This is a genomic window from Pseudaquidulcibacter saccharophilus, from assembly GCF_019455445.1.
GTDB classification, from domain to species: Bacteria; Pseudomonadota; Alphaproteobacteria; order Caulobacterales; family Aquidulcibacteraceae; genus Pseudaquidulcibacter; species Pseudaquidulcibacter saccharophilus.
In genome coordinates this window covers 1-230686 of sequence record NZ_JAHWUS010000003.1, presented here as the reverse complement: position 1 = coordinate 230686, position 230686 = coordinate 1, and the positions used below count along the sequence as shown (strand labels likewise).

212 protein-coding genes, 4 tRNA genes and 2 pseudogenes (1 of these 218 cut by a window edge) are annotated in these 230686 nt (G+C 41.7%); 89 read left to right on the top strand and 129 right to left on the bottom strand.

Annotated features, from left to right (window positions below):
- The 14 genes and pseudogenes from nth to miaA all read right to left on the bottom strand — a co-directional run.
- Positions 1-118 carry the 5' portion of an endonuclease III gene (gene nth / locus KXV15_RS09655; protein WP_240007980.1) on the bottom strand. Its footprint begins 530 nt before the window's first position, so the window shows 118 of its 648 coding nt (coding positions 1-118); its start codon is at positions 116-118; its stop codon lies off the left edge, out of view.
- Positions 119-208: 90 nt separating this feature from the next.
- On the bottom strand, positions 209-1066 hold the full coding sequence (locus tag KXV15_RS09650) for a flagellin (RefSeq protein ID WP_275671602.1): 858 nt from the start codon (positions 1064-1066) through the stop codon (positions 209-211).
- Positions 1067-1096: 30 nt separating this feature from the next.
- Positions 1097-1456 carry a hypothetical protein gene (locus tag KXV15_RS09645; protein WP_240007979.1) on the bottom strand — a complete coding sequence of 120 codons (360 nt, stop codon included), beginning with the start codon at positions 1454-1456 and terminating at the stop codon, positions 1097-1099.
- 209 nt (positions 1457-1665) lie between these two features.
- Positions 1666-2052: a flagellar protein FlaG gene (locus tag KXV15_RS09640; protein ID WP_240007978.1), complete on the bottom strand. Its 387-nt coding sequence runs from the start codon at positions 2050-2052 to the stop codon at positions 1666-1668.
- Between the two features lie 155 nt (positions 2053-2207).
- Positions 2208-3032, bottom strand: a complete 825-nt coding sequence (locus KXV15_RS09635; protein WP_240007977.1) for a flagellin — start codon at positions 3030-3032, stop codon at positions 2208-2210.
- 348 nt (positions 3033-3380) lie between these two features.
- Positions 3381-4211, bottom strand: coding sequence for a flagellin (locus KXV15_RS09630; RefSeq protein WP_275671601.1), 831 nt, complete (start codon positions 4209-4211; stop codon positions 3381-3383).
- Between the two features lie 238 nt (positions 4212-4449).
- A complete protein-coding gene (locus KXV15_RS09625) occupies positions 4450-4977 on the bottom strand; it encodes a flavin reductase family protein (protein WP_240007975.1) in 528 nt (175 codons plus the stop codon).
- Positions 4978-5012: 35 nt separating this feature from the next.
- Positions 5013-5801 carry a SapC family protein gene (locus KXV15_RS09620; protein WP_240007974.1) on the bottom strand — a complete coding sequence of 263 codons (789 nt, stop codon included), beginning with the start codon at positions 5799-5801 and terminating at the stop codon, positions 5013-5015.
- A 105-nt stretch (positions 5802-5906) separates the two neighbouring features.
- A pseudogene (locus KXV15_RS13560) lies at positions 5907-6677 on the bottom strand (M16 family metallopeptidase); the annotation flags it as partial.
- Between the two features lie 912 nt (positions 6678-7589).
- Positions 7590-8603, bottom strand: a pseudogene (locus tag KXV15_RS13555) (M16 family metallopeptidase); the annotation flags it as partial.
- 186 nt (positions 8604-8789) lie between these two features.
- The gene (locus KXV15_RS09610; protein ID WP_240007972.1) at positions 8790-8981 is read right to left on the bottom strand and encodes a helix-turn-helix transcriptional regulator; all 192 of its coding nucleotides are present in this window, start codon (positions 8979-8981) and stop codon (positions 8790-8792) included.
- A gap of 6 nt (positions 8982-8987) precedes the next feature.
- The gene (locus KXV15_RS09605; RefSeq protein ID WP_240007971.1) at positions 8988-9668 is read right to left on the bottom strand and encodes a hypothetical protein; all 681 of its coding nucleotides are present in this window, start codon (positions 9666-9668) and stop codon (positions 8988-8990) included.
- The gene (locus KXV15_RS09600; RefSeq protein ID WP_240007970.1) at positions 9646-10038 is read right to left on the bottom strand and encodes a hypothetical protein; all 393 of its coding nucleotides are present in this window, start codon (positions 10036-10038) and stop codon (positions 9646-9648) included. The genes KXV15_RS09605 and KXV15_RS09600 overlap by 23 nt, the downstream gene beginning before the upstream one ends.
- A gap of 357 nt (positions 10039-10395) precedes the next feature.
- A complete protein-coding gene (miaA, locus tag KXV15_RS09595) occupies positions 10396-11292 on the bottom strand; it encodes a tRNA (adenosine(37)-N6)-dimethylallyltransferase MiaA (RefSeq protein WP_240007969.1) in 897 nt (298 codons plus the stop codon).
- A 66-nt stretch (positions 11293-11358) separates the two neighbouring features.
- Between miaA and KXV15_RS09590 the strand changes: the two genes are divergently transcribed.
- From KXV15_RS09590 to alaS, 3 genes are all read left to right on the top strand, one after another.
- Positions 11359-12219, top strand: coding sequence for an SGNH/GDSL hydrolase family protein (locus KXV15_RS09590; RefSeq protein ID WP_240007968.1), 861 nt, complete (start codon positions 11359-11361; stop codon positions 12217-12219).
- Between the two features lie 280 nt (positions 12220-12499).
- The gene (gene recA, locus KXV15_RS09585) at positions 12500-13570 is read left to right on the top strand and encodes a recombinase RecA (protein ID WP_240007967.1); all 1071 of its coding nucleotides are present in this window, start codon (positions 12500-12502) and stop codon (positions 13568-13570) included.
- 238 nt (positions 13571-13808) lie between these two features.
- The gene (alaS, locus tag KXV15_RS09580) at positions 13809-16445 is read left to right on the top strand and encodes an alanine--tRNA ligase (protein WP_240007966.1); all 2637 of its coding nucleotides are present in this window, start codon (positions 13809-13811) and stop codon (positions 16443-16445) included.
- 8 nt (positions 16446-16453) lie between these two features.
- Here the strand turns inward: alaS and KXV15_RS09575 are convergent, their stop codons facing one another.
- The 3 genes from KXV15_RS09575 to acnB all read right to left on the bottom strand — a co-directional run bounded on the left by KXV15_RS09575 (position 16454) and on the right by acnB (position 22381).
- The gene (locus KXV15_RS09575) at positions 16454-17923 is read right to left on the bottom strand and encodes a hypothetical protein (protein ID WP_240007965.1); all 1470 of its coding nucleotides are present in this window, start codon (positions 17921-17923) and stop codon (positions 16454-16456) included.
- A 94-nt stretch (positions 17924-18017) separates the two neighbouring features.
- The gene (locus tag KXV15_RS09570; protein ID WP_240007964.1) at positions 18018-19211 is read right to left on the bottom strand and encodes a hypothetical protein; all 1194 of its coding nucleotides are present in this window, start codon (positions 19209-19211) and stop codon (positions 18018-18020) included.
- A 581-nt stretch (positions 19212-19792) separates the two neighbouring features.
- Positions 19793-22381, bottom strand: coding sequence for a bifunctional aconitate hydratase 2/2-methylisocitrate dehydratase (gene acnB / locus KXV15_RS09565; RefSeq protein WP_240007963.1), 2589 nt, complete (start codon positions 22379-22381; stop codon positions 19793-19795).
- A gap of 296 nt (positions 22382-22677) precedes the next feature.
- On the opposite strand from acnB, the gene KXV15_RS09560 reads away from it, so the two are divergent.
- A complete protein-coding gene (locus KXV15_RS09560; protein ID WP_240007962.1) occupies positions 22678-23235 on the top strand; it encodes a TIGR00645 family protein in 558 nt (185 codons plus the stop codon).
- A 13-nt stretch (positions 23236-23248) separates the two neighbouring features.
- Here the strand turns inward: KXV15_RS09560 and KXV15_RS09555 are convergent, their stop codons facing one another.
- Entirely contained in the window at positions 23249-23824 is a 576-nt protein-coding gene (locus tag KXV15_RS09555) for a DUF2939 domain-containing protein (RefSeq protein WP_240007961.1), read from the bottom strand.
- 14 nt (positions 23825-23838) lie between these two features.
- Positions 23839-25128 carry a NupC/NupG family nucleoside CNT transporter gene (locus tag KXV15_RS09550; protein ID WP_240007960.1) on the bottom strand — a complete coding sequence of 430 codons (1290 nt, stop codon included), beginning with the start codon at positions 25126-25128 and terminating at the stop codon, positions 23839-23841.
- 184 nt (positions 25129-25312) lie between these two features.
- Here KXV15_RS09550 and KXV15_RS09545 point away from each other — a divergent pair, with 184 nt between their 5' ends.
- From KXV15_RS09545 to KXV15_RS09530, 4 genes are read left to right on the top strand one after another with little or no spacing between them, the layout of a single operon-like run.
- The gene (locus KXV15_RS09545; protein WP_240007959.1) at positions 25313-26107 is read left to right on the top strand and encodes a TIGR00266 family protein; all 795 of its coding nucleotides are present in this window, start codon (positions 25313-25315) and stop codon (positions 26105-26107) included.
- Complete coding sequence (locus KXV15_RS09540) at positions 26107-26487, top strand: DUF423 domain-containing protein (RefSeq protein ID WP_240007958.1); 381 nt, start codon at positions 26107-26109, stop codon at positions 26485-26487. Before KXV15_RS09545 ends, KXV15_RS09540 begins: the two co-directional genes overlap by 1 nt.
- The gene (gene ygfZ / locus KXV15_RS09535) at positions 26474-27256 is read left to right on the top strand and encodes a CAF17-like 4Fe-4S cluster assembly/insertion protein YgfZ (RefSeq protein ID WP_240007957.1); all 783 of its coding nucleotides are present in this window, start codon (positions 26474-26476) and stop codon (positions 27254-27256) included. Before KXV15_RS09540 ends, ygfZ begins: the two co-directional genes overlap by 14 nt.
- A 12-nt stretch (positions 27257-27268) precedes the next feature.
- Complete coding sequence (locus KXV15_RS09530) at positions 27269-27907, top strand: carbonic anhydrase (RefSeq protein ID WP_240007956.1); 639 nt, start codon at positions 27269-27271, stop codon at positions 27905-27907.
- Here KXV15_RS09530 and KXV15_RS09525 read toward each other — a convergent pair.
- Together KXV15_RS09525 and dusA are read right to left on the bottom strand one after the other, a co-directional pair.
- Positions 27904-28428 carry a hypothetical protein gene (locus tag KXV15_RS09525; RefSeq protein WP_240007955.1) on the bottom strand — a complete coding sequence of 175 codons (525 nt, stop codon included), beginning with the start codon at positions 28426-28428 and terminating at the stop codon, positions 27904-27906. The genes KXV15_RS09530 and KXV15_RS09525 overlap by 4 nt on opposite strands.
- A gap of 100 nt (positions 28429-28528) precedes the next feature.
- Positions 28529-29548, bottom strand: coding sequence for a tRNA dihydrouridine(20/20a) synthase DusA (gene dusA, locus KXV15_RS09520; RefSeq protein WP_240007954.1), 1020 nt, complete (start codon positions 29546-29548; stop codon positions 28529-28531).
- 160 nt (positions 29549-29708) lie between these two features.
- Between dusA and KXV15_RS09515 the strand changes: the two genes are divergently transcribed.
- From KXV15_RS09515 to KXV15_RS09500, 4 genes are all read left to right on the top strand, one after another.
- Positions 29709-30392, top strand: coding sequence for an FCD domain-containing protein (locus KXV15_RS09515; RefSeq protein ID WP_240007953.1), 684 nt, complete (start codon positions 29709-29711; stop codon positions 30390-30392).
- Entirely contained in the window at positions 30393-31529 is a 1137-nt protein-coding gene (gene lldD, locus KXV15_RS09510) for an FMN-dependent L-lactate dehydrogenase LldD (protein ID WP_240007952.1), read from the top strand.
- A gap of 86 nt (positions 31530-31615) precedes the next feature.
- The gene (locus tag KXV15_RS09505; protein ID WP_240007951.1) at positions 31616-33025 is read left to right on the top strand and encodes a M20/M25/M40 family metallo-hydrolase; all 1410 of its coding nucleotides are present in this window, start codon (positions 31616-31618) and stop codon (positions 33023-33025) included.
- 228 nt (positions 33026-33253) lie between these two features.
- Positions 33254-34249, top strand: a complete 996-nt coding sequence (locus tag KXV15_RS09500; protein WP_240007950.1) for a hypothetical protein — start codon at positions 33254-33256, stop codon at positions 34247-34249.
- On the opposite strand, the gene KXV15_RS09495 is transcribed toward KXV15_RS09500, so the two are convergent.
- Positions 34236-35369 (bottom strand): aminotransferase class I/II-fold pyridoxal phosphate-dependent enzyme, encoded by a 1134-nt coding sequence (locus KXV15_RS09495; RefSeq protein ID WP_240008314.1) that lies wholly within the window; start codon positions 35367-35369, stop codon positions 34236-34238. The two genes, KXV15_RS09500 and KXV15_RS09495, sit on opposite strands and share 14 nt — an antisense overlap.
- A 240-nt stretch (positions 35370-35609) precedes the next feature.
- On the opposite strand from KXV15_RS09495, the gene KXV15_RS09490 reads away from it, so the two are divergent.
- Positions 35610-37949 carry a TonB-dependent receptor gene (locus KXV15_RS09490; RefSeq protein ID WP_240007949.1) on the top strand — a complete coding sequence of 780 codons (2340 nt, stop codon included), beginning with the start codon at positions 35610-35612 and terminating at the stop codon, positions 37947-37949.
- Positions 37950-38021: 72 nt separating this feature from the next.
- Here the strand turns inward: KXV15_RS09490 and KXV15_RS09485 are convergent, their stop codons facing one another.
- The 4 genes from KXV15_RS09485 to KXV15_RS09470 form a co-directional block, all read right to left on the bottom strand.
- On the bottom strand, positions 38022-40079 hold the full coding sequence (locus KXV15_RS09485) for a phosphocholine-specific phospholipase C (protein ID WP_240007948.1): 2058 nt from the start codon (positions 40077-40079) through the stop codon (positions 38022-38024).
- A 102-nt stretch (positions 40080-40181) separates the two neighbouring features.
- Positions 40182-41021 (bottom strand): sterol desaturase family protein, encoded by an 840-nt coding sequence (locus tag KXV15_RS09480; RefSeq protein WP_240007947.1) that lies wholly within the window; start codon positions 41019-41021, stop codon positions 40182-40184.
- A 32-nt stretch (positions 41022-41053) separates the two neighbouring features.
- Entirely contained in the window at positions 41054-41470 is a 417-nt protein-coding gene (locus KXV15_RS09475; protein WP_240007946.1) for an EF-hand domain-containing protein, read from the bottom strand.
- Positions 41471-41575: 105 nt separating this feature from the next.
- On the bottom strand, positions 41576-42091 hold the full coding sequence (locus KXV15_RS09470) for a hypothetical protein (RefSeq protein WP_240007945.1): 516 nt from the start codon (positions 42089-42091) through the stop codon (positions 41576-41578).
- A gap of 104 nt (positions 42092-42195) precedes the next feature.
- Between KXV15_RS09470 and KXV15_RS09465 the strand changes: the two genes are divergently transcribed.
- The 3 genes from KXV15_RS09465 to KXV15_RS09455 are packed head-to-tail and all read left to right on the top strand — an operon-like array spanning position 42196 to position 45076.
- Complete coding sequence (locus tag KXV15_RS09465; RefSeq protein ID WP_240007944.1) at positions 42196-42993, top strand: response regulator; 798 nt, start codon at positions 42196-42198, stop codon at positions 42991-42993.
- Positions 42993-44294: an ATP-binding protein gene (locus tag KXV15_RS09460; protein ID WP_240007943.1), complete on the top strand. Its 1302-nt coding sequence runs from the start codon at positions 42993-42995 to the stop codon at positions 44292-44294. The genes KXV15_RS09465 and KXV15_RS09460 overlap by 1 nt, the downstream gene beginning before the upstream one ends.
- 20 nt (positions 44295-44314) lie before the next feature.
- Positions 44315-45076: a phosphodiester glycosidase family protein gene (locus KXV15_RS09455; protein WP_240007942.1), complete on the top strand. Its 762-nt coding sequence runs from the start codon at positions 44315-44317 to the stop codon at positions 45074-45076.
- Here KXV15_RS09455 and KXV15_RS09450 read toward each other — a convergent pair whose 3' ends face one another.
- The 3 genes from KXV15_RS09450 to murI are packed head-to-tail and all read right to left on the bottom strand — an operon-like array spanning position 45077 to position 47534.
- On the bottom strand, positions 45077-45856 hold the full coding sequence (locus KXV15_RS09450) for a lysophospholipid acyltransferase family protein (protein WP_240007941.1): 780 nt from the start codon (positions 45854-45856) through the stop codon (positions 45077-45079).
- 2 nt (positions 45857-45858) lie between these two features.
- On the bottom strand, positions 45859-46728 hold the full coding sequence (locus KXV15_RS09445) for an alpha/beta fold hydrolase (protein ID WP_240007940.1): 870 nt from the start codon (positions 46726-46728) through the stop codon (positions 45859-45861).
- 26 nt (positions 46729-46754) lie between these two features.
- On the bottom strand, positions 46755-47534 hold the full coding sequence (gene murI / locus KXV15_RS09440; protein WP_240007939.1) for a glutamate racemase: 780 nt from the start codon (positions 47532-47534) through the stop codon (positions 46755-46757).
- A gap of 157 nt (positions 47535-47691) precedes the next feature.
- Between murI and thrC the strand changes: the two genes are divergently transcribed.
- The 7 genes from thrC (at position 47692) to KXV15_RS09405 (ending at position 55659) form a co-directional block, all read left to right on the top strand.
- Positions 47692-49080, top strand: coding sequence for a threonine synthase (gene thrC, locus KXV15_RS09435; RefSeq protein WP_240007938.1), 1389 nt, complete (start codon positions 47692-47694; stop codon positions 49078-49080).
- Complete coding sequence (locus KXV15_RS09430; RefSeq protein ID WP_240007937.1) at positions 49040-50341, top strand: M16 family metallopeptidase; 1302 nt, start codon at positions 49040-49042, stop codon at positions 50339-50341. Before thrC ends, KXV15_RS09430 begins: the two co-directional genes overlap by 41 nt.
- A gap of 221 nt (positions 50342-50562) precedes the next feature.
- Positions 50563-50781: a YnbE family lipoprotein gene (locus tag KXV15_RS09425; protein ID WP_240007936.1), complete on the top strand. Its 219-nt coding sequence runs from the start codon at positions 50563-50565 to the stop codon at positions 50779-50781.
- A gap of 24 nt (positions 50782-50805) precedes the next feature.
- The gene (locus KXV15_RS09420; RefSeq protein ID WP_240007935.1) at positions 50806-51219 is read left to right on the top strand and encodes a YdbL family probable chaperone protein; all 414 of its coding nucleotides are present in this window, start codon (positions 50806-50808) and stop codon (positions 51217-51219) included.
- 106 nt (positions 51220-51325) lie between these two features.
- Complete coding sequence (locus KXV15_RS09415; RefSeq protein WP_240007934.1) at positions 51326-51982, top strand: histidine phosphotransferase family protein; 657 nt, start codon at positions 51326-51328, stop codon at positions 51980-51982.
- 130 nt (positions 51983-52112) lie between these two features.
- Positions 52113-54329, top strand: a complete 2217-nt coding sequence (locus KXV15_RS09410) for a TonB-dependent receptor (RefSeq protein ID WP_240007933.1) — start codon at positions 52113-52115, stop codon at positions 54327-54329.
- A gap of 22 nt (positions 54330-54351) precedes the next feature.
- Positions 54352-55659 (top strand): PepSY-associated TM helix domain-containing protein, encoded by a 1308-nt coding sequence (locus tag KXV15_RS09405; protein ID WP_240007932.1) that lies wholly within the window; start codon positions 54352-54354, stop codon positions 55657-55659.
- A 43-nt stretch (positions 55660-55702) separates the two neighbouring features.
- Here the strand turns inward: KXV15_RS09405 and phaR are convergent, their stop codons facing one another.
- Complete coding sequence (phaR, locus tag KXV15_RS09400; protein WP_240007931.1) at positions 55703-56257, bottom strand: polyhydroxyalkanoate synthesis repressor PhaR; 555 nt, start codon at positions 56255-56257, stop codon at positions 55703-55705.
- Positions 56258-56425: 168 nt separating this feature from the next.
- Between phaR and KXV15_RS09395 the strand changes: the two genes are divergently transcribed.
- On the top strand, positions 56426-57601 hold the full coding sequence (locus KXV15_RS09395) for an acetyl-CoA C-acetyltransferase (protein WP_240007930.1): 1176 nt from the start codon (positions 56426-56428) through the stop codon (positions 57599-57601).
- Positions 57602-57888: 287 nt separating this feature from the next.
- Here the strand turns inward: KXV15_RS09395 and KXV15_RS09390 are convergent.
- Positions 57889-57978: transfer RNA gene (locus KXV15_RS09390), tRNA-Ser, on the bottom strand.
- Between the two features lie 82 nt (positions 57979-58060).
- On the bottom strand, positions 58061-59665 hold the full coding sequence (locus KXV15_RS09385; protein WP_240007929.1) for a peptide chain release factor 3: 1605 nt from the start codon (positions 59663-59665) through the stop codon (positions 58061-58063).
- A gap of 125 nt (positions 59666-59790) precedes the next feature.
- Here KXV15_RS09385 and KXV15_RS09380 point away from each other — a divergent pair, with 125 nt between their 5' ends.
- On the top strand, positions 59791-60594 hold the full coding sequence (locus tag KXV15_RS09380) for a hypothetical protein (RefSeq protein ID WP_240007928.1): 804 nt from the start codon (positions 59791-59793) through the stop codon (positions 60592-60594).
- Here KXV15_RS09380 and KXV15_RS09375 read toward each other — a convergent pair whose 3' ends face one another.
- The 4 genes from KXV15_RS09375 to KXV15_RS09360 form a co-directional block, all read right to left on the bottom strand.
- The gene (locus tag KXV15_RS09375; protein WP_240007927.1) at positions 60595-61329 is read right to left on the bottom strand and encodes an SIMPL domain-containing protein; all 735 of its coding nucleotides are present in this window, start codon (positions 61327-61329) and stop codon (positions 60595-60597) included.
- Positions 61330-61365: 36 nt separating this feature from the next.
- Complete coding sequence (locus KXV15_RS09370; RefSeq protein ID WP_240007926.1) at positions 61366-62352, bottom strand: hypothetical protein; 987 nt, start codon at positions 62350-62352, stop codon at positions 61366-61368.
- Between the two features lie 135 nt (positions 62353-62487).
- Positions 62488-63849 carry a glutamate--cysteine ligase gene (locus KXV15_RS09365; RefSeq protein ID WP_240008313.1) on the bottom strand — a complete coding sequence of 454 codons (1362 nt, stop codon included), beginning with the start codon at positions 63847-63849 and terminating at the stop codon, positions 62488-62490.
- A gap of 77 nt (positions 63850-63926) precedes the next feature.
- The gene (locus tag KXV15_RS09360; protein ID WP_240007925.1) at positions 63927-64643 is read right to left on the bottom strand and encodes a 16S rRNA (uracil(1498)-N(3))-methyltransferase; all 717 of its coding nucleotides are present in this window, start codon (positions 64641-64643) and stop codon (positions 63927-63929) included.
- Between the two features lie 111 nt (positions 64644-64754).
- Here KXV15_RS09360 and KXV15_RS09355 point away from each other — a divergent pair, with 111 nt between their 5' ends.
- The gene (locus KXV15_RS09355) at positions 64755-65606 is read left to right on the top strand and encodes a 50S ribosomal protein L11 methyltransferase (RefSeq protein ID WP_240007924.1); all 852 of its coding nucleotides are present in this window, start codon (positions 64755-64757) and stop codon (positions 65604-65606) included.
- 27 nt (positions 65607-65633) lie between these two features.
- Here the strand turns inward: KXV15_RS09355 and KXV15_RS09350 are convergent, their stop codons facing one another.
- Positions 65634-66788 carry a hypothetical protein gene (locus KXV15_RS09350; RefSeq protein WP_240007923.1) on the bottom strand — a complete coding sequence of 385 codons (1155 nt, stop codon included), beginning with the start codon at positions 66786-66788 and terminating at the stop codon, positions 65634-65636.
- Positions 66789-66923: 135 nt separating this feature from the next.
- On the opposite strand from KXV15_RS09350, the gene KXV15_RS09345 reads away from it, so the two are divergent.
- Positions 66924-68762, top strand: a complete 1839-nt coding sequence (locus tag KXV15_RS09345; RefSeq protein WP_240007922.1) for an aminopeptidase P family protein — start codon at positions 66924-66926, stop codon at positions 68760-68762.
- Positions 68763-68822: 60 nt separating this feature from the next.
- Here the strand turns inward: KXV15_RS09345 and KXV15_RS09340 are convergent, their stop codons facing one another.
- From KXV15_RS09340 to fliQ, 4 genes are read right to left on the bottom strand one after another with little or no spacing between them, the layout of a single operon-like run.
- Positions 68823-70748 (bottom strand): ATP-binding protein, encoded by a 1926-nt coding sequence (locus tag KXV15_RS09340; RefSeq protein WP_240007921.1) that lies wholly within the window; start codon positions 70746-70748, stop codon positions 68823-68825.
- Positions 70749-70756: 8 nt separating this feature from the next.
- Positions 70757-71881, bottom strand: a complete 1125-nt coding sequence (gene flhB / locus KXV15_RS09335; protein ID WP_240007920.1) for a flagellar biosynthesis protein FlhB — start codon at positions 71879-71881, stop codon at positions 70757-70759.
- A 9-nt stretch (positions 71882-71890) separates the two neighbouring features.
- Positions 71891-72640: a flagellar biosynthetic protein FliR gene (gene fliR, locus KXV15_RS09330; RefSeq protein ID WP_240007919.1), complete on the bottom strand. Its 750-nt coding sequence runs from the start codon at positions 72638-72640 to the stop codon at positions 71891-71893.
- A gap of 8 nt (positions 72641-72648) precedes the next feature.
- Entirely contained in the window at positions 72649-72927 is a 279-nt protein-coding gene (fliQ, locus tag KXV15_RS09325; RefSeq protein WP_240007918.1) for a flagellar biosynthesis protein FliQ, read from the bottom strand.
- Positions 72928-73098: 171 nt separating this feature from the next.
- Here fliQ and KXV15_RS09320 point away from each other — a divergent pair, with 171 nt between their 5' ends.
- Entirely contained in the window at positions 73099-75180 is a 2082-nt protein-coding gene (locus KXV15_RS09320) for a PhoX family protein (RefSeq protein ID WP_240007917.1), read from the top strand.
- Here KXV15_RS09320 and KXV15_RS09315 read toward each other — a convergent pair.
- Complete coding sequence (locus tag KXV15_RS09315) at positions 75177-75482, bottom strand: I78 family peptidase inhibitor (protein ID WP_240007916.1); 306 nt, start codon at positions 75480-75482, stop codon at positions 75177-75179. The two genes, KXV15_RS09320 and KXV15_RS09315, sit on opposite strands and share 4 nt — an antisense overlap.
- Positions 75483-75548: 66 nt before the next feature.
- Between KXV15_RS09315 and KXV15_RS09310 the strand changes: the two genes are divergently transcribed.
- Positions 75549-77081, top strand: a complete 1533-nt coding sequence (locus KXV15_RS09310; RefSeq protein WP_240007915.1) for a UbiD family decarboxylase — start codon at positions 75549-75551, stop codon at positions 77079-77081.
- A gap of 1 nt (position 77082) precedes the next feature.
- On the opposite strand, the gene KXV15_RS09305 is transcribed toward KXV15_RS09310, so the two are convergent.
- Positions 77083-77241 carry a hypothetical protein gene (locus KXV15_RS09305; RefSeq protein WP_240007914.1) on the bottom strand — a complete coding sequence of 53 codons (159 nt, stop codon included), beginning with the start codon at positions 77239-77241 and terminating at the stop codon, positions 77083-77085.
- Positions 77242-77412: 171 nt separating this feature from the next.
- Between KXV15_RS09305 and KXV15_RS09300 the strand changes: the two genes are divergently transcribed.
- The 3 genes from KXV15_RS09300 (at position 77413) to KXV15_RS09290 (ending at position 80085) form a co-directional block, all read left to right on the top strand.
- The gene (locus tag KXV15_RS09300) at positions 77413-78774 is read left to right on the top strand and encodes a TldD/PmbA family protein (protein ID WP_240007913.1); all 1362 of its coding nucleotides are present in this window, start codon (positions 77413-77415) and stop codon (positions 78772-78774) included.
- A complete protein-coding gene (locus KXV15_RS09295) occupies positions 78774-79559 on the top strand; it encodes an inositol monophosphatase family protein (protein ID WP_240007912.1) in 786 nt (261 codons plus the stop codon). The genes KXV15_RS09300 and KXV15_RS09295 overlap by 1 nt, the downstream gene beginning before the upstream one ends.
- 133 nt (positions 79560-79692) lie before the next feature.
- Positions 79693-80085: a hypothetical protein gene (locus KXV15_RS09290; RefSeq protein WP_240008329.1), complete on the top strand. Its 393-nt coding sequence runs from the start codon at positions 79693-79695 to the stop codon at positions 80083-80085.
- A 135-nt stretch (positions 80086-80220) separates the two neighbouring features.
- Here KXV15_RS09290 and KXV15_RS09285 read toward each other — a convergent pair whose 3' ends face one another.
- From KXV15_RS09285 to KXV15_RS09270, 4 genes are all read right to left on the bottom strand, one after another.
- Complete coding sequence (locus KXV15_RS09285; protein WP_240007911.1) at positions 80221-81135, bottom strand: lysophospholipid acyltransferase family protein; 915 nt, start codon at positions 81133-81135, stop codon at positions 80221-80223.
- A 13-nt stretch (positions 81136-81148) separates the two neighbouring features.
- The gene (lpxK, locus tag KXV15_RS09280) at positions 81149-82117 is read right to left on the bottom strand and encodes a tetraacyldisaccharide 4'-kinase (protein WP_240007910.1); all 969 of its coding nucleotides are present in this window, start codon (positions 82115-82117) and stop codon (positions 81149-81151) included.
- Positions 82114-83346, bottom strand: a complete 1233-nt coding sequence (locus KXV15_RS09275; protein ID WP_240007909.1) for a 3-deoxy-D-manno-octulosonic acid transferase — start codon at positions 83344-83346, stop codon at positions 82114-82116. The genes lpxK and KXV15_RS09275 overlap by 4 nt, the downstream gene beginning before the upstream one ends.
- A gap of 74 nt (positions 83347-83420) precedes the next feature.
- Positions 83421-84167: a lysophospholipid acyltransferase family protein gene (locus KXV15_RS09270; RefSeq protein WP_240007908.1), complete on the bottom strand. Its 747-nt coding sequence runs from the start codon at positions 84165-84167 to the stop codon at positions 83421-83423.
- Between the two features lie 106 nt (positions 84168-84273).
- Here KXV15_RS09270 and KXV15_RS09265 point away from each other — a divergent pair, with 106 nt between their 5' ends.
- The 3 genes from KXV15_RS09265 to KXV15_RS09255 are packed head-to-tail and all read left to right on the top strand — an operon-like array spanning position 84274 to position 87019.
- Positions 84274-84936 carry a protein tyrosine phosphatase family protein gene (locus tag KXV15_RS09265; RefSeq protein ID WP_240007907.1) on the top strand — a complete coding sequence of 221 codons (663 nt, stop codon included), beginning with the start codon at positions 84274-84276 and terminating at the stop codon, positions 84934-84936.
- A gap of 49 nt (positions 84937-84985) precedes the next feature.
- Positions 84986-85231, top strand: a complete 246-nt coding sequence (locus KXV15_RS09260) for a DUF4170 domain-containing protein (protein WP_240007906.1) — start codon at positions 84986-84988, stop codon at positions 85229-85231.
- A 12-nt stretch (positions 85232-85243) separates the two neighbouring features.
- Entirely contained in the window at positions 85244-87019 is a 1776-nt protein-coding gene (locus KXV15_RS09255) for an ABC transporter ATP-binding protein (RefSeq protein WP_240007905.1), read from the top strand.
- Here the strand turns inward: KXV15_RS09255 and KXV15_RS09250 are convergent.
- Positions 87016-87927, bottom strand: coding sequence for an EamA family transporter (locus tag KXV15_RS09250; protein ID WP_240007904.1), 912 nt, complete (start codon positions 87925-87927; stop codon positions 87016-87018). The two genes, KXV15_RS09255 and KXV15_RS09250, sit on opposite strands and share 4 nt — an antisense overlap.
- A 182-nt stretch (positions 87928-88109) precedes the next feature.
- Here KXV15_RS09250 and KXV15_RS09245 point away from each other — a divergent pair, with 182 nt between their 5' ends.
- Positions 88110-89981, top strand: coding sequence for a peptide MFS transporter (locus tag KXV15_RS09245; RefSeq protein WP_240007903.1), 1872 nt, complete (start codon positions 88110-88112; stop codon positions 89979-89981).
- A 64-nt stretch (positions 89982-90045) separates the two neighbouring features.
- Here the strand turns inward: KXV15_RS09245 and KXV15_RS09240 are convergent, their stop codons facing one another.
- Positions 90046-92316 (bottom strand): NADP-dependent malic enzyme, encoded by a 2271-nt coding sequence (locus KXV15_RS09240; protein ID WP_240007902.1) that lies wholly within the window; start codon positions 92314-92316, stop codon positions 90046-90048.
- Positions 92317-92476: 160 nt separating this feature from the next.
- Positions 92477-93037 carry a DMP19 family protein gene (locus KXV15_RS09235; protein ID WP_240007901.1) on the bottom strand — a complete coding sequence of 187 codons (561 nt, stop codon included), beginning with the start codon at positions 93035-93037 and terminating at the stop codon, positions 92477-92479.
- A gap of 347 nt (positions 93038-93384) precedes the next feature.
- On the opposite strand from KXV15_RS09235, the gene KXV15_RS09230 reads away from it, so the two are divergent.
- Positions 93385-94134 (top strand): Bax inhibitor-1/YccA family protein, encoded by a 750-nt coding sequence (locus tag KXV15_RS09230; protein WP_240007900.1) that lies wholly within the window; start codon positions 93385-93387, stop codon positions 94132-94134.
- A 63-nt stretch (positions 94135-94197) separates the two neighbouring features.
- The gene (locus KXV15_RS09225) at positions 94198-95256 is read left to right on the top strand and encodes an RluA family pseudouridine synthase (RefSeq protein WP_240007899.1); all 1059 of its coding nucleotides are present in this window, start codon (positions 94198-94200) and stop codon (positions 95254-95256) included.
- Here KXV15_RS09225 and KXV15_RS09220 read toward each other — a convergent pair.
- Positions 95251-95724 carry a hypothetical protein gene (locus tag KXV15_RS09220; RefSeq protein WP_240007898.1) on the bottom strand — a complete coding sequence of 158 codons (474 nt, stop codon included), beginning with the start codon at positions 95722-95724 and terminating at the stop codon, positions 95251-95253. The two genes, KXV15_RS09225 and KXV15_RS09220, sit on opposite strands and share 6 nt — an antisense overlap.
- A 223-nt stretch (positions 95725-95947) precedes the next feature.
- Here KXV15_RS09220 and KXV15_RS09215 point away from each other — a divergent pair, with 223 nt between their 5' ends.
- Positions 95948-97801 carry an ABCB family ABC transporter ATP-binding protein/permease gene (locus KXV15_RS09215; protein ID WP_240007897.1) on the top strand — a complete coding sequence of 618 codons (1854 nt, stop codon included), beginning with the start codon at positions 95948-95950 and terminating at the stop codon, positions 97799-97801.
- Positions 97802-97974: 173 nt separating this feature from the next.
- On the opposite strand, the gene KXV15_RS09210 is transcribed toward KXV15_RS09215, so the two are convergent.
- Positions 97975-98535, bottom strand: a complete 561-nt coding sequence (locus KXV15_RS09210; protein WP_240007896.1) for a TetR/AcrR family transcriptional regulator — start codon at positions 98533-98535, stop codon at positions 97975-97977.
- A 78-nt stretch (positions 98536-98613) separates the two neighbouring features.
- On the opposite strand from KXV15_RS09210, the gene KXV15_RS09205 reads away from it, so the two are divergent.
- Both KXV15_RS09205 and KXV15_RS09200 read left to right on the top strand, forming a co-directional pair.
- The gene (locus tag KXV15_RS09205) at positions 98614-98994 is read left to right on the top strand and encodes a hypothetical protein (protein WP_240007895.1); all 381 of its coding nucleotides are present in this window, start codon (positions 98614-98616) and stop codon (positions 98992-98994) included.
- Entirely contained in the window at positions 98981-99391 is a 411-nt protein-coding gene (locus KXV15_RS09200) for a hypothetical protein (RefSeq protein ID WP_240007894.1), read from the top strand. Before KXV15_RS09205 ends, KXV15_RS09200 begins: the two co-directional genes overlap by 14 nt.
- Positions 99392-99441: 50 nt before the next feature.
- Here the strand turns inward: KXV15_RS09200 and KXV15_RS09195 are convergent, their stop codons facing one another.
- The 7 genes from KXV15_RS09195 to KXV15_RS09165 form a co-directional block, all read right to left on the bottom strand.
- A complete protein-coding gene (locus KXV15_RS09195) occupies positions 99442-100278 on the bottom strand; it encodes a CheR family methyltransferase (protein WP_240007893.1) in 837 nt (278 codons plus the stop codon).
- Positions 100275-101411 carry a protein-glutamate methylesterase/protein-glutamine glutaminase gene (locus tag KXV15_RS09190; RefSeq protein ID WP_240007892.1) on the bottom strand — a complete coding sequence of 379 codons (1137 nt, stop codon included), beginning with the start codon at positions 101409-101411 and terminating at the stop codon, positions 100275-100277. The genes KXV15_RS09195 and KXV15_RS09190 overlap by 4 nt, the downstream gene beginning before the upstream one ends.
- Positions 101411-101776 carry a response regulator gene (locus KXV15_RS09185; protein ID WP_240007891.1) on the bottom strand — a complete coding sequence of 122 codons (366 nt, stop codon included), beginning with the start codon at positions 101774-101776 and terminating at the stop codon, positions 101411-101413. The genes KXV15_RS09190 and KXV15_RS09185 overlap by 1 nt, the downstream gene beginning before the upstream one ends.
- A 24-nt stretch (positions 101777-101800) precedes the next feature.
- A complete protein-coding gene (locus tag KXV15_RS09180; protein WP_240007890.1) occupies positions 101801-102283 on the bottom strand; it encodes a chemotaxis protein CheW in 483 nt (160 codons plus the stop codon).
- Between the two features lie 7 nt (positions 102284-102290).
- Positions 102291-105014 (bottom strand): hybrid sensor histidine kinase/response regulator, encoded by a 2724-nt coding sequence (locus tag KXV15_RS09175; RefSeq protein WP_240007889.1) that lies wholly within the window; start codon positions 105012-105014, stop codon positions 102291-102293.
- 236 nt (positions 105015-105250) lie between these two features.
- On the bottom strand, positions 105251-105688 hold the full coding sequence (locus KXV15_RS09170) for an MmcB family DNA repair protein (protein WP_240007888.1): 438 nt from the start codon (positions 105686-105688) through the stop codon (positions 105251-105253).
- A gap of 15 nt (positions 105689-105703) precedes the next feature.
- Entirely contained in the window at positions 105704-106105 is a 402-nt protein-coding gene (locus tag KXV15_RS09165) for a thioesterase family protein (RefSeq protein WP_240007887.1), read from the bottom strand.
- 179 nt (positions 106106-106284) lie between these two features.
- Here KXV15_RS09165 and KXV15_RS09160 point away from each other — a divergent pair, with 179 nt between their 5' ends.
- Both KXV15_RS09160 and KXV15_RS09155 read left to right on the top strand, forming a co-directional pair.
- Complete coding sequence (locus tag KXV15_RS09160; RefSeq protein WP_240007886.1) at positions 106285-107046, top strand: HesA/MoeB/ThiF family protein; 762 nt, start codon at positions 106285-106287, stop codon at positions 107044-107046.
- Positions 107031-107561, top strand: a complete 531-nt coding sequence (locus KXV15_RS09155; protein WP_240007885.1) for a transglycosylase SLT domain-containing protein — start codon at positions 107031-107033, stop codon at positions 107559-107561. Before KXV15_RS09160 ends, KXV15_RS09155 begins: the two co-directional genes overlap by 16 nt.
- A gap of 6 nt (positions 107562-107567) precedes the next feature.
- On the opposite strand, the gene KXV15_RS09150 is transcribed toward KXV15_RS09155, so the two are convergent.
- Together KXV15_RS09150 and KXV15_RS09145 are read right to left on the bottom strand one after the other, a co-directional pair.
- Positions 107568-107966, bottom strand: coding sequence for a PaaI family thioesterase (locus tag KXV15_RS09150; RefSeq protein WP_240007884.1), 399 nt, complete (start codon positions 107964-107966; stop codon positions 107568-107570).
- 9 nt (positions 107967-107975) lie between these two features.
- Positions 107976-108524 carry a PaaI family thioesterase gene (locus KXV15_RS09145; protein ID WP_240007883.1) on the bottom strand — a complete coding sequence of 183 codons (549 nt, stop codon included), beginning with the start codon at positions 108522-108524 and terminating at the stop codon, positions 107976-107978.
- Positions 108525-108652: 128 nt separating this feature from the next.
- On the opposite strand from KXV15_RS09145, the gene ftsY reads away from it, so the two are divergent.
- The gene (ftsY, locus tag KXV15_RS09140; RefSeq protein ID WP_240007882.1) at positions 108653-109729 is read left to right on the top strand and encodes a signal recognition particle-docking protein FtsY; all 1077 of its coding nucleotides are present in this window, start codon (positions 108653-108655) and stop codon (positions 109727-109729) included.
- A gap of 68 nt (positions 109730-109797) precedes the next feature.
- Here ftsY and KXV15_RS09135 read toward each other — a convergent pair whose 3' ends face one another.
- Together KXV15_RS09135 and KXV15_RS09130 are read right to left on the bottom strand one after the other, a co-directional pair.
- Positions 109798-109977, bottom strand: coding sequence for a Flp family type IVb pilin (locus tag KXV15_RS09135; RefSeq protein ID WP_240007881.1), 180 nt, complete (start codon positions 109975-109977; stop codon positions 109798-109800).
- Positions 109978-110167: 190 nt separating this feature from the next.
- Positions 110168-110347: a Flp family type IVb pilin gene (locus KXV15_RS09130; protein ID WP_240007880.1), complete on the bottom strand. Its 180-nt coding sequence runs from the start codon at positions 110345-110347 to the stop codon at positions 110168-110170.
- A 333-nt stretch (positions 110348-110680) separates the two neighbouring features.
- Here KXV15_RS09130 and KXV15_RS09125 point away from each other — a divergent pair, with 333 nt between their 5' ends.
- The 3 genes from KXV15_RS09125 to KXV15_RS09115 all read left to right on the top strand — a co-directional run bounded on the left by KXV15_RS09125 (position 110681) and on the right by KXV15_RS09115 (position 112411).
- Positions 110681-111133, top strand: a complete 453-nt coding sequence (locus KXV15_RS09125) for a pilus assembly protein N-terminal domain-containing protein (protein ID WP_240007879.1) — start codon at positions 110681-110683, stop codon at positions 111131-111133.
- Between the two features lie 75 nt (positions 111134-111208).
- Positions 111209-111763: a TadE/TadG family type IV pilus assembly protein gene (locus KXV15_RS09120; protein ID WP_240007878.1), complete on the top strand. Its 555-nt coding sequence runs from the start codon at positions 111209-111211 to the stop codon at positions 111761-111763.
- Positions 111764-111772: 9 nt separating this feature from the next.
- Positions 111773-112411: a TadE/TadG family type IV pilus assembly protein gene (locus tag KXV15_RS09115; RefSeq protein WP_240007877.1), complete on the top strand. Its 639-nt coding sequence runs from the start codon at positions 111773-111775 to the stop codon at positions 112409-112411.
- A 70-nt stretch (positions 112412-112481) separates the two neighbouring features.
- Here KXV15_RS09115 and KXV15_RS09110 read toward each other — a convergent pair whose 3' ends face one another.
- The 23 genes from KXV15_RS09110 to tsaE form a co-directional block, all read right to left on the bottom strand.
- Positions 112482-113867: an ammonium transporter gene (locus tag KXV15_RS09110; RefSeq protein WP_240007876.1), complete on the bottom strand. Its 1386-nt coding sequence runs from the start codon at positions 113865-113867 to the stop codon at positions 112482-112484.
- 287 nt (positions 113868-114154) lie between these two features.
- Entirely contained in the window at positions 114155-115087 is a 933-nt protein-coding gene (locus KXV15_RS09105) for a tyrosine recombinase XerC (protein WP_240007875.1), read from the bottom strand.
- 17 nt (positions 115088-115104) lie between these two features.
- On the bottom strand, positions 115105-115797 hold the full coding sequence (locus tag KXV15_RS09100; RefSeq protein ID WP_240007874.1) for a DUF484 family protein: 693 nt from the start codon (positions 115795-115797) through the stop codon (positions 115105-115107).
- Positions 115798-116039: 242 nt separating this feature from the next.
- Positions 116040-116636: a nicotinate-nucleotide adenylyltransferase gene (locus KXV15_RS09095; protein ID WP_240007873.1), complete on the bottom strand. Its 597-nt coding sequence runs from the start codon at positions 116634-116636 to the stop codon at positions 116040-116042.
- A gap of 4 nt (positions 116637-116640) precedes the next feature.
- The gene (locus KXV15_RS09090; RefSeq protein ID WP_240007872.1) at positions 116641-117933 is read right to left on the bottom strand and encodes a glutamate-5-semialdehyde dehydrogenase; all 1293 of its coding nucleotides are present in this window, start codon (positions 117931-117933) and stop codon (positions 116641-116643) included.
- A gap of 72 nt (positions 117934-118005) precedes the next feature.
- On the bottom strand, positions 118006-118632 hold the full coding sequence (locus KXV15_RS09085; RefSeq protein WP_240007871.1) for an exopolysaccharide biosynthesis protein: 627 nt from the start codon (positions 118630-118632) through the stop codon (positions 118006-118008).
- A 55-nt stretch (positions 118633-118687) separates the two neighbouring features.
- Complete coding sequence (locus tag KXV15_RS09080; RefSeq protein WP_240007870.1) at positions 118688-119254, bottom strand: TlpA family protein disulfide reductase; 567 nt, start codon at positions 119252-119254, stop codon at positions 118688-118690.
- A 67-nt stretch (positions 119255-119321) separates the two neighbouring features.
- On the bottom strand, positions 119322-119870 hold the full coding sequence (locus KXV15_RS09075; RefSeq protein WP_240007869.1) for a TlpA family protein disulfide reductase: 549 nt from the start codon (positions 119868-119870) through the stop codon (positions 119322-119324).
- 77 nt (positions 119871-119947) lie between these two features.
- Positions 119948-120958 carry an agmatine deiminase family protein gene (locus KXV15_RS09070; RefSeq protein WP_240007868.1) on the bottom strand — a complete coding sequence of 337 codons (1011 nt, stop codon included), beginning with the start codon at positions 120956-120958 and terminating at the stop codon, positions 119948-119950.
- Positions 120959-120970: 12 nt separating this feature from the next.
- On the bottom strand, positions 120971-121840 hold the full coding sequence (locus KXV15_RS09065; protein ID WP_240007867.1) for a GIN domain-containing protein: 870 nt from the start codon (positions 121838-121840) through the stop codon (positions 120971-120973).
- An 8-nt stretch (positions 121841-121848) separates the two neighbouring features.
- The gene (locus KXV15_RS09060) at positions 121849-123438 is read right to left on the bottom strand and encodes an alkaline phosphatase D family protein (protein ID WP_240007866.1); all 1590 of its coding nucleotides are present in this window, start codon (positions 123436-123438) and stop codon (positions 121849-121851) included.
- Between the two features lie 153 nt (positions 123439-123591).
- Positions 123592-126027, bottom strand: a complete 2436-nt coding sequence (locus KXV15_RS09055) for a TonB-dependent receptor (protein ID WP_240007865.1) — start codon at positions 126025-126027, stop codon at positions 123592-123594.
- Between the two features lie 392 nt (positions 126028-126419).
- A complete protein-coding gene (gene pheT / locus KXV15_RS09050) occupies positions 126420-128801 on the bottom strand; it encodes a phenylalanine--tRNA ligase subunit beta (RefSeq protein ID WP_240007864.1) in 2382 nt (793 codons plus the stop codon).
- A 15-nt stretch (positions 128802-128816) separates the two neighbouring features.
- Entirely contained in the window at positions 128817-129896 is a 1080-nt protein-coding gene (gene pheS, locus KXV15_RS09045) for a phenylalanine--tRNA ligase subunit alpha (RefSeq protein WP_240007863.1), read from the bottom strand.
- Positions 129897-129994: 98 nt separating this feature from the next.
- The gene (locus KXV15_RS09040; protein WP_240007862.1) at positions 129995-130627 is read right to left on the bottom strand and encodes a LysE family translocator; all 633 of its coding nucleotides are present in this window, start codon (positions 130625-130627) and stop codon (positions 129995-129997) included.
- Positions 130628-130635: 8 nt separating this feature from the next.
- Positions 130636-131268 (bottom strand): LysE family translocator, encoded by a 633-nt coding sequence (locus KXV15_RS09035; RefSeq protein WP_275671600.1) that lies wholly within the window; start codon positions 131266-131268, stop codon positions 130636-130638.
- A gap of 83 nt (positions 131269-131351) precedes the next feature.
- Positions 131352-131711 (bottom strand): 50S ribosomal protein L20, encoded by a 360-nt coding sequence (rplT, locus tag KXV15_RS09030; protein WP_240007860.1) that lies wholly within the window; start codon positions 131709-131711, stop codon positions 131352-131354.
- Between the two features lie 14 nt (positions 131712-131725).
- Entirely contained in the window at positions 131726-131929 is a 204-nt protein-coding gene (gene rpmI / locus KXV15_RS09025; protein ID WP_240007859.1) for a 50S ribosomal protein L35, read from the bottom strand.
- A 131-nt stretch (positions 131930-132060) separates the two neighbouring features.
- Positions 132061-133116, bottom strand: a complete 1056-nt coding sequence (locus KXV15_RS09020; RefSeq protein ID WP_338050441.1) for an acyltransferase family protein — start codon at positions 133114-133116, stop codon at positions 132061-132063.
- 179 nt (positions 133117-133295) lie between these two features.
- Entirely contained in the window at positions 133296-134426 is a 1131-nt protein-coding gene (locus KXV15_RS09015; protein WP_240007857.1) for an acyltransferase family protein, read from the bottom strand.
- 355 nt (positions 134427-134781) lie between these two features.
- The gene (locus KXV15_RS09010; RefSeq protein WP_240007856.1) at positions 134782-135537 is read right to left on the bottom strand and encodes a nucleotidyltransferase family protein; all 756 of its coding nucleotides are present in this window, start codon (positions 135535-135537) and stop codon (positions 134782-134784) included.
- Positions 135530-136630, bottom strand: coding sequence for an aminoglycoside phosphotransferase family protein (locus KXV15_RS09005; RefSeq protein ID WP_240007855.1), 1101 nt, complete (start codon positions 136628-136630; stop codon positions 135530-135532). Before KXV15_RS09005 ends, KXV15_RS09010 begins: the two co-directional genes overlap by 8 nt.
- Positions 136617-137105: a tRNA (adenosine(37)-N6)-threonylcarbamoyltransferase complex ATPase subunit type 1 TsaE gene (tsaE, locus tag KXV15_RS09000; protein WP_240007854.1), complete on the bottom strand. Its 489-nt coding sequence runs from the start codon at positions 137103-137105 to the stop codon at positions 136617-136619. Before tsaE ends, KXV15_RS09005 begins: the two co-directional genes overlap by 14 nt.
- A 135-nt stretch (positions 137106-137240) precedes the next feature.
- Here tsaE and ahcY point away from each other — a divergent pair, with 135 nt between their 5' ends.
- Positions 137241-138632, top strand: a complete 1392-nt coding sequence (ahcY, locus tag KXV15_RS08995) for an adenosylhomocysteinase (protein WP_240007853.1) — start codon at positions 137241-137243, stop codon at positions 138630-138632.
- Between the two features lie 693 nt (positions 138633-139325).
- Here ahcY and murJ read toward each other — a convergent pair.
- The 3 genes from murJ to infC are packed head-to-tail and all read right to left on the bottom strand — an operon-like array spanning position 139326 to position 144307.
- Positions 139326-140894: a murein biosynthesis integral membrane protein MurJ gene (murJ, locus tag KXV15_RS08990; protein WP_240007852.1), complete on the bottom strand. Its 1569-nt coding sequence runs from the start codon at positions 140892-140894 to the stop codon at positions 139326-139328.
- Between the two features lie 19 nt (positions 140895-140913).
- A complete protein-coding gene (locus KXV15_RS08985; protein WP_240007851.1) occupies positions 140914-143751 on the bottom strand; it encodes a [protein-PII] uridylyltransferase in 2838 nt (945 codons plus the stop codon).
- Between the two features lie 16 nt (positions 143752-143767).
- Positions 143768-144307 carry a translation initiation factor IF-3 gene (gene infC, locus KXV15_RS08980; protein ID WP_240008312.1) on the bottom strand — a complete coding sequence of 180 codons (540 nt, stop codon included), beginning with the start codon at positions 144305-144307 and terminating at the stop codon, positions 143768-143770.
- A 338-nt stretch (positions 144308-144645) separates the two neighbouring features.
- Here infC and KXV15_RS08975 point away from each other — a divergent pair, with 338 nt between their 5' ends.
- The 7 genes from KXV15_RS08975 to argJ all read left to right on the top strand — a co-directional run bounded on the left by KXV15_RS08975 (position 144646) and on the right by argJ (position 153928).
- The gene (locus KXV15_RS08975; RefSeq protein WP_240007850.1) at positions 144646-146451 is read left to right on the top strand and encodes a putative bifunctional diguanylate cyclase/phosphodiesterase; all 1806 of its coding nucleotides are present in this window, start codon (positions 144646-144648) and stop codon (positions 146449-146451) included.
- A gap of 82 nt (positions 146452-146533) precedes the next feature.
- The gene (locus KXV15_RS08970; RefSeq protein ID WP_240007849.1) at positions 146534-147799 is read left to right on the top strand and encodes a hypothetical protein; all 1266 of its coding nucleotides are present in this window, start codon (positions 146534-146536) and stop codon (positions 147797-147799) included.
- Positions 147796-149052, top strand: a complete 1257-nt coding sequence (locus tag KXV15_RS08965; RefSeq protein ID WP_240007848.1) for a hypothetical protein — start codon at positions 147796-147798, stop codon at positions 149050-149052. The genes KXV15_RS08970 and KXV15_RS08965 overlap by 4 nt, the downstream gene beginning before the upstream one ends.
- Positions 149049-150278: a hypothetical protein gene (locus KXV15_RS08960; protein WP_240007847.1), complete on the top strand. Its 1230-nt coding sequence runs from the start codon at positions 149049-149051 to the stop codon at positions 150276-150278. Before KXV15_RS08965 ends, KXV15_RS08960 begins: the two co-directional genes overlap by 4 nt.
- A 67-nt stretch (positions 150279-150345) precedes the next feature.
- Entirely contained in the window at positions 150346-150909 is a 564-nt protein-coding gene (hslV, locus tag KXV15_RS08955) for an ATP-dependent protease subunit HslV (protein ID WP_240007846.1), read from the top strand.
- Positions 150909-152207 (top strand): ATP-dependent protease ATPase subunit HslU, encoded by a 1299-nt coding sequence (gene hslU / locus KXV15_RS08950; protein ID WP_240007845.1) that lies wholly within the window; start codon positions 150909-150911, stop codon positions 152205-152207. Before hslV ends, hslU begins: the two co-directional genes overlap by 1 nt.
- A 500-nt stretch (positions 152208-152707) precedes the next feature.
- Positions 152708-153928, top strand: coding sequence for a bifunctional glutamate N-acetyltransferase/amino-acid acetyltransferase ArgJ (argJ, locus tag KXV15_RS08945; protein ID WP_240007844.1), 1221 nt, complete (start codon positions 152708-152710; stop codon positions 153926-153928).
- A 255-nt stretch (positions 153929-154183) separates the two neighbouring features.
- On the opposite strand, the gene KXV15_RS08940 is transcribed toward argJ, so the two are convergent.
- Positions 154184-155275: a glycosyltransferase family 4 protein gene (locus KXV15_RS08940; protein WP_240007843.1), complete on the bottom strand. Its 1092-nt coding sequence runs from the start codon at positions 155273-155275 to the stop codon at positions 154184-154186.
- A gap of 257 nt (positions 155276-155532) precedes the next feature.
- On the opposite strand from KXV15_RS08940, the gene putA reads away from it, so the two are divergent.
- Entirely contained in the window at positions 155533-158655 is a 3123-nt protein-coding gene (putA, locus tag KXV15_RS08935) for a bifunctional proline dehydrogenase/L-glutamate gamma-semialdehyde dehydrogenase PutA (RefSeq protein WP_240007842.1), read from the top strand.
- A gap of 312 nt (positions 158656-158967) precedes the next feature.
- On the opposite strand, the gene KXV15_RS08930 is transcribed toward putA, so the two are convergent.
- The 3 genes from KXV15_RS08930 to KXV15_RS08920 form a co-directional block, all read right to left on the bottom strand.
- On the bottom strand, positions 158968-160221 hold the full coding sequence (locus tag KXV15_RS08930; RefSeq protein ID WP_240007841.1) for an APC family permease: 1254 nt from the start codon (positions 160219-160221) through the stop codon (positions 158968-158970).
- 176 nt (positions 160222-160397) lie between these two features.
- On the bottom strand, positions 160398-161165 hold the full coding sequence (locus KXV15_RS08925; RefSeq protein WP_240007840.1) for a TIGR02186 family protein: 768 nt from the start codon (positions 161163-161165) through the stop codon (positions 160398-160400).
- Positions 161165-162070: a sulfite exporter TauE/SafE family protein gene (locus KXV15_RS08920; protein ID WP_240007839.1), complete on the bottom strand. Its 906-nt coding sequence runs from the start codon at positions 162068-162070 to the stop codon at positions 161165-161167. Before KXV15_RS08920 ends, KXV15_RS08925 begins: the two co-directional genes overlap by 1 nt.
- A 227-nt stretch (positions 162071-162297) precedes the next feature.
- On the opposite strand from KXV15_RS08920, the gene KXV15_RS08915 reads away from it, so the two are divergent.
- Positions 162298-162828, top strand: a complete 531-nt coding sequence (locus tag KXV15_RS08915) for a hypothetical protein (RefSeq protein ID WP_240007838.1) — start codon at positions 162298-162300, stop codon at positions 162826-162828.
- A gap of 50 nt (positions 162829-162878) precedes the next feature.
- Here KXV15_RS08915 and KXV15_RS08910 read toward each other — a convergent pair whose 3' ends face one another.
- Complete coding sequence (locus KXV15_RS08910; RefSeq protein ID WP_240007837.1) at positions 162879-163745, bottom strand: EF-hand domain-containing protein; 867 nt, start codon at positions 163743-163745, stop codon at positions 162879-162881.
- A gap of 315 nt (positions 163746-164060) precedes the next feature.
- Here KXV15_RS08910 and KXV15_RS08905 point away from each other — a divergent pair, with 315 nt between their 5' ends.
- Together KXV15_RS08905 and feoB are read left to right on the top strand one after the other, a co-directional pair.
- Complete coding sequence (locus tag KXV15_RS08905; protein WP_240007836.1) at positions 164061-164312, top strand: FeoA family protein; 252 nt, start codon at positions 164061-164063, stop codon at positions 164310-164312.
- Positions 164312-166144: a ferrous iron transporter B gene (feoB, locus tag KXV15_RS08900; RefSeq protein WP_240007835.1), complete on the top strand. Its 1833-nt coding sequence runs from the start codon at positions 164312-164314 to the stop codon at positions 166142-166144. The genes KXV15_RS08905 and feoB overlap by 1 nt, the downstream gene beginning before the upstream one ends.
- Here the strand turns inward: feoB and KXV15_RS08895 are convergent.
- On the bottom strand, positions 166141-166422 hold the full coding sequence (locus KXV15_RS08895; RefSeq protein ID WP_240007834.1) for an ArsR/SmtB family transcription factor: 282 nt from the start codon (positions 166420-166422) through the stop codon (positions 166141-166143). The two genes, feoB and KXV15_RS08895, sit on opposite strands and share 4 nt — an antisense overlap.
- Before the next feature lie 177 nt (positions 166423-166599).
- Here KXV15_RS08895 and KXV15_RS08890 point away from each other — a divergent pair, with 177 nt between their 5' ends.
- Positions 166600-167682 carry an Mrp/NBP35 family ATP-binding protein gene (locus tag KXV15_RS08890; RefSeq protein WP_240007833.1) on the top strand — a complete coding sequence of 361 codons (1083 nt, stop codon included), beginning with the start codon at positions 166600-166602 and terminating at the stop codon, positions 167680-167682.
- A 23-nt stretch (positions 167683-167705) separates the two neighbouring features.
- Here the strand turns inward: KXV15_RS08890 and KXV15_RS08885 are convergent, their stop codons facing one another.
- The 3 genes from KXV15_RS08885 to KXV15_RS08875 form a co-directional block, all read right to left on the bottom strand.
- Positions 167706-169037, bottom strand: a complete 1332-nt coding sequence (locus tag KXV15_RS08885) for a spinster family MFS transporter (protein WP_240007832.1) — start codon at positions 169035-169037, stop codon at positions 167706-167708.
- Between the two features lie 66 nt (positions 169038-169103).
- Positions 169104-171377: a TonB-dependent receptor gene (locus tag KXV15_RS08880; protein WP_240007831.1), complete on the bottom strand. Its 2274-nt coding sequence runs from the start codon at positions 171375-171377 to the stop codon at positions 169104-169106.
- A gap of 39 nt (positions 171378-171416) precedes the next feature.
- Entirely contained in the window at positions 171417-172352 is a 936-nt protein-coding gene (locus tag KXV15_RS08875) for an alpha/beta fold hydrolase (RefSeq protein ID WP_240007830.1), read from the bottom strand.
- Positions 172353-172454: 102 nt separating this feature from the next.
- Between KXV15_RS08875 and KXV15_RS08870 the strand changes: the two genes are divergently transcribed.
- The 3 genes from KXV15_RS08870 to KXV15_RS08860 all read left to right on the top strand — a co-directional run bounded on the left by KXV15_RS08870 (position 172455) and on the right by KXV15_RS08860 (position 175891).
- Positions 172455-173054: a TetR/AcrR family transcriptional regulator gene (locus tag KXV15_RS08870; protein WP_240007829.1), complete on the top strand. Its 600-nt coding sequence runs from the start codon at positions 172455-172457 to the stop codon at positions 173052-173054.
- Positions 173054-174541, top strand: coding sequence for a class I adenylate-forming enzyme family protein (locus KXV15_RS08865; protein ID WP_240007828.1), 1488 nt, complete (start codon positions 173054-173056; stop codon positions 174539-174541). The genes KXV15_RS08870 and KXV15_RS08865 overlap by 1 nt, the downstream gene beginning before the upstream one ends.
- 75 nt (positions 174542-174616) lie before the next feature.
- The gene (locus KXV15_RS08860; protein ID WP_240007827.1) at positions 174617-175891 is read left to right on the top strand and encodes a DUF3422 domain-containing protein; all 1275 of its coding nucleotides are present in this window, start codon (positions 174617-174619) and stop codon (positions 175889-175891) included.
- Between the two features lies 1 nt (position 175892).
- On the opposite strand, the gene def is transcribed toward KXV15_RS08860, so the two are convergent.
- The 6 genes from def to KXV15_RS08830 all read right to left on the bottom strand — a co-directional run bounded on the left by def (position 175893) and on the right by KXV15_RS08830 (position 180855).
- Positions 175893-176429: a peptide deformylase gene (def, locus tag KXV15_RS08855; protein ID WP_240007826.1), complete on the bottom strand. Its 537-nt coding sequence runs from the start codon at positions 176427-176429 to the stop codon at positions 175893-175895.
- Between the two features lie 31 nt (positions 176430-176460).
- On the bottom strand, positions 176461-177849 hold the full coding sequence (locus KXV15_RS08850) for a WG repeat-containing protein (protein WP_240007825.1): 1389 nt from the start codon (positions 177847-177849) through the stop codon (positions 176461-176463).
- A 1-nt stretch (position 177850) separates the two neighbouring features.
- Positions 177851-178360 carry a redoxin family protein gene (locus tag KXV15_RS08845; RefSeq protein WP_240007824.1) on the bottom strand — a complete coding sequence of 170 codons (510 nt, stop codon included), beginning with the start codon at positions 178358-178360 and terminating at the stop codon, positions 177851-177853.
- Between the two features lie 78 nt (positions 178361-178438).
- Positions 178439-179470: a hypothetical protein gene (locus KXV15_RS08840; protein WP_240007823.1), complete on the bottom strand. Its 1032-nt coding sequence runs from the start codon at positions 179468-179470 to the stop codon at positions 178439-178441.
- Between the two features lie 151 nt (positions 179471-179621).
- Entirely contained in the window at positions 179622-180485 is an 864-nt protein-coding gene (locus KXV15_RS08835; protein WP_240007822.1) for an ABC transporter ATP-binding protein, read from the bottom strand.
- Entirely contained in the window at positions 180478-180855 is a 378-nt protein-coding gene (locus KXV15_RS08830) for a GntR family transcriptional regulator (protein WP_240007821.1), read from the bottom strand. Before KXV15_RS08830 ends, KXV15_RS08835 begins: the two co-directional genes overlap by 8 nt.
- Before the next feature lie 171 nt (positions 180856-181026).
- Between KXV15_RS08830 and KXV15_RS08825 the strand changes: the two genes are divergently transcribed.
- On the top strand, positions 181027-181203 hold the full coding sequence (locus KXV15_RS08825; protein ID WP_240007820.1) for a zinc-finger domain-containing protein: 177 nt from the start codon (positions 181027-181029) through the stop codon (positions 181201-181203).
- A gap of 125 nt (positions 181204-181328) precedes the next feature.
- Positions 181329-182000 carry a hypothetical protein gene (locus tag KXV15_RS08820; RefSeq protein WP_240007819.1) on the top strand — a complete coding sequence of 224 codons (672 nt, stop codon included), beginning with the start codon at positions 181329-181331 and terminating at the stop codon, positions 181998-182000.
- Between the two features lie 297 nt (positions 182001-182297).
- Here KXV15_RS08820 and thiD read toward each other — a convergent pair whose 3' ends face one another.
- Both thiD and KXV15_RS08810 read right to left on the bottom strand, forming a co-directional pair.
- A complete protein-coding gene (gene thiD / locus KXV15_RS08815; RefSeq protein WP_240007818.1) occupies positions 182298-183095 on the bottom strand; it encodes a bifunctional hydroxymethylpyrimidine kinase/phosphomethylpyrimidine kinase in 798 nt (265 codons plus the stop codon).
- Positions 183095-184138 (bottom strand): Glu/Leu/Phe/Val family dehydrogenase, encoded by a 1044-nt coding sequence (locus KXV15_RS08810; RefSeq protein WP_240007817.1) that lies wholly within the window; start codon positions 184136-184138, stop codon positions 183095-183097. The genes thiD and KXV15_RS08810 overlap by 1 nt, the downstream gene beginning before the upstream one ends.
- Positions 184139-184261: 123 nt before the next feature.
- On the opposite strand from KXV15_RS08810, the gene KXV15_RS08805 reads away from it, so the two are divergent.
- The 6 genes from KXV15_RS08805 (at position 184262) to rpmE (ending at position 190007) form a co-directional block, all read left to right on the top strand.
- Positions 184262-185515 (top strand): hydrolase, encoded by a 1254-nt coding sequence (locus tag KXV15_RS08805; RefSeq protein ID WP_240007816.1) that lies wholly within the window; start codon positions 184262-184264, stop codon positions 185513-185515.
- A 10-nt stretch (positions 185516-185525) separates the two neighbouring features.
- The gene (locus KXV15_RS08800) at positions 185526-186542 is read left to right on the top strand and encodes an arginine N-succinyltransferase (protein ID WP_240007815.1); all 1017 of its coding nucleotides are present in this window, start codon (positions 185526-185528) and stop codon (positions 186540-186542) included.
- Positions 186543-186579: 37 nt separating this feature from the next.
- Positions 186580-188037: a succinylglutamate-semialdehyde dehydrogenase gene (astD, locus tag KXV15_RS08795; RefSeq protein ID WP_240007814.1), complete on the top strand. Its 1458-nt coding sequence runs from the start codon at positions 186580-186582 to the stop codon at positions 188035-188037.
- 9 nt (positions 188038-188046) lie between these two features.
- Complete coding sequence (locus KXV15_RS08790; RefSeq protein ID WP_240007813.1) at positions 188047-188958, top strand: DUF1444 domain-containing protein; 912 nt, start codon at positions 188047-188049, stop codon at positions 188956-188958.
- A 95-nt stretch (positions 188959-189053) separates the two neighbouring features.
- Positions 189054-189662: a DUF937 domain-containing protein gene (locus tag KXV15_RS08785; protein WP_240007812.1), complete on the top strand. Its 609-nt coding sequence runs from the start codon at positions 189054-189056 to the stop codon at positions 189660-189662.
- A 120-nt stretch (positions 189663-189782) separates the two neighbouring features.
- The gene (rpmE, locus tag KXV15_RS08780) at positions 189783-190007 is read left to right on the top strand and encodes a 50S ribosomal protein L31 (protein ID WP_240007811.1); all 225 of its coding nucleotides are present in this window, start codon (positions 189783-189785) and stop codon (positions 190005-190007) included.
- A gap of 65 nt (positions 190008-190072) precedes the next feature.
- Here rpmE and KXV15_RS08775 read toward each other — a convergent pair whose 3' ends face one another.
- Positions 190073-190870, bottom strand: coding sequence for an SDR family NAD(P)-dependent oxidoreductase (locus tag KXV15_RS08775; RefSeq protein WP_240007810.1), 798 nt, complete (start codon positions 190868-190870; stop codon positions 190073-190075).
- A gap of 177 nt (positions 190871-191047) precedes the next feature.
- On the opposite strand from KXV15_RS08775, the gene KXV15_RS08770 reads away from it, so the two are divergent.
- The 3 genes from KXV15_RS08770 to KXV15_RS08760 all read left to right on the top strand — a co-directional run bounded on the left by KXV15_RS08770 (position 191048) and on the right by KXV15_RS08760 (position 195254).
- Positions 191048-193042 (top strand): potassium transporter Kup, encoded by a 1995-nt coding sequence (locus tag KXV15_RS08770; protein WP_420830577.1) that lies wholly within the window; start codon positions 191048-191050, stop codon positions 193040-193042.
- A 184-nt stretch (positions 193043-193226) separates the two neighbouring features.
- Positions 193227-193874, top strand: a complete 648-nt coding sequence (locus KXV15_RS08765; protein WP_240007809.1) for a hypothetical protein — start codon at positions 193227-193229, stop codon at positions 193872-193874.
- A 132-nt stretch (positions 193875-194006) separates the two neighbouring features.
- Positions 194007-195254 carry an argininosuccinate synthase gene (locus KXV15_RS08760; protein WP_240007808.1) on the top strand — a complete coding sequence of 416 codons (1248 nt, stop codon included), beginning with the start codon at positions 194007-194009 and terminating at the stop codon, positions 195252-195254.
- Between the two features lie 116 nt (positions 195255-195370).
- Here KXV15_RS08760 and KXV15_RS08755 read toward each other — a convergent pair whose 3' ends face one another.
- Positions 195371-197770 (bottom strand): TonB-dependent receptor, encoded by a 2400-nt coding sequence (locus tag KXV15_RS08755; RefSeq protein WP_240007807.1) that lies wholly within the window; start codon positions 197768-197770, stop codon positions 195371-195373.
- Between the two features lie 417 nt (positions 197771-198187).
- Between KXV15_RS08755 and KXV15_RS08750 the strand changes: the two genes are divergently transcribed.
- The 3 genes from KXV15_RS08750 to KXV15_RS08740 all read left to right on the top strand — a co-directional run bounded on the left by KXV15_RS08750 (position 198188) and on the right by KXV15_RS08740 (position 199633).
- Positions 198188-198264, top strand: a tRNA-Arg gene (locus KXV15_RS08750).
- A gap of 115 nt (positions 198265-198379) precedes the next feature.
- On the top strand, positions 198380-199021 hold the full coding sequence (locus KXV15_RS08745; protein ID WP_240007806.1) for a dihydrofolate reductase family protein: 642 nt from the start codon (positions 198380-198382) through the stop codon (positions 199019-199021).
- Between the two features lie 27 nt (positions 199022-199048).
- Entirely contained in the window at positions 199049-199633 is a 585-nt protein-coding gene (locus tag KXV15_RS08740; RefSeq protein ID WP_240007805.1) for an NUDIX hydrolase, read from the top strand.
- Here KXV15_RS08740 and KXV15_RS08735 read toward each other — a convergent pair.
- From KXV15_RS08735 to KXV15_RS08720, 4 genes are all read right to left on the bottom strand, one after another.
- Positions 199628-199921 (bottom strand): YciI family protein, encoded by a 294-nt coding sequence (locus KXV15_RS08735; protein ID WP_240007804.1) that lies wholly within the window; start codon positions 199919-199921, stop codon positions 199628-199630. The genes KXV15_RS08740 and KXV15_RS08735 overlap by 6 nt on opposite strands.
- Positions 199921-200781 carry a C40 family peptidase gene (locus tag KXV15_RS08730; protein ID WP_240007803.1) on the bottom strand — a complete coding sequence of 287 codons (861 nt, stop codon included), beginning with the start codon at positions 200779-200781 and terminating at the stop codon, positions 199921-199923. The genes KXV15_RS08735 and KXV15_RS08730 overlap by 1 nt, the downstream gene beginning before the upstream one ends.
- Positions 200782-200789: 8 nt before the next feature.
- Positions 200790-201200, bottom strand: a complete 411-nt coding sequence (locus KXV15_RS08725; protein WP_240007802.1) for a MarR family winged helix-turn-helix transcriptional regulator — start codon at positions 201198-201200, stop codon at positions 200790-200792.
- A 104-nt stretch (positions 201201-201304) separates the two neighbouring features.
- Complete coding sequence (locus KXV15_RS08720) at positions 201305-202690, bottom strand: leucyl aminopeptidase family protein (protein WP_240007801.1); 1386 nt, start codon at positions 202688-202690, stop codon at positions 201305-201307.
- Between the two features lie 155 nt (positions 202691-202845).
- Here KXV15_RS08720 and KXV15_RS08715 point away from each other — a divergent pair, with 155 nt between their 5' ends.
- On the top strand, positions 202846-203715 hold the full coding sequence (locus tag KXV15_RS08715; RefSeq protein ID WP_240007800.1) for a tetratricopeptide repeat protein: 870 nt from the start codon (positions 202846-202848) through the stop codon (positions 203713-203715).
- A 72-nt stretch (positions 203716-203787) separates the two neighbouring features.
- Here KXV15_RS08715 and rpmB read toward each other — a convergent pair whose 3' ends face one another.
- A complete protein-coding gene (rpmB, locus tag KXV15_RS08710; RefSeq protein WP_240007799.1) occupies positions 203788-204078 on the bottom strand; it encodes a 50S ribosomal protein L28 in 291 nt (96 codons plus the stop codon).
- 127 nt (positions 204079-204205) lie between these two features.
- On the opposite strand from rpmB, the gene KXV15_RS08705 reads away from it, so the two are divergent.
- Positions 204206-204826, top strand: a complete 621-nt coding sequence (locus KXV15_RS08705; protein ID WP_240007798.1) for a hypothetical protein — start codon at positions 204206-204208, stop codon at positions 204824-204826.
- Here the strand turns inward: KXV15_RS08705 and KXV15_RS08700 are convergent.
- The gene (locus KXV15_RS08700; protein WP_240007797.1) at positions 204823-205134 is read right to left on the bottom strand and encodes a hypothetical protein; all 312 of its coding nucleotides are present in this window, start codon (positions 205132-205134) and stop codon (positions 204823-204825) included. The two genes, KXV15_RS08705 and KXV15_RS08700, sit on opposite strands and share 4 nt — an antisense overlap.
- 107 nt (positions 205135-205241) lie before the next feature.
- Here KXV15_RS08700 and KXV15_RS08695 point away from each other — a divergent pair, with 107 nt between their 5' ends.
- Positions 205242-206237 (top strand): helix-turn-helix transcriptional regulator, encoded by a 996-nt coding sequence (locus tag KXV15_RS08695; protein WP_240007796.1) that lies wholly within the window; start codon positions 205242-205244, stop codon positions 206235-206237.
- 2 nt (positions 206238-206239) lie between these two features.
- Here KXV15_RS08695 and KXV15_RS08690 read toward each other — a convergent pair whose 3' ends face one another.
- From KXV15_RS08690 to gap, 4 genes are all read right to left on the bottom strand, one after another.
- Positions 206240-207295, bottom strand: coding sequence for a PepSY-associated TM helix domain-containing protein (locus KXV15_RS08690; RefSeq protein ID WP_275671598.1), 1056 nt, complete (start codon positions 207293-207295; stop codon positions 206240-206242).
- Positions 207295-209424, bottom strand: coding sequence for a TonB-dependent receptor (locus KXV15_RS08685; protein ID WP_240007795.1), 2130 nt, complete (start codon positions 209422-209424; stop codon positions 207295-207297). Before KXV15_RS08685 ends, KXV15_RS08690 begins: the two co-directional genes overlap by 1 nt.
- A gap of 178 nt (positions 209425-209602) precedes the next feature.
- On the bottom strand, positions 209603-210802 hold the full coding sequence (locus KXV15_RS08680; protein WP_240007794.1) for a phosphoglycerate kinase: 1200 nt from the start codon (positions 210800-210802) through the stop codon (positions 209603-209605).
- A 67-nt stretch (positions 210803-210869) separates the two neighbouring features.
- Entirely contained in the window at positions 210870-211874 is a 1005-nt protein-coding gene (gene gap, locus KXV15_RS08675) for a type I glyceraldehyde-3-phosphate dehydrogenase (protein ID WP_240007793.1), read from the bottom strand.
- Between the two features lie 226 nt (positions 211875-212100).
- Between gap and KXV15_RS08670 the strand changes: the two genes are divergently transcribed.
- Positions 212101-212835, top strand: coding sequence for a YebC/PmpR family DNA-binding transcriptional regulator (locus KXV15_RS08670; RefSeq protein WP_240007792.1), 735 nt, complete (start codon positions 212101-212103; stop codon positions 212833-212835).
- Between the two features lie 151 nt (positions 212836-212986).
- The gene (locus tag KXV15_RS08665; RefSeq protein WP_240007791.1) at positions 212987-213472 is read left to right on the top strand and encodes an SspB family protein; all 486 of its coding nucleotides are present in this window, start codon (positions 212987-212989) and stop codon (positions 213470-213472) included.
- A gap of 72 nt (positions 213473-213544) precedes the next feature.
- Here KXV15_RS08665 and KXV15_RS08660 read toward each other — a convergent pair whose 3' ends face one another.
- Together KXV15_RS08660 and KXV15_RS08655 are read right to left on the bottom strand one after the other, a co-directional pair.
- A complete protein-coding gene (locus tag KXV15_RS08660) occupies positions 213545-214144 on the bottom strand; it encodes a nitroreductase family protein (protein WP_240007790.1) in 600 nt (199 codons plus the stop codon).
- Positions 214145-214318: 174 nt separating this feature from the next.
- A tRNA-Arg gene (locus tag KXV15_RS08655) sits at positions 214319-214395 on the bottom strand.
- A 171-nt stretch (positions 214396-214566) separates the two neighbouring features.
- Between KXV15_RS08655 and KXV15_RS08650 the strand changes: the two genes are divergently transcribed.
- On the top strand, positions 214567-215577 hold the full coding sequence (locus tag KXV15_RS08650) for a LysR substrate-binding domain-containing protein (RefSeq protein ID WP_240007789.1): 1011 nt from the start codon (positions 214567-214569) through the stop codon (positions 215575-215577).
- Here KXV15_RS08650 and KXV15_RS08645 read toward each other — a convergent pair.
- The gene (locus KXV15_RS08645; protein WP_240007788.1) at positions 215574-216104 is read right to left on the bottom strand and encodes a prolyl-tRNA synthetase associated domain-containing protein; all 531 of its coding nucleotides are present in this window, start codon (positions 216102-216104) and stop codon (positions 215574-215576) included. The two genes, KXV15_RS08650 and KXV15_RS08645, sit on opposite strands and share 4 nt — an antisense overlap.
- Positions 216105-216250: 146 nt before the next feature.
- Between KXV15_RS08645 and KXV15_RS08640 the strand changes: the two genes are divergently transcribed.
- A tRNA-Gly gene (locus KXV15_RS08640) sits at positions 216251-216325 on the top strand.
- A 247-nt stretch (positions 216326-216572) separates the two neighbouring features.
- Here the strand turns inward: KXV15_RS08640 and KXV15_RS08635 are convergent.
- On the bottom strand, positions 216573-217355 hold the full coding sequence (locus tag KXV15_RS08635; protein ID WP_240007787.1) for a sulfite exporter TauE/SafE family protein: 783 nt from the start codon (positions 217353-217355) through the stop codon (positions 216573-216575).
- A gap of 17 nt (positions 217356-217372) precedes the next feature.
- Entirely contained in the window at positions 217373-218251 is an 879-nt protein-coding gene (locus tag KXV15_RS08630; protein ID WP_240007786.1) for an MBL fold metallo-hydrolase, read from the bottom strand.
- Between the two features lie 378 nt (positions 218252-218629).
- On the opposite strand from KXV15_RS08630, the gene KXV15_RS08625 reads away from it, so the two are divergent.
- Positions 218630-220597 (top strand): methyl-accepting chemotaxis protein, encoded by a 1968-nt coding sequence (locus KXV15_RS08625; protein ID WP_240007785.1) that lies wholly within the window; start codon positions 218630-218632, stop codon positions 220595-220597.
- 15 nt (positions 220598-220612) lie between these two features.
- Here KXV15_RS08625 and KXV15_RS08620 read toward each other — a convergent pair whose 3' ends face one another.
- Positions 220613-221482, bottom strand: a complete 870-nt coding sequence (locus tag KXV15_RS08620; RefSeq protein WP_240007784.1) for a pirin family protein — start codon at positions 221480-221482, stop codon at positions 220613-220615.
- A gap of 111 nt (positions 221483-221593) precedes the next feature.
- Between KXV15_RS08620 and KXV15_RS08615 the strand changes: the two genes are divergently transcribed.
- Both KXV15_RS08615 and KXV15_RS08610 read left to right on the top strand, forming a co-directional pair.
- Positions 221594-222796, top strand: a complete 1203-nt coding sequence (locus KXV15_RS08615; protein WP_240007783.1) for an SGNH/GDSL hydrolase family protein — start codon at positions 221594-221596, stop codon at positions 222794-222796.
- Positions 222797-222846: 50 nt separating this feature from the next.
- The gene (locus KXV15_RS08610; RefSeq protein ID WP_240007782.1) at positions 222847-223605 is read left to right on the top strand and encodes a FadR/GntR family transcriptional regulator; all 759 of its coding nucleotides are present in this window, start codon (positions 222847-222849) and stop codon (positions 223603-223605) included.
- A 12-nt stretch (positions 223606-223617) separates the two neighbouring features.
- Here the strand turns inward: KXV15_RS08610 and KXV15_RS08605 are convergent, their stop codons facing one another.
- The 5 genes from KXV15_RS08605 to KXV15_RS08585 form a co-directional block, all read right to left on the bottom strand.
- Positions 223618-223806 carry a Trm112 family protein gene (locus KXV15_RS08605; RefSeq protein WP_240007781.1) on the bottom strand — a complete coding sequence of 63 codons (189 nt, stop codon included), beginning with the start codon at positions 223804-223806 and terminating at the stop codon, positions 223618-223620.
- A gap of 9 nt (positions 223807-223815) precedes the next feature.
- Complete coding sequence (gene trxA / locus KXV15_RS08600; protein ID WP_240007780.1) at positions 223816-224691, bottom strand: thioredoxin; 876 nt, start codon at positions 224689-224691, stop codon at positions 223816-223818.
- A gap of 71 nt (positions 224692-224762) precedes the next feature.
- Positions 224763-225641, bottom strand: a complete 879-nt coding sequence (locus KXV15_RS08595; RefSeq protein WP_240007779.1) for a DMT family transporter — start codon at positions 225639-225641, stop codon at positions 224763-224765.
- On the bottom strand, positions 225634-226659 hold the full coding sequence (locus KXV15_RS08590; protein WP_240007778.1) for an NADPH:quinone oxidoreductase family protein: 1026 nt from the start codon (positions 226657-226659) through the stop codon (positions 225634-225636). Before KXV15_RS08590 ends, KXV15_RS08595 begins: the two co-directional genes overlap by 8 nt.
- A gap of 55 nt (positions 226660-226714) precedes the next feature.
- Entirely contained in the window at positions 226715-227461 is a 747-nt protein-coding gene (locus KXV15_RS08585; protein ID WP_240007777.1) for a M15 family metallopeptidase, read from the bottom strand.
- 119 nt (positions 227462-227580) lie between these two features.
- On the opposite strand from KXV15_RS08585, the gene KXV15_RS08580 reads away from it, so the two are divergent.
- Together KXV15_RS08580 and KXV15_RS08575 are read left to right on the top strand one after the other, a co-directional pair.
- Entirely contained in the window at positions 227581-228969 is a 1389-nt protein-coding gene (locus KXV15_RS08580) for an L-serine ammonia-lyase (RefSeq protein ID WP_240007776.1), read from the top strand.
- Between the two features lie 148 nt (positions 228970-229117).
- On the top strand, positions 229118-230554 hold the full coding sequence (locus KXV15_RS08575; RefSeq protein WP_240007775.1) for a protein adenylyltransferase SelO: 1437 nt from the start codon (positions 229118-229120) through the stop codon (positions 230552-230554).
- The last annotated feature ends 132 nt before the right edge of the window (positions 230555-230686 follow it).

Sequence of the window (230686 nt, the reverse complement as noted above, 5' to 3'; positions counted from 1 at the left end):
CCACCGCACAAATAAGGGTGAATGGGTTGGTATAGACAAGTTCAGTTTTTGGATCTGGTCTATCGTGGGATAGTTGTTCAAAAATTTGCGTGATTTGTGCTTTTGTTAATTTGGCCATTTGTATGCCATACAACAAAATAAAAAAGTCGCCAAGCTACCACGGATGGTAATCTTGACGACTTCATTTAAGCAATAGGATTAGTTTTAATTATTGAAATAGTTTCAATAATGTTTGCGGTGATTGGTTTGCAATTGAAAGTGCTTGGGTACCAAGTTGTTGTTTAACTTGAATGGCCTGTAATTTAGCAGCATCCGCAGCAGTGTCAGAATCAACAAGGTTGCCAATACCGGTGGTGATTGAATCTTGTAGTTTTGAAACGAATGTAAGGTGGTTTTCAATACGTTTTGATGCGGCACCAATTTTCGCAATCTCACTATTGATAAAGTCAATAGACGCTACGATACGGTCATTTACCGCTGATGCATTGGCTTGGGTATCAATTGTATCGGTTGTGCCAACATAAACATCGGCAGCAGGTGATGCAGGGGCACCACCAGCACCAGTAGTTAAGCGAAGGTCAATTACCGGCATATTAATGGTTTGCGAACCATCGGTATTTGCAAGATAATCAATACCAGTAGCAGTATGACCGTCGATTAAATTTGTTCCGTCAAATGATGCGTTACCAATGATTGATGCCACTTGATCACGCAAGGCGACAAATTGTGTGTTATAGGTTGAACGTGAAGTTGCAGAAATTGATGGGTCAGATGCCGCAACCGCAGTTTCACGCATTTTGGTGAAAAGTTCAGAAATTTGATCGCCGGCAGCCAACGCAACATCCGCAGCAGAAGTTGCGCGGTTAAGGCTGGTGCTAACTGCATCATAAGCAGAGTTTTCGGCACGTTGTTGTTGGGCAATATTAAAAATCGCCGCATTATCTTTTGCATTCGCAACTTTCAAACCAGTTGAAACGCGGTTTTGAACTTCTTGCAAATCGGTATTTGTTTTATTCAAACTCTGCAATGCGACCATCGCGCTTACATTTGTTAAAATACTAGCCATTATATTCTCCTATTGCTTATAATATTGGCATTAAAATAGTGACAAGATTGAATCTGATGATTGGTTAGCAATCGCGGATGACTGCACACTCAATTGTTGTTGAACATCAAGTGCTTTAAGACGTGCCGCATCGACGTCCGGCAAAACATTGCCGCCGTCTTTAATATCCAAAATTGCTTCTTGTAATTTATTCATCATGGCAATGTGATTTTCAATTTTTTGAGAATCTACTTTTACTGCCGGACCATTTGTAAGGCTTTCGGGGGCAAAATTATTTTTGTTTACTGTGCTGCCATCTTTGAACGAAGTCTTGTTAAGCGCGGCAAAAATATTGGTTAATTCGTTTGCTGCATTGCCTGATAAAGACGATAATTCAATTCCCATTGTCATAACCTCGGTTTGTGTGACTTTTTCACATAATAATTTATGTGTTTAACAAACTGCAAGTGTCATGCCAAAAAATTAACCAATTAATTCATTGTTTTTATTTATGTTTTTTGGTTAATGAAAATTTAAAAATAAAAATATTATGGTAAATTTTTCCTTACCCTCAAAAATTAAGGAAAAAATTGCCCAGTTTAGGCCGCTAAATCTTGTGCCTAAACTAGGCTATCCATTACGATACCACGTGTATCAACATCAGAAATTGATGACGCATTATCCAAAAAAGTTGCTTCTGGCCAAATGCGAACTACTTCACCTGTTGCTTTATTAACGGTCTTATATATGAAGCCGGCACTATTCGGATCTTTTTCAATCACCAAAGATTCATTTTTACCGACCATTTTGTCTGACAATTCTTGTAGCTTTTTTTCTTGTTCAGAAGAAACATTGGCCACAGGCTTATTGTCATTTACACTTCTTGTTTCCAAAGCAGGTTTTGCTTCATCAATTTGTGACTTAGTTTGAGTATTATTAGTGTTATTCCCTAGTGTCAGATTTGCGCTCTGAACAGGCAATGCACTTTCGATGCTTCCTATTTTCATTTGCAAAACATTTTATTTTTATAAAATGCCTCCTGAGTACTTAGTTGAAACCATTTCTAAAAGACAAAAAGGCGCGGTCTAAGCCTGTTACAGCCCCTACCGCGCCTATTAAGTAATATAAACTTACTTTATATTTTTGTTTCCGATAAATTACCTTAACGGAATAGTGACAGCGCGATTTGAGAAGAGCTGTTTGCAATTGACAACGCTTGTGCACCAAGCTGTTGTTTAGTTTGCAATGCAGTCAATTTTGCACTTTCTTTAGAAAGGTCTGCGTCAGTCATTGCACCGATACCAGAGTTCAGAGCGTCCTGAAGTTTTGATACGAATGCAGCGTGTGACTGAAGACGCTCAGCGCCAGCACCCCAAGTTGCAAGCTGAGTTGACAATGCATCGATAGAAGCATTTACGTTGGTCAATGCAGTTGCAGCATGTGCAGCAGTGTCAAGAGTTTCAGTAGCAGTTACAGTTACAACTGTACCACCCAATGAAAGGTTCGCACCAGCTACTGTAATGCTGTTACCACCAGCTGCGTCACCGATTGCAACCGCAGAAGATGGGGTTGCGCCAACCATATTTTGGCCGTCGAATGATGCGTTACCGATGATTGAAGTAACCTGATCGCGATATTGTTTGAAAGATGCGTCATAAGAAGCTTGTGCAGAAGCAGACAAACCAGTTTGAGTTGCAGCCAATGCAACTTCTTTCATTTTGCTCAAAAGGTCAGAGATTGACTCACCGGCAGAAGTAGCGGTGTCAAGAAGAGCTTGAGCACGTTCGTTTGACGAAGTAACAGCGTCATAAGCTTTAACGTCTGAGCCCATTTTGTTGGCAACCGCCCAAACAGCACCGTTATCTTTTGCTGAAGCAACTTTTTTACCAGTTGCAACGCGGTTTTGAGTAACGTCTAGGTCTTTTTGAGTTTGTGCCAAATTTTGAAGTGCAACCATTGCACCACGGTTAGTATTTACACTGATCATATTCTTGATCCTTCTTCTTTCTGTTGATGTGCGGTCATTTTCTAATGCCGCAGGTCTTTCTTGACCCGCATAATTAATTGCAACGCCCGTGCCAGAAAATCAGAAGCTAAGTCATTATGTTTTTTAAGTTTTTTCTTGGTTGACAAAATATTAACGGAATTTTTAACCTAGGCAAAAATTGCCCTTACTAGGCATTTTTTGCCGACTTCGTGCATTTTTTGCCTAGTACGTACGTTTATTTCTAACCAACCAATGCCAAAGAATTAAAATTCAGCCCATTGTGCGGCTAAAAAAGAAATAGCCCGAACCAAGGTTCGGGCTTTATTAGGGTTGGGGGGGTAATAATTATTATTGGAACAATTTAAGCGCAATTTGGCTCGAAGAATTGGCAATTGACAATGCTTGAGTACCCAATTGCTGCTTGGTTTGAAGAGCGGTCAGTTTAGCACTTTCTTTTGCCAAATCTGCATCGACCATTGCGCCGATACCAGAATTTAGCGCATCTTGTAATTTACCAACAAACGCAGCATGGCTTTGCAAGCGTTCTGAGCCTGCGCCCCATGTTGCCAATTGAGTTGACAAATTATCAATCGATGCATTTACAAGTCCCAATGCAGTTGCCGCGTTAGCCGCAGTTGAAAGTGTTGTTGTTGCAGCAACTGTAACAATACTTCCACCCAAGCTTAAATCAGCACCAGCAACAGTAATGTTGTTTGCCGGTGTACCTGTTGCGTCACCAATCGACACAGCATCATCAGGGGTACCACCAACCATATTTTGACCATCGAAATTGGCGTTTCCAATAATAGAAGTAATCTGATCACGATATTCCGCGAAACTAGCGGCATATGAGGATTGCGCAGATGCAGATAGACCAGTTTGGCTCGCTGCAAGTGCAACTTCTTTCATTTTTACCAATAGGTCATTGATTGATTCACCTGCTGAAATGCCGGTATCAAGAAGTGCCTGTGCGCGTTCGTTTGAAGATACGACAGCATCATAAGCACTTACATCAGAACCCATTTTATTTGCTACTGCCCATACTGCTCCATTATCCTTTGCACTAGATACCTTTTTGCCGGTTGAAACCCGATTTTGTGTTACATCGAGATCTTTTTGAGTTGCGGCAAGAGATTGTAGTGCAACCATTGCACCTCTGTTTGTATTTACGCTGATCATATTCTTGATCCTTTCCTGTTTCATAGAAGGAGACACTACTAGCGTCTCAGGCTCTTTTAGCTTGACCAAAGCCATGCAATATCAATACCAAGTGCTACACAACACAAAGCATTGTTTTATTTGTATATTTTAAGAATTTATATTATTAAACCTATTTAGATAGGCAAAAACCTACCGCAATATCCATATTTGGATGCTGGCTATTGGGCAAAATATACCCACTTGTAGATGACAGGAATTATGGGTGATGCTTATGATATTTGCCCTTATAATATAATAAGGGGTCGTGTTGCGGGTCAGTATGTGCAGTTTCAACTATTCCAAGCAGGATGATATGATCACCGCCATCATGAATTTCATGCGTACTACATTCAATATTTGCAACGCTATCTTTTATAATGGGGCATTGATTATCGCCCAAATGCCATTCGCTTTCAGGAATATGGGAAAATTTGTTTATTCCGCGCTTTGCAAAAATTTCTGATAATTCTTTTTGCCCGGCTGAAAGAATATTAACGGAAAAACTCTTGGCATTATTAAAAATTTCACAACTGCCAGAGCTTTTGGCGATACAAACCAAAATCATCGGCGGTTCAAGCGAAACCGAAGTAAAGGAATTGGCGGTTATGCCATGTGGTTTTGGTTCATTGCCATCATTCGTTTCACAGGTCGTAACAATGGTTACACCGGTTGCAAAGCAACCCATAATATCGCGCAATATGCGCTTATCATGACCTTTGTGATACGTTTTGCGAAAATTTGACATCATATAAATAAGGGGGGCAAATGCCCCCCGAAAAATTATGCATTTGCAACAGGTGGGGCAGTTCTTAAGGAGCGCTGCACCATTTTTTGCCACTGTAACAATGAAACTAGATGCGCATAAATCGCCGCCAAAGCACCGGTATTTTTCAATTCCAAGAACTTAGCGTCATCAAGCGCGTTTAATTTTTCCTCTGAAATTGCGATATAATCAGCAATTTTGATTGGCTGACCAGCTTCACCATTCTCACCTTGTGGAGTGAAGGTAACTGATTTTTCTTCAAATAGGTCGAATTTATTGATAATGTCGCACCATTCTTCGGTCGCGCGTCTTTGACGTTCAAAATCTTGAAGGAATTGCATTGCGCCATTTGAATAATCAGATGGTTTTCCATCAACAAAAAGCGGCAAATCAGGGTTTTCACCAATCATATCAGCTTCTTCATCAATGCAGACAACAAAATTTTCATTGCCTTCATCTGCGGCAAAAACAAACGGATAACGACGAATAAAGGCAGGAACATAAGCGTCAAGTTCCCAGAAACCTTTTTCATCAACAAAGCTGTTAAGACCGGCACGCGCACCAAGCACAGCCAATGGGGTCTTTTTATCAGGTGCAAAAATAATAGGTAAAGAAGATGATGCAATACCGAATTCTTGAACAGTTAGTGGCACAACATGGCTGTCGGCAACAAATCCAAATGGACGTTCAATATTTTTCAAACCTAATTTAGAATGTGCTTCTAAAGATAAAGGTTTAGGGTTTTTATAAAGCATTACTTTTCCTGAAAGCTCAGGCTCACCGGCACCATTTTGCGCGTCAGTCATATATTTCTCCTAAAAATTTCCACTTATCTAATAACAAAAAGGCATATTGCCAAGGCGTTTTGACAATATGCCTGTAAATAATTGCTAATTATGAACTATTTTTGTTTATTTACCCTCGTCCGAATTTGCTGGTTTAGCAATTTTAGAAGGAACAACTTTTATAATTTGTGCATTGTTGGGATTAAAATATTCCTTGGCCAATGCCTTCATTTGTTCAAGTGTCAAATCTTCATATTGCTTTTTACCATCACGCATAATGGTAAGGCGGTTTTTATCCCATGAAGAGGTTGCAAGCCAGTTTAGCCACCACGGGTTATTATGTGTGGTTGCTTCAAATGATGTCATTGCAGGGTTTCGTGCGCGGTCAAACAATTCCTGATCAATTTTCCCATCAGCAAAGTCTTTGGCAATGCTTTCGGTTATGGCAATATATTTATCAACATCCTGCGGTTTTACGTTAAACATCGCACCGATATAGCCATAATCCTTAAATTCAGTAGAAAAATCACCAAGAACCGCAGGTGAATAAGTTCCGGCATATTGTTCACGCAATACATCTGTTAGTTTTACATCAAGCATGGCTTTTAAAATTAATCCTGCACGCCCCTTCTTGCCATCACCATAATCAGATGCCTTCCAGAAAATGCTTCCGATTGCTTGGTCGGCACGACCGTCGTGGTCTAGCGTGGTAACATGACGCCCAGGTGTGAAAACCTCTCCCTCAGACGCAGGAATTGGAACCGGTGCGGCATCACGATTTGGCAATGCGCCAAAAGTTGTGGCCACCGCCTTGATTGCATCATCAGTTTTGACATCACCAACGATTACAATTTCGATGGCATCTTTTTTCAAAGACGCATCAACCGCTTGTTTTACTGGATCAAGTTGTAAATCGCTAAATTCTTTTTCGGTTGGGAATTTTGAATAATCGCTATTTGACGTAATTAATGGTGCAAAATTAACCCCAAAGACCGAATTAGGTGTTGAACGAAGGTTTTTATAAATCGCGTCTTTGGCTGCTTTTATTTGGTTAAACCCGTCTTTGCGCCATGCAGGATCTGTAAAATACGCACCGAAAATCTGCATTTGCAAAGGTAAATCCTGCGCACTGGTAACGCCACTCATACCAAATGATTTTGAACCGGCACCAAAATTAAAGTTTACGGTTTTACCAGCAAGTGTTTTTTGTAAATCATCATAGGTAAAATGACCTAAACCGCCGGCCTCAAACGATGAATTGGCAATCATACCAATCCCATGCATAGTTTTTGGTAATGCGCGAACGCCTTGCCCAAAATTGATGCTGGTACGAATGCGCCCTTTTTCAAAATCTGTTGGCTTGATAACAAGGCGAACATTATTCGGGAATGTTACATAGGTTATGCCCAAATCAGCAACAGTTTCGGTTTTATATGTGGTTGGAACTGTCCCAAAATTTGTATAGTCCCACTGTTTCAATTGCGCCATCTCAGGCTGTTTCACTGGTGCGGCCTTGGCCTTGTTTAATGCGGCAAGAATTGTTTTATCGCCACCCGCAATTGGTTTTTTGGTTGAAACATAAAGAATTTGGGCATCACCCTTCCAAACCTTTTGCAACTCTTGCAATGCGGCCTCTTTGGTAAGTGTTGGAGCAATTTTTTCAAACCACGCCAAATCATCTTCTGCCGACGTATAAACATTGTCATTGGCAAATTCTTCCACGACGCTATCAGCAATATCAGCAGAACGTTTCGCTGCCTTGGTTTCAACCGCCAATTTGAAACGATTTTGGGTATTTGCAATTGCCGCAGTAAATTCGGCATCAGAGAAGCCATATTTTAAAGCACTTTGCAATTCAGCATAGGTTACATCAAAAGATTGCTGCCAAGTATCATCGCTTTTTGGGGTAATGGTTAAATCTGCTGAATTCGTTGCAATACGGTTTTCTTCATTTGAAATAAAAGCCCCAAGGAATGGCGCATTTTCAGAGCGCGAAATCTTTGCAAGCCTTTGATTAACAATTGAGTTTGCAATAGAAACCAATAAATCTTCACGATAATATGGTGTGGTTGATGGTTCTTTTACATATGGTGTTGGCTGAGTGAAGGTGATTTGGGTTGAAACCTGTGGATCAACATAGTTTTTAACCAAAACCCCTTTGGTTTTTAAATCACCCAATGCTGGATCTTTTTGATTTTCGCCAACGCCTTTCCAATCAGAAAATTTGTCTTTAATCATTTTTTCGGTTGCCGCGACATCAACGTCGCCAACCACCACAAGGAATGTTCGTTCAGGGCGATATAGGCCGTAATAAAGCTTTTTAAACTCATCCTGCTTGGCGCTTTCAACAACGCGCATATCGCCAATTGGCCAACGGTCATTCATACGAATACCCTGATAAGTTAGCTTTTGATAATCTTTGGCCTTTTTTACTTCGGGGGTGTTACGTGCCCTCTCCTCACCCTTGATGATGCCGCGTTCACGGTCAATTGCACCGGCATCAAGCAATAAATTACCCGCCGTTTCACGCATTAACATAAGGCCCATATCAATCTGTTCGGGCTTTTTCATATCAAGTTGATAAACAGTTTCATCAAATGATGTATAGGCATTGGAATCCGCACCAAAGGCAACACCGGCCTTTTCCAGCATCGGTATCATATCGCCTTCTTTTACGTTTTTAGAACCATTGAACGCCATATGTTCCAAAAAGTGCATCAAACCTAATTGTTTCTCATCCTCATTCAATGAACCGCCCGCAACCCGCATCCGAATTGCAATCTCACCCTTTGGCTGCGCCCAATGTTGAATGGCATAACGCATCCCATTATCCAAAGTGCCATATTTCACATCGGCATCGGGCTTAAACTCCTGATATCTATCTTGTGGAAAGCCTGGGTCGGGGGCAATTTGCGCAAATGCAGGCGCACCAAGACCAATCGACAATGCAATCGCAAGCGAAATGACGGTGTTTGAAAAAAGATGCTTTTTGGATTTCATTTGGTTTTCCTATTCATCAATAAAAATTTCATGGATACTCATTGCGAACAATTTTGATATTTTGAAGGCAAGCGGAAGTGATGGATCATATTTCCCGGTTTCAATCGCATTTATCGTCTGCCTCGACACCCCAAGTTCTAGCGCAAGGTCATTTTGTGACCAATTCTTTTTTGCGCGCAAGTCCTTTAGGTTGTTTTTCACAGTTTATTACCTATATTTAAGCCAAGTGTAAAAATCACCAACCATAATAGCCAACGTAACACCGGCATAAATTAAATAAGACATCATATCGATTATATTGTTATGGAAAACCAACATTGTAGAATTAAGAAAATCAGGGAATATTTTAAATACTATCAAGGATGCAGACAGAATAAATATTGTAACACCAAAAGCGACTGACTTTGCCTTAAGAGAAATATTCTCTTCAAACTCACCATAATTTTCTGACGGCTTAAAAAATATCGGCAATATCACAACTGCTAAAAGCAACAACATTGTAAAAACAACAGGAAAAATATATGTATCGGTAATATTTCTATATGCGGAATAGGTAATTAATAAACCAATTGGAACTATTGCAATTCTTTGAAGTTTTCCCAAAAACGAAAAGGATAAATATTCATTTTCTTTACCCTCATTTTCATTGAAATATTCTTCAAGAAAAATTCTTGATCTATAACCAAAAACTACAAAACCAATACCCATAAAAATTATAAAAAAATTCAAAAATTTTAATATTACATTTGATGGACCCTTACCCATTATTACATCAATTGAAAATCCAACCAAAATTACAAAAAAGCCGAGTGTCGTGAGCTTATATTTTTTAATCTGTTTTGAAAAATCTTTGTCCATCACACTCTCACCGATATTTTCCGCGCGCATAAAGATGCCCGATTGCCCACGAGGCAATAAGAATAAAAACAGAAACTATTATTGAAACATCAATTGCCTGCGCGCCGAACTGTGTGGCAATTGCGTTTTTAAAATCAACCCAAACCGCCATTGTTATTTGAAACGCACCAATCCCCAAAATTGAGAAATAAAAGGCATTTCTTGCAGCTTCATCACGGATTTTCTGCGCTAGTTCATCGCCAATTTCTTCATCACTTTTGCGCGTGGCAATATCCAAAATCGCCATTACCAACAATATTAAAATTGAAATGATTTCCAAACCGATAAATCTATCAACGTTACCAGCTTTTTTAAAAAGTATCGGTATAAAATATGTGTAGAATACAAAAATAGAAATCATATAATTTAATAATAATAGTTTTTGCGTGACATGGATGTATAACCTGTCGGGCAGGCTGTTTTTTAATTTTCCTATCTTAAACTTGACTTTTAAAAAATACCCGTAGAAACCAGCGCCAATTAAAAACCTTATACCGAGCATTATTATATTCGACATGTCATCAAGCCATATGCTTATAATTAGAGAAACAAAACTAAGCATCAAAAGAAGGAATATGGACGCCTCTATCCTCTTTGAATCTTTCAATAATAATTGCTTATCGTTTTCCATAATGTCGCCCAAAGCTTCCTTGCTGACAAGGAAACTTTACGCAACTTAAGAGCATTGTCAAGCAACCTTGACAAAAATATTTTGATTTTATTTTAAATCGCGCAAAATGCTCTGGGCATCAGGGTATTTTTTCCAATCTGCGGCGCGGTTGCGAAGCCATGTAAGTTGGCGTTTTGCATATTGGCGGGTTTGGGTAATCGCGCTTGAGATGGCTTCATCAAGCGGGGCGCGACCTTCAAAATATTCAATTAGGTTTGGAATACCCAATGCCTTCATGGCGGGTAAATCCTCTGCAAGGCCACGTTTCCAAAGGGCTTCAACCTCTTGTAGGCCACCATTTGACACCATCGCTTTGAAGCGCGCGGTGATTTTTTCATAAACTGGTTCACGTTCCGGCATAAGGCCAATGCCTTGCCAGCTTCCATTTTTTAAAATCGGTGGTTGTTCTTCGGCATGCCAATCGGAAAGTGATTTTCCGGTTGCTTCAAAAACTTCGAGCGCGCGGGCAATACGAACAATATCATTGGCTTCTATTTTTGAGGCATAATAAGGATCGTGCTTTTTAAGGCGGTTATATTGCCCCTTGCGGTCCGCCTCCACAAGTTTGCGGGTTTTGGCACGGATTTCGGGCGGCACAGGTGGGGTTTCAACCATGCCTTGGGTCAATGAATGAGCATAAAGCCCGGTTCCACCAACAAGAATTGCCTTTTTCCCGCGTGATAATACGCCATCAATCGCGCGTTTCGCCTCTAGGATATATTCACCAGTTGAATATGGGTGTGCGGCATCAACATGACCGAATAAATGGTGTGGAATATCACCCATTTCACTTTTTGTCGGTGCAGCAGAAAGAATCGGCAGGTCTTTATAAACCTGCATAGAATCCATATTGATGACCTCGCCATCAAATTTACGTGCGATTTCAATACTTAGGGCGGTTTTGCCCGATGCGGTTGGGCCAAGGATTATAATAATTTCTTTCATAACCTTGCTTTAAATCATTTTCGCAATATCCTAAATGCCACCACGCCAATATTTGCAGGAAATTTGATGAAAAATTATATAAAGCTGTTTTTTATTATCCTTATTGCCATTGCCAACCCCGCGTTTGCGCAATCGAAAAAGATATTATTCATTGGGAACAGCTTTACCTATGGCGCAACCGCAAGCGCCGAATTTTTCCATACTGATACTATTACTGATTTAAACGGGCAAAAATTTGGTGGCGTTCCCGCAATATTTAAGATGCTCTCACAAGAGGCGGGCCTTGATTACGATGTTTATATCGAAACCATACCCGGCGCCACGTTGGAACAACATTATAAAACCAAATATGACATATTAAATCAAAAATGGGATATTGTTGTGATGCACACATTATCTATTCTTGATGGCAAAAACCCCGGAAATCCAGCGCAATTAATTGAATATTCCCAAAAATTTGCCCAAATGTTTCGGGCGCAAAACCCCAATGTAAAAATCTATATGACCGCCACATGGCCGCGTGCAGATCAAATTTATCAGCCTTCTGGGCATTGGTATCACAAAAGCACAACCCAGATGACCAATGATATTATGAACGGGTATCAGGCCGCAAAAAAACAAAATCACGGAAATATTATCGCCGTCATCCCACTTGGTCAGGCATGGGAAAACGCCTTTATAGCAGGGATTGCCGACAACAACCCTTATGATGGAATTGATTCTAATAAAGTGAATTTATGGGGCTGGGATAGCTACCACGCCTCTAATTATGGTTATTACCTTCATGCTTTAATGGATTTTAGCGTGATAAATGGTTTTGACGTAACAAAATTTGGTAAGAACGACCGCGCCGCACGCGAATTGGGAATTTCACCCAAACAGGCAGAACAATTGCAAAATATAGCTGTCCAAACCCTTAAAAAATAAAGAAATATAGTCTTACTGCAAAATTCTCACACAAAAATGAGAACAAAACAAAAACATCGTGCTTTGTTTTTATTGATATTTTTATTTTACTGTATCTAAAAAAGTCACCTATTACGTCACTTTCGGTCGTGTGTGTAAAATGTTCCGCTTGCGTTCCGAGAACATTTCAGATACATATGTTCTTGCGGCGGGGCTAAAAATATTTATCCGCAAATATTTTCCGCCAAAGTTGAAAAATTTAATTCCTTAAACGGGAATCGTGACAGAAGGATTTTAAAACATGGCACAACAATCTTTACGCTTGGTGGAAAAAAACGAAATGGATAAAGAAAAGGCTCTTGAATCGGCATTGGCGCAAATCGAACGCGCTTTTGGCAAAGGCTCTATTATGCGCATGGGTGAAAACACCCCGGCTGTGGAAATTGAATCAGTTTCAACCGGTTCATTATCACTTGACATTGCGCTTGGAATTGGTGGCTTGCCACGCGGTCGTATTATTGAAATTTTTGGGCCGGAATCTTCTGGTAAAACCACCCTTGCCCTTCATTGCATTGCCGAGGCACAGAAAAACGGTGGTGTTTGCGCCTTTGTTGACGCCGAGCACGCACTTGATCCGGTTTATGCAAAAAAACTTGGCGTTGATTTGGGTGATTTATTGATTTCCCAACCTGATACTGGTGAACAAGCGCTTGAAATTACTGATACCTTGGTTCGCTCTGGTGCGGTTGATGTTTTGGTGGTCGATTCTGTTGCCGCCCTTACCCCGAAAGCAGAGATTGAGGGCGACATGGGTGATAGCCTTCCTGGTCTTCAGGCACGTTTGATGTCACAGGCATTGCGTAAACTTACCGCGTCAATTTCACGTTCAAATACTTTGGTCATTTTCATCAACCAAATTCGTATGAAAATTGGCGTTATGTTTGGCTCACCGGAAACTACTACTGGCGGTAACGCACTTAAATTTTATGCTTCGGTTCGTCTTGATATCCGCCGCATTGGTGCAATTAAGGAAAAAGAAGATGTTGTGGGCAACCAAACCCGTGTAAAAGTGGTAAAAAACAAAGTTGCACCACCATTTAAACAAGTTGAATTCGACATTCTTTATGGCGAAGGCATCTCCAAAACTGGTGAATTGATTGATTTGGGCGTTAAGGCCGGAATCGTTGAAAAATCTGGTTCTTGGTATTCATATGACAGCCAAAGAATTGGCCAAGGTCGTGAAAATGCCCGCAGCTTCTTAAAAGCAAACCCAGAAATGGCAACTGAATTAGAAGAAAAAATCCGCAAAAACTCTGGCCTAATTGTTGAGGCATTGGACGAAGGACGCGATGATTTTGATGGCGAATTATAATTCACCACTTCAGTAATTCAATTTTATCATAAAAGTTTCGACCCCGATTGATTAGCCCCCAATCGGGGTCGTTCTTTATTAGCAATCAATAGCTTGCCACCACTGATAAAAACACTCATTTTTCGTGCATTTAGGTGCATGGGCAGTTGATTTTGCGCGCCCCAATGTTAAATCCTTTGCACAGGAAAAATGGAAGTTATATTATTTTTCTAATGTTCCGCAAAATACAGGTAAAATAATGACAAGCGTAAACGAAATCAGAAAAGCATTTTTGGATTATTTTGGTGCAAATGGGCATAATATTACTGCCTCCAGTCCGCTTGTCCCACAAAATGACCCAACATTGATGTTTACCAATGCGGGCATGGTTCCATTTAAAAATATTTTCACCGGGCAAGAAACCCCGCCAAATCCACCGCGCGCCACTTCTAGCCAAAAATGCGTTCGCGCCGGCGGCAAGCATAATGACCTTGATAATGTTGGTTATACTGCCCGCCACCACACATTCTTTGAAATGTTGGGTAACTTCTCTTTTGGCGACTATTTCAAAGATGACGCGATTAAATTTGCGTGGGAATTAATCACCAAGGAATTCGGCCTTAACAAAGACAAACTACTTGTAACTGTCTATCACACCGATGATGAAGCGGCGGCGATTTGGAAAAAAGTTGCTGGTTTCTCTGATGACCGTATCATCCGCATCCCAACATCTGATAATTTCTGGTCAATGGGTGATACCGGCCCATGTGGCCCATGTTCTGAAATCTTCTATGACCATGGTGAGCATATTTGGGGCGGCCCACCAGGATCAGCAGAAGAAGACGGCGATCGTTTCATTGAAATTTGGAACCTTGTATTCATGCAATTTGAAAAGCATGCCGACGGTTCACAAACCAACCTGCCTAAGCCATCAATCGACACTGGCATGGGGCTTGAACGTATTTCTGCGGTTTTACAGGGCGTGCATGATAATTATGACATCGACCTTTTCAAAACCCTTATCAAAGCATCCGAAGATTTAACCGCAACCAAGGCAATTGGTGCGCAACAACCTTCACACCGCGTAATTGCCGACCATTTGCGCGCATCATCATTCCTTATTGCCGATGGTGTTACCCCATCCAATGAAGGTCGTGGTTATGTATTGCGCCGTATTATGCGCCGCGCGATGCGCCATGCCCATATTTTGGGTGCAAAAGAGCCATTGTTATACCGTCTTGTTCCAACATTGGTGAATGAGATGGGCAATGCCTACCCTGAATTAAGACGTGCCGAAGCATTCATTACCGCCACTTTGGAACAAGAAGAAACCCGTTTCCGCCGTACTTTGGGTCGTGGTTTGGCGCTTTTGGACGACGCATCAAAAGATTTGCAAAAGGGTGACGCCCTAAAAGGTGAAACCGCATTCAATCTTTATGACACCTATGGTTTCCCGGTTGACCTTACCCAAGACGTGTTGCGTGCACGCGGCATTGGCGTTGACATGGATGGTTTCAACGCGTCAATGGCAAAACAAAAAGAAGAAGCCCGCAAAAACTGGGCGGGTTCGGGCCAATCGGCAACCGAAACCATTTGGTTTAATTTGTTTGATGAATTGGGTTCTTCTGAATTCCTTGGCTATAACGCCAATGAGGCCAGTGCAAACCTAACCGCAATCGTTACCGGTGGCGCAAAAACCGACGCATTAAAAGCAGGTGAAAAGGCTGAATTAATTTTCAACCAAACCCCATTCTATGGTGAATCTGGTGGTCAGATTGGCGACAAAGGCGAAATCGTTTTTGATAATGGCGCGGTATTTGTGGTTGAAGATACGCAAAAACGCGCGGGCGGTCTATTCTGCCACATTGGTACATTGCAAACAGGTGAAATCAAAACTGGTGATAGTGCGCAATTAAAAATCGACATCAAACGCCGCAATAAAATCCGTGCCAACCACTCGGCAACCCACTTGCTTCACAAGGCATTGCACCAAGTATTGGGTGCGCACGTGGCGCAAAAGGGTTCAATGGTTGGCGATGACAGATTGCGTTTTGACTTTGCGCATGGCGCATCAATGACCCGCGATGAAATTGATCGTGCGGATGCACTTGTTAACGAAGTGGTTCGTCAAAACACCGAAATCACCACCAAATTAATGACCCCAGAAGATGCAATCAACGAAGGGGCAATGGCATTATTCGGCGAAAAATATGGCGATGAAGTTCGCGTTCTTTCAATGGGTAACGATTTGGATGGCAATAAAAAAGCCTATTCCGTGGAGCTTTGCGGCGGCACGCACGCATTCCGCACCGGTGATATTGGTGCATTTGCGATTGTATCCGAAGGCGCGGTTGCCGCCGGCATCCGTCGTATCGAAGCCATGACTGGCGAAGCCGCAATCGAATATTTAAAGTCACAATCTGCATTGGCGCGCGCAGCAGCAGAGCCGTTAAAAGCCCCTATCCAAGAGCTTCCAGCAAAGGTTGATGCATTGCTTGCCGATAAAAAGCGCCTTGAAAAAGAGCTTGCCGAAGCACGCCAAAAATTGGCACTTGGCGGCGGTGGCGGCGCAAGCGCGATTGAAGAAATCAACGGAATAAAGGTTGATGCCCGCGTACTTGACGGCATTGGCGCAAAAGATTTACGCCCAATGGTGAATGACGCAATGGCGAAACTTGGTACCGGTGTGGTTGCCTATATCGCCAAGGCGGATGGCAAAGCCGCCGTTGCGGTTGCGGTAAATGGCGCGGCGGTGAATGCGGTTGATTTGGTCAAAGCGGCGGTTGCGGCAATGGGTGGTCAAGGTGGCGGCGGCAAGCCCGACTTTGCCCAAGGCGGCGCACCATCTGATGAAAACGCCGATGCGGCATTGGCGGCAATCAAGGCGGGGATTTAACCCCCCGCTTATTGCGCAAGCAACATTTGATTTTGATTTTTATTGATTTTTGGCTTGCTGATTTTTGGCAGGCCATTAACAATTATGTGCCCGATATATGCACACGCTACGCCAGCCATAATTTCAAAAAATATCCGTTTTCCGTAAAAAGAACTCACATAATAATTGCCATGGCTTCCATCAATAAAAGCCATAAGTAAATGAAGCATTGGGCCATAAATCACGGCAACCGCCATCAAGATTTTTAATGCTGTCTCGGGGGTTTTATTTCTTGTAACCAAGCGCAATAAAAGCACGGTAAGCATCAAAGGCCAAAATAACATAATGCTATCACGAAGGCTTGAAAGAACAAAAACTTCAAATCCATTATAAACAGGAAATCCGGTAACAATCCCAAATTTTAACGTGCCAACAAGGTTCATGAAACCAAAGTAAAAAATATAGTAAACCAAGCGCGATAAAAACCCGACAACAACCACAGCCATTACAAGCTTTAATGTCGTTATTATTCGGTCATTTTCACGCTTAACACCAAAATTTGCAACAAAATGCCCAACCGCCGCACAAAATGCGCCCGCAAAAATATCCATCGGCAAAATATTAATTAATGTTTGAATTGGCGTTAATCGTTTTTGGTCGATTGCATCGGTAAATAAAACAAATATCACATGAAGGACAATCGCAAATATAACCCCCGAAATTATCAATATCTCTTCAGCTCTTCTCTGTGATTTTCCATAAGTAATTCTTCGCAAAAAATATACATATGCAGTCAAAATAGGGGCAATTATAATTCCATAATCAATTGACCATCTATAAATATTATTTACGTGTTCAAAGAAATATGCGCGAACCTCGAGGCCATATAACAGCTCTCGCCCAATGTGATTTGTCGCATAGCGAAGATAATAGAAGGAAAACCATGCAAGCAACGAAGATATTAAAATTGCAAATAATAGTTTTGAATAATGGCGAATTATATCACCGTCAGATGGTTTCGACACCACCAAATGCCCGATTGCCGCGCAGAACACACCAACAGGCGCAACAATCGCAGCCAATGTAAAAATCGCGGGGTAATTATAATTATGGGTTATTATTGCCGCAACAAACAGTACAATAAATACTAGTGAAGAGGAAAATATAGCACCCGCAAAAAGCAATATTTTTTGTGCGTTGATTGGCGGTTTGTTTATTGTAAATTTTTGTAAAAAGAAGACAAAAACAGCCAATATTGGGAAAATAATGGTTGATGCCAAAAAGCTTGATTTTGGAAAGTCTTTATATTCACTCAATTGCATGGCAACGCTGATTGCCATAATTCTATTGCCGGCCAAGAATTTTACAATTACCGTAACCATTGTGATCAATGCGGGAAAAGCCACAATTGATGCAACATAACAGCCAAGTATAAGACGCAAAATTCCGTTAATTTTGGCGTTTTTCAACGCCCCCAACCTATCCGACAATGCAAACATGGCAATCCCCCACACCACTACCATAGGTGTAATTGTTTGTGATTGAGATAAGGTTTTTGGTTAATGTGGGGTAAAGTAGGTTTATTGGCAGGAATTAAGACGGCATTTCACCCAAAAATCCACCCATTAGGGCATCGGTGATTTGGAGGAATTGGTTCTTATCAGGCTCCCAAGCATCTGCAGCTACACCAAAATCAACGTCAAATTCATTGAAATCACGTTCTAAATTACTAACGCGTATTTTTAAACCTTTGTTACCATCAAAATTAATATAGTGTATTGTATTTACTTTATTATTTGCTTGCCAGTTATCTAGTCCTAATAACTTACAATTCATAGCAGCAAATGCAAAGCCAATAGAGAAAATTTCGTTTGAGTTAAAAACAATCTCTTTTGTTCTAGAACGCGAATTCCTTATTTCTTCCCTGACATGCTTATCGTGAATTACAGCTATTTTTTCAGCATTTATACTTAGGTATCGCGGTAGTTCGAGTAATTCTATTTTATCCCTGAAAACTATACTGCCATGTGGGTGTATAATTTCAAATATATTTTTCCAATTTGGTAATTTACTTTCAATTGATGCCCAATTCTTTGATAGAATTTCTTCTAAAATACCATCATAGTTAAAAGTAATTATTTTAATCTTGTTATTTTCTTTAAATTTTTCCCAATTCGCAACTAATTTCCAATTACCTATAAAATTATTACGAACGACGTTTATGAAGTTATGAATCCAATTTCTTAGAGTTATATTCCCTCCTTTTTCGTCTTTTTTTGTTGTTCCAAATTTATTAACCTGATTGATATTCCTAAGTTTAAAATCTTTACTTATGTACGTCATATCTTCTAGTGAATGTGTTCTATTTAACAGTTCAAAAACTATACATATTTTTAACAACCTAGCTTTATCTCTATTGTATCTAATTAAATCATCTATTGAATCAGAAACCTGACTATTCAACCAAGAGGCATTTTCTCTTAAAAAATTAATAGCTTCACCAAAGTTAAAATTTATATTTTTTCCATTTTCTATATTTTTGTTATCATCAAAACTAAATATTTCATTGTAAGCACAATAAATAGGAGCTCTTTGCATTTTTGCTTCGTATAAATCATTAATATCTTCCACTCCTATCTTTTTAAGATCGGAAAGACTTTTAGCCTCCATAATAAGCCGCATCTGAACTAAATCAATCAAATCCAACCCCGTTGGTAGTCCAAACGGTACTGATGCGCCCGCACCGATAATTATAACCACATCATCACTAAATAGATTTGTTTCCATAAAACCACCCCTTAGGTTGATAGTGATTAATTGCTGATTCTTAGGAAGTGTAACCGTGTGCGAATAGTTTATGCACAGATTCTTTCCCCCTCCGTCCGCTTCGCGTCCACCTCCCCCGTTTCACAGGGGAGGACAAAGATTACGCCCATGCTCCCCTGTTTACGGGGGAGCTGTCACGATTTATCGTGACTGAGGGGGCAGCAAATCATTAATAATTAATCCATCTATCCCCACCTGAATAAATGCCTTTAATATCCAAAGTTTGTTTTGGCTGAATTGATTGGTGCGGCTTGGGTATGTCAGGAAATGTCAGGTTTTTTGGCGATGCTAAATTTGGTGGATGTCAACAAATGTCAACATTTTTGGGCGACACATAAAATAGACGCCAACAATCAGATAACCAATTGATTATCAATCATTTTTCTAAAAATAATCGCTGTTACACATTGTCAATAATGGTTAGAATTCGCGTCCACCCCCTCCGTTTTACGGGGAAAGTAGAAGGTTCAAATACGTTCCCGCGCAACAAAAAAGCCCGCTGTTTCCAACGGGCTTTTTAAAAAGTGCGAAAGGGTAAATATTTATTCCGCCGCAACCGTATTGGCGACTTCAACATATTCGTCAATTTGGTTGAAGTTCATATAACGGTAAACGCTATCTTTTTGGCCGTTGATAACGCCCATTTCAGCAAGATATTCCTCAACAGTTGGAAGTTTACCAATTTTTGATGCCACCGCCGCAAGTTCAGCAGATGACAAATAAACATTGGTGTTGCGACCCAAACGGTTCGGGAAGTTACGGGTAGAGGTTGAAACCACCGTTGCACCTTCGTGAACCTGTGCTTGGTTACCCATGCAAAGCGAACAGCCCGGCATTTCGGTACGCGCACCCGCAGAGCCAAAAGTTGAATAGTGACCTTCTTTAACAAGTTCAGCTTCATCCATTTTGGTTGGTGGCGCAACCCAAAGGCGGGTTGGAATGTCTTTTTTGTCTTTCAACAACAAAGATGCTGCACGGAAGTGACCGATATTGGTCATACAAGAACCGATGAAAACCTCATCAATTTTTGTACCTGCAACTTCTGACAATAGGCGTGCATCATCTGGATCATTTGGTGCGCAAAGAATTGGTTCTTTGATTTCGTCCATATTGATTTCGATAACGGCCGCGTATTCTGCGTCTTTGTCGGCTTCGATAAGAACAGGGTTTGCAATCCACTCTTCCATTTTTGCGATACGGCGGGCAATGGTTTTGTCATCCTTATAGCCATCCGCAATCATGTTTTTCAAAAGCACGATGTTTGATTTCATATATTCAATAATCGGCTCTTTATTCAATTTTACGGTACAACCAGCCGCAGAACGTTCTGCTGATGCGTCGGTTAATTCGAACGCCTGCTCAACTTTCAAGTCTGGTAGGCCTTCGATTTCAAGGATTTTACCAGAGAAGATGTTGATTTTGCCTGCTTTGGCAACGGTCAAAAGACCTGCTTTGATTGCATAATATGGAATTGCGTGAACCAAATCACGAAGGGTTACGCCCGGCTGTAAAGTGCCGCTAAAGCGAACCAAAACTGATTCCGGCATATCAAGTGGCATAACGCCAGTTGCCGCACCAAATGCCACAAGACCAGAACCCGCAGGGAATGAAATACCAATTGGGAAACGGGTGTGGCTGTCGCCGCCTGTACCAACAGTATCAGGCAATAGCATACGGTTTAACCAAGAGTGGATAATGCCATCACCCGGACGAAGCGCAACACCACCGCGATTATAAATAAACGCCGGCAATGTTTTATGGGTTTTAACGTCAACTGGTTTTGGATATGCCGCAGTGTGGCAGAATGATTGCATCACAAGATCCGCAGAGAAACCAAGGCATGCAAGGTCTTTTAGCTCGTCACGGGTCATTGGGCCTGTGGTATCTTGTGAACCAACAGTTGTCATTTTTGGTTCGCAATATGTACCAGGGCGAACGCCTTGACCTTCTGGAAGACCGCACGCACGACCAACCATTTTTTGTGCCTGTGTAAAGCCTTTACCGCTATCAGCAGGGCTTTGAGGAAGGCGGAAAATATCGGTAACGCCAAGACCCAACGCCTCACGCGCACGTGTGGTTAGACCGCGACCAATGATAAGGTTGATACGACCACCGGCCTGAACCTCGTCAAAAATCACTTGTGATTTAAGTTCGAAATTCGCGATTACCGCGCCATTTTTCTCAACTTTGCCTTCATATGGGTAAATGTCGATTACATCGCCCATATTCATTTGGCTTACGTCAACTTCGATTGGAAGCGCGCCAGAATCTTCTTGGGTGTTAAAGAAAATCGGTGCAATTTTACCGCCCAAGCATACGCCGCCAAAACGTTTGTTTGGAACATATGGAATATCTTCACCAGTCCACCAAATCACGCTGTTGGTTGCTGATTTACGGCTTGAGCCAGTACCAACAACATCGCCAACATAGGCAACAAGATTGCCTTTTGCTTTTAGGTCTTCGATGAATTTAATTGGGCCACGAACACCGTCCTGCTCTGGGGTGATGCCGTCACGTTTGTTTTTCAACATTGCAAGGCCGTGCAAAGGAATATCAGGGCGTGACCATGCATCCGGTGCCGGTGACAAATCGTCGGTATTGGTTTCGCCGGTTACTTTGAACACGGTTACAGTGATTTTTTCCGCCACTTTTGGACGCGAAGTAAACCATTCGGCATTTGCCCATGATTCCATAACCGCTTTGGCATTTGCATTGCCCGCCTTGGCAAGGTCGGCAACATCATTAAAGAAGTCAAACATCAAAAGGGTATGTTTCAAACCTTCGGCAGCGGTTGCGCCAACTTCGGCATCGCCCAAAAGGTCAATCAATGGTTTAACGTTATAACCACCAACCATTGTACCCAATAATTCAGTTGCTTTTTTACGGTCAATAAGGGCAACCTTTACACTGCCTTCAGCAACAGCGGCAAGGAATGACGCCTTTACATGCGCCGCATCATCCACACCCGGTGGTACACGGTGGGTAAGAAGGTCAAGCAAAAACGCCTCTTCACCAGCAGGTGGGTTTTTGATTAATTCGATTAAATCAGCGGTTTGTTGCGCACTTAACGCAAGTGGCGGTATCCCAAGGGCGGCACGTTCATCAACATGTTTACGATATTCAGCTAACATTTTATCCTCTTATTTTTTTATACCTGCGCCATTCGAGGTCACAGGTGGGTTTGAACTATGCCCCCCAAAGGGTGTGCCCAATAGAAAGTGGTAGTGACCAATTTCTGCCAAACAGCAGGGGGTAATTATGCGGAATGATGCACAAAATAATTCGCCATTCCACAGGTCTCACATAGTATCAAATGGTTAAAAATGAAAGTGGCAATGTGAATAAATTGCGGCAGGTTGACGCAATACTTTTGGGTTAGAGGTTCACGCCCCTTGCAATCCCCCACCCTCGCCCCTATTTCAAAATAATGACTGAAAAAATTGATACAAACACTCCGACACAAAACCCGAAACTTGCGCCGCTGCCGCTTTTGATTTTTTCAAGCCGCTGGTTGCAATTACCGCTTTATATTGGCCTTATAGGTGCGCAAGGCGTTTATGTTTATAAATTCCTTGTTGAACTATGGCACTTAATCACCCATGCCACCACTTTTGGCGAACAAGACATCATGCTTGTGGTGCTTGGACTTATTGACGTTGTAATGATTTCCAACCTTTTGATAATGGTTATTGTTGGTGGCTATGAAACCTTTGTTTCCCGCCTAAATCTTAATGGCCATCCCGATCAGCCAGAATGGCTAGATCATGTAAATGCCGGCGTCCTAAAGGTTAAACTTGCGATGGCAATTATCGGTATTTCCTCAATCCACCTTTTGCGCACCTTTATCGAGGCATCAAAAATCGGTCTTGCGGGTGCAAACATCACCGCAGAAGCCGTGATGTGGCAAACCATTATCCATTTTGTCTTTATTATTTCGGCAATTGGTATCGCCTATGTCGATAAATTAACGCATACTGAGCATTAATTTAGGTTGGGCATTAATTTGCCGGTGTTGCCTCTGCCTCTTTCATCGGCAGTTTGATGCCAACCAATTTCCAACCAACAAGCCCGTTTTTCTTCATCCGAAGGGAAACGGGTTTTTTATTGGGGTTATTCTTTTCGGAAACAACCACATTAACACTATCGATTGAGGTCCATTGAACATCAATTTTCACATCGCTTTTTGGTTCTGATTCCGCACCTGGGCTTGGGGGCGCTTGTTTGACTACCCTTAGCTCACCATCTTTCATGATGGTGGTAATGGTGTCGGCATTTACAAAAGCATCAACCAATTTATCGACCATTGCAGCACCCATCGCAACACCCATTGCCGCAAATGGATTATCCTTTTCTTTGGTCATTTCGGCCTGTAAAGATGCCATCATCTGGCTTTTGACATCCTCACGAACTGCGGGGAAATCAACCGCATTGGCAACCTGATCCCGATTACCGGCAACCGCCGCATTTTTAAGGTTATACAATGCCAATAATGGCGAAAAATAATACCCCGCCCCCGCGATGATTACCAATAAAACCACAATTATCACCAGCGGGGAGGAGGATTTCTTTTTCATTTCACAAACCTTTATTAATGCGCGCCAAAAATTGCCATTGGCAAAATCGCAACAATAGTAGCGCTTAGCATGGTTGCCAAAAACCCAGGGATAAGTGCCTTCCACGCTAGTTCAAGAATTTCACCACGTCTTTCTGGCATTAATGCCGTCATACCGCCGGTCATAATCCCGACTGAACCAACATTGGCAAAGCCGCAAAGCGCATAAGTCATAATCATTCTTGTGCGTTCGGTCATTGCTGCCTCTGGAATTGCACCTAAATCTAGGAACGCCACAAATTCGGTAAGGAATAGTTTTGTTCCCAATAAACCGCCGGCTTGTTGGCTTTCGTTCCAAGGAATACCAATCACCCACGCCAATGGCGAAAAGATAAAGCCAAAAATCCGTTGCAAAGTAAGTGGCGCCCCCGCCACATCACCAAACACGCCCAAAACACCATTGATAATTGCAACAAAACTTACGAACACCAAAAGGAATGCGCCAACATTAATCATCACCATAAGGCCATCTTGCACACCATGGGTAATCGCATCCATAGATGAAGAATATTTAAGCTGCGAAGTATAATCCAAATCTGCGCCGCCATCGAATAAGGTTTCGGGTATCATAATCCTTGCCGCCAAAATCCCCGCAGGTGCGGTAATGATTGACGCCACCAAAACGTGGCCCGCAGCATTCGGCAAGGTTGGGGCAAGAATTGTTGCATATGCAACCATGGTTGAACCCGCAACCGTTGAAAGCCCCACCACCATCATCATAAACAATTCAGATCGGGATAATTTATCCAAATAGCCCTTGATAACAATCGGGCTTTCGACCATGCCCATAAAAATATTAGCGGCGGTCGCAAGGGCGGATGCACCACCAAGCCCCATCGACTTTTCAAACAAAAAGCCAAAGCCACGGGTTATCCATTGTAAAATTTTCCAATGCCACAAAAGCGCAGACAGCGCCGAGATTACAAGAATCAATGGCAAAACGTTAAAGGCAAATAAGAATGGTGGCGGTGCATTGGCATCAACCTTTACAAATGGCATATCGCCACCGCCAAGATAGCCAAATACAAACTTTGTCCCCTCCGCAGTTGCGGCGGCAAGACCATCAACCGCAGAGTTTACGGTGTTTAAAACCGCCTGCGATGCCGGCAATCCGAACAATAAAAATACCAATACTGCCTGAACAGCCATCGCGCCAATTGCCAGACGCCATGGAAACTTTTTGCGATTTTCCGACAAAAGCCACAAAATTAATATTATTAAAACCGCGCCAAAAATTGCGCGTGCATTATCAAGACCCCAAGCCATTAATACCTCTCTCCACAATGATTAGATACAATTAACAAAGGGGCAAGTGTTATATTCATTTTCATGTGGAATTGGTCGGTTTCATGACAAAAATTTATGCCATGCACAGAGCATTCGCAAATAATCGCCATTGAATAATCATAAAACTATTCTAAACATATAAATCATTTTTGGAGTTATCATCATGGCAAGAGCTGACGAAGTTGATTATGAAATTTTTGGCGAAGAAATGCAATTTGTTGAGGTTGAGCTAGACCCAGGTGAAAGCGCGGTCGCCGAAGCCGGAATGATGATGTACAAAGACCCAAGCATTGATATGGATGCGGTTTTTGGTGATGGCTCAGGTCAAAAATCGGATTTACTTGGGACATTACTTGGTGCGGGTAAACGCCTTTTAACTGGCGAAAGCTTGTTTACCACCGTTTTCACACACAAAGGCCAAGGCAAAGCAAAGGTCGCATTTGCAGCCCCCTACCCCGGACATATCTTGCCGCTTAAATTAACCGATTTTGGCGGACGTTTGATTTGCCAGAAAGACAGCTTTTTGGCGGCTGCACGCGGTGTGCAATTGGGTATATTCTTTCAAAAGAGAATTTTAACAGGGCTTTTTGGTGGCGAAGGCTTTATTATGCAGCAGCTTGACGGTGATGGACTTGTTTTTGTTCATGCCGGTGGTTGCATTATTCGCAAGGATTTACAGGCTGGCGAAACTATACATATTGATACAGGTTGCGTTGTTGCCTTTACACAAAATGTTGATTTCAACATTGTTCGCGCTGGCTCAATTAAATCAATGATTTTTGGTGGCGAAGGTGTTTTCTTTGCCGAATTAAAAGGCCCTGGTACAGTTTGGATTCAATCCTTACCATTCTCCCGTCTTGCTGGTCGGATGCTTGCCAGTGCGCCACAAAATGGCGGTTCAACAGGCGAAGGCTCGGTTCTTGGTGGCCTCGGCAGATTACTTGATGGTGACAATTAATGAAAAATTTCAATCCGCGTAAAATTTTCGCGCTTTTATTTGGTATTTTGGGCGGGGCATCGGTTTTATTACTTGCCTATTCGCACCATGCAAAAGATCACAATGGTGAATTAATCGCGATTGCCGCCAATGTTATGACGCCGCACGCTTTGTTGGGGCTTTTCGCAATTAGCCAATTTGAGAAAATTGGCCGTTTTAGCTGTGCGGCGGCAATGTTCACAATGTTGGGCATGGTTCTTTTTGCAATTCCGGTAACAATGATGGGATTTGGCATTTTGGCACGCACCCCTTCGGCACCTTTTGGCGGAATAAGCTTCACAATTGCTTGGATTATTTTGGGGCTTGGTTTCATTTTAAGGAAAACCGATGATATTGCTTAAAAATCGTGGTGTTTTGGCAGTTAAGGGCGAAGATGCATTAAACTTCCTAAACAATATTTTGACTAATAATGTCGATGATGCCACCGCTGAAACTGCTGTTTTCGCGGGCCTTTTGTCGCCGCAAGGTAAATATCTTTTTGATATGTTTGTGATGCGAAAAGATGACGGCTTTCTGCTTGATTGCAATGCACCGCAAGAGCTGTTCAAACGCCTTAAGATGTACAAATTACGCTCAAAAGTCGAACTAACTGATTTATCAGAAGAATATTCGGTCTTTGCAAATATGACGCCTGCCAAGGGTGGCTTTAAGGATCCTCGCAACGAGAATATTGGCTATCGTATTATTGCACCGATTGACACCGAACAAGATGGCGATTTTGCAGACTATGAAAACCTGCGAATTGCCAACAGCATCCCCGAATTACAACAAGACTTAATTCGTGATGGTGATTTTGCGCTCGAAGGTTTGATGGATGAAATGGGCGCCATTGATTTTCACAAGGGTTGTTACGTTGGCCAAGAAATGACATCGCGTATGAAACGCCGCACAACAGTGAAAAACAAATTGATGCAAATTGGTTTTTCTGGCCCCACTCCCGCCTATAATTCCCCTATTGTTTCTGCTGATTCTACTGTTGGTTATACTAGAAGTGTAATTAATAATATCGGTATGGCATTGATTAGAATTGATAAATTAGAAAACGCTATTACGCAGGGTCAAAAATTACTTGCCAATGGGACAGAAATATTTATACCCGAAAAAAAATGAGCAGGGTTTAATATGAATAATTTTCCCAAAACACTAATTGACGCTTATTATAACTTTAAAAACGCCGCATTCCCCGAACAAAAAGAACATTATAAACATCTTGCAACTGATGGACAAAATCCAAAAGTCATGGTGATTGCATGTTGCGATTCACGTGTTGATGTTAATTCGATTTTATCTTTTGGAACCGGCGAACTTTTTATTGTACGTAACGTCGCCAATCTTGTACCCCCTTTCGAAATGGAAGGTAAACACCACGGTGTTTCAGCGGCAATTGAATATGCCGCCCTTAATTTAAAAGTTGAACATATTGTTATCTTGGGCCATTCAAAATGTGGTGGTGTTGCCGCCGCACTTGATTCAAGCATTACAGTGCAAACTGAAGCAAACTTTATCACAAAATGGATGTCAATTCTTGATGAGCCAAAGGCCAAGGTCGAGGCACAATGCGGGCATTGCAATCATGATGTGAAGCAATATGAACTTGAAAAAGACGGTATTATCCATTCGCTTGAAAACTTGCGAACCTTCCCATGCATCAAATATCTTGAGGATAAAGGACGCATTGGCCTTTGGGGTGCGCATTTTGATATCGAGACCGGTGACTTGCGCGTTTACAATCAAGAAATCAACAAATTCGAAATTATTTAAGCGTTTTTGCGCTTAAATAATTTTGAAAAATCAGGAAGCTTGAAAAGGCTGAATGAATGCGCTTTTGCTACCCCAAGATATGCAACCATCAATGACGCAATTATGTTAAAGGTTAAAACCTTTTCCTGCATATCTTTGGCATCATAGATTGCTCTTGCAAGTTTTGGGGTAAAGCCATAGACGCCATTGCGGGCAAAGTGGATAGTTTGCTCAACACTTGGGACAAAGATAAACATCGTCAAAAGCACGATGGCAACGCTGATAATAATTTTTAAAAATAGCCAGCCCGAAGTTGCAAAAGCGTTTTTACCAAAACCGATTAATAAAGCGCCGGTTCCAACCGTAAGAACAAGACCCCATAGAGTAATACTTAAAGCACCTGTCTCAATGAATTTGCAAATCACAAGATAATCAGGGCTTTGTAAATCTGGTGCCACATTCCCCGCAACATTATATGCAATCAAACTCCCCATAAACATAGTCATACCAACAATATGGGCCAATCTGAATAGTTGAAACATTTCATACTCCTGCGGGGTTTTTCTTGCTATATATCGTGTATTTCATGAGATAAAGCCGTCAGTGCATAAAATTAACAAAAATAAAATAAATTTTATTTTATTAGGCCTCAACTAAATTGGTTTTGTTAAAGCCGCCTTCGATAATATGGGCAAAGGCATCATCATAAATTTCTAATCCTGCGCCTTTTTTATTGGCATCTTCACCAAGCATACGACGGAAAACCCGCGCCCCCTTATAGCCATTAAACAGCCCTAATAAATGCTTGGTCATGGCGTGAAGTGGTACTTTTTTGGAAAGTTGTTCTTCAACATATGGTCTGAATTGCTGATATGCATCTTCGGCACTTATGATATAATCTTTGCCGAAAAACTCTTTATCAACTTCACCCAAGATATGCGGATATTTATACGCGGCACGCCCAAGCATAACACCGTCTAGATTTCCCATTTCCCGCTTTGATTGCTCGATAGTATTTAGGCCACCGTTAAGAACAATGGTAAGATGCGGGAATGCCGCCTTTAATTCCCGGACAATTTCATAATTAAGTGGTGGAATATCGCGGTTTTCCTTTGGCGTAAGACCAGCAAGAATTGCCTTGCGTGCATGAACAACAAAGACATCGGTCCCACGTGATGCGATATATTCAACGAATGGGAACAAGATTTCATAAGGATCCTGGCTATCAACCGCAATACGGTGTTTTATGGTTACCGGAATTTTGACCGCTTCACGCATTGCCTGTAAACAATCGCCTACAAGCTCTGGCTCGTACATTAAACATGCGCCAAATGAACCCGAACGTACGCGCTTTGACGGGCAACCAACATTAAGATTGATTTCATCATAACCAAATTCTTCAACCACTTTTGCCGCCTGCGCCAATAATTCAGGCTCAGAACCACCAATTTGTTGGCAAACTGGGTGTTCAGATTGGTTATAGCCCAACAACTTTTTTACATCGCCCTTCATAATTGCTTGAGCAACCACCATTTCGGTATAAAGAAGGCTTTCTTTGGTCAAAAGGCGGTGAAAATGGCGGCAATGCCTATCCGTCCATTCCATCATTGGTGCAACGGAAAAGCGGTGATAGGTTTTGGTGTCTTTGGTTATTTCATTCATTTTTATTATTACGCAATTATTTTCATTCAAGCGCGCGGCTTATAGTTTTTATAATAATTAAAATCAACCCAGCGCATAATGAACAGCGCCCAATTAAATTGGTCAGACCAATTTTCACTATTAACTTGACTATTTATCCAAGTGCGCGAAATATTTGAGAATGGTGAATGCTGTTTCAAAAATTCTGAAATATCTGGAAGATAGTGGCTTAAAGGCGGGTGAAAAAATACCGGCTGAACGTAAACTTGCGACAACTCTTGGTCTATCACGTTCAAGCCTACGTGAGGCTATAAAAAGTTTGAATGTTTCTGGTTTTATTGAAACCCATTTGGGTGATGGCTCTTATATTCGTGCCAAAACCCCTTCTCCACCTGTTTTAAAGCCGGATTTTGCAGATTTTAACGAGCGCCCACAATATTGCTTTGACGTGCTTGAAATTCGTAAAGCACTTGAAGGTAATGCCGCCTTTGATGCCGCCTTAAATGCCACTATTTTGGAAAGAAGAGCCATTAAAACCGCATTTGAAAACCTAATGCAGGCCACAAGCAATAATGACCCAATTTTAGAAGCCAAATATGATGCTGAATTCCATCTATCAATCGTTCAGGCATCCCACAATAAAGTTCTATATTTCATGTACCGGCAACTTTTTGAAATCTTACAAAGTGCAATTGGTAATTTTTTAAAAAGTTTTTATCCATCGGAAACTGAAAACGGGCTTCCCGAACAGCATCAGGCAATTTTCAACGCCATAATGGAGCAAGATGCAGAAGCGGCACGTGATGCCGCCCTTGCCCATACCCAATCAATTATAAAAATAATGCACCAAAGTTATGAGGAATAAATGATTATATCAGCCCCCACCGATTACCGCAAATATGCAAAAAAAACACTTCCGCCATTTTTATTTGATTATATTGATGGTGGCGCAAATGCCGAAGTTACACTTGGTAACAACACGAAAGACTTGCAACAAATCGCCCTTAAACAAAGGGTTTTACGCAATGTTGAAGATTTGGATATTGGAACAGAAATTTTTGGGCAAAAATTATCAATGCCGGTTGTTCTTGCCCCGGTTGGCTTAACCGGAATGTATGCGAGACGTGGTGAAATTCAGGCATTAAAGGCCGCAAAAGAAAAAGGCATTGCCTTTACCATGTCATCGGTTTCAGTTTGCCCCATTGAAGAAGCCATACAAAAGGTTGAAAGCCCGCCACTTTGGTTTCAGCTTTATGTTTTAAAAGACCGTGGCTTTATGAAAAACGTACTTGAACGCGCGATTGCCGCCGGTGTTAAAACCCTAGTCTTTACGGTTGATATGCCGACCCCAGGTTCACGTTATCGCGATGCACATTCTGGTATGTCTGGCCCATTTGCTGCCCAAAGAAGGATTTTCCAAGCAATGCTACATCCAAAATGGGCGCTTGACGTTGGCCTTTTGGGTACACCACATGATTTGGGTAATGTCTCTACCTATTTGGGAAAACCAACCAATCTTGCAGATTATATGGGTTGGCTGGGTGCAAATTTCGATCAATCAATTGCGTGGAAAGATCTTGAATGGATACGCGATTTTTGGAAAGGCGATATCATTATCAAAGGCATCCTTAACCAAGATGATGCCAATGATGCCAAAAATTTTGGTGCCAATGGAATTGTAGTTTCCAATCATGGTGGGCGGCAGCTCGACGGCGTAATTTCAACCACCCGCGCCTTGCCCGCAATTGCTGATAAAGTTAAAGGTGACATGAAAATTCTTGTCGATTCTGGCATTCGTTCTGGCCTTGATGTGGTGCGCATGTTGGCACTTGGTGCAGATGTGGCGATGATTGGACGCGCCTATATTTACGCCCTTGCAGCGGATGGTGAGCGCGGGGTTAAAAACCTTTTAGATATTTTCGCCAAGGAAATGAAAGTTGCCATGACTTTAACTGGCGTGAAATCTGTTTCACAAATAAACAATGATTGCCTTGAATTATAAAAATGTAGCTTTGGGGGTTGATAAAAGCTGAAAACCTGTAAATCTGTTGTAACAAATTTAAATGGTAACATTTGTAAGGGATTGGCATGAAAAAGCTTTTATTATCTTCAGCGATTTTATTAGGACTTGGGTTTAGCGCAACAGCAGCATCGGCGCAAAGCTATCCAGGTGAAGCACGCTTTCGTGAAATCTTCAAAGAATTAATTGAGACCAACACAACCTATTCAAGTGGTAATTGCACGGTGGCGGCACAAAAAATGGTGGATCGCCTTCATTCGGCTGGTTTCTCTGATAAAGATGCTTTCGTTTTTACCAATCCTGACTTCCCTAAAGAAGGCGGCGCGATTGCGATAATAAAAGGCACATCAAAGGCAAAAAAAGGCGTGCTTTTAATGGCCCACCTTGATGTAGTTGAAGCAAAACGCGAAGATTGGACACGCGACCCATTCACTTTGTACGAGGAAAATGGTTTCTTCTATGGGCGCGGGGTTTCCGATATGAAAAATATTGCTGCCTATTGGGTCGATAATATGATGCGCTATAAAGAAGAAGGTTTCAAACCAAAATATGATATTAAACTTGCCCTAACTTGCGGCGAAGAAACCACAGGTGCATTTAACGGTGCCGAATGGCTTTCAAAAAATCACAAGGATTGGATTGATGCTGATTTCGCCCTTAACGAAGGTGCGGGTGGTTCATTGGATGAAAACGGCAACCGCATTTCATTAAGTGTTCAGGGCGCACAAAAAGTCTATCAAGATTTCACAATCACCACCACCAACCCGGGTGGTCACTCATCTGTGCCAAAACCTGAAAATGCCATTTATGATATGGCCGATGCCATGAAAGCCGTGCAAAAGCTTGAATTCCCGGTAATGTTCAATGATGCCAATCGCGAATATTTCACACGCATGGCAAAAATCAAAGGTGGCGAAGTTGGCGCAGCGATGGAAGCAATTGTCAAAAACCCGAATGACAAGGCTGCCGACGCGCTTATTTCAAAAGATAATGCATGGCATTCAATGTTGCGCACCACATGTGTGGCAACCATGATTAATGGCGGTCACGCGCTTAACGCCCTTCCACAAAGCGTGCATACCAACGTAAACTGCCGCATTTTCCCTGGTGTTTCTGTTGATAGCGTGCAAGCAGACCTAGTGAAAGCCATAAACAACCCAAATGTAAAAGTGGCAATAGTTGAACCGCGTTCAATCGCCACCCCCACCCCAAAAATGGGCAAAGAATTCCTAGAGCCAATTGAAAAACTGGCCGACAAATATTGGAAAGGTGTTCCTGTAATCCCTGTGCTTTCAACTGGTGCAACAGACGGTATTTATACCTCTGCGGCCGGCATTCCAACTTATGGCTTTTCGGCAACTTTCTCCGAGGCAAGTGGCAATTATGCGCACGGTCTAAATGAGCGAATGAGGGTTCGTTCATTAATGGAAGCGCGTCAGTTCCAATATGAATTGGTGAAATATTACGCAACTCATTAAGTCTTCAAATCGCCGCTCTCGGTGCTTCGCGCCTCACTTAACGGCTTGGAACAATTTAGAAAAATAAAATCGAAAACCTGCTTTCCGATTTTATTTTACATATTCTTAAAAGGCTTGGGTTTCCCAAGCCTTTTTTAATCATACAAAATATTACCTGAAAGTAATTTTTTGCTTGCCTGTTTTTAAATCTGCAATATCATTTAACGAAAATTGGCCAGGGAGTTACAGATGAGAAAAAGGCTTAAAAGAGGCATTATTGCCGGCACAATGTTACTTTCAATTTTTGGAGGAGCTGTAAATGCCGAACCGCCAAAAATTATCCCAAATATTAAGACTGGAATAATAACAGCTTCAAAACCTAGCATCGCGGTTGAGGCAAAACAAAGCACAATTATAAATACTGCAAATGTGGCAACTGATCCTGTATTAAATGGTGAAGCACTGTCCTCATTTGTTTTTAACTTCAATAATGGCGACCATAAATTACGTAAAATTGCGGTTGGCAATTACCTTGGCAAAGCACAATTTACTTTTGCCGACCAAGATTCCAATGATCCATTCTATGGTAAAGCAAGATGGTATCAGTCATCAGATTTTATAACTGGTTCAGTAATTGCCGTTGGGGGTGGAGAGTTTGAAATAAGCATCCCAAGAAAAGCTGGATATACGCCAATTCTTTCAGGTTTTAGTTTTTCACGTAAAGATGGAACCGATGCTAATGTTAGAACAATTGGAGTTAGGATTGACCCCAATAGAAGCGTTGTACGTGTTGCCCTTATTGATGATCAGGGATTTGACTTCCGTGTTATTGAAAGTCAACTTGCTGCAGGATTTGCGTGGTCCTTCATGCCAGTCGGGCATATGGAAGCCATTTTCGCCACCGCAACAGGTGCTACAAGCTATATGGCAGCTCATGAATTCACCAAAAACAATATGAGAGCATATACGGCTGATATTAGATATACCCTTGTTCCGAATGGCTATATAAACGCTAAAGGCGCTGTATCTGGAAGCAACAACAAAATAGAGAGCGGAAGGCTTCCAAAAGACGGTGAAAAGATTGCACTAAGTGGCTTCATCTTCAGCTTTAAAAACTCTGATCACCACTTACTTCAGTTAAAAGTTGATTTGCAATCAAATGATTCTGCCGAATCCGTTGTATATCGTGATGGTGATGGTGGCGACCCATTTGAATGGAATGCTGAATACGTTACTTTGAAATAAATTCCAGCCATTTTTCCAACCGATGCAAACCTTCTTCAAGCTCTTCTATTGAAGAGGCATAAGATAGGCGAACATATTTTTTCGTGTCATATACCCCAAAGTCATCTCCGGGGGTTAAGGATACATGCGCATCAACAAGGGCGGCCTCACAAAATTCCATGCCCGTCATTCCGGTGGATGAAACATCGATATAAACATAAAACGCACCATTGGGTTTTACAGGAACATCAAGGCCAATTTCTTCAAGGCGTTTTAGAACAAATTCACGCCGTTTCAGCAATATATCGCGGCGCCCTTCGCATTCATTGATTGCATCATCTGAAAAACATTCAAGGGCGGCAATTTGCACCGGCGTTGATGCGCAAATATAATAATTTTGCGATAATTTTTCGATGTAGGGCGCTAATTCCATTGGGATAACACACCAACCAAGGCGATAGCCAGTCATCCCAAAAAACTTTGAAAAACTATTGATGACAATCGCACCATCATCATATTCAAGAATGCTTTGGGCGGGATTACCATTAGAATCACGGTCGGCAAGATTTAAATATATTTCGTCAATAATTCTGAAGCCGTCTTTTGATTTCACAAAATCGCAGATTGTTTTTAATTCATTAAAATCAACAGATGTTCCAGTTGGGTTTGATGGCGTGGCAATTAAAATACCTTTGGTATTTTCGCCCCAATTGGCCTTTACCATTTCAAGACTAAGCTGATAATTGCTTTCAGGCGTAGTTGGAATTAACTTAACTTTTGCGCCCATGCTTTGCATAAATTCGCGATTACAAGGGTATGATGGATCGCCGATTAATACCTCGTCCCCCTCATCTACTAATGCCGCACATGCCATTAACAACGCCGCCGATGCGCCCGATGTAACCGCAATCTGGTTTGATGGAACCTCAAGACCATGCATTCTTTTATAAAAGTTAGAAATTTTTTCGCGTAATGCCTCTAATCCCATGGCGTTGGTATAGGCCTTTGCAGGGCTATCCAATGTTGCTTTTAGCGCCTCAACAAAGGCTTTAGGTGGGCCAAAGTCAGGCTCCCCTACGCCAAGGCGAATTATATGATGCCCCTGCGCCTCAAGCATTGTTGCCTTGCGGGAAAATTCCATCACTATAAATGGGCTTATATTTTTTGCACGTTTTGAGATTTTCAACTTTTCACCTTTGCTTTGCTATAAACTTGCAAATAAATTCTTCCAAGCAGTTTCATCAAAATATTATGACATGCTTACACAAAACGCCCATATAAACATCACAAGATTGTTATAACACCCGATTATCAGAGCGCTTGGAAATCGCCCACTCTCAGTGTGAGAATATGGGGATGTCCGATTTTTCGGGGAAATCTTATGAAAAAGTCTCTTAATTTTAAAAAGGCGCTTTTGGGCGGGTCAATATTGGCAATTTTTGCAATTGGCACCACTCAATCAGCATTTGCACAAGAAAATAATACAAAACCAACAAATGAAAATACTGATGAAAATGTTGTTATCGTTACAGGCCAAACCTATGCGACAAGCCGCGTTTCACCGGTTATGATTAAACGCACACCAGTTGTTGCCAGTGTTAACGACGTTGTAAACGAACTTCCTGGCATTATCGTTACCGAAGCTGACGCTTTTGGTTCTGCCGATTGGGCAACATCTATTACAATGCGTGGCTTCAATTCTGGTCCTGGCGGTCAACAAATTGGTACAACTATTGACGGCATTCCAAATGGTGGATCAACATATGGCGGCGGCTCAAAAGCAAACCGTTATATCGATATCCTAGACCTTAAAACTGTTGAAGTATCACAAGGTACTGCTGACCTTAGCTCAGCATCAAATGAAGCCTTGGGCGGAACATTAAAATTCATCGTTTCAGACCCAAAAACCGAACAAGCCCTTAAAATGCTTTATGCATCAGGCGACCAAAGCGCACAAAAATACTATGCCCGTTTTGACAGCGGTGAAATTGCACCAAATACATATGCTTTCTTGTCATTATCATCGGCACGCAACAAAGATTATGTTGATAATTTTGCGCAAATCACCCGCGACCACCTAAGCGGTAAAGTAATTTCTGAAATTGCTGGTTATAAACTTACTGGCTTCCTTTCATATGATGATGCCAATGAGGCCGAAACCGATCCTTCATCACTTGATTATTGGAAGCAAAACCCAACCCGTGATTATTTGACCTCAATCTGGACCGGAATTCCAATGATTGACCAAAACTATCGTGACGGCTGGCGCGCGCACCGCAAGAATTTCTTGAACTATTATCGTGCGGAAAAACAATTTGGTGAAATCAAGGCCAAAGCAACCGGGTATTACCACCAAATGACTGGCCAAGGTGATTGGATTCCACCGTATATCGTTGACGTAACCAATAACGCTGGCGGCCCTGAAACCGAACTTACCAACACAACTGTTTATGGTGGTTCAGCATTGGGTAAAATTTATTTTGTTTTGCCAAATGGTGTTAAAGCAAATGGTGATGCAAATTGTATTTCCGCATCTGCACTCGGTGAAGGCGACCCTGCTTGTTATGCATCTAATGCACTTGCAGTTATGTCTTATCGCCATACGCATTATAAAAACTTCCGCAAAGGTGCCTTGGTTGACCTTTCATGGGACCATGATTTTGGCGCATTTAAAAACAGTCTAACTGGTGGCTTGTGGTATGAAAACGGCAAATCAAACGTAATCCGTGACTGGCATAAAGTTTTGAATGCCGCAATTGGCCCTGCGTATAATAATAATCCATATTATGTTCAATATCGTGATAATTACACGGTTGAAGAAACCAATTATTATCTTGAAGACATTTTGGAATATGGTCCATTAACTGCACGTTTTGGCTTGAAACAATATTTTGTTGACCGCACTCGTGAACGCGTTGTTGGCACATATTCTAAAACCAGCCTTAGCTCTAATTCAGACCCATTGTTTGCATTTGGCTTAAACTATGTAACGCCGATTGCGGGGCTTGAGGCATTTGCCGGCTTCTCGCAAAACTTTAATGCCATCAGCCAAGGTCGCATGGGTGAAAGCACAGAAACCCTTAAATCACTTGAGCCAGAAACCGCAGACAATATTGAGTTTGGTTTACGCTATAAAAATAGCAAACTTAACTTAACTGCGACTTTGTTTGATATTAAATTTGATAACCGTATCACTTATATCGCCGATGGTACTGTTTCAGGCATCGATTACCTAAGTGAAGTTGATGGAACTTATATCAATTTGGGTGGTGTAACATCAAAAGGTCTAGAACTTTTGGCATCATATCGCGCAACCGATAAATTGCGTCTTTCTGGTTCTTACACATACAACGAAGCAACCTATGATTCAGGTGGCAACAAAGAAACTGTTGACGGAACACAAGTTTTCGGAACCCCGAAAACCATGGCTGTCCTAAGCGCTGATTATACAAGTGGCGCATATTCGGTTGGTATTTCTTCAAAATACATCGGCAAACGGTTTATAGATATGGCAAACACGCAAACTGCGGATGCCTATGTCATGACCAATGCTTATATCGGTGTGAATGTTGAAAACCTATCGGATAAATTAAAAGGTGTTGAAGCCCGCCTTACCATCAGCAACCTAACCAACGAAAAATACATCAACGGTATTTCAGACGGCGCGGTTTACCCTGGTGCTCCGAGAACTTTGTTATTCTCTGTTTCAGCGGAATTCTAATAATCTCTCTCCCCTCAAACAAAAAGCCAGCCCTTATCACGGGCTGGCTTTTTTATTTAAGCTATTTTCAATTTAGATTGAAATACGTATTTCGCCATGCGCAGAAGGGTCTGACATTGAGGGCAAACCATTTTCAATATGCCCAGCATAGTGATAGCTAAAACCATCGCCCTCAATTTTAAAATCATACCAATTATGGCTATTTCCAAAATTAAGCTGAATCTCTTGGGTCTCGCCTTCTAAAATATGGATATTTTTTGAATGCGCGCCATATGAAACATCTTTCCAGACGATTTCAGTATCACCATTTTTATTTTCAATTTTGAGGCGGCTGCCACTAAAACTAATACGCAAATTTTTCGCAATGCCATTAAAATGACGATGGAAACCGTTTGAACCTCTTACCTGTATATTTGGTGACGCATTTAGTGGCGCCGATAATGAACCACCAGATTTAATTGTGAAACGCGCTGGTGCTTTTTGCAAATCATCATAATCATAGATATGGAAAACTGCTGCATTCGCACCTTGGTTCATAAAATTGATTTGTGCCACATCACCAATTTTCTCAACCCCACAATCCATATTATAGGCGATTGCACGGCGTGGGCGCAAACCTTTTTCCTGCTTTGGCTTTGTTTGTTTTTCAGGAACTTTTGGCATTGAATGCCCCTTGCCCAAAGCACGGGTTTTATCGGCAAGTTCACGGGTTTGTGGTAAGTTTTTGAAAAACTCATGGTTATTTGGATTTTTAAAGTCAAAACATGTGGTTAAATCACCGCAAACCGCACGACGCCAAGGCGAAATATTTGGCTCATTAACGCCAAAACGGGTTTCAATGAAACGTATCACTGATGTATGGTCAAATACTTCGGAATTCACAAAACCACCGCGCGACCACGGCGAAATCACATAACATGGAACCCGTGGACCAAGGCCATAAGGGCGATTTTTATATTTGCCATCGACAAGATGATATTCGTTCAAAGTATCGATTTGTGATGCACCAATTAAATTACCATTTTCATCAATTGCCGGAACTGATGGCGGCGGCACATGGTCAAACAATCCGTCATTTTCATCGAAATTAATTATGAAAACCGTTTTTGCCCACACCTCTGGATTTGCAGTTAGTGCATCAAGGACATTGGCGATATATTCCGCCCCTTGTGCAGGACTTGAAGGCCCAGGGTGCTCGGAACCTTCGGCAGTGCCAACAATCCATGAAACTTGTGGCAACTTATTGGCAATTACATCTTCTTTTAGTTTATCAATATCACGCGTGCGAATTGAACGATTAGCAAGGCGGTTCAATGCGCCATCTTTTGAATTTTTGGCATTACGATAAGTTTTAAACCCTGCAAGCGGGTTATCAGTAAAATTATCGGCCATATTTTGATAAATTTGCCAATCAATGCCCGCCGCCTCAAGACGTTCGGGATAGGTTGTCCAATCATAGCCACCGTGATGCGCAGGGTCAGCAGAAAAATCATCATAAGTATTATCAATCACTGGGCCATTTTTTGTGCCATCTGGATTAATGCTTCCGGTCCAGTGCATAACACGGTTTGGATTTGTGCCAGAATGCATTGCGCAATGATATGCATCGCAAAGGGTAAAAGCTTCAGCAAGGGCGAATTGGAATGGAATATCTTCACGGTTAAAATAACCCATTGCATGATTATGCTTATATTTTGTCCAATCATCGAGGCGACCATTATTCCATGCCCCTTGTGCATCATTAAAATGGTGTGGTGTGCCTTCATGGCGCATATGTGCAAAATTTTGCTTGGTATTTAGATGAAATGGGTAAATTAAAAGGGGTTCTTTGTTTTCTTCATTAAACTGCACCCAAACCGTATTCTTAAGGCGGGTTTTGTTGTTGGCAACCGGTATTGGATATTTATCACCAAAACCGCAAACCCCATTTAAAGAACCAAAATAATGATCAAAAGCGCGGTTTTCCTGCATCAAAACCACGATATGTTTCACATCTTGCAAAGTGCCAGTTTTGACATCCGCCGGAATATCGAGCGCGCGTGAGATTGCTGGATGTAAACTCATCCCTAGCCCTGCGGCAAGTGTTAATGACAAAGATTGAAGCATTTGGCGACGGGTAGTTTCGGTCATAAAGTTTTTTCCACAAAATTGATTATTTGTTTTGCTTTAGAATTTTGCTGTTACAACTATATGACCATATATAATTTTATAAAGCTATTGTTTGAAATGTCGCTATGGCTTTGAAATCAGTATTTTTAAAACTTCGCCCAATTTCTTGGCTTTTGAACAATCTTTTATAATCAACCAATATTCGCGTAGTGCAATTACAAATGGATTGATTGAATTTATGGGTTGGGTCAAACCAAATTTCACCATCTCATTACCATCGTCTTTGGCAAAAGTGCCGAAAAGATAATCATATATTATAAGAGTTCCACCATAATTTTTATCAATATATTGCGAGTTACTGGCGTGATGGATGCGGTGATGATTTGGTGTATTTAGAAAATATTCAAGCACACCCCATTTTGGCGATATTTCGGTATGAAGAATGAATTGATAAGCAAGGTTAAAGGTTAGCAATGCACCAATCATCACAGAAGGGAAACCAATCAATACAAGTGGTAAATAAAACGCCCATCCCAATGAAACAATGCTTAACCACCCCAATCTTATTGCCGCTGGAAAACTATATACATTTGCCGAATGATGAACCGCATGCGATGCCCACATAAAACGTATTGTGTGGTGCAAGCGGTGCATCCAATAATAACAAAATTCAAATGCAAAAAACCCTGCTACCCATACAAAAATATTATCGATTTTAAAATGAAATAGCGCAAAGCGTTCAAAAAATGTGAATATAAAAGTTGTGAAGCCAATACTTAATGGCCTCAAAAGTAAATTACCAATTGCAACACCAAATGAACCAACGGTAGAGCCAAAATCATATTTTTGTTTTTTAACAAATTTTATATATAGAATTTCAATCACAACCAACGCGACAACAATTAATATAAAATGACCGTATAGAAAGCCGTTGCTGTGATTAATTTGGTTTAGCTTTTCCATTGGATTGCTCCTTGGATTTATTGATTATGAAATCATTTTGCCTGCGGCATTTCTTGTGCACGCTTTAATTCCGCTTGATCCAAAACTTTGTCCTTATTTGTGTCAAAAAGGTCAAAGACGACCAAGCGACCATTTGCATATTCATCACGGCTTAATCGACCATCATGATTTGCATCATTAACCGTAATCATTTGATTCATTGCCGGCACAGCACGTTCGGCGGCAAATCTCGGAATGTCTTTATTATCAATAAACCCGTCATGATTGCGGTCAAGTTGTTTGAAATTCGTATTGCGATAGGTGCGCATTTCCGGCTCGGTAATTTTGCCGTCATGATTAGTATCAGCTTTTTTAATGCGGTTTATATCGAGTTTTTGAGTGCCTTGGGCAAATGCGATTGCAGGTAAGCCAAGCAAAAGAATTGCGAATAATGGTTTTATAATTTTCATCTTTAACTCTTTTAAAAAAATGGGGACGAGCTTTATCGGGGGTTATTATAATAATCTCGTCCCCAAAAAGCCCTTATGATTAAAGGCTTCATCAGTTACGAGGTATTATCTAGTTGGGCAGGTGATTACATTACCATTTACATCCATGCAGGTTGCAGTATGGGTAATGCCATCGTTGCTGTTGTAGGTGGTAGAGCCATTATATGAATTTCCGGTTACATTATTAGTTGCATTTGTATTACGTGAACCAGAAACATAGCCGCTTGCATCTTTTGTTGCCGAACCGCTGCTATTTACTGAGCCATTGGCATTTGAACCGCTTAAGCCACCTTTGTGAGCAACACTGCCATCAGGGTTATAAGTTGTTGTCGATCCACGTTTAAACTGACCGCCATTATTGGTTTTAACTGCCTGACCATTGCCAGCAGTATAAGAACCATCGCCATTTGCTTTTACACCATGGCCACGCGCCCAGGCATTGCCATTATATGCGCCGGCGGCAACCGCACCGTTATTGCCACGGGCTTTGATGCGGCCTTGTTCTGCTGATGCAGTTTCTGCAACAAAGCTAAGTGCGATAATTGAAGCAAGGGTAATTTTTGTAAATTTTGAAATGTTCATTTTTCATCTCCTATTGGGTTGATGAAAACAATTTACGAGGCAAATGTTTCGTAAAAATGCCAAAAAAACGCGGATGTTTTGCAAATTGTTACAAATTAGCCTCCGTGAAACAATTTGTAACAATTACACAAGTTACAAACGGAATAATAAATATTAACTCGTTAGTATTATTGGTAAATTTCCAACATATGTGGGGCGCAATGGAACAAAGCAAAGGAAAAATCATTATTCTTGATGACGATGCTGAGATGCGTAATCTGCTGACACGATATCTATCAGAGAATAATTATTATGCGCGCGCGGTGAATGATGCACAAAATCTTTACCGCATGTTATCACGGGAAAATTTTGATCTTTTAATCCTTGATCTAATGATTCCTGTTGAAGATGGCCTAAGCGTTTGCCGTAAGCTTAGGTCTGATAACAACAATATACCAATTATAATGGCGACTGCAAAGGGTGACCCAATTGATAAGATCTTGGGTCTTGAGATGGGTGCGGATGATTATATCGCCAAACCTTTTTTGCCACGTGAATTATTGGCGCGAATTGAAGCAATAAGACGCAGAAGTAATAATAGCGCCCCCCTTAGCGGCAAAGTTACCTTTGGAAACTTTAATCTTGATTTAGGCCTTATGACCCTTAAAAAAGATGGCAAACCAATCGAGCTTTCAACCCGCGAATTTAATCTTTTAAAGGCATTTGTTTGTAATGCAGGACGCCCCTTATCACGCAGTCAAATCATTGACCTTGCCTTTGGACGCGATGCCGAAGTTACGGATCGCGCAGTTGATGTGCAAATCCTTCGTTTGCGTAAACTAATCGAAAACGACCCATCAGAGCCATATTGGTTAAAAACCATGTGGGGCCACGGTTATATCTTCACTAAAGAGGGCGAATAATGCAAGCTAAACGCCCCATAAGCCTTTCACGTCGTGCTTTTACAATGACTATTGCGCTTGTTATTGTTACGCAATTAATAACACTATTGTTATTCACGACCATGATATTGCGCCCACAAATTCAACGTCTGGCGAATGTTATTGCATCCAATATTGTGGTATTTTCCGAAACAATAAAGCAAACACCAGCAGAGATGCGACCGCAATTAGTCGATAAATTAAAAAATTCAAAATATCTTACAATCTGGACCGGCAAAGAACCACCCGACAGTAGTGGCCCACCGCCACGCTTTATTGAACATATATTCATGAAGCAACTTGCAAATGCGATTTCTGAAAACCAATCTGAAATAAATTGGCGAACCGATAACAAAAGACGGCTTTGGATTGAAATAAATTTTGGCGACACACCATATTGGGTCAGTTTTAAAAACGTTGTAATTGGTCCATCGGGCTTGGCGTTAACATTATTGGCAATAAGCGGACTTTTGGCGATTGGGGTTGGGTATATTACCAATCTCATACTTCTAAAACCAATTAATGAACTTAGGCTTGCCACCGATAATTTTGCCCTTGATGCCAATATCGACCCATTGGAATTAAAAGGTCCCAGTGAAATCTATTCGCTTCGCCAAAGTTTCAATAATATGATTGAACGTATTAGTAGTGCTGAGCGGGAAAGAAGCATCGTCCTTGCCGGTATTTCGCATGATCTAAGAACGCCATTGGCAAAACTCCGCCTCGCTATTGAAATGATGGGGGCCAAAGATGACGATTTATTGGCAACTGCGCAAAGACAAATCACTAATATTGAAACCACATTATCGCAATTCATTACCTTTGCACGGGGCTTTGATGGCGAGGCCATAAGCAAATTCAATATCAAGGCAATTTTCGAAGAAATCAAAAACGAATACCCTGATAAGGGCATCAATATTCCATCCAGCATGGGGGATATATTTATTGATGGCCGACAGTCGGCAATTACGCGGGCAATTACAAACTTGGTTGAAAACTCAATAAAATATGGCAAACCACCAATAATGTTAAAGGCATATAAGTTTGGTGGAAAAACCTATTTAGAAGTCATGGACAGCGGTAAAGGGATTGATGAAAGCAAATTGGAAATTATCACCCTTCCCTTTGTACGTGGTGACAATGCCCGCAATAATGATAACCAAAATTACACTTCAACCGGATTAGGTTTGGCAATTGTCAAAAAAATTGTGGCAACACATAATGGGGAATTACGTTTTGAAAACCATCAAGACGGCTTTAAGACAGTCATAATATTGCCGTAAATTAAAAATATCCGTTTTATATGCGAAATATAAAAATACTTTCTCTTTTTATTTTTTGTCTAGTTACGGCATGTAACAGTAATGCAAAAGAGATTGATAAGGCCAAAAATTGCAATCTTATTGATTACAAAAACAATGACTATTTTATTTGTAAATTTGCCAACCCAAATCCTAATTTACGCCTTTATTTGCGTGATGACGACGGCGACAATATTGGCAACTTCAATAATTTAAAAGATTATCTAAAAACCAAAAAGCAGGAATTGGTTTTTGCCATGAACGGCGGCATGTATAATGATGATCGTGCGCCAACAGGATTATATGTTGAAAATGGCAAACAAATTGCGCCAATCCAAACCAAAAAATCATATGGTAATTTTGGGCTTTTACCCAATGGCGTATTTTATATTGATAAAGGGCAAGCAGGCGTCCTTGAAAGTTATGCCTATCTTGAAAAATTCAAAAATGCGCCACCGCAATTTGCGACACAATCGGGGCCAATGTTGGTTATTGACGGCAACCTTCATCCCATATTCAAGGCAGATAGCACAAGTGTAAACATAAGAAATGGTGTCGGAATATCCGAAGATGGCAAAGAAGTTTATTTTGTCATCACCCAATCGAGTGTTAATTTCTATGATTTTGCGACCCTATTTAAAGACTATCTAAAAACCCCCAATGCGCTTTTTTTGGACGGCTCTATATCCAAGGTCTATGATGCGCAATCAGGGCGCAATGACAAAGGTGACGAAATGGGGGTAATGGTCGGGGTTTATAAGTGATTACATCACTTTATTAATCTCATCTGGCCATTTAACATTGGCTTGGGATAAATGCGGTTGCGCGGCCTGACCTTCTTCACAAAGTCTGCGCGAACCTTCATTTAGTGCATTTTCTAAACGTGCCATAAATTCGCCTTTTGAAAGACCAGCAGGAATTGGTTCCAAAACTTCGTTAATTGCGGTTCCACCTTCTTTTTTAAATTCTTCACAAGACCAAAAAAGCCCAAGATTGGTTGCCATCGGCACCACGTCCCAACCACTTGCTTCTTGTAGGTGAAAAACACCGGCGCGATATTTAATACGGTCGCCAATTTTCACCAAATGCCCCTCTGGATATATCAGGACGTTACGTCCATCATCGGCAACATTGGCAAAAGAATCATTAAGGCTTTTTCGTGCTTTATGACCACCGCAATTATCAACAACAATTGCGCCGATTTTGCGCAAAATTCGCCCCAAGAATGGAAAATTTTCGAGATGGCTTCCGGTAACAAATGCAATATCGCCAAATTCGGAAACTGCGCCAAAGCCATCGCCCCATGATTGATGTTTTGCCGCAATAATAAACGGCCCTTTTGGCAATTTATCAAGCCCGCGATATTCAAACTTTATCCCTGCAAAGACCCGCATTCCAAAGCGCATTGCACGTGAATAAAATACGATTGCATTGCGCAAAATCTTATCACCCGGAAGCCAGCTTAAGGGCGCAAGCGACAAAACAAACAAAATTGAAATCACCCAATAATAGGCATTAAAAAGCAGGGATTTGATAAAGGTCATTCTTATTTCACAAATTCTAAAACGGCATTCTTAAATTGTTCTGGCTGATCATACATTATAAAGTGTAAAGAATTGTCAATGCGTTGTTTTTCAACATTGGGAATACCCGCATATGCGCCATCATATAATTTATCGACAAATTCTTGGGTTAAACCCATTGCCTTGTCATAGCCGTAAATTAGCTTGATTTGCGCTTGATTGTTTTTTAATACGGGGCGTAAATCAATGGTCATCAAATCTTCAACACCCTGCGCAATTGCGTGGCGATTGGATGCAAGCGACCAGCCAAGCACCATTTCACGTTTTTCATCAGATTTCACAAGTCGTGCAATTGCAACCTTTTGTGCAGCGGTAAATTGATCAATATTTTGCGCCGCTATCATTGCCGCAAATGCCTTTGCACGTGGTGTCATACTTTCTGGCGTGGCATTTTTATCAAGATAAAGTGAATAATACGGCAGTGCATCGACAACCATTACTTTTTTAACCAATGATGGATTGCGTGCAGCAAGCGCCATTCCAAGTTCGCCACCCATTGAATGCCCAATAATAGTCACGTTTTTCAAATTATTTTCTTTAATGTATTTGGTAATATCATCGGCAACGGGGTTAAAAATCGGTCCTTCATTGGTTTCAAGAGGTAACCCGGCATAACCTGCAACATGAACAATATGCACTTTATGATTTTTGGCTATTTCGTCCATTACATTATCAAAAACAGCGGGCGGGCTACCAAGACCGGGGATTAGGATTACGTCATCACCTTTGCCAATTGTTGAAATCTCAACATGTTTTACATCTTGTGCATTGGCAATGGTTGGTGCAACAAATAATCCCAAAATCGCATAAAGCATTACAAAAAGTTTTTTCATCAATCTCCCCTTTTAGTTTTTATATTTTATATTTGTGTCTGATTGATAAAACCCTCATTCTGTGCCGCCTGCAAGAATTTTTCGTCATTGCCGCCGGTTGAATATGCAGTTTTTAGCAGTGGCAAACCCGCATCATTAATCGCCAACACTTCTTTTAACCTTCTGGCAATTGCTTCACCGGAATCAATGAATTTTATGTCTTTTGGCGCATATTTTGCCAATTCATCCCGAATAAGGGGGTAATGAGTACAGGCAAGGATGATAATATCAATATCTTTGGCCATTGGGTTTTTATAAAGCCCGTCAATGGCATCTTTTATATGGCTTTCTTCAAAATCTTCGCCGCGCAAAACCTGTTCAGCAGCCAGTGCAAGATTGGGCGGGCCATAGCGATATACAGCGCAACCACCCGCAAATTGATCTATTAAATCGTCAACATAAGCAGATCCAATGGTGCGCGGTGTTGCCAAAAGACCAATGGCTTTGGTTTTTGTCAAACGTGCGGCGGGTTTAATTGCCGGCACAACCCCAATAACCGGAACCCCAACCACTTCGCGGATGCGCCAAAGGGCAATTGTGCTTGCGGTATTGCAGGCGATAATTACGGCATCAGCCCCTGTTTTTTCAACGCCAGCCAAAACCACCTGTGGGATGCGGTCCAGTAATTCCAAATCATTTTTATTGCCGTATGGAAAAAATGAAGTATCGGCAAGATAGGATATTTCGATATTTAGATTTTGATCAACCAATTCCCGAACAATCGAAAAACCACCAACCCCTGAATCAAAAACCAGAACTTTTTTCATTATGACCAATTACAACTTTTGCGGTGATTATAAAAGTAGCCACAAATTTCTTTACTGCAACAATAAGCAAAGGAATTAATATCGCATATGGGGCTTTTATTTTGCGGCATTATATAATAAAGGCATCCCACATTAAATCAGAGGGTTTTGGTTCAAAATGCAATATATCTCAACACGCGGTAATTCACCCGAGGTCGGCTTTAATCAAGCAATTATCGAAGGTCTTGCACCTGATGGTGGATTATATGTACCTAAAACATGGCCAAAACTTGAAAAATCCGTTTTAGAAAATGCTAAAACCGCCCCTTATTATGAAACTGCGGCACATGTTCTACACGCGTTTGCGGGCAATGATATTGATTTTGAAACCGCACTTACACTTTGTAAACAGGCGTATGGCGAACAATGGCACGATAAAGATGTGGTTCCATTAAAACAAATCGCACCAAATTTGCATTTGCTTGAATTATTCCATGGCCCATCATTGGCATTTAAAGATGTTGCAATGCAGATGATTGGCGCATTATTTGAATATATCCTTGCCAAAAACAACACGACTTTGAGTGTGGTTTGCGCAACATCTGGTGATACTGGTGGCGCTGCTGTTGAGGCGTTTAAAAACAAAAAAGGGATTGAAACCTTTATCCTTATGCCTGATGGTCGGGTTTCTGAAGTTCAAAAACGCTTTATGACTGCCTCCGGTGCGGATAATATCCATGCACTTATTCTTGATGGTGATTTTGACCGTGCGCAGGCAATTTTAAAAGGCTTCTTTGGTGACAAAACCTTTGTTGAAGAAGTAAAACTAGCCCCCGTCAATAGCGTGAATTTTGCACGCATCATTGCGCAATCAGTTTATTTCGTAATTGCGGCATCAAAAGCGGGCATTGACCAGCCTGCGGACTTTATTGTGCCAACAGGTAATTTTGGTGATGCCTTCTCTGGCTTTGCCGCAAAAATGTTAGGCGCAAATATTGGCAATATCGTGGTTGCCAATAATGCCAATAATGCCCTTGCCGCATCACTCGAAAGCGGTGTTTTTGCAGTTACTGGTGAATCCAAAGCCACAATTTCGCCGGCGATGGACATTCAGGTTCCAAGCAATTTTGAACGTATTTTGTTCGAACTCGGTGGGCATAATGCACAAGAAATTGTTGGTTATTATAATTCATTAAAGGCCAACAAGACTTTTGTAATCAAACCAGAAACACTTAAAAATATTCGCGAAATCTTTGTCCCAAGCACAATTGATGATGAAGGAACCCGCCAATCAATCAAAGCCTGTTTTGCAGAAACCAAAGAAGTGATTTGCCCGCATACTGCCGTTGGCTATGCAAGTCGTGTTAAATCACCTGTTAACGGCGCGCAAAAAATCATCCTTGCGACCGCGCACCCTGCAAAATTCCCTGAAACCATTGTTGAAGTATTGGGAATTAATCCCGATCTTCCGCCACACGCCAAAGATTTATTTGAGCGTAAAGAAAAGTTTGAAAAATTAAAATCTGATGAGCTTGAAATTAAAAACTACATCAAAAACAATTATTAATGACAGCGGCTTTGCCCGCCTAAAACGCCTTGAAAATGGTGCGACGGTCATAATTGACAAGGTCGCAGGGCTAAAGAGTGCCTGTATTGGGGTTTGGGTTGGTGTTGGCACGCGCAACGAAGACGAAACCAATAACGGCATTGCCCATTTTCTTGAACATTTGGTGTTTAAGGGTGCGGGCGACCGTAACGCAACGCAAATCGCCGAAGATGCCGAAGCACACGGTATCTATCTAAATGCCGCCACTTCTTATGAAAGAACGGGGTTTTATGCGCGTTGTTTGGCTGATGAAATCGAACAGGCTTTTGCACTATGTTCCGATTTGGTATTGCGCCCGCATTTTGACCCCAAAGAAGCTGAGCTTGAAAAGAATGTCGTCCTACACGAATTAAACGAAGCATTTGACGATGCCGAAGATCGTTGCAGCGTATTAAATCAAATGGCATCATTTGATAATCAACCTTTGGGGCGCCCGATTTTGGGCGATGCCCAAAGCCTGGCCGCACTAAACATTGATCAAATTCAAAAATTCCACTCCGCTTACTTAAATCCCAATAATATTATTATTGCCTTTGGCGGCGCGGTTGATGAAAACCAAAGCATGGAATTGGCAAACCGCTTCTTTGGGCATTTGAAACCATCGCCAAAAGTTGAATTTGCGCATGGCATTGCCACAAGAAAATCACTATTTGAAACAAGGCGTATGGAACAGTTCCAAGTTGCAATTTCTACCTATGCCCCTGGTGCAGGTTCAGGTGAAATGTATGCCTCACAAATTTTTGCAGGTCTTTTGGGCGGTGGTATGGCATCACGCTTATTTCAAGATTTGCGCGAACGCCTTGGTCTGGTTTACGGCATCGATGCCTATACCGAAAAATATGTTGATATTGGGCGCTTTATAATTTCTGCGGGTTGTGCGCCACAAAATGCCGCCGAAGTAATTAAACGCACAATGGGACATATAGAAGATTTGGCGATGAATGGCCCCGATGAGCGTGAATTAATGCGGGCCAAGAAAACCTTTGAAACCGCCTTTATGATGTCTCTTGAAAACCCATCATCACGTGTAAATGCCGCAATTTCACAAGCGTTTGTTTTGGGAAAAACCCTTGATACCGATGACATAAGTCGTGCCATACGCGAAACTACGCCCGATGAAATCAAAGAAATTGCCACAAAATCATTGAATCCCGCATTCCATTCAGCGGCGGCGGTTGGCAAAAAATCAGGCGAAAAAGCGCTTAAAGCATTCATAAACTAGGTTGTATTGCCAAATGAATTTATATGAGTCGAAAAACGTGCATTTTGAGAACCGCATCGCAGTGTATGTTTAAATACATGAGCAGCGGAAGCAAAGAAATGCCCGTTTTGCAGACCATAGAAAACTTTTGGTAATATGACCTAATAATTCATATCACATTCAGGCTTTCTATCTATAATAAAATCGTGATAGTGAGGATTGTTACTATTCAGGAGCTTGAAATGCGGAACGCAAAAACGATTGGGAAAAAATTAATATTACCCGTGATTGTGCTTGGTGGTCTTGGTGCTGCCGCCTGCACCCCAACAGTAAAAGTTGAAGTGCCGGACAAGCCGATTGAGATTAACCTAAATATCAATATGAAAATTGAACAAAACGTTCGGGTTCGCATGGAAAATGAGCTTGATAAAGCTACACAATCCAACCCTGGTATTTTCTAATTAAGAAAGTTTATGGAGAATAAGATGAAAAATATTTCAAAGGTCTTATTTGGTGGTTTTGCTCTTGCCCTTATTGGTGCAGGTGCTGCTCTTGCGGTTGATAATGGTGGCCCAGTGGACCAAGGATTAGCAGCTAAAATCATTGGTGAACAAGCAAATGGTTATCTTGGCTTTGTGAAACCTGCAACTGCGGATCAAGGTGACTTGCAACGTGCAATCAACGAAATTAACGCGCGTCGTCGTGCGGTTTATACTGATGTTGCCAACAAAACCGGTGGCACAGTTGATCAAGCAGCAACTGTTCAGGCAATGCGCCAAATTCAGAAATTGAATAATGGCGAATATCTTAAAGACCTAAGCGGCGCTTGGTGCGCAAAATCATCTGCAACCAAAGCATCACAAGCATCTGATAATTCTATAATTATTTCGTGCAAATAAGATATTTTATATTTTAATGTTACAATAATCACGAAGGGGCGTATAATACGCCCCTTTTTTGCATTCAGTTAACTAAGTTTTACCTTTTTAGGGGCAAATAGAATTTATGAGTATTGATGTTTCCCAACTTATCGCCCTTGTCTCTTCACGTGTTTGTCATGACCTTGCATCCCCGATTCAGGCCCTGACGACGGCACTAGATGTCCTTGAAAGCGATAATTCACCGGAGATGCGCGAAAGTGCAATCGGTCTTATCCGTAATTCAACCAATCAGGCAGGTGCAAAAGTTGACTTTATGCGCGCGATTTTTGGCTCGGTTACCGCCGGTAACGGAAGTTCAAGTCTTGCTGATTTGAAAAACATTGCCGCAAAATTTATTGCCACTCAAAAGCCTGAATTCAAGTGGGAAATCACCGAAAACGACTTTCCAAAACCTTTGGCACGGGTTTTAATGAACCTTATTATGATTGCTATCGACAGCCTGCCAAGAGGCGGCGAAATCGAGGTCGTAACCACCAAAAACGGCAATAATTACGAAGCATTGGTCAAGGCAACTGGTTATAGGGTTAACCTTAAACCTGCTATGCGCGCATCATTGCAAGGCCGTGCGCCAGAAGATGGTTTTGATGGTCGTTCGATTCAGCCATTCATTGCATTTTTGACTGCAAAACAAAATAAAATTGAACTTGCGGCCCGCGAAGATGAGCAAAGCGTCACACTTATTGCACGCATGCAAAGCGAAACATCGGGAATGATTGGGTAAATCAATACTAGTGTATTTCATCGCGCCTTGGACATTTTGTCATTGGACATAAGGTCATCGGACGGATTGTCTAATTGCAATAAGTATCAGCTAAATTAACGAAATCCCTCTTTTTACTTTGGGGGATATTTTGAAAAAATCACTATTAATCGGTTCATGCTGCTTTGCAATTCTAGCCGCAAACAATGCATTTGCAAAAGATAGCAATAATCCTGATGATGAAATTGTCATCGTCACCGCCACAAGAATGGAAACAAAGACCAGCCTTGCGCCAGGCAATGTTTCTGTTGTCACAAAAAAAGATTTAGAATTACTTGGTCGCCCTAGCCTTGCTGAAATGGTACGTAATTTAGAAGGTATCACAAGCGGTCTTTATCGTGGCCAAGCGGACCAAATTGGTGAAATGCTAATTCGTGGTATGTCAAGCCAATCGCAATCGATGGTTCTTATTGATAATATACCAGTACAAACATCATATGCCGGAAGCGCACAGGCTTTAGGCGGGGTTTCTGTCGATGATGTTGAGCGCGTAGAAATAGTTCGCGGCCCATTTTCGAGCCTTTATGGCAGTAGTGCCATGGGCGGCGTAATAAATTATGTAACTGCCTTCCCCAAAAAAAATGAAACACGCTTTACAATTGCCTATGGAAACGCCTTTGATGAAGGGCGCGCACAAAAAAACCTTGTACGTGGAACACTTGCACTGACACGTCAATTTGGTGATAGTTTCAGGGTTAAATTTGGTTATGGTTGGTCTAGCAGTGACGGCTATAATTCAGATTGGGTCACAACCTCTTACTTGCCAAGCCGTACCGGCTTTATAACCCAGAAAACCACAACGGGGGGTACACAATATATAGTTGGTTCACGCGGTTATGGCTCTTTTGACAAACAAGATTTTAACTTAAAAGCGCAAGCAAATATTACGTCCAATGATACGGTTGATTTTTGGGCCGCACATTCAGAGCTTGATTATGAATATCTAAACCCACAAACCTATTTAAAAGACGCCAATGGAAACCCAACTTTTAGTTCGCCAACGTCAAATACCCGCAGCCCAATAATTGAAGCAAGTTTTTTAAACACTTCACAAGCAACAGAAGTTACGAATGACCTTATTTCTTTGAGTTGGAAGCATAATTTTGCAAATTCAAAACTTAGCGTTCAAGCATCAAACCTATATGTTGACGAATGGTATAGAACCCCAGGCTCAACTTCAACCACCACATTCAATGGTGGCCCTGGTGTTTACACTCCAAGAACTTCTGAAAACACAATCATTGATATTTTATGGCAAAAAGAATTTCCAATTGGTTTAGTGCTTTTAGGCGGTCAATATAAAACCACAAAAGCAACAGCAGACACCTATGACATGAGTAATTGGAAGGATAATTCATCCTTGACCACATTCACAACCAGTATGGGTGGATATGACCGAACGTTGGCAGCATTCTTTGATTATCATTGGAAATTACAAGATAAGTTAAGCGGAACATTGGGTTTGCGGTTTGAGAACTGGAAGACATATGATGGTTATACCCTTGACTTCACTAAACCAAATGACACGTCATTAAACCAGCACTTGCCATCAAACACACTTGAAAGCACAACACCAAAAGCAACTGCGGCATATCAAATATCTGATAATAGCCGTGTAAAAGCATCATGGGGACAAGCCTTCCGCGCACCGGATGCACGCAGCCTTTACAGAACTTATTATCGTGGCACAGTTCTTTATAATGCAAACCCATTCTTGAAGCCGGAAAAAAGTGAATCTTTTGATATTGGCTATGAATATAGCTTTTCAAAAGGTGGCATTTTTAAACTTTACGCATTCCAAAATGAGATCACAGATATGATTTCAAGCAAAACCATATCTGCAACCTATGTTGAGCGTATCAATATCGGCAAATCACGTATCAAAGGTATTGAGGCAGCATTTAATATTCCGCTGCCATATAATTTCAAATTAAATAGCAATTATACTTATATGGATTCAAAAGTTATTGATAACCCAACCGACCTCGCCTCTGTTGGAAAACAACTAACTTCTATTCCAAAAGAAATGGCCAATATCGGCATAAGCTATGATAATAAAAAATTCTTTGGTTCTTTAAACTATCAATATGCATCAAAAAGATATTTCAACACCTCTAATAACGATATAATTGAAGGTGTTTACGGCGCATATGATGCCTATAATATTTTAAATGCAAAACTAGGCTATCGTTACAACGATAATGTTACCTTAAGTCTTGCCGTTTCAAACCTTACCGATGAGACCATTTATAACTCCGTAATTACCGAGGGGCGCTCTTGGTACTTGCAACTCAGCACAAAATTCTAAACCATTCATAAGGAACACAACAATGACAAGAAGTTTATGGGTTGTAGTCCACAGATGGCTTGGACTTTTCATGGCGGCATTCCTTTTAATTGCGGGTATTACAGGAACTGCATTATGTTTTTACCCTGAAATTCAGCTTGCGCTAAATCCCAAATGGCAAAAGGTTGACCCACAACACAATTATCTTGATGCCAAGCAAATAGTTGCAGAGGTTGAGAAAAAATATCCAAACCTTAGTGTCTCCACAGTTGATTTTCGCGGCATGGATGAAGTTGCATCCGTGAGAGTTACCCCAAAAATGCAACACGGAAATGGACAGCGCCAAGGCCAAGGTCAGGGTCAGGGTCAGGGGCATAATCACGCCAAAGCCAACTTACCGTTCGATCGCATAATCCTAGACCCTAAAACAGGCGCAATTGTTGATACGGTTAAAACCAATGACATTGCCAAGGGCGGAATTTCGCGCCTAGGAGAATTCTTATTATATTTGCATTTTCAATTATCGCTCGGAAAAATTGGCACCTTATTCATGGGAATTGTTGCTATTATTTGGCTATTAGATAGTTTTGTAAATTTCTATTTGACCTTACCGAAATTAAAACCTGCGCAAACAGGCGAAGATGATGTAAACCACAAAAACTTTTGGCAAAGATGGTCACCATCATGGAAAATTCGCACAAAAAGCGGCGGCTATAAACTTAACTTTGATCTTCACCGTGCGTTTGGTCTGTGGTTATGGGCTGTTCTGGTAATATTTGCATGGTCTAGTTTTCAATTTAATTTCCATATGGATTTATACCCAAAATTGATGAAAACTATAAGTGATTATGAAACCACATCTGACACGTTGCCCAAACTGAAAAAACCATTAATGAACCCAAAAATTGATTGGGGACAAGCACAAGAACTTGGCAATTCATATGCTAAATCAGAGCTTGAAAAAATTGGCGTTGAACCAATCGCACCCGTGCGTATTTTTTATAATCCACGTAGTGGCGCATATTATTACCAAACCACCACGACAAAGGATTTGGAAGATCGCCCAAGACATCACGGAACCATGGTTTATATCGATGGCAATAGTGGAAAAATGCTTCGCTTCAGTAGACCAACCGGAGAGCATTGGGGAAATACCCTATCTAGTTGGACCGCATCACTACATTCAGGTGTAGTTTTTGGGTGGGCGTACAGAATATTTGTTTCCCTTTTGGGTCTTGTGGTTGCCGGTCTATCGCTTACAGGATTTATCATTTGGATAAAAAAACGTGGTGCACGCCAAACCGCAAAAATAAGGATTAAACAAAAACTTCTTCCTGCTGCCGCAGAATAATTTTAACAATATAAAAAAGACCGCCAAAAGGCGGTCTATTTTTTTATTTTTTTGCAATTTTGTCTAATTGCTCTTGCATTGCTTTTAGCTGCTCTTGCATCGCTTTTAATTGGTTATCGGCCTGTGGCTCTTCTTTTGGTGTAGGGTAGAATGGGTTACCGGTCATTGCCTGCGCAGCCTTGGTAAACATTTCCATATTTGCCTTCATGGCATTTGAAAACATATCAAAGCCAGGGTTTTCACCACCAACAGATAACGCCTTGCGCCATTGATCTTGATATTGTGCGAAATTTTTCATCGACATCTCAAGATATGATGGAAAAAAGCTTTGGACGCTTTTGCCATAATATGAAATCAAATCACGAAGGAAATTCACGCTTAGAAGGTTTGAATCACCATTTTCTTCTTCAAAAATGATTTGTGTAAGAACTTGGCGGGTAATATCTTCGCCGGTTTTTGCATCCAAAACCACAAATTCAACGCCATCACGCACTAATTGTGATAAAAATTCCAATGTCACATAAGACGAAGAATCCGTATTATACAAGCGGCGATTGGCGTATTTTTTGATAATTACCTTTTCTTTCTTCGCGTTCATTTTTAACCCCAAGCTGTATTTTTTTTCTTGTGCATCGCAGCACTTATACAATAGTATTAATTTATGCAACACCAATACTTTAGTAATTGTCAAGTGACTTTGTAAGATATAAAGGATTTAACACTTTTGCTGCAGAGCAAAAAAACAGGGAGTTTTGAGGAGGAATTCATGACAGAAATTGTTATCGCATCATTTGCACGTACACCGGTTGGCTCATTCTTGGGTGGCCTTTCATCACTAAAAGCGCATGACCTTGGCAAAATTGCCATTGAAGAAGCCGTAAAACGTGCTGGTATCAAACCTTCTGATGTTAACGAAGTTATTCTAGGTCAAATCCTTTCAGCCGGCCAAGGACAAAACCCTGCACGTCAGGCAAGCCGTAATGCGGGTATTCCAGACGAAGTTCCGGCATGGCAAATCAACCAACTTTGTGGCTCTGGCCTTCGCGCGGTTGCATTGGCTGCGGGGCAAATTGCCACCGGACAAGCAGATGTAGTTATCGCGGGCGGCATGGAATCAATGTCACAAGCAAATCACGCGGCATTCCTTCGCAATGGGCAAAAAATGGGTGGTGTTACCTTCAATGATACCATGCTTACCGATGCATTGACCGATGCATTCCATGATTACCATATGGGCATCACCGCCGAGAACGTTGCCGAACAATGGCAAATTTCACGCGCTGAACAAGACGCGTTTGCGGTTGCATCTCAAAACAAAGCCGAAGCCGCCCAAAAGGCAGGTAAATTCAAAGAAGAAATCGTACCTGTAACCATCAAAACCCGCAAAGGCGATGTTGTGGTTGAAAATGACGAATATATTCGCCACGGCGCAACAATCGAGGCAATGACCGCCCTTAAACCTGCTTTCAAAAAAGACGGCACGGTAACTGCGGGTAATGCGTCTGGTATTAACGACGGTGCGGCGGCAATTGTTTTGATGTCAAAAGCCAAAGCAGACGAATTGGGCGTTACCCCAATTGCGACCATCAAATCATATGCAACAGTTGGTGTTGACCCTGCTATTATGGGTACTGGCCCAATTCCATCATCTAAAAAAGCACTTGCGATTGCGGGTTGGGATGTAAAAGACCTTGATCTTGTAGAGGCAAACGAAGCCTTCGCGGCACAGGCAATTGCCGTTAACCGCGATATGGGTTGGGACACTGATAAAGTAAACGTAAACGGTGGCGCAATTGCGATTGGTCACCCGGTTGGCGCATCTGGCGCGCGTATCCTTTGCACCCTATTATCTGAAATGCAAAAGCGTGATGCCAAAAAAGGCCTTGCAACCCTATGCATCGGTGGTGGTATGGGCGTAGCACTTTGCGTAGAACGTGCGTAATCCAGCCATTTTGCGAACGTAGTGAGCAGTAAAATCAAAATTAAAGGAAAACCGAAAACCTAGTTTTCGGTTTTCTTTATTTTTTAAACAAAAAAAGCCCCTTTTGGGGCTATTTTGTTAATGGCTGACATAGGGGGTATAAAGTTGAAACCAAAATGTGAGCAAAGCGAACGCCAAATCAAAAATGGAAAAATTTTTAAAAACCGCGCTTTTTGAAAATTTTTCGCAATTTGGAGCCAAATTCCTGAGTGAGGTCGAAGACCGAGGGTGGGAATTTGAATATAAAATGGCGGACAGAGGGGGATTTGAACCCCCGATACCCTTACGAGTATGCCGCATTTCGAGTGCGGTGCTTTCAGCCGCTCAGCCACCTGTCCAATAAAATTGGATTAGGCTTTGTATTAAAAACTGTCTAGTATTGGATACATTTTCGCAAAATTTTAAGCGGATAATGCAACCTTATAATTTACCTGCTTCGCGTTCTTTCACGGCCTTGAAGGCGATTTTTGGGAATTTTTCGGCGACATATCCGATATCCCATGCCGATTTTCCAAGATAAACCAAATCATCATCAATATCGCGGGCAATGCCCATTTTATTGCGATCCATGAAATTATCCATATCGACTTTGCTTTCAGCACTTATCCAGCGCACGGCATTATAAGGGCAGGCTTCAAATGTTGCCTCAAGCCCATATTCAGCCTTGATACGTTCAACCAAAACGTCAAATTGCAACGGACCAACCGCGCCAACAATCATATCTGAACCAATATCAGGGCTGAAAAGCTGGGTAACGCCTTCTTCGGATAATGCGCGTAATGCCTTGCCCAAATGTTTGGCTTTTAGTGGGTCTTTTACAAACACGCGGCGCAAAATTTCAGGGGCAAAGTTTGGAATACCAACAAATGAAATATTACCAGATACCGACAAACTATCACCAACCCGCAAAACACCGTGATTGGGAACACCAATAATATCGCCCGCATATGCCTCATCGGTTAATTCACGATCTTGGCCGACAAACATCATCGGATTATGCACACCAATTTGTTTGCCAGATAAGGTTTTAAGGCGCATTCCGCGCGTAAACTTACCACTTGCAAGGCGAACCATTGCCACGCGGTCACGGTGGTTGGGGTCCATATTGGCCTGAATTTTAAAGACAAAGCCCGCAACTTCATTGCCATCGGCCTGAACTTCAGACGGAACGCCTTTGATGGCACATTTGGTATTATGCGGTGCAGGTGCATAATCCACCAAGCCATCAAGCAAATCCACCACACCAAATTGACGAAGTGCCGAGCCAAAGAAAACCGGCGTCATATGCCCTTCACGGAAAGATTGCAGGTTAAATTCGGAATAACCACCTTGCACCAATTCCGCACCCATTTGAATTTCTTCAAGCTCTTCATTGCTTAGGATATTTCCGGCTTCATCAAGTGGCATACGTTCGTGGGTTATCATGCCCGCCTGCCCTGGTTGTGGGCGTTCAAAGGCAACGAATTTATTGTTGCGTAAATCAACCATGCCTTTAAAGCGGTTGCCCGAACCTTGCGGCCAGAAAATTGGCGCGGGGTCAAGCGCTAGTTTGCTTGCAACCTCGTCCAATAATTCCATTGGATCTTGGGCTTCGCGGTCCATTTTGTTTATAAAGGTTATGATTGGAATATCACGAAGTCGGCAAACTTCGAATAGTTTTAATGTCTGCGGCTCGATACCTTTTGCGGCGTCAAGCACCATAACCGCACTATCCGCGGCAGTAAGCGTGCGATAAGTATCTTCGGAGAAATCTTCGTGCCCCGGGGTATCAAGCAAATTGATAATATTATCGCGGTGTTCAAAGGTCATAACCGATGCCGAAACCGAAATCCCACGTTCTTTTTCAATATTCATAAAATCCGATGTCGTGCGGCGTTGTTCACCACGCGCGCGAACTGCACCCGCCATACGAATTGCACCACCCGTTAACAACAGGTTTTCTGTCAATGTGGTTTTACCCGCATCGGGGTGGGAAATAATTGCAAAAGTTCTTCTGCGGGCTGATTGCCGTGCTAATTCATTCATTTGATTTGCCTTTGAGATAGGCGCTTTTATACAAAAATCGTCCAAGGTCAAATGCGTCGCTACAAAAAGGCAAATTTATCGTTCAATTTTACCTTTTTATAATCGGATTATGATATTTTACCATTATGCAGATATCGAATAATAATATTACTAGCCTTTTGAATACGACCTATAAGGATCGTAAACAGGCGGAATCTGCACAAAAAAATGAACAGGCAAAACAGGCATTAAATACACTTTTAACAGCCAGTAAAAACTCAACCAAAGAAATTAATGATAATAAAAAAGCCAATGCCAAGGCGCGCCTGCAAGAGGTTGCAAAACGTATTCAGCAATTAAAACTAAATTTCACTGGTGACCCCAAAATTTTGGCACGTATGCTGGCATCATTGGTAAAAGAATTAAAGCAAATCATTAAAGATTATGGCTCTGCACTTGGCAGTGATGGTATTGGGGCGGCTGGTTATTCTGATGCTTCGATTGGTATTACAAAAACCGCTGCGGCTAATGAAACGACAGCATCCATAGACGTAAATACCCAAACCCAAGATGCGGCAGTAACAAAAGCCACAAATGATACAAGCACCACCGTAGAATCCACAGAACAATCATCTGAAAAGCCAACTCAAGAAACGTCAGAGGCCGCAAATTCAAACACCCAACCAACCGACAAAACCAACGAAAATCCGGTATTGAAACCCAAGGAAGAAGATGAATTTGTCAAAATGGCGCGTAAGGCATTGGAGGATCTGAAAACGCTTTTCAAAATCGCCAAGGCGGCCGTCAAATTTACCTATAATGATAAAGAGGGCAATGAAATCATCAAAGACTTTGAAGATGATTTCAAAGACGCCGAAAAAGAATTTGCCGATATTGAAAACAAAACCAATGTTGCCAATAGTGGCACTTTGGTTTCATTGGTTGCCTAACTAATCCTTCAAGAAATACGTAACCGTTGTTACCACACGCACGGTTTTATCAACCTGTTTATCGCCGCTTTCATTCGGGATTTCAATTGCGGGGTTAACCTCTATCACGCCTTGATTGGCATTTTGAATTGCACCAACTTTTGCACCCGATTCAGTGGCAAATTTTTGCGCCGCTTCACGTGCTTTTTTGGTCGCTTCGGATAATAATTCTGGTTTTAAATCGTTTAATTTAGTGAATAGGAATTTTGCGCCCGAATTATATTCATCACCACTTAGGACGACACCTTGCGCCAAAAGCCCAGATAACCCACTTGCGGCCTTTGAAACCTTATCAACTTCGTTTGATTTAACCAAAATATCCTCGGTCAAAGAATATCTTAACCCCTCTTGAATTTGGTTATTGCCATATGAATTGGCCCATTTATCCTCAACGCGAATGTTTTGCACACTTATGGCATTATCGGCAAAACCTTGGGTCTTGAGGTAATTTTTAACCACATTCTCACCTTGGGTAAGGGTGTTGCGCGCCTCATCCAATGTTGCGCCATTGGCGGTGAAACGAATTGGCAAAAAGCCCAAATCCGCCTTTACCGAACGCTCTGCTAGGCCTTTTACGGTTACGGTGCGAAAGCCAAGGCGGGATTTTACCAAGCCATGCCCCGCAAAAAAACCACCCGCCGCAATACCAATTGCCATAAAAACAGCCGGAACCATATTCGAATTATTATTTGCCATCATTCCCTCTCTTTTAAAGGAAGGATTAACGATAATTTATGGTAAATTTAGGGCATTTAAAATTTGCGATGCCGTAATTTCATAAATATTATTATCTACCATATAATAGGATTTATCTTTATAAACCTCACCATGCAACATTTTCAGGGGATTATTGTTTTCATCAAGAATTTGCAAAAGATATGGCTCTTGGGTCTTGCGGTCAATCACGGTAATACAGGTTTGGTAAATTTTATAATCATTTTCATCGAGTAATTCTAAATTTGGACTATTATAAGATTCTCCGGTTTTTAAACTTAGTGATGTATATGCCCCTTCTTCCAAAGTCTGAAAGGGATCTCCTTTGCGGTATCCAGCACCTAATTTAATATAATATTTATCGGTTATCATCAAAGCATCAGGTGAACCAGCTGGGATTTTGTCTTCAATAATCCTTAAATTACCCTCTTTAATTTCAAGAATTTTGTTATCATCCCATGAACAAATATAAATAATTCCGTCATCACCAATATTAAGATTATCAATTGCCGAAATTGAGAAACGTTTATCGCCGAAAAATGATGTAACCAATTTACCATCTTTGGCAAAACAATTAATTCCTCTCGTTGAGAGGTTGTCGCTACCAAATGCCCCTTCGTCAAAATAGCCAACCCATATATTATAGTTTTTATCGACCAATAATTTTTCAACCGCATCGCCAATGCGAAACATGGCTTTAAACTTACGGTCTTTATCAAAGATAAAACAATTCGGAACGATGCCATTATTGCGAATTTCAGCAATTATATAATCGCCGTTCAATGCACGCTGTACAATTCCAATATCAATATTTTCACCATTGCTAATCCGGGGAAATATAATTTCATTTAGGTCAATATCAAAAACCTTATTGTCTGCAACAATCAAAACCTCCCCCAAAATATTTGGAAAACATTTTATCCAACGTCCTTTAACGCCTTTAATTATAGGCAGAATTTTCAGATATTTGGTATCTTCAGGAAATTCGTATTTAATTTTATCCATTATTATTCAGCTTCAAATTATCGAATATTTTAATACAAAAAATTTGTTATACTGAATAATTATATTTCTTGTAAAATACAATAATTCCCACAAAGATTGCAAAACAAAACAAATCAAACATTGTTATATTTCAGACTAATACGCACATTCCTCATAAACTTTGTTGATATCCCCACCCCACTCGTTTTTAAATTTATCAATTAGGCGCATTGCGGGGGTAATTCCGGTTTCGGCGATATCTTCAAGTTCACCCAAGAAGCCAGTTTCATTATCACCGGCGGCATTTAATGCGGCGCGGGCATTAAGGCCAGAACGGGCGATTTTAAGTGTCTCTTTGGCAATATCTTGCACCCGTATCCCACGAATTTTGGCATTTAGACCAAGTGCGGGGACGGCACGGCGCAAACCTTCAACATCATAGGCATCCCAATCTTTTATCAAATCAAGCGCCGCCGAAAGTGCGGCTTCATCGTACAAAAGCCCAACAAATAATGCGGGCAGCGCACAAAGGCGTGACCAAGGCCCCGCATCCGCGCCCCGCATCTCAAGATAGGATTTCATGCGTACTTCTGGGAACAGGGTGGTAAGGTGATCTTCCCAATCTGATTGGGTCGGTAATTGCCCTTCAAAGCCTTTTAACTTGCCCGCCATAAAATCACGGAATGAAAGGCCAGAAACATCATGGTAAATACCATCACGTTTTACAAAATACATCGGCACATCAAGCGCATATTCAACATAATCTTTGAAACCAAAATCCGAATTAAATACAAATTTCGGCACGCCGGTTCTATCGGGGTCGGTATCGGTCCAAACATGGGCGCGATATGATTGATAGCCATTAAGACGCCCTTCGGCAAAAGGCGAATTGGCAAAAAGCGCGGTTGCAATTGGTTGCAACGCCAAAGATGCTTTGAATTTTCGCGCCATATCGGCTTCAGAGGCAAAATCAAGATTAACTTGAACCGTGCAAGAGCGGAACATCATTTGCCGCCCCAAACGCCCAACCTTTTGCATATATTCACGCATAATGTTGTAGCGCCCTTTTGGCATCATTGGCACATCTTCAAGGCGGGTTTTGGGCTGGAAACCAAGCCCCAAAAAGCCAATCCCCAAATCATCGGCAACCGAACGCACTGCCGTCAAATGGCTTGCAATCTCAATACAAGTTTCGTGAATTGAATTTAACGGCGCGCCCGATAATTCAAACTGACCACCCGGTTCCAAAGTTACCGAGCCATAACCTTCTTGAAGGCCAATGATATTATCGCCCTCATAAATTCCATCCCAATGCGTATTGGTTTTAAGGCCGTCTAAAAGTGCCTTAATACCCTTTTCACCCTCATACGGGACGGGATCATTTGTGCCATGATAAAAACCAAATTTCTCATGTTCGGTGCCAATACGCCATTCATCCTTTGGCTTCATACCTTTGGTAAAAGTATATAAAAGGTCATCGTATTTTTCGATTGGCGTATTTTTATCGATTTTTGCCATTAAATTGCTTTCTAATCTGGCGGTCACTTTGGCCGCATTTAAGTTTATTTTTTGCCCATTACAACAAGAATATTTTTCTAAAAATCACCATAAAAGGTTTGCAAAAGTGTAAGCCCTGCAATCGCAGCAGTATCGGCACGCAATATCCGTTTCCCAAGGGCAATTGGAATAACATTTGTGTGTGACAATAAAAATTCACGTTCCTTGTCGCTAAAGCCGCCTTCTGGCCCAACCAAAAGTGCTATTCTGTCGCCTTTATCTGGGTTTGCATTGGCAATGGTTTTTCCACCACCGGCCTCATCAGCGAAAAGGACTTTGCCATCAAAACCCTCAACCGCGCTTGCAAGATAGTTAAGCTCAGAAATCTTGGGAATATTAAGCCTTTCACATTGCTCGGCAGCCTCGATGGCAGTTAAAAGATATTTTTCTGTATTAATTTTTCGTACAATGGTGCGTTCAGTTAAAACAGGTCGTAAATTTGCAATCCCTAATTCAGTTGCTTTTTCAATTATATTATCGTTGCGATGCCCTTTTATGGGCGCAAAAAACAACGTCAAATCAGGTAGATTTTCCTGTTCACGTAATTTAGTCACAAGTTCAACAACAACAGATTTTTTGGACGAATATTTTATTTTTGCCGAATATTCGCCGTCTTCGCCGTTGAAAACGGTAATCTCATCATCGTCTTTAAGGCGCATAACATTGTGGACATAATGGGCATGCTCCTTACAAAGGGGAATTTCTGCGCCAATTGAAAAGGGAAAATTTATAAAAAGCCTCGGATTATCGCGCATATCGCCACCCATTTAAACAATAGACAATATAAGTAATGCAAAAAACCAAATTTTAAAGACTTTGATGTGATTTCAAATTGCAAAAATATGGGTGAAATTATATTAGGGCGCATGATTTTACTTAGCGCAAACGGTGCGCGCTCTTTAATTGAAGAAGCGGCGCAAATATTAGAGAACATTGGTGGCTTTGGTGCTGTATCTTGGCACGAATGCGAAAGACGACAATTCCGCCTTGAGGCATATTGCGAAGATGAAGAAGTTGCGCAATCGGGCGTTGGCGCACTTGCTATCATGCTGCCTGAAATAAATGCTAAATTTGCACCACTCGAAGATAATGATTGGGTGCGTATGTCACTAGAAGGCTTGCCGCCAGTAAATGCTGGTCGTTATAGAATTTGTGGCACACATGACAAACGCAAAACCCGCAATGGTCGCCTTGAAATCATCATTGATGCCGGCGAAGCATTTGGCACGGGGCATCACGGCACAACACGCGGCTGTTTGCTTGCCCTTGATAAATTGGTCAACGCTAATAAACGGCCAAAACACGTGCTTGATGTTGGCACTGGCTCTGGGGTTTTGGCAATTGCGGCGGCACAGGTTGGCGCAAAATGCATTGGTACAGAAATTGATGCCAATGCTGCACGGGTCGCGGTTGAAAATATGAAAATCAACCATACCTCGTCGGCTGTAAAAGTTTATGTTGCCAATGGCATTAAAAAAGCAGGAATTCGTAAGGCCGGCGGTTATGATTTGGTATTTGCCAATATTTTGATGAAGCCATTGGTTAAATTATCGTGGGATTTGTCGGCATCGGTTAAAAAAGGTGGTCACCTTGTGCTATCTGGTCTTTTGGCAACCCAAGAACCAAGCATTAAGCGCGCCTTTGGCAATAAGGGGATGAAATTGGTAAATATTTACCATCAGGATGTTTGGTCCACCCTTACCTATCAGAAGATATAGTTTTTAATATTTATCCCGCACTTATGTTTAGGCGGCATTTGCCCCAGGCAAAGATAATGACGCATAGGTGCGCGTACCCGGCGTGTATGAAAGCCCGTGTACGAAATCCATCAATATATCTTCAAAGCCTTTTGCATCAATTTGCATCGCTTCACGATTTGGGAAACGGTATGACCAGAATGATCCAATATGCGAAACCACACCCATCAAATGCCCCAATTCGATAAATAATTGCGGGCTTTCAAGAAGGAATTTCTTGAACGCTGCGGCATGGGCTTTTTCAATCAAATCATCAAAAGCCTTGTCATAAAGCGCCATAATCTCTTTACATTCGAACGCAACTTCACGAAGTGATTGTTTTAATTGCGATGCAAGGCGTGAAATATTGGCTTTGGTTTCCGTATCCGCACGGTCAGTAATACGAACCTTATCAACGTGACCAATAACAGAGACCAAATCACTATAAATTGTGTCCATCTGCCATTTGAAATAAATAAATCCGCGCCACGCAAAAATACCGTCACGGAAACTATCACCCTCTAGTCCCAAGGCAACCCTTAATGGCTCCAATTTTTCGTCGGCTTCGTTTGATAAAATCAAATCCACCATTTTGTTTACAAGCTCATTGGAACCTTCGCTATCACCGCCAGAGAATGCAATTTCAATAAGACGAGATATTTCAGTAGAGGTAAAGTTACGCATTCTTTCAACATCCGCAGGCGAAATATCGAAATAACAATCGGCCGGATAATGGTCATGCTTACGTAAATATTCACGCAAAAGAAATGGATCGAGTGATGGTAATTTATTTATCATTACCAGCAATTCCATATCCTCTTTCAATGCCTCAACATTGCTGCCCGTTGCTGCGGCGAGTGCCTCACGGTAATTGGTCTGGTTTACGAAAATTGCTTGTCCACCAAAGTTAAGCGATTCCCGAATTAGCGGGAAAATTATCTTGGTCACGACTTTTTGGCGGCGCGGCATTAAATATTGTTCATCTGTGCGCAAACGGTGCTTAACAATAATTGCACGATTAAGTTTTGGATTTTGGAAAAGTGGTTTTTCTTCATACTCAGGGTCGCCCGAATGCTTTTCAAAAACACGATAAAGGTTTAAAACCCGACCAGTTGAGCCGAATTTATGCAGCATTTCGAGACTTCGAACACCTTTGGTTTCCAAACCATACTCCAATTAAAACATATATTTTTTTAAATTTGCAGGGCGATTTAATCACACGAAGGTGTAAAAAACATTAAACAAGTCGAACTTTTTTTGAAAATTATGCTATTGCATATCCAAAGCAGAAGGTGCGTAATGACAAATAATGAAAATAATAATGGCTTAAGCTTCCAAACCTTTAACACAGTTGGCGGGAAAAATTTCGGACAAAATGCGATTCCCAAAATCCGTGAAAAACTTAAAACATTGGGTCTAGACGGTATCATTATACCACACGAAGATGAATGGCAAAACGAATATATCCCGGCCGCCTTTGAGAGATTATTATTTGCGACTGGATTTTCTGGTTCGGCGGGCAGCGCAATTGTGACGCTTGAAAATGCCTATATGTTTACGGATGGGCGCTATACAATTCAGGTAAAAGTGCAAACGGATAACGATTTATTTGAATATTGGGATTTGGTTTCTAAGGGGCCAAAAGTTTGGCTTGAAGAAAAGTCAAAGGGTTTGAAAATTGGTTATGATCCAAAATTATTCACTCCCGCATCGCTTAAAACCCTTACCGAAGCGGCACAATTTGGCGGCGGTGAATTGGTTGAACTAAAAAGCAATCCAATCGATGAAATCTGGGAAAACCGCCCTGCAAAACCTGCGGCACTTGCTATGCCACATGAAGATAAATTTAGCGGTGAAAATGGCGCGTCAAAGCGTGGAAAAATTGCCGAATCTTTAAGCGAGGGCGGCAATCATGCGGTTATTCTTACCTCACCGCCATCAATCGCTTGGGCGTTTAATATTCGCGGTGGTGATGTTTCACGTTCGCCATTGGTGTTATCAAATGCGATTATTAATAATGATGCAACTGCGCAGCTATTCATTGCCCCTGAAAAAGTAACCCCAGAGTTAAAAGCACATCTGGGAAATGGCGTTGAAGTTTTAAGCGAAGCAGATTTTGAACCTGCACTTGCAAAACTATCGGGCAAAAATATTGCCGTTGATGGCGGGCTAACCTCGGCATATATTGTTAACGTTCTTAAAAATTCTGGCGCAAATGTTAATGAGGTACAAGACCCAACTACTTTACCGCGCGCGATGAAAAATGAAACCGAAATCAAGGGAATGATAAATGCCCATATTACCGATGCGGTAGCAATGGTTAAATTCCTGCATTGGTTTGATCAAGAGGCACCAAAGGGTATTTTAACCGAAATTTCTGCGGCACAAAAATTAGAATCATTCCGTGCGCAATCACCGGAATTGGTGGATTTGTCTTTTGATTCTATCTCTGGCGCGGTTTCAAACGCCGCAATGGCACATTATCGTGTTAGCGAAGAGACCAACAAAACTATTGAACCCAATTCATTCTATTTGATTGATTCAGGTGGGCAATACAAAAACGGCACAACCGACATCACCCGCACCATTAGTGTTGGCGAAGTTAGTGACGAAATGAAAGACCGCTTCACCCGTGTTCTAAAAGGTCATATCGCGCTTTCATCCATTAAATTCCCAGAAGGAACCCCTGGCTGTATGCTTGATACTTTGGCGCGTATGGCATTGTGGGATGGTGGTTTTGACTATGACCACGGTACGGGTCATGGTGTTGGCTCATATCTTGGGGTGCATGAAGGCCCACAAAGAATTGCCAAAGTTCTTGCCAATATCCCGCTTCGTGAAGGTATGATTTTATCAAACGAGCCTGGTTTTTATAAAATGGGTGGCTATGGTATCCGCACCGAGAATTTGCAATATGTTACCAAAGCAACCGTGCCACAAGGCGGTGAACGCACAATGCATAGTTTTGTAACCCTTACCCTTGTACCAATCGATACACGGGCAGTTGTTATTGAAATGCTATCCGATAACGAAAAGAAATGGCTTAACGAATATCACGCCAAAGTCTATAAAACCATCGGCCCATTGGTTGATGAGGATACACGAGATTGGCTATTTGAGGCATGCAAGGCGGTTTAAGTTCCAATAAACAAAAAGACCCCGATTTTTCGGGGTCTTTTTTTAATTTTTAAATCAAGATTAGCCGCCGCCAAGAACAGTTTTCACCTTTTCGGCAAGTTGCACCATTTCAAACGGTTTAGGTAAGAAGTGGATGTCGCGATCTTTTTCAAGAATTTCGCCAAAGTCTTGCTCAGCATAGCCTGACATGAAAATAACCCTTGCCTCACCCAAATATGGTTTGGCCTCTTTCAAAAGGGTTGGACCATCCATAATCGGCATCACTACGTCGGAAATCAAAAGGTCAATCTCACCAGAGTTTTGCTCCAAAATTTCAAGCGCTTCTTCGCCGTCACCCGCTTCTTTTACATCGTAGCCACGCTGTTTCAGGATTTGGGCAGTAATGGAGCGCAAACCATCCTCATCCTCAACCAAAAGAATTCGCCCTTTACCAGAAAGATTGGTGGCGCGTTTAACAGGCTCTTTAACCGGTGCCGGTGCAGCCTTAACCGCTTCTTCTTCATTTGCTTCTGGAAGGAATACAGAGAAGGTTGTTCCCTTGCCTACTTCGGTCTCAAGCGTAATGTAACCGCCCGATTGTTTAACAATGCCATAAACACTCGCCATACCGATACCGGTGCCTTTTCCGGTTTCTTTGGTGGTAAAGAATGGTTCAAAAATCTTTTTGGCGGTTTCTTGTGTCATGCCAGAGCCATTATCAGACACCGAAATTTGGCAATATTTCACATTCGGAATATCGGCAACTTTTTCGTCTTTTAATGCCTTAACAAGTTCATCGCGACTTGCCTTTTTCGTGGACATTTTAACCCATCCACCAGAAGGATTATGCGAAAGCACTGCATCACGCGCATTGGTGATAAAGTTCATAAACATGGTTTCAAGCTGCTGCTTATCGGCCATAACATTTGGCAAATCGCGCCCGTGATGGATTTCAAATTTGACCCGTTCATCAAGCACTTGATGCAATAGATACGAAAACTCGGTCAATACTGCGCCAATATCCAAAACCTCGCGGCGGAACGTTTGCTTACGTGAGAAGGCCAAAAGCGTATGCACCAAATTCGCAGCACGCCCCGTGGTATTTCTAATACCTTGCAATTCTTGATATGATGGATCACCAACCGGATGGCGCATCAAAAGCGCATCAGTATTAAGAACGATTACGGTCAAAAGATTGTTTAATTCGTGCGCCACTTCAGAGGCAATTTTACCGATAACTTCCATTTTATTGGCTTGGGTAAGGCGGCCTTCCATTTCACGGCGTTCGGAAATATCGATTAAAAGTACGGCTGCACCTTTTTCGCCATCTTCCAAAAGCCACGCTTCACAAATGGTTTTATTGTTATTTTTCATCACCAACTCAACTGGTGACACCGAACCAATTGCAAGTTTATCAAGTTTTATAACATCTTCATCGCTTACAATTTCGCGAAGGTTTTGCCCGCTATCAACCCCTGAAATACGAACGAATGCAGGGTTTGTGCCGATGATTTGCGCACTTGAAATATCGCGTCCTGAAAGCCTCGCAATTCCAAGTGGCGCACCCGCAATTAATGATGCCAGATTGGCGCGCGAAATTGGCGGAACCTCGGCAATGCTTTCAATTTGTTTGGCTGGAAGCGGAACAGTTTTTACAACATTTTCCTCTTCAATATCGAAATTTTTATTTTTTGGTGCGCCTAAAGATAAAAGGCGTACGATATTATCGTCACCAAATGGCGTGATTTGCACGATATATTCTTCTATTGCCTCGGTTAAAGGGCGACGGTGGCGCAAGGCCTTACCAATTCTAAAAATTTTATCTTTGGTGGCTTTATCTTTAAAAATCGCCTCAAACTGCCCATCTTTTTGGGAAATCCGCCATTCTGGATTGGCAAGTTTCAAGTCGCCATTTTTTGAAAAGATTGCTGCTGGCTCAAGATATGAGTTAAGCAATTGCACCAGTAATTTTGCTTCCATCGGTTCGGAACTAAAGAGGTTTAACATTTTCTCGCCTATTCATTAGCGCCCGCAACACTTACGCGCGGTGCATTATTTCTTGGTATTGTAATTGTTGGTTTCTTTTTGGCTGCCACAGACAGAATTGATCCGATAATTTTGGCAACTGCATGATAAAATTCTTCGGGTATTGGTTGTTCAAGTTCGGCTTGCGCAAATAAGGCACGTGCAAGTGGGCGATCTTCAACAATCGGAATTTCATGCTGTCCGGCAATTTCACGAATACGAAGTGCAACATTATCAACACCTTTGGCAACGCAAATTGGTGCCGCATCTTCGCCCGGCACATATTTAAGTGCGACCGCATAGTGCGTCGGGTTGGTGATAATTACGGTTGCCTTTGGGATATTTTGCATCATGCGCTTTTTAGCGCGTTCCATCCGTATTTGTTTTAATTTTCCGGCAATTAATGGGTCGCCTTCGGTATCTTTAAACTCCTGCTTCATTTCATATTTCGACATTTTATTACGCTGCATGAAATTGAAACGTTGTAAAAGATAATCCGCCACCGCAAAAATTATCAAAATAATCAGTAGCTTCATTAATATCGCGCGTAACACCGTAAACAAAAACGGGCCAACCGCACCAATCTCCATATCGACGAGGCCTTTGGCATCATCAAAATATGGTTTAGCAGCATTATAGGCAACAATGCCCAAAATAATGACTTTGAACAAGGTTTTGGCAAATTGCATCAATGATTCTTTGCCAAAAATTCGTTTAAAACCTGCGATTGGTGAAATCTTATCTGGCTTGGGCTTTAACTTTTCATAGGTGAAGATTAGGCCCGTTTGCCCCGCGTGTCCCGCAATCGCCGCAATCGTCATACCGCCAAACAATACCGCAAGGCTTAGTCCGACATGCACCCCAACCGATAGCATTAATGATTGCATTGCCCCTTCCCCGATTGGAATTTCGTGTGGGTTGGCAATAAAAACCATACAAAAACGGGTAATATCGGCGGCAATTTTTGAACCAATTGAAATAATAATCCCAAACGCAACCACCAAAATAAGGGTTGATGCCACGTCTTGCGACATTGGCACATCACCCTTTTCACGCGCTTGTTGGAGCTTTCGCGGTGTGGGGTCAAATATTTTCTGGGATTCGTCTTCTTCCAACTTACCCCCCTAATTCAATTGCCGCGCGGCATCTGCCATGAAATTAACCCATGTCATCATCCCTGCACCTAAGGTAATAAGGAATAAAAATATGCCCAAGAAAACTTGAATTGGCTGCGCGATGAAAAACACCTGAATTGCCGGCGCGGCGCGGTTTATCACGCCAAGAACCACGTTATATACAATGCCGAATAATAACATTGGTGCGGTAATTCGAACCGCAATCCCAAAAGCATCTGAAAATGATTTGATGGCCCATTCAGCATTAGCACCAAAATTAAAATGACCATTTGGCGGCATGAAATTATATGAATTAATCATTCCAGTTATAAATAAATGATGCAAATTACTGGCAAAAATTAATGCCGTTCCAACCACCACTAAAAAAGTTGAAAAAATCGAACCTTGCTGACCTTGTGATGGATCGATTGACATCGCAAATCCAAGACCGGATTGCATACCCGCAATTGCACCAGCTGTTGTAAGCGCTGAAAAAAGCACCCGCAGTATTGAACCAATCGCAAGACCAATCACAATCTCAACACCCAAAAGCGCATATAACGCGCCATTTGTTGCCGGTAATGGTGGTAATTTATAACTTACCAAAGGGGCAATAATGAACGAAACCAACAATGCCAATGATAGGCGAATCCGTGGTGGTACCGATGTATCACTTAATGCTGGCGCAAGCATAAATATCCCGCCCAGTCTGGCAAAAACCAGACCAAATGCCCAAATTTGTTGCGGGATAAATTCCATGACTTTGCCTATCCGCCACCATTGCCGGATGCAGCAATTCGTTGCATGGTTTCATGGAAAAAGTCGCTTAACATTCCGCCCATCAAAGGCATAAAAAACAACAAAGCGAGAAAAATTGTAAGGATTTTTGGAACGAACACCAAGGTCATCTCTTGGATTTGGGTTAATGCCTGTAACAAACCGATTACAACACCAACCACAAGGCCGAGAATCATTGCCGGTGCTGCCATTGCAATAACCAACCAGACCGCACTTCTTGCGATATCGAGAACCTGTGACGCTTCCATATTTCTTTTCCGAAAAGACGACTTATTTCTTTAAGTCCGTTAATACATTGCTAAAATATGGTTAATATTGGGTAACTATTTTTTGCACACTAAGAATTATACTGTCATAAACCCTGCGCAAAATATTGCTAAAGCGGCGTGGTTATTCCATAAAAATAAAAAGAGAAGATTATGCCAGAAAACAAAAACCCCCATTTCAACGATATTATCACACAATCCCTGTCACGCCGCAATTTTGTTCAAGTATCATTGGCTGTTGGCGCGGCCTTTTCAATGTCACCCGGTAATGCGCTTGCAAAAGGTATTTCCCCAAGCAAGATTGGTTTTACTTCGGTTGCAGAGAACCTTGTAAATGATGTAATTGTGCCGGAGGGGTATGAATGGCATAAGTTAATGTCGTGGGGTGATGCACTTTTCACCAACCAAGCCCCCGCCAAGGAACAAGTTGGCGCGCCATTTAATTTCACCCGTGATGAACAGACAAAACGTGTCGGCACTTGTAACGATATGTTCGCAGTTTTCGCAAAAAATTATTCATATCCTTGGTCTGATAAGGCACAGAATGAATATATAGTCTGCTCTAATAATGAATATGTCGTGCCATATTTGCTTGTGGCAGCGAAAAAAGGCAACTTCGCCCCCACCCCTCAAGAAATCGAGGCAATGTATGCCGCACAGGGGGTTACTATTGCCTGCGTAAACCATGATACCAAAACCGGTGCATGGGAATTAGTTCAGGTTGAAGATAAAGAAGGCGCATTAAACCGCCGTATCACACCATTCACCGAAGTAGTTTTTGACGGCCCTGCAAAAGAGCATGAATGGATTAAAACATCTGGTATGATAACTAATCAAATCGAAAAATATGCCGGAAAACTTCCCAAAAACCCTGATGGCATTATGTGTGGCACAATGCAAAATTGCGCCGGCGGTTATACACCATGGGGCACATATCTTACCGCCGAAGAAAACATTGATAATATGTATTTCACAACCTCACCAAATTGTGAAAATATTGAAAATGCCCGTAAACAAGCGGGATATGTGTATGATGAAGCAAGTTTTGGCTATGGCAATCTTTGGAAATGGGGTGGCCCAGACCAGTTTGATTTGTCACGCAACCCATTCGGCCCATCACTTTATGGCTGGATTGTTGAGATTGACCCGCACGATCCATCATGGACACCACGCAAGCATACTGCATTGGGTCGCAAAAAGAATGAAAGCGCAAATTCAGTAATCACAAAATCTGGAAATGTTGCGATTTATACTGGCGATGACCAAGCAAATGAATTTGTCTATAAATTCATTTCAAAAAATAAATTCGATGCAAAAAACCGCACCGCTAACCGTGAACTTTTATCTGAAGGCACATTATATGCCGCAAAATTCAATGTCGATGGTTCTGGTGAATGGCTTGAAATCAGCCTTGAAAAGGCAAATGCTGTTCCACTTTCTGGCAATCAAACCCCATTCAAGGATTATGCCGATTTAATGGTGCGTGTGCGCGACGCCGCAAGCCGCCTTGGTGCAACCCCAATGGATCGCCCCGAAGATGTAGAAGCACCAAAAGACAATTATTTCAAAGGCTTTGGCACAGTTTATATTTGCGCGACAGGCAACCTTACTGAAGAAGGTCGTAAAGGTAACGCCGCCAACCCGCGCCGCAAAAATGGTGCAACCACAGAAGTCAATTATACCGGTCAAATCATTCGCATCAATGAAGCCGCAAAAGATCATGGTTCGACTACATTCAATTGGGAAATCTTCCTTATGGGCGGCGACCATTCCAAAGAGATTGCCTTGCTAGAGCGTCCATCAGATAAAAAAGGTGAAACCCATAACCTATCATCATGGGTTAATGGCAAACAAATCAGCATGGGTGATAGATTTGCAATGCCAGATAATATTACATTTGATGGCTTTGGTAATGCGTGGTTCACCACCGATGGCACACCAGAAAACTTCCCTTGTAATGACGGTATTTATGTCGCCGATACCAATTCACCGGCGCCACGCGTTGTTAAACGCTTCTTGACTGGCCCGATTGGTTGCGAAATTACAGGGCCATTCGTTTCAGAAGATAATAAAACCTTCTTCTGTGGGCTTCAACACATTGGTGGCGCTGATGAGGTTGGTAACGGTTACCGCGCAAAGCAAGCAGTACCGTTTTCAACCTTCCCAAATAAAACATGGCCACGCGATACAATCATTTATGTACGCCGCAAAGATGGTGGAATTGTTGGCACCTAGCCACATAAAACGTGTTTAATAATGCCGTCTTCGCCAATCACAATGCGAAGGCGGTTTTCACGGTAATCCATTGTATAGGCATGCCCTGGTTCTTCAAAGCGAACCTCACCACCAAAGCGCATGGTTTCAAGCACTTTACGATTTTGTCCGACAAGATATTGCAAACTATCGGCATGGCAGGTTGCGCCTGGGTTATGTGGCATAACACCTCCTTCATTTTGCGCCATAACAGGCGCACAAGCACCAAGCATAAGACTGCCACCAAGGGAAAGAATTGCGAATGATAACATAAGATTTTTCATTTAAAGGTGCCTTTCAATTGGATAATTATGCTTGAACCAAATGCTAATCTATCATATTGAAGCTGAATGTCATATTTATCAATGCGCGATTTTATGTCTAACCTTGAAGCACAAGGAAAACTTGTCAGGGTTAGCCAACCTGTTTCAACTGTCCTTGAAATGACCGAAATTTCAACCCGCCTTATCAATAATGGCGGCCCTGCTGTTCTTTATGAAAAACCAATAAAGGCAGACGGTACAATTTCCAAAATTCCGGTTTTAAACAATCTTTTTGGCACTGTTGAGCGCGTGGCGATGGGCGTTACCATGGGCGGCGTTGAACGCCACACCGCAAATGAATTACGTGAAGTTGGTGAATTATTGGCATTTTTACGTGAACCAACGCCTCCATCTAATTTGAAAGAAGCTGTTTCATTATTGCCACTTGCGGGCACAGTTTTATCGATGAAGCCGAAAATGGGCCGTATGTTCGGCAAAGCGCCATGCCAAGAAGTCGTGATTGAGGGGGATGATATCGACCTTGATATGCTTCCAATTCAAACCTGCTGGCCCAATGAACCTGCGCCACTTGTAACGTGGGGGCTATGCGTTACCAAAGGCCCAACCGAGGCACGGGTCGATAGCTATAACCTTGGCATTTACCGTATGCAGCAATTGAATAAGAAACAGCTTATTATGCGCTGGCTGCATCACCGTGGCGGGGCGCAACAATTCCGCCGCTATAAAGAAAAACATAATGAGCCGTTCCCTGTTGCAATTGTATTGGGTGCAGACCCCGGCACAATTTTGGCGGCGGTGACACCTGTTCCCGATACATTAAGTGAATACCAATTTGCGGGGCTTTTGCGCGGCTCAAAGCTAGAGCTGACACCATGTAAAACTGTTCCACTACATGTCCCAGCGCAGGCAGAAATTATTATCGAAGGGCATATTTCATTAACCGAAACCGCCGATGAAGGACCATATGGCGATCATACTGGTTATTATAATTCGGTGGAAAAGTTCCCAGTCTTTACGGTATCGGCAATTACAATGCGCCAAGACCCTATTTATCTTTCAACCCACACCGGTCGCCCACCAGATGAACCAGCAGTTTTGGGTGAGGCATTGAACGAAGTCTTCATCCCACTACTTCAGGCACAATTTCCTGAAATTATTGATTTTTGGCTACCACCCGAAGGATGTTCATATCGTATTGCGGTCATAAGCATGAAAAAGGCCTATGCCGGGCATGCTAAACGCGTGATGATGGGGGCATGGTCATATTTGCGGCAATTCATGTACACGAAATTTATTATCGTGGTTGATGATGACATTAACGCGCGGGATTGGAAAGATGTTATGTGGGCAATTTCAACCCGTATGGATCCGGTTCGCGACACTGTGCGTATTGAAAACACACCAATTGACTATCTTGATTTTGCGTCACCCGTTTCTGGCCTTGGCGGCAAAATTGGTCTTGATGCCACCAATAAAATTGGCAACGAAACCAATCGCGAATGGGGAACCAAAATTTTTATGGAAAAAGACGTCATAGAGGATGTCACCAAAAAATGGGAATCCTTTGGTTTTGGTGTTGACGGCAAACCGATTTGGTAAATTAAGCTTTTGGAATATCGATAAAGCCAGTGAAATCAACCATTCTTTCTGGCAATAAATCGTCAAAAGTTTCTTTAACCATTTTCATAGCTCTGACAATTGCGCCAGCCGCACCGGCAATTAATACAAATGCCATCATGACAAATAATATTGTGGTCATCTCTCTTCCCCTTATGAACCCTTTATGGGTTTTGTTATATAAGGGTAGGCTAACATATTATTATGATAGTACGATTACGACATTAGTTGCAATTTTAAATATATTGGTATTTTCGACCCTAAAATCAGTAATCGGGCTAGATTTTAGAAATAAAAGTGGCATTTAGGATACATGCAAAACTCACAAACCAATCAAACCGCAAAACAATTATTTGACGCAACAGAATATCTTTTAAAAAAGGCAAAAGAACTTGGGGCAGAACATGCCGATTGCGCGTGTAACGCATCGCAAAGTTTGGGCATAAGTGTTCGCCTTGGTGAATTAGAAAATGTTGAACGCGAAGAAAGCCTTGCGGCTGGTTTACGGGTTATTATCGGCAAGAAACAAGCGGGTGCATCAACTTCTGCACTTACTAAAAATGCGCTTGATGAATTGGCAACCCGCGTTGTCGCTATGGCCAAAATGGCTGCCGAAGATAAATATTGCACTTTGCCAGATAAGGACTTGATGGCAAGCGAAATCATCGACCTTAAAATGCGCGATGAAACTGCACCAGATATTAATTATCTTGAAAAAATTGCCCTTGAATGTGAAGCGGGCGCCCAAAGTATAAAAGGAATTTCGAACACTGCGGGGTGTGGCTCACAATGGGGTTCATCCGATGTGGTTTATGGTTCAAGCAATGGCTTTATTGGTGGATATGGTGGCACATCTTGGGGGCTTGGAATTGCGGCAATCGCCCAAGATGGCGATGATATGGAACGTGATTACGAATCAACCTCCACCCGTTTTTTGAAAACTCTCGAAAATGCCCGCGAAATTGGTGAAAAGGCGGGGCATAAAACCGTTGCGCGCCTTGGTTCTAAAAAAATGGCTTCGACCAAGGCACCGGTTATTTTGCATACACGTGTTGCCCGCTCTATGCTTGGACTTTTGATTTCGGCAATTTCTGGTTCTTCTGTCGCGCGTGGGGTTTCCTTCCTACGTGATGCACTTGAAACCCAAATTTTCCCTGAAAACATCACTATTTATGACGATCCACTTCTTATTGGTGGCTGGGGATCGCGCCCATTTGACGGTGAAGGCGTAAAGGTTTCAAAACAAGAAATTATTCAAAACGGTGTCCTAACCTCTTGGTTATTAAATTCATCTGCCGCATTGCAACTTGGTCTTAAAACCAATGGTCATGCGTCAATGAACCCTGGCGGTTCGCCGGGGGTTGGGGTTTCAAACTTTATATTGCCACCGACCAACCAAAGCCTTGATGATTTAATCAAGCAGGCAGGAAATGGTCTTTTGGTTACTGAGGCAATGTCGCCATCTTTTAACCCAAATAATGGCGATTATTCGGTTGGTGTTTCTGGCTTTGAGATTGTTAATGGCCAAAAAACTGGGCCAGTTTCTGAAATTACCATTGCTGGCAATGTTAAAGACATTTTCAAAACTATAATTGCCGCCGATGATAATGAACATAAATCATCCATTGATTGCCCGAGCCTTTTGATACCAACAATGACGATTGCGGGTGCATAATGACCAATAGCCTTGATGAAGATATGAAAATTACAATCAAGGCAGTTCGGGGTGCATCCGAAATTATTTTATCATATTTTAAAACCGATTATGAAATTCGCGATAAATCACCCAACAACCCGGTAACAGCGGCGGATTTGGCAACTGATAAATTCTTAAAGACCGCACTTTTGGCTGCGCGCCCTGAATATGGCTGGTTATCTGAAGAAGAAATTGACGATGGAACGCGCCACCACGCAAAAAGAACTTGGTTTGTTGACCCCATTGATGGCACACGCGCCTTTATAAAAGGCCTACCCCACTTTTCGATTTCAATTGCGCTGGTGGAAAAAAAACAACCTGTTCTGGGTGTGATTTATAACCCTGTTACAGAAGAATTATTCACCGCTATCAAGGGAAATGGCGCATTTAAAAATGGTGTACCAATAAAAGTCTCGCAAACCAATGAATTGGAAAATGCCCGTATGTTGGGTGCGGCGCATATGTTCCAAAGCAAATTGTGGCAGCGCGAATGGCCAATTATGCAAATCAATCAGCGTAACTCAATCGCTTACCGAATGGCATTAATTGCCAGTGGTGAATTTGATTGCGCAATTGCCACCACATCAAAAAATGATTGGGACTTGGCGGCGGGGACATTGATATTAAATGAGGCCGGCGGCTTTGCCACCGATCATTTGGGACAAGCATTTGTTTTTAATGAAACTTTGAAACAAAGAAGCCTGCTTGCATGTTGTCAAGGTCTTAAAAATGAACTTTTGGCAAGACTTGCCCACATAAAATAAATTTAATTTAGATGTAATAATTGTAATCTAGATGGCGTAAATTTAATTCGGAAATCTTGAAATTTCATGGCTTAATTTATTTGCGGATGGCACTTTGCCGCCCGTGATCATTTCAAATAAATTGAGAGATATTATGAAAAAACATACTTCAGGCATTTTATTACTAGCTGCATTTACAACAACGGCCATGTTTTCAAATGCCTTTGCCCAAACAACACCACCAACACCACCGACATCGGAAACACCTGTTGTGACTGATGTGGTGCCGCCTGCACAGCCTATGCCTGCAGACTGTCCAGTGATGAAAGACGGGCAAATGCCACCCCATGATGGCATGATGATGCCACCGCCAAAAGAGAAAAAAGGTCTATTTGGCAAGAAAAAACCGCCAAAACCACCAGAATTTAAAGACGGGCAAATGCCACCACCACCGCCAGAGGGCTGTATGCCGCCACCGCCACCTGTTGAAGGCACAGTTCCACCAGCCCCACCGGCCCCAACAGCAGAGCCACAAAAACCAATGTAAATCAACAATATAAATTGAATAAATTCAAACTTGTCATACCGGAATTTCCGAAAGAAATATCCGGTATCTTTTTGTTTTCTAACTAGATACCGGACATTTTTTCAATGAAAAAATTCCGGTATGACATACCCCGCCCTACATAACGCCGGCATCAATCCATGCCTGTTTGGGCCAACGTTTATGAACCCAAAACCATTGTTCCGGCGCTTCACGAATTTTTTCTTCGATAAAGCGATTAATATTATCAACTTCTTTTTGTAAAATCGTGTCTAATGGCGCGCTATAATCCAATAAAATTGGTTCTTGGACATCAACTTCAAAATTTGCGCCGCCAAGACGCTTGACTGTCATGGTTTGGATTGGGGTTTTAAAGCGATGTGCAAGGCGAACTGCGGCATCATTGGTCATGCAATTATGACCAAATAGGGGGGAATTAATCCCCATATTGTATTTTTGATCGTTCATCATGGCTATCGAACCACCACGGGCAAGAATACGCATCAAACGCATGCCGCCCTCACGCCCTTTGGGTGCGAAAAGCGTTACACCATATGCCGCGCGCGCATCGCGGATGATTTTATCAACTTCTGGATTATTCATTTCGCGATAGGTTATTTCACAATCAACCCCGCGCTGAACAATTACCGCCGGCATAACTTCCCAATTTGAAAAATGCCCCGATGCAAAGACCGCACCCTTGCCAGGTTCAAGATAGGCATCAAGGCGATCAAGATTTTTGATATTTACCCGTGAATTTTCCTGAAAATAGCCAAATTCACCCAGATGTGGTAATTCCCCAGCAATACGACCCAAATTATCCCACATTGCGTCAAGAAGTTCTTTTTCTTCGGCCGCACCAATATTAGGGAAGCACATACGAATATTGCGGATTGCGGTTTTTTGCGTACTTGAAAATTTACCAAATTTGCGCGCAATATTTGAACCCAGATTTGACGCCGCATCAATATCCATTTTTTTGAACTTATACCAATAAGTTTTGAATGCGGCCGCCTCTGCGGAAGAAAGAATATTATCAAAAAACTTTTTCATGAAGTTGCTTTTATCACATCTTTGGCAAGAGGTTTAGAATTTCTGACACATCGCCATCGTTCTCAAATTCCAATTTGATTTCAAGGGTTTCAATGTCTGATTTTTGCTGTGCAGAAAGCCTTATTAGGTCTTTTTCGGTGGTAATTAATTTCGCACCCATTTCTTTAGCGCGGGTTTTGAGGTGTGAAATTTCATCATCAGTAAAAAAATGATGGTCGGCAAATGGAATTAAATCAACCACATCGATCCCAACATCTTTTAATGAATCACCAAATTTGTCGGGGCGACCAATGCCACAAAATGCCAAATATTTCCCCGAAAATTGCTTTTTTACCGGTACAATCTTGGCAAATAGAGTTTTTATATCAAACCCGCCCAACGTCTCTTCAAAAAGTGCCTTATCGCCGACCCAAACAACAATGTCTGCGCGCTTTAAACCAACTTCTGGTTTCTCACGAAGTGGACCAGCAGGGCAAATAAAGCCATTGCCAAAACCAACACCACCATCAATAAGGATAATTGATACATCTTTCTTAAGCGCAGGGTTTTGATGGGCATCATCAAGAATTATTGCCTTTGCGCCATTTTGCACCGCAAGATTTGCCGCCGCAACCCTATCCTTACCAATTACCACCTGATGCTTTGCCGCAAGCATTAAAGGTTCATCACCAACATCTTTGGCAGTATGAATTTGTGGATTTACAACAATTGCATCTATTACAGAACCACCATAGCCGCGTGAAACAATAAATGCCCCGGGTAATGAATTTGCCAATAAATCCGCCATTGGGGTTTTACCAGTTCCACCAAGCGTAAGATTACCGATTGATATTACCGGAATATCCAATTGCACATATTTGGTTTTCAACAGCTTCTTTTGCGTAAAATAATCATAGACCCACGAAAGCGGCACAAGCAAAGTGCGCAATACGAATGCCGCATCACGCCCCTCTTTTATGTTCCAAAATGATGGTGCTTTCATATGTTACCACCTGTAACAAGATTTAAAACATCGCCTAAAACTTCATCGTAAATCGACTGGCTTGATTTAAGATAATTTTGCGCACGTATATTCATTGCGGCAATTTCTTTTTTATCAAATATTAAATCCGCAAGCTTCATTGCAATTTGTTGTGATGATGGATCATAAATCATCGACGCCGCAGAAATATTTTCAAGATCTTTGTAAATATCCGCAAAATTATGAACATAAATCCCGCTTAGAATCGCACTCCCGATTTGTGCAGGTTCAATTGGATTATGTCCACCAATACCACGTATCAAAGAACCGCAAACCAATGAAACCGGTGCAAGGCGATATGCATTCGCTAATTCCCCCATTGTATCCCAAAAATATACATCTATTTCAGGCGCAGGGAGTTGTTTCATGCTGCGGCGTGCGGTTTTAAAGCCGTTCTTTTGCGCCATTAAAATTATGCCTTCGGTGCGTTCAATATGGCGCGGTGCAAGAATTAAAAGCGGTTTCTTACCAGTTAATGACAAAACTTCATGTGATTTTAGAATGATTTCATCCTCACCAATATGGGTGGATGCCGCAAGCCATACTGGGCGCTCTTTCATTAATGGCAAAAACTCATTGACAAGTGCATCATCAATTTTATGCGGTGCCGCAGCGGATTTAAGGTTTCCAACCTTTATATTTCTAACGAAGCCGAATTCATTAATCGCATCGGCACTTATGGTATTTGCCGCGTGGACATATTTAAAAGTCGTGAATAGCTTTTTGCTTAAAGCGCCATATGCCAGCCAATTACGAATAGTTTTTGCTGTCATACGGGCATTAAGAAGGGCGGTTGGAATTTTGCGTTCAGATAATTCCAAAAGCATATTAATCCAGATTTCACCCTCTAAAAAAATTGCCGTATCGGGTTGCCAATGGTTTAAAAACGCATTCACAAATTGCTTTTTATCAAATGGGAAAAATTGGTGAATATCCCCCGCCCCCATTCTTTTTGCAATTATTTCGGCGGCGGTTTGGGTTTGTGAAGTGAATAGGAATTTTAATTCTGGGTTTTTAAGTCGTAATTGTGCCGCCAAATCTAGGCCAATCATGGTTTCACCGACACTTGCACCATGAAACCAAATCAATTTGCCATTAGGGCGTGGAATTAATGATATTCCAAAACGCTCTTGAATTCGTGCAGCATCTTCTTTTCCGGCCTTAATGCGTTTATTAAGTATCGAATTCAAAAACAACGACACAAAATTTATCGCAAAATTATAAATGCCCAACAGCAATTTTACCGGTAAAAGCCCCAGCATTCCTAAACCTTTTCAGTTTCACGCATGATTGGTGCAGCAGGTTCAATTCGTTCCCCGCCCATTAATTCATCGGCCTCTTGTTGAAGGTTTATTAGCGCAGTTTCAATCGTTAAACGTGCTGCTTCATAGGCATCTTCATCATTGCCATCAACAAAAACCGGTGCACCAAACATAATGACACCTTTTGAAAACAATGGCGGGATAACAAAGCGATCCCAACTTTTAAGATGGATTGAATTTTTAACCGAAAGCGCAAGCGGAATCATTGGTGCTTTTGCTGATTTGGCAATACGAATTGCCCCAGGTTGAAAGCGCATACGTGGCCCTTTTGGTCCATCTGGGGTTATTATTGCAATATTTCCGCTTTTTGCGACATTTATCATATCACGAACCGCCGCAAGTGCGCCCTTATTATCAATCACATCGCCTTTGCGTTTTGCCGATGAACCACGAATTACATTGCGGCCAATAATCTCTGTCGCCCTTGCCACAAACTCCCCGTCCTTTGACATTGAAATGAGCATATAAACAGTTTGCGGATCTTTTAACGGCCAAAAAGAATGGGCAAGCATGATTCGCGAATGCCAGTAATTTACAATCATACCTTTGTTTTGTTCACGATAAGGGGCAATATTTTCAAGCCCAAGATATTCCCATCGTGTAGTTCTGCGCACAAGAACCATATATGCCGCAATTATATAGGCAAATAATGTCTGAATAAATTTGGATCGTATGATTTTCTTTAACATAATTTGGTAAATAGCAATTGTTGCACAAATATGCGAGTGTTCCTTGCAACATTACTCATAATGCTGCATTTAGGCAGTTTAGCCAAGCAGAAAAAGGTTTTGGTAATTGGCAAAATACGAACTTGATACGATTGACGGTTATAACGCTGCATGGAAGGATTATTGGTGGAAAGACCATGCCTTTCTTCGCAAGAATTTTGACAATGCACACCAAATTGGTCCTGATGTTTGGCGGTCTAATCAACCATCGCCCGATAAAATCGCCTATTGGAAACAAAAAGGCATAAAAACCATATTTAACCTGCGCGGTGATACGGATTCTTGTTTTACACATCTTGAAAAACACGCATGCAAAAAACTTGGCATTGATTTACGTTTTTTCAAGGTTGAAAGTCGTGGCGCGCCCGACCCCGTAATTATGCATGCAATGTATGATGCTTTTAAAGAAGCTGAATATCCGATATTATTACATTGTAAATCAGGTGCAGACCGCGCCGGATTTACCGCAGTATTTTATAAATTTTTAATTGAAGGTGTACCGCTTGAAGAAGCGCGCCAACAATTAAACATTAAATACCTTCATATATCTGCCGGAAAAACTGGCATTCTGGGTTATTTTTGGGATGAATTTGACAAAGCCAATAAAGAAACCGGAATCGAGTTTTGGGATTGGGTTGATAATGTATATGACCGTGACAAATTGAAAGCCAGTTTCAAACCTACTAAATGGGGAAATTGGATAGTCGATACTTTTCTACATAGAGAGTAATTTTTTAAAACAAATTGAAAGCAAACCAAATTTTTAAGGGGAAAAACAAATGGCTGCAAACAAACAATTATTACACCTCGTAATTGGCGGTGAACTAAACGACCTTGAAGGTACTGTTTTCCGCAATCCAGCAGAGATTGATTTTGTTGGTGCTTATTCAAACTATGCCGATGCCAAAGAAGCATGGAAATCAGCGGCACAACGCACTGTTGACAACGCACATATGCGTTATTTCGTTATTCACGCCCACCGTCTTATCGACCCGAATGGCGCGAATATCTGTGATGAGGATTAATTAGTAATTTAAATGCCTTCCCAACCCACCAAACAACAAAATCCGCTATTACGATTCTGGAACGGCTGGTTAAAACATCAAACTCCGACATTAATTCTGGCGGCAATTATGATGATAATTGTTGCCATTTCTGTTAATGCGCAGGCGTTGATGGTTGGGATTGTGGCCGATGCATTGGCAAACCTTCGCGATAATCCAAACAAGGTCATCAAGTTTGGTGTTACCGCGAAGCAGGCCGCCGCAATAATTCCATATGCAATTGTTATTGTATCTTTATTGCGTGGTATTGGTTGGTATGTTTCAAACGTTGCAACCAATGTTGCATCAATGAAGGCGACAACCGATTTACAATCGGATTTATTTTCAAAAATCCTTACCCTTGATTATTCACGGATTATCAAAGAACAATCAGGCGCATTCTCTGCCCGCTTTTTAAATGATATTAACGCAATCCGCGAAGCAACATTAAAAGTTGCCAATAGCTTTGTACGCGAAACCTTCACCCTTATATTTACTTTATTCATGATGGTGAACGCCGATTGGCAATTGGCAATTATCACCTTGATATTGCTGCCAATTGCGTATTTCCCTGTCAGTATAATCGGTAAAAAAATCAGAAAATCTGCCGCTGTTGCGCAAGGACAGGCAAGCCAACTTTCGGGCGTTATTGAAGAAAGCCTTGGGGGTATTCGCCTTGTAAAAACCTATTCTATGGAAGACATTGAATCGGCAAGGGTTACCAAGTCGCTTTTACATAGAATGCAACTGGTTCTAAAAGTAATTGAACAACGCGGTCGCCTGCTACCAATTCTTGAAATCCTTGGTGGCATAGCCGTTGCATCGGTTATTGCCTTTGCAACGTATCGAATTTCGACCGGACAATCCACGGTTGGCAACCTACTTACCTTTATTGTTTCGCTTATCAATGCGTCGGCATCTTTGCGGACTTTTGGCGATATGAATAACCAGCTTCAAGAAGGGGTCGCCGCATTAAACCGTTTTTATGAAATTCTTGATGAAAAGCCGAATATCAAAAACAAAGACAATGCAATCAAAATTGATAGGGTTGTTGGAAATATCAAATTTGAAGATGTTTTCTTTAAAGTTGGTGACAACGAAATCCTAAAAGGGATAAGTTTTTCGGTTAAGGCAGGTAAGAAAATCGCATTGGTTGGTGCATCGGGCGCGGGTAAATCGACAATCATAAACCTTTTACCACGTTTATTTGATGTTACCTCTGGCAAGATATTAGTCGATGATTACGATATTCGCGATCTTGACCTTCTATGCCTACGCAATCAAATTGCCCTAGTTTCACAGGATGCAGTTTTATTTGAAACTACTATCGCCGAGAATGTATGCTTTGGCGCTGGACAAAAAAGTGAAGCAGAGATCATTGCGGCATTACAAGATGCGGCATGTGATTTTGTTTTCAAACTTCCAGACGGCATCAATTCAATGGTTGCGCCGCGCGGTTCAAATTTTTCGGGTGGGGAGAAACAACGGCTTTCAATTGCCCGTGCAATATTGCGCAACTCCCCAATTCTTCTACTTGATGAGCCGACAAGCGCACTTGATAGTGAAAATGAAGCGAAAATTGCGCATACTCTTGATAAATTTTGCGAAAACCGTACTACTTTGGTGGTCGCACACCGCCTATCAACCGTAAGAAATGCCGATACGATTATGGTTATGCAACAAGGTAATATTGTTGAATCTGGTACGCATAATGAATTGATTGACAAGGGTGGCATTTATTCCGAGCTTGCAAAACTGCAACTGAATTAACGACCAATAATCGCCATTATAACACCGGCAACAATGAGGGCGATTGCTATAATCTTGCTAAAAGCTAGTTTTTCCTTAAACTTTAGCCATCCCATAAGGATTGAAACCGGCATCTCAATAATCAAATTTACCACGCGAACAATTGCCGCCGGCATTAAACCAAGTGCCACAAACCAAAGAATTGATCCACTTGCCCCCGCCCAACCGGCATTAAGCGATGATTTCCAATCACCAAGCGCCATTTTTAATTGCCGTCTTTGCAACATAAACATTATAGCGCCCAAAAATATTGTCTGCATCAACTGAACAATAAGCACGGTTATAATGCTTGAATAGAAATTGGAGTTATGTTCAACCAAATTAACTGCAACACGGTAAGAATTGGTAGAAATCGCAAATAGCCCGCCCGATAATATCCCATATGCAGCCGCAATTGATGCGTCTTTCCAATCAAGTTTTTTTAAATCAGCCCCTTTGCCACCGCCTTTGGGTAATGACGCGATAATTATGCCAATTGTTGATATTATTATCCCAAACCATGCCCATATTTTTAGATGGTCTCCTAAAAAGGCAACCCCATAAAGCGCCGTAAGAATCACTGATGAATTGTTGAATGTTATGCCAATCGCGAAACTTGACCGTTCCATTGATGCCAATAACGCCGCCGTTGCCACAACCTGTGCCACGGCTCCCGTAAAACACATAAGATAATAATAAGTGCCAACATTAAGTGTGAATGAACCACGAAGGAATATAACCACCAATAATGCCAAAAATGTTATTGGCACACCAAAGGCAAAACGAACCCAGGTTCCGGCCCAAACGCCGGCTTTTTGGGTTAATTCTCTTTGAAATGAATTTCTGAGTGTTTGTAATAGAGACGCAACAAGCGTGATTAAAATCCACATTTGTCGTCTAATATCATTTGTTGATTAATATGCAATCGAAAAACTATATGGCAATTTATTTGCCTATTACATCAAAATATGCCTGACAAGTGCTTAAAAAACTTGCCCAAATTGCAATAATCTGTTGAGTTCAGGGCAATTAGCAAAATTAATTATTTGCCCATTTGGGGGAGTTTGAAAGTATGATTGTTATTATCATCGGATTAATTATTACCATCCTGACGGCGATACCCGTATTCATTCAGATGCGACATCATCCGCGTGGCCTTGTAATTTGTTTCATGGCAGAGATGTGGGAACGCTTTTCATATTATGGGATGCGCGCACTTCTAATTTATTATGTTACCACCCATTTCCTTTTCCCTGATGCGCGCGCGAATGAGCAATATTCATCTTACACGACCTTGGTTTATTTATTGCCATTGGTTGGTGGGGTTTTGGCGGACAGATATCTTGGCACACGTAAAGCCATTATTTTTGGTGCTTTATTATTGGTTGCCGGACACTTTTCAATGGCGTTTGAAGGAAAACCAAATCAGCAGACCCTTGAATATAAAGGTCAAACTTATGAGTTTGTTAAAAACGAAAAAGACAAATCCTCAGAACGTAAGCTAATTCAAATTGGCGATAAGCAATATGAATATAAAGCTGGTGGCGAAGGCGCAATTGAAATTGTTGGCTTGCCATCTGATGCACCTATTCCGGCAAAAATTGAAAAGTCTGAATATAAACTTGGCGTTAAAAGCGCTACTCCATGGGCTGAAAAAGTCTTTTATCTTGCAATTTCGCTTATCATCATGGGCGTAGGCTTCTTAAAGGCAAACATTTCATCAATTGTTGGACAGCTTTATAAGGATAAAGATCCACGCCGTGATGCGGGCTTCCAGCTTTATTATTTTGGTATCAACCTTGGCGCATTCTGGGCGACAATCCTGTGCGGATATTTGGGTCAGAATGTCGGCTGGTGGGCTGGTTTTGGGCTTGCCGGTGTCGGTATGTTAGCCGGTCTATTATTCTTTGTTCTTGGCCAGCCACTACTTGAAGGCAAAGGCATGCCTCCTTCACCTGAAAAACTTAAAGAAAAAGTTTTCGGTGTAGTTTCAGTCGAGAAATTCATTTATATTTGTGCCTTTATCGGCCTGCCTGTGGTATGGCTTTTGGTGCAAAATAACAAAGCGGTTGGTTATGGTCTTGGTATCGGTTCATTAGCGGTGCTTGGCTATGTATTCTATACAATGTTTACCAAATTAAGCCGTGAAGAAAACTTCCGCCTTGGTCTTGCTTTGTTGCTTACTGCTGGTTCGGTTGTATTCTTTACCTTGTTTGAACAAGCAGGCTCTTCTCTTAGCTTGTTTGCAGAGCGTAATACCAACCTTAATATCCTGCCGTCTCCGATAACAATTGCGTTGATGGGCAAACAATTTGTTTTTGCTTCGGCTGAACAATTCAAAGCATTACAAGGTTTGGTAAATCCAGTTTGGATTGATACAGAAATCACTGCGGCACAGACACAAAGTTTCAACGCAGGTTTCATCTTGATTTTTGCACCAATTTTCTCTGCAATTTTCACTTATCTTGGAACCCATAGAATTGACCCTGATCCGGTTAAAAAGTTTTCATTTGGCTTGTTAAACGTTGGTTTTGGTTTCCTTATACTTGTTTGGTTTGCAGGAAGTGCAGATAGCGCGTTTAGAATGCCGCTAATCTTCTTATTCTTGACTTATTTGTTCCACACTTGGGGCGAATTGGCATTGTCACCGGTTGGCTTGTCACAACAAACCAAACTTTCGCCACCATTCCTTATTTCAACCATGATGGCGATTTGGTTCCTTGGTTCTGCGGCGGCGCAGTTTGTTGCCGGCATTATTGCGAAATTGGCGGCAACCGAAACCGTTGGCGGTGAAGTTCTTGACCCACAAGCGGCACTTCAGACCTCATTGAAAACATTCAATCTAATTGGTTGGTGGGGTATTGGCATTGGTGTTGGCTTCTTTATCCTTTCATTCTTTGTAAGAAAGTGGGATTTTGGTGCAAACGACACCACTAGCGAATAGTTAAGACGCAACAAAAAAGCCCCGCAGCATAAAACTGCGGGGCTTTTTTTGTGCTTTAATAAACCTATTGTGGGTTTACGTTATATGCCGCCAATGTTGCCGCCATAACAATCTCTGAAACCGGCGCGCCAAGTGGGCAGATTTGTACAGATGCCTTAAGACCAGCAATCATTGGGCCAAGCACCATTGCCTCACCCAATACTTCAACCAATTTAGTTGCAATATGCGCAGAGTGAATAGCAGGCATAACCAATACGTTCGCAGGACCAGTAAGGCGTGAGAATGGGTAAAGTTTACGACCATCTTCTTCAAGTGCGACCTCTGGCGACATTTCACCTTCATATTCAAAGTCAATGTCATCACGGCCATCAAGAATGGCAACCGCATCGCGACATTTTGCCGAACGTTCACCCATTGGGCGGCCGAATGTAGAGAATGCAAGGAAGGCCACACGTGGTGTATAACCAAGACGTTTGGCAACACCCGCCGCCTGAACCGCGATTTGTGCCAAATCTTCGGCTTCTGGCATTTCGCAAACCGATGTATCGGCAATAAACAAAGTACGGTTTTTAGCAATAAGCATTGAAACGCCAATTGCGCGCTGCTTACGATTTACGTCAATCGCGCGTTTAACCTCGTTTAGGGATTGCGTACCAGTACGGGTTACACCAGTTACAAGACCGTCGGCATCACCCATTGCCAGCATACAAGCACCGAAAATGTTACGGTCATTATTAACCATGCGCTGACAATCACGCAACAAATAACCATTACGTTGCAAGCGTTTGTACAAGAATTCAGTATATTCAAGATTCTTATCGCTTAGTTTGGCATTATGAATCGCAATTTCATAATTTGGATCAATACCCAAAAGATTCATATTGCGTTTAATCAAATCTTCACGACCAATAAGAATGGCTTTACCAAGGTTAAGCTGTTGGAACTGGACCGCCGCACGAATAACCGCCGCATCTTCACCTTCACAGAATACGATGGTTTTTGGTTTCGCACGCACCGAGTTTTGTAAACCTTGTAAAAACGATGCCGATGGGTCAAGCCTTTGGGCAAGTGACGATTTATACGCATCCATATCTTCAATTGGTTTACGCGCCACACCAGAATCCATTGCCGCCTGTGCAACCGCCGGCGGAACATTGGAAATAAGACGCGGGTCAAAAGGTGTTGGAATAATATAATCGCGACCAAATTTAAGCTGACGACCATGATATGCCGCCATAACCTCGTCTGGAACATCTTCACGTGCCAATGCAGCAAGTGCTTTTGCGGCGGCAACCTTCATTTCCTCATTGATGGTGCGCGCACGAACATCCAAAGCACCACGGAAAATATATGGGAAGCCAAGAACGTTATTCACCTGATTATCATAATCAGAACGTCCGGTCGCGATAATTGCGTCATCACGAACTTCTTTGATTTCCTCTGGCGTAATTTCAGGATCAGGGTTCGCCATTGCAAAGATAATTGGATTTGGCGCCATTGATGCCACCATTTCCTTGGTAACCGCACCTTTTGCGGATAGACCCAAGAAAGCATCCGCACCCTGCATCGCTTCGGCAAGTGTACGTTTGTCAGTATTAATTGCGTGCGCAGATTTAAATTGATCCATACCAGAAGTACGACCGGCATAAACCACACCATCGCGGTCACAAACGATTACGTTTTCATGCTTTACGCCAAGGCTTTTAATTAGTGATATACAAGAAAGACCCGCTGCACCTGCACCAGAAACCGCAACTTTGATATCTTCTAAACGGCGACCAGTAACCTCACAGGCGTTAATAAGGCCAGCAGCAGCAATAATCGCAGTACCATGTTGGTCATCGTGGAAAACCGGAATATCGCACATTTCTTTAAGACGGCTTTCGATAATAAAACACTCCGGTGATTTAATATCTTCAAGATTTATGCCGCCAAAGGTGCAAGAAATATTTTTTACGGTTGAAATAAGTTGTTCGGGGTCAAGCGTATCAACCTCGATATCGATGGAATCAATATCGGCAAAACGTTTGAATAAAACTGATTTACCTTCCATAACTGGTTTTGATGCCAATGCACCAAGGTTGCCAAGGCCCAAAATCGCCGTGCCATTTGAAATAACCGCAACCATATTACCTTTTGAGGTATAATCATAAGACAGGTCTTTATCTTCAGCAATTTTTAAGACCGGCACTGCCACACCTGGCGAATAAGCAAGCGATAAATCACGCTGCGTAGCCATAGGTTTTGAAGGTGTGATAGATATTTTACCCGGCACCGGATATTTGTGAAAATCTAACGCTTCTTGATCCGTAAAGGATTTTTTTTCAGTTTCCATTATTTATGACCTGCCCAGTTATTGTCATGAATTTTTGAATTACCATAGCAGTAATTCAACCAATTGGTATCAGGCTTTAAGACGTTTGAAAACTAAAATCTACCCCTTTTGTTATTATACTAGGTCATAATTTTGCGGAAGCGTTTGCTTTTTACAGCTATCAGGCAATTTTTTTGCGCTGCAACATAACCTCAGGTGCTGCATCATCCGAAAGAATTGCAAGATCGCCCCATGAACGCGCCCATGTTGCAAGGGTCGGCAAAACAGGCTGACGAATTTCAAGGTCAATAAACAAATTGTCCATTTGTTTTACATCTTCGTCTTCAACAGCAATTTTTACAGAATCTGTGAACACATCAAAGTTTCTGGTTGCCCAAAAAACCATGTTTCTAAAATTACTGGCGTGACTAATGGCACCAATCACATAAAGGCCAGACAAAACATAAGACCAAATCTTTCCAGAGCGGCGCGCCGTTTTTTCAATGTATAATTTATGGCCGCCTTGGCGTAGGTATTCAATATAATGATATACGCAATATAATTGTTTTTGCTCTAAGGTTAGTATTGCGGTTTCACCTTTATGTGATGCAGCATAGTTTTCAATCCATGCCGTCATCTCTTTTAGTAGGGCTTCGGCATTTTCTGGTTCTGCTGATTTATCAAATGTGCTTTTACGAACCCAAATTTGGGTTTCGCCCAACCCCGTCCCGGAGTTTTCCATATTATCATTTGAATTTTCACTATGTCTTTTACCAAACGCCGTCAACATTTTGCCCCGTTTATAATTTGAACCTCAATTACCCTAATAATAATGGGATTATGTTGATAATAATTTACATATAAACAGCAAATCAGAGCCGATATATTTACCAAATATATAGCTTAACAATTTGATTATTTTGGATAAAATTTTATAATAACAGCTGGCATTAAAAGCCATAATAAGGGCGCAATTTAAATATATACAACAAAAGATGCAAAACTTATTGAAAATTTAGTTTTTGCACACAATATATAGGCATTATAATTATTTAAAGCTCTTAAGGTTTTTAAGAAAAGGGAAATGAAATGAGTGAATTTAACGAAGCCCAATATCGTAATCCGGCGGCATCGATGGATATGTCGGTTGACCAAGGACTTCGTAGCTTTATGCTTGGGGTCTATAATAAAATGGCGCTAGGGCTTTTGTGGTCTGCGGTGCTTGCATATGTTACCTCGGTTCCACCGATTGCCAACATGCTTTATGTTATTGATCCAAATTCTGGTGCTCTTGCTGGCTATACTGGTTTGGGTTGGGTTGTTGCATTTGCGCCATTAGTTGTAATCCTTGGCTCAAGCTTCATGATGAAAAACCCATCTAAAACTGGTGCAAACCTTTTATATTGGGGTATTGTTACATTAATTGGTGCCGGCCTTGGTGCATGGGTGCTTTTATATACTAGCAGCTCTTTGGCACTAACCTTCTTGGTAACTGCATCGGCATTTGGCGCACTTAGCTTGTTTGGCTATACCACCAAAAAAGACATGACTGGTTTTGGTTCATTCCTTATCATGGCGGTTTGGGGTCTTATCGCAGGCTTTTTGGTCAATATGTTCCTAAAAAGCGGCCCAATGGATTTAATCCTTTCTGGTGCAGGTGTTTTGATTTTCTCAGGCTTGATTGCTTTTGAAACCCAAAAATTGAAATATACCTATTACGCAATTGGCGGTGACGAAACCCAGCTTTCAGTTGCCACAAGCTATGGCGCATTAAACCTATATATTTCTTTCATTAACTTGTTCCAAATGCTTTTGCGTTTCTTGGGCGACAGAAGATAATATTGAATTAGATATAATAACGTGAAATAAGGGCGGTAATCACCGCCCTTTTTTGTTGAGATAATGGCAATAGAAACTGAAACCGAATTAGATGATTTTGAAGGGGAAGAAATTCTTGCCCCCGCTGAAACGCATCAAATTATTTCTGAAAGCGGTGATATCGGCACAAGGCTTGATAAGTTTTTGGCGGAAAAACTTCCGCTTTTGTCGCGTTCACGCATCAAACAATTGGTCGAAAAAGGCTTGGTATCAATTGGCGGGCGATTGGAAACCAATGTCTCCGCCAAAGTTAAAGCCGAGGGGCTAATATATGACATCAAAGTCCCTGCACCCACTCATTCGGAAACTGATCCAGAGCCTGAGAATATCCCGCTAAAAATCCTATTCGAAGATGCCCATGTTTTGGTGATTGATAAACCGGCGGGGTTATCTGTTCACCCTGCGCCCGGCAATTGGACGGGAACTTTGGTCAATGCCGTGCTATATCATTGTGGTGAGGATTTAAAGCAAATTGGTGCGATGGGTCGCCCAGGTATCGTGCATAGACTTGATAAAGATACATCGGGTGTGATGGTGGTTTGCAAATCTGCCCTTGCCATGACCTCTTTGGGTCATCAATTTCAAAAGCGCACCACCGACCGTCTTTATCATGCCTTTGTGGTTGGCGCGCCAAAATCCCCGTGGGGCAAAGATGGCTATATTAATGCCCGCCTTGCCCGCGATTCCAAAGATAGAAAACGCATGGCGGTTATTGATAATGATGCCACAATCGGGCGAAGTGCTGCAACCAATTACCGCACACTAAAAACCTTTGGGCGCGATAAAAATGGCAAACCAATTGCCAGCCTTATTGAATGTAAATTAGAAACCGGACGCACCCACCAAGTGCGGGTGCATATGAAACATATTGGCTGCGCACTTATTGGCGATTTGGTTTATGGTGATAATAATTCAGGGCGCAATCTTTTAAAAACAATGCCTGAAGAAGCACGCATTACCCGCCAAGCCCTTCATGCCAAAACCCTTGCCTTTACACATCCGGTTACGAGCGAAAGATTGAGTTTTGAGAGTGAATATCCGGAAGATATGGATGAGCTATATTCATTCGTAAAAAGCTTATAAATGAACAATTGAACCCAAAAACTGCACCGCGTTTTTGAAGGCATGAAATTTCGACACCCCATAAACACGAAAATCTGTAAACAAATCGGTTATGTTTAGTTCGCAATAATATGGCGTGGAAATGGTTTCGTCAGTGAGTTTATCATTATTTAAGCCAATTTTGAAAACACATTCATGAGGCAACTTTTTATTGTTTTGCGGCAGGAAAAAACCACTTCCCGATATTTGTGCGGTGCAATTTTCTATATCTGCCATTCTATCAATAAAATTGATAGCTTCGATTAGGCATGCCAAATAATCAATTTGGTGAATATGAAAATCGATTTCACCGCTATCGTCTTTTTGGGTAATTTTTAGTGCAGGAAAACCATTTTTTTTATATTCATCATTAAAGACGAAACTATAACTTACAAATTCGTTTTCACGCTCTTTATAATTTCCGCTTGCCTGAAAGGTTGTTTCTATCATTTTCCCACCCCTTGCAAACAAAACATAAACAACCTTAATGAGAAATCAATTAAAATAACCATTATTTTAAATTTATACTTGATGCGTATAGCATAAATTACACAAGAGCTTTTCAAGATATAATTCCTGCAATCACCATCATTACCCCCTAGTTTTTTGGCAATGCGGGACTATATTGTGGTTTGAACTTTCAAATAACAACGCAGAAACAAAAAATCCAAAAATGTCCGCACCAAATTCAAACGATCTTCCAAAACCTTCAAATCAAGTAAAAGAAACTCTTGCATTCCTTTGGCCTTATATCTGGCCAAAAGGGCGTTTTGATTTGCGGGTTCAGGTGGTTTTGGCAATTATCGCAATGGTTTTGGGCAAGGTCATTACGGTATTAATTCCATATACCTATAAATGGGCGACCAATTCATTCACCGCACCGCATTTGCCAAATTTGACATTCTGGCAATTATTGATGATTTCACCGATTATCATGGTTGTGGCGTATAATGTGGCACGTTTCATGTCGCAGGCATTAAATAACCTTCGTGATGCGCTTTTTGCCGCCGTAGGGCAACACGCGGTGCGTGGGCTTTCCAATCGTTCGTTTCAGCATTTGCATAATCTATCCCTCCGCTTTCACCTAAAGCGCCGTACCGGTGGATTATCTAGGGTTATTGAACGCGGTAAGGCCGGCATTGAAACCATTGTGCGCCTTGCGATGATGTTTGGCGTGCCAACCGTGCTTGAGGTGGTTTTAACCGCAATCATCCTCACCAATCAATTCTCAATTTGGTATGTGGTTGTTATCACGGTTACGGTTGTGGTTTATATCTGGTTCTCAATTTGGGCATCAAACCAACGGATTCAAATCCGCAAGGATATGAACGAGGCCGACACAGATTCTATGAGTAAGGCGGTCGACAGTTTGTTAAACTTTGAAACCGTGAAATATTTTAATAATGAGCAATTGGAAATTGACCGTTATAATCGCGCAACTGCGAAATATGAAACTGCGGCGATTAAAACCTATACTTCATTGGCGTGGTTAAACTTTGGTCAGGCGTTGATATTCTCTATCGGGATGTTGATTGTCATGCTTATGAGTGCGAATGAAGTTGTAAAAGGCAATCAGACCATCGGTCACTTTGTGATGATTAACGCCTTTATGATGCAGCTTGCAATGCCATTAAACTTTATTGGCACACTTTATCGCGAAATTGCGGTTGGCCTTATCGATATGGGTGCAATGTTTAGCCTTTTGGACGAAGCCAAAGAAGTTACCGACAAAGAAGATGCCAAAGACTTGGTTATCAATAAGGGTGAGATTACTTTTGACAATGTCAAATTCTCATATGATCCTGAACGTGAAATCCTAAAAGGTGTTTCTTTCCATGTTCCTGCCGGCAAAACCGTGGCGATTGTTGGCCCATCGGGTGCGGGTAAATCGACCATTTCACGCCTATTATATCGCTTTTATGATGTTAAGGATGGCGGCATTAAAATCGATGGGCAGGATTTGCGTGACGTAACCCAAAGCAGCCTTCGCAAAGTAATCGGTATGGTTCCCCAAGATACCGTTTTATTCAATGACACAATCAAATATAACATTGCCTATGGGCGCGTTGGGGCAAGTGATGAAGAAATTGAAATGGCGGCAAGCCGCGCACAAATTTCCGACTTTATCAATGCCCAACCACATGGTTATGATACCGAAGTTGGCGAACGTGGTTTAAAACTTTCGGGTGGTGAAAAACAGCGTGTTGCAATTGCCAGAACTATCTTAAAAGCACCACCGCTTTTGATTTTGGATGAGGCAACTTCGGCACTTGATACCCATACCGAACGCGAAATTCAGGCGGCATTGGATGAAGTTTCCAAAAACCGTACGACATTGGTTATTGCCCACCGGCTTTCAACCATTGTTAATGCCGATGAAATCATCGTCCTTAAAGATGGTGTAATTGCCGAACGTGGCAAGCACGACGATTTGATTGCCCAAAATGGCATCTATAAATCAATGTGGGAAAAACAAAAATCCGCATCAGAGGCCTTGGAAACTTTGGCGCAAATTGGTGATGATTAAATAAAATCATGATGCAAACAAAATCGGAAACCGCGCTTTTCGATTTTGTTTTCCGCTTTTCCAAAACCTTGAGTGAGCGCGAATGCGCGAGGGTGAGGTTTTGATTTATCAATGTGGGAAAAACAAAAATCTGCATCAGAGGCCTTGGAAACTTTGGCACAAATTGGTGATGATTAATTTTCACCAATTAATGACAATGCAAATTCACGCAAACTTGCCCCATCTAATGATGGATTTACAAGGCGCAAATTTGTAAAACCAATATAAGCGGAATAAAGAATTTGCGCATTACGTGCGGCATCTTTTTGCGCCATTCCCGTTGCCTGAAAAATTGATTTCAATGTTTCAATACGCAAATTATCAATGAATTGAATTCGAATACGGGCATTCTCATCACGACTTGCCCATTCACGAATCGCAAGTTTAATTTTTGTGCCGCCAAGCTCATCATCTGGCTCTTTGATTGCCTCATTAACGATGAATAATAATGCCTCTTTTGGGGTTTGGAATTTTTCCGAATTATTGATTATCGCTTCGGTTCCAATCGTCTGATAAAAGTCCAGCATTGCGGTTTTAAAATCATTTAAGTCTTTGAAATCCCAATAAAATCCGCCTTTGGTAACACCGATGTCACGTGCGATTGCTTCGACCCTTATCGCCCCCTCACCGCCTTTTGCAAGCGCACGAAAACCACCCTTTATCCACTTTATTTTTCTTAATTCTGACTTATCCATCAAAAAAATATACGCCATCGTATTTACATTGGCAAATATTTAAAATATACGCTATCGTATATTATTGGGATATTGGATATGAATTGGTATTTTTTAATTGCGGCGGCATTATCATTTTTAACGGCATTTGTTCACGCCTATTTCGGCGGACGGGAAGTTGACGCAATTATCCAAACATCAAAAAACCTTGGCATTGATATACGCACCATAAGCCAGATTGTATGGCATTCCGTAACGGTATCATTCATCATGATGGGCGGATTTTGCCTTAAATATAGCTTTTCGGTCGCCAATAAAGACCTTATAATTTATTTACTAATCCAAATATTGGCATTTAGTGCGCTTTTTATTTTTTATAACCTAACAAAATTTGGCGATATTTTGCATTATATTCAATGGGTTATATTTCTAACAATTGGTGCATTTATTTTATTGGGTTATAGAAATGCTTTATCTTAAAATTGCTGGTATATTGAATTTCATTGCCGCCGCACTTCATGTGGCTGTAATTATTGGCGGTGAAAAATGGTATCGTTTCTTTGGTGCCGGTGAAGGAATGGCGCGCATGGCCAAGGCCGGCATGGCATATCCCACAATAATAACCACCTTTATAGCAATGATTTTATTTATCTGGGGTTTGTATGCGTGGTCTGCCGCAGGAATTTTTTATAAATTACCACTTATAAAGCCTGCATTATTTGCAATATCTGCAATATATCTTATTCGTGGCGGATTGATTTTTTTATTGCCATTCTTCCCAAGCCAGCAAACAGCATTCAATTTTTGGTCTAGCCTTGTGGTTTTAATTTATGGAATTGTCCATTTATTGGGAACATTTGAATATACCAAAATGTAAAAAAGGCCTGTGATTGCACAAGCCTTTTAAATCATATTTTATAATAAAAATTACGCCGCGCGGGTCAAACCTGTTTTAGTAGGGTCAACAGTATAAAGACCACGGGCATTTTGAACTGGTTTAAATACATCGGTAATGCCCAATGTAGTTTCCGCAGCCCCCATTAACAAATAACCTGGTGGTTCAACTTGGGTTGCCATACGGTCAAGGATACGTTTTTTAGTTGGCGCATCAAAGTAAATCAAAACGTTGCGGCAAAAAATAACGTCAAAGCGACCCAAAGCGCGGAAATCGTCAAGCAAATTCATCGAACGATAGCGAACAGCAGAACGAACTTGATCAGAAATTTTCCAATTTTCGCCTTCTTTTTTGAAGTGTTTCATCAAATATTGAACCGGCAAGCCACGTTGCACTTCAAATTGGGTGTAAATACCTGCTTTTGCCTTCTCCAGACAACGTTCAGAAATATCGGTGCCAAGAATTTCCACTTTGCAGCCACCCATTTTGTGGCCCAAGCTATCAACCAACATGGCGATTGAATATGGTTCTTGACCAGTTGATGCAGCAGCACACCAAATTTTAATCGGCGCACCACGTTTTTTGGCAACTAAATCAGGAATAATAACGTTTTCCAACAATTCGAAAGGTGTTTTATCGCGGAAAAAGAAGGTTTCATTGGTTGTCATTGCATCAACAACCGCATCAACCAACGGGCTATGCGTTCTTAAACGAAGGCTTGAAACCAAATCATCAAGAGAAGGAATACCTTCTTTGCGCGCAACTGGTCCGAGACGGCTTTCAACCAAATAGGCTTTATCAGGTGTAAGAACCAATCCTGATCTTTCCCTAACTAGTTTTGCAACAAAGTCGAAATCGGCGGGCTTCATACACTTACTCCACGAATTATATTTATTATTGTTGGCGCGATTTCATCGATTGGTTTTACATATGACGCAAGACCAGCTTGCGCAACTGCACCAGGCATACCCCAAACCACAGAGGTTGGTTCATCTTGGGCAACAACCATCGCACCTTTTTCTGTCATTATTTTTGAGCCGTCACGACCATCATGCCCCATTCCTGTAAGAATGACTGCCAATGCCCTATCGCCATAAACAGTCGAAGCTGAACGGAATAGTGGATCCACCGCAGGACGGCAAAAGTTTTCCGGTGGATCTTCGTTTAATATAGTTTTTACAACGCCATTTACGCGGCTGATAATCATATGCTTACCGCCCGGCGCCAAATGAAATACACCCGGGGTAGCAGGCATATTATGTTCGGCCTCAATGACTTTTGCACCAGTTTGTTTGCTAAGGTGTTCAGCCAAAATTTTGGTGAATAATACCGGCATATGCTGGGTCATAAATATTGGAACATTAATTTTTCCAGCAAGACCTTTTACAACAACACGCAAAGCCTCTGGTCCGCCGGTTGACGAGCCAATAAACAATGCCTCAATACGTGCATTATGCTTTGGTGCCTTTAAAACAACGCTATTATTATTTTGTTGCGCAGGCACAAAACGTGGTGCAGCTGTTTCTTGTCTTACACTGGTTTGTGTTGGGGTAAATGCCTCACGGCGCTTACCTAATCCACGTAATTTTGCGAATAAATCACGCTTATATTCATCAGCACCCGCAATCCGACCTGCATCAGGTTTTGGTATATAATCTGTTGCACCTAATGTAAGTGCCTTGATTGTAACCTCTGCACCCGCTTTAGTAAGGGTAGAGGCCATAATCACCTTTACCCCAGGAACTGCCTTTAACAATTCAGGCAATGCGGTAATGCCGTCCATTTGCGGCATTTCGATATCAAGGATAATGATATCTGGCTGGAAAGTTCTCGCACGGTTAATACCGTCAAGACCATTTACGCCATAGCCAACAACTTCAAAGTCGCTTTCGGCTTCAATCCAACGCCCTACGAGACCACGAATAACCGCACTATCGTCGATTATCATGACCTTGATGCGCCGATTTGGCATATTGGTGGGTCTGGCGGCAGTAAAACTCATTATATCAAACCAACTTCCGCAAATTTTGACTGCACAATTTCGCTGTCAAATGGCTTCATAATATATTCGTTTGCACCGGCTTCCATTGCTTCAACAATCGAAGACATATCGTTTTCTGTCGTGCAGAAAACAACAACAGGCGCTTCGCCACCAGGGCTTGAACGTAATTCACGAAGGAAATCAATGCCGTTCATTACAGGCATATTCCAATCAAGAAGCACCGCATCGGGCATTTCTTGCTGGCATTTTCTTAATGCAGCCTGACCATCCTCTGCTTCGTTTACTTGGAAATCCATATCTTCAAGTATACGGCGGGCAACTTTACGGATAACCCTACTATCATCTACTACTAAGCAACTTTTCATATTCTACCCCTTTGACCCCAAATTCTAGTTACTTTGGACAAGCAACTTTTCAATATCTATGGTCATAAGTAATTTACCCTCAAGACGGTAAATACCACGTGAAATATTTTTCCACTTTGCATCCATATTAATTGGATTAGCTTCAAATTCACTGTCTTTAAGTCTTAGGACTTCGCCAACGCTATCAACAAGAACACCATAAGATTCACCCTTATGCTCCACGCCGACCGCCATTACACCGGCATAGCCGTTTTCACGTGGCGGCAAGCCCAAGATAACACGTGCATCAATCGCCGTAACAATTCTACCGCGCAGGTTTAGAACACCGGCGATTTCTTTACGTGCACCCGGAACAGGCGTTAATTCACTAAGGGCAAAGACGTCATGGATTTCTTTAACCCCAACCCCAAGAATTTGATCACCAACATGGACGGTTACAAATTCTTGCGTGCCAAAATCAGAAACTACCATATCTTCGGATTTCAAAGCGGTCGCGTTCATATTCATAATTCCTTTAGGCTGCTAACCCTTTTTTGGTTGCATATTCAATTGTTGAAATTAGGCCATAACGGTCAGATTTTCTTACCAATGCGGCAAATTCCTGTGCATCAGCTTCGGATGAACCAGATAGCGCAACCACAGGCGCGCCAGCAGTTCTTTCGTCTTCTAGCAAGCGAAGGGCAGAGCTTCTGTCTTCGTCGATATCAGCAAGGATTGCAGTTGGTTTTTGATATTCAGCACATACAAGGGCCGCAGAAACAGTATCCACAGCTTCAACATTGTAACCAGCAGCTTTTAGAAGTGGGCTTAAAAGATTGCGGAAGAACGGATTGCGCTCAACCAAAACAATATTTTTAGGTTCTTCTTTTTTAACTGGTTTATCCCAATCGGTAATTGCATTTGACAAGTGGTAACCAACATCAAGGATTTCAGTTGCGCGTCCTTTGATAACGGCCACACCAAGCATACCACCTTTATCAGTTGCCATTTCGATATCGAGTTTTTCTTCAACGATGTCGAGAATTTCATCAACTGCAAGGCCAATTGCATGGTCATTATGTGTAAATACCAATATAGGCTGATTGCCGCTTGTTTTGATATTTGTGTATGGGTCTGCTGGAACAATCGGCATAAGGCTGCCACGGTATTGAACCAATGTTTTTCCATCAGATTGTTCAAAGGTTGAAACATCAAGATCTTCAAGACGAGTAACCACACCAAGTGGAACTGCTTTTGGCTCTTCGCCACCGGCACGGAAGATAATAAGTGATTCAGTATCGTCTTTTTTGGCTTCTTGTTTAACTGATTTCTGACGTGCATCTGCCTCTTCAGAAGTATGCTCTTCGGTTTCGCCAACCGCACGGGCAATCGATTGAGGGTCAATAATCATAATAACTGAACCATCACCAAGAATTGTTGCGCCAGAGAATGCTTTTACATCTGAAACCGCACTTGAAAGTGGTTTCACCACAATCTCTTCGGTATCGAACACTTCATCAACAACAATACCGAACATAATGCCCGCTTGCTGCATCACCACAACAAATTGCGTTGAGTTATTGTCTTTAATATCCGCTTCAGCCCCATCAATGCTTAATGCACCACTTAGTGACATAAGCGGTAATAGTCTGTCGCGAAGGCGAAGAACGCGGGCTTTGTTAAGGGTTTCGACTTTGTGCTCTGATGAACCGCCAGCCGATACCAATTCAACCACGCTAAGCTGTGGAATTGCGAAACGTTGTCCTTTTGCACCCACAACAAGCGCTGAAACAATCGCAAGAGTAAGTGGGATTTTGATAAAGAATTTTGTGCCTTTACCTTCTGTCGATTGAAGGTCAACCTCACCACCGATAAGTTTGATATTGGTGCGAACCACGTCCATACCAACACCACGACCAGAAAGGTTTGTAACCACTTGTGCAGTTGAGAAACCAGGCGCGAAAATAAAGCGGTGGATTTGCGCATCTGGCATTGTCCACGCTTGTTCTTCACTTACAAGGCCATTCTTAATTGCTTTATCACGAATGCGTGCAGTATTAAGACCCGCACCATCATCAGACAATTCGATTACGATATGTCCGCCTTCATGATAGGCATTCAGTTTAATCGTACCGGTTTCATTTTTACCAACAGCCGCACGATCAGCAGGTTTTTCAATCGCATGGTCGCAAGAGTTGCGGATCATGTGAGTTAGTGGGTCTTTAATTAACTCAAGAACCTGACGGTCAAGCTCGGTTGCTTCACCTTCTAGAACCAAATCAATCTTTTTGCCCAAATCACGCGCTGCATCGCGAACGATACGTGGTAGTTTTTTCCACGCAGAGCCAACAGGCTGCATACGGGTTTTCATTACGCTATCTTGCAACTCACCAGTTACAGAAGACAATCTTTGAAGTGGTGCTTTGAATTCTGAATTTGAATTATTACGCACCATTTGCATTAATTGGTTACGTGTAAGCACAAGTTCTGAAACCATTGTCATAAGGTTTTCAAGAACATCAACATTCACGCGGATTGTTTGCGCACTTACGCCGCCGCCTTTGCTTGCGCCGTCTTCATCCTCATCGCGCGCCGCAGCACGACGTTCAGTACCACCACGACGATCTTCAGGATTACGAGGAATTGGCGCAGCAGCTTCAACAACTTCTGCCTTTGCCGGAATTTCTTCAACATCCGCAGCCATAAATGCAGCTTCTAGTTCGGCAAGCGATACTTCACCTGGTTTCAAGAAACGACCAAGGTCTTTATCCCATTTATTGCCATTTTCATCGACAGGGATTGCATCAGCATTGTCAGGGGCAGCAACTGGTTCAGGCTCTGCCTTAACTTCAACCTTCGCTTCAACAGGTTTTGCATCAACCTTACCTTCTGCGGCACGTTCTAATGCACCGATAAGCGCGCTGTCATCACCTTCTGGCTCTTGTCCAGTAGTTTCAAGGTCTGCGAGAATTTCTTTGATGCGGTCAATTGATTCAAGTACCAATTGCACTGAATCTGGTGTTGCGTCTATTGTTCCGTCACGAAACTTACCTAATAAAGTTTCACCTGCGTGTGCAACAAACTGAAGTCGTGGCAACCCAAGGAACCCACAAGTTCCTTTGATGGTATGAACCAAACGAAAGATATTATTTAATGTTTCACTATCGGTTGGATCCGACTCAAACTGCACTAATTGCGTATCAACAGTTTCCAAAAATTCGTTGGTCTCTGTTAAGAATTCGGCGAGTAACTCATCCATATTTGAAATTCCTACTTAAAGTAGCACAATCCCTTGTTTTATGCTCTTAAAGACTATTCTTGCCTCAAGTCCGTTAAAGACATACTAACGCGACAGAAAAAATCTTAGTTAAATGCAGCATTTTTGATGCAATATGCGTTAAAAAATAATTTTCTTTAGCAAATTCTAATTTGCACTTTGAAAATCATTGTTTTCAAGTTTTACTGATGGGTAATATAACCGCCTTGAAGCCTTCATTATGGTTTTAAGAAGAATGCTTGTGCGGCTTGTCGTGCAAATAATAGCGTTAATGATTTTCGCCTTGCTGCTGATAATTTATTTAAGTTTGATTCGCGTAAAACAATGCCGCCGTATTTATCGGCAATTATTAATCCAGTATTTTCCGGTAAAATTTCTTTGGGAAAGTTATTATTAACGGCAAAATAAAATTTATCGCAATAATCAATATATTCATGCCATTTAATATCGACCCGAAAATCCTCGATTGAGGATTTAACCTCGATAATAATAATTTCGCCTTTTTCATTTATTCCGCAAATATCGGCACGACGACCGATTTTTAAACGAAACTCCAAAAACGGCATATAGCCCATATCGAATAATAGCCGACTTGCGCCGCTTGTAACGTCTGTCGTTATTCCATTGCGTAATTCAGATGTGGGATTTATTGGCATATTTGCTTATAGGCGTTATTTTAATTTTGACAAAGCCTTTGCCACAAGGCGTTTATCATCAACAATTGCCCTTGTATGGGTTCCAAAGCCAATCTCCCCGCCACTATCATATGCTTTGACTTCAAATTTATATAGCTTTCCATCCATTCCTATAAATATTGCCTCTGCCCGCACGATATCGGAAACTGGTGTGGGGGAAATATGCTTTATATTAACATCGACCCCGACCGAAAGTTCACCTAGCTTTAAAAAGGGGGCAAGGATTTTTGCCGATGCCTGCTCCATTAATGCAACCATTCGTGCAGTAGCCATAACATTTGGGAATTGCTCATCAGGGCTTAAAGATAATGCAGATGCGCAATCCATTGCACGAACCTGACTTTTTATGACACCCCTAAGGCCCGCTGATAATTCCATTATATTCTCCCCTAATTTTTATAGTTTTGCTTTTTGTTGAATGATTGCATATAAGCACTAGGGCAGCTTTTGTTCAAGTTACGCTTGAATGCCGCCCTAGCTTCCTCATTTGGTCGCATTTTGCGAGCCGTCAAGTGATACCACTTGACTTCAAAATGATCTGAAACACAAGTAAAACTATGGTAGAACAAATCAACAAAGCCAATATCGAACGCCACGCACGCCACATCATGCTAAAAGAAATTGGCGGTCACGGGCAGAAATTAATTGCTAATTCCACAATTGCCATTATTGGCGTTGGCGGTCTTGGTTGCCCATGCGCATTATATCTTGCTGCGGCCGGGGTTGGTAAATTAATTCTAATTGATGATGATGTGGTTGATTTATCAAACCTGCAAAGACAAATATTATTTAAAACCAGTGATATCGGCCGCCCAAAAGTCATTGCCGCCCAAGAAGCGTTAAATGCAATTGACGGTGACATTGAAATCATAGCCGTAAAAGAACGAATAAATGGGCAAAATGCGAATGAACTTTTGGCGAATGCCGATATAATAATTGATGGCAGCGATAATTTTAAAACTAGATTTTTAATTAATAAAACCGCGTATGATTTAAAGAAAGTTCTCGTATCGGGTGCGTTAGGTCGTTTTGATGGGCAAGTAGCTGCATTTGATTTTTCGGATCCACAAAGCCCTTGTTACCAATGCTTTGTACCAGACACACCGCCAATAGAAGAGGATTGCAACATCCTAGGAGTGGTTGGGGCGATTTGCGGAATCATTGGCGCCTTGATGGCACTTGAAACCATTAAAATAATCACCAAAAACCGTGAGACTTCCCTTTTGGGACGAATTTTACTATACGATGGCTTAAAAGCACAATCACGTACATTAAATATCCCCAAGGACAGGAATTGTAATACATGCGGGCATCATTAGTTTTCACCTTTGCACTTATTTCAATTCCGACAATTTCCTTGTCAATTCCGAGTTTTTCCCACGCTCAAACCAAAAATATTTGTACACTTCTTAACGCCAACCCAGATTGGGCGGAAAGCGTCGTCGCAGCAGAAGAAAAATGGGGCGTTTCGGCCGGCAATATCTTGGCCTTTATTGATCAAGAAAGTCGCTTTCGTGCCAATGCCTCAAGCGGTCCAAACTATGGCTATGCGCAAGCAACGCAACAAACATGGAACGGCTTTTTAAAAGATACGAAAATTGGCAATAAATCCAGAAGTGATTTTGACGCTTCTGTTAATTTTGTTGGCTGGCACTTTAAACAAATGAACAAGCAATTTGGCATCGGGATAAACAATGTATCCGAACAATATCTTGCCTATCAACTTGGAAGTGGTGGCTATAAAAAGGGTGCGCCTCCTGCATCACGCAGAATCGCGGCATCGGTTGCTTCACGAGCGCGTATTTTCGAAGACCAACTCGATAATTGCGACTAGATGCAATTACCCCATTAAGAAATTGCCATGTAATTTCGTGATTGGCTGGCTCTCATCATCTTGCCAAGCGAATGCTTCAAGATTGGCAACACGGCGGCCTTGTTTATAAACCAATGCTTTGAAATGGACATCCTTGGGGCGACCAGGGCGCAAAAAATCAATTGTAACATTGATAGTCTTCGGCAGCCTTTCAAGTTTACGGGTCATTGTAAGCTGCGCCACCGCAGTTAATTCCAAACACGCACCAATAACACCACCGTGGATAAGCTGGGTTAAAGGATTACCGACCAAATCGGTTTTATAAGGAAGCCGTGCGCGAATTTCCTCATTCTCAAAGTTAAATTCAAGCCCCAAATGTTGGCAATAAGGCATTTCTTCGAGTAATTTGTTTAAATATCGTGGCATGTATTGCGCCTATTTCGGTTGAATTTTGGTATAAGAAAAAGTGCTTTGAACGGTGGCGATTAAATCCGCCTCATCATCACCTTCTTCAGTGTCATAAACATTAGCACGAACAAATGCGATTGTTTTGGTTGATTTATAACAATGCGCTTCGCAGCGGATTGGGTTCCCTTTGCGTGACGGGCGCATATAATCAACACGTAAATCAAGCGTAACCGGCAAAATTGCTTCGGAAAAAGCGGTCATTCCGGCAGTTCCACAGGTTTGGTCAAGCAATGTAACCACCGCACCCGATGCCATTATTCCTTTTTCCTTATCACTAAGCAATTTTTCATTATAGGGAAGCATTCCGGTTGCCCTTCCCTTTGATAATTTGGTTAGCTTTGCACCAATTGCCTTTGATTGCGGAATAACATCCGACATCATATCAAGGTTTTGCGTCAAATATTCCCATGGTTCGGTTTTATGGGGTTCAGCTTTATGGGGTTCGGCTGTCCCTGCCTCTGGCTTATTATTGTCTGAAGGCTTTTCTTCATTTTCAATGTTTGTTTTGTCACTCATGAAGACTGTGTTATCAATTTTTAAAAGTTTGGCAAGCAAAACCAAAAAAAACATCTGCCGACTTATGGCTAAAATTCCTTGCCTAGTGACTATATTGCCTTTAATGAATAGCTATAAAGAGGATTAATATGTTTGGCTGGTTTAAAAAGAAAAAACCCATAGAAGATACACAAAACAACGAGGAAAAACCGGTTGAGGTGGTTGAATCTTCTGAAATTATTTCGATAGAGCAACCAGAAACAATTCCTGCCGAAACACCAAATGAACCCCTTGCCGAACCTACAATTAGTGAAGAGGCCAAAAAAGGACTATTCGAAGGGTTAAAAAGATCATCGGCACGCATCGGTGATGGCATTACATCGATTTTCACCAAAGCCAAGCTTGATGAAGAAGCGCTTGAAGAATTGGAAGAATTATTAATTCTTTCCGATATGGGTGTTGAGACTGCGCGTAAAATTACTGCCGAAATGGCACGCCGTCGCTTTGAAAAATCTGCTGCGCCAGAAGTAATAAGAGCTGAGCTTGCGGAAATTATTGCGCAAATGTTGGCGCCATATGAAACCTCAAAAGATCCATGGGCAGGTAATACAAGACCACAAGTTATAATGTTTGTTGGGGTTAATGGCTCGGGTAAAACCACCACCATTGGTAAAATCGCACAAAACCTTGTTGATAATGGACATAATATTATGCTTGCCGCCGCAGATACTTTCCGCGCCGCTGCATCAGAGCAATTATTGGTTTGGGGCAAACGGGCAAATGTTCCAGTTATTGCCAAAGAAAGCGGTGCCGATGCAGCTGGTCTTGCATTTGAAGCGCTTCAAAAAGCCAAGGCCGAAGATAAAGATATACTTTTAATTGACACTGCTGGACGCTTGCAAAACAAACTTGAGTTAATGGCAGAACTTGAAAAAATCATTCGCGTTATAAAAAAACAAGATGAAAGCGCGCCACATGAAACATGGTTGGTTCTTGATGCCACAGTCGGGCAAAACGCAATCTCGCAAGCTGAAGCATTTATTAAATCTGGCGGCGTTACCGGAATTATTATGAGTAAATTAGACGGAACCGCAAAAGGCGGTATTTTGCTTGCTTTGACTGAAAAATATAAATTACCAATTTATTTTATTGGCGTTGGCGAAAAAGTAACCGACCTGCAGCCGTTTAATGCCCGCGAATTCGCAAACGCATTGGTGAATATTTAAAAAGAAATAAAAAAAGCGGAAGATTAACTTCCGCTTTCTTAATAAATCTATATAGCCAAATAATGCTATTATACACCAGCAGATGTAGAGATTTGGTTGCCAACTTTGTTGAAAGCTGCACCAGTTTTTGAACCCATAGTTTGAAGACCGCCGATGATTACAACAGCGATAAGAGCAGCAATCAAACCATACTCGATTGCAGTTGCGCCTTTTTCATTTTCAGCAAAACGTTTAAATAAATTTTTCATCTTTTGACTCCCACCGTCATACTTTTTAAATTTGAGCTTTTGCTCGAAAACCACTTTATCCCAAAGATTTTAACAACAAGTTACTTTTAATGATAAAATAGCATAAAATTTGAAATATTTTTTCTTTTTTCTTTTAATAAGCGGAAGAACATACTTCCGCTTATTATTCGCGTCATTGCAATACTAGCTATTATACGCCAGCTGATGTTGAAATCTGGTTGCCAACTTTGTTGAATGCAGCACCAGTTTTGTTACCCATAGTTTGTAGGCCGCCGATGATTACAACAGCGATAAGAGCAGCGATCAAACCATATTCGATTGCAGTTGCGCCTTTTTCATTTTTAGCAAAACGTTTAAATAGATTTTTCATTTCAGTCTCCAAATACATACTTTTATTTAACCGATGACTTTATTATCTGTTTTGTCATCTCATTTGCGGTTATATACGACTTGAACTAAGACTTAGTGAAAAACTAAGGTTTATAATAAGTAAAAAGCATTCATAAAATTTTATGCTTTCCTATATCTACACTATATAAATATATAGGGATTTTTTTACACCTTAATTATGCTGGTAATTTAATTTTATTTTGCATTTATGCACTTATAATTTATTAACCATTATTTCACCCATTCGTGGCAAATTTCGCTTAATCGCAATTCGACGTATCGAATCGTGCGGAATACATATGGAAATGTCATAATGCCAAAACTAAGTTTCAAGATTTCAAGTGCTTTAATTGCCGTAAGCATGGCTGCATCGCCGGTTTTGGCACAATCTATGAATATTGAGGTTGATCAATCCACATCGCTGCGCCTTCCCGCAGATGCATCTGGTATTGTGGTTGGCAATCCTGGGGTTGCCGATGTTATTGTTCATGAACCGCGCGTTCTTCTATTCATTGGAAAGTCTGTTGGCTCTTCAAGCGTGTTGGTTGTGGGTAAAGGCGGCCGTAAACTTTATTCGGGCACAATACATGTTTCATCTGCTCCTGCTGGTCGTGGTGTGGTAACAATTCAACGTGGCGCAGCACTTAGCACAGCAATTTGTGAAGCAAGATGCGTACAAGTTGGAACGCCAGAAGACAGCGCAGAAGAAGCACAAAAGGCATATAATGCCGCAAGAGCACGCGCAACATTTACGTCAGGTAAATAATTGCAAATTTACGCTTTTGATTAAACCTTTTGAAACCCAATTATGATATCAATGGTTGATTAATGTGGGTGCAGTATGTTCAAAAAATTCAGAAGAAACCTTAAAAAAAGTGAAAAAGGCGTAACGGCGGTTGAATTTGCTCTTGTTGCAGCGCCATTTTTTTTCTTAATTTTTGCGCTTATAGAAATTATGGCCATCTTCTTTGTGCAAACGACACTCGAAGCTGGCCTTGCGTCAGAAGCACGGAAAATTAAAACCGGGCAGGCACAAACATCTGCAACCCCAATTACGCAGGCAGAATTTAAAAAAGCGGTTTGCGACCGTATGTTTGGTATGCTTGATTGCGACCATCGATTATTTGTTATGGTTCAGGCATTTGGGGCAACAGTTCCCGCAGGTCCGCTTGCGCGTCCTTGGGATGACGGAACCCTAAGCCCGGGATCTTCTGCTGATGAACCATATGAGGCATCAGGTGCCGGTGACATGGTTATCGTTCGTGCATATTACATCTGGCCATTGATGACCCCAGGTATGACCTATGCATTAAGCAATTATTCAGATGCCGATTTGGGGCATTATAACCGAATTCTTATTGCAACTTCTGCGTTCCGAAATGAACCTTTTAACTAAGGAATTAGAATGAAACTCCGTTCAAAACCTGTCGATTCAAACAAAAGAATTGTATCACGCAACAAACTAGGTGAACGTGGCGTTGCGGCTGTTGAATTTGCCCTTATCGCACCAATCATGGTTTTAATGTTGTTTGGCTCAACTGAATTAACGCAGGCGATTACAATCGACAGAAAAGTTACAATTGCGGCATCTACGATTGCCGATTTGGTAACACAAGGCAGCACTCTTGATTGCACAGTTTTAAAGAATGCCGATGCGATTACACGCGAAGTTTTTGCACCATATGACACACAAGGCGATGCCGCAAAGATTACGGTTGCCAGTGTTGCTTTAGACGGCACTACCCCAAAAGTTGAATGGAGCAGAACAGTTGATAGTGGCGGCAATTGTGTGCAAGATTCCGCTTATCCTGCGGGTGCCACAGTTAATGTTTCCGGTACAGATGCCGGCGGTAATACCGTTAATTTGATTTCATCAATGCTTACTGCTGATAACGCGATTATTATCGGTGATGTTGAGCTTAAGTATGAATCAATTGGCACAAAATTCATAAGACAATATTATAATATGGGCGAACGTTTCTTTTTCCGCCCACGTAAATCAGACAAAATTTGCTATACTGGTATAACAACAAGCGGATGCTAAAAAAAAACCTCTGTCGTGGGACAGAGGTTTTTATTGTTATTAATAAGGGGGCTTATGGCCCCCTTTTTAATTAGATATGGTAAGCACGTTCGCCATGTTCTGCGATATCCAAACCTTCTTCTTCAGCGTCAGTTGATGCACGAAGACCAACAGTGAACTTGATGATATAGAAGGTGATAGCAGTTGCCACAGAAGTCCAAACAATTGAAACAAGAACTGCTTTAGTTTGGGTCAAAACTTGTGCAACCAATTCATAGTTTGCAGGAGGGGTGCCACCTAGTGCAGGCGCTGCAAGGATACCGGTTGCAATTGCACCAACTGTACCGCCGATACCGTGAACACCGAATGCATCAAGGCTGTCGTCGTATTTGAAGATATGCTTAACTTTAGCAACAAAGAAGATACAAATTGGTGATACCAAAAGACCAAGAACGATTGCGCCGATTGGACCAGAAACACCACATGCCGGAGTGATCGCAACCAAACCTGCAACCATACCTGATGCAAGACCAAGCATTGACGGACGTTTGTTCAACACCCACTCAACAGCCGCCCAAGACAAACCAGCCGCAGCAGTTGCAAGGAAAGTGTTTACCATTACCAAAGCAGTAGTGCCGTTTGCTTCAAGGTTTGAACCAGCGTTGAAACCGAACCAACCAACCCATAGAAGGCCTGCACCAACATAAGTAAGGGTCAAAGAGTGTGGTGCCATTGGCTCATTACGATAGCCAGTACGTGGTCCAAGGATTAAACATGCAACCAATGCACCGAAACCAGCGTTAATGTGAACAACGGTACCGCCCGCAAAGTCCAAAGTACCCCAGCCGAACATAAGACCTTTTGCTTCCCAAACCATGTGTGCGATTGGGTAATATGACAACAAAGGCCAAAGAACTGAGAACACTACAACAGCAGCAATTTTCATACGCTCAGCAGTAGCACCCAAAATTAGCCCTGGGGTAATTGCCGCGAATGTCATTTGGAATGCGATAAATACAAGTTCTGGAATTTGGTAGCCTGCGCTGAATGTTGCGGCAGTTGAACTTGCAGTTACGCCTTTAAGGAATGCTTTTGAGAAATCACCGATGAATGCGCTGCTAGAGCCACCATCTGTAAATGAAAGGCTATAGCCCCAAAACGCCCATGTAATCATGCCGATTGATGCGACCACCGCAACATGAACCAACATTGAAAGCATGTTTTTTGCGCGAACTAAACCACCGTAAAATAATGCAAGACCTGGAACAGTCATTGCCAATACCAATACTGTCGAAGTTAGCATCCACGCGGTATCACCTTTATCGACCACAGGTGCCGGTGCCGCCGCAGCATCTTGCGCCCAAGCGCTGTCAACATGACCAAGACCAGCAATGATAGCCGCCCCTGCCAATAAAGGCATTGCGCGTTTTGCGACGCCTAATGCCGTATCCCCGAAATTGTTTAATTTAGTGCTCACTGCCCATTCTCCTCATGCTATGTGCGCGTTTGGTTTCGCACAATCACGCAATTTAATGCACTTTAAATGGACAAATTTGCAGCATTATTTTCAAGGTATATAGTTATTTTAATACTGTCTTGTTATTAATCGCATACTTTTTAATCAGTTTGTGATTATTTTTTTAGCTATTAACGCATTTTATACAGATTCATCGAACACAAGGGCGCCCACGCAATATATTTGCATAATTATTGTTAAATAATATATTAAATTGCGCAGGCGTTAATAACTATCTTTAATACCGACTATCCGCGCGGGTGTGCCTTAGCATAAGTTTGCATAATCATGGCCGAATCTATTGCCGCATATTTCTGCGTGGTTTTCAAAGATGCATGGCCCAATAATTCTTGTATTGACCTTAAATCACCGCCATTTTCCAGCAAATGTGTCGCAAAAGAATGCCGCATTGCATGGGGCGTTGCGGTTGATGGCAATGCCAGTGCACCACGCAAAGTTTGCATCAAACGCTGCACAATACGCGGATTAAGAACTTGCCCCTTTTCACCAAGAAACAAAAACCCATCTGCCGCAATTTTATACGGACAGGCGGAGATATATTCATCGATTTCGTGACGAATTTTTTCAAGCAAAGGGACGATTCGCTCTTTATTGCCTTTTCCCAAGATGCGTAAATATTGCGCATCCTGCACATCAGATAGCTTTAACGCCAAACATTCGGCAATCCGCAAACCACATCCATATAATAATGATAATATTGCTGTGTCACGTTTTGCAATCCAATCAGCCTTGGCAAGGTCGGGTGCGGTAAATATTAAATCCTGTGCTTGATTTTGGCTTAAAGGACGTGGGGCGCGGGGTTTGTTTTTTGGCCCACGCACCAATGCAATCTGCGGATTAGATAATTCAAGCTTTTTATCGCAATATTTGTAAAAAGATCTAACCGCCGCCATTGCACGATTAATCGATGCACTATCAAGCGGTGTATCCGCATTGCGTAATGATGACAAATAAGACCGAAAGTCTGCCGGCCTTAATTCCATCAAGATTTTTTGATTAATGGTTTGTGCAAAATGTCCCGCCAAAAATTTCACAAAAACAGTGAAATCATGGCGATATGCATCAATTGTTTTGGGCGAATAGCGCCTTTGCCCCAGCAAAAAGCCAAGCCAGTCATTGATTATATTGTTTATATTTTCATCAACATACAGGCTTAACACAATTGCAATGCCTTAAATTAAATATGTCCTTGTTCTTCAAGGCGGGTTAAAACACGCTCAACAACGCGGGCAAAGAAAGTAATTAATTCATGCCCCATGTCATCACGGAAGCAATCAAGATCCGAACTTGCAATTGCCAAAAGCCCGATACGACCTGATTTGCCAAATTGTAAACGCGCCAAGGCTTCTGAACGTAAGTCAGATGCATCCGCACCATAAAGCCAATTACGTGGTCTATCCAATGCACCAAGGCTTACAGGGCGTTCTGCGGGAACCGTGCGTTCAACAAAAGAACCGATTTTATCGAGGCTTTGTGAATCATATGTCGTGTCAGAAATTGCTAAAATGCAGGCATCTGCCGCCAATGAGAATGCAACATGACCAGATAGGCGATCTTGTAAATCTTCGGCATCTTCACTGTCTAAAACGGCGATAATCGCCTCTTGAACACGCATTTGCGCTTCGTAATTATTTCTTGCGGTTTCAACAATTTGGGCAAAGCGTGATTTCGCTTCATGCGTTTCGCGCATCATGCGGTTACGTGCAAGCTCTTCAAAGCTAACAAGATTACCATTCGCAGGCTTCGCAGCAATAGCATGCAAAATCTCTGAATCATTGCGGATAAAATCCGGATTACGCAAAATATATTCGCGAACATCATCAAGATTCACAATAGCATCATTAAGCGCGCGTTGTTCAAACTGTCCCATCACCAATTTCCCAATCCACCTTCCGGCTTTTTATCTTGTGATTGACATTTCACCACAATTTGGTGAACAGGGGGTTTAAAATCACCAAACAAAAGGTTAATTTTATGACTAAAATGTGTCTTTTTGCAGAAAACCTATATTAATCAGCATTTTTAACAGCTGCAAAAAGCCATGATTTTTTTTCAAGCCAACGATAATTTAATTATGATAAGAATTAGGCTTGCTTTGCCATAATATGAGATTTACGCCTTTTTCCCATGCGCCCGTAGTGCAGTTGATGATAATGGATTAAACCGCGCCGGAATATAAACCCAAGTCGGCGGCGGATCAGTGGCAACAAGTTTTGCCTTGCTAAGCGGAAGGCGTTTACCTGCAAAATGCCGCGCCATACGCCCTAATCTTGCTTTTGGTCCCGCGGTTGGGCGTGAAACCACACAAATTGGCACTTCATTGACAATCTCTTTCCAACCGCGCCAATGCTCGAACCCGCCAAGATTATCGCCACCCATAAGCCATACAAAATTAACACCCTTATAGCGTAGCTTTAACGCCTTTAATGTGTCCAAAGTGTATTGGGTTTTCAAGTCGCTTTCGATGGTTGTCACCACCATTCTTGAACCACGCGCAACCGACTTTGCCGATTTCAGGCGGCTGCTAAGTGGTGAAGAATTTTTTTTCAATGGGTTTTGCGGGCTTACAAGCCACCAAACGAAATCCAACCCCAAAAGTGCGCGCGCAGTTTCGGCAACATGCAAATGGCCAGCATGCGCAGGATCAAAAGACCCGCCAAGGAGACCTATTTTCTGTCCCGGGTATGCAAGCGGGTAGTTTCGTTTCATATAATTATGGTCTCACCTGTCCGGCGCCGCGAACCACATATTTATAGGTCGTTAGCCCCTCTGCACCAACTGGGCCGCGCGCATGCAACCGACCGGTTCCAATGCCAATTTCACCGCCAAAGCCAAACTCACCACCATCGGCATATTGTGTAGAAGTATTATGCATCACAATTGCGCTATCTACTTCGGCAAGGAATTTATTGGCGGCTGCCAAATCCTCGGCAATAATTGCATCAGTATGACCAGAACCATGCTCTGCAATATGGGTGATTGCCTCGTTAATGTCTTCAACAATCTTTACCGATAAAATTGGTGCAAGATATTCGGTATTCCAATCATCATCATTGGCAACACCCATTGGGATAATTGCACGCGCCTTTGGGCAACCACGCAATTCACAGCCACCTTGAGATAATGCAAAGGCAAGCTCTGGCAAATAATCGCCCGCAATCTCTTCATCAATCAAAAGGGTTTCAGTTGCGCCACAAATACCAGTGCGGCGCATCTTGGCATTCAATGTAACCTCGATTGCCTTTTTCTCATCCGCAGATTTATGGATATAGGTATGGTTGATACCATCAAGATGTGAAAGCACGGGAACTTTGGCCTCGTTTTGAACACGTGCCACAAGTGACTTACCACCGCGCGGAACAATCATATCAATATTGCCGCCCATACCCTTTAACATTTCGCCAACCATTGCGCGGTCGGTTGTTGGTACGAATTGGATGGCATCTTCTGGCAAACCTGCGGCTTTTAAGCCAGCGCGCAATGCATTAGCAATCGCAGTCGAGCTTTTAAAGGCATCAGAACCACCACGCAAAATCACGCTATTTCCAGAACGAACGCATAGTCCACCCGCATCTGCGGTAACATTCGGACGGCTTTCATAAATAATGCCAATTGTGCCGATTGGAATGCGCACTTTTTGCATTACAAGGCCGTTAGGTCTGGTCCATTCTTCGATTACATTGCCCACCTTGTCACCTTGTGCAGACATTTCTTCAAGCCCTTTGGCAATTGCCTCAAGGCGATTAGCGTCAAGCTTTAGGCGATCAATCATTGCCGGTGATAATTTATCGGCAATTGCGCGTGTCACATCTTCACTATTGGCAGCAAGAATTTCGTCTTTGGCGGCGCGGACCTGCTGCGCCATCAAAGCAAGCGCTTTTGAGCGTGCTTCACAATTACTGGCGGCAAGAATTTTGGCGGCACGTTTCGCGCGCTGCCCCATCGAAAGCGATAGCGCATCAATGTTCAATTCATTTACTTGTGATTTTGCAATTGTGTCCGTCATTTTGCCTGCCGAAGTTTATATCTTCGTATAAAGCCATCTAAATATATTTGCAATTAATGGGGGCGCAAAAGTTTAGCTGAAAATGCCAAAAATCGCGTTATAAACCCCTTTTAATGCCGCAACGCCAGCAACAACGCCAATATAAGTAAAGAAGAAACTTAATAAAAACAATAAAAAAGAAATGATTATCAAAACCCCGTCACGCTGCAATAAGCCGAGTGCGAGGAATGCAATGCTTAGGCCAGGGACAAAATTAGCAAACGGAATCGGCAAAAGTAAAATTACCGCCAAAATCAAAACCTGAACGCCTAAAAAAATCGAAACTGGCTTTTCGGTTAAAAACTCAAGCCTTGGCTTTATCCATTTTTCGATTTTTTCAAGAATCGGTACGGTTTTTATAATTGTGTTGCGAAAATTTGTAGGCTCAATTTTATATTCGCGAACTTTTTTAGGAAGCCATATTTGCCCTGCACCAAAAATCATTTGCAATGCCGGCGCAATCAATAATGTTCCAAAAATTGTTGAAATACCAGGAATATTGGGAATACAATTTGGCGCCGCAAGTATGAACAACAACAGACCAAACGCACGCCCATCTAACCTGCGTAGAACCTCACTCACGGTAATTTCAACGTCACCTTGAAACGATTCTTTCAGCTCATTCAAAAGAACTGAGGTTTTTACATGATGCGTTGTCAAAAAATATTACCCCTGATTGTCCCGGTAATTCGCGTTTATAATTATAATTGTGACTTTATTTTGGTTTGTGCTGTTTAAATTTCAATGCGCGCGCCAAAAGACCCTTTGCACCCAAGCCACTTACACCAAGATCAGTTGTAAAGTCACGGACGACGCCGTTCGCATCAATAATTAGATATGATGGAACCCATTGAATTCCGAATGCCTTATAAACCGCAGAATCATCATCAATCGCAACCGGATACGAATAGCCCTTTTCTTTGAAGAAATTATCAAGGCTACCCCAACGGCCATAACGACCGCGTGTATGTATTGCTACAAACTGCACGCCCGGCGTTGCGCGAACAAGCCCTGCAAGTTCGGCAACATTTGGGGCATCTGCCATACAATCAGGGCACCATAGACCAAAAAATTCAACAATTGTTACCTTGCCGGCAAAGTTCTTATTGCTAAAAGTACCGCCACCGCGCAAAGGCGCAGAGAATGCAGGGGCTTTTTTACCAACGCCAGCAAAAGTAGTTGGTCTATCACCGGCCATTGCTGTACCAGTTGCAAGTAATGGTAAAACCGCACCCGCCGCCAAAACGGTACGGCGTGATAATTTGTTTGAATTTTGGGTCATTATTAATCCTGTGAATTTCCTACTCTTAAAATAGGAAAATATTATTCATATTTCAAGACATGAAACATCAATATAATTTTAAAATATCCATAACTTTGCGGGAAAATAATCTTGCGGTTCGGCTAGATTTCAAAGCCCACGCATGGTCGATAATTTTTCCCTTGTCATTTAATATCAAAGTTGAAGGGGTTCCGGGGATGCCAATTGCATCGGTTAATTTGCGGTCCTCGTCATAAATTGTGGTCAATTGATATTCAGGAGGTAATTTTGCGTACCATTCATTAATTGAACCAAAATTACTAGGGACTTTACCAACATGAACTTCGATAATTTCTATACCAAGTTTTTTGACATGCAAAATTGCCTCACGCCAGTATGGTTCATCCTTAGCACAGGTCGGACACCAAAGGCCAAAAAAGTGAACGATTACTGGTTTACCCAATTTCGTGAAGTTTATGGTTTTGCCATCAATGGTTTTCACGTCCATATCAGGCATCATTTTGGTTATTAATTTTGCCGCCGGATCACGCGCACATGACGTTAAGGCCCCCATTATTGTCGAAAGACCCAATGCAGAAAGCCCCAAGGAACCAATAATTTCGCGCCTTCTAATCATTTTCAACACCTTTCGAAAATAATACGCTTTTAACCTATCAAAAGTGACATATAATCGAAATTTGTTAATTATTGATTTTAAAGCGGTTCTTGTTGCGTGATACAGTGGAAAGAGCCACCGCCGGTTAAAACCGCCTCCGCCTTTATGCCAATAATCTTATGGTTTGGAAAACATTCCGCCAAAACCTTTAATGCCGCATCAGCACTTGGGGTTCCGTAATGCGGCATGACCACACTGCCGTTACCAATAATAAAATTCATGTGTGATGCCGGAATAATCTTGCCATCTTCATCGGTAACTTTACCCGGTGAAGGTGCACGAATGACTTCAAACCCATTACCAAATTCATCACGTGCCGCGCATAAATCATTATAGATTTTGTCCAAAACTTCTTGGTTTGGGTCATTATCAACCGGCGCCTGGCAAATAATTGTCCGTTCACCCACAAAGCGCGCAATATTATCAATATGCCCGTCTGTATGGTCATTTAATAGACCATCGCCCAGCCATATCATTTGCGTCATGCCAAGATTTTCAACAAATAAAGTTTCAATATCCGCTTTTGACAATTGTGGATTACGGTTTTTATTCAACAAGCATTGAGTAGTGGTTAGGAAAACCCCCTGCCCGTTTCCGTCAATTGAGCCACCCTCTAAAACCATTTCAATGTTTTCAGATTGCACCAAAGCGGCATTGGCAAGTTTGCCATTTACTTCATCATCATAATCAAGCACATATTTACCGCCCCAACCATTAAAGCCAAAGCATAAGGCAATATTGTTATCGCCATCTTTGGCAAAGATTGGACCAGTATCACGAAGCCAAATATCACCAAATGGAATCTCAAAAATCTCAACAGCTTCTGGCAATGCCGCGCGCGCGCTTGAAAAGGCTTCTTCGCCGCTTACCAATAGTTTGACCTTATCAAACTTACCATTATGCGGCGTAATTAGCGCCTTTATCATGGCGGCAATTTCGGCACGTGCCGGTTCAATATCTTCGAGCCATAATTCCTTGTCAGAAGGCCAACAAGTCCAGATAGCGCGGTGTTCTTCCCACTCAGCAGGGATACGGATTTTATTGCTCAATTTATCCTCGAATTAATTATTTCTGATATCAGAAGCGCCGGAAATATTGTTGAATTTTACTTCACCAGAGCCATAAGAGCGCACGACCGGATTTACCGCAGTGCCGCGATATTCAATATCGCCAGAACCAGACAAGCGCGCATTAATTGCCCCCTTGCCGCCTTTAACCTTTATATCACCGGAGCCAGAAGCCTGTAATTGCAAATCTTTTGCTGATGCAATTTCAACGTTACCCGAACCAGACACATCAACATTTGCACGTCCCTGAATATCGCCAACTTCACTATCACCAGAGCCAGAAAGATTAAGGCTTAGGAAATTGCCAACCCGTCCAAGTTTAACATCACCAGAACCAGAGATATCAACAAGTGCATCTTTGCCGACATCACGTGCCATAAAATCCCCAGAACCACTTCCGTTAAGTTCAAGGCTGTTTTTAACATTGCCAATAATAATGTCACCGCAACCACTTACTTCAATGGCGGCACCACCAACATCGCCGGCGCGCACGGAAATTTCACTATTTTTAATGCGCAGGCCATCACGGTCTGATCCCTTGGCAATAATTTTTGGCAAGTCTTCTGGATAGTATTTTTGACCATTAATTTTCAAAATCTGGTCATTGCCACGTTTTTCACAAGAGATATTATTAATGCGACCAATATCCGAGGTAACAAGCATACCTTTGGAAAAAGCAATCGCATTGGCGCGGATTTTACGCCCCTGTTTGATTTCAAGTGATAATTCGTCATGCCCAGAAGTTCGATATTCAAGAACCCCAACAAATCCACGAATATCAAGAATCTGTGGACGAGGACCAGCAAAAGCTGACCCGGCAATCAATGACATCGCAATAACAGACGTAAAAACCACTTTTTTCATAATGACACCTATACTTCATTAAGGCGGTTAGCACCGCGTTCAACCACATAATGTTTCAAATTGAAATATTTCGCGCTTTTATCCCAAGTGCTTGGGGTGGCGCGAAGTTTAACATCCATTTTTTGTTTATCAACCTCAACCAGACCATAACCATTAACCCGGTCATCAAAGAATTTGATATGTGGGTTATCAGGAAGCATCTTCATAAAGCGATCATAATTATATGATTTTGAGGTTATCGAGCCACCAACAAATTCCACCGCAACGGTTTCTGATTTTTGGTCCGCATAATTAGCCTTAACATCAGAGGCAAAGAATGCGTGCATATCACCACCAATCACAACACATTGCGCCTGTTTTTGACGCTTCTGAATTGCGTCAATCAATTTTTGGCGTGCAGGTTCAAAGCCAGACCAACCTTCATTAAACGCACCATCATCACCTTTTGAGGTTTTTTGGAAAATCGTGCTAAACAATGTTGGCTGCACCAAGATGTCCCATTTTGCGATGCCGCGCATCATGTTCTCATTAACAAAACGCTCTTGTGCAGCACCCAAAATAGTACGGTTTTGATCTTGTAATTCAGTACAGGTTGCGCGTGAAACCACCTCGGCTTCGAAACGGCCTGGGGTCGGACACGCAGCGCGCGCACGATATTGGCGGGTATCAAGCAAAGTGAACTCAACCAAATTGCCATAGATAGATTGCCCATAAATACGCATATGGTTTGACGCATCAAAGCGTGAGCGTGAACGAAGCGGAATATGTTCAAAGAATGCTTTGTAGGCATTATATTTACGCTCAACAAAGCGTTTTTCATCATTCACAGGGCGGGTTTCACCAAAATCACCTTGATAATCATTGGCAACCTCATGGTCATCCCAAATGAAAAGCCACGGTGCCACTTGGTGCGCGCGTTGCAAATCCTTATCGGTTTTGGTTAGTGCGTGAATAAGGCGGTATTCATCAAGTGTGAACGCCTCATTGACAGGCATACGGCGCAATTGCGGACCATACGAAACCTCGTAAATATAGTCACCAAGACCAAGGATCAAATCAGGGTTTTGGTCGGCAATATCGGCATAACCAGTATAATAGCCTTGTTCATAATGGGCGCATGATGTCCATGCGAATTTTAATTTATCAAAATCCGCACCTAACATTGGCGTGGTTTTTACCCGTCCAACTGGGCTTGCGACACCACCACAATTAAAGCGGTAAAAATATTGGCGATTTGGGGCAAGACCATAAATTTCAGCATGAACCGAATGCGCCATATCAGGGCGGGCAATTTCGGTTTGACGACGGACAATATTTTTAAAGGTTGGGTCGGTTGCAACCTCCACATTTACTTCGACAAGCTCTTGGGTAAATGCCTGCACTTCTAGTGGGTTTGGCGCAAGGCGTGTCCATAAAACAAAGCCTTCTTGTGATGGATCCCCCGATGCCACACCTAAAGAGAATGGATCAGATGTAAATTTTGGTGCCGCCGCATATGCCGAACCGCGCCAAGGAACCAAGGTTGCCCCAGCAGCCGCAGAAAATGCAAGACCAGATAAAAAACGACGCCTGTTAACCAATAAAGTATGTTTGTCCATATAAGCCCACCTTTTCATAAAAACATAAAAGGTTTTTACGTAATTTCAAATCAATAGCGCAATTTTATTGCAAAAATTATGACATTGTAATGATGCAAACAAAAAGGGCGGCAGATTACCCGCCGCCCCTTGTTATTAATCCGTGGGATTAAATTAGAAAGTAGTACGAACACCAACTTGGAATGTACGCGGCGCACCAGCATAGAATGTAGGTGTAGCAGCAGCTTCGGTAGTGCCGTCTGAACGTAGGATACCCAAAGCAGTGTTTTGTTTGTTGTTGATTGAACCAAGATATTTGGTGTCAAACAAGTTCACAACGTTAACCTGAAGGTAGGTACCTGGACGGGTTGGCATGAAGTCATAACGAAGAGAACCACTCCAAACAGTGTATTCAGGAGCCGCATCATCATTCACGTAGGTTGAGAAGCGTTCACCAACATATTTACCATTCAAGTTGAAGTGTAGTTGAGAAGCAAAGTCATATGTCATACCAAAGGTAGCCATATTTTTAGGTGTCTCAACCAATTGTTTTCCTTTGGTTGGAAGTGTTGCACCTGCTTTAGAGCTAGGCATATCGTTTTGCATTTCTGCATTTGTATATGTGTAGCTTGCGTTAAGTGAGAAGTTTGGAAGCACTTTATAGCTTGCTTGTGCTTCGAAACCTGTACGAACAACGTCACCAACGTTGGTGTCAATTGTTTGTCCAAGTGCTTCATCATATGCGCTTACAAGACGATCTTTGTCTTTTGCATAGTAAATAGTCGCAGTTGCATAAAGGTTATTGTTGGTATGACGATAACCAAGTTCAAAAGAGTTATTAACTTCTGGTGAAGGGTTAGAAACAGTTGCAACAAGAGTAGTTGGGTTAATCTTAATCGCATAGTAATTGTCTGTTTTTGGAGAAGACATTGCTTGCGAGAAGTTACCATAAACTTGATCAGCAGGAGTAACTTTATAGGTTAGACCAGCGTTGAAAAGAGTTTTATCAAAGCTGTAATCTTTGCTGTAAGGAGCAACATACAAAGTAGTACCTTTTGACGCCAAAGTAACAAGCTTGTAGCCTTCTGGTGTAGTGCTTACAAGTGTTGCTTTTTCGCTTGAGCAATATGGAGAGAATGAACCGGTACCATCGTTTTTAGAATAGCAATATTGGTTCAAGTCACGTTCCATTTTTTGGAATCTAACCGCAGCAGTTGCAAACAATTTTTCTTCCAAGAAACCACCGATATATTCAGCAGAGAATACATTTACCATTGCTTTTGAATAACGGTTACGTCTTTGGTTTACGTTGCCATCATTATCGATAATCGCAAGATATTCTTTATCTTTTGCGCCAAATACTGCAGGTGTAGAACCATCAGCATTAAGAACAACGCGCTCACCAGTTTGACGGGTACGAGCGTTTTCATAAGAAGCACCCAAACGAACTCTTTGGTTTTCAGCAAAATCATAAATCAATGAAGATGTGATAGAGAAACGGTTGGTGTTTGTAATGTTACCTTGGTACAATTTGCTTGTTTGAGAAGAAGCAATTGTTCCGTTTTTGTTAAGGTCAACACCGCAACCAGCAGTACCATAGTGGCTACCGCAAAGAGTTGCATCGGTTTCGCTCATGGTTGTAGTAGAACCACCAGTTGCCATTGTGTATTGGTAAGTAGGGTCAACAGTCAAAGTTAGCTTGTCAGAGAAAACCCATTTAGATTTACCGCGAAGGTTCCCAGTGTCAGATGGGTTAATGCTGGTTAGAGATGCACCGTTCCAGTCATAACCACTAGTCGCAGTAGGCGTTCCGAACAAAGCTGCTTTGCTATAAGCGCTGTAAAAAATGTTACGGTTTTTGTTGTAGTGACCAGCTAGGCTAACAAATGAGCCATTGCCAAACAAATCTTGATGAACCAAGAAGTTAGCTTGTTGTTTAGTTAGTTTAGGGTCATCAATAGCTTCACGGGTCCAAGTGCTGTATGATTGGTCTGTGTAAGCGATATATGCTTTTGTACCCCAAGGGCCAATTTTACCAGAATCAACACGAGCGAAAGCGTTTTTAAAGTTCCAGTCACCACCAGTATATTTCAAAACGCCACCAAATTTGTCATTTGGTTTACAAGTTGAGAAGTTAACAGTACCGCCGATTGCAGAACCAGTCAAAGAGTCGATGTCAGTTGCACCAGTGTTTACAGAAGCCTTACAAATCAATTCAGGCTCAAGCAATTGGTTGGTGTAGATTGCATAGTTACCAGCGTCGTTAAGTTGGGCGCCGTCAAATGTCAAAGAAACCTTATCGCCAGAAATACCACGCATAGTGATTGTACCGCCAGATGAACCATATGGGTCATTGTTGGTGAAGTTATATCCTGGAACGGTATTAAGAATATCAGCAATTGTTTGACCAGCTGATGCTTGAGAAATCATAGTTTGGTCAATAGTAACTTTAGTTTTGATACCAGTTTCTTTTTGTAAAATACCAACGTTGCGAGTACCTTTTACAACAACAGTTTCAACTGTTTCCGTACCTGTTGACTGCGCATAAGCAGCACCAGCCGCAAGTGACATAATCATCACTGATGCGCTTAAAATATAAGATTTTTTCATAACAGCTTCCCTATATACCCTGTTAACCCAACCCAAAAAGATTAGCCCGAAAATGGCAATCCGCAGAGGCGTACAAACACAGGTTAACAAAAATTAACGCCCTAATCGTTGCTTTAGGTGACAGAACGATGACAATCAATTAATTTTTGGCAGAAAAAATGGGGACATGCAGATTCTTATTATGACCGTTGCAAAATGGCGACACAACGCACAATTTATTATCAATAAATAGTCAAAAAAGGGAAAATTTCGTGCATAACTTACCCCGATATAGAGCAAATTTCCTCAATGCAACTTTAATTTATGACAGTTTTGTAAAAGCGATTCTTTTGTAAATTGTCATAAAGTGAAAAAATTGCGCCATAATTAAATTATGACGCAATTTTAATACATTAAACCCGCAGACTTGCGTTTTGTTTGCCCGCTGCGGTAATTATTTTTTGGTTTAATGCGTCAATTTCAGCATCGTTTAAAGTATTTGCCTTGGGGGCAATCGTAACCTCTATGGCAATTGAAACTTTGCCGTCTTCAACGCCTTTTCCAGAATAAACGTCAAACACATTTACATTTGAAATAAGGGTTTTGTCGGCATTGGTAATTGCCCGCACCAAATCGGAAACCGCTTTGTCTTTATCAAGGATAAAGGCATAATCGCGGGTGAACGGCATGAATTGCGATAATTCTAGCTTTGGTTTCGCTTTTGATGGTTTTTGTTTTGCTTTTGGCAAAGCGTCAACAAAAATTTCAAAGGCAAAAATATCTTGATCAACGCCCAATGCCTTGGCAATTCGTGGGTGAATTTGCCCAAATTCGGCAACCACCACCTTTGGCCCCATTTTCAATTGCCCAGCGCGACCAGTATGGAAATGTGATGATGCGCCATTTGCCATCATAAGACCGCCAGTTGGCACACCCATTGCCGCAAGCAATGCCATCATATCTGCCTGAATTGAATAAACATCAGGTTTGATAATACCATTCCAATGGCGGGTTTCGCCGGTTGCAATTGCGGCAATAACATTCTTTTGGTCATTTGGTTCATCACCAAGATAAATTGGACCAGCCTCAAAAATTGCAAGCTGCTTAAAGCCCTTGTCAATATTACGCTGTGCCGCCGCGATTAGATTAATCAAGGCCGATGGACGCATATATTCAAGCTCGTCATTAATTGGGTTGGCAATTTCAAGAGCTTTATTTTCAAGATTTGCGCCAAACAATTTGGCATAGTCTTTTTTAACAAACGACCATGTAACCACCTCATTATAACCAAAAGATGCCAAAGCACGACGACCAAGGTTAAATGCGATTTTATCAGATGAGATAAGATTGCGGTTTTGCGGTTGTGATAATGTTGCCATTGGCAATTTATCAAAGCCATGAATCCGCGCCACATCTTCAACAATATCAGCAGGTAGTTTCACATCACCGCGCCAAGTTGGTGGCAGGATGTTTAATTTACCATCACCTAAATCTTTGGAGACAAAGCCCAAAGTATCAAGGATTTTGATAATTTCACCTGCACCAAGCTCAATACCAGTAAGGCGTTTAACCTCAGAGACATTAAAATCAATTGCCTTTGGTGCGGCCGGAACTTCACCAGCCTTTACAATTTCCGAAGCCAAGCCACCGCACAATTCAACAATCATTTGCGTTGCGAAATCCAAACCGCCTTTGGTGAAGGCAGGGTCAACACCACGTTCAAAGCGGTATTTGGCATCGGATTGAATTCCGGTTGCACGTCCAGTTTGGAAAATGCTTAATGGTTCAAAATATGCGGATTCAACAAATACATCGGTGGTATTTTCATCACAACCAGTTGTAACCCCACCCATAACGCCGCCAAGACCGATAACACCACTATCATCGGCGATAACGCACATTTGCGCGCCGACATTATAAGTCTTGTCATCAAGGGCAACAAAGCTTTCGCCATCGTTACCGGCTCTTGCAACAATATTGCCCTTTAATTTTGCAACATCATAGACATGAAGTGGGCGGGCGCGATCAATTGAAATAAAGTTGGTAATGTCCACAAGCGCATTAATCGGGCGCAAGCCAATCGCTTTTAGGCGATCTTGTAGCCATTTTGGCGATGGGCCATTTTTCACACCCTTAATCAGGCGACCATAAAATAATGGACAAGCAGTGGTTTCGGATTTAACCGCAATATCGCTTTTGAATGTGCCTTGGGTTTCCTTGATATCGCGATCGGAAAATTTACCTAATCCACGTGCCGCAAGTTCACGCGCAATTGAATTTACACCCAACCAATCAGGGCGGTTTGGTGTAACTTCGAAATCAATTGTTACATCATCAATGCCAAGTGCCGCCGCCGCAGATGTACCAACCGCAACATCGTCCGGCAATTCGATAATGCCAGATGAATCGCCAGTTAAGCCCAACTCTTCATATGAACACATCATACCATTTGACACCACACCGCGAACTGGACGCGCCTCAAGCGTTACGCCCAATGCCTCAACACATGTGCCGATGGGCGCAAAAATAGTGGTAAGGCCGGCACGTGCATTCGGTGCACCGCATACGATTTCAAGACGGCCTTGATTGGTTTCAACCTGACAAACCCGAAGTTTATCGGCATTGGGATGCTGCACAGCCTCAACAATTTTCACGACCGAAAACGCCTTTAGCTTTTCAGCAGGATTTTCAACATCCTCAACCTCAAGCCCTGCCATAGTCATTGCCGCAACAATCTCATCGGCACTTGCATCAGTTTGTAAATAATCTTTTAGCCAGTTAATTGTGAATTTCATTTTTATTCTCGTTAATTATCGGCTTAGGCCAGAAGTTATAGAAGGGCTGAATAATGCTTCAAAGCCAAAGTTTTCAAGCCATCTAACATCGCTATTAAACATATCACGCAAATCAGGAATGCCGTATTTAAGCATTGCAAGGCGGTCTATACCCATACCGAATGCGAAACCCTGATAAACATTTGGGTCAAGGCCACATGCGGTTAAAACATTGGGATGCACCATGCCGCAGCCCAAAATTTCCAACCAATCATTACCAGTTCCGATTTTTAATTCCTTACCCGAACGATCACAACGAACATCAACTTCAGCAGAGGGTTCAGTGAATGGGAAATGGTGCGGGCGGAATTGAACATCAACCCCGTCAACCTCAAAGAAGCGCGCCAAAAATTCCATTAAAACGCCTTTAAGGTGGCCCATATGCACGCCTTCTTCAATTACCAAACCTTCGATTTGGTGGAACATTGGCGTATGGGTTTGGTCATAGTCACAACGATAAGTACGACCAGGGGCAACAATGCGAATTGGCGGCTTTTCATTCTTCATAGTGCGAATTTGTACCGGCGAAGTATGGGTACGCAAAAGTTTGCGTTCGCCTTTTTCATTCGGCTGCATAAAGAAGGTGTCGTGCATATCACGCGCTGGATGCTTTTCAGGAAAGTTTAGCGCGGTGAAATTATGAAAATCATCCTCAATATCCGGGCCTTCTTTTACGCTAAAGCCCATGTCGGCGAAAATGGTTGCAACTTCTTCAAAAACTTGCATGATTGGATGGATTGAACCTTGGCGGCGCGCCTTAGCAGGTAAAGTTACGTCAAGATGTTCGGCAAGTAAGCGTTCATCAAGCGCCTTATCAGCAAGGGCGATTTTCTTTTCGTTAATAAGGTCATTAAGTTTGTTTTTAAGGCCGTTTACTTTTGGTCCAAAAACCTGACGCTCCTCAGAGGACATACCGCCCAAACCCTTCAAAAGCTCAGATACACTGCCTTTTTTACCTAGTGCTGATACACGTAATTCTTCCAGTGAGGCTTCATTATCTGCCGCATTCAATTGCGCCAATAATTCGCCTTCTAATTTTTCAATTTCCAAAGTCATCTAAATTTCCAGTTTTTCTGGTGATTTTCCAATTTTATGGGACTGCCTATGCACTTTTTGTGTTAATTTTGCAATTGCTAAAGGCTTAATTAAATGGTTTAATTTTTGTGACTTGTGGCAATGCGCAATGCCAATAGCCCAAACACGCTTGCAAGCAGATAATTTGAAATTCTTTTAAAACCACTATTTCCGCTTATGATTTTATGAAAATGTGCGGTCGCAATCACCACTGCCCCCATGGCAATCAGCCCCATAAGGTCGGCGATTAAACCAAGAATCAAGGTTTGCCACACCACCGAACCACGCTCAGGATGCCAAAATTGCGGATAGATAGAAAGCGCGAATAATATACATTTCGGGTTCAAAATATTATTAATCATGCCATCAATGAAAATGCGATAATTTGGAATTTTGACAGGTTTAAAATTAGTAGCCGCCACACCTTTTTCCGATTTCAGCGCATTAAATGCAAGCCATAATAAATACCCCACCCCTGCCCATCGAATTATCTCATAAACAATTGGGATTTTTGCAATAATTGCAGCAAGCCCAATCGCAACCATTAACGCGGTTATTAGCGCCCCCGTCATGATACCACACATAGTCAAAAATCCGGCAAGGCGGCCTTGGGTAAGGGTACGTGTACTAACCAAAAGCATGTCTGCCCCCGGTGTGATTGCAAGAACAAATGCCGCGGCAGTAAAAATCAATAATTCATGCCCGCTAAACATTATTGCCCCTAACCCCTGTGTGTTGTTGCAATCTTAAGGGCAAGCCCCAAATAAACGGTTGGCAAAAGGATTTTCATGATTTTACCAATTCGGTCGGAATTCATAATGATATGGCGAAACTTGCCCGCAAAAATAATTGCCGCGCCAATTATCACTGTATCAAAACTTATAAGAATTGTGGTCATAATCATGGTTTGCAAGAAAATTGAGCCACGATCCGGATGCCAAAATTGCGAATAAATGGCGAGTGCGAACATAGCCCCCTTGGGGTTTGAAATACCATTTATAAAGCCGTCAAAAAATATCTTGGTAAGCGGGGTTTTTGCCACAAGATGCGGATCAAGATCTGGTCTGAAATCTTCTTTGAATGCCTTGATTGCAAGATAAACAAGATATGCCGCACCCGCCCATTTTATGATTTCAAAAACTATTGGGATTTCAATAATTAGTTTTGCCATGCCAAGCGCCACCAATGCACCCAACACATAATTGGCAACCACCGCCCCCAAAAGCGTGGCAAACCCCGCCCTGTAACCATGGCTTAGGCCGCGCGTGCTTGCAAGAATCATATTGGGCCCCGGTGCAATACAAATTGCAAAGGCAAAAGAACAAAAGACAAGGATTTCAGATAAGGTAAACATTTCAAAATACCTAAGGCATAAATAGAAAATAAAAAAGCCCGAACACTAGGTTCGGGCTTTTGAAAACTGTTATTGCAACAAAACTATGCTGCTAATGCTTTCTTTGCCGCGTCAACCAATGCCGCAAATGCGTTTGGTTGCGAAGTTGCCATATCAGCCATAACTTTACGGTCAACAACGATGCCAGCTTTGGTAAGGCCGTTGATGAATACAGAATATGTTAATTCGAATTCACGAACAGCAGCGTTGATACGCTGAATCCAAAGTGAGCGGAAATTACGTTTTTTCGCTTTACGGTCACGATAAGCATACTGACCAGCGCGCCATACAGCAGCGGTAGCAGTACGAATAGTGTTTTTACGGCGACCTTGGTAACCTTTGGCACGAGCCAAAATACCTTTACGGCGAGCGCGGGTTTCTTTACCAGCTTTAATACGAGCCATTGTTCAAACCCTCCCTATTTCAAGCCATAAGGGGTCCAAAGTTTCACGCGAGTTGCATCAGCATCTGCGAGAACATCAGTACCACGGTTGTTACGAATATATTTTGAATTGTGTGACATAAGACGGTGACGCTTACCAGCAACACCACACATCACCTTACCGGTAGCGGTAATTTTAAAGCGCTTTTTAACACCGCTTTTGGTTTTCAATTTAGGCATTTTCATCTCCAAGATAGAAGTTTAACAAAGCACCCAAGGCAATGCCATTTCGCCCGAGCGCTAAAAGAGAGTGGGCTGTTAACGTAAAAGTACCGGCTTTGCAAGCCCTATCAGCATTTTGCCCTTATAAATTATGCTATTGCGACCTTGCGGTTTCTTTTAAGCAATTTGGTTGTAATTTGCGAAAGTGGCTTATCAACATATTTTTGGAACATGAATGCAAACGCGATTGAAAATGCAATCATCGTGAACCAAATCCCCCAAAGGGCAATTTCAGGGAGATGAAGCCTATCTTCAATAATCTTTAAAATTCTAAAACCAATGATTTGAATTGGCGTATGCACAAGGAACAATGAATAAGACGCTTTTCCCATTTCCTTTGTTATCGTGGTTTCATTGAATGTTACACGTGACGAAATTGCCATGAATGCACAGGTTAAAAGCAAAATAGCATTATCGTTAAACACACTATTTGTGTTTTCATATGCAAAGAAAATTATTCCCGCCAAAAATGTCGTTGCCCAAATAAAATATTGGGTTTTATTGACCATAAGTCCGCGTGTCATTAATTCGGCAATAACCCCCATCATAAAGAATGGAATTGCACGCCCCAATGAGAATTGTAATGCAAGTTCAACCATGCGGCGGTGAAATACATAATGAGAAAATAAATTCGCCGAAATCAGAATTACCGCCAATAGCACCACAAGATTTCCAAGCGACAATTTTTTGAGATGCCCAATCACAAGCGCGTAAATCGCATAACAGATTAATAATGATGAAATAGTCCAGGTTGGTAAATTCCATGCCGGCGTGTCTTCAAAGCCCCAAGAATAAACAAGCGTCAATTGTTCAAGCCAACCGTGCAAAGTAAATGCCTGTGGGTGCTGTGGGCGAAATCCAAAAAGTGTCAGCCCATAAATAATAATGCCAAACACAATCAAAACTACGGCATGCGATGGAATAAGGCGGGCATATCTTTTTAGCATAAAAGATTCAAAATTTATGTGACCTTCGGAGATATTATTGGCATAGGCGCGCGCCATCACCAACCCCGAAAGCATCATAAAGAAATTTGTTGCAAGCCAACCCTGTTTCATCAATGGTTCCATAATTTGAACCTTGGTCGGGGCATCATCATAATAATGGAAAGTAAGAATAAAAAGCGCCGCCATAAACCTTAAAATATCAAGGCTGGCACCGCCAATTCTATTTTGAACAGCTTGTTTATCAGACGTATTAATGGCTATGACTCATAAAAAAGCATTCTTTACCACGAAACCTGCCCCTCAGATTCGCACAGAATGCACGGCAATTATAATGCCATATTGTTTTCTTTTGGGTTAATGTAATTGGTAAAACTTCTTCATATTGGCTTAGGCATATGAATTTGTTGAGTGTTTTTTAAGAATTTTGCTGTGGCATTCGCCAAAGGTTTATCAATATAGCTCTTAAACCAAATCGCAATTGCAACTGACGCAATTATCATTATGGCAATTACGCCCCAAAATACATATTCAGAATAAAAAGCCTTGCCTTCAAGATTTCTCAAGATTTCAAAACCTATTAATTGCGTGGGTGCATGAACAAGATATAATGAATAAGAGGTTTTACCCAATTCTTGGGTTTCTTTTGTTTCTTTAAAATTCACTCGTGATGATATTACGGTAAGAATACAGATGAGGGCTATTATAATATTATCTTTTGCGACAGACAAAATATTAAGATACTCATCATTCGCATAAACAAGCAAAACTATTGTTGCAGAAATAAGCCCTGCACAGCACACATATTGTGGCTTATTTATTTTAAGATTTCGGGTAATAATATCTGCAAATACCCCAAGCATAAAAAACGTCATTGCACGTAACATTGGGTAAGTTTGAATCTCAACCAAACGATCATTGAAAACAAATTGTGCAATGAGGTTTCCTGCGATAATCACCATTATCGCCAGCAATGAAACAATTATTTTGGGCAATTTATTGATGTATTTAATTGTAAGATAAAAAAGCATATAGCATATTATAAGCGTTGAAATCGTCCACGTTGGGAAATTCCATACATGTATTTTAAGACCCCATGCGTGAGAAAGCGTAAATTGTTTAATCCAGTCTGTAAAATTATAACCCCAACCATCATGCAGTTTATAGCCTGATATTGAAACCGCGGTAATAATAATTCCGAAAACAATCAAAACCACAGCATGCGATGGAAAAAGCCTAAAATATCTTTTGATAATAAAATCATGAAACGTAATCTTGCCCGTTGAAATAGTGTTTGAATATGCGCGCGACATAACAACACCCGATAATATCAAGAATAAATCCGTACCAAGCCAACCCTGCTTTAATAATGGCTCAAAAACACTAGTTTTTGACGATATATCGTCAAAGCAGTGAAAGAGCATAATAAAGAAAGCCGCCAGAAAGCGCAGTACATCAAGGCTGGCACCGCCAACCCTTTGCTGCACCTCTCGGTTTGCAATGGTGTTCATGATAATACAGTCAAAAGTAATATTTATCAAAATAGATAAATTAAGATTTTACAACATAAAGAGTTATGGTTCTTATTTATTACCTTTGGGTTAACAACTTAAAATAATTAGATTAAGTTTTTATTGCAGTTTTATTAAAGCGTAATTTAAAGGCATGTTGCCGCATTTTTGCCTTGGGAACATAGCATTACTCATGCCAAGAAGCATAATATCAACTTAGCCAACGCCTTATGTGCGCGGTTTATTTATTAAATTTATAAGATTTAAGGCGCTATTTCCCGACATTATTTTTCGTGGTCAAATATTGCAAATAAAACAGCTTATTTGACGCAAAAATAATGGAATTTGACCTTGATTAATTAGTCGTTTCTTTTTGGCTTGCTAGAAAATCAGTAAAAATCTTCTCTGCTTCATCACGTGCAGTGGGATCGCCGACATGAAGCCAAAGACCATCAAGAACAATACCATAAAGGCGCCCTTTTGGTGCCCATTCTTCAAACCAGGTTTTGGCAAGTGAGCGTTTCACAAGTGGCTTATCTTTGAACAATTCAGTCCGCGTGATTTGCACGCCGGCATAGGCATAGGGCGCACTTTTGGCATCACCACGGCGGGTAAGTCGGCCTTCTTCATCCATGAAAAAGTCACCCGCGCCGTCAAAACCAGTGGTATTTTCCATTTTTGCTAAAAGCAAAAGACCATCCATTTTTTGTGGATCATATGCCTCTATTGCACGCTTAATTGCGGTTTCATCCATCCAAATCGCATCGGCATTACAGGTTAGGATTAACCCCTCCCCCATTAGCGGGAGGGCATTGATTAAACCGCCCTCTGTTTCCAATGGCTCTGGCAAAATATCTTCGCGTGAATAAACAATTCTTGGCAATCTATCTTGGCGTTGTTCTAGGTGGTCAATCAATTTTGATGCAAAATGGAATGTATTGACCACAACCTTATCAACACCTGAGGCCGCCAATTGATCAAGCATATGGTCAACAAGTGTACGGCCCGCAACCTCAACCAAGCCTTTTGGTCGATCATTGGTAAGTGGGCGCATACGTGTTCCCAGCCCTGCGGCGAAAACAATGGCGCGCGGCTTGCCTGATTTAAACATTAATCTGCCCCAATTCTTTTAAAGGTGCGTATTTATCAATCCAGTTTTTTAATGCGTGTAATTCAGGGTTTTTTAGAACGGTTTCCAAATGCCCAACCATACGAGGCATGAATGCACGGTATTTCTCTTTTTTATCGCGTTCAATAAGGCGCGCAAAGATGCCGATAATGCGAAGAATGTTTATCGAACCTTCAAGGTCGATTTCATTGCGCAAATCTTCTTCTACAATGCGCATGGTTGCAACATATGCCTTTACGGCGGCTTCATGGGCTTCTTTGGAAACATCGCGGCGCGCATCATGCAAAAGCATTGAAAAATCCCACGCACGGAAACCAATAACCGCATCCTGAAAATCCAACAGACCAATTTTTGCCATGCCTTCACGATCATTCAAATAAAGCATGTTTTCGGCATGATAATCACGCAAAGTAAGTTTACGCGGATGCTTAAGGATTTTGGCAATAATATCAGAACGAATTTGCGCCCATTCCGCCAAAACTTCTTGTGAATATTCCGCCATACCCAAAAACTGCGGAACCCAACTTACAAATAAGTCGGCGTTCACGGTCAAGGCAAGCGCATCAAATTCAAGCAATGGCCAAACCCCATTTGGCGCCGGAAGCTCAGCAGGGATTTCGGTATTATGCAATTTTGCCAATAATTCACCGGCAAGTTTATAAAGTGATTGTTCTTTATAAACGTCTTTATCCTTCAAAACCTCTGCATATAAATCGAGGCCAAGATCTTCAATAACCGCCACGCCTTCTTCAACATTGCTGGCATAAATGCGCGGGGTGGAAAAACCATTTTTGCTTAGAAAATTGCTTAGGGCGACAAAAGCCTCAACCCGCGAACCGGCAAGGCGCGAAGTTGCATTCCAGCCAAGATCAAGACGTTCCTCAACACTTGCATCTTTTGGGCATGGCGGGTTTTCGTTTCCCGGCGGTGCTTTCATTAAAATTGCGGTTTGATTATCCTTATAAAGGCGTTCATACGAACGGGTGGACGCATCTTCCATCAATTTAATTCGTTGGCAATTTTCAAATCCGGCTTTTTGGATTATATCATCAATCGCTTCTTCAAATGAACTCATTATACAAATCTCTAAACCGGTGTTGCCAATATTCGGTATATTCCTTGCCGCCAACAATCTTTAAAAGTGCCGCGCGTGCAGGCAACGTTACATTTTCTTTAGTTACAAATTCGACATAAATTTCAAGTCTTTGTTGCGGTAAATACTGTCCTGCGCGCTCTACCCATTCGCAAAGGGTAATTTTTTCGGAAATTTCTTCCCAACCCAATTCCCAAATATCATCAGGCGATTCAATTCGATAAAGGTCAAAATGCCAGATTTCGCCCATTTCGCTATCATATGTTTGCAAAATCGTGAATGTCGGGCTTGGGACCTCTTCGGCATCGGTCAATTCAGATATAAAGCCACGCGAAAATGTGGTTTTGCCCGCACCCAAATCACCATAAAGGGCAAAAAAATCGCCAATTCGTGCATTCTTCGCCAATAATGCACCAAGTTTTAGAGTGTCATTTTCGTCTTTTAATTCAATCCGCATAAGCCCATTTAGCATAAAGAAATAAATGTGACACAGAAATTGTACATAAAATCTGTTGCAGACACTTAAAGATTTCTTTATATGTTTAAGTCATTAGAAATTCGCCCGATATATATGGGCAAAATGGGATTTAACATGACTGATTATATCGTAACCGACATTGGGCTTGCTGATTGGGGCCGCAAGGAAATTAAAATTGCCGAAACCGAAATGCCGGGTCTTATGGCTACTCGTGAAGAATATGGTCCGAAACAAATTTTAAAAGGCGCGCGTATTGCCGGCTGCCTTCACATGACCATCCAAACCGCAGTGTTGATTGAAACCCTAACCGCATTGGGTGCAGAGGTTCGTTGGTCATCTTGCAACATCTATTCAACCCAAGACCAAGCTGCGGCGGCGATTGCGGCAACTGGCGTTCCAGTATTTGCAAAAAAAGGTGAAAGCCTTCTTGAATATTGGGAATATGTTCACAAGATTTTTGAATGGCATGATGGTGGCTACCCTAACCTTATTCTTGATGATGGTGGTGATGCGACCCTTCTTTGCGTTCTTGGTCCAAAAGCTGAAAAAGATCCAAGCGTGATTGCAAACCCGCAAAACGAAGAAGAAGAATGCCTATTTGCGGTTATGAAAAAATATTTGGCTGAAAAACCTGGTTTCTACACCGCGATTGCAAGTGCAATCAAAGGCGTTTCAGAAGAAACCACCACAGGCGTTCACCGCCTTTACCAAATGGCAGAGCGTGGCGAACTTCCATTCCCTGGCATCAACGTTAATGACAGCGTGACCAAATCAAAATTCGACAACCTTTATGGCTGTAAAGAATCTTTGGTTGACGGTATCCGCCGCGGTACAGACGTTATGATGGCGGGCAAAGTTGCAATGGTTTGCGGTTTTGGTGACGTTGGCAAAGGCTCTTCGGCATCACTTCGCAATGCTGGTTGCCGTGTTATTGTTTCTGAAATCGACCCTATTTGTGCGCTTCAAGCGGCTATGGAAGGCTATGAAGTTGTTACAATGGAACAAGCCGCACCACGTGCCGACATTTTTGTTACCACCACCGGCAACAAAGACGTAATCACGCTTGACCATATGCGCGCAATGAAAGATCGCGCAATTGTTTGCAACATTGGCCACTTTGACAGTGAAATTCAGGTTGCGTCACTTCGTAATCTTAAATGGCACAATGTTAAGCCACAAGTTGATGAAATCGAATTCCCTGATGGCAAACGCATCATCCTTCTATCAGAAGGTCGTCTTGTGAACCTTGGTAATGCGACCGGTCACCCATCATTTGTGATGTCGGCATCATTCACCAACCAAACCTTGGCACAAATTGAACTTCACACCAATTTGGCATCTTATGACAAACAAGTTTATGTCTTGCCTAAAAAATTGGACGAAAAAGTTGCGATGCTTCACCTTAATAAAGTTGGCGCAACCTTGACCAAAATGACCGATGAACAATCAAACTACATCGGTGTTCCGGTTCAAGGTCCTTTTAAAGCGGAGCATTATCGTTACTAGGTCACTTTGCCACCCTCGCGTTACTACGTAACGCTCACTCAGCAAAGTGGAACATAGCGAAAGAAATTTTTGAAAAGTGTGATTTCCAAAAATTTATTACATAATAATAAAAAAAGCCCAAGCAATGCTTGGGCTTTTTGTTATTCTACCTAAATTTTAGTTTGGGGAGGGAAGAGAAGTTTTGCGATGCTTCTGGTCTATCCCCACAATGAAAAATGCCATTAATATTCATGCGATTGAATATTGGTTGGGCGAATAGTGCAGCTTTGGAACATCAGGAAATGTCAGGGTTTTTGCGCGGTTGTTAAATTTGTGGCTTGTCAACAAATGTCAACATTTCGGGGAAATCCATGAAATAGGCACCAATAACACAATTAACCAATTGATTAATAAATATTTTTATTGAAAAATTCGTTGTTACAAATTGTTATAAACGGTTAAAAATTGGGGTAAATGGTCACAAAATATGGATTATCCATGAACTAGATTTTCATGATACCGTATAAGATGCCTAAAGAAATAATTTAATTAATAACTCCTTCCCTTGAGGGAAGGTGGATTTTGACCCAAGGGAAAAATCCGAAAGGGTGTAACAGGCGCATGTAATTATAACTAACACCCTTCACCCACCGCAAAATAAATTTGTGGCGGGAGCTTCCCTCAAGGGAAGCAATTAAGTAGCCTTAATCAGAATTACTTCTTAACCGCCGCTTTTAAATCCGCCACGGTTAATGCCTTAAACACAATCGCCGCGCCCAAATATATCGCAAAGCCGATTAGTGATACCAACAACACCGCCAATTCTTTGCCGCCGATTTTAAGGAATTTGAACCAGCCAATAATATCGTCTTGGAAATATCTGGCAACAAAAAGATAGCCAACCATTACCACACTTGCCATTAGCACTTTTGACAATTTATCAACGACCCATTTTTCCATGCGCCACCAACCACGTTTATAAAGCACACTTATAAGCAAGATGGTGTTTACCCATGCGGCGACCGATGTCCCGATGGAGAGGCCGATATAGCCGGTTTGATTGGTTTTATGCATCCAGTAGAAAAGGCTTGCGCCCACAACCACATTGGCAATAACGCCCGCAATTGCAAACATCATTGGGCTTTTACTGTCTTGGCGGGCAAAGAATGGTGGCGCAAAAATACGGATTAAAACAAATGCCGGAACACCCCACGCATAATTGAAAAGCGCGTTTGCGGTATTCATGCAATCTTGCGCGCTAAATTTACCGCCCGCCCAAAAGCCATACATCAAGAAATAAGGAATTATCAAAAGTGCAATCGCAGCCGGCAAAGTAAGGGACATGGACAGGACCAACCCCTCATTAATCGCCTTTATATCGTCATCCTTATTGTCTTTATTGGCAATTGCAGATGCAATACGCGGCAATAGTGCCACCCCAATTGCCACCCCAATTAGCCCAAGTGGTAATTGATACAATCTATCGGCGGCATTAAGCCATGATTTTGCGCCAACTTCGGATGATGAAAGTGATTGGGAAACAATAACGTTAATTTGGGTTGCCGATCCCGCAATTACCGCAGGGCCCATAACTTTAAGAATGGTTTTAACGTCATTTGTAAGGCGCGGCACACGAAAGCCAATTGAAACCCCAAGCCGTTTACAGCCGTAATAAAGCATTGCCGCCTGTAAAATACCCGCAATTGAAATTGCCACCGCCGCATTTAGTGCCGCTTGTTTCGGATCATGAGTGAAAATCACCGCAAACAGAATACAAATATTCAAAAGTGTCGGTGCAGCAGCAGAAAGCGCAAACTTGCTTGCGGTGTTTAAAATGCCTGCAAATAATGATGAAATCGCCATACCAATCAAATATGGCATTGTGATTTGGGTCAATAAAACCGCAAGATCAAAAGCTTCTTTATGGTTTGCCTGACCGTGGTGGATTACAAAAATAATCCACGGCATCGTCACCTGCATTACAATGGTCAAAATTGTTGAAACCAATGTCAAAACCGAAAAGGCATCAGACGCCATTATTTCGGCTTCTTCGTGGGTTCTTTCCTGACGCACTTTGGCATAAAGCGGAACAAAGGCTTGGGAAAATGCCCCTTCTGCCAAAATGCGGCGGAAAAGATTGGGAAACATTTGCGCGGTGATAAAGGCATCACCAATCCAACCCGCGCCAATCATATTGGAAATTGCGCGGTCGCGCGCATAACCCAAAAGCCGGCTTAACATTGTGAATAAAGATTGGACAAGGGTATTGCGCGCTAAAGACATAAATTAGCCTTATAAAAGCCTATCGGCGGGTTGATGAACGTGCCTGTGCAAGTTTGCGGCGCGTTGCGATGGTTGGCGCTTCTAGTTCATTTTGTAGTATTTCTTCAAGCACTTTTTTAAGTCGCTCAATGCGGTGCGGTTCCAACAGCTTTGTGCCATCTAATTTGCGGACATAAAACGCATCCTGCGCCCGTTCACCGGTCGAGGTAATATGGGCGGAAGTTATGTTTAACGCCTCATCCAAAAGTGCCTTGGTTAATTCCGCCAAAAGCCCCGGACGATCTGAACCCGAAACCTCGATAATGGTGTCATTGGTTGAACCTTGATTATCAAAAAGCACAAATGGTTCGACCTGAAACACTTGATGGCGACGTGATGGTTTAAAACCAAACTCACTAACCGCATGGGCATCACCATGAATTGCGGCCGCCAGCTCATTTTCTAATTTGACCAGCATATTTTGGCGCGCTTTACCAAATGCCTCGTAATTGGCATCATGAAGTGTGAAAACGTCAAACGCCACCCCACGGCTAGAGGTAAAGACGCGTGCATCAACCACACTTGCGCTATTGCGGGCAAAGGTTGCCACCATATCATATATCAAACCACGCCTGTCACCGGCAATAACCATAATTTCGGTAACATTGCGCAAATTATCAATACGGTTGGCAATCCAATAATCTTGACCAGATTTTAGGTAATTTGCCGCCTCAACAATATGCCATTCAATCTGGCTTTCATCAAAACCTAGCCAATAGGCATCTTCAATTTCGGTAAAGAATTGCGCAACGTCTTTGCCTTCAAGCAATTTATTACGCTTTCCAGCAACTTGGGCATAAAGTACCTCACGCACAAAGCGTTCATCGGTTTTACCACCCCTTAAAACCGCCTCGGTAAGGTTATAAAGATCGCGCAGCAATTGCGCCTTCCAATCATTCCAAATCCCTGGACCAACCGCACGAATATCGGCAACAGTAAGCACTAGCAACAGCCGAAGGCGTTCAAGATTTTCAACCTCTGCCGCAAATTTGGCAATGGTTTCGGGGTCACTTAAATCACGTTTTTGTGCCACATCAGACATTAAAAGGTGATGCCCAACAATCCATGCCGCAAGTTCAGTTTCTTCTTCACTAACACCAAGGCGTTTGCAGGCAACACGTGTTGCCTTGGCACCCAAAATTTGCTGATCCCCCTCACCTTTGCCGACATCATGCAAAAGCATAGCAAGATATAGCGCAAGGCGATTATGGATTTTTGGGAAAACCGCGCTCGCGATTGGAACTTCTTCGGCAAGTTTGCCTTGCTCAATTTGCCCAATTATTTCAACGGCGCGCAAAGTATGCTCATCAACTGTGAAATGGTGATACATATTAAACTGGGTTTGCCCAACAATGCGTCCAAACTCGGGAACCATGCGCCCCAAAAGGCCGGTTTCATTCATAAAGTTTAGAATATGGAATGGCCCATTTTCCACCGCCATAATTTCAAGGAATTTATGTTTTGCTTCCTTTTGGCGGGATAGGCCGATTGATTTTGGTGCCACTTCGGCAATTTGCGCCAATGAGCGCGGTTCAATATCAAGCCCACGTCGGTTGGCCTCCAAAAACAGATCAAACATCGAAATAGGTTGATTAACAACCGTTTTTGCATCCTTATAACCAATGCGCCCATTGGATAAAACAAATCTTTTATCGCTAAGTGGTTTTTGTTTATTAGAAAAGAATGCACCAAGCCCTGGTGGCGCTTGTTTTAGGGCGTCGGCCTCTAATTTCGCGCTCATGATACGGGTTAAAGAGCCAATTTGCTTTGAAACAACAAAATAGTGTTTCATAAATCGTTCAACCGCCGGATTATCGGCACGGTCGCCATAACCCATACGGCGCGCCATTTCAGGCTGCAGGTCAAAGGTTAGTTTTTCTTCAGGACGACCAGTTAAGAAATGTAAATGGCACCGCACAGTCCACAAAAACTCTGCGGCATCCATAAAGGTTTCCATTTGCTCTTTGGTGAAAATTCCGCGATCCACATAATCTTTTGGGGTATCAACATCAATATTATGGATATATTTGGCAATCCAAAACATTGTGTGCATATCGCGCAGGCCGCCTTTGCCGTCTTTGATATTCGGTTCAACCATATAACGGCTTTCACCCATTTTACGGTGGCGATTATCACGCTCCTTCATTTTGGCGGCAACAAATTCAGGAATTGAATTATTAAATAATTCATTGCGCAGGCGTGTATTTAACTCTTTTAATAAGTCTTCATCGCCACAAATATAACGGGTTTCAAGCACAGAGGTGCGAATGGTGAAATCTTCTTTTGCCGCGCGCAGACATTCAGGAATGGTGCGTGACGCATGACCCACCTTTAGCCCCATATCCCAAAGCATATAAAGCACATATTCAATCACACTTTCGGCCCATGCGCTTTCCTTGACAGCGCGGATGAACATCAAATCAATGTCTGAAGATGGCGCAAGGGCATTACGACCATAGCCGCCAGTTGCACAAATAGTAAGGCGTTCGGCGTTTGTGCGGTTATGCACCCTAAAAATATGCTGCAAAGTGAAATCATAAAGCGCGGAAATAACCACATCTTGAACAGCAGCAAGCAATTCAGCACAATCAAGGCCACCGCCGCCATTTTCAAGGCGCTCTTGAGCAATCATGCGCCCGCGAAATAATGCACTTTTTAAGATATTTAATGCAGCGGCACTTAATGCAGTATCGTCACCACGGTATGTTTGTGCCGCCGTAGAAAGTTGAACACGCAAACGCCACCCGTCAACCACATCATTAATGCGCCAAGGTCTTAATTTGGCGCTTTTATGTTTTAGTTTGACGGGGTTTGCCATTTCAATGCTTAATTATTTAAGAGCTTTTTGGTGCAAGAACCATAGTCATTTGACGACCTTCAAGTCTTGGTTCAAGCTCAACTTTGGCGGTTTCTGCAAAGTCACCTTTGATTCGCATTAAAAGATCCATGCCAAGGTTTTGGTGTGCCATTTCGCGCCCTCTAAAACGCAAAGTGATTTTCACCTTATCCCCTTCCGCAAAGAAACGTGTCATTGCTTTTGCTTTAACCTGATAATCGTGATCATCAATCATCGGGCGCAATTTAATTTCTTTTAGTTCAACGACTTTTTGTTTTTTGCGGGCTTCGGCCTTTTTCTTTTGTTCTTGGAATTTGAACTTGCCGTAATCAAGAATTTTTACAACCGGCGGATTAGCAGTGGCAACGATTTCCACCAAATCAAGACCGGCTTCTTGTGCAGCCTCCAAAGCAGCAACCAAAGGCATTTCGCCTTGTTTTTCGCCGTTTTCATCAATCAACAGAACGCGCGGCGCCCTGATTTCATCATTTACGCGTGGGCCATCTTTTGCTGGCGGGGCTTGGGTTGGTCTTCTTATGTTACTTCTCCTTTAGAAACTACCATATACGTCTGATAATGCCGAAGGTAAAATCAGATTTCCCTTCTATATCATAGGTAAATAATAGAAATGATTAATGGTGCAAGCAGAATTTCTCATAATTGAGGTTTTCTTGCAGATATATTACAATTTCATAAAATGAATTACTTATAGATTTTATTTATAATAGCTAGCAAATTGTCACTAAATCCCGATTAAATTGTGCAAAAACCTATACATAAGTGTAAAATTACACACGAGTTAACAAGATATAAACCAAACTAATATTAAAGTATATTTTCTTGCTAATATCAGGGAATAAATCGGGGTAATTTATATTGTTTAAAAAAGGTGATCGCAGTTTTTACCACAAGATGCAGTCCACCTTGGCTGGTAGGCTGACCTCAATTTATCTCGCATTGAATCTTGTCGCGCTAGCTGTTGTTTCGGTATCGGTATTTTTTAACCTTGGGCCAAACGGAAATCGTTTGGCGGCCATTACCGTGTCATCTTCAACACTTGTGTTTACTGCATCGATATTTTTGATTGTGGTTCGCCGCATTATTGCGCCACTTGAAACCATGACCGACTTTATGCAGCATGCGAACTTGCGTCGTCTTGGCGCGCGCCTTGATATTGCTACCGGCGATGAATTGGAACAATTGTCACGTGCAATTAACACAATGTTGCAACGCCTTGATGCCTCAATGCAACGCATTCAACGTATGTCATTTGTTGATACAGTAACCGAATTGCCAAACCGAGAAAGATTTAAACAAGAAGCCGATGAGGTTATTAAATCTGCGATTTCAACAAAAGGTGTAGGCGCGGCGATTTCAATTGATATTGACCGTTTCTTGCGCGTTCAAAATACACTTGGCAAAGTTATTGGCGAAGAATTATTGGGGCTTGTTACCGAAAGACTTGACGCAGCAGTTCGCGCATCTGATCGCATCGTACGACTTAAAAACTGCGAAACTCGTCCCGCATTATTAGCACGCATGGGTGGTTCTGAATTTGCAATTCTTATTCCTGATGTTGAAGATCCAACCGGTGCTGGAAAATTTGCGCAATTGGTTGCGGCATCTTTAAGACAACCATTTGAATTACAACACCACCGCATCGTATTGGGCGCAAGCTGCGGCATCGCTGTTTTCCCACAAGATGGTGAATCTGGCGATGAAATCATCCGTTCAGCAGAACTTGCAATGACCCATGCGCGTAACGCCGGCGGTGGTCGTTCAATGTTCTTTACACGCAAATTAAACCAACGCGCCCTAAGCAAGTTAATCCTTGAAAATGAAATTCGCCAAGGGATTGAGAAAAATCAATTTGTCCCATATTTCCAGCCAAAAGTAGATTTAGGTACTGGTCGTATTGTTGGGTGCGAGGCATTGGTACGTTGGAATCACCCTAAATATGGCATGGTTTCACCGGCACGCTTTATCCCTGCCGCCGAAGAATCTGGCTTAATTGGTCCATTGGGTGACGTGATTTTACGTGAATCTGCACGTTACGCGGCAAACTGGCTATTGCGCGGTATCGCACTTCGTGTTGCGGTTAACGTATCAACCGCACAATTTAGCGATGACAATTTTGATCACAAAGTTTGCACAGCCTTAAAAGAATCTGGCTTGCCACCAAGCCTATTTGAGTTGGAAATCACTGAATCAATTGCGATGTCTAACCCAGAACGTGTTCAAAGATTGTTAGAGCCTTTACGCTTGAAAGGTGTTAAGATTGCCATTGACGACTTTGGAACTGGGCACTCAAACCTTGCGGCATTAACATCATTGCCATTTGACGTGTTCAAAATTGACCAGTCATTCATCCACGCATTGGGCAAAGATAAACATGCACCGGCGCTTATCGAAACCATCATCGCAATGGCAGGTGGTTTGAATTATGAAACTGTTGCCGAAGGCGTTGAAACCGAAGAGCAAGCGGCATTCCTACGTAAACGTGGCGCAACCCTTGGACAAGGTTATTTGTTTGGCGCACCAATGGCACCAGAAGCTTTTGAGGCATATGCCCGTGAGTGGGTTCAAAATGGCATTCAGCCGCCATTGCCTGAAAAGAAAAACTATCACGATAATGTGCAAGCTGCGCCTGCAGAATTATCTAATCAGTCTAAAGTTGCCTAATTATTGACGCAATGTCATTTTAACTGATACGCATAATTTCATTAGCTTTATTATAGGCTTTTGAGGGCTTTGGGGGCGGAATATGCGAATTGGCGCGGTGGTAATTCTATTACCTTGTCTATTTTATAATCAAGCATTGGCGCAAAGTGTTAACAATGTTAGACAAACCGTTTACGAAGGTAATTTAGGCACCAATAAAATTACATTTGCCACCGTCAAGACCAACAATAAAAATGGCAAAAATTATGAAGCCGCACACTATTTTTACGATAGCTCGCGTATTGATATCCCACTCCTAAAAGCAAATAGCGATACGACCGAATTTAAAGAATTGGCAAATGATGAAAATTGCTATTGGAACGAAGACAAAGACAATTGCAAAACTAAGGGTGTCTTTAAGCTAGCTTTAGATGGCGAAAATATTTCGGGGGTTTGGGTCAATTCGCAAAATCACAAGCAATTAAAAGTCCATCTTAAAAAAGTTGCGACACAAGAATATAAAAGCCAATATACTATAAGCGATTATTCAAGCCTTTTAACCGCATATCCAACCAATGAAAATGGCGACACAATTGAAGGCTTTTATTTAAAGGATGCTTATCAATCACGTATTCTTGCCGGTGAATTAATTTATGGCAAAAGCATTCAAACCACCCAAGGCACATCATATAAAACCATTACCGACAAACAAACCGGGGTTCATTATATTTTGCTTGATAAACTTCCCGATAAAACAATCAAACAAAAAGTAAATGAAAGCCTTTTAAACAATTTTTATGAGATGAAATCCTATGCAATGGAATGCGTTGCATTTAGGGCAAAGGAAGAAAAACCATTTTATAGTAAATATGGTGATTGGGAAAACTATTCATCCAAGGTCAAATTATTAAACCAAAACCTACTTGTTATTGAGGAATTGGGTTCAACCTATTGCGGTGGCGCCCACCCCAATAATACATATTCCCATACTGTTTATGACCTAAATAAGGGGGAGTATTTCAATGGTAACAATTATTTCAATTTCTATACACCGGACCCAGAGGATAAAAACAACCTTATAGAAACCGATGAATATTCAGAATTAAAAAAAGAACTTCGCCCTGGTTCAAAATATTGGATTCGCCAAGATATTGATGCCGGTCTTTTACAATATTGTACTGGCGATGATATGAATTATCTTGAATTTTCGCAAAGCTTTAATCAAAAAGGCATGATCCTTTCTTTAGAAGGCTTACCGCATGTTTCCGGCGCCTGTATGCGTGATTATTACCTTATACCCTATAAAGACCTCACCCCTTTTATGACCGATAATGGCAAAAAGTTTTTTTCAAAAGAGCTAGAAAAATGAAATTATATCCTTTGATTTGTGTTGCATCTCTATTTGCATTTAACGCGGCACTTGCCGGTGAATACCAATTCAATACACCTGTTAAACAAACAGTTTATGAAGGGACTTTGGGCAATAAAAAAATCGTATTGCAAACCCTTGATGCCACGCAAAACGGTAAAACATTCCGTGCCGCAAGTTATTTTTATGCTTCCCAAAGGTTGGAAATACCACTTACGAAAAAGGATAATGGTTTTGAAGAATATTCCAGCAATTGCTACATTGATGAAAAATGTAAGCTCGTGGCAAAGCTATCGCTAACGAATGTTGGCAATGGATTAAAGGGAAACTGGGTTGCGGCCAGTGGCGATAAATCATACGAAGTGTCACTTAAACCCGTTGCCACCGCCACCTTCACCCAACATTATGAAATAAGCGACAATGATGGCATCCTTTCAGATACTATGGACGGCGCAAGCGACCTTGCAAAAAATATGTTCAAAAGAAAAATGGCATTAGGCGAAACCACCTATTCCAAAGAACAATTTATGAATGGTTATGGTTATAAAACTGCAACCGATAAACTAAGCGGAATTCATTATATTATTCTAACTAGTGCACCCAAGGGGCAAAATCTTGGACCAATAAATAAAACTCTTACCGATATCCGCCTTTCTATGGTCGGTTATGGCCTTGAGTGTAAAGCGATGCCAGCGGGCGATAGTCCTGCATATGGGACATTTGGCGATTGGGATTCCTATACTTCTGAACCCGTTAATATAAATGACAGAATACTTGTTACCGAAGAAAGTGGCTCAACATTCTGTGGCGGAGCGCACCCAAATAACAGCTATTTACACGCAATTTTTGACATGAAAACTGGTAATTTGATTTATCATTATGATCTTTTCAAACTTTACTATGAACAAGATTATAACAAGCTACAAACCATTGCGTTTAAAAAGATTTTCAAAAAAATCACAAGCGATAAAAAATATCTAATCAGAGAAGCCAGCGATGATGCGGATTTTGATAAAGAGTGCATTTATGGTGGCCAAGAAAATACCGATGATTTAAATGATAATACTGATTATAGCTGGATGCCGTTTTCAGCCTACCCTGCAAAAGATGGCGTTGTATTCGCGCTTGAAAATGTGCCACATGTAGCAGGTGGCTGTATGGGGGATTATTATAAAATCTCCTATAAAGAAGCCCTGCCCCTTATGACCCCATTGGCAAAGCAATTATTTGCAAAAGAATTAGCAGGCAAATGATGAAATTCTACAAATATTTTATTGCCGCCGCCATTTTCACCCCGTCTTTAGCATTGGCAGAAACACAAATAAGCCAAAATGTTTATGAAGGGACATTGGGAAAAACAAAAATTACTTTGCAGATATTACGCGCCCAAAGCGGTACAAGCGATGTTGCCGCCGCAACTTATTTTTACAATAGCAAACGCCAAAACATAAACCTTTTGCCATCCGATAATAGTGCCGGGGTTTTTAATGAACTTCCGGGTGATTGCACCGATATTGATGAAGATTGCAAAGTCCGTGCTGAATTCAATCTTAAAATTTCTACAATTGGTCTTATTGGTAATTGGGTATCAAAAACCGACAATAAATCATATCCGGTTGATCTTAAATTGGTTGCCCAAAAGCAATATGTTTTTAAAAGCGACATTACCAGTGCTAGTGACCTACTTGATGTATCGAGTTTTCATTATGAAGACAGCAGAAATTTTGACACAAATCCATATTTCAAAAAACAATATTACGGGTCTGTTTCCTATTCCGCACCAAAAATTGTAAATGGTTATAAATTTCAAACCATTTCCGATAATCTTACTAAAATAAGCTATGTAAGTATCGAAAGCCCCCAAAAAGGGCATGATTTGACGAATATCAAAAACGCCTTATCGCTTCGTCACATTGAATTGGTTGCCGAAGGTCTGGAGTGTAATAATACGCTTGCCGAGACTTCTGACAAAAATACTTACGGCTATTATAATGAGTATATGTCCAATGTAATTCACGTAACCGATAATGTTTTGGTTATTCAAGAAGGTGGATCAACCTATTGTGGCGGGGCACACCCAAATAATTCGATTTCGCACCATGTTTTTGATATGAAAAGCGGCAATGAATTAAGCAATAAAGACCTTTTCAATATCTTTATCGAAAAAGATTATAGCACCGAACGAACCCCGCAATTTCAAAAACTTTTCGATAAAATCACAACGCAGAAGAAATATTTATACACCGCCATAGCGGGCGCACCAGATGATTTAGAAGAAGATTGCAAGGCGCTATTTGACGAAAACACTTATATAGCGATTTGGCCTGATAATAAGGGCTTGGTCTTTTCAATCGATGATGCGCCACATGCCATTGGCCCATGTATGGATGATTATTACCGCGTGCCATACAAAGAAATGTTGCCATTCATGACCCCACTTGCCAAACAATTATTTGCAAAAGAGCTTGGCGGCAAATAATCACAACTCCCCCTTGAACCTTTAAAGTAAAAACCCCAAATTGATGTGGAATTTAAAAGAGGTTTAAATGTCTGATTTTGAAAGAAGTGCCGCTGATTGGCGTGGAACGACAATTCTTGCCGTGCGTAAAGGTGGTAAAGTTGTGGTTGCTGGCGATGGTCAGGTTTCGGTTGGTAATACTGTTATGAAGCATGGCGCACGCAAAGTTCGCCGTCTTGCCGATGGCAAAGTTATCGCAGGGTTCGCAGGCGCAACCGCCGATGCATTCACCCTTTTTGAACGCCTAGAACAAAAGCTTGAACGCTTCCCTAATCAGCTTTTACGTGCCGCCGTTGAGCTTGCCAAAGATTGGCGTACGGATCGTTATTTACGCCGTCTCGAAGCAATGTTGATTTGTGCCGATGCCACCGGAACCTATGTCATTACTGGTACTGGTGACGTGCTTGAACCTGATTATGATTGCACCGCAATCGGTTCAGGTGGTGGTTATGCAATCTCTGCGGCACGCGCTTTGATGGATACTGATCTTGATGCCGAAGCAATCGCACGCAAATCAATGGCAATTGCCGCCGATATTTGTGTCTTTACCAATGGCAATCTTACAATCGAAACAATGGATTCAATTAAATAATGACTGATTTAACACCCCGCGAAATTGTGTCTGAACTTGATAAACATGTAATCGGACAAAAAGATGCCAAACGTGCCGTTGCGATTGCTCTTCGTAATCGTTGGCGCAGGAAAAAATTAGAACCGCAATTGCGCGAAGATACTACGCCGAAAAACATTCTTATGATTGGGCCAACCGGTGTAGGTAAAACCGAAATCGCGCGCCGCCTTGCAAAACTTGCGGGCGCACCCTTTGTAAAAGTTGAAGCCACCAAATTCACCGAAGTTGGCTATGTTGGGCGCGATGTTGAACAAATTATCCGCGATTTGATAGAGGCGGCAATCCATTTGGTGCGCGAAATAAAACGCAAAGAAGTTCGTCCAAAAGCTGAAAAGGCTGCCGAAGACCGCGTGCTTGAAGCATTGGTCGGCGTTGGTGCATCCGATTCAACCAAGGATTCATTTCGTAAAAAGCTTCGTGCCGGCGATTTAGACGAAAAAGAAGTTGAAATCGAATTTGAGGCCGCGCCCCCATCCCCACAAATGATGGAATTTCCAGGCGGCATGGGCGGTATGATTGACTTGGGTTCAATGCTTGGCGGCATGGGCGGCAAACAAACCAAAAAACGCAAAGTATTGGTCAAAGATGCCTATGAACCACTTATCAACGAAGAAAGCGATAATTTAATCGATAAAGATACCCTTACCCAAGCGGCGCTTGAACTTGCGCAACAAGAGGGCGTGGTTTTCATTGACGAAATTGATAAGATTTGTGCCCGTTCCGAACGCCAAGGGGCCGACGTTTCACGCGAAGGCGTGCAGCGTGACCTTTTGCCATTAATCGAAGGGACAACAGTTTCCACTAAACATGGGACAGTTAAGACCGATCATATTTTATTCATTGCATCTGGCGCATTCCACGTTGCAAAACCAAGTGATTTATTGCCAGAATTACAAGGTCGTTTGCCAATTCGCGTTGAATTAAACGCCCTTAGTAAAGAGGATATGAAAAACATTCTAACCGAACCACAATCGTCATTGACCAAGCAATATATTGGATTAATGAAAACCGAAGGTGTAACATTAGAATTTACTGATGACGGTATTGATGCAATTGCCACCACCGCCGTTGAAGTTAACACCAAGGTTGAAAACATTGGTGCGCGCCGCCTACATACTGTTCTTGAAAGAGTATTGGATGACATAAGCTTTACCGCAACCGATAAAGAAGGCGAAACCATCATAATTGACGCAAAATATGTCGATGACCATGTGGCAAACCTTGCACAAAACACCGACCTATCAAGATTTGTGCTTTAAAAACAATGCATTGTATCATTACAAAAGTTTATATTTATAAACCTTGTTTTGCCACAATTGCTTACTAAATATAGAATATAGCTTGCGCCTCTCAAGTTTATATAAGTTTCTCCCAAGCCCCCCAAACGCGGTGAAACAAACACCCCCCTAATAAAGAGGCATAAGACCAGATCGTAACCCAGCCCACGATCTGGTCTTTTTTATAAAATTTGCTGTTCCTCGCGTTGCTCGGGCAAATTTGCTCTTCGATTCTACGGAAAACCGCTTCACACTTTTCCTATCTCATCGCTGGGTTATTCACTTCGTTCGTCACTCAGAAATTTGGAAATTACGAAAAATAAAACCGAAAAGCGCGGTTTCCGGTTTCATTTTACATTTATTTTTGCATTCAGTATGTTCGCAAAATAAAGGGTATGATATGCGCCGATGGCGCAATAAATATATTGACAACACATCCCAAAAAGCGCAATCACGCCCACCTAATTTAAAGGTTTTTTACGATGAAAGATTTGCCAGTTTCACCACTAGCACCACAAAAATTTCCAAGCCTTCCAGAGGTTAAGGGGGTTTATGCCGCAACCTATTCTTTGGGTATGTATGGCAAACCACGCGATGATTTATTGGTAGTAAACTTTCTTTCATCGGCATCGGTTGCCGGAACTTTTACCAAATCCAACACACGCTCTTGCGATGTTGATTGGTGCGCAGAAGCATTAAAGCACGGCTTCGCCCGTGGTCTTGTGGTCAATGCCGGCAATTCCAACGCATTTACTGGTCAAGCAGGGATTGATAAAAACAACGCCACATTGGAAAAATATTGCGAAATCGCTGGTTGCTTAAAAGAAGAAGTATTTTTATCGGCAACGGGTGTGATTGGCGTTCCCGTTGCCAAGGATTTGATTTCTTCAAAACTTGAAGCCGTATGGGACAAACTTGAACCTGCCAATTGGGAAAAAATGGCAACCGCCATTGCCACCACCGATACATTTATCAAAGGCGCTGGTAAAACCATTGAAATCGACGGTAAAACCATAAATATCGCGGGCATCGCCAAAGGTTCGGGAATGATTGCACCGAATATGGCTACCATGCTGGTTTATATCTTTACCGATGCAAATATTGCATCACGTGAGTTACAAAAACTGGTTTCCGAATATACCGAAAAGACCTTTAACGCCATTACGGTTGATAGTGACACATCCACATCAGACACTCTATTAGTTTTCGCAACCAATGAGGCGGGCAACAAAGACCTTACTGACAAAGATACCGCTTTTGCAGACGCACTTTATGAAATCATGTTGGATTTGGCTTTGCAAGTTGTAAAAGACGGCGAAGGCGCAACCAAATTTATCAAAGTTGACGTGGTTGGTGCAAAAGATGATGCTTCGGCAAAAGTTATTGCCATGGCAATCGCCAATTCACCACTTGTAAAAACCGCAATTGCTGGCGGTGATGCCAATTGGGGGCGCGTTGCAATGGCGGTTGGTAAATGTCTTGAGCCAATTAACGTTGATAAACTTTCTATCCAATTTTGTGGTCAATGGGTCGCCAAAGATGGCGGTGCCGTAAAATATGACGAAAGCTTGATTGACGAAAAAATGGCCGGAACCGATATCGAAATATTGGTTGATGTTGCAGTTGGTGACGGCAAATACACCGCTTATACCTGCGACCTTACGCATGGATATATAACCATTAATGGCGATTATCGTTCATAAGCTATTCACCGTCACCCCGCACTTATTGCGGGGGACACGATAGGGTATTTTAGTTTAATCCAAAATTCTACGCTTGCGCTTCAATGAAAGTGCATTCTTGACCCTCTGCCAAATTTTCTTCTTTTCCATCGCACGATGAGCCCCAAAAAGTTACAAATGAGCGAGAAAAAGTTGTAAACTTTTTCGATAACGCGAATGAAACTCGCTGTGGCTTTTTGGATAAGGCGAAGAGAAATCAAAACATTGATGGAAAAATCAGTCTAAGATTCTGCGCTTGCGCTTCAATGAAAGTGCATTCTTAACCCTCTGCCAAATTTTCTTCTTTTCCATCAAGGGAACTGGATCAAGGTTTTCAAAAAACTGTTCGGCACATGCACGCCAAGAAAAGGTTTCGGCAAACTTACGGACGGTTACACGGTCAAGCTTTAGTGCGGCTTCTATGTTCGCCTTCAAATCATCGCCAATTACGCCCGCATTAGAGCCAGGGATAATATCTTTTGGCCCCGGCGCATCAAAAGCTGCAACAGGGGTTCCGGTTGCCATTGCTTCAAGAATTACAAGACCAAAAGTATCTGTCAGGCTTGGGAAAACAAAAACATCGGCGTTGGCATAACATTCCGCAAGCTCAGCACCGAATTTAGAACCGGTAAAGACCGCATCCTTATATTTATTTTCCAATTCTTCTTTAGCAGGGCCATCACCCACCACAACTTTTGTACCTTCAAGGTCAAGCTCTAAAAATGCTTCAACATTTTTTTCAACTGATACACGGCCGACATAAACATAAATAGGGGTTTTTAAACCCGCGAATGGACCACGATCTTCTTTGCGTAAATCGGGATTAAATTGTTCGGTATCAACGCCGCGTGACCAGATAGTAAGGTTTTTAAAGCCATGATCTTCAAGTTGTTTCTTCATGCTTTCGGTGGCAACCATAACCCGCCCCGACATTTCGTGGAACCAGCGAACAAAGGCATACCCCCATGATTCAGGAACGGGGAAACGTGCCGAAATATATTCTGGATATTGTGTATGATACGAGGTTGAAAACGGAAATTTATTTTCAATACAAACCGCACGTGCCGTAAGACCCAATGTCCCCTCGGTGGCGATATGCACGGCCTCTGGCTCGAAAACCTCGAAGCGATGCTCAATATCAGCGCGCGCACCAATTGCCATTTTAATTTCAGAATAGGTTGGAAGTGGTAATGTGTAATAGCCATCAGCAGGTGTAACCAACTCAACCTCATGGCCCATTTCTCTTAATTCTTGAATGGTACGACTTAAAGTACGAACCACCCCATTAACCTGAGGTTCCCATGCATCCGTTACCAACATTATTCGCAAGCCGATTCTCCATCATAAGGGTATAATATTCTACATTAACCCGATTTTTTGCGATTTAATTTTCCACGCTTACAAAGCTACTTGTTAGATTTTCCTATTCCATATAGGTATAATAGTATTTTAAACCAATGTGATTCAAGCTGAAACAGCAATAACCAACACTATATGACTGATTTAAATAATAAAACAACATAAAAACAATTAGTTAAACCTTATTTTATGGCAAATATATTTCTTACAATCTTAGAAGTGACACAATGAATAAAGATTTTTTTGACAATTTTATGAAACTTGATGACAATAAATTCCGTGATGAAGACATCGTGCTTGCCGAATTTGTGCAAAGCAATAATTTCCCACATTCAATGCGTGAGCGCGCCAATTTTCATGCAAGCGACATTGTAAAAACCGCCCGCGCCCGCAAAAAGCCACTGGGAATGATGGAATCCTTCCTTGAGGAATTTGGGCTTTCTACCCCTGAAGGTTTGGCATTAATGTGTTTGGCCGAAGGGCTTTTGCGAATTCCTGACAAAGAAACCGCCGATTTATTGATTGCAGAGAAATTAAGTTCAGGTGATTGGATTTCACATTTCAAATCTGAAGAATCACTTTTGATTAATGCCTCGGCGCTTGGGCTTATGCTAACTGGGAAAATTGTTTCTCTTGATGAAGATGCCAAAAACAACTTCGCGGGTTATGTTTCAAAACTAACTAAAAAAACTGGTGAGCCATTTATCCGTGCAGCGGTCAAGGCAGCAATGCGCATTATGGGCGAACAATTTGTTTTGGGTCGCAATATTAAAGAAGCCATAAAACGCGGCGAAGGCATCATAAAGAAGAATGAGGCCGATTGTTATTCCTTTGACATGCTTGGCGAAGGTGCGCGTACCGAAAATGACGCCGCAAAATATATGGAATCTTATGCCAATGCCATCAATATTCTAACGGAAAGCTTGAAGGGGAATGGATCGCCATTTCTATCGAGTGGGATTTCTGTGAAATTATCTGCCCTTTGTGCGCGTTATGATATTCGCCAATATGACAAGGTTCAAAAGAATTTAATGCCACGCCTTTTAGAGCTGGCACAAATGGCAAAGGCAGCAAATATCAACTTCTGTATTGATGCCGAGGAAGCAGATCGCCTTCGCCTTTCCTTAGAAGTATTGCATCAATTATCTGCAGAAGAATCATTGAAAAATTGGGATGGTTTGGGGCTTGCGGTGCAGGCATATTCAAAACGTGCCGGCGACGTTATTGATGCGGTTAAATCAATTGCCAATTCACATAATCGCCGTTTCATGGTTCGTCTTGTAAAGGGCGCTTATTGGGATACCGAGGTTAAACGCGCGCAATTAGGCGGGCGTAGTGATTTCCCTGTTTTCACCACAAAGCCCGCAACCGATGTTTCATATTTGCATAACGCCTTCAAAATGGTTAATTCTTCAAAAGAGATTTACCCGCAATTTGCGACCCATAACGCGCATACAGTTGCATTTTTAATGGAGATGCTAAAGCACCACCGCGCCGATGAATTTGAATTCCAAAGGCTGCATGGTATGGGCGAAACCCTGTATCACACGGTAAAACAACGTTATGATAACATTCGGGTTCGTGCCTATGCGCCAGTTGGTGCGCACGAAGATTTATTGCCGTATCTGGTTCGTCGCCTGCTTGAAAATGGTGCGAACACAAGCTTTGTTCACGCCTTTTTGAATGAAGATGTTCCGGTTGAAGATGTTGTAAAAGATCCACTGGAAATTATTGACCAAAATCCAAAACGCAATGAAAAATTGCCAGTGCCACGCAATATGTTCCCTGATGGTCGCCTAAATTCAATCGGTTATGATTTAAGCCAAACCACAATTCAGGATGAATTTATCGCCGCCGACAAGGCATTTAAAGAAGGCAAACATCGTGCAACATCATTAATTAATGGCGAGGAGGTTTTGGGCGAAAAAATCTGCCTTATCCAAAACCCGAATGACCAAAGCCTTGAACACGGATTTAGCTATAATGCCGATAAAGGTCATGTTATGGCGGCATTTGAAGTTGCATCAAGCTTCCAAAAAGTGTGGAACGACAAAGGTGGTGCGGCGCGCGCCGATATCCTTGAAAAAATGGCGGATGCACTAGAGAATAATGCAATAAATCTTATTGCTACGCTTGTGAACGAGGCCGGAAAAACCTTTGATGACGGCATTGCCGAAGTGCGTGAGGCAGTCGATTTCTGTCGTTATTATGCGAAACAAGCACGGGCTGAATTTGCGGCACCGACCGCCCTTCCATCCCCTGCGGGTGAAACCAATGAATTACGGTTGATGGGGCGCGGCGTATTTGTTTGCATTAGCCCATGGAACTTCCCGCTTGCAATTTTCACTGGTCAAATTGCGGCCGCATTGGCTGCGGGTGATACAGTGCTTGCAAAACCTGCTGAACAAACACCGTTAATCGCCAATATGGCAGTTAAATTATTCTATGAGGCAGGATTACCACATCAGGCATTGCAATTATTGCTTGGCGATGGCGAGATTGGCGGCGCATTAACCGCACTTGAAGATATTGCCGGCGTTGCCTTTACAGGCTCAACCGAGGTGGCAAAAATCATCAACCGTACCATGGCGGCAAAAGATGGGCCAATTGGCGTTTTAATCGCTGAAACCGGTGGCATGAACGCAATGTTTGTTGATACCTCCGCACTTAAAGAACAAGTGGTTGACGATGTCATTGTTTCAGCATTTGGTTCGGCGGGTCAACGCTGCTCGGCGCTTCGGGTTTTATACCTTCCAAACGAAACCGCCGATGAAATAATCGAATGTTTATCTGGTGCAATGGATGAATTAATAATCGCCAATTCCGACGTCATTAATACCGACATTGGACCAATTATCGATAAAGAAGCGCTTGATAAATTAAATGCCCATGTCGAAAAAAATGCGGGTAAAGTGGTTAAACGCGCTGCACTTCAAGATGGTTTAAATGGTAATTTCTTTGCCCCAACCATCATAGAGCTGCAATCAATTGATGAGTTGGAACAAGAAATATTTGGACCAGTTTTGCATATCATTCGTTATGATTCCAAAAAACTTGGCGAATATGCGGGCGCATTGCGGGCAAAGAAATATGGTCTAACCCTTGGCTGCCATTCACGGATTGATAATTTCATCGACAAGGTGCGTGATGCTGTTCCGGCGGGTAATTATTACATTAATCGCACCATGATTGGCGCAATTGTTGGGGTGCAGCCATTTGGCGGGCTTGGCCTTTCTGGAACTGGACCCAAAGCAGGTGGACCACATTACATCCACCGCTTTGCAACCGAACAATCTATAAGCAACAATATCGCAGCGCGTGGTGGTGATCCGAAGCTGTTTGATTTATAGACATTACGCAACCACCACGCTTTTTTAATATCTTCGCCTTATCCGAAAAGTCATAAGACTTTTCGGGGCTAGTATGTTTTAAAAAATTTACGTGGCAAATTTTAACTCTTCGCCTTATCCGAAAAGTCATAAACTTTTCGGGGCTAGTATTTTTTAAAAATTTACGTGGTAAATTTTAACTCTTCGCCTTATCCGAAAAGTCATAAACTTTTCGGGGCTCATCGCGTGGTGATCCGAAGCTGTTTGATTTATAGACATCAGGCAAACTATAACATGTCCCCCCGCATTTATTGCGGGGTATATGTTTGAATGCTAAGTTTTCTTTGCCTTGCGAGACAAGAAATAATAGGCAACAGAGGCAGATAAAACCACCAAAAAGCCAATTATGTCTGCCGCTGTACTAAAACAAATGGAAACCGCCATTGCAATAAAGCCAATAATTGCAATTGGAATAATGCCTTTGAAATTCAATGGCTCACCGCGGGTGGCAACGTTTTTGCGAACCAAGGCAAAGGTTGATGCGCAAACGAATAAATAAATCGCTGCTGATGCCATGCCCGACAAAATCGCCAATTGTTCAAATGTGCCACTTATTGCCAAAATTGTTCCCACACTTACGTGGAAAATAATTGCAACAATTGGCGTGCCATTAGTGGGGTGAAGTTTTGAAAACGCCTTTGGCAACATGCCATCACGTGACAAAGCAAACAAAAAGCGTGGCGCACCCATTGTATCGGCACTAAGCCAAATTAGACGTGAGAAAGTTGCGGCAAACAAAAGCAAACCAGATAAAATAGGGCTGATTTTTGCCATACCATCAGCAAGTGGGGTTTTGGAATCGATAAGCGCATGGCCAAGCAACCCTTCGGCGGCATATTGAATTCCAAGATATAAAATTACTATGAAACCCATACCCCAAAATAATGCCAATGGAATTGAACGGTTGGGATTTTTCACTTCACCGCTAATAGCGAGTGGGGTTTCCATGCCACTAAAGGCAAAGATAGCAAGTAGCAGAGCGCGACCAAAATCTTCGACAGGGCGATTGGCAACCTGTGTCGCGTGATGCCCACCAAAATATATCCCCCAAAAACCAACAAACACAAATATAACAAGCGGGATTACTTTGATAAAAGTTGTGATTGAAACAAATGAAGCCGCTTCTTTCACGCCTTTGATATTAATCAAAACGAAAACCACCATTGTCGAAACAAGAATTAATTCACGTGAATATGGGAATTTCAACATTGGGAAGAAGCTAATGATACCATCGGCAAAGGCACTTGCAATTGAGCCAAAGGCAAGTACGGCACCAAGCCATAACAAAACCCCAATTATAAGCCCCGCCAATTCGCCAAAAGCAACTGTAACATAACCGTATGCACCGCCAGATGTTGCCACCCTACTTGCACTTTCGGCAAAACATAAAACAATTGTTCCGAATGCTAAGGCACAAACCACATATGCCGCAAAAGATGCATGGCCGGCATATAAATAAATTGCGGCTGGCAAAGAGAAAATACCTGCACCAATTACCTCTGTAATAATTGCAAACCCGAGGCCCACAGCCCCAACACTCTTATGGAGACCCTCGTCCCGATCTGTAACTGCGCCCAAATTATTCTCCCTGATTTCAGGGCAGATTAATTTATATATTCGCCTTGTCTAGCCGTTTGCTTGAATTATTGTGTTATTTCAATGATTACCCATAATTTGGGCAACCTTATTAAGCACAGTGAAAATTAAGCACCCTGAAAACGGCGGAAGACACGTGCACTTATAAAACCTGCACCAAGGGCAAGAATTACACCAAATATTCCGTAGGTAAGCGTATGTTTTTTTGCAAATTCAAATATTGTCCGCTCCATACCAACTTTTGTAACCACAAAACTCTGGAGGTTTGTATCAACCGGGCGGCCATTTTTAAAAACCAAAACTTTTACGGTATAAAGACCAGGCGGTGTTAAATCTGGCATTTTAACATCGGCACGGAAAAGTCCACTTGCCTCAATTTTTACGCCCTTGGGGTCATTAAGATATAGTTTTTGCTTTTCACGTTCTGATATAAAAGACTTTTTATAATCCTGTGCAAAGTCAAGTTTTGCATAATTGGGTTGAATATTGACCTGACTATCAGCGGTTAAGCCATATAATTTCTGTGTATCTTTTGCGGTTATTTCATCAATATTCTTGCTGCTTACAACGCCAAAAAAAGTTGGGGCAGCATCAAAGAATACCCGCTTTTGTCCAACCCATAAATTAAGAACTTTTATTTTCTTGCTTATCCAGGCCGGTCTATCTGGCCCACGCACCAAAACCACAACATCAGGATTGCTTTCACCCGCGGCCTCAACCGCGCCAAAAATTGTAACCTTGGTTCCACTAAAGCTAGAGGTTAAGAGAACTTGTTCATCAAATAATGCGGCCGCTAATTTGGTGCGTTGTGCAAATCCTGCTTGTGGCGCAAGAATAATTGCAAAGCCCAAAATTAATGCCGCAAAATTTTTCATTACAAACCACCTCCCGCAGAAGATGTTTCAAATAATTGTTGTGGCGTAATAAACAGCTCACCGGCAATAACCAATGCAAGCAATAATATGATTGAGCCAAGAAGAATACGTAATTCTTCGCCTTTTATTTTACGTCCAATAATTGAACCTAATTGTGCGCCAACCACCGCACCGATAATTAAAACACCGGCAAGCACAAGATCCAATCCACCACTATTAATCCCTTGAACAAAAGAGGTCGCAGAGGCAAAGACCAAAACCTGAAACGCAGATGTACCAACCACAAGGCTTGGCGGCATATTAACGATATAAATTAGTGCCGGAATAAGCAGGAAACCGCCACCCACACCCATTAATGCCGACAAAATACCAATAACAAATCCAAGGGCAATGGGCGGAATAACCGAAATAAATAGTTTTGACCGCGGAAACCGCATTTTTAATGGTAGTTTATAGCCGATATTACTTTTCTTACGGCGTGTATCACGTGGTGCAGCTTGAATATTTTTCTTATCGTTCAAATAGCTGGTGATTGATTCTCGTAGAAGGCTAATGCCAACAAAACCAAGCAAGATAACATATGCAATCTTAACCATGACATCGGCATAGCCAATATTTTGCAAATATTTAAAAATTACCGAGCCAACACCAACCCCAACAACACCGGAAATTGTCATTAAAAGTGCAAGTCGGAAATCAATGGTTTTACGTTCGATTTGCGGCATTAAAGATGACATAGACGCCGCCGCAGAAACATTCGCACCCGATACCACTGCAATCGGTGCAGGTATGCCAAACAATATCAACAATGGCGTCAATAAAAAACCACCGCCAATACCAAACATTCCTGAAATCAGACCAACCAATGCCCCAATCCCTAGCATTAGCCAGAAATTCACTGCCATTTCAGCAATTGGCAGATATATTTGCATTGATTACAACCTCTCAAAATACAGACATTTTTTTGTTACTTGTTTTTGATAATAGATAACAATTCCCCCCAAAAGCCAACTATTTGAACCAGTAACTACAGTAAAATAATAAGTCTTTATGGTTAAAAAACTTTCTAAAAATTTTTTCATTATGAATCTTTGTTAAATACGTCCAATATATTATAAAAATGCCTATGAACATGAAAAAACATTTAGTCTTAATTAGCGTACTTTTGCTTTCCTCCTGCGCAACCGCAACCAGCTTTTCTGCGGCGGACGATGTACGCACCCTTGCTATTGCATTGCGTGATGGAAATTACGCAGCAATTGAAAGCCATATCGACAAACGCGCCCTAAAGGCACAAGCAATGCAAATTGCGCGCGATGTCGCGATTGAAGAAGGTGCAAAACAACTTGGAAGCGGCCTTGGGGCACAGGTTGCATCAATTGCGGCGGTTGATGCCTTAAAACCCGTCATTGAGGCATTGGCAGACCGCGCGATTGAGCCAGATGCACTGGCATTTTTTGCGCGCCAAGCGGGTGTAAATGAAAATTTACAAATACCTTCTCGTTTTCGGGCAACCCTTGCACTAAAAACTATTAATGACGGGCGTGTCTGTGTCGTTGATGATAAAACCAAACGCTGTATGCTTTATTTTGGAAAATATGAAAACGGCTGGCGTCTAAATGGTGTCGATGAAGCAACATTGAAAATGCGTATCAAAAGTTAAACAAAAGGCGATTCAGTTGAATCGCCTTTTTGATTTTAGTTTTAGCATGATTATGCAACGGCTTTGAATGCATTCACGTCATTGAGGTCTAGCGAATTATTTTCCGCATAAGTTTCAATTGCATTTGAAATTGTATTCAATAATTGCTTGGTTGCATCATCAGTATTTGCCGAAGATGCTTTTTCATTCATTCCAGCAAGTAATTCAGCCATTGATACTTTGCCATCTTTGTTAGTATCAAGCGCGTCATAAGTAGTAGAGCTGCTTGATGACGAAGATGTATCAGAAGTTTCCGATTGTGAACCACCAGACGATGGCGGGCCACCTGCCCCACCAGATGGTGGCGGGCCTTGTGGTGCTTTTTGCATCGCACTTGTAAACTGATCTTCGCTTATTGAGCCAGTGTTTTCAGTATCAATGCTTGAATAAAGCTTTGTTGCCTGATCTTCAGAAACATTTGACGGTCGCGCCGCCAAAAATTCTTGCTTAGAAACCGAGCCATTGCCATCAGTATCCATTTTGGAAAACATATCTGTATCTTTGCTTGATTTATCTGATGTATCGCCATCGGCATCCGCATCACTGCTTGAATTCAAGCTTTGTAGCAATTGGTTAACTGCCGCCAAAACGGTATCGGAAAGAGTGTTCCCAAGATTACGTGAACTTTTTTCTGGTTTATTCTTTTCCATCCCCTCCTGAAGTTGGGTTTGGGAAAGCGCGCCTGTGCCATCACTGTCCATTTTATCGAATAGCGATGCAGCATTAGTTTCGCTAACATCAGAAGGGCGTGAAGCAACAAATTCCTCTTTTGAAACTTTGCCGTCCCCATTAGTGTCAGTTTTACTAAATAATTCGGAAATATCAGGTTTTTTAATTCCCGATACACCTGAAATCCCACTAGAGATTCCGCTAATCATTTTATTCTCCACTATTTAAATTGCCTAATTGGCAAATTGATAGTTTCAATTAATATGCCGTATTAATTACAGAAGATTTATAAACCAATCCATTGTTTTTATTGTATTTTTCCCACAACATTAATTACTTTCAACCTTGATTAATTTTATTAACCATAAAGCAGGAATAATTTGCATATGCAAAATATATCAAGGCAAAAAATGCCCGCGACAAAACGACTTAAAATCAATTGCTTTTTGAGCTTGCAAAATTTTGGAAAAGTTATTAATGAGAATTAATTGCAATAAAAACATACAAATCGCACCATTTATAACTTGCACCAAGGCCAAATGAATTTCATGTTCCTGTCTGATTTGGAAAAAAACAAAGTCGCCAGAATAAGTAATATTCTGGATGGGGAATTTTCAATTAATGCGAAATTACGTGAAGTAGGTTTTGCTGAAGGGGATGAGGTTGAAATCATTGCCTATGGCCCAGTTGCCAAGACCCCAATTTGTGTTCGCCTTAATCGCACTATGATTGCCCTGCGCCCGAATGAAGCAAAATATATTGAGGTTGAATTATAATGTCCCTCAAAGCTGCGCTTATTGGTGCGCCAAATTGTGGTAAAAGCACTTTATTCAATGGTCTTACTGGCGGTAAAGCAAAGACCGCCAATTATGCCGGTGTAACCGTTGAGGCAAAAAAGGGGCATTTCACAACACCAAAAGGTCAAGAAATAGAGCTTTATGATCTTCCTGGTATATATGGCCTGACCGCACGTTCATCAGATGAAAAAGTTGCCATCAACATGCTTGAGGGGCAAATGAAGGGTGTCGATAAACCAGACTTGGTTCTTGTGGTTATTGATGCCGCCAATTTGCGCACCCACCTTCATTCGGCATTGCAATTGCGTGAACTTGGCATTCCAATGATGTTAATTCTAAACATGATTGATCTTGCAGAGCGCGACGGGATTGAGATTGACACCACCATCCTTGAAAAAGAGCTTAGGATACCTGTTGTTACATCACGCGCAACCCGACAAGGTGGGCGCGAAAACTTCCTTAATCGCCTTGATAGTTTAATTGACGATGGAATTGAAAACGCAAAAATAGCGCCCGAACATCACAATTTGTCTGAATTACAAAAAAGTGCGCGTTCTTTGGCGGCAAGGGCAATTGTTAAAGAAGCCCTCATCAATAAAACTACACGCATCATTGACAGCGTTGCATTGCATCCAATTTTTGGTCCGATAATGCTTGCGGTTGTTTTATTCTTGATGTTCCAAGCAGTGTTTTCATGGGCGACATTTCCGGTGGACTTTCTTGACGGCGCGGTTTCATCACTTGCAGATTTTGTACGCGCCAAAGTTGGTCATACAATATGGGGTGAATTGCTTGCCGATGGCATAATTGCGGGCGTTGGCTCTGTAATTGTGTTTTTGCCGCTGATTGTCATTCTATTCGCATTCATATTGGTGCTTGAGGCATCTGGTTATATGACACGCGCCGCATTTTTGATGGATGAGATTATGCTTCGTGCGGGGCTTAATGGTCGTGCCTTTATACCGCTTTTATCAAGTTTTGCCTGTGCTGTTCCCGGTATCATGTCCACCCGCGTAATTGAACATGAACGCGATAGGATTACCACAATCCTTATTGCACCGCTTATGACTTGCTCGGCGCGACTTCCGGTCTATACGCTTATTATTGCGGCCTTTATCCCCAATGTAAAAGTTTTTGGCTTTGTTGGGCTACAAGGGTTGGTGATGTTTGGGCTTTATCTTGCCGGCGTGATAAGTGCGTTTGTGGTTGCCTTTATATTGAAAAAGACTGTTACCCAAGGCGCGCCCCAAGCCTTTATCCTTGAATTACCTACCTATAAATTGCCGAATTGGCGTGATTTTTATGTAGGGATTATTGGTGCGGCAACATCATTTTTGCGCCGTGCCGGTACGGTCATTTTACAAGTTTCCGTAATCTTATGGATCTTGGCAAAATTCCCATTATCGGCAACAAGTTTGCGGGAATCATATGCTGGGAAAATTGGTGCATTCTTAGAACCCGCGTTAAAGCCCATTGGCTTTAATATTGAAATTGCAATCGCACTTATCCCCGGTATGGCGGCGCGCGAAGTTGCGGTTGGGGCATTGGGAACAATTTATTCTGTACAAGGTGGGGAAAGCAATACCCAAGGGCTTGCACATATTTTGCAAAATGCGTGGTCTTTACCAACCGCACTTGCATTTCTTGCATGGTATGTCTTCGCGCCACAATGTTTTGCGACACTTGCCACAATAAGGCGCGAAACCAATAGCGCAAAATGGGCGATATTTGCGTTTTTATATCTTTTGGGAATTGCCTATATCGCGGCAGGGCTTACATATCACATAAGCCGACTTATAATTGGTAATTAGCAATCACAATATAATTGATAAAGAACTTTGATAAGTGCCTTAACTTCTTCGCTATGAAGTGAATAATAAACATTCTGCGCATCACGGCGTGTTTTTACCAATTTCTCACGACGCAAAATCGCCAAATGCTGCGACAATGCCGATTGTGATAATTCAATGCTATCCAATAATTGTGAAACCGTCATTTCATGGGCATTCAACTGACACAAAATCATAAGGCGGGTCTCGTTTGCCATTGATTTCAACAATAAAGTTGCATCATGTGCACTTTTTTCCATTTTTTTTACGGTTTCGATTGGCATTTACGCAAAAACTCCAGAGTTATTTAGCTATCTATACAATATTATAAAAATTCGCAATATCAACAATTGTAATTGACCTGTTATATATATAACTACTGGTATTATTTGTACAATATATTTGCAAATCGCGCTTGATAATATTATCTGAACCTTATGATAAACCTTTTCAATAGAACCCCAAAGCCACATAAAGTCACCGCAGAGGAAATTAAGCAAGTTTTGTCTAAATTTTCTGACCCAATTTCTGGTGGCGATATTATTGATTCTGGTGCGGTTTCTTCGTTTGATCTAAAAGAACAAACCCTTAGCGTCATTATCGAAACCGATGCAAAACATGCCGCGATTTACGATGAAATCGGCACACAAGCACAACGAGAGCTTCTAAAATTAAAAGGTATATCCAAGGTCAATGTTGTTATAACTGAACATATAAACACGCCACAACAAAGCCCCAAAATGCCAACTGAAACCACACCGAAACCAAAGGCACCGAGTGCAACCTCTATCCGCCCACCTAATATTGGCAAAATCATTGCGGTTGCATCAGGTAAAGGTGGGGTTGGCAAATCAACAATTGCATTCAACATTGCCTATGCACTTGCCAAATCTGGAAAAAAAACCGGCATAATTGACGCCGATATATATGGCCCATCAATCCCAACCCTTATGGGTGAAGCCGACCAGAAGGCAGAAGTTGATGATAATGGTAAATTATTGCCAGTTGAAAAGTTTGGCCTAAAGGCTGCATCAATTGGTTATGTGGTTGATAAGGACCGCGCGTTAATTTGGCGTGGGCCAATGGCCTTAAAGGCACTGACCCAATTCTTCACCTCGGTTGAATGGGGCGCGCTTGACTATCTTATAATTGACCTTCCACCCGGTACAGGTGATGTCCCGCTTACTATTGCGCAACAGGCAAAAATTGATGGCGTTGTGATTGTTGCCACACCGCAAGAAGTAGCACTTGCGGATGTGCGTCGTGGCATTGAATTATTTCAAAAAGCCGGAATTGAAATTATCGGCATTATTGAAAATATGTCGGTTCTTATTGATGAAAATACGGGTGCGGAAATTGATTTATTTGGTAAAGGTGGCGCAAAAAAATGTGCTGAAACCCTTGGCATAAATTATCTTGGCGCACTTAATTTCTATCCTGCGCTGCGCACCTCCTCAGATAGAGGGGAAGTTTTCGAAGGCGCACAGCAACAGATAGACGCTATAATAAAATCACTTTGATTATTATTCCTAATATTTTGGGATTATTCTTCCCAATCTTTTGGCAGCAATTTTGAAGATATAAACAATAATATCGCCGCCAAAACATAGAATATAGTTCCACTCATGATGGAATAGCGCAGGGATTCTTGCCCATACTGCTCTTTCAACAAGGTTGAAATTAATCCGATAAGAAAATCACCCAACCCAATTCCAATCAATGAGTTGATTAGCAAAAACAATGCCGATGCAGTTGCCCGCATATTTGGCGGAACAATATGCTGAAACGCACTAATCACGGGTCCAAGCCAAACAAGGCCAAGTGCAGTTGGTATAATATATAAGAAGAATGAGACCATAAGATTATTGCTCATGGTGCCAAGAATAAAGAACGGCAACGCAAGAAGGAATGATACGGCCGGCACAAGTGCATATGCACCTTTTGACTTTGCGCCAAGACGATCTGAAATTTGCCCGCCCATCCATATGCCTAAAATACCACCAACCAGAAGCATCATGCCATAATAATATCCGGCATAAAGAACCGGCCCTGCGCCGTGCGGAATAAGGAAACTAGGAAGCCATGAAAGCGCTTGTGGTAAAATATCGCCATAAGAGCGTACAAAAAACGATGGCAACCATGCAAACAGGCCATAGCCCATCATTGAAGAACATGAGGCACCAAGCGACAATGTCCAGAAACTAGGCTTTGAAACCAGAACCTTTATAACTTCTGAAATTTTTGGGGCATCAGTTTTTGCCTTTGCGGAATCATAAACACCGCGCACTGGCTCGCGCATTAATAATCTAAAAATTGGGGCAAGAATTATGCCCATTATGCCAACGATAACGAAGGCGGCTCGCCAGCTAAGCATTGTTGTAATGATTGCGCCAAAAACAATACCAACTGCCGAGCCTATCGGTATCCCAAAACTATAAATCGCCATTGCGCGCGCGCGCTTTTTAGGTTCAAAATAGTCGGAAATTATTGAATATGCCGGTGCAACGCCGCCTGCCTCACCAACGCCAACCATCATTCTTGCGAAAAACAGTTGCCAGAAGTTTTGTGCAAGGCCGCAAACCGCCGTCATCGCACTCCAGATTGTAAGGGATATGGTAATAATCCATGTCCGATTAAATCTGTCGGCAAGAAAGGCAATAGGAACACCAAGCAATGAATAAAATATTGCAAAACTCATACCCCGCATTAACCCAAGCTGGGCATCATTTATGCCGAGTTCTTTTTGAATAGCAGGTGAAAGAATTGCCAGAATTTGGCGATCCAGAAAATTGAATGTGTAAACCACAACCAACAAAAACAACACCAATCCACCAGAGATTTTTTTATGTGTTGCACCCAATTCATTATTTTGCATTTTTATCTCTTTTAAAAGTTACCTTCCCACAAAAGGTTGATTTTGCAGGAAGGTAAAGGAGGAAAATTAGAAATTAACCTGAATAGAAGCGGTGATGGTTTTTGGTGGGCCATAGAATGAGGTTACAGAATTGCCCAAAAGAACACTTTGTCCCTGCGCAACACCCCAAGGGAAGTTATAGCCACCAACTTTGTAACGCTCATCAGACAAGTTTTTGCCATATAGACCAAGTTTCAAATTGCCTGATTGATTTGTCCAAACCGCTGATAAATCATATAGCCAGAATGCTTTTTGATCCAAAGTAGGCGCTGCAAATTCAAACATTTGCATATCTGAACGATAAGACGCAGTTGGTGTGATAACCATTTTACCGCCAAATACTGGGAAGTTGATGGTTGCACCAAAATTGTTTGTCCATTCAGGTGTGTTTTGGAATTTTGCAAGGCCAGCAAGGTTTTCAACCAGACCACTCGCAGGGTTACGGCTCAAATATTCGTCATATTTTGCGTCAATATAACCAATTGCACCATTCAAGCTTAGATTATCGCTAACTTTGAAATTGGCTTCCAATTCGGCACCCTGAATTGTTGCAGACCCCGCATTGTCAACTTGTGACGCGATGCTTGCACCAACTGGAATTTGGCGGGTAATCTGAACATCTGTGTAATCAGAGCGGAAAATTGCACCAGCAAAATAAAGATTATTGTCAAACAATGAACCTTTTAAACCTGCCTCATAAGTCAATACAGTTTCTGGCTTATAACCATTTACCGCAGACGGGGTAAGAATGGCATCGGCACGCATATCAAAACCACCAGACTTAAAGCCTTGTGAAACCGAAACATAACCAGTCATGTCTGGATTAAAGGCATAAGAAAGTGATGCTTTTGGTGTGAATTTGTTAAAAGTACGCTCGTTGGTGAAGTTTGAACGCATCAAAGCCACAGTCTGCACTGTTCCACCAAACAATGGTGATGCAGATGCGTTATAGTTTGCACGAACCACAGTGCCACGTTTATGGTCACTTGTATAACGACCACCAATTGCAAGGGTTAGCTTGTCATTAAATTTATATGAGAAATCGGCATATGCGGCTTCTGATTGGGTTCTAACTTTACCACGGGTAAAGATTGTAAGCGCGCCACCCAAGATTTGGGTATCAAACGCACCTTCAGCAGTACCATTCAAATAATATAGACCAACAACACCGGATAATTTGTCACCGGTCCATAATGCCTGAAGCTCTTGGGTTGCAGTAGTATCAGCATAATATGCAGGTACATCAAGTAATTTTGCCGGTGTTCCATCAAAATCAATCACAGTATCTGTATGGCCCTTACGGTTAGACGTGATTGATTTAAGGGTAAGTGCATCATTAACTTTATAAGCAAGGATTAGAGACGCACCATCGTTCTTAACTTTGTTTTTGTCGCCAAGCCCTGAATAAGTGTCATAAACATCTGCTGTCGGCAAGCCAAGATAGGCATTCGCACCAGTGTAAACAGGGGTGCCACCCGCGCCAAGCGCAACCACTTCACGGTGACCATGACGGGCATTTGAATTATCGACAAAGTTATCATAAGCAAGGCGGGCAGAGAATGCATCATTTGGCGCATATTCAGCACTTAGGCGGTATGCAGCGACGTCTTTGTTATAAGTATCTTTGCCAGTAGTAAGGTTTTTACCATAACCGTTACGGGTTTGCAGGGTGAATGCACCACCAAATGAAAGCGCGTCATTTACAGGCAATACTGCTGATGCGGTTGCTTCGGCTTGACCATAGCTGCCATATGCCAATTTACCCATAATTCTACGTTCATGACCCAATGGCTTGGTTACATATTTAACCGCACCACCAATGGTGTTACGACCATATAAGGTCCCTTGTGGACCACGTAAAACCTCGATACGTGAAACATCATAAATATCAAGTACTGCACCTTGTGGACGGGCAATATAAACATCGTCAACATAAAGACCAACACCAGGTTCAAAACCCCAAAGTGGATCTTGTTGACCGACACCACGAATAAAACCAATAAGGGTTGAGTTGGTACCGCGCGCCACCTGCATTGTTAAGTTCGGTGTGGATTTTTGAAGCGATGTAATATCCGCTGCACCAGTTTGCTCAAGTTTGGCACCAGACAAAGAAGTAACCGCAATCGGAACATCTTTTAATTTTTCTTCGCGACGACGTGCTGTTACCACAACGGTGGTTTCTTCATTTGGCTTCATTACTTCTTCATCCGCCGCGAATGCCGGAACAGCATAAGCCGCAGGTATCAAAGCACTGGTTGCCAAAAGACAATTCATTACTCTTTTTCCAAACATTTTTTTCATTTCCTTCCCCTTTTATTTATTTTGACGTTTTATTACGCCTTAAATAAAACTTGCTTTTAATTGATTGCCGTTTTCGGCTTTGGTGACCAATGAAATTACAAGGTCATTAAATTTATCCGCCTCCTCCAAATGTGGCGCATGCCCCGAAAAGGCAAAGTCGTACAAAGTTGAAAAAGGCAAATAATTGTTTACATATTCCCCCACTGCGGGGTCATAAAGTGCGTTATCAAGGCCACGCAAAACATGCGCCTCAACATTAAAGTCTTTGAGTTTGTCACGTGTATCAACCACGATCATATCTTCCCAAAGATCTGCCATTGCACCTGAATTGTTTTCAGACGCAATCGCTATAAGTCGTTCTAAAATCTTATCACGCTTTGGCGCATCAACTGATTTAGCCGAAGATTTTGCCGAAGATTTAGATGGTATTTTTTGCGCCACCCTTTGCGCCGATAATTGCCAATTATCGCGCATTTGCCGCAAAACATTTTGCAAATGACGACGCCCAGTTTCATCACTAAACTCGCGTGAGCCAATCAGACCCAGCGACCATTCAGAATTATTTATCATCTTTGGCGTCATATCAATTGAGACGAAAGATGCTACCGGTCCCAATTCCTCATTTCCCGCAACCTGCCACACTGCCAACGCACCCATAGACCAGGCAACCAAAATATAATTTTTTAAACCAAGAATATTTGCAAATTCAAAAATATCCTCGCCAATCGTTTGGATATTGATGGGCTTGTTACCAATGCTACTTTTGCCACAGCCGCGCATTGATGGAATTATTACGCGGCAATATTTTGAAAGTGGCTCTTGCATCCAAAAGGCATCACGATTCATGCCCCAACCATGAATGAACAGTACGGGAACCCCGTCCCCCGCATCAAAATAGTCTATCTGCGCACCGTCATTCAGACCAAGCCTTGGCATCATCTCTCCCCGATAGATGTCAAATCTTATGTTTGACATTCTTATAATTTATGTGATGAAGTCATTTATTCTTGTATTTTTCTTATTAATACATAAATTGAAACATGAATCAAGTTTCATGTTTGAAAGAAAGCAGTAAAAATGCAAATAGCAAGTGAAGGAAAAACGCCAAAAACAAAAAGGGGCATAAAAACCAAGGCAAAATTGCTTGAGGCGGCAGAAATAGAATTTGGTTCAAGAGGCTTTCATGAATGCATGATTGCCGATATTACAAGGCGCGCCGGCGTTGCGATGGGAACTTTTTATATCTATTATGAAAGCAAAGAAGAAATCTTCCGTGAGTTGGTTTCACATATGGGACGTTTGACACGTTCATATATCGCGCAAAAAATTTCCGGTATCGAAAGCCGACTTGAGGCAGAGAAACAAGGTTTAAAAGCCTATATTGAATTTGCCCGAGAAAATAAAAACCTATATCGAATCGTTATGGAATCGCAATTTGTTGCCCTTGATGCATTCAAAGAATATTACCACGTATTTGCAAATGCCTATGAAACCAACTTGAATAGCTCGGTTGAAAAGGGGCAAATTCGGGCGGGCAATAACGAAATAAGGGCATGGTCATTAATTGGGCTATCCACTTATTTAGGACTTAGATTTGGAATTTGGGATGAACAAATGCCAGCGCAAGAAGTTACCGATGCCGCATTTGATTTTATCGAAAATGGGTTAAAGCCGTAATGCGTTTTATTACTGATTTCATTAAACGAAATGCCCAAAACCGCGCCAAGCAAATCGCGTTTAGCGATGTTGTAGGCGGTAAAGATTACAGCTTTTACGAGCTAAATCTTTATAGCGAAAAAGTGGCAACCTATTTCATATCATTAGGCGTGAAAAACGGCGATAGAATTGGAATATTATGCCGCAATCGGGTCGAATATTTCTTTGCATTGTTTGCATGTGCAAAAATTGGGGCAGTTCTTGTTCCTTTAAATTGGCGCTCTCCAATTGTTGAATTAGCGCCAATCATTAACGCCACCACCCCGTCCCTTTTATTATTTGGAAAAGAAGACGCACAAAAGATAGATGATCTATCTTTAGAGATTCCATCCATAAATTTTGACGACAATTTTTTTGAAATCTTGGACAAGCTTAATCCCACCGAAGGGCGGCACGAATGGGGCGTTGATGAGATTTGGTATCTTTTATACACATCTGGCACGACAGGTGAACCAAAAGCGGTTATCCAAACCTATGGCATGGCCATTGCCAATTATGTGAATATCTCACAGGCGATTGATATGCGTGGCGATGACGTATTTTTAAACTTTTTGCCATTGTTTCACACGGCTGGAAATAACCTTTTTACCATACCGGCGCTAATTCGCGGATGTAAGTCATATATTATCCCTGGCTTCGATTTGGAAATTGTAGTTGGGCTTTTGAAAGACGGAAAAATCAGTGCGATTTTTGGCGTGCCGAATATTTATATGCAAATCGCGCATCATAAGGATTTTACAAAGATTGATTTTTCTAAAATCCGTTCAACTTGTTGCGGTGGTGCGCCATTGCCTGATTACCTAATCTCGCTTTATGCCGAACATGGTGCATATTTATGCAATGGCCTAGGCATGACAGAAACCGGTCCAACCGCATTCATCATGGACAAGGCCAACGTCTTGGAGAAATTCGGCTCTATTGGAATGCCACAGATTTTAACCGAGGTCATATTGGTTGATAGAAATTATAACCAAGTTCCCCAAGGTGAAATTGGGCAAATATTATTTGCAGGTTCAAACATTACCCCAGGTTATTGGGGCAATGAAGCCGCCACAAAAGAAGTATTCCATGTGGATGGTAATGGCAAAAAATGGCTTAAATCCGGTGATTTGGCACGGGTTGACCAAGATGGTTATTATTTTGTTGCGGGTCGCACCAAGGAAATGTTTATTTCGGGCGGTGAAAATGTCTATCCAGTTGAGGTTGAAAATATCTTATGCCGCCATCCAAATGTCCGTGAAGCCGCCGTTATCGCCCAAAAAGATGACAAATGGGGCGAGGTTGGCATTGCCTATATAATCCCAGAAGGCGAAATGGCGGATGAAAATGAATTGTCTGACTTTTGCCGCGCCAATATGGCTGGCTACAAAGTGCCGGTAAAATTCATAAAAGTTGATGACTTCCCACGCACGCCGGCGGGAAAAATTCAAAAACATTTATTTGAATGATAAAACTTGCATTCTTTGCATAAAAGATTGACAGTATCTAAAATAAAACAACTACATAGCCATTGAGGCGCAGCGATGAATACAGTTTCTATTCACCCACAAAGAACATTATTAACCCAAATGCTGCATGAGCGCATTTTACCTGTATTCAGCCCACCATTTATTGTTAGATATTATATTTTCACGGTTCCCGAGACAGCAAAAAATGTGGAACGTCTATGGATTGATTCAATTGCAAAAGATGCTGAACAATCTTCTGATGGTGGTAAATTTATTCATAGTAACAGTGATGAAACCCTTATTTTTGAACGGCACGGAGAGTTTTCAACCTATTTCCAATTTCGGCAATTAGAACAAGAAGACATTGATAATAACGATAAATATGCTTTTGGCTCACTCAACGACACACAGCACCCATGGATTGGTGCAGATTCCGGTGATTTATTCCGTAATGTTGAGTTTATTTTCACCAACAAACTGCCAGACGATAACGTAATTAACAAAATCATGCATCTTTCAAACGGTGTGAGTTGTGATGTCTTTGATAAAAAAGCCCGTATCTGGACAGATTTTTATCGCCATGAAGATGATGCAGGAAGGGTGCTGGTTTATTGTGATAACCTTAAAAACGATGAGGCATCAAGGCTTTTGCAAACGCTAATAGAAATTGGCCAATATCGAAAACTTGCATTATTAGGCTTTCCAATCGCGCGCGAAAAGCTAGGGTGGTTAAAATCTGCCGAAGATAAATTAAACAATATAACAACTGAATTAGATCAAAATACGACACCACAAAATGAAATATTAAATCATATAACCAAACTTTCTGCCGAGGTGGAAAGCGCAATTAATGAAGTTCGTTTCCGCTTTGGTGCAACAGAGGCATATTACCGCCTTACCAAAGATAGGTTAAAGACCCTTCGAGAAAGCCCAATTGACGGCTATTCTACTATGCAGCAGTTTATTGAACGCCGTCTTACCCCCGCCATGCGCACCTGTGAGGCAACCAAAAACCGCCTGCAAGATTTATCTGAACGCATCGGACGGGTGAATGATTTATTACGGACGCGGATTTCAATTTCATTGGAGCTTCAAAATCAAGAATTATTGAAATCAATGAACAAGCGCTCTGAATTACAGGTGAAATTATCAGAATTGGTTGAAGGTTTATCCATCTTTGCAATTGGATATTATATTTTCAACCTTCTAAAATATTTTCTAGAAAGCCTGTTTCCGCATCATGAAGAGATGCTGCACAAGTTAAATGCGCCGTTAATCGCATGTATTTTGGCGGCAGGATGGCTTTTCATTAATATGCGAAAGAAATCAATTAAAGGCGAAAAAGACTAAGCTATACGCTAAGCTTTTTGTTCTTTTTAACTTTGGCGACTGCACGGTCACGTCTTAGGCGGGACAAATAGTCAATGAAAAGCACGCCATTAAGGTGATCCATCTCATGCTGAATGCAGGTAGCATAAAGCCCCTCGGCATCTTCGATGATTTCTTCGCCTTTTTCATTTAAATATTTGATTTTTACCTTTGCGGGGCGCTCAATCTCGTCATAATAATCAGGGACTGACAAACAACCCTCTTCATATGGTGATAAATCTTCGGATTTATCCAAAATTTCCGGATTAATAAAAACCTGCGGCAGGCGCGCATCGGTTTTATTACCGTCTGCATCTTCTTTGCCCCATACCAAATCCATAGTTATAACGCGCAATGGCACGCCAATTTGAATTGCCGCAAGGCCGATGCCCTTGGCTTCATACATTGAATCAAGCATATCCGCGACCAAAGCACGGATTTCATCATTAACATTTTCAACCGGTTTGGAAACCTGTTTTAAAATGGGATCGGGAACAGTAAGGATAGGTTTAATTGCCATGGTATCTATCTATTGTCACTGCATCAAAAAATCAAGGGCAAGGCGGTTCATTAGAATTATAATCATAAGTATCCAAAACCATTGCTTCACAGAGGTCATTATCAAATTGCGGTTTTATAATGAAATTACCTTTTACATCTATAATTCCAAGTTTGCCGCCAACCACAACTTTTGCAAAACCATTTTCATCAAAATTGTCTGCAAGGTCAAATTGAGGCTTGATAAATTCTTCACCATGGCTGTTAATAAAACCAAATTTGTTATCTAGTTTAATGACTGCGCTATCATGCCAATAGCTTTTTCTAGAAATTCCATCATATAGTTTTGAGGTTATGATTGCACCATTGATATCCATCAATCCCCATTTGTCGTTTTTCTTAAACTCAAGGGTAAAAATCTGGTCTTCATGCTTTTGGAAATCATATAGTCGTAATTCTTGAAATACGGCTGGCACTATTACCTTGTCGTCACGATCAACAATTCCTTTTTCTTGTAAATCACCTGATGACGCATTTATAATTCGGTGTCCAAAAGGATTTATTTCAGGCTGATACATAAGCCCATTAAAAGCGTTGGATTTATATTTTGGCTTTAACACCCAATTTCCAGACTTATCGATAATGCCCCATTTTTTAATAATTTGACCATTATCATTATATTTGACCATGGCGAATGCATTATCTTTATTAAAAGTTTCATACCCAAATTCTTGCGCATTGTCATATTGTGGCGGAATTACAAATTCACCTTTAATATTTATAAAGCCCCATTTGTCTTTAACCTTTACCGGTGCAAGCCCATTTGCAAAACTTCTCGCATTTTCAAATTTGAAATCAATAATGGTATTGCCATTATTATCGATGAAGCCATATTTTTTATTCAATCCAACCGAGGCAATATATTTTCCATCTACTTCAGTAAAATATGAAGATGCATCATAGATAGGTTTAACAATTATTTTTGCCTTTGAATTTATTATTCCCCACTTCCCTTTTTGGGATACAAACGCCAATCCTTGCTTGTCAAATTGACTAAGTTCGGAATAATTGCGCCCAAATTCGCTTCCATCAGGGTTTACATAAAAATTACCACTAAAAGAGTGCGCTTCAATAGGCATATTGTCGAGCCAAGGAACTATTTGATAAACATCATCATGCTTGGTTAATGGCTTATCATTGCGCCCCATTAAAATATATTTGCCATTTTTAAAAATCCAATAATTACCAAGGCTATTAGGTTTTAGTACGAAATTGGCTCTAATACGTTTTATTACCTCACCATCACCATTCACAAGCACTGAATCTTCGCCTTGTTTCACCCAAAGCATTTTTGGATTTTCGGCAGCGTTTGAAGAAGAAAAAAACAAGCAGAAGATGGTGATAAAAAAAAGACTTAAATGCTTTCTTATAAAATCAGGCATCTTATTTCCCGCATTCATTAAACATGTCTTTCATAACCTTGGCATTTACTGGTCCAAGGTTTGAAATACAGCCAATTCCTTTTTCATTAAACATAACACTATATGGAACGCCACCTTCGGGGTCACCAAAATATTCAAGGGCATTATTAAAACCCGTTTTATATTTTAAAATCAATGCAGAATTTTTAATGGGTTTTTGCAGGAAATATTGCTCTTTTTTGCCCCATGTCGGGGTAACAACAATTATTGGCATTGCGCCTGCTGCCTTGCGGATATTTTCAAAGCCCGACATTTCAACCAAACACGGTGGGCAATCGGATTTCCAAAACATGACAAGAACTTTTTTGCCGGCAAACTGGTTTGCACTAAATGTCTTGCCATTATCGGCATAGGTTGCACCGTTAAATGCCGCAAGCATTGGTGCCGCCTCTTGTGCCCCAGAAAAACTGGGAGCGAGGATGCCAAATGCCACCAAAACCAAAGCTAAAACCGACTTTAATTTTTTAAACATCTGACATCCTCTTTTTTGCGCTGTTTATAGCATTTAGGAGGACACTATAAACTACTGGGAGCTTTAATCAAAGACGAACTAGAAAGATCTTCTGCGTCTGATTTCTGATGCCGCATAAAGCAGACCAACACCGATTGCCAAACCAATCCATAGCGAAGGTTCAGAGAATGTTTTCATTATTGGTTCAAGCGCTGGCGTTAAATCGCTACCATTTTTAACACCATCTTGGAACGCTTCCTTGCCCTCATCAAGTGCTTTCCAAATTGGATAGCCAGTGATGTGTTGAAGTGGCGCAAAGAAAATATCATTCGAATTCTTAAGGAAGATTTTTGCAAGTAGTGGCAGCAAAACAATTGGAACGAATGCCAATAGGAAGGGTGCTTTGGGTGCATAAGAAGAAGACGCTAAAATCCATGAATAAACTGGAAACGCCCACAATATATATGCAACAAGCAACATTGCAGCAAATACCCAAAGCTTGAAAACCATCGCTAAAACATCTGGAATACTAATCATATTCAAGCCAAATTGGTTTGAAGCCAATGTTGTGATGACAATTAACGCAAGATGCAGAACGAATGTTACCAAAAGGGCAAAACCAAGACCGATACCAACCACGGAAACCGTTTTTGCACCCACGGTTTCAATGTCGGAAATCGGCAGGGATTTCCAAAACATGATGGATTTATCCTTGCGCTCTTCATATAATGAGCCAGCAAGCACAAATAAAACAACAATACCCGCAATGAACAATGGCAATAACGCCCCAATAAAATTGCCAAGCGCAATCACAGACGAGATTTTCTTGATTTTATCGTGGGTTAAATCACCCATAACCGGTTTTGTATTGCCGTTTTCATCTGTATAAACCAAATGCCCATTGGGATCTTTTTGCAGATGAAGGTTGTTACCATTATTATCTTCGATATTTATGTCGGCACTTGAATCGCTAAACAGGCTAAAATTATTGTCATCAACCCGAAGGCTGCCCATGAAAACAGAACTAATGACTAGCAATAAAATAACTGCAGAGATTACCAATGGCGTAATTATCAATGCACCTTTGTAATCTGAAAGATCGCGTTTAATTAGGGTTAGAAATTTATTCATATTACACCCGCTATATATTCTTTGTTATTTTAGAATTATTCTTCTTGATTAATTTAAGCCCACTTTTAGGCTCAGAATCTCGGGAATCCGTCTTTTTCAACGAATTAGGTTTGATGAGTTTGGGGGCAAAGATTGTAAACATTTTGTTCCCCTAAACATTCTGCGGTGTTGCCAGTGCAACAAATAAATCTGCTAATGCTACGCGGCGCGGTTCACCAAATTTTTTCAAATCATCGGTTGCCTTATCGCGGAAAATCATTGTGGTGCGGCCCATAATTGCACGTGAATAAATCGGCATTAGTGATAGCGCCTCGGCCTTTTTATCTTCTGACACATCAATGGCGTAGAATTTCTCTGAAATATCTTCGAGTGATGCATCCAAAGTAACTTCACCATCTTTAATGAAAATTGCGTGCGATAAAATCGGCTCAATCTCATCGATTTGGTGGGTTGTTACCAAAATGGTGCGTTCTTCATCAAAGAAATCGCGCAAGACTGCATCATAAAATGCACGGCGGTTCATGATATCAAGGCCCAAGGTTGGCTCATCAAGAACCAAAACTTTTGCATCAATCGCCAGAACGATTGATAAATGCACCTGAACATTCATACCTTTTGAAAGCTCTTTAATTTTGGCATTCAAAGGAATGTTGGTGTTTTTCAATTTGTCGATGGCTTTTTGCTTTTGGAATTTTGGATGCAAATCTTCAAGCCAATTGAACAAATCTGAAATCCTTGCCCATTTTGGCAGGGTTGCAATATCGGCAATAAAGCAAACGTCATTCATCAATTGTGAGCGATTTTGCAATGGATTTAAACCCAAAACATTCAATTCGCCAACATAGTCAGAAAGACCAAGAATACAGTTCAACAGTGTTGATTTACCCGCACCATTGGCACCAATTACGCCAACAATCCGACCCTTTGGAATTTCAAGATTAGTTGGTTTTAGCGCGACTTTCGCGCCATAAGATTTCGATAAACCTTTTGCGCTGATTAAAATATCATTATCCATGTTTTTCCCCGAAATCTTTTGCCAATTCATTCCAGTCAATTTCCAAATCTTTGATTTTTTGGACGATCGGCGGCCACTCATTTTCTAGAAATTGTTTTCGCTCACGCTCAACAACTGCACCCTTGGTTCCTTGGGTCACGAACATTCCAAGCCCACGACGTTTTTCAATAAGTCCATCGTCATTTAGCTCTGAAAAAGCGCGGGAGACAGTTAAGGGATTAACCGCAAGTTCTATTGCAAGCTGGCGCACGGATGGAATTGCCTCCCCCTCTTTGAAGTCACCGCTTAGAATAGCGCTTTGCAACCTATCCTTTATCTGTTTCCAGATTGGTATGTCGTCACGCCAGTCAATTGAAATCCCTGTTGACATATTACTCCTTTAAAAGCGAAGCCGCTTCTTTAATTGCGCATCTTACATCCGCAATAGTGTCTTAGTAATCTAATACACCACCTATGTCAATATAATTCTTGAAATATTTTTTTATTTTGGCATAGGTTTTTTCAGTAGGTTATTATAAAAGCAATTTTTAGAGGCAATTAAATGACAAAAACCCATACCAAAGCTGAAGATAAAAAAGTTATCCATACATCTGAACACCGTGTTGCGTGCGATGGCGGCGGCGGTGCATTGGGCCACCCAAAAACTTATTATGATTTGGGTGATGATGGCCGCGCCGAATGCCTATATTGCGGCCAAGTTTTTGAATTAAAGCATTAAGGCAAACACCACCTCGTCTTTCTCCACCAGGGGAAAGCAAAGAGTGCAAAATATACCCTCCCCCTCTGCGGGAGGGTCGCGTGCGCAGCACACAGGGTGGGGTTGGCAACGGCGATTTTATATAAATGAGCAAACAGCAAATTAATGAGTGGATTTATTTTTTTAAAACACTGTTGCAAAAATATAAGCGAGCTTGCCTTAATTCACGATTTACTACCATATTTATTGTATTATTTTTCTTGTTTCTCAAGCTTAACTTTGAAGTTACCAAATTAAACTGGCTGTTCTGGTTGCCACCCCAAAACTCAATAACTCATGTTGTGTTTGGAAAATTTGAAAAAACATCTTTAGACAAAAACAACCCCTCAAAACCAACAAGAATCAAGCTATTGATTGACAAAAGTAATGAAGAAATTTTTGTTGATTGCGAACCTCAGCCTTACCTTAATAGATGCCTAGACAATCCAAATTATAATTTTTTCGATAACCGGATATATAAGATAAAATATCTGGAATACCCATCAAACAATAATTACGGAATAGAAAAAATCCTTACCGAAATATCGCTTGGTAATAGAGTTATAATTAGTGAATTGGAGCGCATTGGTGAAATAAAAAGCACCCCTATTATTAAAGTAGGTTCAAAATATAATTACAAATATATCCGAGTAAGCGGGGACAAAATATCTTTATTATTGAGATATCTATTGATTGGCTTTGGCTTGCTTGCAATGCTATTTATTGGAATCATACCACTAATAATAAAATTAAATTGGGAAATAAAAAACCGAAGATAAACTTACATATAAATTAACCCAATCCCCACCCTAAATAAATGCCTTTATTATCCCAAACCATGCTTGGGATTAAGAATAATGCGAACTTTAATTTCGGGATGTCAGGATTGGTCAGGTTTTTTGCGCAATGTGCAGAATATACAATATTAAATTCAACATAATATATTGATTAATATCTATTTTTTCAAATATGAACCAACGAAAAATGTCAGCATTTGTCAGAAAATGAAATCGGGGAAAATACTACATGATTTGGCTTGCCAGCCCCCGCAACAAGCGGGGGTAACAGGTATGGGGTTAGACGTGCAAATTCCAATTATGGTTTAATGGCCCGTGACCGTGCCCAAAACCCTTGGCGGTTTCGATTGCCTTAAAGACATATTCGCGGGCATTTGCGACCGCGTCTTTTAAACCCTGCCCCTGCGCAAGATACGATGAAATCGCGCTTGCCAATGTGCAGCCTGTTCCGTGAGTCGAATTAGTGTTTATGCGCACGGCATCAAAGAAAGTCTCGTCATATTCGGTGGCAAGGAGGTCGGTGAATGTTGCCCCCTCGATATGGCCACCTTTTACCAATACGGCCTTTGCGCCCATTTTTAGGATTTTTTCGGCGGCGCGCCTTTGCCCATCTATGGTTTCGACCGTTACGCCGGTTAATGCCTGTGCCTCTGGTGCATTGGGGGTCAAAAGTGCGGCATTGGGAACAAGGATTGATTTCACCGCATCAATTGCGCGGTTTTCAAGCAATGAATGCCCCCCCTTGGCAATCATCACGGGGTCGATAATTTTGGGGATAGTTGGCGCATAATCGGCAAAGGATTTTGCGATAGCCTCGACAATTTCAACCGTGCCCAGCATTCCGGTTTTGATTGTGTCGGCACCAATATCGTCCAAAACAACTTTGATTTGGTCGGTTATGGTTTTAATCGGGATGGGGTGAACATCAAAAACGCCAAGGGTGTTTTGCACGGTTATGGCGGTAATTGCGGTCATGGCATAGCCGCCAGTCATAGTGACCGCCTTTATATCCGCCTGAATACCGGCGCCACCGCCCGAATCAGAACCCGCAATTATTAAAACCCGACCTTTAGCCATTAACGCCCTATTTTATTTCTTGCCATTTCATCGGCGACCAATGCGGTTGGTTGCCCAGTTTCATCAGCGATTTTAAATATTTCAGATAATGTATGCGGGATTTTTTCAATATGCGCCATAACTTTTTTAACGTCATACTGACCATCAATTTCATAGAAAACATTGATAATACCCGCCGCATTGGCAACATAATCAGGGGCATAAAGAATATCATGCTCAACTAATTTTACACCGTGTACATCTTTGGCAAGCTGATTATTCGCCGCGCCACAAACCACTTTTGCCTTAAGCTGTGGAATGCTTGTGTCATTTAAAACTGCACCCAAGGCACATGGGGCAAAAACATCAACATCGGCAGAAATAATATCATCAAGCGCAACAAATTCTGCGCCAAATTCGTTTTGTACCGCAGCAATTCTATCCACATCAACATCGGTAAAGCAAACTTTTGCGCCAGCCTCGACCAATTGTTTAATAAGGTTTTTACCAACCGCACCGGCCCCCTGCACCGCAACCTTGATGCCTTTTAGGTCAGTTGCACCCAATTTGTGTTTGACGCTTTCTTTTAACGATAGGAAAACCCCATATGCAGTCATTGGTGATGGATCACCGCCAAAACCGTCCTTTGGATCGCGCCCAAAGACATATTTGGTTTTTTGTGAAATATATTCCATGTCTTTCAATGTTGTGCCAACATCTTCGGCGGCAATATATTTACCACCCAAATCGGCAATTGCCTGACCAAAAGCATGGAAAAGCTCTGGGCTTTTATCGGTTTTGGGGTTGCCAATGATGACAGATTTACCACCGCCCAATTCAATCCCTGCAAGCGCATTTTTATACGACATACCTTTTGAAAGCCTAAGCACGTCTTTTAATGCCGCTTGTGAATTTTCATACGGCTGCATACGAATACCACCACCAGCAGGGCCAAGATGCGTTGAATGCAGGGCGATAATCGCCTTTAAACCAGTTTTTTTATCATTAACAAAATGGACGACTTCGTGATTATCAAAATCTTCGGCTTCAAAAACAGATGTCATAATTTTCCCATATAAAACAATCCCGCCTCTTTAATGCTGATGTGAGTAAATTTAAAGACGGGGTTGTGGAAATAGATAAAAAATTGTTATATCATTTTCTTTTGGCAAAATCTGAGGCATGATTTGACCGGTTTAAGCGATATATTTGATAAAAAAATTTACGACACTATCGCAAAAGTGCCAAATAATTTTGCGCATTACGAAGAAACATTGGTAAATTGGTGCAATATTAACACTGGTTCGCGCAATTATTTGGGCATCAAATCTTTTTTACCATTGCTTGAAGATGCTTTTAGTGTGCTTCCTGGCATCATAAATCGCAAAGAACTTAATCCAGAAAAAGTCGTGCTTTCAAACGGAATGATTGAAGAAGTTGATTTGGGGCATTCATTCCACCTCAAAGTTCGCCCCGATGCACCAATTCAGATTGTTTTAACTGGTCATTACGACACCGTATTTCCAATTGATTCGCCTTTTCAAAAAGTTGCCACTTCAGACACTGATGAATTAAATGGCCCCGGTGTTGCCGATATGAAGGGCGGAATATTAGTAATGCTAGAAGGCCTTAAAGCGTTTGAGCATTATGAGTTTAAAGACAATATCGGCTATGAAGTGCTTTTATCACCTGACGAAGAAATAGGTTCATTGGGTTCTGCGCATTTGCTTCATGAAATTGGGTCACGTTCTGATTTAGGATTAACCTATGAACCTGCGCTGCCTGATGGTTCAATGGCAGGGGCGCGCAAAGGCTCTGCAAACTTTGCCCTTATTATTCACGGCAAATCCGCCCATGTTGGGCGCGCCCATTCCGAGGGGATAAGCGCAATTTTGGCGGCGGCAAAATTCGTTACCGCACTTGAAGGCAATAATGACAATTTGCACGGTGTGACTTTTAACTGCGGGAAAATTGATGGTGGCTCTGCCAACAATGTTGTTCCCGATATGGCGATTGTACGGTTTAACATACGCGCACCAAGCCCATTAACTATGGATTGGGCAGTAGATGTAGTTAAAGAAAACATCTCCGCAATTACATCAAATGGAATTCATTGCCACCTTGAAGGCGGTATTTCTCGTCCTCCTAAACCCAAAAACAAAGCGCAAGAACAAATTATGAGCGATATTAGCCGCATTGCCGAAGGTTTGGGCATTACAATGCAATTCAAAGATACCGGCGGAGTATGTGAGGGTAATAATTTATTCGCCTCAGGCTGTCCGAATATTGACACACTTGGGGTATTGGGTGGCAATATCCATTCACCCAATGAATATGTTTTAAAATCAAGTTTTGGCAAACGTGCCGCACTAACCACCGCAATTTTATGCGCTTATGCAAGTGGCAAACTAGATGCCAAGGCATTAAGAAAACTAATGTAAAGGGAAAATAATGCTTGTTGTAAGACCGGCGAGACCGGAAGACCTTGACGATTTCCATCGCTTTGCCAAATTATCTGGTGCAGGCTTTACAAGCCTTCCTGACGATCGCGCAATGCTTGAGGCACGCCTAAAGAAAAGTATAAAGTCTTTTAAAGGTGAAATTCCCGAAAACGAATCCGGTGATTATCTGCTTATGGTCGAACGCGCAAATACCAATGAAGTTTTTGGATGTTGCGCAGTTAAAACCAACATTGGCTGTGATGTGCCATTTTTTAATTTCCGCGTTACAACATTGGGGCAATTATCACGCGCTGCCAACAAAAGGTTTGATATTTCAACCCTTGTGATGGTGAATGATTACACCGGTGCAACAGAGGTTGGTACATTATTCCTCGACCCACAACATCGCGGCGAAGGTGCAGGGAAATTGCTTTCACTATCCCGCTTTATGCTTATGGCGGCAAACCCAAATCGCTTCCATGATACTGTTGTTTCTGAATTGCGCGGCATTGTTCATCTTGACGGCCGTTCACCATTTTGGGAAGGCGTTGGTCGTCCTTTCTTCCGCATGGATTTTGCCGAGGCTGATAATTTCTCGGCACTAACGGACAATCAATTCATTATTGACCTTGGCCCAAAACACCCAATTTATATTGATTTATTACCAGATAGCGCACGTGGTGCAATTGCAGAAACCCACCCCGACGGCGCCCCTGCACGCCGCCTTCTAGAACGTGAAGGTCTGCGGTTTGAAGGCGTAATTGATATTTTTGATGGCGGCCCATTGCTGGCGGCACGCCTTGAAAATACGCGAACCTTCCGTGAAAGCGTACGCAAACCATTTAAAATTGGCGACACCCGCGGCCTTGAAAAATGCCTAATTTCCAACGATAAATTAGTTGATTTTCGTTGTACGCTCGCAAGCTGCGATATTACTGCCGACCATATTTTGGTCGCCCCAGATGTGCTTGAAACCCTTGAATTACAAGAGGGTGAATGGGGTCGCGCCAAAGCCTTTGATTTATAATCAGGCAAATGATTTAATTTTAAGAAAAGTGGAAAATATGTCTAAATCTGTTTTGATAAATAACGTTTGGTCGGACGGTGAAGGTGCGGCTGTTTCAATATTAAACCCTGCCACATCACAGGAAATCGCAAATTTTAATGCCGCAACAGAGTTTAAGGTAAAAGAAGCTGTAAAATCGGCACGTGAAGCGTTTAAAACTTGGTCGCAAAAACCACGTGCTGAACGCATTGCCATTGTTGAAAATTATGGCAAAGAGCTTGAAAAACGTAGAGATGAAATTGCGCTTTGTCTTGCCCAAGATACCGGCAAACCACTTTGGGAAACCAAAGGTGAAGCCGCCGCAATGATTGGTAAAATCGGAATTTCAGTGCGTGGTTACAATGAACGCACCGGCGAAATTCAAAAAGACACTGCGTTCGGGCATCTTGCAATGACCCACAAAGCATATGGGGTTATGGCGGTTTTGGGGCCATTTAACTTCCCTGGACACTTGCCAAATGGACATATTGTTCCGGCACTTTTGGCGGGCAATACCATTGTTTTTAAACCATCCGAACTTGCACCAATGGTGTCATTCATTATGGCAGAGGCATTTATCGCAGCGGGATTGCCAGAAGGTGTTTTAAACATCGTCAATGGTGCACGTGATACGGGGGCGGCACTTTTGGGTGCAGAAGGCATTGATGGCGTATTATTCACCGGCTCGGCCACCACTGGAACTTATATCCATAAATTATTTGGTGGTCGCCCAGAAGTTATTTTGGCACTTGAAATGGGTGGCAACAACCCACTTATCGTTTGGGATGCAGAGGATATTGACGCTGCCGCAGATATGATTGTGCATTCAAGTTTTATCACAAGTGGTCAAAGATGCTCATGCGCACGCCGCATCATCCTTCCTGATACCGAATTTGCAGATAAGGTTCTTGGAAAAGTAAAAGAAAAATGTGCCAAAATGCGTATTGGAAAATATGACGATGCCGCAGAGCCTTTCATTGGCCCTGTTATAAGTGCGCAAATGGCACAAAATGTTTTAAAATTCCAAGATGGCTTAAAAGCATTGGGCGGCAAACCGATTATTGAAGCAGAAATTCTTGACTTAGGCGATGCGTTTGTAAAGCCTGGTCTGATTGATATGACCGATGCCAAACCAGCCGATGATGAGGAATTATTCGCACCATTTGCACAGGTTTTCCGTGTTAAAAACATTGATGACGCAATCACCCTTGCCAACAAAACCCGTTTTGGACTTTCCGCAGGGTTGGTAAGTGAGGATGAAAATCTTTGGGATATGGTGGTTAGCCATGTTCGTGCTGGTCTTATAAATTGGAACCGTCCAACAACTGGTGCAAGTTCGGAATTACCATTCGGTGGCCCAGGTCTTTCTGGAAATGGCCGCCCAAGTGCATTCTATGCGGCTGATTATTGCGCCTATCCGTTGGCACAACAAAATGCTAATAAAGTTTGCCCAATTCCTGCCACAGGTTTCAATTAAACGACAAATATGATTAGAAAAGCATTATTATTATCTTTCTCAATTCTGGCTGCTGTGCCGCAAGTTTCATTGGCACAGCAAACAGATGATGGTGTTTTCACAACCAACCGCCGCACCTTTAACGATCTTGAACCTTTAAGCTTTCAGGACATTAAAAACACTATTAAACCTGTATTGATGGAAATGCCTTCAGTACGCGGTGTTGTTAGCACCGAAAACGGTGACAACGTTATTGTTATTGTTGCCGTACGCAATCTAACCATCAATATTGATGGTTTGCGTACCCGCCTTAATACTCGTGGAACAGATAGACAAAACGAATATGATAAGTTTTACAAGGCGATTAGAAAAACAATTTCAAATGGCGACCCCTTTACACCTGAAAACTTGAAAGTTGTAATAAGAACCTCTGACGCTCTTAATGACTTTGAACAACAGACTGCATTAGATAAAATACCAAACTACGTCCTACGCCGTCCATTATTCGATAATTTAGAGATGGCAGTGGTTGCAGATACCAAAACCTCAATTGCCTTTATGCCAATTGGACGGTTGCACGATTTATCATTAACCGAAGACGATGCGTTTAAAAAAGCAATTCAGAATATGAATGATAATGCGCAAACAATCGAGTTTAAGGATAATGATGGGCTTTATTATGCCAATGTACCGGCAGGTTTTGCACCTAGTCTTATGTTACTCGATAATGTAATCGAAATGCTAAAGACAAAATATCCCGATGGTTATGCCGTGGCAATCCCAAACCGTGATGAATTTATTGCGGCTCCTTTATCTGATGCTGAAGCGTTAAAGAAACTCGAAGAAGTCGCAAAAAAAGATGCGGATGGTTATTACGCATTGAATAATAAAATCTACACTCGTGTAGACGATAAATGGGTCGCAATTGAACCGAACAAATAAATACCTGAAATAAAAATCCCTTTATACGGGATTTATGTTGCATTTTATTTGCACACATCTAGTAATGTGTAAATATAGATGCAAAGGAAATAGGTATGAGTGGCTTAATAGATCAAATTTTATCTGCTGGCGGTGGTCAAGCGGTTGAAATGATTGCAGGGCGTTTTGGAATTTCTCCGGCACAATCCCAAAGCGCGATTGAGGCATTGGCCCCAATGATCGCAGGTGGCTTTAAGAATCAGGCAAATAGCGGCGGACTTGAAAACATTCTTGGCAGTGTTTTAAATCAAAACCACGTTCAAATTGGTGATAATCCTGAAGAGCTTGCACGCCCTGGCACAACTGCCGCAGGTAATGAAATTTTGGGCGCAATTTTTGGGTCTAAAGATGTTTCGCGCCAAGTGGCAACAAATGCAGCAAATCAAACGGGCCTAAGCACTGACTTATTGAAACAAATGCTTCCAGTTCTTGCAACAATGGCGGCAGGGGCGATGGCATCAAAAGCTAATTCTGGCGGCCTAGGAAGTATTCTTGGTAACGCAATCGGCAACAGTGCAGGTGGCGGAATCGGCGATATCCTTAATTCTGTTACTCAAGGAAACACTGGTGGTAACGCAGGGATTTTAGGAAATCTTGCCAATATGATTGATATGGACAAGGATGGTAATCCGCTTGATGACATCATGAAAATGATTGGAAGATAGTATTTTAAACAAATTACATAGATTCTTCTAGACTTGCGCGCTATTCTTTGCTAATGGCGCGCCTTCAAGTTTTAATGTTTATATATGGGCGAATATTGCCCGTTTTAAAAAGAGAATAAAATGAAAGCCGATATTCATCCTAAATACGATTTTATTACCGTCACTATGACCGACGGTACAACATTCAAAACCCGCTCAACTATGGGCGGCGAAGGTAAAACCCTTAACCTTGATATTGATCCGACTTCTCACCCTGCATGGACTGGCGGCAACGCACAATTGCTTGACCGTGGTGGTCGCGTATCACGCTTTAAAGACAAATTTGGCGGTCTTTTTAAAAAGTAATCCTGGTCAAATAATAATTTTCGTAACAGCGAAAAATCGAAAGCCCTGCAAACGCAGGGCTTTTTTTAAATCTTGCGGAATTTATCCGAATTCTTTTTTACGAAATATTCGGCAACTCTATCGGGTAATAATTTAAACATTGCTGCAATTGCTTTGTTGGATTTGCCTGTAACATAAACCGCTCGATTTTCTTCCAATGCTTTAAAACCTAACTCTGCAACTACGTCGGCATCAAGCCACATAAATTTTGGCATTTTAGATACCAATTCACGGGTTCCATTCACATCGTGAAATTCGGAATATGTAAAACCAGGGCAAAGTGCGGTTACATGTATGCCAGTTCCTTGACATTCGAGATTAAGGCTTTGCGACATCTTTATCATATAAGCTTTAACAGGCGTATATAATGTATGCCCCAATGACCCCGGCAAATGTCCGGCCAATGATGCAATATTAATAATTCTCCCAAATCCGCGCTCTTTCATGCCACTTAAAACCTTATGGCAAAGCTCTGTTGGGGTATTAAGCATTATTTGCAAAAAATCCTGTTGTTCTTGCCACTTAGTTGTCAAAAAAGTTCCCGGCAAACCATAGCCTGCATTATTGATAAGAGCATCAATTGTAAGATTATTCTCTGCAACAATATTTAAAATATTATCGGCAGCATATGGTTTATGTAAATCTTGAATGATTATCAGGGTTTTAGCACCCCACTTTTCGGCAACTTCGGTTGCAATCTCACGCAGTCGCTCCTCGCGCCGCGCCACAAGAATCAGGTCATAACCGCGTTCTGCCATAAGATATGCAAATTCGCGCCCAATTCCAGCAGAAGCACCAGTTATAAGACAGTTTCGACTAGCCATTAATATTTGCCTTTAAAAATATTGGTTTAATTTGCACACATATATATCAGTCAAAATAAAAAGTATATTTTGTGTTGATAACATTTGAAGAATTTTCATAAAAATAGTAACGCTCCACTTTCGCATAGCTGAAAATATGCGCAAATTTACTACGGCAATTGTAATACTCAATTGCTTATGGGTAATCAGGGGGCACTTTTGAATACAAGCTCAGATAGCCAACAAAGCGATGCTAAAAATGGCGGTGATTTCAAGTCAGAAAACTTGGAAAGCTCAAATGGAAATAATGGACATGAACCTTTAAAACATGCAGGGTTTTTAACACTCGCGCTCGGTTCAATTGGTGTTGTTTTTGGCGACATTGGTACAAGCCCATTCTACGCCATGCGTGAATCATTGGCACATGCAAAAGGCAACCTTGGTTTAGAGGCATCTGTAATAGGCATTGTTTCCCTAATATTTTGGGCATTAATGCTTATTGTTACCCTTAAATACGTTGTATTCCTTATGCGCGCAGATAACAAAGGCGAAGGTGGTACATTGGTACTTATGGCGCTTGCGCAAAAGGCCATGGGAAAACCAACGGGATGGATTTTTATTGGTGGCGTCATCGGTGCGGCGTTCTTTTATGGTGATGGCATCATTACGCCGGCAATTTCGGTACTTGGTGCTGTTGAAGGTTTAAAAGAAGCGCCCGCAATTGGTCATATGCTACGGATTTATATCGTGCCAATTTCGGCATTCATTCTTATTGCACTATTCTTAGTACAGTCAAAAGGTACGCATGCAATTGCCTCTTGGTTTGGCCCGATTACAGCAATTTGGTTCTTAACCCTTGCCGCACTTGGCCTTATGCACATTGCCGACGATCCACAAATGCGAATTTTACACGCATTAAATCCATATTTCGCAATTAAATTCCTTATTTCCAATGGTTTCATCGCATTCTTGGTTTTAGGTAGTGTTTTCCTAGCAGTTACTGGCGCCGAAGCGCTTTATGCCGACATGGGTCACTTTGGTAAGGGGCCAATCCGTGCTGCATGGTTCATCTTAGTTTTACCATCTTTGACACTTAACTATCTCGGACAAGGTGCATTTGTTATTTCCCACCCAGAAGCGGCAAAAGACCCGTTCTGGATGATGGTTCCTGATGGCATGTTCTGGCCAATTATGATTTTAGCAACTTTGGCGGCAATCATTGCTTCACAAGCGGTTATTACGGGTGCATTCTCTTTAACACAGCAGGCGGTTCAACTTGGCCTATTGCCAAGGATGCAAATCAAGAGAACCTCAGAAACCCAAGCGGGTCAAATCTTTGTGCCACAAATCAACAGTTTCTTGATGATTGGCGTATTGCTTTTGGTATTCTCATTCCAATCATCATCCGCACTTACTTCTGCATATGGTATTGCAATTACCGGCGCTATGTTGATGGATACAATCCTTGCTGCACCGGTTGTTACAAGGCTTTGGAAATGGAAAACTTGGCAGGCCGCAGTATTGCTTATCCCAATCCTTTGCATGGACTTTATCTTTGTTGGATCACAGCTTCCTAAAATACCACATGGCGCATGGTTGCCATTGGTGTTGGGTGCGGCACTTGTCTTGATTATGTGGACATGGACATCAGGAACAAAAATTCTAGCCGAGAAAACCCGCCGCGATTCAATTCCGCTAAAAACACTGCTTGATAATTTGGCGGCGCATCCTGTTCACAAAGTACCTGGAACCGCAATATTCCTGACCTCTGACCCTGATCTTGCGCCAGTGGCATTGATGCATAACCTAAAACACAATAAGGTACTGCATGAAAATATCGCTGTCTTGAGTGTTTCAACCGCTGAAATGCCACGTGTTCCAGAAGCAGATAGGCTTGAAATTATCGATGTGACCGGAACAGTACGCAAAGTTATTGTTAAATACGGTTTCATGGAAAGCCCAAATATTCCAAAAGCACTTACATTGTGCCGTAAACAGGGTTTGAAGTTTGATATCATGTCAACTTCGTTCTTCTTGGGTCACCGCACTATTGTTGCATCTGCCCATTCAGGAATGCCATTATGGCAAGATAGATTGTTCATTTTCTTGTCACGTAACGCAACTAATGCGACAGACTTCTTCCACATTCCTTCTGGTCGTGTGGTGGAACTTGGAACACAAGTGGTGGTTTAATTATTCAAATTGCCGCCTTTGCTTCGCTCGCTTGGCAAATGTGGGAAAAATAAGATAATAAAACCGAAAACGTGGTTTCCGATTTTTATTGACATTTTGGATACAGATGTAGAGATTAAACCCAAACCAACAGTATTTACTATCCATAAAAATGGAACGTAAAGGTATTTGATTGTGAGGGTTTATGAAAATTACACTGCGACTTTTAATTTTTGTATTTGTTGTTTTAAATTTTTCAAATGCTTACGCAGAGTCAAAAGCTGCCCAAGATGCTTATTTGGCATATAAGGCCAATAAAGCGGAAATGGATCGTCTGCTTGCAATAAACCCAAACTTAAATGCCACTGAATATTGTAATAACTTTCAACAATTAATGCAAAAAGTCGATGATACTGAAAAGTCACTGGCTAAATTTGCAAGTCTTAGTACGGAACAAGAATCTATTGATGCAGCCAATGCATTTCTTGCAAAATTTCCTGGATTTAAAGAACAAATACGTGCCAAAAACAAATTGGAATGTAGTGCCGATGCTATCAAAAAAGCGGATAACAAGCGTATTCGTAACGAATATGTTGCCAAATATAACAAAAGCATTGAAGATGCCAACAATTACCGACAAGAAGCAATTAATATTATAAAAAGAAACGGCTCACAGTCTTATCTTTGTTCAGCTTTTAGGAGTGAGCGAGAATCCCTTTATTATGCACATTCTGCATTATATGCAACGTTTGGACTTGTTCCAGAGCTTGATTATCGTGGTGAAACAACCGCAAAGGAACTTGAAAAGAAGTTTGACCAAAACAAGCTGGATATAGATGCCGAAGGGTGTTGAAAGGACAATCTCCTTTATTTTGGCTTTATAGTTTAACTTTTACACTTATTCGCAACATTAGTTCTTAACAACACGCTTATAATTCGCTAAATCAGCGGCGCATTCCTATTATTTTAAGGTTCAGAGGGTAATATGACATCAGACAAAATTAAACGCGTGGTTCTTGCTTATTCAGGTGGTCTTGATACTTCGATTATTCTTAAATGGCTTGAAGAGACTTATGGCTGTGAAGTTGTAACATTTACCGCCGATTTAGGACAAGGCGAAGAAATTGAGCCAGCACGTGCCAAGGCATTGGCTATGGGTGTTAAGCCTGAGCATGTCTTTATCGAAGATTTACGCGAAGATTTTGTCAAAGATTATGTATTCCCAATGTTTCGTGCCAATACGGTTTATGAAGGTGTTTATCTTCTTGGGACATCAATTGCACGCCCATTAATCGCAAAGCGCCAAATTGAAATTGCAAATCTTGTGGGTGCCGATGCAGTTTGCCACGGTGCAACCGGTAAAGGCAATGACCAAGTTCGTTTCGAGGTTTCTTATTACGCCTTGAAACCGGATGTAAAAGTTATTGCACCTTGGCGTGAGTGGGATTTCCAAGGTCGTCCTGACCTTATCGCTTATGCAAAGAAACACGGCATTAATATTGCCGCTGGCAAAGAACAAGAAGCACCATTCTCAATCGATGCCAATTTGCTTCACACTTCTTCCGAAGGTTTGGCTTTGGAGAATCCAGAAGATTCAGTCCCTGATTTGGTGACTAAGCGCGAAGGTCGTCGCACCATGACGCCAGAAGAAGCGCCAGATAAACCAACATATATTACTGTTGCTTTTGAGCGTGGCGATGCAGTTGCAATTGATGGCGTGGCAATGTCGCCAGCACAGCTTTTGACTAAATTAAACCAGATTGGTCACGACAATGGTGTTGGCGGTCTTGATTTGGTTGAAAACCGCTTTGTTGGTATGAAATCACGCGGCTATTACGAAACCCCAGGTGGCACAATTCTTTTGACCGCACACCGCGCAATGGAATCAATTACGCTTGACCGTGGCGCAATGCATCTAAAAGACGAACTAATGCCAAAATATGCAACCCTTATTTATAATGGTATGTGGTTTACCCCTGAACGCCTAATGCTTCAGGCGGCAATTGACGCATCACAAGAACCTGTTTGCGGTGAAGTTAAATTGAAAATCTATAAAGGCGGCGTTTATGTTCAAGGTCGCTCATCACCATATTCACTGTATAACAAAGAATTGGTGGGCTTTGATGCAGCCGGCGGTTATAACCAAGCCGATGCCGAGGGTTTCATCAAACTTAATGCGTTGCGCCTCCGGATTGCCGCATGGCGTGATCAACGCTTAGGCAAGAATAGCTAAGCATAACAATAATTAACTGCGAGTTCGGCGGATAGTTCCGCTTTATAAGCAATAATAAAATAAAAAAAGGCGACCGTTTTCACAGTCGCCTTTTTTATCTTTGGGGGGAGAGGAGTTTAGAAATTCAAAGTTCCTTCGATACCAAAGGTACGAGGAGGATTGAAGTTTCCATAATAACCAAGGGTCTTAGCATTTGCGCCAGAAACACGGTAAACATGGGTTTCATCAAGCAAGTTACGAGACCACAATGAAATTGTAGCAGTAGTACCCGCATTCATTGGAATGTTGGTAAGGGCAAGACGCGCATTCACAACAAAGCTGTCATCAGTTTTTACAGACTCGTTTTGGAAGCTGTATTGACCATCGGCATAGTTTGCATCCAAGTGCGCAGTAAAGTCGGTACCGTTATTGAATACAGGCTGTCTGTAATCAACATTGAACGAGCCGGCATTTTTAGGCGTGAACACGGTATATACTTGATACAATGCAGGGGTTGCCAACAATGTATTCATAGTAGCCGGAACTTTCACGTCTGTATAAGCATAAGATAGACCCAAAGTTAGGTTATCAATTGGACGGTAATTCAAATCAGCTTCGAAACCACGAATTTTTGAAACACCCGGCGCATTAACGGTTTCTTCGGTATGAAGGTTAAAGGTTGGGTTCGGGGTTGTTGTACCAGGTAGGTATGGGTTGGTATCAACGTTATCAAAGTCGGTTTGTGTACCCTTACGGTCCATTGCATATGCAGCAAGGTTTAAACGAACTGAATGATCAAAGAATTCCATCTTTGAACCAACTTCGTATGCTTTTACTGTTTCCGCGTCAAAAGATCTGAAGTTTTGAGAACGATCGTTTGCACCACCAGCGCGGTAGCCAGTTGAATATTTCGCATAAACATTGACATCTTTTGCAAGGTCATAAGCAAAGATTGCCAATGGGTCAAAGCGTGATTTGTCATAATTAAAGGTATAGTTGGTTTTTACACCAGAAACCATATAAAGTACGCCATCACGTTTGTCTTTGGTATAACGACCGCCAAGTGTGATGTGCAATTTATCCAAAGAAGCTGGGGTATATGTCATCTGACCAAAACCAGCATAGCTTTTCGCATCAGCATAGCTTGCGCGTTGCAAGAATTGTTGACCCCATGCCCAACCTTGGTTGCCTGAAGTCACTGTACCAGAAACGGTTTCGCTATTGATTGTGTAACCAGTGCCATCAGCATTCCATTTATTGGTGGTTGGTGTTGCCGCTTGCTCCTGAACATGTTCAGTGAAGTAATAAGCACCCAATACCCAATCAATGTCACTAGTTTTACCAACCAATTGGAATTCTTGGCTAAATTGGTGCTGCTTTAGGAATGACAATGAATAACGGCTGAAGTTAGCATTTGGAAGGAACACAGTTCTGTGTGCACCACCAGAGTTATCCCACTGATCAGTATCAACAATACGCGCGCCAGTGATAGAACGGAATTCAATATCAGGATTGATTTTATATTTTAAATTTGCTGACCAGCCTTGGGTTTCGTCAACACTTGGTTGTTGAGGAACGCCAATATCAGAAACGCTCATTCTGTCTTTGCCGCTTACGACAACTAATGGCGATAATGGTGCAATATAACCAGATGGCAATTTACCACCATTGGCATTAATTTGTGCCAAAGTTGCAACCGGCAAATTGTTTGGGTTGTAGTTGATTAATTGGCTATAGAAAGGCGTGTTTTTATCGATTGTACGATCATAAGACAAAGTTGCAGTGAAATCATCTGTTGGGTGCCATTTTGCAGCAATGTGGCCACCAGAACGGTCATATTGACCCCAGCCCGCTTGACCTGCAAGGCTGTTTTTAACAAATGCGTCTTGATGCTCCTGAAGGGCGTCAATTTTAATTGAAACACCTTGATATTCAGGAAGGTTCACGTGTGCTTGCATTGTATGGCTACCAAAATTGCCCATACCGCCGCTAATACGTCCACCAAATTCACCAGTTGGTTCTTTTGAAATAATGCTTACCGCGCCGCCTTCGGTGTTACGACCAAATAATGTACCTTGTGGGCCACGCAAAACTTCTACACGTGCAATATCAAATAATGCCGCATTCAAACCTTGTTGGCGACCAAGATAGATGCCATCAAGATAAATACCAACGCCTTGGTCACGTGCTGTTTGGTTCGCGTCAAAAGGAACGATACCACGAATACCAACAGTTAGTGCCGATTGGCGCGCTTCAAAAGTTGCAACACGCAAAGATGGGATGCCACCGTCTGCCAAATCTAAAAGGCTTAGAACGTGGCGGTTTGCCATTGTGGTTTGGCTTAGAACTGAAATCGCGATTGGTGTCTGTTGTAGGTTGGTTTCACGCTTAGTAGCGGTAACAATTACAACATCATTTGGGGCACTTGCGGTTACATCAGCCGCATTTGCCTTTACATCTTCAGCATGAGCAAGCCCAGCAGACAATAAAATAATTGCTGAAAGCGAAAGCCCAGATAATAATTTCTTCTTAATCATAATTAAGTTCCCCTTCACAAGTCAGAATGCAAAAACACGTTTTCTGACTAGAAAAATGTAACCTTGGCTACACAGCGGGGCGTATACTTTTGCGAGATGTAGTTTTTGTGACGGGTGGTTTAAAAGCTCCTTGAAATCATAAAAATGTATTTAACATATATGATTTTTCATCATTTTTAATAAATATAATCAACACTTTAAGGAAACAGCGATTTTTTTCAGATTTGTAACACCATTGTTACAAACCAATAATTTTAATAAGGGAAAAGGATTAAACAACAGAATCTTTGGGCTAAACGCCAACTGTTTGGACAAGATTCCAATTATAATTAAAAAAGTTAATTTAATTAGCCCTGGGGCAAACCTCTGTTACACCCCTTGCCCTATATTCTATTTTCCATTATTAACCGCCACAACGCACCCGTAGCTCAGCTGGATAGAGTAGCGCCCTCCGAAGGCGTTGGTCGGACGTTCGAATCGTCTCGGGTGCGCCATTTTACTTAAATCCAAATTTTGTCACTCTGCTCCCTGTTCAGGAATTTGGAATAATATTGAGCCTATACATCTGACTATAAAAATATTAGCCTGCGATTTGTACTGGAGCGGCAGATGACAAAAATTATCGTATCAGGATTTTCAATTTCTCTAGATGGTTATGGCGCTGGCATTAACCAAAGCCTTATAAACCCAATTGGTGAAAATGGAACGGGACTGCACAATTGGTTGCGCGCCACCCAAATGTTTCACAAAATGATTGGCAAAGAAGGCGGTTTAGAAGGCATCGATAATGACTATGCTATCCAATCAATGGCCGAATGCGGCGCATTCATTATGGGGCGAAACATGTTCACACCTGAACGTGGTGAATGGTCAGATTCCGAATGGCGTGGTTGGTGGGGAGATAATCCACCATATCATGCACCAACTTTTATTCTAACCCATTATCCACGTGCGCCAATTGAAATGGAGGGTGGCACAACATTCTATTTTATATCTGATGGCATTATTTCTGCACTTGAAAAAGCAAAAGCACTATCGAATGGAAAGAATGTTAAAATTGCCGGTGGCGTTTCCACGGTTAGGCAATATTTACAAGCTGGCTTGGTCGATGAATTACATCTTGCAATTTCGCCTGTCTTTCTTGGAAGTGGGGAGGAAATGTTTAATGATATAAACATTCCAGCTCTTGGGTTTGTAGTTGCAAAAAGAGATATAACAGAAAATGCGACCCACATTATTCTTCGCAAGTAATAATATAAGAACAATAACGGTTATAAAATGTCTCTTAAATCACGCGTAAAAATCAAAAAAATTACCAAATTATCAGATAATCATTTCCAACTTGATCGTTATGATATTGAATACCAACGCAATGATGGCACATGGCAGCCGCAAATGCGTGAAGTTTATGATTGCGGTGATGCCGCAACAATTTTGCTCTATAATTTGCAAAAGCAGACCATAATTTTAATTAAACAATTACGTGTGCCATGCTTTTTAAATGGACATGAGGCTGCACTGCTCGAAACACCTGCAGGGCTTTTAGATGGTATGTCACCAGAAAAACGCATCCTTGAGGAAATTGAAGAGGAAACTGGCTTTCTAATTTCCAAGGTTGAAAAAATCTATGATGCTTTTGCAAGCCCGGGCGCATTAAAGTCGAAAACAATTTTCTTCATTGGCGAATATACAGACAAAGATAAGGTCTCCGATGGTGGTGGACTTGAAGATGAAGGTGAAGAAATCGAAGTTATCGAAATGCCGTTTAAAGTAGCGGTTAAAATGCTTGAAAACAATGAAATTCAAGACATGAAAACCATAATGCTTTTGCAATATGCAATGTTAAAAATTTTCAAATCATAAAATTGAGCTTAGGCCATCAATCGCCTTACTTGCTTCGAATGGAAAGATTTCATGTGTGGCAAGCCCCATAAGATGAAATGGGTCTTGTTGCATAACCGCGTTTATGTCTTCTAAACACTCGCCTTTTGCCAGAATAACCCCGCCATTGCGTGGAATACGACGGCCAGAGGCAATAAAAACCCCGTCGTCATAATTTTTATTCAGCCATTCAATATGTGCTGAAAGCGCCGCATCAATTTCTTCGAGTGGTTTTACATAGGTCAATATCGTAACATAGATGACCGCCACTACATAACCCTTCTTATTGATCTTATTGGAAGATCACTTTTTTCATAGCGTTCTTGCGCAATCTTTAAAGGCTCTATTGCGACACACATATGAAAAGCATTTGAATGGATAAAATTATCAGCATCAATCATTATGCCGACATGCCCCTTCCAAAAAATTAAATCATTTCGCTTTAAGCAAGATAAATCATCCTTTATCGTAACTTCTTGCCCGCATTTTTCTTGCATATAGGCATCACGTGGTAGCTTTATCCCACACGCGGCAAACGAAGTCTCCACAAGGCCAGAGCAATCAAGCCCATAGGATTGAACACCACCCCAATAATATGGCGCATTAAGGAATAGTTTGGCAACCTCAGCAGGATCAGGATAATATTCATCAAGTTTTGCAAGATGTTTTTCATAAATCCAGCCATGACGACCACAATTTACATAGCCGTTTTCAATTTCATCGGTGGCAAATACCTGTGCATTCATTGATAATTGGGAAAGCACCATCCCCTGAACTTTGGGAATTGAAAAGCCATAGGTACGAAGCGCACGGATTTTACGATTTGGGGTGATTATCTCATCGGTTAAGGCATTGGTTTTTATATAACCAACATAATCATTGCGCCCCACTTGCCCCCAAGCATAACCATTGATTTCGTCATATATTTCAAAAATATCGCTGCAAAGCGCTTCTGAAACTTGGGTTGCATTATCATCAGGGGCAGATTTGACCGATGCCGAACCCGTAACAATCTGCTTGGTTATTGGTGTTATAAATTTCGTGGCATCAACCAAGCCTTTTAGCTTTTCTGCCGCCAAATCATCACGGTAAGGATTGGTATTTTTATCGAGTTTTATTGTTTCAGACATACCATAGTCTAGTTGAAACTATTGGCTGCCTCAAGCGGAAAGTCCAAATCATTTGCACCATAAAGGACATGCAATGATGTAAGCTTTTGCGCAATTGACGATGCAATCTGACCCAATTTTTGCGCCCCATTATTAGTCGGCTCGATAAAAATATTGCGCCCATCATTTGGATCGCGCACCCGACGAATAAGGTTTAACGCCTGCAAGGAATCAAGCGCGCGCACAATTGCCGGCTTCTGCAAACCAAGGCGTTTGGAAAGACCACGAACCGTGTGCTTCTCCTCATCAAGATGAATAGTCAGCAAAAGCGCCGTCTGACGGGCAGTTAAATCCGGACCATCAGAATGGATGGTCTGCGAAGTGATGTTGCGCCATAAATCTAGGGCTTGTCGTGATTCGGTTTCGGTTATGCTTGCCATCTTAATCTCTCTATACCCGAATCAGAATCTGATTTGCGTTTCGATTCAAGAGTCTATCAAAGAGTCAATGCAAAATTCGGGCAAATTTTTGAATCTTTTTTCAGTTATCCACACGAAAAACGATTCTTTATCACCTCTACAACCGAACGTACTGCTTGAATTTCACCACCCATTGGACGTGCAGGTTTATCTTTTGGATTCCAACAATAAACATCGAAGTGAACCCATTCAGGAGCATCAACAAATTTTTGCAAAAATAACGCCGCAGTAATTGAGCCCGCAAACCCACCACCTGAATTCTTCATATCGGCATTTTGGGTATCAAAGTCATCAATATAGGCATCCCAAAGCGGCATTTGCCACAATGGATCAATTACCTTGTCCGATGCGGATTTGATTTCATTCGCCAATTTTTGCGATTTTGTATAAAATGGCGGTAAATCTGGGCCGAGTGCCACCCTTGCAGCACCGGTTAATGTCGCAAAGTCAAATATCAATTCATTACCATCTTCTGAAGCACGTGTAAGGGCGTCTGCAAGGATAAGGCGACCCTCTGCATCAGTGTTATCAATTTCAACACTTATGCCCTTGCGAGACGTTATAATGTCGCCTGGGCGCATTGAATTGCCAGAGACTGAATTTTCAACAATCGGCACATAACATTTAAGATCAATATCAAGTCCAAGCCCACAAAGAATACGGAACGCGGCCAACGCACATGCCGAACCGCCCATATCCTTTTTCATCAAACCCATTGATGAACCTGGTTTAAGATTTAAGCCACCAGTGTCAAAGACTACACCTTTACCAACTATTGCAACCTTTGGCGCACCAACTTTTGCCTTATGAAGAATGATAAGGCGTGGCTCATCCGCACCTGCACGGCCAACAGCATGAACAAGCGGATAGTTTTGCTTTAATAATTCATCGCCTTGAATAATTTCAATCTTTGCATCAAGGTCATTGGCAAGATTGATGGCAAATTCACCCAATGTTGCCACGCCCATATCGTTGGTTGGCGTATTAACTAAGTCGCGTCCCATACAAACCGACTGTGCGGTTAAGAGAACTTTTTTAATGTCAACATCTTCTGGAAAATAGAGTTTTACATCCTCGACAGTTTTTGTTTTATATTTATCAAAAACATATGCCCCAAGCAGGAAAAATAGATAAACATTATCAAGTTGGTTTTTAGGAATGTTGGAGACAATCTCATATTCCCCCTTTGGCAATGATTTTACCAATGCACCAAAGGAATTGGCACTAAACTCATCCCCTAAACCAAGATAGACTTTGGTTACCAAGCCTTTGGAATTTTTAAAAAGATATATTTTCCCAAAACCCGCTTTAAAGCCATCGATATTCAGAAGATTTTTCTCTGCTTCTGGTGCCTTTTCAAGATAGGCATTAAATTCATCAGTTTTGAAGGCTTTGATAGGGATTAGATCGCCATCCGCATCGGAAGTAATAAATTCTGCAAGATTTTTCATTGGATTTTTTTATGCCTTTTGCAACAATTTCTCAAGTTCTAAATCATCTTAACTCTTTTTAATTATTATCGGTTTTGGCGCTTTATTGACCAAATATTAACCATAATGACCAAATTATTAAGAATTGATTCGTTCCCAGAAAAGGAAGTTGTAAAGTGCGCAAAATTAGTTTGGTTTCGTCAACTTTTGCATTGGCATTATTAATATCAGGCAGTGCAATGGTAGCAAATGCCTCTGCATTTCCGCTTTTTACTAAGAAAACTGATAAGACAGTAAAAACCACTGACACACGCAAACAACCTGTTGCAGCGGCAAATACTGCCGGTACAGAAGCACAAAAACCAGAAGCACCAGCATCAAAAGAAGAACGTGAAAAAGCAAAATCGGCTGATTTAGTTGCGCAAGCAACGTTCTGGATGGGCGAACTTGGAAAAAATGAAAAAGACGAAGAAGCTGCCGTTTATGCTTCTAATGCGCTTTTAGGAATTGGATCAAATCAGCGTGCGCTTGAAGTTGCTGTAATCGGCATTCAGGCAAATGAAAATAATGCACAATTATGGAAAAATACTGGCAAGGCACTTTTGGGACTTAAACGCAATCCAGAAGCTATTCAGGCACTTACCAAAGCCTCTACATTATTACCAAATGATATTGAGGTTAGAAATGCAATTGGTGTTGCCTATGACGATTTGGGGCAATCAACCATGGCAATAAAATCATTCAATGATGCCCTTGCCATAAATCCGAATAATGCTGTCACCCTTACTAATCTTGGTCTTGCACAAGCTTTAAATGGTGATTTAAAAACCGCAGAAATAACATTACGTAAAGCACAGGCAATTCCGTATGCACCAGTTCAAGCACGCCAAAATCTGGCACTTATTGTTGCATTACAAGGCCGCTTCAAAGAATCAGAGCAAATCGCATCACAAGACTTACCTGATGAATTGGCAAAGCAAAATGTTGCCTATGTGCAGCGAATGCTTGATGATGGTAATGCCCGCACTAATGCAAGCCAACAATAGGCGCGAAATTAGCGATAACAATAAAAAAGCCCCGCACAATTGGCGGGGCTTTTTTAATAGCTTGTACAAAAACTATGCAGCAGTAGCAAGTTTCGCTTTGATTTTGCTGCGGATTTTGCGAGCGCGATCAGACATTTTAGTAGGGTCTGATTTAAGAATGAATGCGTCAAGACCGCCATTGTGGTCAACTGAACGCAACGCAGAAACCGCGATACGAAGGCGGAAGCCTTGACCCAAAGCTTCTGAAGCCAAAGTAACGTCTTGCAAATTTGGCAAATAACGACGTTTAGTTTTAACGTTTGAGTGGCTAACCAAATTACCAACCATTGGTCCGACACCGGTAAGTTCGCAACGACGCGACATGATAATCTCTTCTGTTTAATTAATAAAATAAAAATCGAAGGTCGGCTTCTAGCTAAAAAAACATAAATGTCAACGTATTTATGTGCAAGTCCGTATGATTTAAGCATTTTATGCAGATTTAATTATAATGGCTTTTAATGCAACACAAAAAATGATAACTTACTTAAAATTGCTTGAGGCGCACATGGATAACAAAGGTAAATACATTTGTAATGGCTATGTTAGAACAACCGATGGAATTATTGAAACCGAGGCATATGCAAAAGTAAGCCTAATTATCGACATAGAGTCGTCTAATTATGACCGCCCATATTATTGTGAGGTTGAATATGAAGATAATGACGGCATAAAATGGGTAAAAAAAATTTTTGCAAACGACCCTTTTTCTGCCTTTGAATTAGGAGTTGACTTCATCCATAGCATAATTTCACCATTCATAATGGCACCTAAATTTAAATTAGCAAAAGATTTGGGGCTGACTAATGGGGTATATAATATTACGGGATTTGTACGTGCGCGTGATAAAATAACCAACATAAAATCATATGGCAAAGTGGAAATGGCCTGTGAAACAAAACCTTATAATTCCGATCTACAATTTTACTGCGCCGTTGAATACAAAGGTGAAAATGGCGATGCTTTTAAAAGAGACCTTTTCGCCAATAACCCACATTCAGCCTTTGAACTTGGCGTAAAATTTATAAATTCAATAATTGCATATCACAATGGATTCCCGGAGAACGATTAATTCACTCTCAAGCTATGGTGTATCACCGTTACCACCGATGCCGTCAATTCATTCCAAATAATTGTTATATTACAAACTTTGTCAATATATTTGCCAAAGATGCGGCGCATATGAGATTGTTTTAGCGCGGCCCGGGAAACCTTTAACGCAACACAGCCAGCACCCGCATCACGGCAGATATCTGCATGTTCAAGTACAAGCGATAATAATTCGCTATTGATTTCTCTTTCCGGTTGAGGGCAGCTAACGGGAAGCGAAATATCAATCGATAATTTATTTGAAAAAAGGTGGTTGATAATTCCGCGCATTGCTCTCTCCGGTGTTTTAAATATTAATTCCTGTGGAAATATATCTATTCTTATCTTGCGACAAAAAAGGACGCAGTTTATTTTTAAAACTAAAGAGGAATTATAAAATGCGTCACGAAAAATCCGCACTATTAATCGATTTGGCACGTGAACTGGCCGCATCGCATATGGGGCTTACCCTTAATGAAATGGCGGAACGCGTTGGCGTTGGTCGCCGCACCGTGGAGCGTATGCGGGATCGCCTTTATGAATTATTCCCAAACATGGAAGAGATTTCTGACCCGCCAACCAAAAGATGGCGTATTTCAGGGAAGCTTGATTCATTCCTTAACGCCCCGACCCCAAAAGAGCTTGCGGCATTAAAAACCGCAATGGAACACTTACGGGCACAAAATGTCGGTGTTGCCGATGATTTGCAAAATCTTGAAAATAAAATGATGACTGCAATCGGCCCGAAATTAAGCCGCCTAGCCCCAGATATTGAGGCATTGATGCAAGCAGAAGCCATTGCAGTAAACCAAGGTCCAAGACCCGCAGTTGACCCATATATTCTAAACATTATTCGTGATGCAATTTTGCAATTAAACCAGCTTAGCTTTAATTATTCTGGTGGCTCAAAAAGTGAAAAAGCGCGTGTAGTAAATCCATACGGCATTATTTTCGGCGGTGAAGCCTATTTAATCGCACAAGAAATTGGCAAAAAAACTGCGCGTCCAAAAATGTGGCGCCTCGATAGAATTTCATCTCCCAAAGTTCTTCCCGAACCTGGTGGCCCACCGGAAGAATTCTCATTGAAACAATTTGCCGAACGTTCTTTTGGCGTCTTCCAAGAAGATATCACATATGATGTTTTATTACGCGTTTTCCCTGAATATCGCGACGAGGCATATCGTTGGCTATTCCATCCAAAACAAAAAATTATCGAAAGCACTGAAGGAAGCCTTTTGATTGAGATGCAAGGGGCTGGACTACGCGAACTTGCATGGTCTCTATTCCGTTGGGGTGGCAAATTAGAAGTAATCGCACCCCAAGAATTAAAGGATGAAATCAAGGCCGCATTAAAACTTGGCAAAGGGCTTATTGGTAAAGGTAAGGATAAATAAACCTATATCTTCTTGGTTTGTATTAGCTTACGCCCATAAGAAAATGCCGAAAATAGCCCAAGCATTAATAATGCCATGCCTGTTAATGCCACTATGATTTTGTACCATAACCCAATGCCACGAGAGGAATGAAGCGGGTAAAATCCATTATAAACCGTAGTGGCGCGATCTAATTTAAGCGCTTCATATATGGCAATAATTTGATTTTTGGCGGGTGAAAATGAAATAAAGGTTCTACCATTTCCATGCCACTCACCATTTTGCCTAATCCTTATATTAATTGGTTCATCTGGCTTTTTGGGCAAGGAAATTATACGTATCTCGCCGTTTGGGAATTCATGATTAGCAAGGTTGATTGCATTTTTAATGGTATCAGCAGTGATTAATGAAGGTTCAATTTTAGCCTTGGGCAGCTTTAAAGGTTTTGAAAATGTAATTGCGCCCAAAATAGATTTTGCACTATCAGAAAAAATCATGGCACTGCCACTGATGGCGATTATCACGAGCATTGGCGCAAAAATTAAACCCAAATTGCGGTGATGGGCAATTATATCACGGCGCTTACTAGTTTTCGGCAAGAATTTAAATTCAAAACTTTTTAATACCGGTAATATTAAATATAGCCCGCTTAGAGTCATAAATAATAACAAAAGTCCGGTGATACCTATAAAAACCTCGCCCTTCTCACCCAGCAAAAGATAGTGATGCAATTTAAAAACAATTTCATCAAAACGGCTAGAAATAGGCTGATTATCAAGCAATACGCCAGATAAATCATAATAAAGAATATTTTCGCCATATATTATTTTAAAAAGCGGCAGCGAATTATCCGGCAACATAATTGATTTAATTTTGCCAAGTTCAAGATGAGGTAAAATATTCATCAGCCCATTTAATGGCTGAATATCCTTTGGTGCAAACACACCCTGCCCCAAAGACAGCATGATATATTCATTTCTAAACACCAAAAAAATGCCGGTTAGTGCCATTAAAACCAACATTAATGACACTAACAAGCCGCATATTGCGTGAATTTTCGCGAAATAAAATCTGAACATTAGAACTTCTTGCTATAACCCAAAGTAACGACCCGACCGCGTCCTGCAAAATAGCTTAAATTATCCGTTGGAAGGCGGGTATCGGAGTTATAACTTAGGTATTGTTTATCAAATAAGTTGGTCGCGCTTAAAGAAATGTCGCCAAACTGGGTTGCGTATGAAAGATACAAATCAGCCAATGAATAACCACCAAAATTATTGCGTGGGTCGTAGCCAATTCCATAAAAATCACGCTTCATATAAACATTGTCTTGTATGCGTGCATAGAATGGTCCCTTTTTGTAGCTTAGGCCAAAATTAGCACGATCAGGGCTTATGTTTACACCATCAAGATCAGAATCAACAATTCCATCCCCATTAGTATCGGTTTGCCCACGTAGGTCGGCAAGACCAAAATTAAATGTCATACCATCAATCGGCATATTCCATTTAAAATTAAGTTCTAATCCTGAAATTTCTGTCTTTTGTCGCTTTATTTCGTAAACACCATTTTGCAATACAAGCAATGCACCTTTATCCGAATTGGATTCAAAATATGCAATTGACGCCACAACCGGCCCTTTGTTCACCTCAAAACCAATTTCGATATTATCAGAAACCACCGGCGATACATCTAAAAGCTTGTCAACTTCGGAATTATTAATAGTGACCGCGCGCAATACCCGCCCTACATCAGGAAGAGTGTAACCTTGGGCATATGATGCATAAATATTAAACCCTTTTTTTATTTCATATGCGGCACCAAGATTATAAAGGTCTTCATTATATTCAGGTTCACCACCTTTCACATTTGCCGAACCATATGAATATAGGGTTTTATAATCATCAACCGAAATTTTCGCTGTTTCATGGCGAACACCCGCCGATAGATTTAGCTTTTTATCAAACAACGCCTGATTAATCTGTATGAATGGCGCGAGTGATTTAAGCGTGGTTATGGGAACCCAATTACGATTGGTAAGCAATAATTCCTGAAAAGTTTTATCTTCGCCATAATCGATGCCGCCAAGGATACGCATGCCTTTTATTGCCTCAATCTCTCTATCATATGTTAAGCGCACGCCTTTTTTGGTTGAATTATTTGCGCTTTGATCAAAGTTTGATGACCCACCATAAGCAGGATCATAGAAAGTAGATGAAACCGTGCCACCAAAAACCCCGTGATAGTCATTATAATATATTTGCGCACTCAAAGAGCCGCCGAATAAATCGCTATCAAGATATGAAAGGCTTGCAGTATTAACATTATTAGACGGCGCTTGTCCCTGTATTGTGCCGCGCACCGACGTTGCAGGACGCCCCAAAGTGCGAGAACCAGCCACCGCAACATAATCACCATCACCTTCAAGATTGAAATGATTATACATGAATTCAAATTTCTTGGTGTCGTCTAGGCGATAATCAAATTTGGTAAAAATATCATAGGCAGCACTATCCATTGTGTCGCCTTGTGTACCATCGGGGGCAATGCGATTACCGTTGGAATCATAATAAACCCCACGCTTTTCATAAGTTGCACCGATAAGTGCGCTAAATTTACCAAAGTTTTTACCGAAATATGCACCGGTTTTATAGCCAAGAGATGAACCACCAATTTTATCATCGCCATTAATTTGTGCAATTACTTGGCCTTTGGTCGCCCCCTCTTCCCGTGGCGCACTTACGGTTACATAGTTTACAATGCTGCCAGTGCCACCAATACCCTGAATAGCATTTGAACCAAAAATCACTTCAACACGGTCAATAAAGAATGGATCAGCCGTAAAACCATCGCGGCTATCGTCACGAAGTGGGGATGATTGCGGAACACTATCAACCATATAAAGTGGGCTTCTACCGCGCAAAGTCTCTCCGGCACCCGATAGTTTTTGGCGGGTTGGCGAAAAACTTGGGATTAGATTGGCGACCGCATCCACCGCAGAACCACCAATTTGTGTTTGAATATCAAGATTTTCTTTGGAAATAATTTCAATTGTATTGGGAAGCGCATTTTTAGGAAGTTTGATGCGCGCGCCTTTTACAATTACGGTTTCATCTGATTTGTCTTGTGCATTTGCATTTGATGCAAAACCCAATGCAATTGCCGATGCAACGAGAAGTGCCTTTTTATAAGAAAATCCTGAATTCATGATGGTTTCGATGTCCCTCTTTAAATATGAGAGCGCACCTAACATAAATGATATTCATTCTCAATAGCGCCAGTGTAAATTGATAATGTTTCGCAATAGTTTTTACATGGGCCAACTTAAACTAAAAAAAGAGGGCAATAATGCCCTCTTGTATTTCTAGCGTTATTCAAAGATATAATTATGCTTCCAATGCCTTAACACCAGGAAGCTCTTTACCTTCCATCCACTCAAGAAAAGCACCGCCCGCAGTTGAAATAAAGCTTAGATCATCTGCAACACCTGCATGGTTCATTGCTGAAACGGTGTCACCGCCACCAGCAACCACAATTACATTGCCGCTTTTTGCAAGTTTAGCAGCAGCTTTTGCCGCCTCAACTGTTGCCATATCAAATGGTGCAGTTTCAAATGCGCCCAATGGACCATTCCAGATAATGGTTTTTGATTCCGCCATTACAGCCTCTAATGCTTTTACGCTTTCTGGGCCGGCGTCTAAAATCATTTCGTCGGCTTTAGTATCGTTTGGTGTTGTCGTGCGGGTTGGTGGATTAACCGCAAACTCTTTTGAAACCACAACATCAACCGGAAGCACGATTTTGCACCCTGCCTTGTCAGCCGCCGCCATAATGTCACGCGCTTTATCAAGCAAATCTTTTTCGCAAAGCGATTTACCTACATCAATACCTTGTGCGGCAAGGAATGTGTTTGCCATGCCACCACCAATTGCCAAGGCATCAACCTTGGTCACCAGATTTTCAAGAAGATCGATTTTTGATGAAACCTTTGCCCCGCCAACAATCGCAAGTACAGGGCGAACAGGATTGCCAAGCGCCTTGTCCAAATGGTCAAGCTCGCGCGCCATGCTTTCGCCTGCAAATGATGGAAGAAGCTTTGCAACGCCTTCGGTCGATACGTGGGCGCGGTGCGCCGCAGAAAATGCGTCATTCACATAAAAATCACCTAATGCCGCAACTTGTTTGGCCAGTTCAGGGTCATTCTTTTCTTCGCCTTCGTAGAAACGGGTGTTTTCAAGAAGAACCACAGAACCTTCATCAACGCCGTCAATTGCCGCCTTGGCTTCGTCACCAAATAGAACAGGAACAAAAGTAACATTCGCAGCCAATAATTCACTCAGAGCAGGAACCAACTGGCCCAATGACATTTCAGGAACAACTTTACCTTTTGGGCGCCCAAAGTGTGAAAGCAAAATAACTTTTGCGCCATTATTTTTAAGCGCTGCAATAGTTGGCAATGCCGCCTGAAGACGTGTGTCATCAGTAACAACGCCATCTTTCATTGGAACGTTAAAATCAACACGAACCAATACGCGCTTGTTGGTAATATCTTGTTTGAATAAATCTGAAAGACGTTTGAAAGCCATTTTTTCCACCATATTAAGTTAAATACAAAAATGGCGGCCCGAAGACCGCCATTCGAAATTCAAGATATTACAATGCAGCCAATGCAACCGCAGTGTCAGACATACGAGTAGAGAAGCCCCACTCATTGTCATACCAAGTAAGAATACGAACCAAAGTTCCTTCCATTACTTTTGTTTGGTCAAGGTGGAAGATTGAAGAACGGTCATCATGGTTGAAATCGCAAGAAACATTTGGCTCTTTGGTATAACCAAGAACGCCCTTAAGTGGACCATCAGCCGCAGCGATAATCGCATTATTGATTTCTTCAACAGTGGTAGCACGTGCAGCATTAAAGCAAAGGTCAACCACAGATACGTTAGGAGTAGGAACGCGGATTGCCACGCCGTCCAATTTACCTTTTAGTTCAGGAAGAACCAAACCAACCGCTTTTGCAGCACCAGTTGATGTTGGAATCATTGAAAGTGCCGCAGCGCGTGCGCGGTAAAGATCTTTGTGCATAGTGTCCAAAGTAGGTTGGTCACCAGTGTAAGAGTGAATGGTGGTCATAAAACCATTTGTAATGCCAACAGTATCATTCAATACTTTTGCAACAGGGCTTAGGCAGTTTGTGGTGCAAGATGCGTTTGAAACAACAACGTCATCTTTGGTCAATGTGCCGTGGTTTACACCGTAAACGATGGTTTTATCAGCGCCGTCAGCAGGTGCAGAAACCAATACTTTACGTGCGCCAGCGTTAAGGTGTGCTGAGGCTTTTTCTTTTGAAGTAAAAATACCAGTGCATTCCATTGCAACGTCAACACCAAGATCTTTCCAAGGAAGGTTGTTTGGATCACGCTCCGCGGTAACTTTGATTTTTTTGCCGTTGATTACGATGCAATCGCCATCAACAGAAACATCGGCATTCAATTTGCCATGAACTGAGTCGTATTTTAACAAATGCGCGTTAGTAGCTGCAGGACCAAGGTCATTAATACCAACAACTTCAATGTCGGTGCGGTTATGTTCAATCATTGAACGCAATACCAAACGACCAATCCGCCCGAAACCATTGATTGCAACTTTAACAGTCATGGCAATACTCCTTTTTATAATTTGCCTTGTGTAAATCTGGGTTTAAATATTCGGCTTTGGATATAGACAAATGCAATTAGATTAACAAGCAAAAATAAACGCAATTCACAAGGTTTACGCAATCAAAATCATAGCATTTAAACAGATTTCAGTGTCCCCCCTTCGATTCTTAGCAATTTTGTTATAAAGGGGCATAAATTCTTTTCAAAAATCAAACAGGTTCAAAATGGCAGGACATAGTAAGTTTAAAAATATCATGCACAGAAAAGGCAAACAGGATGCCGTACGTGCAAAAATGTTTACAAAAATCGCACGCGAAATCACTTCGGCAGCAAAGCAAGGTTCGCCTGATCCGGCTATGAACCCACGCCTTAGACTTGCGGTGCAAAACGCGCGATCTCAATCAATGCCGAAAGATCGTATCGAACGCGCAATCCAACAAGCAGCGGCGGCCGGCGGTGATGACTATAAAAATGTCCGTTACGAAGGCTTTGGTCCTGGTGGCGTTGGCATCATTGTCGAAACACTAACCGATAATTTGAATCGTACCGCGGGCAATCTTCGTTCATACTTTGCAAAAATGGGCGGCAACCTTGGCACAACCAATTCGGTTACTTCTGGTTTTGACCGCGTTGGCGAAATTCGCTTTGCGGCAACTGTGGCATCAGAAGATGATATGATGGAAGCGGCATTAGAAGCAGGTGCGGACGACGTTTCATTTGATGAAGATGGTCACCTTATCACCTGCACATTTGAAAGCCTTTCAGAAGTTTCCAACACCTTGGCACAAAAATATGGCGACCCTGAAAATGCTGGTGTTGTTTGGCGTCCGCATGCAAGTATCGAAGTTACTGGTGATGCAGGTAAAACCCTTATGAAATTGCTTGAAACCCTTGAAGATGACGACGATGTTCAAGATGTATTCGGCAATTACGAACTTGACGAAAGCCTTGCAGAATAAGAGACTTTCCCAAAATAGCAGCAAAATGCACAAATAAATTATCCCAATTCACGAACTTGATTGCACTTTTCATCACAAGGTTTAAAGAATGAATTCATGTTGGGAATCAGGGTCTTCAAAAGATTCGGGTCGGGATAAACGGAAATAATATATGTCACAAGATTTAATTGGTTATTCCAAACTTACGCAGAATGCGCTTAGAGGTGTTGTTAAAGAAGCCCTTAAAATGTCTATCAATGGGCTGCCTGGTGATCACCATTTTTATATTAGCTTTAAAACCCAATATAAGGGTGTTGGACTTGCTAATTATTTGGTGCAAAAATACCCTGATGAAATGACAATAGTCCTTCAGCTTCAGTTTGATGACCTTGAAGTTGCCGATGATTATTTTGCCGTTACTTTGCATTTCGGTGGCGTGCCACAAAGAATCGTTGTGCCATATGTGGCAATTACCCGCTTCTATGATCCATACGCACGCTTTGCATTGCCGTTTGATGTGGTTGATGACTTATCTGATGAAGATGATTTGAATGACTTTGACCCACTTGAGGCAGAAGTTGAAGAAACCATCGCAACAGAAAAAGCCGACAAGGCCGCAGACGTTGTAAGCCTTGATGCATTCAGACGTAAAAAATAATTTCATTTAGAACGCCATAAAAAACCCCGCCAAAAACAATCTGGCGGGGTTTTTTGTTGTTATTATTGTCTTCTAACCAAATACTTTAAAGCGTGCTTCGTCATCCATAAAGGCTTTTTCGCCAAATGGTGCCTCGTTTGAACCGAATGGCATTTGTGCACGTAATTTCCAAGATGCAGGAATACCCCAAGTTTGCGCAATTTCATTGTCAATTAATGGATTGTAGTGTTGAAGGCTTGCACCAATATTTGCATCTGAAAGCGCAGTCCAAACCGATAATTGCGCCATACCGCTTGCTTGTTCCGACCAGATTGGGAAGTTATCAGCATAAGCAGCGAAATTTTCTTGAAGACCTTTTACAACATCCATGTCTTCATAGAAAAGAATTGTACCAATACCGGCGGCAAAGCTATTCAACTTGCCTTCCGTTGCAGGGAACGCATCTTCTGGTACGATTTTTTTCAATGTTTCTTTGGCAATATTCCAAACCTTATCGCTTTCGGCGCCAAACAAAATTACAACACGTGAACTTTGAGAGTTAAAAGAAGATGGCGAATGCTTTACCGCTTCTTTAATCAATGCCTCAATTTCTGTTTTTGGCAAAGCGACATTTTTGCCAAGTGCATATTGGGTTCTGCGTTTTTTAATTGATTCAAGATGTTGATTTGTCACGATATTTTCCTTTTCACAAACAACTCAAGAGACCTATGCCCCTCTTTGATGTTGCGAAGTTAGTCTGAAAATAATCGTTTATCAATCAACCAAACCGCATATTTGATATACAAAAAGGTTTGCAATCGATAATGAGTGAAACAATTTAATAATTAAGATGCAGGTTTGTAAAACTGGCGGCTCCTGAGGGACTCGAACCCACTACCCTTCGTTTAGGAAACGAATGCTCTGTCCTGATGAGCTAAGGAGCCAACCAATTGCCCTTATAATTAAATTAAGCGCCCTTGGAAGGGGTTTTGCGCATATAGTTTGGTATTTGCTTTATAAATTCTTCAAAGCGAATGAAAAATAGGAAATTTATATTATCCGTAAAATTGATGCCTTAAATTATTCCTTTAGATTCCTGTAAACAGGAGACGGCAATGGATTTTGCGCAAATCGAACTTTTAAACAATTTATTCAAGGCAGATTTGATTATTGATGACGCTGCAAGCGCATGTGGCAAATCCGCAAAAGAGCTTCAGGCAGAAATCCACAAGATTGAAAGAAAACTTGGGGCCGAGCTTTTTATTGCCACAAATAACGGTCACTATAACCTTAGCCCGATTGGCGAAAACGTAAAAGAAATTATTGATCGCATTAATTTTGAGCTTAGGAATATTGCCAATTATACCGCCCACTTAAATACTTCGGGTCGTGGTACAATTCGCGTTGGCACAACACATAATCAGGCGCGGCACATAATTCCCGTGGTTTACCGCCAATTTGAAGAAGAATATCCCGATGTAACACTTGAATTTATCCAAGACACGCCGGCCAACATCAAAACCGCAATTACAGAAGGCAAGATTGATATTGCCATTGCCACAGAGGCACTAGAAACCGACAGCGAAATTATAACCCTACCCTGCTTTAAATGGCATCATTTGGTTATTGCGCCCAAGGGGCATGAGATTTTAACGACCAATTTGCCGACTATATATGACATTGCGAAATATCCGATTGTTACCTATGCCGAAGGTTTGACAGGGCGACCGCAAATTGATGCCGCATTCAATAGCGAAGATATTGAACCATATATAAGGTTTGCAGCACTCGATGCCGATATTATCAAAAGTTATGTATCGCTTGGGGTTGGGGTTGGTATCATTTCCGAAACTGCATTGCTTGAAAATGAGGCCTTTGAATTTGAAGTTTTAAAAGATTCGCGCCTTTTATTCCCGCAATCTATTACCAAACTTGCTTTGCGGCGCTCATCCTTCATATCTGAACATTTGGGCTATTTCATAAACCTTTTATCACCGCTGTTACAGGTTAATCCGAAACGTGGGCTTTTAAGAGTGAATGACTTTTATGATAAAAATGTCAGCCTGTTTAAATTCGAAAATTCAATATTAAATTTCAAACAATGGAATTTAAGGGGCGGTTATTAAACAGTACCTTCGATTGTCGGAATTTCGGTCGAAAAATCGGCAATAATCGCCCTACCACCCCAATGTTTTACAAATTTAATCATGTCATCCGTGCTTATGGTCGTGGTGGCATCATTCAAAAGTGGGTGGAAGTTGATAAGCGGATTTTTAAAAATATTCTTGTCAAGAATAAGTGTAAGGTTCTTTTCAACATTATTGGCAAGCGCAAAAAGACAGACCGACCCCGGACGCACACCCAAAAGCTCATATAGCTTTTCTTCCGAACCAAATGAAAGCCGTGCACAGCCAACCGCCTTATGAACATGATTCATTTTGATTTGGGTTTCACCCAAAGCACAAATCAGAAAGAATGCGCCATCCTTATCTTTTAAAAACAGGTTTTTGGAATGACCGCCGGGAATGGATTTTTTAATATCCTCCCCTTCATCAACTGTAAAAACCGCACGGTGATGGGTGGTTTTATGATTTATTCCAAGATTATCGAGGAGGGCGAATAATTCTTCACGTGTTACTTTTTGCTTGTCCATAAGGCTTTTAAGCAAAGTAGATGTAATTTTTCAATAAAAGATTCAGTCAATCTGCCAAAACCCTCTTGCACTTTTTTTCCAAATCCACCATAAGCCCTCCACCCAATGACTTTCACAGTCATTTCGCATCTTTGATGTAACAGGATGCGGGTGTAGCTCAGGGGTAGAGCGCCACCTTGCCAAGGTGGATGTCGTGAGTTCGAATCTCATCACCCGCTCCATTTATTTATCTTAAAACTTGGAAAATGTTGTTTACGAATTACTTCGTGAACTCACGTTTTTTTGTTTGCTCTTCGCCTTGTTCGAAAAGTCTTACAACTTTTCGAGGCTCATCGATGAGTTCGAATCTCATCACCCGCTCCATTTATTTATCTTAAAACTTGGAAAAATGCTGTTACGAATTACTTCGTGAACTCACGTTTTTTTTTGATCTTCGCCTTGTTCAAAAAATCTTACAACTTTCTTATTCTATTTTGCTAAAAACAAATGGCTGCCGCTTTTGTATAAAACATAGGCCGCAACACAGAATATCAAAATCGCAAAAATCCGGTTTAGGGTATCTTTTTGTTTTCCAAGCTTGGTTGATAGTTTCATCCCCAAAAAGCCACCTGCTACACCCCCTAGAATCATTTCACCGGCAATTGGCCAATCAACCATGCCGTCAAATGCATAATTTATTGCGGTCGCAAGGCCAAATGTCCCCACCGCCATAAGAGATGTACCAACCGCATTAATGGTCGGCATTCGGGTTGCAAATATAAGCGCGGGAACAATTAAAAAGCCACCGCCAATACCAAAGAAACCAGAAGCAAAACCCGCGCCCAACGCAACCAACGCAGTTTTTATGCACATTTTGGCATCCACGCCACATGCTTCACCACCAAAATCTTTTCTTGGCCTAAGCATTAATACGCCTACTATAACCATGATGAAGCCAAATAAAAACATAAGTAACTGGCCATTTAATGCTTTACCAAGGCTTGATCCTGCAAAAGCGCCAATAATGCCAATGATTGCAAAAACCGCGGCACAACGCCACCACACATTCCCTTTTCTGGCATGCCCAATTAGGTTGGCATAAGCATTTGCAGATACTGCAAGTGCACCGGTTCCAATTGCGATATGGGGCTGGGAAACACCAACCACATAAAGCAGCAAAGGCGTTGCCAAAATGGATCCACCGCCGCCAATCAAACCCAGTGTAAAACCTATAAGACCGCCGGATAACAATGCGCTAATTGTTTGGTACATAATTTTATTCTTTTCTATTAAAATAGATTTACAGGCAGCTTTAGATAAACAGTTCCATTATCGTCCGGTTTGGGAAAATTGCCCGCCCTCATATTTACTTGCACCGATGGCAAGATAAGACGCGGCATCCCAAGTGTTTCATCACGCGCCCTTCGCATTGCCACAAACTCATCTTCGCTTATTGCATCATTGACGTGAATATTGCTTGCGCGTTCATCGGCAATCGTACTTAGATATTCAATATCGCGCCCATTTGGCCCATAGTCATGACACATATAAAGCGTCATTTCAGGTGGTAAGCTCAATAACTTTTTGATTGATTTAAACAATATTTTTGCATCACCGCCCGGAAAATCAGCACGTGCAGTACCTTGGTCTGGCATAAAAATTGTATCGCCAACAAATGCAGAATTTCCAATAATATGCGTCATGCACGCAGGAGTATGACCTGGCGTTGCAATTGCCACGGCATCCATATCACCAATTTTATAGGTCTCATTATCTTTAAACAAATAGTCAAACTGACTACCATCAAGTGCAAAATCAGTCCCCGCATTGAACGCCTTGCCAAATACATTTTGAACAATTGTTACATTTTCACCAATTGCAATTTTGCCGCCAAGTTTTGACTTTAAATATGGCGCGGCGGATAAATGGTCGGCATGGACATGGGTTTCAATAATCCATTCAACCATTAAAGAATTGGATGTAACATAATTAATTATTTCATCCGCTGCTTCAAAACTGGTGCGACCAGATGGTGCATCAAAATTTAAGACACTGTCGATTATCGCACAAGAATTGGTATTTGGGTCTTTGACAACATAACTGAATGTATTTGTGTCTTGGTCAAAGAACTTTTTAACTACTGGTGTTATGCCCATATTAATTTTCATTGCGTTGCCCTGTTATGTTTATATATGCTAATATTCTTATATATAGATTTGGCAAATATATTCAAGATACGCAATGGGTTTATTTTAAACACATGAAAATTAAATTTCAGAGATTGTAGCAAGCAGCAATTTTATAGTTTTCAATAAAGATATTACATAAAATTATCTGAAAATCCACAAGTATACTTAAAGGCGTAAATGCTATATTACCCGCAATATTTTGCATTAAAACCCCGTAACATAAGCATTTTATTCAAATTACCACATGGTAATAAGGGTTTTATAAACTATAAATTAATAGATAACGCCTAGCAATAACATCATCTTAACGCCCCCAATATTCTGGCGACAAAAAATAAAAATTTCAAAGGTCCCCCCATGCTTGATTTCGTTCATAAAAAACTATCAATAATGCAAAAAATTATATTGATTGCGGTGGTTTTGCTTATGCCTATGGCTTTGATGTCTTATCAATTCATATCGAAAGTGAATGCAGATATTGATTTTAGCGCAAAAGAATTAAAGGGGACAAATTACCTTAAAACTGTTTGGCCAAATATGTATATGGCATCAATAAACAAGCCAGGCGAACTTACCAACGAATTCACAACCGCTAGTGAAAAATTCGACTCCGATATGAATTCTTCCGACGCGGCAAAAGCATTGAAAGATGCGATAACTCAAGATGCAGCAACTCGTCTTGATGCAACACTTGCCTTGATTTCAAAAATCTCGGACGGCTCCAACCTTACTTTGGATCCAGATTTAGATTCATATTATGTGATGGACGTGATTGCATTTAAAATGCCAAGCTTTGTTAGCGCGGCAAACAAACTTGATGCATTGATTAAAACAGTTGACCAAAGGGCAGACCGTTCATTTGCTGAGGGTGCAGAAATTGTAAAGGCAAAAGCCAATGTTGACACCGCGTATAGTGCATTAATGGGTTCTTTGGATTCTGCTATTGCTGCGAATAAAGATGGTAGTCTTGGAAAAAACCTAAATGGCCTTAAAAAAGATGTTGAAGCCAAAATGGCAATTCTTGATAAGAATGCAAAAATTAGCGTTGATGATATTGGTGCCGGTAATGTTGTTAACAACGCATCGCAAATCAACCAATCAATGATAGGCGTACAAGAATCCGCAAACAATCTTTGGGTTAAATCTGCCGATGAACTTTCTCGCCTATTAGAAATCCGAATTAAAGGCAAATATAATGAAGAAATCCGCAATTTCGCGATTGTTGGAATATTGTTGCTTTTGGCTGCTGGTCTAGCGGTTTGGGTTTCACGCGGCCTTACATCACGCATTTCTGATATTGCCGACTGTTTGCAACGTCTTAAAAACAATGAAACACAATTCAAAGTTCCGCATACCGATGACCGCAATGAAATCGGACAGATGGCGAATGTTGCCGAAGTTCTTCAAAGAAGCCTTGATGAAGCGAATAAGATGCGCACACGCCAAGCAACTTTAGAGGCACAAAGCGCAACAGAACGCCGCAATGCCGTCTTGAACATGGCGGATTCATTTGAGCGCAGTGTTATGGATGCCATCGAAGCAGTAGCAGCCGCATCCAACGAGCTTGAGGCATCTTCAAAAACCCTTCTCTATTCTGCCGATAGTGTCGCTCTAAATGCAGAGGCGGCAACCCGTGCAACCGATGCCTCTTCAAGCAATATTCAAACTGTTGCGGCGGCTTCAGAAGAACTTGCGGCATCAATCAATACAATTGCATCACAGGCAAGCCATGCCGCTCAAATCGCTGAACAAGGCCAAGAGCACGCGCTGGCATCAACTGAAAAAGTTCAAGAATTATTGCACGCTGCGGAACGAATTGGTTCGGTGGTGCAGTTAATTACCGAAATTGCCAACCAAACCAACCTTCTTGCCCTAAATGCCACCATTGAAGCCTCGCGCGCAGGCGAAGCGGGCCGTGGATTTGCTGTGGTTGCATCAGAAGTTAAAAACCTTGCAGAGCAAACAGCAAAAGCAACCGATGACATTCGCAATAATATTGATGCAATTACCGGTTCAACCCGCGAAGCAGTAACAACCATTACCAATGTCGCAGATACTATAAAAGAAATGAACCATGTTTCAGCGGAAATTGCCCATGCCATTGAGCAACAAAAGCTAGCGGTTGATGAAATTTCTGGGCGTACCAGTGAGGTTGCCGCTAATGCAGCCGAATCTGCGACCGCGGTCGGCGCTGTTTTAGGGTCATCACAAGAAACCGGATTAACCGCGCGCCAATCACTAGAAGCAACGTCAGAGCTTGCAAAACAAGCCGATAATTTACGTAACTCTGCCAATAGCTTTATACGCAATATACGCGCGGGATAGAAATCTTATAATTCATTATTCTGGCAAGGGGATGAATTCATTTTCGTCCCCTTTTGGCAATTTCATACGCCCTTGTTTCCAATCCTCTTTCGCTTGTTCAAGGCGTTCATTGGTTGATGCAACAAAATTCCAAAACATAAATCTTTTGCCCACTGGCTCGCCGCCTAAAATCATTATTGTGGCATCGGTTGTAGCCTTAATATCGATTGCCTCGTTCCCACTTAAAACCGCCATTTGCCCGGCAATAAGGGCTTGTCCCAAAACCTCAACAGCACCTCTGGCAACAAAAACCGCACGTTCGGAATATTGATTGGAGATTGTATGACGTCCACCATTTTTCATTTCAAGATGAACGTAAAAGAGTGGGGAGTGAGTCTTTACTTTTGCACTCATACCATCAATTGCGCCCGCAATTAACCGCCCTTTTATACCGTCATCCGACCAATGCGGTAAATCATCACCTTCGTGGTGATAGAATGCGGGATTAGTTTCTTCAAACTCATTAGGGAGGGCAACCCATGCCTGTATCCCAAACATATTGGCACCATTGGTGCGGGCATATTCAAACCTCTCGGAATGTGTAATTCCAGAACCCGCAACCATCCAATTAACTTCGCCGGGTTTGATTTCTTGGTGGAAACCCAAGCTATCACGATGTGTCATTGCCCCATCGTACAAATAAGTTACGGTTGACAAGCCAATATGAGGATGAGGACGCACATCAAGGCTTTTAGGTATGCCTGCATCCAAATACACTGGCCCCATTTGATCAAAGAAAATAAACGGCCCAACCATCCGCCGCTTTTGAAATGGCAAAACCCGACCAACCTCAAACCCGCCACCCAAATCATGTGTGCGTTTATCGATAATTAATTCTATTGGCATTTTACCCTCTCTGATAGTAATTATAGATTCTTATTTTTACATGCGGTTTTAGACATAATGATTAAAAGTATCACATATTTCTTGGCATTATTTTGCGCTATAATTCCAAATTTGGCAAATTCACAAACGCCGAATATAAACGAGAATAAATTTGGTGACCTTTATAATTCCCAAAACCTCAACTATTTTTATAAATCATTAAATAATAAAAAACCAATTCATATTTTATGGCTAGGCGATAGTCATACTGCATCTGATTTTATAAGTGGTGGCGTGCGCGATGCATTACAGATAGAATTAGGAAATGCTGGAAGGGGGTTTATTGATGGCGGCATTCCATACAAAGGCTTTAGCCCTCAGCATGTACAAATTACCACAGAGCCTGAATTAAAAACACTGAAATCATTCCCATTAAGCAAAAGCGATGGCGGACCATTCGGTCTGGGTGGGTATAGAGCCGTACAATCAGACAAAGAAACCTATAAAATTATTTTTGAGCATAATTATGATAATTTTGCCATTTGCTCACGCGCATTACTAATGAAAGACAATGTAGTTTTAAAAGCTGCAAAACCTGAAAATGACCATATTACGTGCGCAAAGATGCAGTTTAACTCCCGTTCAAGTGCTGGGGCTGATTTGGTAATAAATGGCTCTAAAAAGTTTGATATTGAAATTGCCTCAATCGGCGTATGGAACAATCATAGTGGTGTTGTACTTTCATCATTTGGTGTCCCTGGTTCGACCTTAAAAGACTTGGCGGCACGTGACGATATATCAATAAAAAACCAAATTGCGGTTTTGCCACCATCATTAATCATCCTTGCTTATGGCACTAATGAAGGCTTTTCCGATAGTTTCAACGCCGATGAATATAAGAATTTATTGGCAGACCAAATTAAAAGATTTAAAGCACTTGCGCCCCATGCCGATATATTGCTTATGACTGCGCCTGACGCTAACAAAGCGGCACTAAATCGTGGTGAAGATGTTTCTTGCAAAGCCTTGCCACCAGAGTTAGTGGCAAAATACCCGCAAATAAATCATGATGAATTGGGGGCTGGATATTATATTCCGCCCAATCTTGCCAAAGTTCGAAACGCACAAATTGAATTCGCAAAATCAATGAATATTGCTTATTGGGACTGGCATAATGCAATGGGTGGGGATTGTTCTGCGGCAAATCTTAGCCTGTTGGAAAATCGCGAAATTGCAGGTGATAGAGTACATTTCACCAAAATTGGTGGAACTAAAATTGGGCAAAAGCTTGCAGATGATATTCTTTCAGCAATAAAATATAGGCTGCGACATTAAAACCTGAATATGCATCTTCCAAATCGCACAATTATAACTAAGATAGCGATATGGAAAACAAGTTTAAAACCCCAAAGACATCTTCGCTTATTGCCAATGATATTAAATTAAAAATCATTCGCGGCGAATTAAAGCCAGGCGATTTTTTACCACCTGAAACCCAATTAATGGTCGAATTGGGGATTTCGCGCCCAACTCTGCGCGAGGCATTTCGTATTCTTGAAGAGCAAAGACTGGTTGAAATTACGCGCGGTTCAAGGTCTGGCGCACGAATATTAACACCAAATATTGATATTATAAGCGAAGATATTGGCTCGTATCTGCAATATCAAAAAACCAATAATGCCGATATTTATTATTCACGCCTTGGATTTGAACCCTTTATTGTTGAGCAATTGGCGGGACTACAAGACAAAAGCTTTACCAAAATTTTGCGCCAAAAGTGCGAGAATTTAAAAACCTCGATTGATCGTGGCGATTATCGTAATTACCCAAAGATTATGGCGCAATTCCATTTTGCTTTGGCGCAATCTTATGGCAATAAAACCCTAGAGGCCATAAGCCATATTATTACCGATTTGGTTTTAAATCATCAAATCGCTTTCCAAGCACGGGTTAATCAATCACCCGAAACCATGCGTAAGAGATTTCTCGCCGGTTACAAATCGTGCCTAAAACTTGTCAGTTTTATTGAAACTTCGGATGCAAATGCGGCAACCGAACATTGGAAGCTTCACCTAACCAACGTCACATCTGGCTGGGCCATTCGTGACGAAGGTATTAGGGTTTTTGAAAACTTCCAAAATTAGGATTTTCACCATTTAATATTTTTCATCAGCCTCTAGTTCGCGCGCCTCATTTTCCAGCATGATTGGAACACCGTCACGGATTGGGTATGCAAGGCGTGCGGATTTTGAGATTAACTCCTGCCGCTCTTTATTATAAATAAGGCGGGTACGATTTAATGGGCAAACCAAAACTTCAAGCAATTTAGGGTCAATTTCAGACATCTTTAGACCTTATGAAAATAATATTGTTGATAAACGACGACGACCAGTTTTTGTCAATTCGCTTTGTGGGCCAAGGGCATCAAATATCTTTAACAATAAATGACGCGCGGCCTTTTCATTCCAATCAAGATCAACTTTCATAATCTCAAAAATTGCTTCAACCGCACTTTCAAAATCGCCATGTTTAATATGCGCTTTGGCAAGGTTAAATTTTGCCATTAAATTTTCTGGATTTTCACGCGCTTCATTCTTTGCAGCATCCAGCTCTGGGGCATCAACTACTTCGGCGGCAATATTCATAAGACCCTTGACCGCAATGACATCAGAATCATTGGCGTCTTTTGGGTCAATCATTGCAAGCGTTTCTTTGGCAAATGCAAAATCATCGCCCTTTAAATATACGCGTGCCATACCTGCAAGTGCTTTAGGGTTTTTGGAATCAACTTGTAAGATTTGCGCATAAGATTGTGCCGCACCGCCAATATCACCCAAAGCCATGCTTTCAGCCGCTGATGCCAACATTTTTTCTATTGCATCGCCACCGCCAGCACCAACATGTTTTTCAACAAATGCCTTAACTTGGCTTTCCGGCAATGCACCCATAAAGCCATCAACAGGCTGTCCATCTTTAAATGCAAACACCGCAGGAATAGATTGCACCCGAAGCTGCCCTGAAAAATGTGGGTTTTCGTCAACATTGATTTTAACAAGTTTCACCTTGCCATTAAATGACTTTACCACACGTTCAATCGCTGGCCCCAAAGTACGGCATGGGCCACACCACGGCGCCCAAAAGTCAACCAAAACAAGATTTGCTTTTGATGCCTCAATAACGTCTTGAACAAAAGTGGCATCGGTTGAATCTTTTACTATGTCGGTGGTCATCTGTCCCTCACATTTATGCGAATTAACTAATATAGCAATTTAGTTATTAATTATATGGTTTCAAGATATGATTACAATTGCGCTTTTGTTTTACCTAATTGCGCTTCACGTAGCGTAATGTAAAGAGTTGAACCAATAACAATTACCGCACCAATCACACTATATTTATCTGGAACTTCTTTGAAAAACAAATAGCCAAGCAAAACTGAAAGCGGCAAGCGCACATAATCCATAATCGAAAGTAAAGTTACATCCCCAACATTTAGACCGCGCACATAAAATAATTGTGACCCTGTGCCAAACAATCCCATCAAAAGTAAAAGCCCCATTTGTGGCAAGGTTGGAATAACTGGGTCAAAAGCAATGAATGGTAAACCAGCCAAGGTCGTAAAAATATTCACCCATAACACAAGCGATAAAGGCGAATGGTCCTTGGTTAACTCTTTGATGGTTATGATTGAAAGTGCAAAAGTAAAGGCAGAAAGAATTGCCACAAGCGAGGCAAAATCCATTTGTGCCGATGGTCTTGTCATTATCAAAACCCCGACAAAACCGATAATTGTTGCGGTAATCCTGCGCCATGCAACTTTTTCATGTAAAACAAAAAATGCCAAAACCGTTATGAATAATGCGCGTGAAAAGCTTATGGCCTGGGCGTGGGCAATGGGTAAATGGGCAAAGGCATAAAAACTTGAGAATAAGGCAATTGTCGTAAACAATGAACGCATCAAAACCGGAACTGGCCTTTTCACCACCCATGCGTCTTTGTTACCAAATGCCATTGGCAAAATTACTAAAAGCCCTGCAAGAGAACGCCAAAATATCATCATCGATAATGAAACTTTATCGCCCAAAATGTGCAGTAACACCGACATAAATACGAATGAAACCGCCGACAGAAGCCCCCACAAAGCCCCCTGCATATTTGGCGACAAAGAAATTTTATTCATTAAAATTGCCAATTCTTATTATGGTTTTGCCCTGATTGTCTTTGCCTTTTATATGATTAAGCGCGTCAATTGCGTCATGGAAATCAAAGACCTTGTCTATATTGGGCGTTATGGTCCCACTTTTCAACCAGCTAAAAATAATTTCGAGATCTTTCTGATGTTGTTCAGGAAATTTTTGTGCGTACGAAGTATAAAAAACCCCAATAATTTCACAAGCTTTTACCAATGCAAGATTAAGCGGCATGGTTGGAATGCCCGATGTAAACCCCACCACCAAAAAGCGCCCGCCCCAATTTATGCACCGCAATGCCGCCTCGGCATAAACGCCGCCAATGGTATCAAAGATTAAATCAGGCTTTTTATCGCCCAATTTTTCTTTGAAATAATCACGGGCAATTTTCTTGTTTTCATCATTATTTTCAAGACGTGGGGTTACAAAACCCCAATCAGCACCCGCCTTAATCGCAATCTGCAATTTTTCATCCGAACTTGCCGTCGCAATAACTTTAAGCCCTAATGCTTTGGCAATCTTTATTGCGGCAAGGCCAGTGGCCCCCGCCGCACCCGTTACAAGTATGGTTTCACCTGATTGCGCCCTGCCCTTATGCAAAATACCGAAATATGCCGTACCATAATTAATGCTTGTTGCGGCAGCGGTCGCAAAATCAATATCATTTGGCATCTTATAGCAATCAACAGCTTTGGCGATTGCATATTCAGCAAGCCCACCATGTGTCATTTCGACAAAAACGGCTTCCCCTGTTTTAAAATTCTTTACGCCTTCGCCAATGGCCGAAATAACGCCAGAAACTTCACCACAAGGGGCAAATGGCCGCATTGCTTTGAATTGATATTTATCTTCGATGATTAAAGTATCGCGGAAATTTACACCAACCGCCATGACCTTTATTTGCACCTCACCGGTCTTAGGGTTTGGGGGTTCAATATCCATCCATTCCAAAGCATCAGGTGGCGAAATTTTATTACAGATAAGGGCTTTCATATAAGTTTTGAACAATAATCCGCCACCATAGTCAATTATTTTTTGGCAATTACCTATTTAGGCAAATCATCTATTCGACATCAAAATTATAACGTGGCGCATCTTTTGGTTGGCTTGAATGGGTAAAGTGCCACCATTCTTCGGAATAATTGGCAAACCCTTGTGCAGCCATTAAATCAACCAATATCTTGCGGTTTTTGGCTGCTTCCCCTGTAACAATCGGGTTAAAAGTATTGGCCGCAGTATTAAAGCAATCAAACGGGGTTCCAAAATCAAGTGACTTTAAATCTGGGCGGCTATTACACGCATAATATTGGCGATTTGTATCTTGGGATGGCTTAAGTGGGGCAAGCCCTAAATCAGTGGTAAAACCACGTGAGTGATTGGATTTATCAGCAATATAACCCTTTTCAATCAATAAATTCCGCGGAATATCGGCATAATATGCAAGATTAGTTTCAGTTCCACCATTCACCCAGCGAACAAAATTATCAACCGCCTTTTGTGGCCTAAAGCAATCATAAATTATCAGACTATAACCTTGCTTTTTTGCCTCAGCCTGCACCTTTTTAAGCGCCAGTGCCGCAGGCTTTTTCAAAATACATTCACCCTTTTTGTAGCCATCAACCACACCGCCAGTGAAATTGTTTGTGGTTGAATAACGCATATCTTGGATAATGCTTGGATCAATTGCACTAAGCCTTACAAAATCGTCTGATAATTTGGGTTTGGATGCATCAATTGTTGCACATGATGACAATAGCAAAATTGAAAATATCGCCGAAAATCCCGATAGCTTTAGAAAATTAATGCGCATTTTAACCCCATTTTGAAATCATACTTTAACATTTATTTTGTTTACAACAATTATGATTACGTTAAAAATCACGTTTTAAAATAATTTGCTATAAATATAATCAAGTTGGGAGAGTTTTTTTGTTTAGCGTTTTTGACATTTTCAAAATCGGCATTGGCCCATCATCATCGCACACCACTGGTCCGATGCGGATTGCGAAAAGGGTATTAATCGATGCCGATGAAAAGGGGCTCTTGGCGAATTGTGATAATGTTATTGTTGAACTACAAGGTTCACTAGCGCTTACAGGAATTGGGCACGCCACCGACAAGGCAAGTATTTGGGGATTGATGGGATTTGAGCCAGAAACCATCGATTGTGAGCTTGCGTCACGAATGCTTGCCGAAACAATCGAAACCAAGAAAATCAAGCTACTTGGCAAATATGAAATTGCTTTCGACACAAAAAAACATGTTGATTTACGCGGTGACATTATCCCGGAAATCCACCCCAATGGTATGGCAATCAAACTTTTTAAAGGCGATAATCTTTTACTTGAACAAGTATTTTACTCAACCGGTGGCGGCTTTATCGCAAGCCGTGAGCAATTATCACGACCGTTATCCAACGATATTGTGAAACGCAGGAAAAAGACACCATTTGAATTCACATCGGCCACCGAACTTTTGAAACTATGCAAAAAACATAATCTTAACATTTTTGATTTGGCATTGAAAAACGAAGATTCACTGCGCCCGCGCGAAAGAACCGAGGCACATCTGCGTGATGTCTGGGCGGCAATGAATTCATCCATCGAACGCGGCCTTCACACCAAGGGGATTTTACCTGGTGGCCTTAATGTTAAACGCCGTGCCTCAGTATTGTTTGAAAGCCTCAATGCCACACCGGCACAGGATCTTGAGCGTTTATTCGACTGGCTAAACGTCTATGCTATGGCAGTGAACGAAGAAAACGCCGTGGGCGGCAAGGTTGTGACCGCGCCAACCAATGGTGCATCGGGTCTTATACCCGCGTTGATTAAATATTATTGCGCGAACGAAGGTTTTACGGACGCCGATTGCCTACCTAATGGCAAAATTGGTAAGTTTCTTTTGGTGGCGGGATCAATTGGCATTATCTATAAACAGCGCGCATCGTTATCGGGTGCTGAAATGGGTTGCCAAGGTGAGGTTGGGGTCGCCTGCTCTATGGGTGCGGCAGGGCTTTGCGCGATTTGGGGCGGAAGCGCCACTCAAATTGAACATGCCGCCGAAATTGCGATGGAGCATAATCTTGGTCTAACCTGTGACCCTGTTGGTGGGTTGGTGCAAATACCTTGCATTGAACGTAACGCAATTGGTGCTGTAAAGGCCGCCAATTCAGCAAGACTTGCATTAATGAGCGATGGCGAACACAAAGTAACCCTTGATCAAGTAATCGAAACCATGCGCCAAACCGGCCTTGATATGTCGTCAAAATATAAAGAGACATCTTTGGGTGGCTTGGCGGTGAATGTGGTGGAGTGTTAGATTTATTAAATCGCCACCCTCCTCGCTTCGCTCGTCACTCAGCGATTGGGTAACTTAATTAAAGTTTGCATGGTCAAGCTTGGTGGTAAGTTAGTTCGCGTTACTCCATCTCACTTGTATTCATCTTATTCGTGAATATATTTGATGAATGCCCCATAAAATAATTAATTTTGATAATTCTTATATAAACCTGCCTGAGATATTTTATGCGCCGGCCGAACCCACGCAGGTTCGCGGGGCAAGTCTAGTGCGGTTTAATCACGCGCTTGCAGATTTTTTGAATATTGATATCGCCGATGTGTCCAATCATGCAATTGCAGAACTCTTTAGCGGCAACATCGTTCCAAACGGTGCAGAGCCGATTGCACAGGCTTATGGTGGGCATCAATTTGGGCATTTTAACATATTGGGTGATGGGCGTGCGATATTACTCGGTGAAACCATTGCCAAAGACAATCAGCGCTATGATATTCAGCTAAAAGGCGCAGGGCAAACCGCCTTTTCACGCAATGGTGACGGCAGGGCAGCATTAGGACCAGTCCTACGTGAATATCTCGTTAGCGAATTTATGAATGCCCTTAATATCCCCACAACACGTGCTTTATGCTTTGTAAAAAGTGGGGAGAAGGTTCAGCGTGAAACCGCATTAGACGGCGCAATCCTTACACGAATTGCTAAAAGCCATATTCGTTTTGGAACATTCCAATATATTGCCGCAATGGGTAATGAGGCGGATTTAAAAACCCTCGCTGATTATGTGATTAATCGTCATTTTTCAAACATTGAAAATGCCAAAAATAAATACCTTGAATTACTAAAAGAAATTACCAAGGCACACGCAAAATTGGTCGCAAATTGGATGAGCATTGGTTTTATTCATGGGGTGATGAATACTGATAATGCCAGTATTTGCGGCATAACAATCGACTATGGCCCATGTGCATTCATGGATAATTATAATCCGCAACAGGTTTATAGTTTTATCGATAAACGTGGTCGTTACCGGTATGAAAACCAACCAAATATCACCCAATGGAATCTCGCCCGCCTTGCCGAGAGCCTTTTGCCGTTGATTGATAACGATAGCGACAAGGCAATTGCCATTGCCGAACAAGTTATAATTGACTTTATGGATATTTATAAAAATGAATATTATTCATTGATGCGCGCTAAATTAGGGCTTCAAAAACACCTAAGCGGTGATGATGAATTGGTTGATGGCTTTTTGGATTATCTGTCTGAAAACAATCTTGATTTTACCAACAGCTTTCGTGATTTAAGTAAAAAAATCAATGAAGAGCCATATAATGATTGGTATGCCAATTGGCAAAAAAGATTATGCCAGGAGAATAATGATAAAGAGAAAATTATAAAAATCCTAAACCAAACCAATCCAGCAATTATAATGCGTAATCACAATATTGAACGCGCAATTAATGCCGCCTATCAATTGGGTGATTATACATTATTCAATGAAATGCTTTTGGCATCCCAAGCACCATTTGAGGCAAAGCCAGAATACGAATATTTAACCAAACCACCACGCGAAAATGAAATTGTTCAGAATACATTTTGTGGAACGTAATTTGAATTAAGAACTTTAGAAAAGAAATCTTTACAAAACAAAACCCCAGTCGATTGACTGGGGTTTTTTAAATTAGATTGTATAATCTACTATTCGATTACAGAAGCAACAACGCCCGCGCCAACGGTACGT

Excerpts from the sequence above, each read along its gene's own strand:
- KXV15_RS09650 (WP_275671602.1), bottom strand. The coding sequence starts at position 1,066 with ATGGCTAGTATTTTAACAAATGTAAGCGCGATGGTCGCATTGCAGAGT.
- KXV15_RS09645 (WP_240007979.1), bottom strand. The coding sequence starts at position 1,456 with ATGACAATGGGAATTGAATTATCGTCTTTATCAGGCAATGCAGCAAAC.
- KXV15_RS09640 (WP_240007978.1), bottom strand. The coding sequence starts at position 2,052 with ATGAAAATAGGAAGCATCGAAAGTGCATTGCCTGTTCAGAGCGCAAAT.
- KXV15_RS09635 (WP_240007977.1), bottom strand. The coding sequence starts at position 3,032 with ATGATCAGTGTAAATACTAACCGTGGTGCAATGGTTGCACTTCAAAAT.
- KXV15_RS09630 (WP_275671601.1), bottom strand. The coding sequence starts at position 4,211 with ATGATCAGCGTAAATACAAACAGAGGTGCAATGGTTGCACTACAATCT.
- KXV15_RS09625 (WP_240007975.1), bottom strand. The coding sequence starts at position 4,977 with ATGTCAAATTTTCGCAAAACGTATCACAAAGGTCATGATAAGCGCATA.
- KXV15_RS09620 (WP_240007974.1), bottom strand. The coding sequence starts at position 5,801 with ATGACTGACGCGCAAAATGGTGCCGGTGAGCCTGAGCTTTCAGGAAAA.
- KXV15_RS09605 (WP_240007971.1), bottom strand. The coding sequence starts at position 9,668 with ATGCGCGCGGAAAATATCGGTGAGAGTGTGATGGACAAAGATTTTTCA.
- KXV15_RS09600 (WP_240007970.1), bottom strand. The coding sequence starts at position 10,038 with ATGATTTCTATTTTTGTATTCTACACATATTTTATACCGATACTTTTT.
- miaA (WP_240007969.1), bottom strand. The coding sequence starts at position 11,292 with ATGAAAGAAATTATTATAATCCTTGGCCCAACCGCATCGGGCAAAACC.
- KXV15_RS09590 (WP_240007968.1), top strand. The coding sequence starts at position 11,359 with ATGAAAAATTATATAAAGCTGTTTTTTATTATCCTTATTGCCATTGCC.
- recA (WP_240007967.1), top strand. The coding sequence starts at position 12,500 with ATGGCACAACAATCTTTACGCTTGGTGGAAAAAAACGAAATGGATAAA.
- alaS (WP_240007966.1), top strand. The coding sequence starts at position 13,809 with ATGACAAGCGTAAACGAAATCAGAAAAGCATTTTTGGATTATTTTGGT.
- KXV15_RS09575 (WP_240007965.1), bottom strand. The coding sequence starts at position 17,923 with ATGTTTGCATTGTCGGATAGGTTGGGGGCGTTGAAAAACGCCAAAATT.
- KXV15_RS09570 (WP_240007964.1), bottom strand. The coding sequence starts at position 19,211 with ATGGAAACAAATCTATTTAGTGATGATGTGGTTATAATTATCGGTGCG.
- acnB (WP_240007963.1), bottom strand. The coding sequence starts at position 22,381 with ATGTTAGCTGAATATCGTAAACATGTTGATGAACGTGCCGCCCTTGGG.
- KXV15_RS09560 (WP_240007962.1), top strand. The coding sequence starts at position 22,678 with ATGACTGAAAAAATTGATACAAACACTCCGACACAAAACCCGAAACTT.
- KXV15_RS09555 (WP_240007961.1), bottom strand. The coding sequence starts at position 23,824 with ATGAAAAAGAAATCCTCCTCCCCGCTGGTGATAATTGTGGTTTTATTG.
- KXV15_RS09550 (WP_240007960.1), bottom strand. The coding sequence starts at position 25,128 with ATGGCTTGGGGTCTTGATAATGCACGCGCAATTTTTGGCGCGGTTTTA.
- KXV15_RS09545 (WP_240007959.1), top strand. The coding sequence starts at position 25,313 with ATGGCAAGAGCTGACGAAGTTGATTATGAAATTTTTGGCGAAGAAATG.
- KXV15_RS09540 (WP_240007958.1), top strand. The coding sequence starts at position 26,107 with ATGAAAAATTTCAATCCGCGTAAAATTTTCGCGCTTTTATTTGGTATT.
- ygfZ (WP_240007957.1), top strand. The coding sequence starts at position 26,474 with ATGATATTGCTTAAAAATCGTGGTGTTTTGGCAGTTAAGGGCGAAGAT.
- KXV15_RS09530 (WP_240007956.1), top strand. The coding sequence starts at position 27,269 with ATGAATAATTTTCCCAAAACACTAATTGACGCTTATTATAACTTTAAA.
- KXV15_RS09525 (WP_240007955.1), bottom strand. The coding sequence starts at position 28,428 with ATGTTTCAACTATTCAGATTGGCCCATATTGTTGGTATGACTATGTTT.
- dusA (WP_240007954.1), bottom strand. The coding sequence starts at position 29,548 with ATGAATGAAATAACCAAAGACACCAAAACCTATCACCGCTTTTCCGTT.
- KXV15_RS09515 (WP_240007953.1), top strand. The coding sequence starts at position 29,709 with ATGGTGAATGCTGTTTCAAAAATTCTGAAATATCTGGAAGATAGTGGC.
- lldD (WP_240007952.1), top strand. The coding sequence starts at position 30,393 with ATGATTATATCAGCCCCCACCGATTACCGCAAATATGCAAAAAAAACA.
- KXV15_RS09505 (WP_240007951.1), top strand. The coding sequence starts at position 31,616 with ATGAAAAAGCTTTTATTATCTTCAGCGATTTTATTAGGACTTGGGTTT.
- KXV15_RS09500 (WP_240007950.1), top strand. The coding sequence starts at position 33,254 with ATGAGAAAAAGGCTTAAAAGAGGCATTATTGCCGGCACAATGTTACTT.
- KXV15_RS09495 (WP_240008314.1), bottom strand. The coding sequence starts at position 35,369 with ATGGAATTTTCCCGCAAGGCAACAATGCTTGAGGCGCAGGGGCATCAT.
- KXV15_RS09490 (WP_240007949.1), top strand. The coding sequence starts at position 35,610 with ATGAAAAAGTCTCTTAATTTTAAAAAGGCGCTTTTGGGCGGGTCAATA.
- KXV15_RS09485 (WP_240007948.1), bottom strand. The coding sequence starts at position 40,079 with ATGACCGAAACTACCCGTCGCCAAATGCTTCAATCTTTGTCATTAACA.
- KXV15_RS09480 (WP_240007947.1), bottom strand. The coding sequence starts at position 41,021 with ATGGAAAAGCTAAACCAAATTAATCACAGCAACGGCTTTCTATACGGT.
- KXV15_RS09475 (WP_240007946.1), bottom strand. The coding sequence starts at position 41,470 with ATGAAAATTATAAAACCATTATTCGCAATTCTTTTGCTTGGCTTACCT.
- KXV15_RS09470 (WP_240007945.1), bottom strand. The coding sequence starts at position 42,091 with ATGAACATTTCAAAATTTACAAAAATTACCCTTGCTTCAATTATCGCA.
- KXV15_RS09460 (WP_240007943.1), top strand. The coding sequence starts at position 42,993 with ATGCAAGCTAAACGCCCCATAAGCCTTTCACGTCGTGCTTTTACAATG.
- KXV15_RS09455 (WP_240007942.1), top strand. The coding sequence starts at position 44,315 with ATGCGAAATATAAAAATACTTTCTCTTTTTATTTTTTGTCTAGTTACG.
- KXV15_RS09450 (WP_240007941.1), bottom strand. The coding sequence starts at position 45,856 with ATGACCTTTATCAAATCCCTGCTTTTTAATGCCTATTATTGGGTGATT.
- KXV15_RS09445 (WP_240007940.1), bottom strand. The coding sequence starts at position 46,728 with ATGAAAAAACTTTTTGTAATGCTTTATGCGATTTTGGGATTATTTGTT.
- murI (WP_240007939.1), bottom strand. The coding sequence starts at position 47,534 with ATGAAAAAAGTTCTGGTTTTTGATTCAGGGGTTGGTGGTTTTTCGATT.
- thrC (WP_240007938.1), top strand. The coding sequence starts at position 47,692 with ATGCAATATATCTCAACACGCGGTAATTCACCCGAGGTCGGCTTTAAT.
- KXV15_RS09430 (WP_240007937.1), top strand. The coding sequence starts at position 49,040 with ATGAGCTTGAAATTAAAAACTACATCAAAAACAATTATTAATGACAGC.
- KXV15_RS09425 (WP_240007936.1), top strand. The coding sequence starts at position 50,563 with ATGCGGAACGCAAAAACGATTGGGAAAAAATTAATATTACCCGTGATT.
- KXV15_RS09420 (WP_240007935.1), top strand. The coding sequence starts at position 50,806 with ATGAAAAATATTTCAAAGGTCTTATTTGGTGGTTTTGCTCTTGCCCTT.
- KXV15_RS09415 (WP_240007934.1), top strand. The coding sequence starts at position 51,326 with ATGAGTATTGATGTTTCCCAACTTATCGCCCTTGTCTCTTCACGTGTT.
- KXV15_RS09405 (WP_240007932.1), top strand. The coding sequence starts at position 54,352 with ATGACAAGAAGTTTATGGGTTGTAGTCCACAGATGGCTTGGACTTTTC.
- phaR (WP_240007931.1), bottom strand. The coding sequence starts at position 56,257 with ATGAACGCGAAGAAAGAAAAGGTAATTATCAAAAAATACGCCAATCGC.
- KXV15_RS09395 (WP_240007930.1), top strand. The coding sequence starts at position 56,426 with ATGACAGAAATTGTTATCGCATCATTTGCACGTACACCGGTTGGCTCA.
- KXV15_RS09385 (WP_240007929.1), bottom strand. The coding sequence starts at position 59,665 with ATGAATGAATTAGCACGGCAATCAGCCCGCAGAAGAACTTTTGCAATT.
- KXV15_RS09380 (WP_240007928.1), top strand. The coding sequence starts at position 59,791 with ATGCAGATATCGAATAATAATATTACTAGCCTTTTGAATACGACCTAT.
- KXV15_RS09375 (WP_240007927.1), bottom strand. The coding sequence starts at position 61,329 with ATGGCAAATAATAATTCGAATATGGTTCCGGCTGTTTTTATGGCAATT.
- KXV15_RS09370 (WP_240007926.1), bottom strand. The coding sequence starts at position 62,352 with ATGGATAAAATTAAATACGAATTTCCTGAAGATACCAAATATCTGAAA.
- KXV15_RS09365 (WP_240008313.1), bottom strand. The coding sequence starts at position 63,849 with ATGGCAAAAATCGATAAAAATACGCCAATCGAAAAATACGATGACCTT.
- KXV15_RS09360 (WP_240007925.1), bottom strand. The coding sequence starts at position 64,643 with ATGCGCGATAATCCGAGGCTTTTTATAAATTTTCCCTTTTCAATTGGC.
- KXV15_RS09355 (WP_240007924.1), top strand. The coding sequence starts at position 64,755 with ATGATTTTACTTAGCGCAAACGGTGCGCGCTCTTTAATTGAAGAAGCG.
- KXV15_RS09345 (WP_240007922.1), top strand. The coding sequence starts at position 66,924 with ATGACAAATAATGAAAATAATAATGGCTTAAGCTTCCAAACCTTTAAC.
- KXV15_RS09340 (WP_240007921.1), bottom strand. The coding sequence starts at position 70,748 with ATGTTAAACCTCTTTAGTTCCGAACCGATGGAAGCAAAATTACTGGTG.
- fliR (WP_240007919.1), bottom strand. The coding sequence starts at position 72,640 with ATGGAATTTATCCCGCAACAAATTTGGGCATTTGGTCTGGTTTTTGCC.
- fliQ (WP_240007918.1), bottom strand. The coding sequence starts at position 72,927 with ATGGAAGCGTCACAGGTTCTCGATATCGCAAGAAGTGCGGTCTGGTTG.
- KXV15_RS09320 (WP_240007917.1), top strand. The coding sequence starts at position 73,099 with ATGCCAGAAAACAAAAACCCCCATTTCAACGATATTATCACACAATCC.
- KXV15_RS09315 (WP_240007916.1), bottom strand. The coding sequence starts at position 75,482 with ATGAAAAATCTTATGTTATCATTCGCAATTCTTTCCCTTGGTGGCAGT.
- KXV15_RS09310 (WP_240007915.1), top strand. The coding sequence starts at position 75,549 with ATGTCATATTTATCAATGCGCGATTTTATGTCTAACCTTGAAGCACAA.
- KXV15_RS09305 (WP_240007914.1), bottom strand. The coding sequence starts at position 77,241 with ATGACCACAATATTATTTGTCATGATGGCATTTGTATTAATTGCCGGT.
- KXV15_RS09300 (WP_240007913.1), top strand. The coding sequence starts at position 77,413 with ATGCAAAACTCACAAACCAATCAAACCGCAAAACAATTATTTGACGCA.
- KXV15_RS09295 (WP_240007912.1), top strand. The coding sequence starts at position 78,774 with ATGACCAATAGCCTTGATGAAGATATGAAAATTACAATCAAGGCAGTT.
- KXV15_RS09290 (WP_240008329.1), top strand. The coding sequence starts at position 79,693 with ATGAAAAAACATACTTCAGGCATTTTATTACTAGCTGCATTTACAACA.
- KXV15_RS09285 (WP_240007911.1), bottom strand. The coding sequence starts at position 81,135 with ATGAAAAAGTTTTTTGATAATATTCTTTCTTCCGCAGAGGCGGCCGCA.
- lpxK (WP_240007910.1), bottom strand. The coding sequence starts at position 82,117 with ATGAAAGCACCATCATTTTGGAACATAAAAGAGGGGCGTGATGCGGCA.
- KXV15_RS09270 (WP_240007908.1), bottom strand. The coding sequence starts at position 84,167 with ATGTTAAAGAAAATCATACGATCCAAATTTATTCAGACATTATTTGCC.
- KXV15_RS09260 (WP_240007906.1), top strand. The coding sequence starts at position 84,986 with ATGGCTGCAAACAAACAATTATTACACCTCGTAATTGGCGGTGAACTA.
- KXV15_RS09255 (WP_240007905.1), top strand. The coding sequence starts at position 85,244 with ATGCCTTCCCAACCCACCAAACAACAAAATCCGCTATTACGATTCTGG.
- KXV15_RS09250 (WP_240007904.1), bottom strand. The coding sequence starts at position 87,927 with ATGTGGATTTTAATCACGCTTGTTGCGTCTCTATTACAAACACTCAGA.
- KXV15_RS09245 (WP_240007903.1), top strand. The coding sequence starts at position 88,110 with ATGATTGTTATTATCATCGGATTAATTATTACCATCCTGACGGCGATA.
- KXV15_RS09240 (WP_240007902.1), bottom strand. The coding sequence starts at position 92,316 with ATGGAAACTGAAAAAAAATCCTTTACGGATCAAGAAGCGTTAGATTTT.
- KXV15_RS09235 (WP_240007901.1), bottom strand. The coding sequence starts at position 93,037 with ATGGAAAACTCCGGGACGGGGTTGGGCGAAACCCAAATTTGGGTTCGT.
- KXV15_RS09230 (WP_240007900.1), top strand. The coding sequence starts at position 93,385 with ATGAGTGAATTTAACGAAGCCCAATATCGTAATCCGGCGGCATCGATG.
- KXV15_RS09225 (WP_240007899.1), top strand. The coding sequence starts at position 94,198 with ATGGCAATAGAAACTGAAACCGAATTAGATGATTTTGAAGGGGAAGAA.
- KXV15_RS09220 (WP_240007898.1), bottom strand. The coding sequence starts at position 95,724 with ATGATAGAAACAACCTTTCAGGCAAGCGGAAATTATAAAGAGCGTGAA.
- KXV15_RS09215 (WP_240007897.1), top strand. The coding sequence starts at position 95,948 with ATGTCCGCACCAAATTCAAACGATCTTCCAAAACCTTCAAATCAAGTA.
- KXV15_RS09210 (WP_240007896.1), bottom strand. The coding sequence starts at position 98,535 with ATGGATAAGTCAGAATTAAGAAAAATAAAGTGGATAAAGGGTGGTTTT.
- KXV15_RS09205 (WP_240007895.1), top strand. The coding sequence starts at position 98,614 with ATGAATTGGTATTTTTTAATTGCGGCGGCATTATCATTTTTAACGGCA.
- KXV15_RS09200 (WP_240007894.1), top strand. The coding sequence starts at position 98,981 with ATGCTTTATCTTAAAATTGCTGGTATATTGAATTTCATTGCCGCCGCA.
- KXV15_RS09195 (WP_240007893.1), bottom strand. The coding sequence starts at position 100,278 with ATGAAGCCCGCCGATTTCGACTTTGTTGCAAAACTAGTTAGGGAAAGA.
- KXV15_RS09190 (WP_240007892.1), bottom strand. The coding sequence starts at position 101,411 with ATGAGTTTTACTGCCGCCAGACCCACCAATATGCCAAATCGGCGCATC.
- KXV15_RS09185 (WP_240007891.1), bottom strand. The coding sequence starts at position 101,776 with ATGAAAAGTTGCTTAGTAGTAGATGATAGTAGGGTTATCCGTAAAGTT.
- KXV15_RS09180 (WP_240007890.1), bottom strand. The coding sequence starts at position 102,283 with ATGAATATGAACGCGACCGCTTTGAAATCCGAAGATATGGTAGTTTCT.
- KXV15_RS09175 (WP_240007889.1), bottom strand. The coding sequence starts at position 105,014 with ATGGATGAGTTACTCGCCGAATTCTTAACAGAGACCAACGAATTTTTG.
- KXV15_RS09170 (WP_240007888.1), bottom strand. The coding sequence starts at position 105,688 with ATGCCAATAAATCCCACATCTGAATTACGCAATGGAATAACGACAGAC.
- KXV15_RS09165 (WP_240007887.1), bottom strand. The coding sequence starts at position 106,105 with ATGGAATTATCAGCGGGCCTTAGGGGTGTCATAAAAAGTCAGGTTCGT.
- KXV15_RS09160 (WP_240007886.1), top strand. The coding sequence starts at position 106,285 with ATGGTAGAACAAATCAACAAAGCCAATATCGAACGCCACGCACGCCAC.
- KXV15_RS09155 (WP_240007885.1), top strand. The coding sequence starts at position 107,031 with ATGCGGGCATCATTAGTTTTCACCTTTGCACTTATTTCAATTCCGACA.
- KXV15_RS09150 (WP_240007884.1), bottom strand. The coding sequence starts at position 107,966 with ATGCCACGATATTTAAACAAATTACTCGAAGAAATGCCTTATTGCCAA.
- KXV15_RS09145 (WP_240007883.1), bottom strand. The coding sequence starts at position 108,524 with ATGAGTGACAAAACAAACATTGAAAATGAAGAAAAGCCTTCAGACAAT.
- ftsY (WP_240007882.1), top strand. The coding sequence starts at position 108,653 with ATGTTTGGCTGGTTTAAAAAGAAAAAACCCATAGAAGATACACAAAAC.
- KXV15_RS09135 (WP_240007881.1), bottom strand. The coding sequence starts at position 109,977 with ATGAAAAATTTATTTAAACGTTTTGCTGAAAATGAAAAAGGCGCAACT.
- KXV15_RS09130 (WP_240007880.1), bottom strand. The coding sequence starts at position 110,347 with ATGAAAAATCTATTTAAACGTTTTGCTAAAAATGAAAAAGGCGCAACT.
- KXV15_RS09125 (WP_240007879.1), top strand. The coding sequence starts at position 110,681 with ATGCCAAAACTAAGTTTCAAGATTTCAAGTGCTTTAATTGCCGTAAGC.
- KXV15_RS09120 (WP_240007878.1), top strand. The coding sequence starts at position 111,209 with ATGTTCAAAAAATTCAGAAGAAACCTTAAAAAAAGTGAAAAAGGCGTA.
- KXV15_RS09115 (WP_240007877.1), top strand. The coding sequence starts at position 111,773 with ATGAAACTCCGTTCAAAACCTGTCGATTCAAACAAAAGAATTGTATCA.
- KXV15_RS09100 (WP_240007874.1), bottom strand. The coding sequence starts at position 115,797 with ATGGGACAGTTTGAACAACGCGCGCTTAATGATGCTATTGTGAATCTT.
- KXV15_RS09095 (WP_240007873.1), bottom strand. The coding sequence starts at position 116,636 with ATGAAACGAAACTACCCGCTTGCATACCCGGGACAGAAAATAGGTCTC.
- KXV15_RS09090 (WP_240007872.1), bottom strand. The coding sequence starts at position 117,933 with ATGACGGACACAATTGCAAAATCACAAGTAAATGAATTGAACATTGAT.
- KXV15_RS09080 (WP_240007870.1), bottom strand. The coding sequence starts at position 119,254 with ATGACCCAAAATTCAAACAAATTATCACGCCGTACCGTTTTGGCGGCG.
- KXV15_RS09075 (WP_240007869.1), bottom strand. The coding sequence starts at position 119,870 with ATGATTAGAAGGCGCGAAATTATTGGTTCCTTGGGGCTTTCTGCATTG.
- KXV15_RS09065 (WP_240007867.1), bottom strand. The coding sequence starts at position 121,840 with ATGAAAAAAGTGGTTTTTACGTCTGTTATTGCGATGTCATTGATTGCC.
- KXV15_RS09060 (WP_240007866.1), bottom strand. The coding sequence starts at position 123,438 with ATGGACAAACATACTTTATTGGTTAACAGGCGTCGTTTTTTATCTGGT.
- KXV15_RS09055 (WP_240007865.1), bottom strand. The coding sequence starts at position 126,027 with ATGAAAAAATCTTATATTTTAAGCGCATCAGTGATGATTATGTCACTT.
- pheT (WP_240007864.1), bottom strand. The coding sequence starts at position 128,801 with ATGAAATTCACAATTAACTGGCTAAAAGATTATTTACAAACTGATGCA.
- pheS (WP_240007863.1), bottom strand. The coding sequence starts at position 129,896 with ATGACTTTGGAAATTGAAAAATTAGAAGGCGAATTATTGGCGCAATTG.
- KXV15_RS09040 (WP_240007862.1), bottom strand. The coding sequence starts at position 130,627 with ATGTTTAGCGGGCATGAATTATTGATTTTTACTGCCGCGGCATTTGTT.
- KXV15_RS09035 (WP_275671600.1), bottom strand. The coding sequence starts at position 131,268 with ATGTTTACCTTATCTGAAATCCTTGTCTTTTGTTCTTTTGCCTTTGCA.
- rplT (WP_240007860.1), bottom strand. The coding sequence starts at position 131,711 with ATGGCTCGTATTAAAGCTGGTAAAGAAACCCGCGCTCGCCGTAAAGGT.
- rpmI (WP_240007859.1), bottom strand. The coding sequence starts at position 131,929 with ATGCCTAAATTGAAAACCAAAAGCGGTGTTAAAAAGCGCTTTAAAATT.
- KXV15_RS09015 (WP_240007857.1), bottom strand. The coding sequence starts at position 134,426 with ATGAACACCATTGCAAACCGAGAGGTGCAGCAAAGGGTTGGCGGTGCC.
- KXV15_RS09010 (WP_240007856.1), bottom strand. The coding sequence starts at position 135,537 with ATGTTTAAATCAGGCAAGCCGCGCGCCATTGTTTTCGCCGCAGGGCTG.
- KXV15_RS09005 (WP_240007855.1), bottom strand. The coding sequence starts at position 136,630 with ATGAGTTCATTTGAAGAAGCGATTGATGATATAATCCAAAAAGCCGGA.
- tsaE (WP_240007854.1), bottom strand. The coding sequence starts at position 137,105 with ATGCGGATTGAATTAAAAGACGAAAATGACACTCTAAAACTTGGTGCA.
- ahcY (WP_240007853.1), top strand. The coding sequence starts at position 137,241 with ATGACTGATTATATCGTAACCGACATTGGGCTTGCTGATTGGGGCCGC.
- murJ (WP_240007852.1), bottom strand. The coding sequence starts at position 140,894 with ATGTCTTTAGCGCGCAATACCCTTGTCCAATCTTTATTCACAATGTTA.
- KXV15_RS08985 (WP_240007851.1), bottom strand. The coding sequence starts at position 143,751 with ATGGCAAACCCCGTCAAACTAAAACATAAAAGCGCCAAATTAAGACCT.
- KXV15_RS08970 (WP_240007849.1), top strand. The coding sequence starts at position 146,534 with ATGCGAATTGGCGCGGTGGTAATTCTATTACCTTGTCTATTTTATAAT.
- KXV15_RS08965 (WP_240007848.1), top strand. The coding sequence starts at position 147,796 with ATGAAATTATATCCTTTGATTTGTGTTGCATCTCTATTTGCATTTAAC.
- KXV15_RS08960 (WP_240007847.1), top strand. The coding sequence starts at position 149,049 with ATGATGAAATTCTACAAATATTTTATTGCCGCCGCCATTTTCACCCCG.
- hslV (WP_240007846.1), top strand. The coding sequence starts at position 150,346 with ATGTCTGATTTTGAAAGAAGTGCCGCTGATTGGCGTGGAACGACAATT.
- hslU (WP_240007845.1), top strand. The coding sequence starts at position 150,909 with ATGACTGATTTAACACCCCGCGAAATTGTGTCTGAACTTGATAAACAT.
- argJ (WP_240007844.1), top strand. The coding sequence starts at position 152,708 with ATGAAAGATTTGCCAGTTTCACCACTAGCACCACAAAAATTTCCAAGC.
- putA (WP_240007842.1), top strand. The coding sequence starts at position 155,533 with ATGAATAAAGATTTTTTTGACAATTTTATGAAACTTGATGACAATAAA.
- KXV15_RS08925 (WP_240007840.1), bottom strand. The coding sequence starts at position 161,165 with ATGAAAAATTTTGCGGCATTAATTTTGGGCTTTGCAATTATTCTTGCG.
- KXV15_RS08920 (WP_240007839.1), bottom strand. The coding sequence starts at position 162,070 with ATGGCAGTGAATTTCTGGCTAATGCTAGGGATTGGGGCATTGGTTGGT.
- KXV15_RS08915 (WP_240007838.1), top strand. The coding sequence starts at position 162,298 with ATGAAAAAACATTTAGTCTTAATTAGCGTACTTTTGCTTTCCTCCTGC.
- KXV15_RS08910 (WP_240007837.1), bottom strand. The coding sequence starts at position 163,745 with ATGATTAGCGGAATCTCTAGTGGGATTTCAGGTGTATCGGGAATTAAA.
- feoB (WP_240007835.1), top strand. The coding sequence starts at position 164,312 with ATGTCCCTCAAAGCTGCGCTTATTGGTGCGCCAAATTGTGGTAAAAGC.
- KXV15_RS08895 (WP_240007834.1), bottom strand. The coding sequence starts at position 166,422 with ATGGAAAAAAGTGCACATGATGCAACTTTATTGTTGAAATCAATGGCA.
- KXV15_RS08890 (WP_240007833.1), top strand. The coding sequence starts at position 166,600 with ATGATAAACCTTTTCAATAGAACCCCAAAGCCACATAAAGTCACCGCA.
- KXV15_RS08885 (WP_240007832.1), bottom strand. The coding sequence starts at position 169,037 with ATGCAAAATAATGAATTGGGTGCAACACATAAAAAAATCTCTGGTGGA.
- KXV15_RS08880 (WP_240007831.1), bottom strand. The coding sequence starts at position 171,377 with ATGAAAAAAATGTTTGGAAAAAGAGTAATGAATTGTCTTTTGGCAACC.
- KXV15_RS08875 (WP_240007830.1), bottom strand. The coding sequence starts at position 172,352 with ATGTCAAACATAAGATTTGACATCTATCGGGGAGAGATGATGCCAAGG.
- KXV15_RS08870 (WP_240007829.1), top strand. The coding sequence starts at position 172,455 with ATGCAAATAGCAAGTGAAGGAAAAACGCCAAAAACAAAAAGGGGCATA.
- KXV15_RS08865 (WP_240007828.1), top strand. The coding sequence starts at position 173,054 with ATGCGTTTTATTACTGATTTCATTAAACGAAATGCCCAAAACCGCGCC.
- KXV15_RS08860 (WP_240007827.1), top strand. The coding sequence starts at position 174,617 with ATGAATACAGTTTCTATTCACCCACAAAGAACATTATTAACCCAAATG.
- def (WP_240007826.1), bottom strand. The coding sequence starts at position 176,429 with ATGGCAATTAAACCTATCCTTACTGTTCCCGATCCCATTTTAAAACAG.
- KXV15_RS08850 (WP_240007825.1), bottom strand. The coding sequence starts at position 177,849 with ATGCCTGATTTTATAAGAAAGCATTTAAGTCTTTTTTTTATCACCATC.
- KXV15_RS08845 (WP_240007824.1), bottom strand. The coding sequence starts at position 178,360 with ATGTTTAAAAAATTAAAGTCGGTTTTAGCTTTGGTTTTGGTGGCATTT.
- KXV15_RS08840 (WP_240007823.1), bottom strand. The coding sequence starts at position 179,470 with ATGAATAAATTTCTAACCCTAATTAAACGCGATCTTTCAGATTACAAA.
- KXV15_RS08835 (WP_240007822.1), bottom strand. The coding sequence starts at position 180,485 with ATGGATAATGATATTTTAATCAGCGCAAAAGGTTTATCGAAATCTTAT.
- KXV15_RS08830 (WP_240007821.1), bottom strand. The coding sequence starts at position 180,855 with ATGTCAACAGGGATTTCAATTGACTGGCGTGACGACATACCAATCTGG.
- KXV15_RS08825 (WP_240007820.1), top strand. The coding sequence starts at position 181,027 with ATGACAAAAACCCATACCAAAGCTGAAGATAAAAAAGTTATCCATACA.
- KXV15_RS08820 (WP_240007819.1), top strand. The coding sequence starts at position 181,329 with ATGAGCAAACAGCAAATTAATGAGTGGATTTATTTTTTTAAAACACTG.
- thiD (WP_240007818.1), bottom strand. The coding sequence starts at position 183,095 with ATGGCTAAAGGTCGGGTTTTAATAATTGCGGGTTCTGATTCGGGCGGT.
- KXV15_RS08810 (WP_240007817.1), bottom strand. The coding sequence starts at position 184,138 with ATGACATCTGTTTTTGAAGCCGAAGATTTTGATAATCACGAAGTCGTC.
- KXV15_RS08800 (WP_240007815.1), top strand. The coding sequence starts at position 185,526 with ATGCTTGTTGTAAGACCGGCGAGACCGGAAGACCTTGACGATTTCCAT.
- astD (WP_240007814.1), top strand. The coding sequence starts at position 186,580 with ATGTCTAAATCTGTTTTGATAAATAACGTTTGGTCGGACGGTGAAGGT.
- KXV15_RS08790 (WP_240007813.1), top strand. The coding sequence starts at position 188,047 with ATGATTAGAAAAGCATTATTATTATCTTTCTCAATTCTGGCTGCTGTG.
- KXV15_RS08785 (WP_240007812.1), top strand. The coding sequence starts at position 189,054 with ATGAGTGGCTTAATAGATCAAATTTTATCTGCTGGCGGTGGTCAAGCG.
- rpmE (WP_240007811.1), top strand. The coding sequence starts at position 189,783 with ATGAAAGCCGATATTCATCCTAAATACGATTTTATTACCGTCACTATG.
- KXV15_RS08775 (WP_240007810.1), bottom strand. The coding sequence starts at position 190,870 with ATGGCTAGTCGAAACTGTCTTATAACTGGTGCTTCTGCTGGAATTGGG.
- KXV15_RS08770 (WP_420830577.1), top strand. The coding sequence starts at position 191,048 with ATGGGTAATCAGGGGGCACTTTTGAATACAAGCTCAGATAGCCAACAA.
- KXV15_RS08765 (WP_240007809.1), top strand. The coding sequence starts at position 193,227 with ATGAAAATTACACTGCGACTTTTAATTTTTGTATTTGTTGTTTTAAAT.
- KXV15_RS08760 (WP_240007808.1), top strand. The coding sequence starts at position 194,007 with ATGACATCAGACAAAATTAAACGCGTGGTTCTTGCTTATTCAGGTGGT.
- KXV15_RS08755 (WP_240007807.1), bottom strand. The coding sequence starts at position 197,770 with ATGATTAAGAAGAAATTATTATCTGGGCTTTCGCTTTCAGCAATTATT.
- KXV15_RS08745 (WP_240007806.1), top strand. The coding sequence starts at position 198,380 with ATGACAAAAATTATCGTATCAGGATTTTCAATTTCTCTAGATGGTTAT.
- KXV15_RS08740 (WP_240007805.1), top strand. The coding sequence starts at position 199,049 with ATGTCTCTTAAATCACGCGTAAAAATCAAAAAAATTACCAAATTATCA.
- KXV15_RS08730 (WP_240007803.1), bottom strand. The coding sequence starts at position 200,781 with ATGTCTGAAACAATAAAACTCGATAAAAATACCAATCCTTACCGTGAT.
- KXV15_RS08725 (WP_240007802.1), bottom strand. The coding sequence starts at position 201,200 with ATGGCAAGCATAACCGAAACCGAATCACGACAAGCCCTAGATTTATGG.
- KXV15_RS08720 (WP_240007801.1), bottom strand. The coding sequence starts at position 202,690 with ATGAAAAATCTTGCAGAATTTATTACTTCCGATGCGGATGGCGATCTA.
- rpmB (WP_240007799.1), bottom strand. The coding sequence starts at position 204,078 with ATGTCGCGTCGTTGCGAACTTACCGGTGTCGGACCAATGGTTGGTAAT.
- KXV15_RS08705 (WP_240007798.1), top strand. The coding sequence starts at position 204,206 with ATGGCTTTTAATGCAACACAAAAAATGATAACTTACTTAAAATTGCTT.
- KXV15_RS08700 (WP_240007797.1), bottom strand. The coding sequence starts at position 205,134 with ATGCGCGGAATTATCAACCACCTTTTTTCAAATAAATTATCGATTGAT.
- KXV15_RS08695 (WP_240007796.1), top strand. The coding sequence starts at position 205,242 with ATGCGTCACGAAAAATCCGCACTATTAATCGATTTGGCACGTGAACTG.
- KXV15_RS08690 (WP_275671598.1), bottom strand. The coding sequence starts at position 207,295 with ATGTTCAGATTTTATTTCGCGAAAATTCACGCAATATGCGGCTTGTTA.
- KXV15_RS08685 (WP_240007795.1), bottom strand. The coding sequence starts at position 209,424 with ATGAATTCAGGATTTTCTTATAAAAAGGCACTTCTCGTTGCATCGGCA.
- KXV15_RS08680 (WP_240007794.1), bottom strand. The coding sequence starts at position 210,802 with ATGGCTTTCAAACGTCTTTCAGATTTATTCAAACAAGATATTACCAAC.
- gap (WP_240007793.1), bottom strand. The coding sequence starts at position 211,874 with ATGACTGTTAAAGTTGCAATCAATGGTTTCGGGCGGATTGGTCGTTTG.
- KXV15_RS08670 (WP_240007792.1), top strand. The coding sequence starts at position 212,101 with ATGGCAGGACATAGTAAGTTTAAAAATATCATGCACAGAAAAGGCAAA.
- KXV15_RS08665 (WP_240007791.1), top strand. The coding sequence starts at position 212,987 with ATGTCACAAGATTTAATTGGTTATTCCAAACTTACGCAGAATGCGCTT.
- KXV15_RS08650 (WP_240007789.1), top strand. The coding sequence starts at position 214,567 with ATGGATTTTGCGCAAATCGAACTTTTAAACAATTTATTCAAGGCAGAT.
- KXV15_RS08645 (WP_240007788.1), bottom strand. The coding sequence starts at position 216,104 with ATGGACAAGCAAAAAGTAACACGTGAAGAATTATTCGCCCTCCTCGAT.
- KXV15_RS08635 (WP_240007787.1), bottom strand. The coding sequence starts at position 217,355 with ATGTACCAAACAATTAGCGCATTGTTATCCGGCGGTCTTATAGGTTTT.
- KXV15_RS08630 (WP_240007786.1), bottom strand. The coding sequence starts at position 218,251 with ATGAAAATTAATATGGGCATAACACCAGTAGTTAAAAAGTTCTTTGAC.
- KXV15_RS08625 (WP_240007785.1), top strand. The coding sequence starts at position 218,630 with ATGCTTGATTTCGTTCATAAAAAACTATCAATAATGCAAAAAATTATA.
- KXV15_RS08620 (WP_240007784.1), bottom strand. The coding sequence starts at position 221,482 with ATGCCAATAGAATTAATTATCGATAAACGCACACATGATTTGGGTGGC.
- KXV15_RS08610 (WP_240007782.1), top strand. The coding sequence starts at position 222,847 with ATGGAAAACAAGTTTAAAACCCCAAAGACATCTTCGCTTATTGCCAAT.
- KXV15_RS08605 (WP_240007781.1), bottom strand. The coding sequence starts at position 223,806 with ATGTCTGAAATTGACCCTAAATTGCTTGAAGTTTTGGTTTGCCCATTA.
- trxA (WP_240007780.1), bottom strand. The coding sequence starts at position 224,691 with ATGACCACCGACATAGTAAAAGATTCAACCGATGCCACTTTTGTTCAA.
- KXV15_RS08595 (WP_240007779.1), bottom strand. The coding sequence starts at position 225,641 with ATGAATAAAATTTCTTTGTCGCCAAATATGCAGGGGGCTTTGTGGGGG.
- KXV15_RS08585 (WP_240007777.1), bottom strand. The coding sequence starts at position 227,461 with ATGCGCATTAATTTTCTAAAGCTATCGGGATTTTCGGCGATATTTTCA.
- KXV15_RS08575 (WP_240007775.1), top strand. The coding sequence starts at position 229,118 with ATGCCCCATAAAATAATTAATTTTGATAATTCTTATATAAACCTGCCT.